Origin of the sequence: Aquimarina callyspongiae (genome assembly GCF_034322225.1) — a bacterium.
GTDB lineage: Bacteria > Bacteroidota > Bacteroidia > Flavobacteriales > Flavobacteriaceae > Aquimarina.
Genome location: NZ_JAXLPA010000001.1, coordinates 1,441,787 through 1,672,472, shown reverse-complemented (window position 1 = coordinate 1,672,472; position 230,686 = coordinate 1,441,787). Strand labels below are relative to the sequence as shown.

Here is a 230,686-nt window from a genome sequence, read left to right as displayed (position 1 = left end):
TTTTTATAGAACATAATTTTGGGCACCATCTAAAAGTAGCAACCAAAAATGATCCCGCCACTGCAAGATATAATCAAATCCTTTATACCTTTTGGTTTACCTCTATAGTTAATCAATACATCAGTGCCTGGAAAACTCAAATGAAATTATTAAAACAAAATCAACAATCTTTTCTATCTATCAAAAATGATATGCTTTGGTATTTAATAATTATTTCTTCTTACCTCATAATTATAGCACACTTCTTTGGTTCTATTGGATTTATAGTTTCTCTACTAAGTGGTATTGTAGGTTTTCTTCTTCTAGAAACTATTAATTATGTAGAACACTATGGTTTATTAAGACATAAAACTTCTTCAGGAAGATATGAACGTGTAAGAGAAATACACTCCTGGAATTCTAACCATACTGTAGGGAGAATCATGTTATATGAACTTACCAGGCATAGCGATCACCATCATAAAGCATCTAAAAAATATCAGTTATTAGATCATCACGATGAAAGTCCTCAATTGCCCTTTGGTTATCCTACATCCATGGTAATAGCACTAATCCCTCCAATATGGTTTATGTTTATGAATAAAAGAGTTCCTCTTAATATGAAACCTTCTTAATCATTTTGTTAGTTTTAAATTATAATTGCTCTATAAAAAACTATTCTTATCGAGAGCTCTTTTAAATTTGAATACTTGCCATTATCTTTGCATATCAAAACAGATAATCATGGCAACAAACATCAGGGTACGATTTGCTCCTAGTCCAACCGGACCCTTACATATAGGTGGTGTAAGAACAGCACTATTTAATTACTTATTCGCAAAAAAAAATAACGGAACTTTTGTCTTAAGAATTGAAGATACTGATCAAAACAGGTATGTTCAAGGCGCAGAAGATTATATAAAAGAATCTCTAGATTGGTGTAATATTCCTTTTGATGAAGGCCCTGGTAAAGATGGTGGATTTGGTCCTTATCGTCAAAGTGAACGTAAACATCTTTATAAACAATATGCCGATCAACTCATAAATGATGGATTTGCTTATTACGCTTTTGATAGTTCTCAAGCACTTGATGATTTAAGAAATGATCATCAGGCTAATGGAAAAACTTTTGTATATAACTGGCATAACAGAGAAGAACTAAATAATTCTTTATCCTTAAGTGAAAAAGAAGTTCAACAAAAACTAGATTCTGGAGAGGATTATGTGATTCGTTTTAAGTCTCCGAAAAATGAGATTTTGCACTTACAAGATGAGATTCGTGGAGATATCAAAATAGATACTAATGTTCTTGATGATAAAATATTGTTTAAAAGTGATGGCATGCCAACCTATCACCTAGCCAATATTGTTGATGATCATTTAATGCAAATCACTCACGTTATTCGCGGCGAGGAATGGTTACCTTCATTAGCATTACACGTTTTATTATATCGTTCTCTAGGATGGCAGGCTCCAAGTTTTTCGCATTTGCCACTTATTCTTAAACCTGTTGGTAAAGGTAAACTTAGTAAGCGTGATGGTGATAAAGGAGGGTTTCCTATATTTCCATTACAATGGAATGATCCAAAAACACAAGACGTTTCTTCTGGATATAGAGAAGATGGTTATCTACCAGAAGCTGTTGTTAATATGTTAGCTTTTTTAGGTTGGAACCCTGGAACAGAACAAGAATTATTTTCTTTGTCTGAGTTAATTGAAGCATTTGATCTGAAAAAAGTGAATAAAGCTGGAGCCAAATTTGATCCTGAAAAAACCAAATGGTTCCAACAACAACATTTACAACAACAGGATAATAATTTGTTAATCGATCAATTTACCAAAATACTTGAAGATAAAAATATCTCTACAACGTCAATAGATATATCTCAAATAGTAGAAATGGTAAAAGAACGAGCAATTTTTATTAATGATCTTTGGGATTTAAGTTCTTTTATTTTTGAATCTCCGGTGCATTATGATGAAAAAGCTACTAAAAAAGCATGGAAAGAAGACACATCAAACTTAATGTATGAGCTTACAAGAATACTAAATGATATAACAGATTTTTCAACAGATAATGTTTCAAAAATTGTAAAAAGCTGGATTACTGGTAAAGAAATAGGTTTTGGCAAAATCATGATGCCACTCAGAATCTCATTGGTAGGTTCTTTACAAGGTCCAGATTTATTCGAAATAGCCTCCATATTGGGTAAAGAAGAAACTATTAGACGGATAGAAAACGCTATAAAAATCAATTAAGTCTTTTACAGTTTATTTAATTCAAAAACGTTGTTCATCGATGAACAACGTTTTTTTGTTTCTATATCTTATGTAACATTTCTCAAAAAAATAATACTCATATTATAACCACCCCTACAAAATATAACTATGAGAAAACAATATAAAGTCATTAAAATATCTGAAAATTGGTCTATAGAAAAACTTAGAACTCGTATAGAAGAAACTTTAAACAAATTTTCTAATGATGGATGGATGTTAGAAGATTTATCTTTTATACCTAACACTTATGTAGCTATAATAACAATTTCAAAATAAATAAAATGGTTTACTATTAATTAGTAAATTCATTCTCGTAACATTTAACTTTAACACCAAAAAAAAAATGAACTACTATTTCATACCACTTTTTATTATAGGGTTTATCATATTGATAAAATTCTTCTTTGTTGTAAAACAACAAACCTCTGCTGTAATTGAACGATTTGGAAAATTTCAAAGTATCAGAAATTCCGGATTACAAATGAAAATACCTATTGTTGATAATATAGCCGGTCGCGTAAATTTAAGGATCCAACAATTAGATGTTATTGTTGAAACTAAAACAAAAGATGATGTATTTGTACGTTTAAAAATATCTGTTCAGTTTCAGGTAATCAAAAGTAAAGTTTATGATGCATTTTATAAGCTTGAAAATCCACATGATCAAATTACGTCTTATGTATTTGATGTTGTACGTGCAGAAGTTCCTAAGATGAAATTAGACGATGTTTTTGAGCGTAAAGATGATATTGCTATTGCGGTAAAGCAAGAACTTAATGAAGCGATGATTAATTATGGTTATGATATTATCAAAACTTTAGTTACTGATATCGATCCGGATTTACAAGTAAAAGAAGCAATGAATCGTATTAATGCCGCTGAACGTGAAAAAATTGCAGCAGAATATGAAGCTGAAGCAGAAAGAATTAAAATAGTAGCCAAGGCTCGTGCAGAAGCAGAAAGTAAAAGATTACAAGGTCAAGGTATTGCAGATCAACGTAGAGAAATTGCAAGAGGTTTAGAAGAAAGTGTTGATGTTCTTAACAATGTAGGTATCAATTCTCAAGAAGCTTCTGCTCTAATTGTAGTTACTCAACATTACGATACTTTACAGTCAATTGGAGAAGAAACTAATAGTAATTTAATTTTATTACCAAATTCTCCACAAGCTGGAAGTGATATGTTAAATAACATGATTGCTTCTTTTACCGCCTCAAATCAAATAGGTGAAGAAATGAAAAAGCAAAATGCAAAAAAAGGTCTTGGTAGAAAAAAACCAGGTACCCAAGAATAAAATTTCAAAATCCACGTTTTATAAACCCATTTTACTTTGTTAGAATGGGTTTTTGTTTTGATATAGATTTAGATATAAAATAAAAAGTAGGAATTTACTGAAAACACCGTATTAAGCCTTCTGTTGTATTTTTATAAATGTAGTAATAAAATTATATTACGTAATTTTAAAAAACTCTTAAAAGCTTTTATAATGAGTCGTTTTTAATAAGAAAAATTGATTAACTTAGAAATAATATAATAAATATTGATAGTCATGAAAAATTACCTTTTGTTATTACTTTTTGTTTCGGGAAGTATTTTTTCACAAAATACCGGAAAACTAAAAAAGATGGCCATTAGAGATGCCAAAGCAATTTCTGAAGCATCCTTAAAAAAAGACATAAATACTATTTTAAATTATACTCATCCAAAAATTCATAAAAAATATGGTGAAAAAGAATTGACCGCAACTATGGATGAAATTTTTAGAACTATGACTGCTCAAAAAATAAAAATAGTTAGTTCTAATGTAGATGAAGTTACAGAAATTAAAAAAGAACAGGGAGAATATCGTTGTTTGGTAAAAAATACTATAAAAATGGATTTTAATGGCAGAACTGTTACTTTAAAAAGTTCACTTTTCGGTTTTTATGATAAGAAAAAATCACAATGGTATTTTGTAGAATCTAATAAGTTACTTGATGATCCAGCAACACAAAAGATATTTTCAAGATTTAAAACAGAAATTGATATCCCTGTAGACGAACAAATAGCTGATAATTAAGTATCTATATAATAATAAAAAGGAAAATGATGACATTTTCCTTTTTTGTATATTTTAATCAATATTATATTTTTTTAATATTTCTATAGCCTCTTTTTTTAATAAATCATTATCATCATTCGCTGCCTTAGAAATAAACTCAATTGCAATATCATCCGGTCTAATTTCTTTTGTTTGAAGTACAATATCAAGTGCAACTATTGTTGCAATTCTTGTTCCTACTTTTTTAGCTGCAGTTTGGTATAAAGGCACTAATTCTTCAATTTCAACCTTCTTAGCTGCCTCTTGTATTTTGCTTTTAAGCAGTTCTCTCTTCTCATCAGGTAAATTGGTATACTTCTTCCCTGCTCTTTTGATTTCATCGATCGCAGCTACCTCATTTGGCTTATTCTGCGGTTGTTTAGAAGTATTAGATTGTTTCTGTACAGGTTTTATTTTTGCCCAAGTGTCACGTAAACCAACTGTTTTATTAAATACTAATGCTTCTGAAGTACTATCAATATCAACATTAAAATATCCTAATCTCTGAAACTGAAACTGATCTAGAGGTTTTGCATCTACCATACTAGGCTCTACATATCCTTTAATAACCTTAAGAGAATCCGGGTTTATAAACTCCATAAATTCTTTGTCTTTATGACTATCAGGAGCTTCATCATTAAACAACCTATCATACACTCGCACTTCTGAAGGTATTGCATGCTTTATAGATACCCAATGTAATGTTCCTTTTACATTACGTTTTGATTCTTCACTACCACTACCCGATCTACTTTTTGGATCATATGAACAATGGATTTCAATTATATTTCCAGCTGCATCCTTTACAACATTTTCTCCTTTAATGATGTAAGCATTCTTAAGTCGTACTTCTTTTCCTAATGTTAGTCTGAAAAACTTTCTACCTGCTTCTTCTTTAAAATCCTCTCTTTCTATATACAATTCTTTTGAAAAAGGCACCTTTCTAAACCCTGCTGCTTCATCTTCTGGGTTATTTTCAGCTTCTAACCATTCTTCTTCATCCTCAGGATAATTTGTAATTATCAGTTTTACAGGATCCAACACAGCCATTACTCTATCTGCAATCTTATTAAGATCTTCTCGAACACAAAATTCTAATAAAGAAACATCTATTACATTCTCTCGTTTAGCTACTCCCACTGTTTCTACAAATTTACGTATAGATGCAGGTGTATATCCACGTCTTCTTAAACCAGAAATTGTAGGCATTCTCGGATCATCCCAACCAGATACAATTCCTTCTTCTACAAGCTTAAGCAATTTACGCTTACTCATAATCGTATAGCTTAAGTTAAGACGTGCAAATTCTCTTTGTTTTGGTCGTATATCCTGTGTATATATCTGATCCAAAAACCAATCATATAATTTTCTATGTGGTTTAAACTCTAACGAACATAGAGAATGTGAAATACTTTCTATATAATCACTTTCTCCATGTGTCCAGTCATACATAGGATAAATACACCAATTATCTCCTGTTCTATGATGCGACTTTTTTAAGATACGATACATCAAAGGATCACGCATTAACATATTAGGATCAGCCATATCGATCTTGGCTCTAACCACATGTTCACCTTCATTAAAATCTCCATTCTTCATTTTGGTAAAAAGATCCAAATTCTCTTCTACTGATCGATCTCTGAAAGGGCTATTAACTCCAGGTTCTGTAGTTGTTCCTTTTTGCTCTGCTATAACCTCTGCTGATTGAGAATCAACATACGCTTTTCCTTCATTTATTAATTTAACCGCCCAATCATACAATTGTTGAAAATAATCTGAAGAATAACACTCTTTATCCCATTGATATCCCAACCAGGCAATATCTTTTTTTATTGCATCAACATATTCTTGTTCTTCTTTTGCAGGATTGGTATCGTCAAACCTTAGATTTACCGGAGCATTATAATGAAGTCCCAGTCCAAAACTAATACCAATAGCTTTGGTATGACCAATATGTAAATACCCGTTAGGTTCTGGTGGAAATCGGAATCGTAAATTCTTAGAATTCATTCCATTTCTTAAGTCTTCTTCAATAATATGCTCAATAAAATTGAGTGATTTTTTTTCTTCTGTCATTGGTATTCAAATAAAGTACAAAACTACTAAAATTCTAATCTTCAGATAGCATTGTTTTACAAGTGATTTTGATAAAACATGTATTTTATCAAAAAGAATCTTTTACCTTTGTAAAAAAACGCTGTGGGGCTTATTAAACTAAAGAATATAAAGGTTTATGCATATCATGGATGCCTTGTCGAAGAAAAGAAAATTGGATCAGATTATCGAGTTGATCTTAAAGTAAAAGCAGACTTATCAAAATCTGCTAGCACAGATCATTTGGCTGATACTGTAGATTATGTTCATCTTAACCATATTGTAAAAGAAGAGATGGCAATTCGTTCTAAGTTATTGGAACACGCTGCTGAACGAATTTTAGTTCGTATATTAGATGAGTTACCTCTGATAGATAAAGTGAGTATTGATGTTTCTAAAATTAATCCTCCAATAGGTGGTAATGTAGAAATGGTAACTATTACCAGAAGTAAAATAAGGGAATAGTAATTTTAAAATATTTTGGTTTTTGTATAAAAAATCTTCCACCTACTTACCGTTAGAAAGGATAAATTTTTTTACATTTGCCAACCAACTGAAAATTGGGTGTCGTGGCCGAGTGGCTAGGCAGTGGTCTGCAACACCATCTACAGCGGTTCGAATCCGCTCGACACCTCAAAAAAATCCTGTAAAAACTTACAGGATTTTTTTATTTAGAACCTTGAATTAGGTGTTATTTTTTCGATTTCATCTTTTAATCTTTTTTCTACTGTATCCGGAAGCACTCCTTTTACAATAAAAAATATCCCAAAAATGATCATTATTATACTAATCGATCTTTTTATAATATAAGTACGTTTTGGTGTTAATTTTCGCTTAAGTCGTTTTGCTAGAAGCATTTTAAAAACATCTACAATAAGATATGTTCCTAAAACCATTACAAAGAATAATACTATCCTATTGGTATTCATATCTAATTGTGGACCTACTACTACTATTACTCCTAACCAGAATGCCAATACTCCTATATTAATAAAATTGAGTAAAAAGCCTTTAATAAATAACATAAAGTAATTATGTTTATTAATAACTTCTACAGAGGTATCTCTTAATTTATTATAGTTCTTTTTTTCTTGTATAAAAGAAATAATACCATAAATAGCCAGAAGCATCCCACCAAAAATAAATAATGCAGGATCATCTTTAATTTTTTCTAAAATCTGATTGGTACTAAAATATGCAATCAAAATAAACACAATATCTGCAAAAATTACTCCCAGATCTACTGCCAATGCAGCCCTAAACCCTTTAATAGCTGCGGTTTCAAGGAGTACAAAAAATACAGGGCCAATTAAAAAGGCTAATAAAAATCCAAGTGGTATTGCTGCCTGAGCGTCTTGAAGCATAGAATGTAAGCGTGTTTCTTACAAAGTTAAAAAAACTCGTTAGTTAACTTCAATAATTTTTCCACCAAGTATCTTTTGTGGATCTACTTCTTTAGGGTTTCCATAAATTTTTATTACTCCACCAGCATTAGTATTTGCTTTAATATAATTACTAGCATAAACTTCTGCAGTACCTCCAGCACTTATTTTTACCTGTGTATCTTCTGTTTTTAATTTCTTAGCATAATATTGACCACCAGAATTAATAACTACTTCTTGTTCTTCTGCGCTTCCGATAAGTTCTAACAAACCTCCAGTTACAGCTTTTGCATATAAATAATTTATATCTAATCTTGTTGCTATACTAGCTCCTTCCTGAACTCTCAGATCTAATGTATTACCTTCAATAGTATGATCACTTTCTACTCTGGATCCTTCATTAGCATCAATTTTTTTGATTTTTTTGTAGTAAACAACAACTTCAGTATTATTATTATCCCAAATATTATCTAGTGACATTTTTATTTTTAAAATGTTGTTATTTTGTTTTATATCAACATCTCTTCTTTTGATTCCTGTTATCTCTACTTTATTTTCATCACTTTGAACAAGCGTTACTTGAATTTTATCAAATACTTTAAGTTCACTAAAATCTCCTATGTTCTTTGTTACAACATCTTGTGCTTGTGCTATCATCCCCATGCATAGCATCCATACAAATACTAACTTTTTCATTGTTTTAAATTTTAGAATTACAATTCGATATTAAGTTTATGTGTGATAACTAGCTTTATGTGCTAGTATGTATTATTTATTCTATTTCTTCTCTATGACCTAATAATGTAAAATCAAGGTGTCTTTTAACAAGATCTGCATTTTTTACTTTTACATATACTTCATCTCCCAACTGATATACTTTTTTAGAATTTTGCCCTATAACTGCATATTCATCCTGATCAAAAATATAATGATCATCACTCATATCTTTAAGACGTATCATTCCTTCACATTTATTAGAAATAATCTCAACATAGATTCCCCACTCAGTTACTCCAGAGATTACACCCAGAAATTCTTCATCTTTATGATCTTTCATGAATTTGATTTGCATGTATTTTATAGAATCTCTTTCTGCGCTTGCAGCTAGATTTTCCATACTACTACTATGATTACATTTTTCTTCAAATTCTTCTTCTGCTACAGATTTTCCATTATCCAGATAATGTTGTAACAAACGGTGTGCCATAACATCCGGATATCTTCTTATTGGTGAAGTAAAATGAGAATAATAATCAAATGCTAAACCATAATGACCAATATTATGTGTAGTATATTCTGCTTTACTCATACTTCTTATAGCAAGAGTATCTACTAAATTTTGTTCTTTTTTACCTTGAACGTCTTTAAGTAATCCATTGAGTGATGTCGTGGTAGTTTTACGATCTCTTAAATCTAATTTATATCCAAATCTACCGATGATATTTTGTAAAGCGGCTAATTTCTCATCATTAGGTTCATCATGAACACGATATACAAATGTTTTTTTAGGATTTTGCTTTCCGATGAATTCTGCGACCTTTTTATTAGCTAGTAACATAAACTCCTCAATAAGTTTATTAGCATCCTTAGAAGTCTTAAAAAACACTCCTATCGGTTCGTTATTATCGTTTAAACCAAATTTAACTTCTACTTTATCAAATGAAATAGCTCCGTGACGCATTCTTTGTGTACGCATAATCTTTGCTAATTCGTCTAATTTTAAAATAGCATCAGCTATTTTTTGGTCTGCTTTATATGTTTTTCCGGTTAATGAAATTTCAGCAGGAATTGTATTCTCTTTGGTTTCTATAATATGCTGTGCTTCTTCATAAGCAAATCTTGCATCTGAATAGGTTGCTGTTCTACCAAACCATTGATTTTTAATTTCGGCTTTATCATTCAATTCAAATACTGCAGAAAAAGTATATTTTTCTTCGTGTGGTCTCAATGAACAGGCATTGTTTGATAAAACCTCTGGCAACATAGGTACTACTCTATCTACCAAATAAACTGATGTTGCACGCTCATAAGCTTCTTCATCTAGAATCGTTCCTGGTTTTACATAGTGCGAAACATCAGCAATATGAATACCAATGCTATAATTACCATTTTCTAAAACTTCAAAAGATAACGCATCATCAAAATCCTTTGCATCTTTGGGATCTATTGTAAACGTAAGCGTTTTACGCATATCTCTACGTTTTTCAATCTCTGATTCCTGAATACTTGTATCTAATTTATTAGCATAATCTTCTACTTCTTCAGGAAACTCATAAGGTAATCCATATTGAGCTAATATGGCATGAATCTCTGTGTTGTGCTCTCCTGGTTTACCTAAAACTTTTACAATTTTACCAAAAGGTGAATCTGCTTTTTCTGGCCAATCTTCAAGTTTTACCAACACCTTATCACCATCTTCTGCGGTATTTATTTTATTTTTTGGAATAAAAATATCTGTATACATTCGAGAATCCTGCATATTCACAAAAGCATAATTCTTTTGTATTTCTATTACACCTACAAATTCATTTTTCTTACGTGAAATAATCCTTGAAATTTCTCCTTCACTTTTACCTCTTCGCTTTCTTTTATAGACATATACTTCTACTTGATCTCCATCTAATGCCTTGTTAAGATTGTTATTAGGTATAAAAATATCATCTTCGAGATCTTCTACAATCACATATCCAGAACCTTTGGAAGTGATTTCTAAAATACCTGTATATGTATTAATATTTGGTATAATTTTAAATTTTCCTCTACCTACTTCTTCAATTTGTTTTTTTGCAGCAAGTTGAGCTAATTTTTTAATAATTTGATTACGGCTGCTTGCATCATTTACTCCAAATTTTGCAGCTATCTGCTTGTAGTTAAAAGTTTTATTTGGATCTGATTTAAGTATTTTGAGAATTCCTTGGGTAATATTTTCAATTTTTGGTGACTTCTTTCTTCCTCTTCTACTCTTTCTTTTCATTAATATCATTTATGTTATATGTGATAAAAATACAGCTTATCTTTTAACATCTGTAATTTTAAGTTTAAACTTTTATTAATCATTAGGTGTAATTCATTTTAAACACCTATTTATTATCACATCTGTAAATCAGATTTTTACAGTTAAAAAAACTAAATCCATGTTCTTTTTTTAATAAAAAAAGCATATAAATTCATACCTCTATCTATTCTAATATTCTCTTAATTCATCTATAAATTATATTATAAATCAGAATTAAGAAACTGTGATCAATTCAAGAATAAATAATTCTGTAAAACCATATAAACAGGTATTTATTTGTATTTATTTAACCTAATTTCTTTTTTAATAATTCGTATATTTAGGTAATCTACTTAGGGAAAATTATATGAAAGATTTTATTATCGTTGGAACCTATACATATCCTTATGAATACGCTATTCTTAGACTTCTTTTGGATAGAGAAGGTATTTCGTATTTCTTCGAAAATGAAACTATGATCGGAGTATTTCCTTTTTACTCTAACGCTTTAGGAGGTATCAATCTAAAAGTTCATTTAAAAGACAAAGAGCGTGTTCTACAAATCATAGATGACCTAAACACAAATTCACACTTAAGAATTGTATAAACCTATATCCTAATAAATATAGTTTTGAACATATATTATATATATCTTTTTTCTTTTCTTAAATTTTAAAAATAAAAATAATGATTATTATGTAGTGTGAATAACGGTATAACTTTCTCAAATTTTATTTGCTTATTAAGTTTAATTGAATTTTCAGAAATATATAAACAGGATATTAAATACTTAAATGCTTGAAAATGCTTTAAAAACAAAATTTAATTAACAGTTGTTAATATATTATAAACACATGATAACTTTGATATTTTTACGGGAAAGACGTAGTTCATAACCTTAATTTAATACTTGAAAAGTTAGCCAAAAAAAGTGTAGTTAAAATTTTGATATGTTCTTATGAAGCTTGTATTCTAATAAAAATTAAACTAACCAAAAAAACTTTCGGAATTTTAAGAACTGTTTATCCACAATATATGTGAACAGTAAGTATAGAGTTATTAACATTGCCTTAATATTGAGTTAATATACTGTTTACGTGGTAATTACGTTTTTTTTGAAAGGAATCATAAAACTGAAGTTGAGTTAAGTATCTTTGTAAAGTAAAAAAGAGGAAAAACAAAAAACTCTATCAGATTTTTAAAATAATATATATAATCAGATGAAAGTAGCTATTGGAAACGATCACGCAGGTACAGAATATAAATTGGCAGTTGTCGCTTTTTTAGAATCTCAAAATATAGAAGTGATTAATTATGGTACTAATGAAAATAGTAGTGTAGATTATCCAGATTTTGTACACCCTGTTGCAAAAGATGTTGATTCAACAAAAGTTGATCTAGGAATTTTAATTTGCGGAAGCGGAAATGGTGTTGCAATGACTGCAAATAAGTATAAAAATGTTCGCGCTGGGTTATGTTGGACAAAAGAAATAACAGAATTAACAAGATTACATAATAATGCTAATATTATTTGTATTCCTGCACGATTTACTTCTCAACCGCAAGCATTAGAAATGGTAAAAACTTTTCTTGATACAGAATTTGAAGGTGGTAGACACTTAAATAGGGTTAATAAAATACCTATGTGTATGTAAACTGATAGTTGTAATTCTTTACAACTACATTTTATAGGTAAAAAAGGCAATTAAGAGACTAATTGTTTATTTACGTTATTAATCATTGTATACTTTCAAATTTATGGATCTTAATTTTACGGTTAAACGTTTTGATGAAATAAGTGCAGAAGAGATGTATAAAATTTTGGGCTTACGCGCAGAAGTTTTTGTGGTTGAACAAAATTGTGTTTATCAAGATATTGATGATAAAGACCAAGAAGCACTGCATGTTATTGGTATTAAAGAAAATACTATAGTAGCATACACCAGAATTTTTAGTCCAGGTGATTATTATGAAGAGGCAAGTTTTGGAAGAGTTGTGATTCCAAAATCACACAGGCAATTTGGTTATGGTCATAATTTAATAAAAGAAAGTATTAATGCTATTGAGAGTTTTTTTAATACAAAAGAGATAAAAATTTCTGCTCAGACCTATCTAAAGAAGTTTTATGAAACTCATGGATTTAAACAAGTAGGAGAGGAATACCTTGAGGATGGAATCCCACATATGGCAATGAAACGAACTTAAAAAAATAAACCTTCAGAAACTTCTGAAGGTTTTAATATTTTTAGATTATAAATAAGTTATTTTAAGATCTTATTATACTTATTTTTATTTCCTAATATTTCTTTACTCATAGCAACCTCGGGATTATGAGTTACATAGTAGTCATATAATCCTTCTCTATAAAAATAGCGCTTAACAATCTCGTCAGTTAATAGTGTTACAATCTCACTTTTATAATCATCTAGAGCTTTTTCTTTTGCAGTTTTGACTGAAGAAAGAAGTGCATTATAATTTTGAGAAATGTCTTGATCAAGTTTTTCTTTTTGAGCCATTTCTAACGATTTTTTTAATGCTTTTTCTGTTTCTGTTTCATAATTAAAATCACTTTGTTTTACAAAATTTTTAAAATCTTCATAATCGTTATCTGTAAACTTAAACTCATCTGAATTCTTTAGTTGATGCGAATAATAATACTTAGTACCGTAATCAAAAATGGCATCAGACCTTAGTAAAGCAGTAGTAATTTTACTGTATTTAGAAGTTTCTAATACTATATCAGGCTGTATACCACCACCATCATATACAGTTCTTCCGTTTTTAGTTTTAAAAGCTTTAAAATCTTTTTTATCTATCCTTACGGCATTATTGTTTTTATCGCGATTCCAGTAATCCAGTGCTTGTATACATCTACCACTTGGAGTGTAGTATCTGGATATTGTTATTTTTAATTGGGTTCCGTAGGTTAGTTTTTTAGGGCGTTGTACAAGACCTTTTCCAAAACTTCTGGCTCCGATAACAACACCTCTATCAAGATCTTGAATACTTCCGGCTACAATCTCACTAGCAGAAGCACTTCTACCATTAACTAATACCACCAAAGGAATTTCAGTATCTACAGGAGATTTTTTTGTATAATATTCTTTATTGTATTTTTTTACAATAGATTTTGTTGTTGTGATGAGTTCTCCTTTAGGAACAAAAATATTAGTAACGTTGATAGCTTCGCTTAATAATCCTCCGGGATTTCCTCTTAAATCAAGAATAATCTTATCGGCACCTTTAGCTTTAAGGTCTTTTAAGGCTTCAATAGTTTCTTTAGAAGCTTTATTATTAAACTTTGATAAAACGATGTAACCAGAGTTATCATCTAACAATGTATGATAAGGAACGGCATCTACTTCAATTTCTTCACGAGTAAGCACTGTGTTTTTTGTCTCTCCTTGTCTTTTAAAAATAATATCTACTTTAGTCCCACTAGCTCCTTTTAAAAGCTCTCCAGCATCTTCTTCAAAATCGGCAACTTTTGTATCTCCTATTTGAATAATTTCATCTCCCGCTTTAAGACCAGCTTTGTCTGCAGGATAATCTTTATAAGGTTCTACAATAATAATTTTGTTTTTTATAGTTTTTACAGAAGCACCTATACCTGTGTACTCTCCAGAATTTCTAATTTTAGAAGCTTCTACATCTTGTTCATTCCAATATTTAGTATAAGGATCTAAATCATCTAGCATCGCTTTTATTGCTGTATCCATAAGCTCAGCAGGATTGGTCTCATCTACATAATTCATGTTTAATTCTTTAAACATAGTAGTAAAGATTTCAATCTGTTTTGCAATCTCAAAGAAATCGGACTTAAAACTAACCGTCGAAAACAAAATAACGACAGCAACAACGGGGTAGAGAATTTTCTTTTTCATCATTATTGGATTATATTTTTTGATAAAGAAAGATGTCAATCTTTATCAAGCTCTTGCTTATTAAATTTTTGTAATATTCTTTCTATTTTTGATTCAATTAATGAATACTCTGGCATTTCTTTGCCAGTATATAAAAATAAAAAAGTGAATTGATGAGTAGTGTTGTGGGTTACAATATACTTATTTTTTCTGTAACCTTCGCGCAATAAACGTTTTATGCGATTGCGATCTACAGCTTTTTTAAAATTGCGCTTACTAACAGATACTGCAGCCTTAAAACAGATATTATCTGGAGTTGTTGATTCTCTATATACAAGACGTATCGGAAATTGAGCTATTGATTTTCCTTCAGAAAAAAGTAATTCAATCTCTTTTTTACTTTTAAGTTTTTCGTTTTTATTAAAAGATTCTTTTATCATCGGGATAAAAGTAATGATAAGTTCTTACTTAAAATCAGTATAATCTCTTAAAAGAAAGAAGACTCTAATGCTTTAAACATAATTCTTTGTTATAAAAGATAGGAATAAAATAATCCGGTTTTGAAACTTTCAAAACCGGATTATATATAAAGAATTAACTTTTTTAATTTTTGATAAAAGTAATTGCTTTTGATCTATTACTAGATGCTAGTTGTAAAACATACAAACCTTGTGTTAGCTCTTCAACATTAATTTGTTTTTCGCTATTTAATGTACCTGTTTTGATCACTCGACCATTAAGATCAGCTACAGAATAAGTAAGATCTCCTTCAGCAAACGAGCTTTCAAGATCAATATTTATGATAGAAGCAGCTGGTATTGGATACGCTACAAAACTATTAGAGGCACTATCAAATTCTGGTACAGAAAGAGAAGGTGTAACTGTTGCTTCATACATTCCGTTACCATGAGTTCCTATCAATAAAGTGTTATTAGAAGGCTTATAAGCCAAAGCACTTACTAAAGCAAACCCTATTTGATCAGGAGATTCTAATGTCCAGTCTTCTGCTAAAGGATCTAAACTACTAAACAAACCTCTTGCAGTACCTACATAATAGTTAGCTTCACCATCTATTTCGGTAATTGCTGCAGATCGAATAGAGAAAAGATTTAGGTTTCTTTCTACAAGATTCCAATCCGGATTGGCAGCAGTTGCATTTGAAGTTAGGTAGATATTAGTAGTACCGTAATTAGAATATGTAAGTAAAACAATATCTGGATTAGTAGGGTGAACTGCAATACCACTAACATTCCCATTAGCTCCTGCAGGAGTAATATCGCTAGCCAGAACTATGGATGCAGCATTTTGAGGATCGTTTAATCTTAATAATGTTCCAGCATTTCCTCCAATCAATAAATAACTAGATGCAGCATTATAAGCTCCCCAAGTAGCAGCATATTGTGATATACGTTCGTTTTGATTACCACTAGCTGAAGCATCTCCTATAGCTCCTAAGTTGGTCCAGGTATTGGCCGTTACTGTTGGAGCATCAGTTGTTCTATACATATTACCTAAACCGGCATAATATAATGCATTATTGTTGCTCGGGTCTAAATAAAAATAAGTTACAAACTGACTATTGTTAGGTGTTCCGGCTGGTGTTATAATTCCATCAGGAGTTATATCTGTAAATTCTGTATTAGAGACTCTAAAAACAGGACCTAATTGGAAACCTAGATAATATAATGCAGGAGCAACTCCTACGGCAACACCATCTCCTCCTGCTATAGTAAACATAGAAGTAAGATCAGTTTGACCAAAACTGGTTCCACCACCAGTGGTTCCATTATCTTGAGCACCACCTATAACAATATCTGATCCAGCTGTCGGATCGGTTGCTACATGATAAAATTGATAAGTTTGGTAGTTATTATTAAGATTTGTCCAAGCTATAGTACCTGCTGTAATATCATCTGTTCTATGAACTCCACCGTCTGTACCAGAGAATAAAATGTTTGTATTATTAGGATCAAAAACCAGTGCATGAATATCTGGGTGATGTCTATCACCTCCAACACCTAAATCATACAAAGCAAAATTTTGATTATTTCTATACCCACCAATTCTGGTAAAAGTCACATCATTTACTATATCTTCAATTTTATAGGCATTGGTTCCACCAATAACTACAAAATTTGGATCATCAGGTTTTACATTTACTATAAGATCATAACCGCCTTGAACAGCAATAGGATCGTTACCCCCAAGATCACCTCCTGGTTCATCTGGCATTTTAGAGGTATAATCTGTGAAGGTATCTGTATTATCATTAAATTGCCATAACCCTGCTTCTATATTAGTATCTCTTGTATAAAATATATATACAATATCTTCATTAGAAGGTGCAATAGATAAAACAATTCTTCCACTAGGATCAAAGTCAATAGGACTTCCATTTTGAGCAATTCTAGTCCAAGATCCAGTACCGGTAGGAGATTGCCACACTCCTGCATTACTACTATTATTGTCAAAAGAAGCATAAACAATACCAGTACTACTAATCACAACATCTGTGTTTGCATTATTGGTACTTGATAACTCTTCAACCCAATCGGTACCATTAAATCTTAAAAGACCTCTTATAGTGGCTGCAAATACTTCTCCTGTTATAGGATGAACAGCAACTTTATTAACGATATCAAAGGTAGAATCAAATTCTGTTTGAGAAGAAGCTGTAGATGGCATTTGAGTCCAGTTTAACCCACCATCTGTAGATTGCCAGATTCCTTGTCCAAAGAAAAAAGCACCACCACCACTAGCACTATTACCAGATAACTCTCCAGTACCATAATACCAGATATTTTCAGAACCAGCTCTAGGGTCTTGTGCAATAGATGTTGCATTATGTATTTGATTGTTTGCAGAAACTTTTGTCCAGTTACCACCACCATTAGTAGTTCTAAACACACCACTACTAACACCACCAGCAATGATAGTATTACTAGTTGCATCAGATCTGTCTATAACTAATGATCTGGTTCTACCTCCTAAATTTGAAGGCCCTCTTGAAACATAAGTAGCAGAACTTGAATTTTTTGCAATAGTTTCATCCATGAGTTGTTTAGAAACAACTATTTCTTGTTGCTTTTCCTCGAATGGAATTTGCCCTGTTTCTGGATTTACCTGAAAATCAAACTCACGTTGAATACGTTCTTGTGCAAAACGCCGCCGTTCTTCTACGGTCTTTTTTTTCTTCTTTTTTTCTTCTTTTTTTAATGGAGTTAGTTGTTCTGAAGCAAGATCAGTGTTAGTTTCATTATTATTAATGTGCGCAATAGTAAATAATAATGAAATCAAAACTACCGAAAAGAGAAGTAGTAATTTTCCTTTTTTCATAATTTTAAGTTTAAACAATTATATTTTTGTCCCTAAAATTATCAAAATCTTACATTATAAGGCTTTTTTTTAACAATAACACAAAATAGTTACTTTAAATAGGGGAAATTTCCGATTTTATTAATATTTAAGAAAATAGGGTAAAACCCTTTAAAAACAGGGTATGAACAGTAAAAAAGCCTTTTCTAAACAATTAGAAAAGGCTTTTTTTAGAAATTATTAAATTTCTTAAATTTTTATTGCGAATAGCTATTATTACTATTATTTACATCAGCTAGCCTATTACTAATGTCGATAGTAACAGATTTTATTTCAGATTTTGGTTTGGTAAGATCCAATTTGTAAGTAGGATGTGTCCATGGCCAATCAGATACTTGAGTTCTTTTTATAGAAGGGTCTGGATTTGCTTTTTCTCCACGCATCATTCTTAAAGGAATGTAATAAGATTCTTTTGTACCATCAGTATATTCAACATATAGGTCAATAGGCATTGGCATTAATCCAATACGTTCTAATGTAATCTGAGTTGAATTATTATCTTCTGTTACATCTTTGATAGCATAATCTACAGTATTTGTAGTTTGTGTCCAATCAGTAAGGTACCAGTCTAATTGTATGCCTGAAACTTTTTCTGCTACTCTTTTAAAATCATTAGGAGTAGGGTGTTTGAATTTCCACTCATCAAAATATCTATTGATTGTCTTAGCTAGATTATCTTCTCCTATTATATATCCTAATTGTGCCATAAAAACGGCACCTTTTGAATATGCAGATGCACCATAAGCAGCGTTACGATTATAACGATCTGCTTGTGTAGATTGAGGTTGTTCTATTCCAGAATTAGCTAATTGAAAGTATCCTTGATATAAACCACCTGTAGGATTAGATTTATTTTGCTTCATAACATCATTCATTGCCAGTGTAGAAATATATGAAGTAAACCCTTCATCCATCCATTCGTGTTTAGATTCATTGGTAGCCAGAATATGTTGGAACCAGGCGTGAGCCATTTCGTGTGCAGTTACACCTACAAGGCTACCAAAACTTCTTTGCCCTGTGATAAGCGTACACATTGCATACTCCATACCTCCATCACCACCTTGAATGATTGAATACTGATCATAAGGGTATTTTCCTATGTTTTTACTGAAATACTTCATTAAATCTACAGATTTTGGTTGAAGGTTTTTCCAGTTTTCAAGAATGTCCTTATTGTTTTTATATAAAAAGTGTAATGTAGGTCCGTTAGGAACTTGTACTACATCATGTATATAATCTGGATCTGCTGCCCATGTAAAATCGTGTACATTAGGAGCTTTAAAATGCCAGGATAATTTTTTTCCTTTTCGTTTTACTTTGGTTCCAGGCTTTTCATAACCATATCCTATTTCTTGTGGATTTTGTAGATATCCTGAACCACCAACAATATAGTTTTTATCAATATTTATGGTTACATCAAAATCACCCCATACTCCATGAAATTCTCTTGCGATATATGGGTGTGCGTGCCACCCTTCAAAATCATATTCTGCTATTTTAGGATACCATTGGGTCATTGATAAAGCAACTCCTTCTTTATTATTTCTTCCGGAGCGACGTATTTGTTTAGGAACTTGTCCTGTAAACTCCATAGAAAAATTCACTTTTTCTCCAGGAAGTATAGGTTTATCTAATTTCACTTCTAATACGGTTCCAGAAGTCTCATAAGTTAATGCTTTTCCGTTTTGCGTTAAGGATGAAACTTTAATATATCCTATTTCTTCTGGAGTAAGCTTACTTATTCTGTCCATTACTCTACCATCTGGATCTGGTAGGTTTAAAGAACGAGTATCCATTTCACTTCCAGGTTGGAAAGCATTAAAATATAAATGATAAAAAACCTGATTTAAAGTGTCGGGAGAATTGTTGGTATATTTTAATTCTTGAGTTCCTTTATACTGGAAGTTCTCTACATTCATATCCACATTCATAGTATAATCAACTTGTTGTTGCCAATATGAAGTGTTATTCTGGGCAAACATGCATAGGGTTACCAGAGAAAATCCAAATGAGATTAGTTTTGAGTTCATAACAATTAATTATTTAGACACTTTATCAGCTAGGATAAATGCGTTATAAAGGTTTACCATTTTACTTGATTTAGACAGATCAGAAAATTTACCGGTCTGTATTGCGTTTCCTCCGATAACTACAGAGGCTTTTGTACTTAATCCGCTATCCATAAGTATTTGCTTAACCTGAGAAGCTTTTAGTTTTGGATAATATGAGCGAATCAAAGCAGCTACTCCTGCTACTGCTGGAGCTGCCATTGAAGTACCTTGTAGATATTCATAAGAGTTATTAGGGGTTGTAGACCAAATTTTTACACCAGGAGCAAAGGCATCTACATTATTTTTTCCATAGTTTGAAAAATCAGCCACTAAATTAGAACCATATTTATAATTTAAAGCTCCAATTGTTATGAAGTTATTAGCAATTTCTGAAGTGTTATCAGATTGATCATTAGGGTACACGGCTTTTTTATCTAAGTCTATTCCTTCATTTCCTGCTGCATTCACAATCAATACATCTTTTTGCGCTGCATATTTTATTGCTTCCCATACCCATTCAGGGTGAGTAGAGTAATATTTACCAAAACTTGTATTTATTACTTTGGCACCATTATCCACTGCATATCGTATGGCTAGTGCAATATCTTTATCATATTCATCTCCATCTGGTACTGCTCTCAAAGACATAATTTTTACATTTTGAGCTATACCATTCATACCTTTTCCATTATTTCTCTCTGCGGCAATAATACCAGCTACGTGAGTACCATGTTTAATACCTTCTTTTTGTGGATCAGGCCCCATAACATTGTTATTCCCATAGTCAGTATCAGAAATATCATCAACGTTATCTCCTACGCTTTTTCTTCCATCAAATTCTGTATTTAGGTTATAGTTTAATTGATTTGTAAAGTGATCGATACCTTCTTTTAAGTTTTTAATAAGATCCGGAATTTTTTCACCTTCATCAAGAAAACCAAACATCTGAGAGAGAAATGCTACGTTTTGTTGCATTTCAGGAGTTTCGGCTTTTGCTTTTAATAATTCTTGTTGAGAATAATCTTCTTTTCCGATAACTTCAGAAATGGCTTTATGAGAGATACTAGCTTGATTATAAATCTGCTCATATTGATTTTTATTACCTAAAGATTCCTGGTATTCTTTTTCATACTCTGCTTTGGCCTGTATATAATTTTGATACTCTTCTTTGTCTGACTGAGCAACAGAAGCTAGGTTTTTACCAACGTATTTAGGTTTTAATTTCTTGATAATTCTTACAAACTCTAGATTTTCATCTTCAGAATCACCTAAGAAATTCCAGCCGTTGATATCATCTATATAACCATTATTATCATCGTCTTTGCCATTTCCTTTTATTTCTTTTGGATTGGTCCAAATTACTCCATCGAGATCTTCATGTTCAATATCAACACCACTATCGATAACACCAACAATAACAGTTTGTCCTTTTTTGTCTTTAATAAGCTCACTGTAAGCTTTATCAACACTCATACCAGGAATTGTATCCGAAACCAGGTCTAGTGAGTTCCAGTTTTTTAACTGGGTATCTGATAAATCTATATTCTTTAAAGGGATCGTATCAATATTTTCAATCGGAGTTGAAATAATATTAGGTGCTCCACAGCCAACAACAATCATTGATGAAGCAATAGCAACATAGGTTCTCTTTGACAAGGCAATCATTTATTTTAAAATTTTAATTAAATATTTCATTACAAGTAAAAACTTCTTTTAACCGTACTCCTTTTTCTGTATGTTGTACGGTAATAATTTCGTTATGAGCGTCGTGTTCAAGAAACAAATACCAATTATTTGTGGCAGCGTTTTCCAGGAACAGTTTTTTTTCTGGTAGTGTTAGTAATGGTCTTGTATCATATCCCATAACATAGGGTAGAGGAATATGACCAGCAGTTGGTAAAAGATCGGCCATAAAAACAATAGTCTTATCCTTATACTCTACATGGGGGATCATCTGCTTTTCTGTATGACCATCTGCAAATAGTACGCCAAAGCCTAATTCTGTATTTTTTTGGAAAGCCTCACCGGTTCTTGAAACAAAGTTAAGATGACCACTTTCTTGGATAGGAAGAATATTTTCTTTTAAAAATGATGCTTTTTCTCTGGCATTAGGATCTACTGCCCAGCCCCAATGATCTTTATTGCTCCAGATTTTTGCGTTTTTAAAAGCTAACTCATATCCTGTTTTTTCGTGGTTTCTTTGTACAACTCCACCACAGTGATCAAAATGTAGATGAGTGATAAAAACATCTGTAATATCATCTCTATGAAATCCTTTAGAATCAAGAGATTTATCTAAACTGTCGTCGCCCCATAAAGAATAATAACTAAAAAACTTTTCTGATTGTTTATCACCCATCCCAGAATCAATAAGAATTAACCTATTGCCTTCTTCAATAAGTAAGCATCTGGCAGCGATGTCAATCATGTTTTTTTCGTCTGCTGGATTGGTTCTAGTCCATAGAGTTTTTGGTACTACACCGAACATGGCACCGCCATCAAGTTTAAAATTTCCTGCTTTTATGGAATGTAATTGCATAGTTATTAAATAAATCTTTGCAAAATAGAAAAAATGATGAGGATCAGGATTTAATTTTCAAACTTTTTAACAATATTTCACCATATTGAATGCCAGATATAATTTTTTCTAATCGAATACCATAATCCAATAAAGCTTTAACTTCTTTGATACTTGCTAAACGTTCTTTTTGCATTAGTAACAAATTGTTACCATTACACTCGATATGATAATAAGGATTACTTTCAAAAAACAATACAAGTTCATCGGTGAAAAACAGTCTTATATTATCAGGGTTTTCTCCTAGTAGAAAAAATCTTTTCGAAAAATCCGGATGATCTTCGATAGGTATATCTTTAAAACCTGCAAATTTGTATATAAACTCGAGAAGACCCTCTCTATCAAGAGTAAATTTAGGAATTTCGGTGTTTAATTTTATCGTCAGAACAGTCGCTCTTATTATTTTTCTAGCAATAAACTCTCCTTCTGAATACTCAATATCTGAAATCTTAAAAGAACATCGATTATTATAAATAGTATTATGAAGATAACTTGTTTTTTTAGTCTTAAAAAACACAAAATCATTGAGATCTATACAATTTGTATCCTTGGTAGCATTATAATTCCATCCAAAATCTGATGCAATCATTTTAAGGCCTTCTTGACGTTTTGTAAGAGAAGTACTGGATTTGGATTTTTTTGAGAATGAAATTAAACTTCTTATCGCCATAGGGTGCTCTGACGATGTTTTATGAATATCTAATCCGATGATTTCAAGAGAACCTCCTTTTCGTTTAAAACTTTCTTGATAGCCAATTAAATTTTCTTGTACCGTGTAATCCACAAAATCGCAAAGAGAAAAATCTACTACAGCGTCGCTACTTTCAGGAATTGTATCTATTTTTTTTCTTAATTTATTATAATTAAGAAAACTTGAGAAGTTCTTAACACTTACGAAGTAGTTTCCATTAATTTCTTCTTTGAACATCAACACATTGGGTTTGATGAGGTTTCTTGCAAAAAGCATTACACTTTTATTAAGAATAAAGTGGATCAACACTGTGGTTAGAATCCCAACAAGAATTCCAGTTATTAGATTGGTAACTATCGTTGCAATAATAGTAGCTGCAAAAATAAATACTTGTTCTCTACCAATTTTAGCAACATCTTTTAGGTTTCTGGGAGCAGCCAATTTGTACCCGGTATATACCAATATAGCAGCCAGTGCAGTAAGTGGGATTCTACTTAGTTGATCTTGAAATAATACAACAAACAACACTAAAAATACTGCATGAAAAAAGTTTGCAGAACGATTGCTACCACCATTATTAACATTAACAGAACTACGAGCAATTACAGTAACTACGTTAAGTCCACCGATAAAACCACTTACAATAGATGCAACGCCTAATGCGGTAAGGTCTCTATTTACATTTGATCTTCTTTTCTCTGGATCTAATTTATCAACCGCTTTAATACTTAATAAGGATTCGATACTAGAGATCAAGGTTATAGCTAATACAACTCCAATAAATTTAACCTGAAATATCATAGAAAAATCTGGAGAAGGAAACCCAGAAAAAACTTTGTCCGGAATCTGAACCAAAAGCTTTTCTTGTATTGGATAAGAATCTGTAGAGAAAAACTCATAATAGTAGCTTAGTCCAACAGTCAATAGAACAATCCACATAGGAGCGGGGATGAGCTGCAAGTATTTGTTTCGTATTTTACCATAAAATACCATAATCAATAAGCTAATTATTCCTACAATTGCGGCAATGAGAACACTTTTATCAAAAGAAGAATAGAGAGAGATAATACTTGTAGGGATATCACTAAGTAATGAAACTGTATCTCCTTTTATACCAGTATTGGCTATCATAACATGAAATTGCTTTGCAAAAATACTTATACCAATTGCAGCGAGCATTCCTTGAATAGCAGATGATGGAAAAAAGTCACTTAAAGTCCCCAGTCTTAAAATTCCGATTAATATCATTAGAACTCCAGCGCATATGATTGCAGCTAGAGTAAAAAGATATCCTAAATATAAATCGCCATTTCCTAATGTGGTTATTGCACCTAATAAAACGACAACCAGGCCGTTTCCAGGACCTGCAATAGTAACATTAGAACCACCAAATATGGATACTATAACACCTCCTACAATAGCAGCTATTACCCCAGCAATCGGAGGAGCTTCTGATGCAAGTGCTAATCCTAGACCTAATGGCAAGGCAATTAATGAAACTACAAAACCAGAAAAAATATTCTTAGGCAAGGTCGAGATAAAAAGAGATACGTTGTTTTTATTTTCTTTCATTTATCTCATTATTAATACATCGGTTGGTAACTCTGATAAAATATATTCTAAGTCATGAGGAAAGAGACGATCCCAAAAAGATGTTTTTACAGGAGCATTCATAATTAACATATCTGCTCCAACAATTTTGGCATAATGACCTATAGAATATCCTCTTTTTCCAAAAATAGGTTGGGTTTTTACCAAAACATCATGTTTTAAATCACCTGGAGCTTCTTTTAGAATTTCATGAACCCTGAGTTCTCTTTTTTTAGCTAATTGTTCTTTAATTAAAGTGTCCTTAAGTAAGGATTTGTCATCTTCTACTACAACATGTACTTCTTGTTGAGATATTTCTTCAACAATTGTTAGTTTTTGAGTTCCAAGGTTTTGTGCAATTTCAAGAGAGTTTAGAATAGTTTGAGACGACTTGTCATCTTCTAAACCATTTACTACAATATGGTTACAGGGGCGTAAATCTTCTGATGGATTAATTAACAATAACACAGAGCAATGTGCTTTTCTAGTTATTTTTCTCGCAATAGATCCAATGTAGAATTTAAGAAGATCTTCTCTTGGAATAGCTCCCAGAATAATAAGATCAGCATTATTCTCTTTAGCTGTATTTACAATGGTTTCAACGGGATCTCCTTGTTTCCAGATGATTTGTACTTTCTCGTCATCAGAAAGACCAGAAATAAGACCTTTTATTTTATTTTCTTTCTCCTCAGTTTTTTCTCCAACATGAACTATAGTGAGCTTAGAATCGAAAAAATCTACCATTCTCATGGCTTCATAGATGTTGTTCTGAAGATTAGGGGAGAAGGCTACGCCTATAAGAATGTTATTAAATGTATGACCTGTTAATGGATCCAAATTAAAATATGCTATTTTTTTCGGGGCAGAATATAGAGTTAATTTTTTAAAGTAAGGGCAATTTGAGCGTTTTTTGATAGGATAGCACCAAAAAACAAACAAAAAGTGTCACTGAAGATACTTTTTGTTTGAATTAGAGATATAATAACAGATTATTTTTTCTTTTTGGCTTTGATGTATTTATCCTGTTCCCAAACACCTTCTTCGGTAACAACACCTTGATTATCATATTTTTTACCCTTACCGTTCTTTTGGTTTAATTTCCATTTTCCACTCCATTTGCTTCCATCAGAATGTATCATAGAACCTTTACCGTGTCGTTGATTATTTCTAAATGAACCTTCATAACGATTTCCATTTGGCCACGTATAAGTACCTTTTCCTGAGATTCTATTTCCAGAAAATGATCCAGAATATGAAGATTTGTCAAACCAGGTTATATTTCCTTTGACTAGATTACCACCAAGAACTTCAACATCTAAAAAAGCACCTTTTTCTGTAAATTTATGCCACCCATCCGGTAATAAACGCAGTGTAGATAAAGGGACAGTATTTAATTCTTGAGCACTTAATTGTCCTAAGGCCATGATTAATAATCCAAATAGTATTACATATTTTTTCATGTGTGTATAATTTTATATAAAATTGATATTCAACTTTTTAAACATTTAAAGAGCACTGTTTCTTTTTAAATATTTCTTGGTATTTATCTTATTTTCTGTCGATACTGAATGTTAAGACTTACATTTTGTGACATGGAATTTGATGATGTATTAATTTGTAAATTATAAAAATGTCAACAGGCACATTTTTCTTTAGAAGACTAATTAGGTTTTAAAGCACTATTGATAAAACTGGTTTAATCTTTATGAATTCTTTCTAAGGTTAGTTTATGTAATTCTAAAAAAATTACGATCTTTCTTTTGTTTAAAATTATAAAAGCACAATAATGTTAGAACTAGCAGGGATAATTATATTAGGGATTTTAGCACAGTGGGTAGCCTGGAAATTTAAAATCCCAGCCATTTTACCATTGATTCTTATTGGGCTATTGGTTGGACCATTAGCAACATTGTTTACAGAAGATCATAGTAAACTAATTCAACCTATCTGGGACGGAACAAAAGGGTTGTTTCCTGGAGAGAGTTTGTTTTATTTTGTGTCTTTAGCGATTAGTATTATTTTATTTGAAGGAGGACTTACTCTTAGAAAAAGTGAAATATTAAATGTAGGATCTGTAATTATTAATTTGATTACTGTAGCTGTTGTAATCACTTTTTTTGGAGCAGGAATAGCAGCACATTTTATTTTTGATCTTAGTTGGCCAATATCCTTTTTGTTTTCTTCATTAATTATAGTGACTGGGCCAACAGTAATTACTCCAATTTTAAGAAACATTCCGTTAAAAAAAGACATATCTGCAGTTCTAAAATGGGAAGGGATATTAATTGACCCGATAGGAGCTCTAGTTGCTGTTTTGGTTTTTGAATTTATTAGAGCAGGAGGTGGAGAAGAGTTTACGTTTACCGCATTAATAGAGTTTGGAAAAATTGTATTGTTCGGATTCACTTTTGGATTCACTTTTGCTCATGCATTGGCTTTTGCAATAAAAAAGAATGTGATTCCGCATTATTTATTAAATGTTGTTACTCTTGCATCGGTATTGGCAGTATTTGTTTTATCGGATGCATTTGCCCATGAATCTGGATTATTGTCTGTTGTGATTATGGGGATGGTTTTAGGAAATGTTAATTTACCCAACCTCGAAGAAATCCTGTATTTTAAAGAATCATTGAGTGTACTTTTAATATCCATTCTTTTTATTCTTTTATCAGCAAATATTAATATACAAGACCTGGAATTGATTTATAACTGGAAAGCAGTTTTACTTTTTGTGAGTGTTGTTTTTTTGGTCAGGCCATTGGGTGTGTTTTTAAGTTCCATAAAATCAGGACTTAAAACAAATGAAAAACTTTTTATTAGCTGGGTAGGTCCAAGAGGTATTGTAGCAGCAGGGATCGCATCCTTATTTGGATTAAAATTACAAAAAGAGGGTGTTGCCGGATCCGAGTATATAACTCCTTTAGTATTTATGATTGTATTAGGAACTGTTTTATTAAATGCTACTACTGCACGTTTTTTTGCTAAGGTTGTGGGGGTTTTTCTTACTAAATCTGAAGGAATATTAATTATAGGTGCTTCAAAATTTTCAAGACTAATCGCTGTTTATTTAAAAAACAACAATCGACATGTAGTATTAGTAGATAGCAACCGTGATAACATAAAAAAGGCCAAAAACCTGGGAATTGAAGCTATCGAAGGAAGCATTTATAGTGATCAACTTCAAAATAATGTTGAACTCAGTGACATAGGGTATTTGATGGCATTGACAGGTAACAGTAACATTAATAAATACTCGATTAATAAATTTAAAAGTCAGTTTGGTGAAAATGGTTCATTCAGGCTTATAACAACCGAGGAGATGAATGATCCTGAAAACAATCCTCAAGAAGGATTATTTTCTCATACTGATGACTATTACAGATTAATAGAACTTGTAGAAAAATATCCAGGGATTTCTGAAATAAAAATTGAAAACAAAGAGCATTATTCTACTATTATCGAGCTTACCAAAGATGAGGATATTATACCTCTATTTATTAAAAACACAAATAAAAGTATTAGAATCATATCTTCATATAGCGAAGAAATAAAGGAGATCGAGGAAGGAAGTTACCTTGCATATTTGGGAAAACCCATAGATGTCGAAGTGATCGATTAAGTAGTAATTAAGTATAAAAAACACTTCAATATAAAAAAGCTCAAACCAACGTTGGTTTGAGCTTTTTTACAAATACTAATAAATTTCTTTATTTTTTCTTTTCCTTAATCAAATATAAATAAACCGGAAAATGATCACTATATCCACCAGTATAAGCACCATTGGCAAAGCTACGATATGGATATCCTTTATATCTTCCTCTGGGGTTGGATAAATAATTTTTATTAAATACCCCAGACTTATAGTAGCGATAAGTAGAATAATCTTCGCCTAGTAGAGCTTTTGAAATTATGATTTGATCAAACAAATTCCAGCTGTCTCTCCAGGCTAATGATCCAATACCTTTTTTGGCCATAGCAGCCATGGGATTATAGAGTCCTCTGAGTTTTACATTCTCTTTTTTGGCTTTTGCAGCTAATACTTTTTTAACACTTGTATTATCAGGATCATCGTTAAGATCTCCCATGGTAATTATTTTTGCATAAGGATCGATATCAAAAAGAGAATCAATAATTTTTTTGTTGAGCTCTGCAGCTTTTTCTCTTTTATGTCGGCTTCTTGCTTCTCCACCACTTCGTGATGGCCAGTGATTAACGATTACATGGATAAGATCACCATCTAGTTCACCACTAACTAATAATTGGTCTCTCGTATACACACGTTTTGTAGCATCATTGTTATCATAGATAATCAGTTCGTGAATGCTAGTGTTTTTGGGTCTAAAAATAGATTTTTGATAAAGAAGTGCCACATCAATTCCTCTTCTATCAGGGGAATCATAATGTACGATACCATAATCTTTAGGTAGAAGAGCAGGCTCATTAGCAAGGTCTTCAAGCACTTTTCTGTTTTCTATTTCAGCAACACCCAAAATTGCTGGAGCATTTTTTGTAACATCAGCACCTATCTCTGAAATTACTTTGGCCATATTTTTCAATTTGTCCTTATAGATTTCCTCTGTCCAGTGATCTTTACCTGTAGGAGTTCTATCGTCATCATAGGTAATAGGGTCGTTTTCTGTATCGAAAAGATTTTCAAGGTTATAAAAGGCAATTGTATTAACTTTATATGTTTTCTTTTCTTGACCTAATAGAGTTAAAGAAGACACGATTAAAGTAACTGATAATAAATATTTTAAATTCATCTTTTAATGAAGTATTAACTAAATGTAAATTATAATGCAATCTGTGGGCCAAAATTAGCTTTTCTATTTAAAACATGTACTTTTGCGCGGCGGAAATAATATTTTCTTAACTAAAAACCAGTATTTAATGAAAGTGTCACAACTCAAAAAGAAGCTATTCTTTTTACTAATTTTATTAAACCTTTTTGTTATGCACGCACAGCAAACAGGGTTAAAAGGTAAAATTGTTGACGCGACCACAAATGAAAATCTTTCTGGGGCTATTATTACAATTGAAGGAACTGAAATTTCTACAATTACTAATAATCTTGGAGAATTTGATTTTGGGAATGCTCAACTTCCATTAGGAGAACAAATAGCGTTGATATCCAAAGAAGGGTATATTGCAAAACGTTTTCCTATCACAATTAACGAAGGAAGTATTTTAGATCTTAAAAAAATAGATCTGGACTACGATCTTAATCAGGAACAGATACAGATAGGTACCATAAGCCTTTCTGATAATGAACTTGATGATGGTGATGATGATGCATCTTTTAATGTATCAGGATTATTACAAGCATCAAGAGATGTATTTTTAAATGCAGCAGCTTTTGATTTTAGTGCTACGTTTTTTCGCCCTAGAGGATTAGGAAATGAAAACGGAAAAGTTTTGATTAATGGGATCGAAATGAATAAGCTGTTTAACGGAAGACCTCAATGGGGTAACTGGGGAGGATTAAATGATGTACAGCGTAATCAAGAATTTTCTATAGGTATTTCGGCAAACGATTATACGTTTGGAGATCTTTCTGGAACTACCAACATTATCATGAGAGCGTCTCAATACCGTAAAGGTGGTAGAGTATCTTATGCATCTTCTAATAGAAGTTATAATGGCAGAATCATGGGTACATATAACTCTGGTTTAATGGCAGACGGATGGGCGTATTCTATTTCTCTTTCTCGTAGATTTGGTAATGAAGGTTTTATAGATGGAACATTATATGATTCTAATTCATTTTTTGCTTCTGTAGAGAAAAAAATAAATGATAAACACAGTCTGAATCTTACTACTTTTTATACGCCTAACCGAAGAGGTAGATCTACTTCTATTACCGAAGAAGTTTTTAACTTAAAAGGACAAAAGTATAATCCCAACTGGGGATACTATGACGGAGAAAAGAAAAACTCTAGAATTCGTGAAATAGAAGAACCTGTTGTAATGTTAAATCATTATTGGGATATATCAGATAAGTTTAGCTTAAATACAAACTTTGCCTATCAAACAGGAAAAATTGGTAACAGCCGATTAGACAATGGAGGTACTGATTTATCAATAGGTCCTGACGGGCAAGAATCTTTTATTGGTGGAGGTAGAAGTAGAGATACCAACCCAATTCACCCAAGTAATTTACCAAGTAACTATTTGCAAGATCCTAACCCAACAGCCTTGGATTTCCAAAATGCATTTTTGGCGCAACAAGCATTTGTAAGAGATGGTCAGTTAGACTGGAATCGATTAATAGAAGCTAACCAGTTGAGTGCTCAACAAGGTGGAAACTCTACTTATATACTATATGAAGATAGAAATGATGATACGCAGTATACCGTAAATATGATCTTGAATGGTCAACTTACTGATAACATCTCATTAAATGCCGCTGTTAATTACAGAAACTTAAAAAGTGAAAACTTTGCTGAAGTATTAGATTTATTAGGAGGAACAGGTTTCTTGGATGTAGATTTATTTGCTACATCAGCTCCAGGTTTTTCTCCAAGTGAATTGGCAGATAGAGCGCAAAGTGATTTACGTAACCGTAACCGTGTTGTTGGTGTAGGAGATCGTTATGATTATAACTACGAGATGGATGCCAATACAATTAACGGTTTTGCTCAAGCTCAGTTTAAAACAAATAAAGTAGATTTTTTCTTAAGCGGAAATATTTCTCAAACTTCTTATCAAAGAAATGGATTGTTTGAAAATGGATATTTTCCAGGAAGTGAGTCTTTTGGAAAAAGTGAAAAACTAGATTTCACTAATTACGGGGCAAAAGGAGGATTTACTTATAAAATAGATGGTCGTAACCTAATTGATGTTCATGGAGCTTATTTTACAAAAGCCCCAACGATTCGTAGTGCTTTTGCCAATGCAAGACAAAACAATGTTACCGTTGCTCAATTAACAGGAGGAGAGCAGGATAGCGAAAAAATTCAATCGATAGATGCAAGTTATATTTTAAGGACACCAAAGCTAAAAGCCAGATTAACAGGGTACTATACTAAAATACAGGATGCAACCGATATCTCATTCTTTTTTACTGAAGCGATATCAGGTTCTGATGTAGGGTTTGTACAAGAGATCTTGACTGATATTGATAAATTGCATATAGGTGCAGAATTGGGTATCGAATATCAAATTACTCCTACTATTAAATTAAAAGGAGCTGCGGCGATAGGACAATTTACTTATGACAACAACCCTAACCTGATTTTAACCAGCACCAGTGATGCCTTTACTGAATCACAAGGTATAAGACCATTAGGAGAATCTGCATTAAAAGATTATCGAATTGCTGGGGGACCACAAAATGCAGCACAAATAGGTTTTGAGTATCGTGATCCTAATTTCTGGTGGTTTGGTGCTACAACTAACTATTTTTCTAATGCTTACATAGACGTAAGTCCATTTGCCAGAACATCAAACTTTAACCAAGATGTAGATGGTTTACCATTCAATGACTATGATGATGACATTGCCAGAGAGTTATTAAGACAAGAAAAGTTTGATGACTATTACCTTGTAAATGTAGTAGGAGGTAAATCCTGGAAAGTAAAAGATTATTACATAGGTTTCTTTGCAACGATCAATAATGTTTTTGATGAAGAATATAGAACCGGAGGATTTGAACAGGCCAGAAATGCTAACTATAGATTAGCATTAGATGAATCACAGCGTGATACTCCTGTATTTGGACCAAGATACTTTTATGGATTTGGTACTTCATATTACCTCAATGTATATGTAAGATTTTAGTAATGAACACAACAAAAAAATATTATAAAATGAATTCTAGTAACTTAATTAAATTTTTAAGCGTTTTGATGATAGCGGTTACTTTTACCGCTTGTGTAGAAGACGATGATTTTAACACACCGCCATTGGTGATAGAAGAACCTAATATCCCTGCAAATAATAAAATGGGTGTTGATGCTGTATTAGGAATCTTGGCGCAAGAAATAGCAGATGAAAATGATCCAGATGCAAAAGTGACTTTTGAAAGCAATGATATGTACATGGAAGGTTATGTAGTATCAACAGATAAATCCGGAAACTTTTTTGAAGAATTAATCATTCAGGACAGAGCAGAAAATCCTACAGGAGGAGTAAGAGTATTAATTGATGTTAATCCATTATTTACTACCTATGAATTTGGACGTAGAGTATTTGTTAAACTAGATGGTTTATCAGTAGGTATAGAAAATGGAGTTCCTACTCTTGGAGTTTTGGCAGGTGATGAAGTAGATCAAATACCTTCTTTTTCTCAAAACGAAGTTATTACAAGATCTTCTGAAACAGTTACTATTACACCATTAGAAATCGCTTTTGAAGATTTTTCTGATGATTTAGTAAATGTATTTATTAAGGTTAACGATGTACAATTTAATAAAGATGCTGTATTAGGTAATAATCCACTTACATTTTCAGGAGAACCTACAGATGAGTTTGATGGAGAAAGAACTTTAGAAAGTTGTGCTACTGGTGCTACAGCTATTTTAAGCACAAGTACTTTTGCTGACTTTAAAGGACTACGATTACCAGCACAAAGAGGAAGTTTTGAAGGTGTTTTGACTAAGAATTTCTTTGGAGATACTTTTAACCTAGTTCTTAACGGACCAACTGGATTAGTGTTTGATAATGCAGAAAGATGTGATCCTATAGAGCTTACTTGTGGTATTGCAGCAACAGTTGGAGCTACAAATCTATTCTCTGATGATTTTGAAACACAGAGTGTAAACTCTATCATATCAGGTAACGGATGGACAAACTATCAACAAGCAGGAACTGAGACCTGGGAAGCATATACTTCTGGAGGTACAAACGCTTCTTTAGGAATATCTGCCAGAGTAGGATCGTTTAATTCTGGAGATGCCAGTACAATTGCCTGGTTGATCACTCCACAGATCGATTTAGATGCTCAAGAAGGTGAAACTTTAAGATTCCAGACGTCTAATAGTTTTTCTGATGGTAGTAATTTAGATCTATTATTCTCAAAAGATTGGGATGGTAACCCAGATAACATTGCTTCTGCAACTTGGGGTATTATTACAGATGCTACTATTGTTCAGGATTCTGATTTCTTTGGAGATTGGATAGAATCTGGAAACGTAGACTTATCATGTGAGAGTGGACAAATTTATATCGCTTTCAGATATACGGGAAGTGGAGATTCTGATTTTGACGGAACTTTTGAATTAGATGAAATTAGCATAGACGCGAACTAAGCGTTATAACTATCAACTTTAAAACCCCTTTGGATTCTAAATCTAAAGGGGTTTTTCTATATATAGTTTTTTGGTAGAACCTACTATTTTAATTATAAAGTAGTCGTAAGAGGTGATGTCTGCGTATTATAGTTTTTATTTTGGATTAACTCATTAATAGCATCCCATAGACTAATTCTTTTGATTAAAGATTTTTTGGCAACAACAAGGGTTTCTTCCCATTTGTTTAAGTCTTTACCACATAATTCTGCGATCATTTGTAATGATAGAGGTCCATGTTGATCGCCATCTAGTTCGATATGTCTTTCTAAATAATATATCAATTTGTTATACAATGTATTTTCGGGATCTGATTTTTTTAAGATCTCGACAAACATATCCGGAATAACATCTTCTCTACCAAAAGTAAATGCAGATGCAATCATATGAGGTTTATCGGTTGCGATTATATCAAAAGAAAATTGTACAAAATCTAATGTCTTTTGATTTACCGTTAACTGATCTAAAGCAGTATTAATGGTATTTCCAGAGTCGATTAATTGGATTAATTGGTTGATTTGAGAAGTATCTGCATTGATTTGATCCATTGCCTCCAGATACATTTCAAAATGGCTTTTAGGCGCTCCTAATTCGTTAATGTCGCTTTCTTCGCCATGTACAATCTCATTTATAAACCTAGCAATCGTAGGGTTTTTTACAGGAGTCCAAGGTATTGAAACATTTGTAAGTTTTATTTGAAGCGCTTTGAGTAAAGACATAAAATCCCAAACGGCAAAAACGTGGTTTTCCATAAAGATTTTAATATCATCTATGCTCGATAAATTATCGTATAATTTATGGTTTTTTAATTCTTCTCTTAGTTCTTGCAGTTCAATTTCTATATATGATATGTGATCCATTTATAAAGTAGTCGTTTTATGAGAGGTATATGGTAGTAGATTAATTATAAATATATTTATTGAATAATACGGATTTGATTAGGATAGGAAATCTCATATGAAATATTGGCTTTTAGATTTTTAATATCGTAACGCTCCCCATTACTCCATCGAATTTCAACGTTTACACTAGTATCCTTTCCAAGTCCAAAATGTTGTACTTTAGGATGAACAGACAAGTATCCTGTGGTACTATGAATTTCTCGCCATATGTTTTTATGATTTTTACTATTTAAAACCATTGATGAACCTATGGCATCTCTATTAATTTTAACTTTTGGATCGCCAATGAGTTTTATTTTAATCCAGTTATTAGTGTTTGAGTTTTTATTTTCCAACATATTAGCGCTATCATGATAATTATTCACGATAATATCTAAATCACCATCATTATCATAATCAAAGTAAGCAGCGCTTCTTGCATTACTATTAATATCAACTCCAAGTTCTGAAGCTTTATTGATTAACTCACCACCATCATTTACAAAAAAGACATTTTTTTCACGATTACTTTCAGCATAAGTAACAGTTTTAGATCTTTCTTCTCTTTCAAAATAAAAAGGATTTTCGGCAGAGTATACACTAAAATCGTTCATTCCATTTAAACAATACAGATCCTCATCACCATCATTATCATAGTCAAAGAAATCTGCATCCCATGACCAGCCAGTTGCAGAGTATCCTCTTCCTACATTGGTAGAGAGGTTATAATTATTTAAGCTATTATTTTTTACAGATGATAAGAATAAGTCATTGGCCTCTATTGTTCTGATATTTGCCATTTTTTGAGGATCAAACTTCATTTGAGTATCCTGATTGGGATTTACATATTTCTCATCTTTTTGCATCACTACAATATTAGAGATGTAAAAATCAGGATAAAGATCTCTATTGAGATCGGTAATCCCTACATTCATAGAATATGATGGTTTGTCGGTGCCAAGTTGTTTACTAACCTCTTTAAACAAGCCAGTATTGCTGTTGAGGTAGTATTTATTAACACCAAAATCGTTTCCAACAATGATATCCTGTAAACCATCCTGATTGATGTCTGTATGACCAATCGCTTGTGTCCATCCAGAATTTGCAGTAGTGTTTTGCGTAAAAGGAATTTCTTCAAAAACAAAATTCCCCAAATTTCTAAATAATTTATTAGGCATCCCATTTTGATTATCACGACTTAATATCGGGAGTGTACCTTCAATATAATTTCCAAAATAACCGATAAAAATATCTAATAAACCATCATTATCATAATCTAGTGCTGTAGCAGGTCCGGCCACCGCATTTTCACCACCTAGGTTGGCAGATTGACTAACATCTTCAAAATGGGTACCATCTATATTTTTGTATAGTTTATGACGATCATTTACATAAGTGATAAAGATATCTTGAGTGCCATCATTGTTAAAATCAGCAATGATAGGTTGCCTTGGTTCACCAAACGAGTTGAGTTGATTATTCCAGTTATTGATGTTACTTATATCTGTAACATCTTTAAAATAGTTGCCTTTTTCAGAATTTAAGAATAGTTTATTACCAAAACCACCAAGTAATAATACATCAATCAGTCCATCACCATTAATATCTTCACAAGCAATACCAGAACCTCCAAATGCTGGAGGAATAGCTAATTTAATTTTTTGTTCTTTATACGATGTGGTATAACTTCGGATAAGTCGGTTTAGCCAATCAGCAGATTTGTGTTCAAAATGAAGATTTGTTTTATTATTTACTTCTTCGAACCCATAAGTTTTCTCAGAATGAGAAGTAGAAGAGTTGATATTTGTTTTTTTGGTATCTGGAGCAAAGGAGTTATAAGAGTCAATAAGTGATTGGATTTGTTTAAATCCTTGCGTAATATCTTGTGTATCTAAGACCTTTTTTTGATTTTCTTGAGAATATATCCCGGCCAATCGTAAAGCAAGAACACCCATTTGAGCAATACCTTCTACCATTAATTCTGCCGCATTAGGATCTAAACTTTTTAAAGGTTGTTTATCTAAATCTGCTAGTGAATATTTTAAAAGATTCCAATGAAATCCGCTATCTCTGAAAGAATCCAGATCATATGATTCCAGCGTTATTTTTTCTTTTTGGTTGTTAGGGAAAAAGGTGACATCTTCAAAAGCATTGGTATAAGAAGGCAAGAAGTTATATAAGGCAGATTGTACATCATCAACCCTTATTAAGAGATGGTTTTTTTTGATGGCATACGATTCTGATTGCTTCCATAAAGCATTAGTAAACTGTATTAGAGATTCTAAATAATAATTTTTTAAAGTCGTAGAACCTACAGAATCTATTGGCCACTTTTGTCGTGCAAAATATACTTGTACATTTCTTAAAAACACACTTGCGTTTACCTGATTATACTTTTGGTATGATGCTATTTTTTGTTTAATAACAGCTTTTATAACATCATGATTACTATTGGTAATTTTAATTGTATTATTAGGCTTTAGATATGCTATGGATATAGGTTTCTTGTTTTTTTTAGATTGTTGTAATACTAATATCCAGCTGTCTTTTATGAGTTCTTTAGTGATGTATTGTAAGTTTTTATTACGAGCAATATTATCAGCAATTTTTAAAGTAACCAGTGTAACCAGATTTACATAATCGTTAACCAGAGGGATACTCTCCTTATCAAAAGATAGCAAATCGTTTGTAGGAAAAAATAGTGCGTCTTGTTCTACAGATAATAATGAGCGATATACATATGAAATAGAAGAATATTGATCAAAATCTTTTTTTAAGATTTCGATAAATTTATTGTCAAATTTATATAAAAAACTACCCGTCCTATTTTTACCAAAGGATGACAAAGAATTTATTACTGGTAATAAATATTTTGCTTTAATTACTTTATCATTATTAGCTTTAGCTTCTAGCGAGCCTTGCTTTTTGAGATATAGTATTAATTCTTTTTGGATTTCGATTTTAAAGTTTCGAGCATTTTCTTCTAATGGTGTGCCATACATAAAATCTTCAAGTCGATTTGCTGTGGCATAACATTTTGGATCTTTATTTTTTTCGAGCTCTTGTATTTTTTGGATGATTTCTAAGAAACTAGAATCTTCCTGGGCATAACTCACAAATAATACAGATATACAAGCAAAAAAACTGATATATGTGTTCTGAAATCGATATCGCATTCTATTGAGATATTTATAGCAAATAAATGTAAACAAAGATACCACAAATTAGGAATCAACAGCCCTAATGTGATAACCAAAACTAAACCTTATTCGAGTAGAAATACGTATAGTATATCATTGTGTTCTTATTTATTTTTGAAAGTTCTACAACGTAAACAAGCACATCAAAATGAAAGTTTGGATTGAGAAATACCGACTGGCAATTGCCTTATTAATCTTTTACGCAGGTATTTTATATGTGTTGATCAAAACGATTTTTACATAAAAGAATCTTCATCAGATTTATAGTATTAGTTATTTAGTTTTAACTGTACATAAACAGGAAAATGATCACTATATCCACCTCTATATTTTCCTCCGGCATAGGTTCTAAAAGGAGTACCCTTATAGCGACCCTTATAAATTTTTAAAAAGTCATTATCAAAAATTGCAGCTTCAGAGAAGCTATGGTTGCCTTTTTCATATTTATGAAAATTATGACTAAAAATGATTTGATCAAATAAATTCCATCGACCTCTATAGCTTAGTGTACCTCGATATCTGGTATGCAACCATTCCATAGGGTTATATAAATCTTGCTGTACGAGATGTTGTTTTACACTTTCACTAGAAGGATCGTCATTAAAGTCACCCATGATCATGATTTTTGCATTTGGGTTTTCGCCAATAATACGATCTATGATTTCACGGTTCTTTTGTGCTGCAGTAATACGTTTATAAGCGGTGAGTTCTGCACCATCTCTTCGTGATGGCCAGTGATTAACCAAAATATGAATTTCTTCATTATTAAGATTTCCGGTTACGTGCAAAATATCACGGGTATAATCTCTTTCGCCATTTTCATTGTCTACCAATACTTTAATACTTTCTGAATAAGTAACCTCAAAAAAATCTTTTTGATATAATAAACCAACATCTATTCCTCTCTCATCTGGAGATTCATAATGCACCACACCATAATTTTTATTAATAAGATGTTTTGTGCGAGCTAGATCTTCTAAAACAGCTTTGTTTTCTACTTCGGCAACACCTAAAATTACTGGTGCTTTTCCAGTTTTATTAAAACCAACATTAGAAATAGCTGTACCTAATTTAAAAAGCTTTTTTTCATACCGTTTTTGATTCCAGTTTTTTTCTGATTCAGGCAAAAAATCATCATCCAAGGTATGTGGATTGTCTTTTGTATCAAAAAGGTTTTCAAGATTATAGAATGCTACAGTATATAAGTTGGTAGTTTTTTTTCGGTAATAAAATTTATTGGCCATGCTATTTAATTTTACAAGAAACTATTTGGAGTATAGATTCGACAGGTATAATGTTGTACTTTTGTACATTTGATTATAAGCACAATATAATAAAGATTTATTGATGTTAGAGAAGCAGGATGTAGCATATGAGAAAACAGTTCTAATAGGAATTGTTACCAAAAATCAGGATGAGGAAAAACTAACAGAGTTTTTGGATGAATTAGAGTTCCTTACTTATACCGCAGGAGGTGAAGTTGTAAAACGTTTTACGCAAAAAATGGACATGCCTAATTCTAAAACTTTTATCGGTACCGGTAAAATGGAAGAAGTGCAAACCTATGTAGAACAAAACGATATTGGAACTGTAGTTTTTGATGATGAATTGACACCAGGACAACTACGTAATATTGAACGAATATTAAAAGCTAAAATCATAGATCGTACTAATTTGATCCTTGATATTTTTGCACAACGCGCACAAACCAGTTATGCACGTACTCAGGTAGAATTAGCACAATATCAATATTTATTACCCAGATTAACCGGTTTATGGACTCACTTAGAACGTCAGCGAGGTGGTATTGGTATGCGTGGACCAGGAGAAACAGAAATAGAAACTGACCGTAGGATAGTGCGAGATCGTATTTCTTTATTAAAAAAGAAATTGTTAACGATAGATAAGCAGATGGCTACACAGCGAGGTAATAGAGGAAAACTCGTAAGAGTTGCATTAGTAGGGTATACTAATGTTGGTAAATCTACCCTTATGAATGTTATTTCTAAAAGTAATGTGTTTGCAGAAAATAAACTGTTTGCTACTTTAGATACTACAGTAAGAAAAGTTGTTATCGGCAATCTCCCTTTCTTATTAAGTGATACCGTAGGGTTTATTAGAAAACTACCAACACAGTTAGTAGAAAGTTTTAAAAGTACACTGGATGAGGTACGAGAAGCAGATTTATTGTTACACGTGGTTGATATCTCACATCCTCAATTTGAAGATCATATTGCATCTGTAAATAAAATCCTTAGTGAAATAGATTGTACTGATAAATCTACTATTATGGTTTTTAATAAAATAGATGCATATAAACATGAGGTTATAGATGAGGATGACCTGGTTACAGAAAAAACCAAAGCGCATTACACACTTGAAGAGTGGAAAAAAACCTGGATGAATAAAATAGGAGATCACGCATTATTTATTTCTGCAATTCATAAGGAAAACTTGGAAATCTTTAGAAAAAGAGTGTATAAAGAAGTTCGTGAGATCCATGTAACACGTTTTCCTTATAATAATTTTTTATATCCTGAAATTGTAGAGGAATAGGAATATTGAGCTTTTAAACTAAAACAGAATATTAAAACTCATAATTCAATCCTAATCCGATTACTTCTCTAATCTGGAATCCAGAAGTGGCATTATCATCATAGATAGCCTGAAACGCAAAATTACCCGAGATGTATTTATTAACAACCAGGTTGAGGTTAAGGGTATAGTCAATATCTATATTATATGGATCTTCAATATAGTTGGAGTAGAGATTAAGAATGTTCTCTACAGTGATATTTTTTACCAGTTTAAATTTGGCATATGCAGCAAAAGAACCTCCAAACTCGAATCGTGAATTTTTGCCCGCATCAACTCCAAAATAATCTCCATCAACGTAATCAGGACCACTGGTAAACTGATCATCTACAAAGATCATACGAGAGGTAACAGGTGCAATATTGATATTGAGGTTATCACTTTTTTTCCATAATAATCCAGGACCAATTTGTATAAAAGCAGGGGAGAAGAAGTGGGTTTCTTCGGTTCTAATGGTTTCATCAGTATCGGGATCTTGAGAAAATCGATATCCTTTTGCAAATTGTGATCTAAAATTGATAAACAAAGAATAATTCCACAAACTTTGACGTATTTGTTGCCCTAATCGAGAATTTAATTCAATACGATCATTAGTTTTTCTGGCAAAATTTTCTCCTCTTAAAAATGTGAGTCCGTAATCTGCCAGAATTTTATTATCCCAGGTAAGACTATTCTTTTTGTAGTTAAATTCATAATTAACTGCAGCATTACCCGCAATGTTTGAGGTTCCTCCTCCTTGCCAGTCAAAATTAAAAGCAGATTGGTTAAATAGCAATGAGAATTTACCCTTTGCTCTCCAACCTATATGCTCAGGTTTCTTTTTTTTTGGACTAATTTCTTTTAAGATTTGTTTTAAAACGATACTATTAAGTTCGTTAGGAGTTTTTGCTAAAAGACTATCGAGGGATTTTTTTAAATTTATCTGAATAGAATCCAGATTTTTTACTTTTTTTTCTTCCTGACCTAGGCTCTTAGCAATACAAAAACATAAAAAAAATATGAAAATCGGTTTTTTCATAAAGATAATAGTGAACTTAACAAGCTGCAAAGATACTTGTTGTAATTAGTTTTTCAAATCTGGTTGAGTTAGTAACTAAAGAATGATATAAAAGAGGTTGAGTAGTATTACACTTAAAAACTGATGTTTTTTTTGAATATTACAATTTAAGACCAAAAAAGTATTAAAATTACATCATTATGCCGGTTATATTTTGAAGTGAAAAACCCCAAAAGAATCCTTTAATTCAAGATACTTATTATAAAATATGAGATGGAGATAGAATTAATTAAAGCACAAGATACAGATAAAGATTTCTTACTCAGATTAAGAAAGTTAACGATGGTAGAACATCTGGAAAAGGCAGGTTTATATTTATCAGATGAGGAGCACATACAAAGGATAAAAAAATATTTTGAATGCTCTCGTATCATTTTGTATTTAACTAAAAAAGCAGGCCTTATAAAGTACTTAGAAACTGATGATACCATAGAAATACTACAACTACAGGTGTTACCAGAGTATCAGGGAAAAGGAATCGGAAAGCATTTGTTAAATGAATTATATACAAAAGCTAGAGGAAGAGAGAAAAAATTAACTCTAAAAGTACTAAAAGATAATCCTGCAAAACACCTGTATGAACGCACGGGATTTAAAGTTATAGGCGAAGATGATTATGAATATTATATGAAATTGTCTTAAGGATATAAAATCAAAAGAGCGGTCTAAAATCAATTTAGACCGCTCTTTTTGTATATATTTTATTGTATAACTTCTATTTAGAAACCATAGTTTACACCTAATCCAAATACTTCTCTTATCTGAAAAGCTCCGATAGCATTGTCATCATATATCGCTTGAAAAGCAATGTTTGCAGATAGGTATTTGTTGATAGTCATTATAACATTTGCTGTGTAATCTATATCTACATTCTGAGGATCTTCAAGGTAATTAGAATATAGATTTAAAATATTCTCCATAGAAACATTCTTCATAATTTCGAATTTTGCATACGCATTTACCGCGGCACCAAATTCAAAACGAGTAGATTCATTAGCCTCTACCCCAAAATATCCTCCAGCAGCATTAAAAGCATCAATAGCTACCTGATCGTTTCCTACATCAGTAAAATCTCCATCAACAAAGATTAATCTTGCGGTCGCTGGTGCTATATTTACTTTTAGGTTATCACTTTTTTTCCAAAGAAAACCTGGACCTGCCTGTAGATATGCAGGAGAAAAAATATGAGTAGTCTCTGTTCTGATTTCATTACCTAACGCATCTTCTCCAAATACATATCCAGGAGCAAATTGTGTTTTAAAATTTAAGAAAAAAGAATAGTACCAATTTGTTTCTTTGATTTGTCTACCTAATAAAGAGTTGAACTCAAAACGGTCATTGGTTTTACGAGTAAATTCTTGATCTTTTAATTTTGTTAGACCATAATCCGCCAGAATTTTATTGTCCCAGGTCATTTTTCCTTTACGATAATTAAAATCATAAGAAAGAGACAAGTTTCCTGCAATATTAGATGTACCTCCTCCAAGCCATTCTGCATTAAAAGCAGATTGATTGAACAAAAAACTTATGTTTCCAGTTTTTGTCCATCCATCTTTAGGAGTTTCATCTTTGGCATCTTCCTGTGCACATAAAATAGTAGTGCTTGCTAGTAACACTAGTGTTAGAAATGTTTTTTTCATTTTGATTATTAGTTTTTGGTAGTTTAAATACATTATCTAGAAATACTGATAGGGGTAGGAAACCACACATATAATTTTATGCGGCAAATATATCTTAAGAAACGATTTTCACGTTAAATAGAAAATAATAGGCGCTGTTTTTTCGATAAAAAACCACAATAAACGATAAAAGGAGTAGTTCTTATATCGTTATTTTCTTTTAAATAATGGTACAGAAGAACAGGCTTCTCCATACATAATACTTTTTGCTATTGGTTGTAATTTTTGGATCAGAGAAATGTATGCTCCCTCTGGTACTGGTTTGTTAGAGCAACCTTTTATAATGAGTAACTTGTCTTGATAAGAAGAAACATCCAGTGCATTTATTATTTCGTTGTAGACTATAGTTTCCAGCGTTTCTAATGAACCAACTACAACTTTTTTAGAATAAGGAATCAATACACTTGTTAATAATAAATATGCCCAACCAGGAATAATCGCATCAGTAGAACAGGTTAAAGCAATATATTTATCTTGATATTGACTCCAATCGTGGTCTGATACATGTTTTCTAAAATCTTTTTCTCGCAATAATAGACCTTCATAAAGCCAGTCTTTAATATCAAAAAGTATTCGTTCTCCCTCCGGATAATAATCTTCCAGATCAAAAGAAATCAAATTCTTGTTATTCGCAACGCGATTTATTATTTCATCACCCATTAGGTTTGTTTTTCTATAGTAACCAGGTTATTTATATCCTATTTTTTCAGTTAATGCAATTTTACTTTTTGCAAAATTACCAGTTCCAAAACCAATTTCTTTACCATCCTCATTGTATAAAGTAGATTCAGCAACAAAAAGGTTTCTGGATCTAAATTTTACTTTTCCGATAGCTTTTATAGTTCCTTTATTTGCTGGACGGGTCAAATTAATATTAAATGATGTCGTAAGTACAAAAGCATCTTCTATCATTGAATTTACCGCAAAGAAGGCAGCATCGTCTAATAATTTAAAATATACAGAACCATGAATGGCTCCTAGTGCATGAAAGTACTTATCTGATATTTGAAGTCCTACTTCTGCCAATCCTTCAGAGATTTTTACTGTTGTAGTATCATACAATTCTGTATTGATATTGGCTTGTAAAAACATCTTTTCTAATCTACGGTAGTGCTCAGGATTCATTTTTGCTTTTTTTAAAGAATTATATCCACCACAATTAAAAATGTTTATAACATCCCTAATTCAAGCTTAGCTTCTTCACTCATTAGATCTTGTGACCAAGGAGGGTCAAAAGTAAGTTCCATTTCTACGTCTTTTACAGCATCTAGAGATTTTACTTTTTCACGAATCTCTTCTGGTAAAGACTCCGCAACCGGGCAATTTGGTGAAGTAAGTGTCATAAGGATTTTTACATCATAATCCTCGTTTACAAATACGTCATAGATTAAACCTAATTCATATATATCCACAGGAATTTCTGGATCATAAATGGTTTTAAGAACCTTTACAATTTTTTCTCCTAGTTCATTTGTATCTATCGTGGTCTCACTCATCTTTTTGTTTTTTTAGTCGTAATCCTTTAGGATTCATTTAATTGTGTCTGATAAGCAACAGCGTATAATTTAAGCTGTTTGATCATGCTAACCAATCCATTGGCACGTGTAGGTGATAAATGTTCTTTCAAACCAATTTGATCAATAAAATCAGTATTAGCATCAATAATATCTTTAGGGTGCTGTCCAGAAAAAGAACGTATCAGAATTGCAATAATCCCTTTAGTAATGATGGCATCACTATCGGCTGTAAATTGTATCTGGTCTTCATTCATTTCTGCATGAACCCATACTTTACTTTGACATCCTTTTATAATATTTTGATCAATTTTATATTTTTCATCTATTAAAGGAAGGGATTTGCCTAACTCAATCATATACTCATAGCGTTGCATCCAATCGTCAAACATACTAAACTCGTCAACAATCTCTTCCTGAATTTCTTGTATAGTCATTACTTACAAATTTTCAGCAAAAATACAATAAGATTCATTGCTATTCAATACTTTCTGATAATGTTAGTATATGGTTTATCAATGGTGTAATTATTTGAGGAGGATTGCCGTGATCAAAACCGTTTGAAGGGTATGTTTTATTGTCTAAAGTGATTTTTAAAAGACCATGTGGAGCTCCGTCAAAAAGTCTCTTTTGTGAAGGGGCTTTTAACTGATGAATTTCTTTAATATTAACCTGTTTTATTAGAGAAAGTATGGTATTCCAGTCTTTTTCTGAACACTTTATAGATTGAAAGTTCTTTAAATCTCTATCACTGGTTTTTTTGATATTATTTTCATCCACTTCGATATATAAGAATGAATCCCTAGAAAGTGCTTGATATGATATGTTTTTAAGCTTTTTTTGTGAGGAAGATTGATCTTTTTCCTTCGACAAAACTTTTATCAAGGTATATTGCAATGATGAAGCATCAGCAGCAGGATTTTTAACTGGAGTAATTGTTACTTCTAGTTGATATTCATATCCTGTTTCATAGGTAAAACCCTCTATAGTATCATAAAATAATTGCCACTCCTGATCCATGTTTTCTTTAATAAGTAAACAAGTTTGTGGGCTAGCTCCTTCACACTCTTGCGTATAAGAGGCGACATAGATTCTTTTCTTTTCTTTACAAGAAAGAGTCAAAGCGATTAGAAAGATTAAAGCAACTATTTTTTTCATGATAAAGAGAATTTAACCTAACATCATTTTTGCTTTTTTCACTGCCTCAACTAAGGCGTCAACTTCTTCTATGGTATTATAAAATGAAAAGGAAGCTCTCACGGTACCAGGAATGTTATAAAAATCCATAATTGGTTGCGCACAATGATGACCTGTACGTACTGCAATACCAAGTTTGTCTACTATTGTTCCTATATCATAAGGATGTATACCTTCAAGATTAAAAGAAATCACAGAAGTTTTATTTTTTGAGGTACCATATATTTTAAGGCCTTCGATCTCTAGTAGTTTTTGAGTTCCATAAACTAAGAGTTCGTTCTCGTAGTCAGCAATAGTATCAAAACCTATACTGTTCATATAATCTAAAGCTGCTCCAAAAGCAATCCCACCACAAATATTAGGCGTTCCTGCTTCAAACTTATGTGGAAGCCCAGCATAAGTTGTCTTTTCAAAAGTTACCTGTTCAATCATTTCACCACCTCCTTGATAAGGAGGAAGTTTATTAAGCCAGTCTGATTTTCCGTATAACATACCCACTCCTGTTGGACCACAAAGCTTATGAGCAGAAGCTACATAAAAATCTACATCCAATGCCTGTACATCGGGTTTGATATGCGGACAAGATTGTGCGCCATCAATAAGTACAGCTGCTCCAACATTATGTGCTTTTTCAATAATTTCTTCTATTGGATTGATAGTCCCAAGCGCATTAGAAATATGATTGGTAAATACCAGTTTTGTCTTATTAGAAAGTAACTTATCAAAGACCTCCATAACCAGTTCACCTTCTTCATTCATTGGGATAACTTTAAGGACCGCTCCAGTACGTTCACAAAGCATTTGCCAGGGAACAATATTAGAATGATGTTCTAAAGCTGATACGATAATCTCATCTCCTTTAGAAAGAAGGTTTGTAAAACCAGTGGCAATAATATTAATACTATGCGTAGTACCAGAGGTTAAAATAATCTCGTGAGTATGTGCTGCATTAAAATGCTGCTGTATTTTTTTACGAGCTATTTCATAAGCATCAGTAGCCTCTTGTGATAAAGTGTGTACTCCTCGATGAATATTAGCATTATAGTGACTATAATATTCTACTATAGTATCAATAACCACTTGAGGTGTTTGTGAAGTGGCAGCGTTATCAAAATAGACCAACGGTTTTCCGTTTACTTTTCTGTTAAGGATTGGAAAGTCTTCTCTGATTTTATGAACATCAAACATATCAATTTCTTTCTGCAAAAGTAGTAAGTATTTCTAACTGATATTACTTATTTTTAGAATGATTTAACCCATTACACAATGAAGCGATTTAAAAAGATTTTACGATACGTTTTTATGAGTTTAATTATGATAATACTGATAGCAGTATTTTTAAATTATCCTAAACTTACAATCCTAACAGGATACTCTGCCAAAAACATGTGCTCTTCGGTTTTTATGGCTAATAGAAGCATTGAATTTACGGATGTAAATGACAATAATTTTGCTCCGGTTCATTTGGCAGATGATGAGGTGGATATCAAAGAAAAATCGGCTATTGCTTCTGTTTTTGGATTACAAGAGAGAAAAGCTATATATAGAGAAGGATTAGGTAGTGTTTTGATCAATGATGATTTTGATACTAGCGAACCATATCTTAAACCTAATCGTTCGACTGTAAAAAAGAATTTTCCTTTTCCTTATGGAGACTTGCCTCAAAAAGACACTGTTTTTGAGAATGTAGACTATAATAAAATTAATGGGGTAGTTTCATCGATTTTTGATACTAAAGGTGAAAGTATTAAAAAGACAAGAGCTGTTATGGTGATTCATAAAGATCAAATAATAGCAGAGAAATATACAGATGGATTAAATAAAGATTCTAAACTATTAGGATGGTCGATGACCAAAAGTATTTTAGCTACGGTATATGGTGTATTACAACATCAAGGAAAGATAGACATTAATGATAAAGCACCAGTTTCTGAATGGCAAAAAGATGAGAGAAAGAATATTACAATCAATAATTTATTACAGATGAATTGTGGTTTGGCTTGGGATGAAGATTATAACTCAATTTCTGATGCTACCAAAATGCTTTATATTGATGAGGATATGACAAAAACCCAGGTGTATAAAGAAGCGACTCACAAGCCTAATGAGTATTGGTATTATTCTTCGGGGGTTTCTAATTTGTTGTCAGGAATTCTAAGAGAGCATTTTGATAGTTATCAGGAATATCTGGACTATCCATATCGAGAATTTATTGATAAAATTGGGATGCACTCGATGCTTATAGAAACAGATATGGTAGGAAATTATGTGGGTTCTTCTTATGGTTGGGCATCTGTTAAAGATTGGGCGAAGTTTGGATTGCTTTATTTACATAGAGGTAATTGGAATGGAGAACAGGTTTTTAACCCAGAATGGGTGGATTATGTAACAACACCTAGTCCAACATCAGATGGTGATTATGGAGGTCATTTTTGGCTAAATTCAGGAGGGTTTTATCCTGATGCTCCTAGAGATATGTATTCTGCTAATGGATATCAAGGCCAGCGAGTATTCATAATTCCTTCTAAAAACCTAGTAATTGTTCGTTTTGGGTTAATAGGTGATGCAGGAGTGGATTTTAATAAATTCCTTAAGGAAATAGTATCTGCTATTGAATAAAAAAATAAAGCCTGTCTGATTCTAAAATCAGACAGGCTTTTAATACGTTTTTATAAAAAATTACAAATCAAAACCAATACTCACATTAAGCTTGTTGGCAATTAATTTGTTAATTCTACTTTTAAGCTGCGGTATTTTTACGCTTTCTAATACGTTATTTGCAAACGCATACATCAATAATGCTCTGGCTTCTTTCTCGCCAATTCCTCTTGATCTCATATAAAATAAAGCATTATCATCTAATTGACCAATAGTACATCCGTGAGAACATTTTACATCGTCTGCAAAAATTTCTAACTGAGGCTTAGAATTAATTGTTGCTTTATCACTTAATAGTATATTATTATTCGATTGAAAAGCATTTGTTTTCTGAGCTTCTTTATTAACGATAATCTTACCATTAAAAACACCTGTTGCTTTTTCGTCAAAAATCCCTTTGTAGTCCTGATGACTTTCGCAATTAGGCTCTGTATGATGCACAAGTGTATTGTGATCTACGTGTTGTTTTCCTTCAACAATCGTAATTCCGTTTAGAATAGAGTCAATGCCTTCACCTTTTTGATAAAAATTAAGGTTGTTTCTAGTGATGTTTCCACCAAAAGCAAAGGTATGAACAGAAGCAACACTTTGTCCTTGTTGTTCTATATAGGTATTGTCAATCAGAGAAGCATTTTGATTGTCGTTTTGGATTTTATAATAATCCACAAAAGCTCTTTTATCTGTAAAAATCTCTGTTACCGAATTGGTTAAAACAGGATTGTCAGTAAGACTTTGGTGACGTTCAATAATCTGAACATGTGAATTTTCTTCAACAACTATCAGGTTACGAGGTTGTAGCATTTGTGCAGATTCGTTTCCTGTCGAAAAATGTATGATCTGGATTGGCTTATCTGCCTGTTTGTTTTTTGGAATATAAATATAGGCACCTTCTTTTGAGAAAGCTGTATTTAATGAGGTAAGCCCATCGCTCTTTGCTATTTTATTAAAATAGTTATCTATAACTTGTCTATATTTTTCATGCGTTAACGCAGATGACATAAGACATACATCTATTTTATCATGTGTAGTTTCAGATAGATGTGATGAATACTTTCCGTCTATAAAAACAATTTTATAGGTGTCAAGATCGTGAAGAAAATATTTTTTAACGTCTTTAAAATCTAGTGCATTTTCTTCTTTTGGAAAAATACTATAATCGTGCTTTAGAATAGCATTTAAAGAAGTGTATTTCCAGGCTTCTTCTTTTTTAGAAGGAAATCCTTTTTCTTCGAAACTCTTTATTGCTTGACTTCTGATATCATGTACAGGAGCATCAACATCTACTGTGTTTTCAAAAGCCAAAAAAGAGGATACTAGTTTTTCTTTCAATTCCATTTTCTACGCGTTTATCTCCTCTTTAATCCAATCGTATCCTTTCTCTTCTAATTCTAGAGCTAATTCTTTGGTACCGGATTTAACAATTTTACCATCATAAAGTACATGTACAAAATCAGGAACGATATACTCTAAAAGGCGCTGGTAGTGTGTTATTACTACAATAGCATTGTCATCACCTTTTAGTTTATTAACTCCATTAGCAACAATACGAAGAGCATCTATATCTAAACCAGAATCAGTTTCATCTAGAATGGCTAGTTTGGGTTCCATCATTGCCATTTGAAAGATCTCATTTCGCTTTTTTTCTCCTCCAGAAAACCCTTCATTAAGAGAACGAGATAAAAATTTACGATCAATATCTAATAGCTCAGATTTTTCACGAATTTTTTTCAACATATCTTTTGCAGGCATTTCTTCAAGACCTTGTGCTTTTCTGGTTTCGTTAATAGCCGTTTTCATAAAGTTAGTAACGGTAACTCCAGGAATTTCTACAGGATATTGAAATGATAAAAAGACTCCTTTGTGAGCTCTTTCTTCTGCTGCAAGCTCTTCTATGTCTTCACCTTCTAAAAGGATATTACCATCGGTTACTTCATATTCTTCTTTACCAGCTACAATATTTGCCAAAGTACTTTTTCCCGCACCATTAGGACCCATTATAGCGTGTATTTCTCCTGCTTTAACGTTTAGGTTTAGGCCTTTTAAAATTTCTTTACCTTCTACACTGGCGTGTAAATCCTTAATTTCTAACATTACGTACTATTCTCTTTTATCTCTTTTTATAGAGATTTATTAATTTTCTTTTTCGGTTTTAGAGTTTTCACCAGTGGTTTCATCTTCAGAAGATTTGATCTTGGTGGGTAACTCTGAGGTTGGTGCGCTAACACCTATAATTTCTTTTATTTCTACAATCTCTTCCCATCCTTCTTCTGGATTGGGTTTAATTATTCCTTTAACTACTACAGGAACCATATCATATTCTTCTCTTTGTAATGGCTTTGCTTTTTCTGCAAGTTCCTGAGTCATATCATTGATTTCGACCCCATAAATAAAATCTTTTCCTTTTATTACTGCAGCATCATTGATAAGAATGAATTCTCCACGAATTAAATCGGGGTCATCATTTTTGTTTTCTGATTTTTCGTTTTTACAGGATAAGACGATCAGGCTTACAACGGCGAGAATAAATAGTTTTTTCATTAATAGGTTGATTTGATGGTTTATACATTACCCTACAGAACCTTCCAGAGAAATTTCCAGAAGTTTTTGAGCTTCTACGGCAAACTCCATAGGTAATTTATTCAACACTTCCTTGCTAAAACCATTTACAATTAATGCAATTGCTTTTTCGGTATCTATACCTCTCTGGTTGCAATAGAAAATTTGATCTTCACCTATTTTACTGGTAGTAGCTTCATGTTCTATTTGAGCAGTTTTATTTTTTGCTTCTATATAAGGAAACGTATGAGCACCACATTCATTGCCCATGAGTAATGAATCGCACTGCGAAAAATTACGGGCATTCTTAGCTCTACTATTTATTTGTACTAATCCTCGGTAACTATTTTGTGATTTTCCGGCAGAAATTCCTTTAGAAATAATAGTACTCTTGGTGTTTTTACCAAGATGTATCATTTTGGTACCGGTATCTGCTTGTTGGTAATTATTGGTTACTGCGATTGAGTAAAATTCTCCTACAGAATTATCACCTTTTAGTACACAAGAAGGGTATTTCCAGGTAACAGCTGATCCGGTTTCTACCTGAGTCCAGGAGATTTTAGCGTTGGCTTCGCAAATGCCTCGCTTGGTAACAAAGTTAAATACTCCTCCTTCTCCTTTTTCATTACCAGGATACCAATTCTGTACTGTTGAATATTTAATCTCTGCGTTGTCAAGAGCAATCAGTTCTACCACTGCAGCATGTAATTGATTTTCATCTCTAGAAGGAGCTGTACAACCTTCAAGATAACTCACATAACTACCTTCATCTGCAATAACAAGAGTTCGTTCAAACTGACCTGTTCCGGCCTGATTGATTCTGAAATATGTTGATAACTCCATTGGACATCGAACGCCTTTAGGAATATAACAGAAAGATCCATCACTGAATACAGCAGAATTTAATGCTGCATAAAAATTATCTTTTTGAGGAACTACTGATCCAATATATTTTTTTACCAATTCTGGATGTTCTTGTATTGCTTCAGAAATAGAACAGAAAATAATGCCTTTTTCTGCTAATGTTTCTTTAAAAGTAGTAGCTACAGATACAGAATCCATTACAATATCTACAGCCACACCTGCTAACTTCTTCTGTTCATCAAGAGAAATCCCTAATTTTTTAAAAGTCTCTAATAACTCAGGATCCACTTCATCAAGACTATTATATTTAGGCTTTTTATTGGGAGCAGAGTAGTAAGAGATATTTTGGAAATCGGGTTTATTATATCTTACATTGGCCCATTCAGGTTCTTCCATTTGTTCCCAAGCTCTAAAAGCCTGTAATCTCCATTCTGTCATCCATTCGGGCTCTTCTTTTTTACGAGAAATTGCACGAACTATGTCTTCATTAAGACCAACAGGAAATGTATCTGATTCTATATCGGTATAGAAACCATATTCATATTCTTTGGTTTCCAGTTCTTTCTTTAAGTCGTCTTCAGTATATGCCATCTGTTTATTCCTGAACTTATTTTCAGGACTCTTTCTAAAATCCTAGTTTATTATCTATTTAAAGGGAAAAACTTTCACCACAACCACAAGTTCTACTTGCATTGGGATTATTAAACACAAAACCAGTACCGTTTAAACCTCCAGAATATTCCAGGGTAGTACCTATAAGATAAAGAAAGCTTTTCTTATCTACAATGATCTTTACTCCATTGTCTTCGAATACTTTATCTCCTTCTTGTTGAGCTTTATCAAATTTTAAGTCATATGATAAACCAGAGCAACCGCCACTTTTTACACCTACTCTTACATAATCTGTAGTCGCGTTATACCCATCGTCGTTCATCAATTCTACAACCTTATTTTTAGCTATGTCTGATACCTTAATCATACTTCCTTATAAATAGATTAATTCTAAATGAATTGCAAATATACTACATAAGTAGATTTTATACACGAAACCTAACATTAATCTAACATATACTTGAATAAGAGAAACCTATTGCTATAATTGAGAGGTCTAATCTACTTGATATATAAATGAATAAAGCTAGAGTTTTTTATTAAAAATATAATCTGCTAAAACAGTTTATTTTTGATAATTGCCTTATAAGATTGACCTATAGGAACAGTAATTCCTTCTAACTTGATTTGATTGCCTACGATACTTTTTATAGAAGTAATGTTAACAATAAATGAACGGTGAACACGAATAAATTCATCTGGAGATAAAACAGTTTCAAAATGGGAAATGGACTCATGAATGAGTAACATTTCGTTTTGCAAGTATAGTTTTACATAGCTTCCGTAGCTTTCTAAATATTTGATATGATCTAGTTGGATATGGTGTGTTTCTTTATCTCCTTTTAAAAAAATACTGGTATTGGTAGCTTCGGTAACCGTTTTACTTTTTTGCGAAGATTGTTCTTTGGTTTTAATTACTTTGGTGTATGCTTTTAAAAATCGCTCAAACGAAAAAGGCTTCAGGAGATAATCACAAACTTCTAATTCATAACTTTCTACAGCAAATTCTGAATAGGCAGAAGTAATTACAATCAACGGAGGGTTGGTTAGTGTCCTTAAAAAATCTAGGCCTTTTAGTTTTGGCATTTCTATATCGAGAAATATCAGATCTACTTTTTGTTTTTGTAAAAGTGATAAGGCATCTATTGCATTATAACAATTTCCTAACAAGGTTAAATCACTTAAAGAAGCTGCATAATCCTGGATTATAGTGTGTGCTATAGGTTCATCATCTACGATGATATAATTCATAATCAAATATTAATTGTTAAACGGGCATTATACGTATCTTTTTCAATTGTAAAGTCAAGAGAATGTGATTTTCCATATACGATCTCTAATCGTTTTTTCAGATTTTCTAATCCGATTCCTTTTGATTCACTCAATGCCGAAGCATCATAGTTATTAGTTACTTCAAATGCGATTTCGCGATCTTTAACTTCTAACAAGATGTTTACATAGGCTTCTTTAATTAGCGAATCAACACCGTGTTTAAAAGCATTTTCTAACAAGATAATAAACAAAAGTGGTGTAATAGTTATGTTTTTCTGTTGTATGTCTTTGTTAAAAGTGATGATCACCTTTTCATGATGCCTTATTTGTTGAAGTTCTATATAATTTTCCAGGTATTCAATCTCTTCTTCCAGCATAACCTCATTTTCTTTTCCTTTATAAATCACGTAACGCATAATATCAGATAGCTTTAAGATTAGATCAGGTGTTTGATCTGATTTTTGTTTAGCTAATCCATATAAATTATTTAAAGTATTAAAGAAAAAATGAGGGTTTACTTGTTGTTTTAATAATGCTAGCTCTGCTTTGGCTTTATCAGCTTTTAAGGTTTGAAACCATTTCCATTGATCGTATAACCATAATAATATAAGCAATGGAATAGGAAACAAAAAGATCAAAAACACATCCAAATTTTGCTCATGCGTCCTATCACCATAAGACACGATAAACAAAAAGAAAAAGACCAATAGTGCTCCATAAAGCCCCAAGATCAACAATCTGTGTTTTTGAAAAAAAGTAGGAGCCAAAATATAAAATACTCCAAGCCAAAAAACAGTTAATAATGCAAAAGTAATTGGGTTATCAGGGATGTTCATATACTGGTCGATCCCAAATCCCACAGTAAAGATGATGAATAATACCAGTAACTTGATCAAAAAGGGTTTATGGGCTTTCTTGAAAGCAAGTTCCTTCAGTTTTTTATACCTCAGGTTATACCAGGACCAAAGAATGTAGTAATTGGTAATTAAAAACAGAAAAAAACTGCTTACACCAAATACTTTGTAATCCAAATATCTGCCTAATATAAACCCTGAAAGAGATAATACCCAGCAAGCTACCATTCCATAAAATACTTTCCTTTTTCGATGAAAAAGTATTGCGTGGACTATTATAGAAATGATTATTCCCCAAAACAAAAAACCAACTACATTCATAAGTGTTTCTTTTGGGTCAATCAGAATGAATTCAACAAAAATTAATCCCTGAACGATAATATAGAGGATAATGAATCCGTATAAAACTGAGGCGTATTTCTTTAAAAAAGCAATCATACCCCAAAAGTAGTAAACCTATAAGTTAAGAGATAATTATATGCATAGACATTATTAAAATTGAAACGAATACTTCGTTTTTTACCACGAATCTAATTGATTGTTTTTTTTCGGCTTTCGGTATAACTATACTGATGTTGGTAAAAATTATTAAGGTTTCTTTTGAATCTCACATAGGTTTGTGTCAAAGTTTAAAACAATTATTATGAATGCACTACAAATAACCTATGTACCTAAAACCTATCTTAAAAAGATAAAAGCATTGAATCAGAAAATTCGACTTTTTGAGCAAGGAATAAAAAAATATAGTTGAGATATTCAGTCAAGACACTATACACTTCGACATGAATCATAAATCTAAAACATCTTAAAAATATTATAAACACATGAAATTAATCACTTCTTTACTACTATTAGTTTTGACACAAACCATTTTTGGTCAAAACAAGGTTCAAAAAATAGACAGCTTATTTACTAATCTTTATAATAACGAAGAATTTAACGGCAATGTACTAATTGCAGAAAAAGGCACTATAACTTATAAGAAAAGCTTTGGTAATGCTAATGAGATCACCAACGAAAAACTTACTGAAGAATCCATATTTGAACTGGCTTCTTGTACAAAGCCTTTTACGGCAATGGCTATTGTAATTTTAAAAGAACGTGGACTACTGAATCTTGATGATAAAATAACCAAATTCTTTCCTGAGTTATCCAAATACAATAATGTAACCATTAGAAATTTACTAAACCATACAGGTGGACTTCCGGACTATATGTCTTTGATGTTTTCTATTTGGGATAAGACCAAAATTGCTACAAATAAAGATGTTATTAAAATCTTGAAGACAAATCAGTCGGATGTTCGTTTTGAACCAAATTCAAAGACAGAATATAGCAATACCGGTTATGTGTTGTTGGCGTCCATAATTGAAAAGGCCTCTGGTCAATCGTATCCTGATTTTTTGAAATCAGCCATATTTGAACCACTTCAAATGTCTAATACATTTGTTTATCATAGACGCCTTTCGCCACAAAAAATTAAAAATTATGCATTAGGTTATCTATACATAAATGACGAATACATACTTCCTGATGATTTCGACAGGTCTAAGTTTGTAATTTGGTTAGATGGTATCGAAGGTGACGGTACTGTAAATTCTACTATACTTGATTTATATAAATGGGATAGAGCATTGTATAATAATCAATTGGTTTCTGAGAAGAGTTTGGAAGAGGTTTTTAGCAATGGAGTACTGGATAATGGAAGCACCGCAAAATATGGTCTTGGATGGCGTGTATTAGAAACAACACCGTTTGGTAAAATTGCCAGACATAGCGGTGGATGGCCAGGATATCTTACTTACATCGAAAGGGATATCGATAATGATAAAACAATCATCATCCTACAAAACCACCAAAATGGTTCTATGCCAAAGCAAGCTGTTCGTAATATTCTTTATGGAATGCCTTTGCCTAAAACAATGAAAAATCTATACTCAGAAGGAAAAACCGTTGATCAAATCATTACGCTTTTAGAAGATCCTGTTTCAAAATATTTAATTGATAATTTTTACGAAAGAAATGTTAATAGATTTGGGTATCAACTTATGGAGAAAGGAAAAGTAAATGACGCACTTAAAATTTTTAGATATAACACGGTTAACTATCCAGCAAGTTCCAATGCGTTTGATAGTTTGGGAGAATGTTTATTGCAAATGAAGAATACCCAACAAGCTCAACAAGCCTATAAAAAAGCTTTGGAATTAGATCCCACCAATAAAAATGCAGCGTCTGCACTTGCAAAAATCCATGAAAGCAAATAATACAGTATAGACGCAATCCACAGGATACTTTTTAATGACTATAACCCATTCAAAACTAGTTTTTGAATGGGTTTTGTAATTAGAACAAGCTCTAATGTACAACCTGCATCTAATGAGTTGGCTGTGATATCCTGCCAAATAGTTAACCTAAGTGTAAATCTTTGTTAAATCCACTCATTAAATGGGATGGTTACCTGTACAGATGTTGTGAAAAATGAGATGAACACTTAAAATTTTACAACGAATCGTATTGATTCCTTTTTTTAGACTTTCTGTTTAACCATTGAGGTGTTGGTACAAATTATTAAGCTTTCTCTTTGATCAGGTGTAGGTTCGTAGGAATATTAAAACGATTATTATGAACACACTACAAATAACCAATGTATCCAAAACCTACCCAAATGGAGTAAAGGCATTGAATAATATTTCATTAACCATCAAAAACGGTATGTATGGGTTATTAGGCCCTAACGGAGCGGGCAAATCATCCTTAATGCGTACGATTGCTACATTACAGGAACCTTCTTCTGGAACTATCTTATTCAATGGTATGGATATTCTTAAAAACCCTCAGGAATTAAGAAACCAATTAGGGTACTTGCCACAAGAGTTTGGTGTATATCCCAAAATTTCTGCTCAGGACTTATTGGATCATATGGCGATACTAAAAGGAATTATTCATAAAAAAGAACGAAAAGAACAGGTTGAAGCTTTATTACAGCAAACTAACCTGTATCAACATCGTAAAAAATCGGTTCATACATTCTCTGGAGGAATGCGCCAACGATTTGGTATTGCTCAGGCTTTGTTGGGTAACCCAAAGCTAATTATTGTAGACGAACCTACTGCAGGATTGGATCCAGAAGAACGTAACCGCTTCCTGAATTTATTGAGTGAAATAGGAGAGCATATCATTATTATTCTGTCTACCCATATCGTAGAAGACGTAAAAGACTTATGTACCAATATGGCAATACTGAACCAGGGAAGTATTATAAAAGAAGGAATCCCGACAGGATTAACAGAAAAATTAAAAGGAAAAGTATGGATAAAAAGTGTTGAAAAAGAAAACTTAAAAAGTTATCAATCTGCCTTTAATGTAATCTCTACTCGTTTGTTTTCTGGCAAAACACAACTTCATGTACTCTCCGATGAAAAACCTGAAGAAGGGTTCGAAGCTGTTAATCCAGGATTAGAAGATGTGTATTTCAGCACATTGAGATCATAATACCAATTATAACCATAAAAATATAACCTATGTTTACTCATCTTTTTAAGTTCGAATGGAAATATCATACAAAGCAGTTATCTTTTTACATGTTTTCTGCCATTTTTTTTCTCCTGGGATTTTATATGTCTTCGGGAGGTAGGTTGGGAGCAACAGAACTGGTAAAAACCAATTCTCCATATCAAATTAGTTTTTTTGTCGGGATATTTAGCCTGGTATCTGTTTTTGCCACTATGTTCTATTGCATAAATGCAATGATTAGAGATCGTCGATATTTTATAGAAGAAATTATCTATAGTACACCTTTAAAAAAGTATCAATTTTACTGGAGTCGTTTTGCAGGAACGTTTTTGGTTAGCCTTTTAGTATTTACATTATTAATTGTAGGGTTTGCTATAGGTACATTTTTTTCGATGGATCCGGATAGCTTACTGCCTTTCAATATTTTTCATTATGTCTATATATGGGCTATTTTGATCCTACCCAATTTATTTATCTTAACCGCGCTCTTATTTTCTTTTGCAACCTTATCCAGAAAAGCTTTAGTGGTATATATAGGAGCTGTTTTTATCTATGCATTGTATTGGGGGTGCGCCATATTTTTTAACTCTCCGATGCTTGCCCAGGCAGTTCCTCCCTCTCCGGAAAATATGATTATTGCTTCACTGGCAGACCCTTTTGGTTTGTCTGCATTTTTTGAGCAAACGATGTATTGGACACCGTTTCAAAAAAACACACAACTCGTATCATTTTCAGGATATTTTATGTTAAACAGAGTCTTTTGGGTTATCATCTCATTGGTTTTGTTAGGAATAACGTATAAGTTATTTTCTTTTAGAAAAGGAAATCGAAGGATCAAAAAAGATAAGGAAGTTTCTGAAATGTATACGGAAGAAAAAACATATACTCCGGTATTAACATTTATTCAAACGAGAAAAGCCAGGTTATTGGGGTTATTTTCACTAGCAAAATTAGAACTCTCCAATGTTTTTAGAGGCTTACCATTTATTGCGGTAATGCTTATTTGGGTTTTGATTTCAGTAACGGAGATTTACAGCAGAATTTTTGAAGGAGGCACCTATCACGATAGTCAATATCCCGCTACATATCGTTTAATTGAATTAACAAGTGAAGGACTGCCTATGTTAGGGTTAATTCTAATTATATTTTATAGCGGAGAACTGGTTTGGAGAGAACGAAATCTTACTATTAACGGAATCATTGATACCACTCCTACAACCAATAGTATTTTCTTTTTTTCAAAGTATATAGCACTGCTTATTTTACCATTGTTTTTGGTTTTGATAAGTATCTTTATTTCTATTGGATTTCAGGTGATCGGCGACTATCATGACTTTAAGTGGAACCAATATATAAACCTGTTCTATTTACAAGGTGTTCAAATGATATTCTATGGTATTTTGGCTTTGTTCGTTCAAAATGTGGTGTCGAATAAATATGTAGGAATGTTTATTTCAGGAATTTTGATTTTCTTTTTAGGGAGCTCTTTAAGTAATCATATCGGAATTGAATATCCCTTGCTAAAACTCGGAAGAACTCCATTGGTGATATATAATGACATGGTTTCATATGGATATTACCTAAAATCGTTTCATTGGTATTCGATATATTGGTTGTCCTTAGGAGGAATCCTGGTCTTATTAGCTTTCAAATTATGGAGAAGAGGAGCGGTTTCTAATTTCAGGTTTAGAATACTTCAATTATTTTCTGGTTGGAAAAAAATTGAAAGACTTACAATTATCGGTTTTCTAATAGTATTTATGGGTTCTGGGAGTGTGATTTTTTATAATATCAATATTCTGAATAAATATTATTTATCAAATGAAAGATTAAACCTTTCAGAAATGTATGAGAAGAAATTCAAACAATATGATACCCTCGAAGAACTATACCCTGTAGATCTGAAAACCGAAGTTGATGTATATCCTGAAGATAAAAAATATAGAGTAAAAGCAAATTACGTATTAAAAAACAAAAGTAATACTAATGTGGAGTCTGTGTTTATTTCTCCCAGAATACCATTAGAGTCTGTATACTTAGAAAATGCTACCCTGATTGAGCACGATTCTATATTCAAAACATATTTGTTTCAACTTCAAAGCCCATTATATCCTGATGAGAAGCTTACATTCAGGTATCAATTAACCGTGGAGAATGATGGTTTTGAAACTAAGACTGATATTGTAAATAATGGTAGTTATATTTTACATTCTTCTTTTGAACCTTCTTTAGGATATCGACCAAGTATGGAAATTAGAGACTCCAAAGAACGTAAGAACCGAGGTTTACCTGAAAGGGAAGAAGAAGTTACTGAAGAAAGGGATTTGCACGAAGGATCAGACAATCTAATTGGAAGGGTTTCTTTTGAGACAGTGGTATCCACTCAAGCTGATCAAACTGCTATTGCTCCAGGTAATCTGATTAAACACTGGACATCCGAAAATAGAAATTACTATCATTATAAGGCAAAAGAGAAAATATCTCCTTTACTAGGGTATTTTTCAGCCAGATATAAAATTCACAAAGAAAACCATAGGGGAGTTAGTATAGAACAATACTATCATCCGGATCATGATATGAATGTTGAGTTAATTACCAAGGCAAGTAAAGAAGCCATGGATTATTGTTTACAGAATTTTGGAGCATATCCTTTTGATCATATTCGCATTGCAGAAATTCCGGGATACTGGCCATTCGGTGGGCAAGCGATGCCGGGTACAATAAGTATGGTAGAGGATAATTTGTATTTATTGGATCAGCGTAATAGCAGTGTCTTCAATTTAGTTGCTAAACGTACAATTCATGAAGTTGCTCATCAATGGTGGGGGCATATATTAACTCCTAAAATGACTGTAGGAGGAGGATTTTTTATAGAAGGATTGGCCAAATACACAGAAATTGTGGTTATGGAAAAACACTATGGTAAAGGTGTTTTTTGGAATCTGTCAGAATATTCTAATAACCGTTATTTTACAGGGCGTTCTTATGCTTCTGAGATGGAACCACCTGCGTATTTATCAGATGGTGAAGGATATATACTTTATGGTAAAGATTATACGATTATGCTAGCATTAAAAGAATTAATCGGAGTAGAAAAAATAGATAACATTCTTCAAAAAATGGTAACACAATATCGAGGTAAAGAAGAATTCGAGGCCATTACACTTGATTTCCTAAATGAAGTGTATCAGGTTACCCCTCCAGATTACCATACATTGGTAGATGACTGGTTTAAAAGGATAATTACTTATGATCTGGAAGTAAAAAACACTTCCTATGAAAAGCTTTCTAATGGCAAGTACAAAATAACTCTGGATCTAATTACAAAACGCTTAGAGGCAAAAAAACTTGGAGAAGATGTTCCAATTAGCATACAAGAACCCATCCAAATAGGATTGTTTCAGAAGCATCCAAAAGAGATTGGAGTGGGAGAACAACCCTTATATCTCCAAAGTCATAATTTTGATAAAGAGAACTCACAAATAAGCATTATTGTGGATAAACTTCCAACGTATGTATCAATAGATCCCTATGGGACAAGGCTTGATAAAAACAGAGTTAATAATATAAAACGATTGTAAAATAATATCATAAGATGAAATACTACTCCTAATTTGTAGAGAAATGAATTAGGAGTAGTTATTGTTTATTGACTTATCATTTTTTCAAATAGTGCTACGTATTTTTCTTCATAATCAAATATTCCTCTGATATGCTTTCCTTTTATTTCCCAAAATTGTGTAGATGATAAATGGGATGCATCATATAATTTCTTTCCTAGTTCATAAGGAACCTGTTGATCTGTTTGACTATGAATTATCAAGGAAGGTTTTGTAATTTTTTTAATTTCTTTTTCTGCAGGAAAATCATTATTCATTAATAGAGGTACAACTCCTTTAAAATTTTCAAGATGTAGTGCGTTTGCATACACTTTACCGATATCAGGAAAGGAAGAAAAAGTACCTTCTAGAACAAGGCCTTTGATTTTTTCTTGCCTCGCTGCAGCGTTCATAGTTGCAAAAGCACCTCCCAACGATTGTCCCCAAATAATAATAGGGGTATCTATAACATTTTTATGTTTTAATATTTCATCAAAAACATATAATGCATCTTCTTTTAAAACAAGAGAATTGTCTGCTATACCTGTGGATTTTCCAAAACCTCTGCGTTCAAAACTAAATACCTGAAACCCTCTTTGCAATAAAGCTTTGTAATACTTCTGGGAGGATTGTAGATGCATGCCTTTACCAGCATAATGGATAATAGTGCCTTTAGGGAATAGGGTTTTGGTTTTAAAAAGAACTCCATGTATTTTGACATTATTATCTCTGTGAAAATAATATTCTTCATAGTCAAATGCTGTTTTAAAAACACTATAACCTATATCATTAGTTTTATAAATCATAGTATCAGTATATCTGGAAAACCGGATATACAATACTAACAAAACGAATATTAAAATTCCTAATAACAGAATCCATTTGGTAATCTTATATACTTTTTTCATAGATGTATTTTTATAGTGACACTCCAAATGAAAGAGATTATCATCAATAGGAAAAAAGAATGGTGTTGGTGCTTATTTTTTGTGGTCAATTCATATTTCTTGTGGCGAAATACTATATGATTTGTGGTTAATTAATGAGTGTTTTAAGAGAAGCAAAATATGTTTTTGAAATAGGAATTGGCTTTTCTATCGCTTTTAATTGAAGTTTTGCATTTTGAGCATTTCCTTTTATAGAGATTATAAAATTTGGATTGATGAGATAAGATCGATGTGATCTCATTAATTGAGGTAGTTGCAAACTGATATTTGTCAATGTATTTCGAAGCATTTTCTCTTTCAAAATTTCATCTTCTATAAAATATAAATACACATAGTTATCTTCAGATTTTACATAAACTATAGAGTTGGCATCTATTAGGAAGTTTTCTTTCTTTAAAGAACCCTGAATCAGTATTCTTGTTTCTTGTGAAGATATGTTGAGTTCTTTTTTGTTTTCTATAACTTTTGATCCGTAGTAGTTTCTTAATAAAATAGCAATTACAGATACAATGATTCCAAATCCTAAAAACATGAGCTTAAACCAATCTAAAAACCAGTTCAGATTAAGACGTTCAGGTTGCTTGTTAATAATAATTTCGGTGTATATAAAAGCTATAATAATGGCAAAAGAAATATAGAAAAAACTGAAGATCAATTCTTCTCCCCATTTCCATACTCTAAAATGGCTGTGATACCATTTGGATAGTAAAAAAATGATTAAGTAAGTCAAAAAGGAAATGACTCCATAACCTATAAAATAGAGGTTTTTATAGGGGTTGTTAAAGTTATTTGAGCCAAATGGCTGCAAAAAAATAAGGATAAAAACAATGACAAAACTTAAAATAAAGGCAATCAAAAAATGATTCCTTAAAGAAGTCAAATATGGAAAAGGCTTATTAAAAAACATAAAAAAATCCCTGTTAACAAGTAACAGGGATTAAATATAATAATCTCTCGATTGTAAACACCTAATTAATGGTAAATTTAATCAGCTAAAACAATCACTTTATTGTCTTTCATTTCGATAGTTCCGGAGTTGATAGGAAGTAGTGTTACACCGTTTTCTTTAGAAAACTTTTCTGCTACTTCTTCTTCCAGATTCATCTCGCCATACACTTTTACGTTTCCTTTTCCTAATAAAGAAACAATAGGTGCGTGATTATCTAACATCTGAAACTCTCCGTTAACACCTGGCACTGCAACTGAAGTTACTTCGCCGCTAAATAATACTGCTTCTGGAGTTACTATTTCTAAATACATAGATAAATTTATTTATCATCCTGAATTTACTCAGGGATCTTATTATTATTTTCTCTTTGGTAAGATTACTAAAACAAAGTTCAGTATTAGTTTTGGCTTATGCCTCTGCTAACATTTTCTCACCAGCTTCGATAGCTTCCTCGATTGTACCTTTAAGGTTAAATGCTGCTTCTGGCAGGTGATCTAACTCACCATCCATAATCATAGTAAATGCCTTAATTGTATCTTTAATATCTACTAAACATCCTGGAATACCAGTAAATTGCTCAGCTACGTGGAATGGCTGTGATAAGAAACGTTGTACACGACGTGCGCGTCCTACTGCCAATTTATCTTCTTCAGATAATTCTTCCATACCAAGGATGGCGATAATATCTTGTAATTCTTTATAACGTTGTAATAGCTCTTTTACTCTTTGTGCACAGTTATAGTGCTCATCTCCTAAAATATCAGCTGTAAGAATTCTTGAAGTAGAATCTAATGGATCTACCGCTGGATAAATACCAAGCTCAGCAATCTTACGAGATAATACGGTTGTTGCATCAAGGTGAGCAAATGTTGTTGCTGGTGCTGGATCTGTTAAATCATCCGCAGGTACATATACTGCCTGTACAGAAGTAATAGATCCTTTCTTAGTAGAAGTAATACGTTCCTGCATCACACCCATCTCTGTTGCAAGAGTTGGCTGGTATCCTACTGCAGAAGGCATACGTCCAAGAAGTGCTGATACCTCAGAACCTGCCTGTGTAAAACGGAAGATGTTATCTACGAAGAAAAGTACATCTTTTCCTTGTCCATCTCCAGCTCCATCACGGAAATATTCTGCTATCGTAAGACCAGATAGTGCTACACGTGCACGTGCTCCTGGTGGCTCATTCATCTGACCAAATACGAAAGTAGCTTTAGATTCTTTCATTACTTCTTTATCTACTTTAGAAAGATCCCATCCTCCTTCTTCCATAGAGTGCATAAAATCATCACCATACTTGATAATTCCTGATTCTAGCATCTCACGAAGTAAATCATTTCCTTCACGAGTTCTTTCTCCTACTCCTGCGAATACAGAAAGACCACCGTGACCTTTTGCAATATTGTTAATCAACTCCTGAATTAATACCGTTTTACCTACTCCGGCACCACCAAATAATCCAATCTTACCACCTTTTGCATAAGGTTCGATAAGATCAATTACTTTGATACCTGTAAATAAAACTTCTGTAGAAGTTGATAAATCTTCAAATTTTGGTGCTTGACGGTGAATAGGAAGACCATCTTCTCCTGCTTTAGGAAGATCTCCAAGACCATCAATAGCGTCTCCAATTACATTAAATAAACGTCCATATACATCTCCTCCGATTGGCATTTGGATTGGAGCTCCTGTTCCTGCAACTTCCATTCCTCTACTTAATCCATCACTGGAATCCATTGCGATAGTACGTACAGTATCTTCACCGATGTGAGACTGAACTTCTAGTATGAGTTTGCTGCCGTCTGTTTTATTAATTTCTAACGAATCGTAAATTTTTGGTAATTCAGTTCCAGCTGTGAACTCTACATCGATAACCGGACCTACAATTTGTGATACTTTACCTGTAACTTGAGACATTATATAACTATTTAATGTTTAGTATTTAACTATTTAAAAGGGCCTGATTTCACTACTATAGAATACGACCTTTTTTCAGGCTGCAAATATAGTCTTTTAAAATGAAAAAAATAGCCTCTTTTATTTTGTTTTTCAAATACTAAAAAATCAAGCCTTTTCTGATATGAAAAACGATGATTAAAGAACCGTTTTTTATTTGATTTTGAACTCAATAAATCGTACTTTTCCTACGAATAAAGTACGATTATATTTTAACTACTACCTTTTATGGAAACATATGCAATTGCATTAACCTATGCTATACCAGGATTTGTGGTCCTGATTTTAATTGAATATCTAATAAGTAGATGGAAAAGAATTCCTGTAAATGAAGCAATGGATACTATATCTAGTTTAAGTTCGGGCATGACGGATACGCTTAGAAGCTTGACAGGCTTAGCAATAATTATTATTAGTTATGAATGGATGGTAGGTCATATTGCATTAGTTGAAATTAAATCATCAGTTCTGGTTTATGTTTTAACCTTTATTGGTTTGGATTTTGCCGGATACTGGTCGCATCGATTTAATCATACGGTTAATTTATTTTGGAATAGACATATAATACATCATAGTAGTGAAGAATTTAATTTGGCGTGTGCTTTACGTCAAAGTATCTCGGCCATAATCTCTATTTATTTCTTTCTTTATATTCCTTTAGCATTATTAGGTATTCCTGCAAATGTAATTGCGCTTGTGGCTCCAATACATTTGTTTGCTCAGTTTTGGTATCACACCCGCTTAGTAAATAAAATGGGAATCCTGGAACATATTATAGTTACACCCTCTCATCATAGAGTGCATCATGCGATCAATGATGAGTATCTGGATAAAAATTATTCTCAGATATTTATTTTTTGGGATAAGTTTTTCGGAACGTTTCAAGAAGAAATCTCTGATAAACCACCTGTATATGGAGTAAAAAAACCAGTAAATACCTGGAATCCTTTCTTAATTAATTTTATGCATGCCTGGGGAATATTAAAAGATGCGTGGAGAACAAAAAACTGGTGGGATAAAATACGAATATGGTATATGCCTACAGGTTGGAGACCAGAAGATGTTAAGAAAAAATACCCAATAGATATTATTACAGATCCTTATACAAGAGAAAAATACAAAACTGAAAGTTCTTTGTCATTGAAATTATGGTCTTGGACACAGTTGATAATTACTTTGGCTTTGATGTATTATTTCTTAGTTAGCTTTGGAGATCTTGAGTTTATCCAAATATTGAATTATGCTATTTTTATAGGTATCTCCATTTTTGCTTACACTTCTTTAATGGATAGGCATATTATTTCTCTTTATGCTGAAGTGATTAAAGTAGGATTTGGATTATATCTGATTATACAAGAGGGCAGTTGGTTTGGAATAGATGCCTTGTTTAGCGGCGCAACATATATTGTAGCTACGTATATAATTATATCACTGGTATTCTCAGTTTATTTTCAATTAATAGAAAAAAGAGAAATGATTCCGTCGACTCATAAAGTGATTTAAATATATTTTATAAAAACAATTATTCTTTTTAAAAATTAAAAAAACCGTCAGGAAATTTCCTGACGGTTTTTTGTTTTATTCTATATCTAAAATTACTTACTGCAGTGTTGCAGAATAAAAAGTAGGATAGTTAGCTGCTTTTACTTTTGGCAAGTTGGATCCGTAAGTAGTATTGATTGCATCGATTGCTAAATTTGATACAAAAGCATACCCTCTAGCAGTTGGGTGAACCCCGTCTAATGAGAATGCTCCTCCAAAGACTAAATTTCCTTGTAATAAGAATTCATCGAATTGTATACCATTTTGTGCTAATTCTGCTAAAGAAGAGTTTGCATCTATAAAAGCTAATCCAGCTTGTTGCACTGCAGAACTGATAACATTATTAAATGCTTCTGTAGCGGTTGCAATTTCTTGTTGCTCTTCTGGAGTTAGTACCCAATTATCAGCTAAGGGTATAGCAACACCATTAACAGATAAAGGATTTTGAGGATCTGCTAAAGTACCGATAAAACTACTTGCAGGTAATACTAAAAGATCATCGGCGGTAGCTTGCCTCATATTTACTAAAGCTGGGTTTAGACCGGTTAAATCAGTAAGGTCTTCATCCAGAATAACAACAGCATTACCTTCGCCTGCTGTAAAACTAATGGTTCTTCTGGCAATCTCTGCATCAGCATCTTCTTGTGAGATAGCGCCAGCCATTACTAGTCCTGCAAAAGCTTGTACAATACCTCCGTTATATGCTGCATATGCTCCATTAACGGCTGCAGCTGTAGCAGCATCTAGTGGAACTGGGTTATGCGGTACTGTCGTAAAATGAGGAATAGATGTTACATTAGGAATGTTTGCTACTACTCCTTTGGCACCCCCAGATGTTAAAGTAGCAACCAATCCATTATAAGATTGTGTAAATAATGTAAGATCAGTGATTGGGTCAGTACCATCTCCTCCTGATGTGGCATATCCCAAAACATCATTATTACCGATCCATAAAGAGAAAAATGTTGGACTCTGTGCCATAGCATCTTCTAAAACGGTTGCAGTAGAGCTAGATGCCATTCTTGCGAAATATGGGTTTGCTTGACCAGTGGCAACTCCTGCAACATTTCCGTATCCCGGAGCTAATAAGTGAAAACTTTTGGCTCCAGGAATCCCCATATTATTAAAGGGACCACTGATAGTATTTGTAATTTCTGTGGTCGGATTTGCAGGTAAAACTGCAGGTCCGGATCCATTAAAAAACAATCTTGAGGATAATATTTGCGTTCCTCCTAATAATGCTCCACCAATATTATCGTTCATTAATGGTTGAGTAAAAGAACCTCCACCAGCTAGTGCAAATTGTTGCGCTAATATGTTAGGCATTGAATTTTCTTGTCCTGCAATAAATAATGCACCGTCAGTAAAACCAGCAGTAAGAGAATTTCCCAGAGAAACAAATTTTGAAAAATCTGCACTTCCTGGAGTTATTACCTCTGGTATTGGCGTGGTAGCATCATCATCGGATTCACAAGCTATAAACCCAAAAGCCAATAAGATCAATAGCCATTTATATTGAATATTTATATTTCTTAATATCATTTCAGTAAATTATAAGTTGTTGATTGATAATCCTATGTAGTATTGAGAACCAATAAATCCTGTTCCGAATGCGGTAAAGTATTCATCTCCCCCAATATTTGTAGCACCAGCTTTCAATGTTGTTTTTAATGCAGGTATTTTATAATTAATCTGAGCATCAACAACTGAGAAAGAAGGAATTTGACCGTCAGCAAAAGTTGCTTCCCATAAATAATCATCACTCCACCTGTAACTAACATTAAATCCAAAATTCTTGAATAAGTTGGTGTGTCCAAGACTTGCTTTTACTTTATGTTTTGGTGTGTTAAAACTAGTTCTAAAGTCAGAATCTTGATTTCTGTCAAAATCTTGTTCTGAATATGTATAGTTGGCACCTACGTCAAATCCATGTATTTTAGTATTTACACCGATTGTAGCTCCAAATGAATTAATATCTACATCAGAATTGGTATATGTTTGATAGACTCTAGTATCTCCGTTTTGTAATGCTAGTAAGGATAGAGTTCCATCTCCAACTTCACCATATAAAGGAACGAGTACATTTTCATTAGAAATAAAATCTTCATATTGGTTGTAATATGCACTTAAGTCAATAATGAATTTTTTTATTTTACCTCTATAACCTAATTCAACTGCGGTTACTTTTTCTGGTTGTACTATCCCTACATTGGCAGCAGTAGGTGTTCCATTAAGAACAGAGTTTAAAGAAAATGCATTTTCATAAGCAGATCTAGCAGTAATTGAGGAAGTAGTAGCACCTGTTAATACTTGTCCGCCACCACTTAGGTCAAAAGTTCTTACATCTCTGTCTAAATTGTCAGGAGCAGAACCTACTAGAATAGCTCGACCTGCATCTAATCCTATATATAAATCCTGAGTAGTTGGATTTCTAAAACCTGTTTGAAATGAAGCACGAACATTATGATTTCTGTTGTCTCCTACAGTATACCCAAGAGATAATCTTGGAGAGAAATTTCCATCAAATAATTCAGATTTGTCATAACGTAGAGATCCTGTTATTTTTAATCTATCATCAACAAGCTTTTTCTGTATTTGTGTATAAGCACCATATTCTGAATACCTAATAGGTCCGTCAAAATCGGTAAAAATGGTTCCTGAAGAGTTTAGTTTATACTCTCTAAAAGATCCACCTACCTGGATGTCTGCAAAGTCACTTGTGATATGACTAAAATTATAATTTACATCTGCGTGTCTTAGCTGTGTGGCATCTTGGAATTTTGATCCTGTAGTCAAATCCGGATCGTTAGTAACTTGTCTGAATGCACTTTGAAATCCTGGAGTACCAGGAATTAAACGTCCTGTATCTGCAGTTTGTCTTGCGATAAGATGTGCTTGCTCAGGTAACTGACCAGCTAATGTGGCTTGAACGAAAGCACCTGCATATTCTCCAAACCAGGTTTGGTCATCTTTCCATAAGCGATTTATGTTAATTCCTGTAAATCGAGTATCATAGGAATCTCCTGCACTTTCATCGGTAATATATCCTCTTACAAAGAAATTATTATTCTTGAATTCTAATTTATGCTGTTGTAAAAAGAAATTACGAATAGAATACCTGTTAGCACCTTGATAAATTGTTGTTCCTCTACCGACCTTTGCTTGGTAAATAATCTCAAAATCATTTGCAAAAGGTCTATAGTGCATAGCAGCATCAAATTTAATGCTCTCTGCTTTATAATCGTTCAAGTCACTTTCTAGATATCCTGTTCTACTTACATTAGAATTAGGTAATAAGTTTTCTGCACCAGCTGGTAAAACTCCAAGATTTACTAGGGCTACACCAACTCCTCTTATATTAGTACTCACTTCATCACCATAAACATTAAGACCATCATAGTTAGGATCTGACCTGTCTGTATCTGGATTTAAAACGTTTACCTGGCTGGTTGCAAACCAGTCTGTACCTCTCAAATAGGAAAAATTAGCTTTTGCTGCAAATTTATCTGAGAATGCATGAGCTATTCTAATACCATAATCATAAAACTCATTATCTCCTGCAGCATCTTGAGAAGTAATACCTGCTTTACCATATCCACTGATTCCTTGATGATCAAAAGGATTCTTACTGGTCATAAATAAAATTCCATTAAATGCATTTGCTCCATAAAGAGCAGAAGATGCACCTGGCAGTAATTCGACACTATTTACATCCAACTCCGTCATTCCAAGTAGATTTCCTAAAACAAAATTAAGTGCTGGAGAAGTGTTGTCCATACCATCTACAAGCTGTACAAAACGAGTATTTGCAAAAGTTGCAAAACCTCTAGTATTTATGGATTTAAAGGTTAAACTATTGGTGTTAATATCGACACCTTTAAGACTTTCTAATCCGTCATAAAAATCTGCAGCGGGTGTATTTTTAATTTCTTTAATACCGAAACGTTCGACACTTACTGGCGATTCAAATATCCGTTCAGGAGTTCTTGAAGCAGAAATTACAACTTCATCTAGTTCGGTACCTTCTTTTAGGGTAATTGTCAAATCTTGTGTTGCTGATGAAATGGCGATAGACGAAGATTCAAAACCAACACTACTTGCCAAAATTGTAAAAGGAGGTGCTTGATCGACTGTTAATGTAAAAAGTCCGTCAAAATCTGAAACCGTTCCAACTGAAGCTCCTTCTAAAGAGATATTAACTCCAGGAATAGGATTGTTACTTTCATCTACAACTGTACCCTTAATCGTTGTTTGTGCGGAAGTAATAATACCGGTCATAAGCATTACTACTAGCATAATTTTTCTCATAATCTCAAGTTGTTTTTTTAAGTTATGATAACAATATACGTTTTTTTAGGATTTCTTTAATAAAAAAGTTAAAACATTGTTTTTTATGATGTAAAACAGCTCTATAGGGTTAAATATGATAATTAGAAGGTTTGGTTTATACTTTGAAAAAACATAATAAATTGATTGTTAGTGTGTTGTGTGGTTTTGTAATTCGTATAGACAAGAAAAAACTACTCAGAATGATTTCTGTTCAGAATTTGGAAGTTCTATAGTTAATATTTGAAAAAATTATGCATTCATAGCTTTTCCCATAAATTATTTGTGGTAAAAACTTACATTTTTAGATTTGCGACTTGTACCTTTAACAGTGGTGTGCACTAACTTCAGGGTGTCGTAAACGGCATTATTGCTATAGATTTTTGTTCTTGTATAATTGATTATACATAAACTCTAATTATAGGGAATTTTGCAATATAAGATTTGAATGAAAAAATTAACAGTTAAGGTGCATTATTATGAATTCTATAAAAAAAGCTCTAAAAATACTATGCATGCACAGTATGATTAGAGCTTTTTTAGAATTTAACTTATTTTTTTGTTAAAAATTTAGATAATATATAATATTTTAACAAAAATACCTGCTATTCTACAGTAACAGATTTAGCTAGATTTCTAGGTTGGTCTACATTTTTACCTAACATTACTGCAATGTGATATGAAAGTAATTGTAATGGTATTGTAGTTAAAAGAGGTGTCAGAAATTCTTCTGTTTCAGGAATTTCAATAACGTGATCCGCTAGCTCTTTAACCATAACATCACCTTCAGTGACAATACCTATGATTTTTCCTTTTCTGGATTTAATTTCCTGAATGTTACTTACTACTTTCTCATAATGGCCTTTTTTAGTTGCTATTACAACTACAGGCATTTGCTCATCAATTAAAGCAATAGGTCCATGCTTCATCTCTGCAGCAGGGTATCCTTCTGCATGGATATAAGAAATCTCCTTAAGTTTTAGAGCTCCTTCTAGCGCTACTGGGAAATTATAACCTCTACCTAAGTATAAGAAGTTCTTAGCATCTTTATAGGTGTCAGCGATAAATTTGATATGGTCATTAGAACCAAGTGAAGCTTTTACTTTTTCAGGTATGCGTTCAAGTTCTTGTAAATAGTAGTGGAAATCACTATTAGATATGGTGCCTTTTCTTTCCGCTAGTTTTAGTGCGATTAAAGAAAGTACGGTAATTTGTGTTGTAAATGCTTTGGTAGAAGCAACTCCGATTTCAGGACCTGCGTGGGTATAAGCACCTGCATGGGTTTCTCTAGAAATAGAGGATCCTACAACGTTACATACACCAAAAACAAACGCTCCTCTTTCTTTGGCTAATTTAATGGCCGCCATAGTATCTGCGGTTTCACCACTTTGTGATATCGCGATAACTACATCATCTTGATGAATCACGGGATTTCTATACCTAAACTCTGATGCATACTCCACTTCAACAGGTAAACGAACTAATTCTTCAAAAATATACTCGGCAACAAGGCCAGCATGCCAAGAAGTTCCACAGGCGATAACTATGATACGTTTTGCATTTAAAAGCTTGGCAAGGTTATCGTCAATTCCTGCCATTTTTATAATTCCGTCAGCAACTCGAATTCTACCTCTATAGGTATCACTGATTGCATTAGGCTGCTCGTATATCTCTTTTAGCATAAAGTGGTCATAACCACCTTTTTCTATTTGTTCAAGATTGATCTGTAATTCCTGAAGATAAGGATCTACTAAGCTATCATCTTGTATTTTTCTGACTTTAACTCCTTTTTTTCTACGTACAATAGCCATCTCTCCATCTTCCAGATAAATTGCATTATTGGTGTATTCTATAAAAGGAGAGGCATCAGAAGCGATAAAAAACTCATCATCACCAACACCTATAGCCAAAGGGCTACCTAATCGGGCAACAATGATTTCATCTGGCTTTTTTTTATCAAAAACTGCTATGGCGTAAGCTCCTACAGTTTGATTAAGAGCTATTTGTACGGCTTTACCTAGCTTTACTTTTTCCTTGGTCTTTACATCTTCAATCAGATTAACCAATACTTCGGTATCTGTTTCTGAAGTGAAAGAATATCCTCTTTTTATTAACTCTTTTCTAAGGGCGTCATAGTTTTCAATAATCCCGTTATGGATAATAACCAGATCTCCTGAGTTAGAATAATGAGGGTGAGAATTTACATCGTTTGGAACTCCATGAGTTGCCCAGCGAGTATGTCCTATACCTATATTTCCTTCTGTAGAAATTTCTTTTTCAAGTTTTTCTTCAAGATCTGCAACTTTACCTTTGGTTTTGGATAATTTGATATCGTTTCCATCATACAGAGCGATTCCTGCAGAGTCATAACCTCTGTATTCTAGTCTTTTTAACCCCTTCAGAACGATCGGATAGGCATCCCTGTGGCCTACATAACCTACTATTCCACACATAATTTAAGTTATTTGTTAATTAGTTTTAGTTGTTTGATTCAGTATAAAAGATTTCCAATTTTAAACGTTTCGATTCAGGAACATTGGCTCCGTTGCCATAAATTATAGTTCCTTCGTGCGATATAATGGATGAAAAGGGGATACTTTCATCTTCAGTACTTGTGGGGGTAAAACCATTAGCATTATTGGTGATATTAACATTTTGTGATACCGATAACCCTAAAGGTACGTTTTCTGTGTTGTTATTTAAAATATTAATTATATGTTGTGTCATTCTTATCTTATAGAATTCTCCATTATCATCAGCATCTCTACTAATCCTATTTAGATGATTAATTTTAGAATTTACTGGTGAAGTGTCATTTTGTGTACCGTCAATAAGGTAGTCAATTAAAACAGCACCGGTTTCCAGGTTATATATATATACTCTTTCAGGTTCTGCTTCTCCAGAAACAACAATATCTTGATTTATATATGCTTTGATACTGGCTTCATTGATTAACCAATCTTGATCTCTTAAAAAATCCAACTGAGTCTGCCCGTCTGTGCCTTTAAATAGATCAATAACTGCATAAGAACCTTCTCCACCTTTTAAATAAAGGTTTTCATCTCCGTTATCAACATCTGGATCTGGGATTGTAAGTGAAAAATTATTATCGATAGAATTGACAATATTGTTAGCAAAGGTAAATTCAAAATCTTCATTATCTTCTACAAAATCAGTAATATCGCCATCTTCATCTTCATCTTGAGTGTCAACTTTATCAAAAGTATAGAATAGTGTTAGACGAGCATTGGATATATTGAAAAAGACCAGGTTGCCATCAGGAGTAATTGCTTCGGCTTTAAAGTAAATCCCTCTAAAATAATTAAAAAAGTTATTGGCATTACTTAATTCTGCCATCCCTTCTTTATCCAAAATCTGTGTTTTGAAATGATCTACAGGGAGTAATAATCGTATTTGCGGAGCTATTTTTGTTACTTCGGGATCTGTATCTTCATCTTCGCCATCTGGAGAAAGAAGAATAATCTCATCTGCAGAAGGAACAAAAGAAGGTATTTCACCAAGAAAAGTGCCTTCTGGCTGCATTCCAAAATTATCCGTAATATCATTAGAAAAATAAACCTGACGCTGCTCGGATTCTGAATCTGGGTCAAAATCATTTAAGAAATAATTAGATTGATAGACAGAAAGTTTAATAGGTGAAGTACCGTAAATAGAATCTAACACATAATTGGTAATAGTTTCTCCTTCATCGGTAGTCTCAGTGCTCTCTACTCTATTAAAGTACGGGATACTTAATACAACACTATCTAAAACTGCATTTTCTCCAAAATCAGGGTCAAACCTTTCGGGTTGGATTTGGGATAATATACTATATACCGATTGTCCGTATGCAGGATCGTTGTAGACTCCTAATAGATTGTTAGGAAGACCACTAGTCTGAACTCTGTCAAATTTTCTAGTATATGCTACTGGTGTAACAGTAAACACTTCGTCTGTAAAATTGACACCTCCTATAATTTCACTACCAACTGAGTTAAAATCATCATCACAAGATGCGACCGCGAAAATTACAACTACTATAGCTGAAATTTTAATCAAAATATTTCTCAAATTCATAATACTTCACTTTGCTTATACCAATACCTCTTTTTGATAAAAGGCTTCATAGGCATCTGCAAATTCATCTGGGTTTTTATATTCTAATACAGGTTGGTCAACAGTTTTTAAATGCTTTGTTAATTCGGCAGGAATTTCATCTGATCCAATAATTACTGCATCAGAGTTATCAATAGCTACTTTCATAACACTATTATAGGTTGGTTTTGCTAAATCACTGATTTTTTCTTCTTCGATTCCATCAAATTTAACTTTCTCCATCATGTTTTTGTCCAATGTACCCTTGAATCCGTGATTGTACACAGAAGTCACTATCTTACTATGACTAAACAAAGGTTCATTAGCATAATAGTTCCTTAAGTACAAAGGTAAAAGAGAAGCCAGCCAGCCGTGAACGTGAATTACATCTGGAGACCAGTTTAATTTCTTAACAGTCTCTATAACTCCTTTGGCAAAGAAAATAGCTCTTTCATCATTGTCCGGAAACAAATTACCATCTTCATCAGTTAAAGTTGCTTTTCTCTTAAAATAGTCCTCATTATCAATAAAATAAACCTGCATCCTTTCTTTAGGAATTGAGGCCACTTTAATAATTAGAGGCATATCAAGATCATTAATAACCAAATTCATACCTGAAAGACGAATTACTTCATGAAGCTGATGTCTTCTTTCGTTAATATTCCCATATCTAGGCATAAAAATTCTAATTTGACCACCTTTATTGTTAACCATTCTTGGCGCTTCAAAAGACATTGATGAAATTTCTGTCTCTGGTAGGTAAGGTATTACTTCTGATGATACATACAATATCCTCTTATCTTTCATATAATCGATACTTTTATCGTCTTCCTTCGGAATAAATTTTCGCAAAATTACGAAAATTTATGCAGTCTGCCAGTAATATCTTATTTTTGCACGCTTTTAAGTTTTAATACCAATGCAGGTACACGAGAAGAGACGAGATATAGAAACTAATGTTGCAGTCTTGCTAAAAGAAAAGAAAACCATTGGTTTTGTTCCTACTATGGGGGCATTACACAGAGGTCATTTGGCATTGGTAGAAAGAGCAATTCAAGAGAATGATGTTGTAATAGTTAGCATTTTTGTAAATCCTACACAGTTTAATGATAATGAAGATCTTGTAAAATATCCAAGAACTTTGGCATCAGATGTTGATCTTTTATCAGAATTATCGTCAGAAATAATTGTATTTGCTCCAACACCGAAAGAAGTGTATGGAGATGATATGAAGTCTATCAAATATGATTTTGAAGGTTTGGAGCATGAGATGGAAGGCAAGTTTCGCCCAGGACATTTTGATGGAGTAGGTACTGTTTTGAAGCATTTATTTTCTATCGTTTCTCCAACAAAAGCTTATTTTGGAGAAAAGGATTTTCAACAGCTTCAAATTGTCAAAAAATTAGTCGAAATTGAAAAAATGTCAGTTACGATTGTAGGTTGCCCTATTTATAGAGAAGAAAGTGGCTTAGCGTTAAGCTCACGTAATAAAAGGTTAAATGAGAAGCAAAAGACTGCATCTCCTTTGATTTACAAAACACTAAAACAAGTCAAAACAGATTTTGGCATAAAAAATGTTAACACTCTATATGACTGGGTGTCAGAACAATTTGAAAATAGTAAGGAACTCAAATTAGAGTATTTTGAAATTGCCAAGATATCGGATCTCAAATCTGTAAAACATAAAGAAAAAGACATTGAATATAGAGCTTTTATTGCTGTTTTTGCAGGAGAAATAAGACTTATTGATAACATTGCCCTAAATTAAAAATAACTAACTTTGTAACATGCTTGTACACGTCGTAAAATCAAAAATTCATCGCGTTAAAGTCACTGGTGCTGACCTAAATTATATTGGTAGTATAACTATTGATCAGGATTTAATGGAAGCTGCTAATATTGTAGAAGGAGAGAAAGTACAAATTGTAAATAACAATAACGGTGAACGCCTTGAAACATACGCTATTCCTGGTCCTAGAAATAGCGGAGAAATTACTTTAAATGGAGCAGCTGCCCGTAAGGTGGCTAAAGGAGACGTACTGATACTAATCACGTATGCCATGATGGATATTGAAGAAGCTAAGAAGTTTAAACCAAGACTACTTTTTCCTAATGAGGAGAATAATTTATTAAAATAAGTATAGAGTGAACCCTAAACTTATAAAGTTTCTTAAAATAATACTCCCACTTACTCTGGGAGTTTTTTTAATTTGGTATTCTATATCTTCATTATCCCCCGAAGAAAGAGAACAAACACTTCGTTATGTTTCTCAGGCAGATCCAAAATGGGTGATTTTATCTATTGTTCTAGGAATCATCTCTCATTTATCCAGAGCATATCGTTGGAAATTTTTACTTGAACCTTTAGGTTATAACCCAAAAGTATATAACAGTTTTATGGCCGTAATGGCTGGGTATTTGGCTAATCTAGGAATACCCAGATCGGGAGAAATTCTTAGAGGAGGATTAATATCAACATATGAGGATATACCTTTTAAAAAAGCTTTTGGAACTATTATATCAGAAAGAGTAGTGGATCTGGTAATGCTTATGCTGATTATAGGAATAACCCTAATGTTTCAATCTAATAATCTAATATCATTTTTGGGCGAAAAGTTGACAAATCCCTTTATAACCTTTGGTCTTTTAGTAATTCTGATAATTATTGGGATTGTGGCTCTTAGAGTTCTTAAAAACTCTAAAAACACATTTATTGTTAAAATCCGAAATTTTGGTATAGGAATCCTAGAAGGAGTAAAGAGTATTTATAAGATTAAAAAGAGAAAGGCTTTTATTTTTCACACATTTCTCATCTGGACATTATACGTTCTTATGTTTTATGTAATAAAGTTTACAGTTCCAGAAACAGCTTCTTTAACAATAGGTCCAATTCTGGTCACTTTTGTAGCAGGTTCATTAGCAATGTCTACTACCAATGGAGGTATTGGCGCATTTCCGTTAGCAATAGCAGCTGTACTTTTACTCTTTAATATTGATAATTCTGCTGGAATAGCATTTGGTTGGATATTATGGGGCTCTCAGACTGCAATAAATAGTGTTGTTGGGTCGTTATCCTTTTTGTTTCTGCCAATTTTAAACAGAGGGAAATAATTTATATATTGTCACTTGCTTAACCGTAATCCTAAATTATTTATGAAAAAAGGTATAATTCTTATGTTAGCGTGTATCTGTGCTGTATCCGGGTATAGTCAGGTGCTATATGAGTCCTTCAGATCTATAAAACTAGATCAAAGTCGTGAATTGAAAATTCAACTTCCGCGCAATTATGAAAAGAACGAGGATAAAACATACCCATTAATAATTGTTTTGGATGGGGATTACTTGTTTGAACCTGTGGTAGGTAATGTGGATTACTTTTCTTATTGGGAAGATATGCCAGAATCTATCGTGGTAGGTATCAATCAAAGAAAAACAAGAGTTGAAGATTGTAGATATGATTTAGCAGAATATGTTCCAGACACTACAGGTGCCCAATTTTATGAATTTATAGGGCAGGAACTATTGCCATATTTAAATGAAACATATCGCACTGCACAATTAAAGATTATAGTAGGTCATGATTATACAGCTAATTTTATAAACTATTTTTTGTTTAAAGACAATCCAATCTTTCATGGGTATATAAATCTTAGTCCAGACTTAGCTCCAACTATGGGAGAACGTATAAATAATGTATTGTCTCAAAGTCCTAGTGATATTTGGTATTATTTGGCGACAGCATCAAATGATGCAGAAAGCATCAAAAAGAATCTAATATCTGTGGATGAAACGCTATCAGTTCTAGAAAATCCAAACGTTAATTATTTCTTTGATAATTTTGATGAGTCTTCACATTACACTTTAGTAGGAAGAGGTATTCCAAAAGCACTTGAAGCAATTTTTGAGATGTACCGCCCTATAAGTAAGAAAACGTATAAAGAGGTAATTCTTCCTATGGAAACATCTCGATATGAATATTTAGTAGATATTTATAAAACTACAGAACAGTTATACGGTATTAAACGACAAATCAGGGTAAATGATTTTATTGCAGTTTCTACAGCAATAGAAAAAACTGAAACCTGGGATGACATGGAAGATTTGGGTAAACTCGCATTAAAAGAACACCCAGAAGTAATGTTAGGTTATTATTATCTGGGAATGTTTTTTGAGCAAACAGGAGAGCCTAAAAAAGCGATGAGAGCCTATGAAAGTGGATTCTTATTAGATGAGGTGGCTTTTCTTACCAAGGATTACATGTTGGATAAAGTAAATAAAATAAAAGAAGATTTTGGGTGGTAACCTAAGCTTCAAAAAAATCTAGAGACTCTATTTCTAAAAGATGGCAAAAACCAAAACTGTATTTTTTTGTCAAAATTGTGGTGCCCAATATACTAAATGGCAAGGACAATGTACATCCTGTAAAGAGTGGAATACTATTGCTGAAGAACTTGTTCAAAAAGCAGAAAAAAATGATTGGAAAAGTACTACCACTAAAGGTACTACAAATAAGGCAGCAAAACCACTCCTGATTTCTCAAATTGATACTAGTGTTGAAGCTCGATATAATACAGATGATGCAGAATTAAATCGAGTATTAGGAGGAGGACTCGTACCGGGATCTCTTACGTTATTGGGAGGAGAACCAGGAATTGGAAAAAGTACTTTACTGCTTCAAATTAGTCTTAAGCTACCGTATAAAACATTGTATGTTTCGGGAGAAGAAAGTCAGAAACAAATTAAGATGCGAGCAGAGCGCATCAAATCTAAAACAGATAACTGCTTTATTCTTACTGAGACTAAAACTCAAAATATCTTTAGGCAAATTGAGGCTACCGAACCAGATATCGTTATTATAGATTCTATCCAGACATTGCATAGTGATTATATTGAAAGTAGTGCAGGAAGCATTTCTCAAATTAGAGAATGTACTACAGAGTTAATCAAATTTGCCAAAGAAACGGCTACGCCTGTAGTCTTGATTGGTCACATTACTAAAGACGGAAATATAGCAGGACCTAAGATTCTGGAACATATGGTGGATACAGTACTTCAGTTTGAAGGCGATCGTAATCATGTATATAGAATTTTACGAGCATTAAAAAATCGCTTTGGTTCTACATCAGAATTAGGGATTTATGAAATGCAAAGTAGCGGATTGCGGGAAGTAAACAATCCTAGTGAGATCTTAATTTCTAAGAAAGACGAAGAGCTTAGCGGAACAGCTATTTCGGCTACATTAGAAGGAATGCGACCACTAATGATCGAGATACAAGCATTGGTAAGTACTGCAGTATATGGTACACCTCAGCGTAGCGCAACGGGTTATAATCTGAAACGTCTTAATATGATATTGGCGGTTTTAGAAAAGCGTGCCGGATTTAGACTAGGAGCAAAAGATGTTTTTCTTAATGTTACAGGAGGTATTACAGTAGATGATCCTGCTATTGATCTTGCTGTAGTTGCAGCAATTCTTTCTTCTAACGAAGATATACCAATACCTAAAGATTTTTGTTTTGCGGCAGAGGTAGGTCTTGCAGGAGAAATACGACCTGTTACTCGTGCTGAGCAGCGTATACAAGAAGCGGAGAAACTAGGTTTCTCCACTATCTTTGTTTCTAAATACAATAAAATTTCTTTGAAAGGTACCCAAATCAAAATTCAAATGGTAGCCAAAATTGAAGATGTGGTAGAGTATCTTTTTGGCTAATTATGGTGCCGGATTAGGGTTATTCTCGTGTACTGCTTCAATCTCTTTCATAATTTCTTCTGACAAGGTAAGATTGATACTATCAATGTTCTCCTTTAATTGTTCTAAAGAGGTAGCTCCAATAATATTACTAGTCACAAAAGGGCGATCCGTTACAAAGGCCAAAGCCATTTGAGTTAGACTAATATTATGTTTTTTAGCGATTTCATTATATGCCCTTGTGGCTTCAAACGATTTTTCATTATGATATCTTGAAAACTGAGGGAACAGTGTAACTCGTGCATTTTTTGGTGTTTCTTCAAGATATTTTCCTGTTAACTGACCAAAACCTAATGGAGAATATGGTAGGTGTCCAATATTTTCTCGATGCAACGCTTCTGTTAAACCTACTTCATCTTTTCTATTTAGTAAGTTATAAGGGTTCTGGATGGTAATCATTTTTGGAGCTCCTTTTCTGGCTTCTTCTGCATAACGCATTACTCCATAAGCAGTTTCATTAGATACCCCGATTTGCCTGATTTTACCCTCTTTGATAAAACCGTCTAAATGATTTAATACTTCGGCAAAATTATCATTCCATTTTTCGGCATCATCATGAGTATATCCTCTTACTCCAAAAAAGTTTGTATTTCTTTCTGGCCAGTGTAGTTGATATAAATCTATGTAATCAGTTTGTAATCGTTGTAAACTTTTATTGATAGCATCAGCAAATTCTTCTTTAGAAAAACCGCCAGTTCTTATATGTTTTACAAATTCACGAGGGCCTACTATTTTGGTAGCTAATACTACTTCATTTCGTTTTCCTGTTTTTTGAAGCCAGGAACCAATGATTTTCTCTGTGCTTCCTTGTGTGTCTTTATTTGCAGGTACAGAATATAACTCTGCTGTATCAATAAAATTGATTCCTTGATCTAATGCATAATCAAGCTGTTTATGACCATCAGCCTCTGTGTTTTGTTCGCCCCAGGTCATCGATCCAAGGCATATTTTACTTACTTTAATATCTGTGTTAGGTAAAGTAGTATATTTCATAGTGCTTAAAATGTTTTTTTAGTAATCATTTAGCATTATAAGGGAAGATGCGTTTTGTGAATACTTTTAGTGATTTTGGTTTATGTGAGTTATTATTTGTTGATTAATTCTTGTCAAAAGTAGAAACTCTTATACTACTTATTGTAAAAATTATCATAATAAATTGAGTATCTATTATTGTGTGAATCTACAAAATATTGATCGGATATATCCCTGTATAGAAGAATTGTTAAAAACTAAATGTATATTATTTTATACAATATCCAATTAAGTATACAAAATTTTTTATATATTTCTGGTGTTGTTTAACACAACGTAACACAAACATCTAATTTACAACCCCATGTTAGACAAGTATTATAAAGAGTTTAATGAAGAGAAACGAAAACTAGCTATTAAGAAAATTGCAAGTCGTACAGATTCTGAAGAGGCAATTGTTAAAAAAGTGTTGGAGCAGCATAATCCTCTTATGGATATTAAAGGAAATCAGGTTATTGTAGTTCGTAATTGGTTTAATAGATTGGTTAAGGATATTGAAAAAGCTAAAGATCTGAGTAGAAACATTCCCTAAGTTAAAACGGATATGATTACCCCAAATCATATCCGTTTTTATAAAAGTTAAACTTGTTTACTTCATAATTTCAAGTGTATTTCCTGAAATCCATTTCTTATATTCATCAGCGTAGTATTCATAAATAGTACTTGCTGGTGCCTGATATTTACCTGCAATATCAGCTTTAAGGTCTAGATTAATTGTTTTAGTTTCTGATGGAGCAAACTCTCTCCAATAAAGAACCAGATAATTATCAAAGATTTCGTAAAATGCTACCTTTTGTTTTTCCAGAATTTCTTTGAGTTGCCAAGGTTGAACTGATGCTCCAGATGGAATCCCAATAATTGTAGTGACCATAGGCAATCTTTTTTCTGTGGTATTAATAGCGTTGACCTGCATTCGTATGTTATCCCCCACTGTATAATTTTTATTAGTGATAGATGTTTTTAAATCTACTCTACCCATTGGTGAAGAATCTGGTAGACTACTGTCCCAAGTAATATTTAAAGCATACGGAAAGGTGACTTCAGGGTTTGTGAAGTTAACATCTACTTTTTGCGTTCCCTCAATAATGAAATCGGTAATACCATCAATAGTAATTTTTCCATTTTTATTTATTGCTAATTTTGTCGAGAGCTTTTTTCCGTTAATTGTTAATTCTATTGTATCCCCAGAATTAATAATCTTTTTCTTATTGTATTTAGTATACTCTATAAGAGTTTTAAGTGCCATACAAGTAGATTGTGTTGATCCAAAACGCCCTCCTTTTCTTTGATTGACAAGGTGTTCTATTCCTTGAGATATTAAAGTGTCATTTAATTCTTTTTCTCTCATTAGAGCGAGTAGTGTAAAGGCTGTGGTTTCTATGTTTTTAGAATCTCCATAGGATCTTGTTATGGTATTAGAAACGGGTAATTCTTTAAAACTATGACGATCAATATTTTCTTTGATTTTAGTTATTAGTGTGCTGGCTTTTTCTGGCTGATTAAGATTATAACTTGTAAGTGCCAGTAATGCCATTTTATAAGTATCCATACTTTGTAAGGCATCTTGGTATGAGAAATTATATTCTTTTTGAATATCAACAGGTATTTGAGCTTCACTGAGCGCATATACGATATAGGCATTGGCTACATCGGTAGGAGAACTAGCAAAACTGTCATACCCTTGATTACTTTTCTTAAAACCACCTTTACCATTTCTTCTACTCATAAGCCAATCTACGGTTCGCTGAATCATTTTTTGATTCACTTTAGGATAGATCTCCTTCATTTCTGTAAACTCCAATATTCCATAAGCGGTAAGAGTCTCGTGCGGAGGTGTTTTTCCAAACCATTCAAATCCTCCTTCTTTAGTTTCAAATCCAATCAGTCTTTTATACCCTTCTTTGATAAAGTTCATTGCTTTTTTTTCAATAGCAATATTGCTTTTACCTGTTTCTTTAAGATATTTTAATATCAAAATATTAGGATAGGTACTAGAAGATGTTTGTTCAAAACATCCATAAGGCTTTTGTATCATAGATTCAACACCATTCATTACATCTCCAACAATATCAGTATATATAGTAAACTCTGCAGAAATGCTGTTTTTTACTACATGGTTGATGTCAAACTCAAAAGATTGATTATTTAATCCTGATATAGATAATTCATTAGGAAAATAAGGACTTAAAATAGTAACCTCTTTACTAACAATATCTTTGGTGCCTGAAGAAATAACAGATACATTTATTAATGTTTTATGCTGTTTTTGGATAGGTACGACTCTAACATTTTTGATGATAGAAGAGTTTGCAGAGATCTCAACTTCTTTGTCCAGAGTATCTATAATTTGTATGGATTTAGGAAGATTAAGGTCTATGACACCTCTAATGGTTTGAGAGGCTTCATTTTTGATAATTATTGGCAATACGACCGTATCGTTAACAGCCAGGTAGTTTGGAACTTTAAAATCCAGGCTCAGTATTTTTTTAGTACTGTACTCTTTTTGTTTTTGCCCTATCAATCCATTATACCCTACTCCTTCTGCAGTAACCTTAAAAGAAGTAATGGCATCGGAGTTATGGAACTCTAAACGAGCTTCTCCTTTTTCATCGGTTTGTACAATTGGATTCCAATATATAGTTTGTCTAAAATCTGTTCTTTTTTCAGGTTCTATTTTACCATCATATACAGGAACATAAAACCTTTTAGTAATATAGTTGGTGATAGATCGATTATTGTAGAAGTTTTCAAAAGCATAATTATTATATTTTGCATTGTTTAGCTTTTTCTTCCTTGTGTTATTAATATAATTTCTGTTTTTGGTGGTAATGACAATAACTCCATTACCAGCTTGATACCCATATAACGAAGTGGCAATGGCACTTTTTAACACAGTAACAGATTGTACCTGATCACTATCAATAGTATCTATTGAATTGTTTGATAAAGGAACACCATCAATAACGATAAGTGGTTGATTGTTTCCGGATATAGATGTAGCACCTCTGATACTGATTTTAGATGCATTTCCATAAATACCATCTGCATTGATTACTTGCACTCCAGATACACTGCCTTGCAATAATTGAGCAATATTATTTGATGTTATATCTTCTTCATTTATAACGGTTACAGAGTATACCATTTTTCTCTTATTAGCATACCCTAAACCTGTGACTACTACTTCATCAAGAGAGGCACTATCTTCATTTAATGCTACAGAAGCTCTTGCTTTTTGTTTAATAGGTTTTTGTAAAGGCTTTTTTACTCCGTAAAAAGGGTTCTTTTTTGAAGAATCATGTATCTCATTTCCTTTTTGACGTGTTGTTGAACTATTCTTATAATTGCGTTTATCTTTTCTGATTTTAAGAGGGCGTTTATCATCAGAATATGCAATCATGGTATATGAGGATACTTTTCCAACTTTGAATGAAAAATTACCGTTGTTATCTGTATCAAATGCCAGAGCTTTGTTACCGTATTGATCAAATAGTAATATATGAGCTTTAACAGGTCGCCCTTTTAGATCTACAACACTACCCGATTGAATGGATTTTAGTTCTGGTTGAAATGTAGCATTTTCAAGAGTAACATCGTTTTTAATGATATAGTTTCTCCATCCGTGAGTAAGCATGACATAATCCAAAGCTTGTTGAGATTTTTGCTCTTCGGGATCAAAGTAAAATATGGGCTTATGTATTTTTCCTTTTAATTCTGAAGACATTAGAAGATAAGACTCGATATGATCTTGTTTGTCATCTGCAAAAGAAAGTAATTTGTTATCAGCTACAGCTAGAGAAATATTAGAAGGTATTGGCAAGCCTTTATCATCAGTGGTTTTTACAGTCACTTTTACTTTTTCTCGTGTTTCATAAACTTCTTTGTTCAAACAAATATCAATATTGAGTTTTTTGTTAGGATTTAGAAACACCAATCGCTCTGCTAGAGGAGTATTATTCTTATCCAATAAGGTAAATTTTGTTATACCTATAGGAAAGTTTTTGGTGTCTAACACTACTATTTCCTGTTTGGGATCAATGGCTTGCTGTATTAATGTTTTAGATGGGTTTGAAACTTCTAATCGAAGGGTTTGAACACTTCTTGAAAAAATATCAAGAGTTGTTTTTTCGCTATCAGTTTTTACTGAGAATCGTACTCCGTTTTTAATTGCTTTAGGCAGCGCGATAACCTTTTCTGAAATGAAAGGTTTTGTGATTTTTGCGTAGTAGGATTCGTTGGATTTTGGATTGAGAATGAAACTTCCCATACCATCATGATAACTACTAAAATCAGTTATTTGGTTGCCATTACTATCGCTAATGATACCAGAAATATCAGCGGGTTTTCCAAATTCATTTATTGCCTTAAATGCAATAACATTTTTTGTTCCGGTAATCAAATTTCCGCTTTCAGGGAAAAACTGTAAATCCACAGTATCTAATAGTACAGGAACACTTCTAGAAATAGATTCTGTGGTTCCTTGGTACGGAATAAGAATGTTTAATATAACATCGGTTGTTGACAGATCAGGAGGTAATCTAAAAGAAAGTTTGGCTTTTCCCTCATTGTCGGTCACATTTTTTTGTGATAACATCTTTTTCCCTTTAACAGATACATTAAATGTAATTTTGGTATTGGAGAGTGGTTTATTCTTTAGATCTTTTGCTTTAAAATTAGCAGTTACTTCTGAAGCTTTGCCATATCCTTCTTTTTCAAACTTTAGATTTAGCAGAAGGTTGGGTTGTACAACTTTTTGGATATTGATCTTTTTTGTAAAAAAGGATTCATCACCATAATTTTTCATCCAATGGGTATACATTTTCAAGGTATAGATACCGCCTACCCAGTCTTTCTTAATATCAAAATGACCGTAGGCATATCCTTGATTGATGGATATTCTCACCTTTTTTATGATTGAACCTTTTGGAGAGATAAGCTCGGCAATCATTACATCACTGAGAGAGGATACTTTATGTTCTGCATCAACTATATAGGATTTAAACCAGATAGTTTCTTCAGGAAAGTAAAAAGGTCTGTCTGTTTGCGTATAGATTTTCTCTAATGATAACGATTTTGAGCTGTTTGTTGTAAAAGAAATTAGTGTAACCATAAAAAAGGCTACTGATACTATTTTACTTATTTTGAATATTGAAGGTAGCATAGCGGTTATATTTTTATGTTGATTTTTATTCCGATCTCACTGGTAATAGGAGTATTGAAGAAATGAAGTCCTTGCCCAGAAGAGTGACCAAATAAGCTACTGTATGGAGAAGCACCTCTATATCTGGTCCAGGTAAATAGATTATTACCATAGATCCCGATATCTAATTCTCTAATAAAATGGTTATCCCGGTCTTTTTTTAGCAGATATGACAGGTTTATGGATTTTAAATTGATGTAACTGCCATCTTCGATAGCTTCTTCGGCAACACCTTCAAATCCATATCGCACAAACCTATTTTCCGAAATTCCGTTTATAGGGTTTGCAAAATCTACGGGAATCGAATTAGGTATTCCAGAAGTATTCACTCCATCAAAAACAAAGCTTGTAATGGATCGTTGATCTGCTGATTGCTGCGAAGTACCTAGATAGTTGAGTACATTTTGAGTTCCATTCCAGACATCACCTCCTTTTTGATAGTCAATTAAAAAATCCAGGTGAATCCTTTTCCAATTAAATGTATTAGAGAAACCAATAGTATAGTCTGGAGTAGGATCTCCGATAACTTTACGTTCATTAGCTACTAAGGGAAATCCCTGGTTATCGATAATGATGTTGTTTTGAGAATCTCTTGCAAAAGCAGTACCCACAATAACACCTGCTGGTTGATCTTTTATGAGGTTTTTAGAAACTGAAGAAAACCCGGCAATGGGTATTGTTTCTTCTGACGCATGAATTTTTAAAACTTTTGTTCTGTAAGAAGTAAATATAAGTTTAGGGATATAAGTAAAACCATTGTTGTTATAAACAGGAAGACTTAAGTCGAATTCAAAACCACGATTTCTGATATCAGCGATATTTCTTAACTGAAATTGATTCTGATCATAAACCGGAAAAACACTATTATCTGTAGTAGAATTATAATAGGTAAAACCTAATTGTACATCCAGGTCACCATAAAATAAATCAAAATCCAGGTTTGCACTCAATTCATAATTTTTCTTTTTTTCTAACTTAAGTTCATTCGTAACAAATAAATCTTGATTGGCTAGATACCCTAAACTTTCTTCTGGAGAAAAGAGTAAACTATTATGACTTTGATTTTTATAAAACAAGGATGTTTTATTTACGTCATAAGCGGTACTTGCCGAAACTGTAAAATAATTTAAACCATATATATCAAAGATGTTTTCGAGATCTAATTTGACTTGTAACGTTGGTAAAAACCATTCATTCTTCTGGATGGAGGATACAAATGAACTATTGGCTATAGAAACTGTTGTTTTCCAATCGGCTATGGTATAGCTTAATTTGTTAAATAATCGTAGCGTATTTCTTTGTAAATCTACATTTCTATTTGTTTGAAGCAATGCGTTTTGGAAAGTAAAATCTTCCAGTCCAAATCCTTCAGACAAGCTATACTTTAGTCTTTTATGCGTAAAATTAGTGTTAGATGCTAGTTCTATTTTAGAATCATCAAGATATTTTTCTAGCTTGAAAAGAACACTGGTATTAAAATTATCTTCTTGAATCTTTTTATCGCTGCGATATCCTTCAGAAAAACCGGTTGTGTTTTTGACAACACCAAATCTTTGAGTATTTACAGAATTTCTATAACTAAGGGCAGTTTTAAAATAGATATCATTAGAAACCCTGATCTTATTCTGTATACTTGCTATAAAAGAAGTGTTTTTTACCCGGTTTCTATTATTTTGTAATAACCAATCTGGATTATTAAATCTATCTGGACTAAAACTACGCTGTGTATTATCTGATAATACGCTACCTTGACTATTATCAAAACTTATAGGTGTCGCCCAATTATTGAGTAGTAAATTATTATGAAAACCATTGATGTTGGGTTGGTTATCAGAAGAATTAGTATACTTTAAGAAAGTATCCCAAATAACGGTTTTGTATGCGTTTTTAGGATTTCTATATTCTAAGGAGAAATCATTTAGATAACTCGTCTGCCTCCCAAAGATGCCCTCTTGAGTTTTATTCTTGTAGTTAAATTCAAAGAGGTTACTATCTGTGGTAACGTTAAAGAATAGAGAAGATGTATTGGTAACTGATGTTTCAAAAATTGTATTGTCATATGGGATTGCAGATTTACCTGAACCGGCACCTATTGGAACTAAGCTTCCGTTACTATCATAAGGATATGTATTTCCGTCAAATTCTAATGATAATAATCTGGGGCCATAAGAAAAGGTCTCGCCTGTTTCTGCTCCAAAAAAAGTGTTTTGACCATTAAAAGGCCTTCCCTGAGCATATGTTTTTTGCAGTAAAGGAAGATTTTTGTTTTGAACAAATCGAAACTCTGTAGTTAATGAAACTCCGGTTTCAAAAAAAATATCTGGACTAAAATAGGTAAGTTGTACTTTATCTTTTTTTACCTGAATATTTTTAATCCTGTTATACGGAAAAGTATTGTTGACTTTATTAAAAGTTGTAAAACTATCTTCAAGACTGGGAACAACGATTTTGTCTTTATCACTTCTTTTCAAAGCTTCTGTATATGCTTTATGTTTTATGGGCTGTACAGCTTCTTTTTTAATGATAGCCATAGCACCTTTTTGTCCAAACATCTCGGCAGTGACCAGCACTTCTTTGTTATCAAAACCAACGTAACTAAAAACCAAAGTATCGCCAGTAGAACAATTTATACTATAATTACCATCAAAATCGGTTTGTGTTCCTGTGGTAGTTCCTTTAACGATAATATTTACTCCAGGAAGTGGTAATCCCTGATTATCAGTAAGCACTCCGGTAACAGTTCCTTCTTGAGAAGATACCTGAATTGAAAATAACAGCAGTACAAATAATAATGGCAGTTTATGTAGTTGATTCTTCATTTGAGTCAGAATTTAGTTATGCTCAAATGTATTCTGATGTGTAGCTAAAGAAAATGATAAATTAGGGAAGTGGTCTTTTGATTGAGGGAAATGATTATCGATAATTTGAGAAGAAATAATACAGGAAATACAGTAAAAACGAAAAACGGATACGACTACCCCATTGTCGCATCCGCTTTTACACAACTAACCAACCAAAAACTTATTTTTCCCCCAACTAACATTTAAATTTTAATTGTTGATATCCCCAAAAGTAATGCTATCAAAAGTCGTGCAAAACTTTAATTGAGTGAAGTGGTATTATCAATGAGTGAAGTGGTGTTCTTAGGAAGAATACTGAAAAACAAAGAGTTGTGGCCGAGAAGTAGAGTAAAAAAATCGGATTTTTTTTCGGAATGTTATAATACCATTTCCAACTTAAACTTACTCAATAAAACAACATCTTTTTGCCTAATATTTCAAAATAAAATAAAAACGTAGCCCTGCTATGCTTGGATTTTATTTTTCATCTAAGTCAAAAATCTACTACTTTTCTTATGAGTAAATTTAAATCAGAACTGGTATAAGAGATCTATTGTCTAGTATAAATTTGTAGATCTTCTGATTTTTCGAAAGCGTAGGAGAGTGATTTATTATAGAATGATTTTTCGGGTTTGTAATTTAACAAAGAGAGTACATCAGGCAGGTTCATATTCCAGGAACCTGATTTTTTAATATCACCAGGAAGTATCATAACCACATGACCATAATCTGTAGAAGTGTCAATAATTAAAGAAAGTCCTCCGTTATTTGCATGTTCTGTGGCTTTATTTAATGTTTCTTGATCAGTAGCGGTTCCAATTTTTTGCCAATATGTTGATGCTTCAATAATAGGACGAATACTATCATATATTACAAAACCTAACTTTGGATCATTAAATTCTGAAAGATCATAAGTTTCACTAATAACCTGTGTGATCCGGTTTCTACAATCAGTACGTTCTGATGCCTTTTCTTTGCATTGTATAAAATCCTGTATGATATCTGGTAAATTAGATTTTAGTTTGGCACTGTAATCATTATCTGCATCAAAGGTTGTTGCTGTTCTATTCGTTTTACTTTGTTTATGTTCAGTTTCTGAAATTGAGTTTGTATCTTCAGTTTCTTCAATTTTCTTTTGTTGATCTGTTTTACATGAAACACTTAAAGATAACAGAGCAAATAGTATGAAGATTTTTTGCATAGTATTTTTTATTTAAGGTTTTAAATCTAAGGCCTGTCTTTTCAGCTAATCTGAAGCCATCTTGAATTTATCACAAGAGCCTTTTACATATTGCAAACAGACTATTATTGACTATTAATAATCTGCACATTCTTAATATGTTCTTTGATGAGGTATTCTACTAAGTTAAAGTTTTTATTTGCTCTATCCAATATCCAGGCATCAGAACTTACAATAATGTTGTCTGAGATTGCTAGTTCTTTGTCTGGATTATAAACCAAAGAAATCTCCCAAGAGAATTCAAATTGTTCTGATAACTCACGTAATCGGGTCTTTAAACGACCACTATTAGAAACAGGAGCATCAAAATACCAATGTACTGAGGTTACTTCTAATTTTTTCAAAGTATTACCTATCAAAATTAAAGCTTCTTCAGTTTTTTGTACTCTTTTGTATGAACCGTGTACACCAGAAATATCGCGATATGAACCATCTAAACCTCTAAAAACATAAGCTCCGGATAATGCACTTTCTAGAATGATTAACAAATTAAATCCATCAATGGCTATCATTTGTCCTTTAAGTTGATCAGATGTTACGGATCTTTCTTTACGAAGAACAATTTGCTCTTCTGTAGCACTCATACCTTGTAAGGCTTTTTGTTGTCGTACATTGAGTTTGTATCGATTACCTACTAATTGAACTGAAGATTTTTCTGCAAACCCTCTACTGAGCAGATAAGACATATCTTTTGCAGCTTCTTTGAGTTTATGTTGCATAACAGGGTCACTAAACAGCCGATCGTCACTGCCTTCTTTTCCTCGGTTACGGGTGGTCATAGTGGGATAATATAATAATTATGTAATTTTATATGGATTCTGTATCATGTGCAGAATGACATAAAGGGTATAGTAAAAACAAAAAAAGCGCTATTCGCGCTACTCTTATGACATAGGTAATATCTCTATTACTTTGCCATATACATTTTTGGTCCAGCCGTTAAGGCGACCTCGGTTGTTACCGATTAGTAATCCTCTTTTTACATTCTTGCCTTTAACAAGATGTGTAAAACAGTTTCCTCTTACTTTACAAAAAACAATATCTCCTGTTTCACATTCTTCCCAGGTAATGGGTTTTAGCACAACAGGTTGTTTTGACTTTAAGATAGGTAACATAGAATTACCAGGTTCTTTGGAGACAATCGTCTCGCCATTCAATAGCTTTTGAATTTTCCAATTCATAATCATAGTTTTAAAAATTAAACATTTATAATTCAAAAACTATGGAGTATAGCGTTACCAAAGAACGTGTGTATAACACAGGGTAAAGATACACTTTTTGAGAGCTTTGCACAAGGAGAAAAATTTCTTACTCTTGTAAAAAGGTTCCCAAATTGCATCTCAATACCTACGTTTTCCAAAAAAAGAAGTCTTCACTAACAATAAGTTAGCTGCAGATTCTTTTTTCTTAAGCCTTGTTCCTGAGCGCACTTTGGAATGTGTAAAACACTCATTTTATATATAAACTCAAGTTATATTTGCAGGAGTGGTTGTACTTTTTGTTGATATTTAATATAATGCTATTTGTGACTCGAATTTACTAGAATATGATTAATGGTCTGTATTACTCTTTATTCACTTTTTTTGTGATACCACATTTTCTGCGAACAGTTCTTTCGGCGAGAGCTGCAACATTTCTGGCCTGATCCTCAGAACCACCATTTTTAACGATATCATTATATACTGTTTGGTTTTCTATAAGACCACGGAGTACACAGATAAATCCAGGGCTGTCTTTACCCCTATAAGGATTCTTTTTTTTTGGTTTAGCGATCAACTCACCGTACAGGCGATCTTTTAATATTTGATCTTTTTGAACTTCTATCACCAATTTATATAGAACATTTTGATCCTCTTGATTCATATCATTCACTTTATCCAGAGCATCGGCGTACTCATCATTGGTGAAATTAAAATATTCATAGATGTCGAAGTAGTTGTTTCCCCCTTCTTCTTCCTCATCCTCTTGTACCTCTTCTTCATTTTGTACATCTTCTTCGTTCTGATACTCTTCTTCACTTTCCTGGCTTACTCCCTTAATCATGGACAGTAGCAATATTACAAAAATGGAAAACCTCTTCATTTGTTCTGTAGTTTTAAGTTCATTAGGTATTTATAAACGTCTGTTAACGCAGTTTTGGTACTTATCTTTCTTTTTTTTCTGCTTTTTCAGTATATGCATAATTAAGGATTTTATTTTTGTTTCCTAAATTCGTGGCACACTTTTTGGAAACTTCAAATTAAATTGGTTATTTTAAACCAAGTTTTTAAGATAACTTTAATACTAAAATTATTTTTATTTCGTTTAGAAATACGTGAAATCAAATACGTAATTTTGATAACTAAATTTATAACACCCAAATATTATGAAAAAACTATTTCTACTTTTATTCGTGCTAGGCGCGGGATTATCGGTTCAGGCTCAAAAAAACTGGGATGAATTACCTAAAGACTTTGAAGAACTTTACAGCTTGGCTACTGATTTAAATGATATGACAGATAAAGTGGTTGCTAATAAAAGTGTAATCTCTATTATAACTGCTAATGGTACTGTTTCTGTTGAACAAAGACTTGATAAGTCAAAACCTGCAGAGTTAAAGCATTATGAGTATCATTTATTGACTACCGCAGGTAAGGATATATTGTTGCAAAAAATGAATGCTAAAAGAGTTTTGGAAAAGTTTCATCTTAAACTTTTACAACTAAAAGAAGTGTTAGCCGAAAATCAAGATGCAGATGTTGAAAAGGCTTTAGAAGGCTTATTCAATTAATATTTAGACAAAATATATAAAAAGCTCCCAATTTGGGAGCTTTTCTTTTATATATCATTCAGTAACTTAGAAATCTCATCCAATTTAGGTGTTAAGATTACTTCAATACGTCTGTTTTTTGCTTTTCCAGTACTACTTTCATTAGAAGCTATGGGTGCGTGTTCTCCTCTTCCGGCAGCAGTAAGGTTTTGAGGATCTATGCTTTTATTTTCTAGTAATAGGTTTACAATAGCGGTTGCTCTTTTTGTAGATAGATCCCAATTGCCAGATAATTGTGCATTACCACTATAAGGAACATTGTCTGTATGTCCTTCTATCAATACTGCAATATCAGGATTATCCCCTAATACGGATCCTAGTTGCTGTACAGCCTGTCGTCCTTGACCTCCAACAGCCCAGCTTCCTGAAGCAAATAGCAATTTGTTTTCCATAGAGATATATACCTTGCCATTACGTTCTTCTACAGTTAATCCTTTGCCTTCAAAATTGCGTAAAGCTTTAGAGATTGCTGTTTTTAAAGCTTGCATTTTGGCATCTTGTGCTGCAATTAACCCTTCCAATTCATCTACTCGCTGGGATCTGGAATTGAGATCTCGTTGTAGTTGCTCTAATCGATTACGTTCTGCAGCAAGAGTTCTTTCTTTTTCTTCTAGCTGTGCCAATAATTCTCTATTCTTTTTGCTATTAGAAGCAATAGCAGCCGAACTATTTTTCTCTAAAGCATCGTAAGAGTTTTTTAGATTTTCATAATTAGCCAAGGCAGCATCATATTTTGTTCGCAACTCATCTCGCTCAGCTTTGGTTTTTTCATAAGTATCATTGAGTTGTTCCATAGCCAATTTATCGGCTTTACTCGTCTTTTTTAATGCTTTAAAATCATCTTGCAGTTTACGATTTTCACGTTTTAAGCGAGCATATTTACTTTCAAGTTCTTTATGAACTTTAGAGGATACACAGGATAGGGTAAGGATACCTGCGAGTGTTATGAATACTATTCTTTTTATCATGTTTAATCTTTTTAATCCACATTGTGGAGTTTAAAACTATGAGGTTTCTTAGATAGTTGATCCGTAATTTATTATTCCGATTTATGTAGGAATGAAAAAGTGTTACATATCCAATTCTACTACTATTGGACAGTGATCACTATGTTTTGCATCTGATAATATAACGGCTCGTTTTAATTTATCTTGCAATGGTTGTGCTACCATACCATAATCCAAACGCCAGCCTTTATTATTAGCGCGAGCATTGGCTCTATAACTCCACCAGGAGTAGTTGTGAGGCTCATCATTAAAATGCCTGAAGGAGTCAATAAATCCGCTATCCATAAAGTTACCAATCCACTCTCGTTCTACCGGTAAAAATCCGGATACGTTTTTGTTTCTTACAGGGTCGTGAATATCTATTGCTTGATGACAAATATTATAATCTCCTAAAATCACCAGGTTAGGATGTTTCTTTTTTAATTCGTTAATATATTCCTGAAAATCGGCCATATATTTCAACTTATGTTCTAATCGTTCAATATTAGTACCACTTGGCAGATACAAGCTCATAATGGATACTCCATTAAAATCTGCTCTTAGGTTACGTCCTTCAAAGTCCATATATTCAATACCAGTACCATATTCGATATGATCTGGTTCTGTTTTGGACAAAATAGCTACGCCACTATATCCTTTTTTTTGAGCGCTGTACCAATAGTTATATGAATATCCAGCTTCTGCAAATATGTTGAGATTTAGTTGCTCTTTTTGTGCTTTAATCTCTTGTAAACAGACTACATCGGGGTCTGCTTGTTGCAACCATTCTATAAACCCTTTGTTTACGGCGGCACGAATACCGTTGACATTGTATGATATGATTTTCACGAGTGATATTTTTTAAAGTTTGGATAAATCTAAGAACTATAATTAACTTTTGACTTTCCTTTTATACCAAAATATAGTTAATACTATTAGGATTAATACTCCTAATCCTATGATCCATCCTATATAATTATTACTACTTAATTGAATAGATGAAGGATCACCTACCAGGTAAAACCCGCCCCAGTAAAAAGGATGTGTCCTATTAAGTTCAGAGGTTTCCAGATATTTTAATTTGGCTTGTTGTAAAGCTTTTGCTTTATTTTTTCCTTCTTTTAGATGCGTATAGAAATATTTCATAATCTCTGGAGTAGTGGCATCTGATACTTCCCAACTGGTGAGCAATAAACTTTTGGTTCCAGCATATTGAAATGCATTGCCTAAGCTCATAATTCCTTCACCTTTGGCAATTTTACCAGATCCTGTATTACAGGCACTAAGTACGGTAAGTTCTGAAGGAATATCCATAGCAAATAATTCATGACTATATAACAAATTATCCTCTAGAGTATCTTTACTTTTAGTAAAAAAGAGTTTTGAATTTTCTGGGCGTTCATTATCGACTTCGCCATGAAGTGCAAGGTGTAATATGTTGTATTGACCAGCATTTTTCTTAAAATTACCTTCATTAGCTTCAGGTCCATAAAAGTATTGTCCACCAATAATATCGGCAATCGCTTTGATTTCTTTTCGGGTTCCAGGTAAATCATCATCACTATCTCTAAGTGTTGCTAAATCTATCGTTTTGGTATCGGTTATGTCAGTAATAGTATCATTAGAAAAAGAAAAAGCAAGACATTCTTGTTGTTTTTTGTGAGGTTTATCGGAAGTAAATGAATTAAACAAAAGGGTTGCAGAATTAGCATAAGTAATCGCATAATCTTTTAGTAGATATGAAAAATCTTTAGGATTATTAGAAGGGTTATCCTGGGTTATAAGTAGGTCAAAATTAAGATGCCATAGTGGCCCATCAGGAATAATAATTAACTCTTTACCTGTTAGTTGATCATGGATCGGATTTATTAGTTGCTGATAGAGATGATATGCTTGTGTTTTATAGGTTTTGATATTTTGGTCAATAATACTTTGTCTGAATTCCTCAATATTATTTTGCAGTTTAGGAGTTTTTAATTCTTGTACGGTTAGTTCGTTTTTGGAGATCACAAAGGCATAGGTAATGCTATCATCGGTAAAGAATTCAAGTAATGTTGTATTTTGTTTAAGATTTTGTTGAATCTTTTTTATCGAAACTACTTCATTTTGATATTTAAGTTGATAGTACTTGGGATAATTTTTTTCTAATATTTGAGTTAAAGAATCTTGGGTTTTGTTGATGTCGAAGAGTTGGTTTTCGAATGTGGATAGCTTAATTGAATCTATTTGTTCGTTTAATTTTTCCCGACCAACCTTAGATTGATAATACGATTTATTGGTAGCTAAGGTTTTTTCTAGATTAATTATATTTTCTGGAAGTCCGGAAAATGTTTTGGCTATAGAAACATTTAATAGTTCTTTTAAAGTATTGGATTTGCTTTTTTCGGCATAATAAAATGAAGTTTCCAATAAGTTAAGATCACTGGTTTTATTTCTACTTGATACAAATGTTTTGATAGCTTGGCTATATAAATCTTTAGACCTATTTGCAAAGATTACTTTATCTTTATATTCACTTAGATTTTGTCTGACGTATGCTATAGTATGATCAGCCATTTTATAAGTATTAATAGCTTTTTTTAAATTTTGAACATTGTTGTCTATTTTATACACTGCGTTTTCAGCATTAGCTTTACCCTTAAGAGTCACCAATAAAACCTCCCAATTTAAGTAGTTGGCAGGATCAAATTTTTTTAAACTATCAGAAGGAGTAGTATTGCTTTTTAGGGCTAAGTTGTACTGTGAGATTGCTTCATTCAGTTTTTCCTTTTCTATCAAATTTTCTGCAATGTCATTGTAACAGTCCGCAACATATAAGCTATTATTTCCAAAAGTATTTATATTACTATTTAGAGCAATAGAATGATAATGTAAAGCTTTGTCAAAATCTAATTTTTTTTCAAAAATATATCCAATAATTCGATAACATTCTGCTATATATGGATGGTCTTTTTGAAATATTTTTTTTCGGATTTCTAAAGATCTGTTAGCATAATCAAATGCTTTTTCATATCTGCCGATTTCGTTAAGAGCAAAAGCAATATTACTATATAATAATGAAATCTCATCTTGATAATTTGTTTTTTCAATAAAACTTAATCCTTTTTTATAATTCGTTAATGCCTGGTGATAATCCTGCTTGTACCTATATAAAACACCGAGATTATTATAAATTAAAGCAAAAGTTAAAGGAGGAATGTCGTTTTCTTTTTCAAGTATGTTAATCGTTTTTTTATTATTAATTAACGCTTTATTGTATGAACCTAACTTACGATAAATAAGCCCTAAATCATTATAGCAATAGGCAGTTTCTACGTGCTCTTTGCCAAAAAAAGCTATAGCAATTTCGAGAGCTTTTTTTTGATGATATAGTGCTTTTTTCAAGTTTCCTTTAGAAGAAAGTATTCTGCTTGCTGTATTGTGGGCATTGTATTTTTCTTTTAAGTTCTGTTTTTCAGATTTACTATATAAATACAATGCTTTGGTAATAAACTCTTCTGCTTTTTGTAAATCTCCTTTTCGATAAAATAAACCTGCCATATTGCTATAGATATAAGCACTTTTGGGATGATCTTTTCCTAAGTTATTTATACTAATATCTAATGCTTTATTGTAGTGGTTTAAAGCATTTTTGTAATCTGCAAGATCTTCATGGACAATGGCAAGATTAATGTGAGATTCTTCGATCTCACTGTGGTATTTATTTAATCTTTTTTTACTTATTTCAAGTGCTTTTTGCGCATTTTCCAACGATTTCTCTGATTTATAATCTCGCCAAAAACACTCAGATATTCCATTATAACAACTAGCTACTCGTTCCCAAGCTCTCGCTTTTTCATATAAAGGGATTGCTTTTTTAAAGTAGGCGATAGAACTGTTTAATTTTCTGTCAGTTAATAAAGAATCAGCTTTTTTAAAATATTGATAGGCGACAATGGTATCATTGGTTTGGGCAGTACTGGTTATAGTGAATACTAACAACAATACTATGATTTTTAAGAGTGATTTCATGAGTTCACGTTTTATAAGCAGCCATTATCTTAGGGTTTTTAAAGCTGCGATATTATCTTTTATTAATTATTGACTTTTCTTTTATACCAAAACATAGTTAATACGACGAGGGCTAAAACTCCCAATCCTATGATCCACCATATAGAATCTGAATTTTTAAATTCAATTGGAGTAGCGTCTCCTACCAAGTAAAACCCACCCCAGTAAAAAGGATGTGTTCGATTGAGTTCAGAGGTCTCCAGATATTTTAACTTGGCTTGTTGTAAAGCTTTTGCTTTATTTTTTCCATCTTTTAAATACGTGTAGAAATCTTTCATGATCTCTGGAGTAGTGGCATCTGATACTTCCCAACTGGTGAGCAATAAACTTTTGGTTCCAGCATATTGAAAAGCATTGCCCAAGCTCATTATTCCTTCGCCTTTGGCAATTTTACCAGAACCAGTGTTGCAAGCACTAAGAACGGTTAGTTCTGAAGGAATATCCATAGCAAAGAGTTCATGACTATATAATAAATTATCTTCTAGAGTATCCTTGCTTTTTGTAAAATAGAGTTTAGAATTTTCGGGGTATTCATTATCGACTTCTCCATGAAGTGCCAGATGTAATATATTATATTGATTTACATGTTTCTTAAAATTACCTTCATTAGCTTCAGATCCGTAAAAGTATTGACCATCTATAATATCAGCAATCGCTTTGATTTCTTTTCGGGTTCCAGGTAAATCATCATCGCTGTCTCTTAGTGTTGCCAAATCTATTGTATTTGTATCGGTTATTTCAATACCGATATCATCAGAAAAAGAAAAGGCAAGACATTCTTGAAGATTTTTAATCGATTTATCTGCTTTAAACGAATTGAGTAATAAGGTTGCAGAATTAGCATAGGTAATCGCATATTTTTTTAGTAGATATGAAAATTCTTTAGGATCCTTAGAAAGATTATCTTGTGATATAAGCAAATCAAAATTAAGATGCCATAATGGACCATCAGGAATAATAATTACTTCATCGCCGATAATTTTGCCTTTTAAAGGTAGGATGAGTTGTTTGTATAAAGAGTGAGCGATGGTCTTATATGCTTTAGTGTTTTTGGATATAATTTTCTCTCTTAAAAATGTTATGTTTTCCTGTAGTTTTGGAGTAGACAGTTTTATAACATCGAGGTCATTTTTTGAAATTGTAAAAGCATATGTAATACTATCTTCGGTAAAGAATTCAAGTAGCGTTGTATTTTGTTTAAGATTTTGCTGAATCTTTTTTATCGAGACTATCTCATTTTGATATTTGAGTTGATAATACTTGGGATAATTTTTTTCAAGCACAGTAGTTAGCGAATCTCGTTTTCTAGTAATGTTGAATAGTTTGTTTTTTATCTCCGTAATTCTTACCGAATCAATCGTCTTTTTTCCTTGTTCTTTGGCTATTAAAGACTGGTAATAAGATCGATCTGTTTTAAGTTTTTTTTCAAGCTTGACTAAACCTGGATTCAATCCTGCAAACTGAACACTACTCTCATAAAACAATTGTTCTTTTAAGGTATTGGATTTTCCTTGTTCGCTGTATACAAATGCTTTGTTTAGAAACTTAGTATCATTGGTTTGGGTATATAGTAACATTTGATTTTCGATGGCACCCAAATAGATTTGTTTTACTTTTTTAGAAAAGGTTATTTTATCCTTATAATGACGTAGGTTATGTCTTGTTTTATTAATGACTTGTTGTGCTTTTTGATAGGTGACTTTGCTACTATCTAAATATTTGACCTTTTTGGTTTCTTTAAATAAGGATGTATAGGTTTGTGATTTGCCGATTAAAGATGTTAGTAATACGCCAAAGTTTCTGTCCAAAGTTTGTTTTTTCTTATCTTCTTGTAAAGCACTTTGGTAATATGATAAAGCCAGATCCAGTTTTTTGTTTTTATAATGACAATAAGCGATTTGATTTTGCACAGCTTTGGTAACACCATGATGAACCCCATATAATTCTTTTCTAATCTGAAATGCTTTTGTAAGGTATTCTTCAGCTTCTTCAAACCTTTTTTCATCAATAAAAAGAGCTCCGATTTCTTTCATAGAATTGGCAATCGACTTATGATTTCCTTTGTATTTCCTTTGTTTAATAGTCAATGATCTTAGGTAGTAAGACAATGCTTCTTTTCTTTTTTTTTGAAGCCTATACACGGTTCCTAGATTGTTATAAGAATCGGCGATGGCGATATGATTTTTCCCAAAGATTTTTTCCTTTAAAAAGATTGAGTTTTGTAAATACTTTTCAGCTGCGGGATAATTACCCATCTGAGTATAAATGAGACCTATTTTGTTATAAATAATAGCAAAATCTTCTTTACTTTGATTGGTTGTTTGTATGATATCCTTGATTTTATTATAATAATTCAAGGCCATATTCCATTTGCCAGTTTTGGCATATATACTTGCTAAGTTAAAGTAAACTGGAGATGTTTCTACATGATTATCACCAAAATGATTCTTTAATATTTTTAATGCTTTTTCTATGTATACTAATGCATTATCAAACTCTCCTTTTTCTTTGTAAACTGCACCAATATTTAAGTTGGTATCTGCGAGATTAGGATGATTCCTTCTAAGGACTTTATTTTTGAGATATAGCTCTTTTTTCAAATATTTTAAGGCAACATCATTTTCTCCTCTTACATAATAAAGAATACCAATATTACCATATACTCTAGCAGTTTGAATGTGGTTTTTACCGAAAAAACTTAATCTAATTTTTAATACCTTTTTGTAATACATTAAGGTTTTATCAAATTCCCATTTATGCCTGTAATTCCTCGCAATTAAAAAATACGTTTCTGCTGTTTTGTAATGATTTTCTCCATAATATTTAAGTCGAATATCCAAAGCATTATTAAGAAGATTAATCGCTTGATCATATTGACCTTTATTCATTTTTAATCTAGCAAGATTTGTGTATGAAATTGCAATATCAGCAGGGCGTTTAGAGATTGTTTTTTTTCGAATAATAAAGGCGTTTTGGTAATAATTTAGTGCTGTTTTTAAATCTGATTTTTTTATTCTATAGTAATCACCAATATTATCATAAGCATTAGCTTTTTCAAGATTATCTTTTTCAAAATACTTAGTGCTAATTAACATAGCTTTTTTTGCCAATACGAATGATTCATTATAAAAAGCTTTATATTTTTCACTCTCTGACATTCTATTATAACAACCCGCTACTTGTTCCCAGGATTTAGTCTTTTCATAAAGAGGTAATGCTTTTTTAAAATAGGAGATTGCACTATCTAATTTTTTATTAACTAGTAACAATTCACCTTTCTTAAAATATTGAGAGGCAATAATCGTGTCATTAGTTACTTGTGCCGAACCATTAAAAACAACTATTAAAAGTAGAAATACAAGTTGTACAAATTGCTTCATTGGGATAAGGGTTTAAAAGCAATGGCTAAAATACCTTAAATCGATAAAATATCGTTACGGAAAACCTCATTGTATTATATAATGATTTGATTTACACATAAAGTTTTAATGTTGGGTAAATTATAAGGTATTTTTATATGATTGTGTATTCCTGTATCGTGTAAGTGTTATTCAATCAGGAAACAAAAGGCTCATCATAAAAAAGAATATTCACCTATTTCATGAGTGTTATGTTTAGTATAGGTTTTACGGCCCGTCAGGAAGACGAGGACGAAGACTCAAGTCCAGAAAACACACAAGATGATAGTAGCTGATTAATTGATGGTTGAGGTTAAATACCCGTGTTCTTTTAGGTCACTTTTATTAGTTATTACAACAGCATCACCGTTTTTGATAAGAATATTATAATCGGTAATACCCAGTACATCATCATAGTAATGATCTGTAATGAATATTCCTTTTTTTTCTTTTAATGACAATAATAATTCCTTGATTTGATCCTTATATATTGGTTGTATCATAGAGAATGGTTCATCCAGAAGTAAAAATTGATGATCTAAATGAGCAAGCAACAATACTTCGAGATATCGTAATTCTCCTAAGGATAGTTTTCCGATTTTTCTATTCTCTATTTTGTAGATACCTTCAGAATAAAAGATACGATCTTGTTGAGCTCCATTGGGAAATAAAAGCGGAATAATCTGTCGTACCGTTTTTTCTTTGGGTAAAAAAGAGTTTTGAGGAAGATATCCTATTCTTTTATCAGTAATAACTTCCTGAGGCAATATATTTTCTTCGTCAATACGAATCTGAAGGGAATCTGCTTTTAAAGTACCAAAAAGACATTTAAGCATAGTAGATTTACCAGAACCGTTTCTTCCAAAAATTCCAATAATCTCTCCGGTATTGCAGGTTATAGAAATAGTGTTTAATACGGTATGCTTACCAAAAGATTTAGTAAGATTACAGATGGTTAGGTTATGCATATTAAAATAGTAATAGTAGTATTAGTATAGGAAAAGCTATTAGAGTGTTCATAATAAATACTTTGAATAAAAGATCTGATTTTGTGAGTCCAAGATTGTAGTACAGATAATATTCATTGTTTTTAAATACTTTAAAACCTTGATAACCAACAAAAATACCAAGTGTAAAGAACATTAAACTTCCCCAAAGAAGATTGTTTAGAACCGTTACTACAGCGCAAAAACTGATATTGAACATGTTGATGTCACAGGAATATTTAAAAAGAGCGCGGTAATAATACATGTCTAATTTTTTGGAGGATCATAAAACTAAATAGTACTTTTATCGTTATTGTACCAACATAAAAACCTATCCAATCCAAACTTGTTGCACAAATCACCATATTTTAGGGTGTAAGCGACTATTTTAAAAGGTTAAAAACTTTAGTTTTGTAGACAATGCGTATTGTAAGGGTTTTAGGTTTTTTTCTTTTTTCTGGTATTAATATGATACTGGGTCAGGATGCTTCTATACATTTTAGAAATAAAAAGGTAAGTGTTAAGGATACGATCCAAATTGATTCTGTAAGTATCAACCCAATAGACTTTAAAGTACTTTCAAAAAACAATACATTAATCGATAGTACTTCTTATGCGGTTAATTTTGAAAATGGTACTCTGATCCTTTCGTCATTAGCCAAATCTAAAAATGACTCTATAAGTATTGAATATTATAGATATCCTGATTTTCTGACCAAAAAATACTTTGAATTTGATCCCTCTATTATTGTAGAAAAAAAAGGAGATTTACAAAAGCTATACAGTCTTTCTAAACCTAAAAATAAAACAGAGTTTAAACCTTTTGACGGACTTACCACCAACGGAAGTATTTCTCGCGGAGTAACCGTAGGAAGTAATCAAAGTACAGTATTAAATTCTGAATTAGATCTTCAGATATCAGGAAAAATAAGCGACAAAGTATCTCTTAGAGCTTCGATTCAAGATGCAAATGTACCTGTACAACAGAATGGATATTCTCAAAACTTAGATGAATTTGATCAGGTTTTTATAGAACTATATAGCAAGAACTGGAATATTAGAGCAGGTGACGTGCAGTTACAAAATAGCACGAGCTATTTTAATCGCTTCACAAAAAATGTACAGGGAATTTCATTAAACGGAACGTTAAATCATATGAACTCAAAAACAGATCTTTTTGCTGCAGGAGCTTTGGTGAGAGGTGTTTTTACCAGGAGTCAATTTACTGGTCAAGAAGGAAATCAAGGACCTTATAAATTAACAGGATCTAATGGAGAACTCTTTATATTGATTGTATCTGGCAGTGAGCGAGTATATGTAAATGGACTTTTATTAGAACGAGGAGAAAACAAAGATTATATTATTGATTATAATGCAGGAGAGCTGCGATTTAACCCTACATATCCTATTACATCGGATATGCGTATCTCTGTAGAGTATCAAACTACAGAACGAAACTACTCCCGTATTATAGCATATGGAGGAGGAGGTCATCAAGGCGAAAAACTAAAAATAGGAGCATTTGTATATTCAGAAAATGATGCCAAAAATCAGCCTTTACAACAAAACCTAAGCGACCCGCAAAAAGAAATTTTGTCAAATGCTGGAGACGATCCTACGCAAATGATTTCACCGTCTGCGGTTCCAGATACTTTTAGCGAAAACAAAATTTTATACCGAAGAGATATTGTTGATGGACAAGAGATTTTTGTGTTTTCAAGCAATCCACAAGATGAGTTATTTAATGTTCGTTTTACTTTGGTAGGAGACAATCAAGGAGATTATATTGTGGGCGATGTAAATGTAATAAGTAGAATTTTTGAATATGTAGCTCCGGTTAATGGAGTGCCGCAAGGAAATTTTGCTCCTGTTATTCAGTTACAAGCACCAACAAAGCTACAAACAGCGGTTGTTCAAGGTTCTTACACTCCTAATGAAAAAACTACGGCAAATTTTGAACTTTCGGGAAGTAAAAATGATCTGAATTTGTTTTCTGATCTTGATGATGATGATAATGATGGGGTGGCCGCAAGAATACAATTCACACAACGAGTTTTTGCCAAAGATAGTAGTTGGTCTATGAATGCCTTGGCAAGTGCAGATTATGTACAAGAGCAGTTTAAAAGTATAGAGCGAATATATAATGTAGAATTTACCAGAGATTGGAACCTTAATGACCCTTTGGGAGATCAACAGTTTTTATCTACTGGTTTAGAGCTCTTCCATCCTAAAAAAGGTTTTGCAAGATATTCTTTTCAGCACCTAAACTTTTCGGAAAACTACAACGGTAACCGACATAATTTAAATAGTGCATTGGCTTTTAAAAGATTCAGACTTTCTTTAAATTCTAGTTTACTAAACAGTAAAAATGCTGCATTAGACTCTAGATTTTTTAGGATGTATGGAGGTTTGGCATATAGTTTTCCTAAAAATTGGATTGGTTCAAAAATAGCAGTCGAAGAAAATAAAGAGATAAACCTTACTGATCAAACATTTACCTTAAATACTCAACGATTTAAATCCTATGAACTTTATACAGGAGTAGGTGATAGTACTAAGATTTATGCTGAGATAGGATATAGATATCGTATTAATGATAGTGTAAGAAGTAATAAACTGGACGAAATAAGTATATCTAATACATATTATCTTAAATCAAACCTTTTAAATACTTCGAGTACACAGTTATCATTGTTTGTAAATTACAGAACATTGGATAATAAAGATGAAAATCAGGAAGACGAACAATCTTTAAATTCTAGATTACTTTATAACCAACGTTTCTTTGGAAATAAAATAAATTGGAATACTGTTTTTGAAACTAATAGCGGAACGTTGCCTCAGCAAGAATTTACATATGTTGAAGTAGATCCTGGTCAGGGAACCTTTACTTGGAATGACTATAACGATAATGGAATACAAGAATTAGACGAATTTGAAGTAGCTCAGTTTACAGACGAAGCTAATTATCTAAGGGTTTTACTACCTAATCAGGTTTTTCTTAAAACACATCAAAATCGTTTAAGTCAGATTGTTACTCTTAACCCTTCTAGCTGGTCAGGCTCTGATAATAAAACAAAAAAACTACTATCTCATTTTTATAATCAAACATCCTATATCATAGATCGTAAAAATCGTAGAGAAAACAATTCTTTTGACCTTAATCCCTTTGGAGAAAGTGATAATGAGTTGGCATTAAATCTTAGTTTTAGGAATACATTGTTTTATAATAGAGGAAAACAACGATATACAACATCATATACATATCTCTCTTCAAAGAATACGAATCTTTTGGTTACAGGGCTTCAAGAAAACAAATTAAAAAACCACCAACTTAATTTTGTCCATAAAATAGCGAATACCTGGCTTTTGGACATTAAGAATGAACTAGTAGAAACTGAAAGTACTTCTGAGAATTTTGCGAATCGAAATTATTTATTAGAAGGATATAGAGTAGCACCTAAATTGTCTTATTTGCTTTCTGATCAGGTACAGTTTAGTATTTTTTATTTACTAAATGATCAAGATAATACTATGGGAGTTGAATCCTTGTCTCAGCAAAAATTAGGAGCATCGTTTATGTATACGAATAAACAGCAAGTTGCTATTACAGGGGAGTTTAATTATTTTAATAATGATTTTACAGGAAATTCTTTTTCGCCTGTAGGATATCAATTGTTAAACGGTTTGCAACCAGGAGATAACTATACTTGGTCTTTATTAGCACAGAAAAAACTTACTAAATTTTTGGATCTTAATGTATCTTATTCGGGCAGGAAAAGTGAAATTTCAGAAACAATTCATACAGGAAGTATACAACTAAGAGCATATTTTTAATATTTTTTCTGATCTTTATAGACCTAACACACAATTATTGTTTTTATGAGGAATATTCTCAAAATATCATTAGCTCTGGTACTTTGTATTAGTGGTTGTAGTACTACAAAAGGAACTGATAACAAGGATAAAGAAGACGGAGAAAATAGCGCACAAATTATAAATCCTGATAAAATGGTGGAGCAAGGTTTTAGTAAAGGAACATTAACAGTAAATAAATCAAATGGATGTCCTTATATCCTTACTGTAGAAAAATATAAGGATAAATTAGATCCTATAAATTTGGGAGATTTTTTTAAAGGAGATATGCCTGAAAAAGTTTGGGTAAAATATGCAAGTCTTAGAATGGCAAGTAGATGTAATGAAGCTCGTCCCGTTTCTATAAATGAAATCTCTAAACGAGAATAAGCATATATATTATTGGACAGCAAATTTTGCTGACTTCCCATTTTTATTACTTCCCAGACGAACAAAATAGATTCCGGTACTGGCATGAGACATATCTAATTGATATACAAACCTTCCGTTTGCATCTTTTTCAACAAAATTAGAAACAATAGTTTGACCAGTTAAAGTAAAAACATTTATCCTTAATGTTTGATCTGCATTAGAATCGCTCATCGTAATAAAAAATTGATTATTAGGTAGACTTGCTATTACTAGATCAGTATTAGGGTTTGTGTTTTCTCCTATCTCTACAGAGTAATCATGTGTAGTTCCAAACTGCATAGAGCCACAAGGATCATTAAGTGATGCGCCATTATTTGTATCAGTATCTCCAGCACGAATTCTTAGTCGATGAGTTCCTAATTGTGCGTTATCTCCAAAAGTAATTGCAAAATTTTGATCCGTATTTTCTCTATCAATAACTTCATTACTAAGTAGTAATTCAGATTCTTCAAAAACAGCATTGTCATTAAAATCTATCCATAATGATAGTTGTTCTGCAGTACCACTTGCAAACCCAGTTTGTACTGTTAAAATATATACTCCAACAGCTTTATCCAGGTTGATAGTCATGTTTGTAAAATCTTCATAACCTGAACTACAGGTAATATTAGTATTAGAAATATTAGATAGCACAAAAGAGGTTATTCCATCACCAAATTGAGTGCAATTAGAAGTAGGGGAGCATAAACGATGTTCAACAACTCTGGTAATACTATCATTAGTAGTATCCTCATCAGTTGTTAAGGCAGTTCCAAGTTGCAGCGTATAATTTTTGAATTCCAGAAGATTAGCAGTCTGTGTAAATGTATATTCTGCAGATTCTCCAACAGGAATAGTACCAGTAAAAGTTTCATTGACTGGATTTCCACCATCAAGCGTATAAAAAACAGGAATATTAGATTGTGGGTTTCCTCCGTAGTTTTGTATTTGTATTGTGATAGACTCTGTATCAGATAATCCTCCTCCACTAATAGGAGAGATTAATCCCACAACTCCCACATCATTTGGAAAAAGATTTAATACTTTTTTAGATGCACAGTCATTTTCTGGAGTAACATCACCAGCAAGATTAGTTTCTGCCTCGATAGTAAAATTTCTTCCAGAAGTCAAATCTGCTGTTGCGTTAAATGAAAAAGAAGCTGTTGCACCAGAAGCAATAGATCCGGTAAAAATTTCATTAACAACTGCACCGCCATTAATAGAATAACTTACAGGAATATTATTTTGAGTAGTCTCTCCAAAGTTTTTAATAGTAATTGTTACCACTTCTGCATTAGTAAATGTTGCATCGTTAGGGGTATCAATACTTATTACTCCTACATCATTCGCTACATCTGGAGCTATTTTGAAAACACCTACAATATTTCTGGAATTACTAGGTGAATCTTGAAAATACTCAGCAATATGCCAAAAAGTTTGATCATCGGTTGGATCTACCGTAAGTTGTGCATAATCACCATAACGATCTCTACCATTACGTTGTATATCAGTACCAATAGCGATATTCTCTTCTGTAAAAGTCATAGTTCCTAAAGGATCACTGGCTAATCTTCCTGTGTATCTAATAGAAGCAAAACTATCTTGGTTAGCACCGTTTGCGGTCGTTCCCATAGTAGTATATCCCATACCGATATTTCCAAAAATATCCATGGCCATACTTGCACACCAGGCACTTTTTCCATCTGGAGAAGTATATGTACCTTCTTGATAAACAGTCCAGGGCTGTCCGTCACCACTTTGTCGTAATTCGTACCAACGTATTCCAGCAATATTATCGGTGTCTGGCCTGTTATCAATATCCACAGCAAAATTAAGTACTACAGAATTATAATCGCAAAACCTTCTGTAATTGGTTGCAAACATAACTGCTCCTTGTAATACATCAATCTCCTGTCCTTCAGATCCTGGTTGAGGTAGATTACTAAAAGAACCACCATCAAAAGTAGAATCAAAGGATGTGATATCACCACCACTTACCGTAAGTTCTTCTGCTTCTGTAATTGTAGATTGATCAGGATTAATCCAATCAACATTGATTGTCCATAGTTTTAAAGCATCTTGCGATACATTTTGCCAGGCATCATCTTGAAAATAAATGATCTTAGCATCACCTTCAGGAGGTAACGTATTACCAATAGCATTAAAAGAAGCAGGACTGTAAAAACCTCCAATTCTAGCTCCGGGCAATGGAAATCCAATCATTTTTGCTCGTTCTGCACCAGCAAGCATTTTTTCTCTTTCTATAACATATACTACTTCACTTGTTTGTTGAGAGCCTTGATCTTTATTAGCAGTTACATAATATCCATCAGACCAGATTGAGAATTTTGTATAATCAGGAAAACTACCGGTCTCAAATCGATAGGTAAACCATCCATCATTTACAGGGTCGGGACCTTGCGAAACAGCAACCAAAAAACCATTAGGTGAATTTGAAAATTGAGTGATTACGAATCGATCTGCAAAACTATCATAGAATACAATCGGATCGCCAAGAGTTTCTCCTGGAAAAATATTTGCCAGGGATGTAGAGGGCACTAATACATTACCATTTCTGTCATGAATAGCAAAGGCAAAGTTTTTGGCACTTACATAATGATTAGGTCCTATAGCTCCAGTAGGATCAGAAGGTGATGAAGCACTTGAGTTTGCTTCAAAAGTTAATGAAGGAGCCCTACCTATTCTGATATTTTGAGCATTTTTTTGTTTAAAAAGAAGTTGATCTTGCCCTGTAGGTAATCCTTTTCCTGGTACTATCTTATTAGCGTCAGTTCTTCTTGGATTAATTTCTCCTTCTCGAGGTTTTTCAGGAATGAGCTTTTTACCTGTCAAGGGTGTTACCTTCTTCATTGCAGAAGATGTTGTTATTAAAGTGGCTTGTAACGTTTCCTTTTCTTGAGAAAACCCTATAAAACAGTATAATAAGAAAGAAAAAACAACAATCTTTTTCAATAACATGAGCGCAATTTTATATTGAGAAAATATTCAACTTTTGGACTAAAATACAATTTAACTTTAAAACATGGCAAAACACAATAGTTAATCTATAATAATAAAGGAGATATCATTTGCGTGATATCTCCTTTATTATTGCTCTTGTATAGGTTAAATATTATCTAACAATTATTTTCTCAGTCAATCTATTGGAATTATCTCCGATACTAACAATATAAATACCAGAAGCGGCATATGACATATCTAAATCATATTCATATAGTCCCTTTCCATTTTTATTTACATAATTAGATACAAGTGTTTGTCCAGAGAGTGTAAATACATTAAAAGTTAATCTTCCTTCAAAACTCGTATTTAAACTGATATTATATTTATCTTCTGGTAAACTTGTTACTATCATTTCACTTTCTGAGTTCACAAAATCAGGAACAGATAGTGGCTCTGTGATACTTGCAGTATAGTCATGAGTAGATCCATAACTCATCGAGTTACAAGGATCATTAAGATCTCCTGCAAAACTGGTATCTCCTATTCTTGCACGCATTCTATGATCTCCTAGTGGAGCATCAGTTGGAATTGTAATAGGAAAGCTAATATCAGTATTTGCAGAGGTTATTATACCATCTGTAACAAGTCGTTCAGAATCATCAAATGTATTATTATCATTAAGATCAATCCAAAGAGAAAACTTCTCGTCATCTCCGCTGGCATAACCACCTTGAAGAGTTATAGTATAGTTACTTACTGTCCTGTCTAAAGAAGCTGAAAGATTAGTGAAATCCTCATACCCGGTATTACAAGGAATGCCTGTATTAGAAAGATCAGAAAGTGCGAAAGATAAAATGTTATCACCAAAACTACAGTCTGAAGTAGGAGAACAGATTTCTTTAACTACTTCTACGGTGATTGAGTTGTTGGAGGCATTAGCATCCCCAGTTTGAGAAACTGTTAAAACAAAATTATAAGTTCCAAATGATGAAAGATCTGCTGTTTGATTAAAAGTGAAATTTGCACTTCCTCCAATGGCAATTGGTCCAGGAACAACTTCATTTACAGCAGCTCCTCCGTTAATCGTATAAGAAACCGGAATATTAGATTGTTCAACTCCTCCCAAATTATTTATTGTTATTGTAACATTTGTTGTTGCAGAAAGCTCTCCATTAGATTCAGGTGATACTAATGATACTAGTGCCAGATCTACTGCATCCAATTCTTTTACTATAACAGAATTACAATCATTTTGAGGGTTTTCATCTCCGGATAAATCAGTCTTTGCAGAAATCTGAAATGTATCAGCACCGCTTAAATCAGCTGTGGCACTAAAACTAAAGGAGGCAGTGCCATTAGCAGGAATAGAACCTGTAAACACCTCATTTACTGCTGCACCCCCGTCAATTTGGTAGCTTACCGGGATATTCGATTGTACAGAGGTTCCTAAATTTTGTATAGTAACGGTAACAGTTTCAGAATTACCAAAAACCGCATCTGATGGAGAATCTATAGAAGCAATTCTTACATCAGTTACTGGATTTGTCGCGATTTTAAATACCCCTACAACATTTCTAGCATTATTACCAGTACTCTCAAAATACTCTCCAATATGCCAGAAAGATTGATCATCTGTAGGATCAACAGTTAGTTGTGCGTAATCTCCATATCTAAAGTTTACATCTTGTGCTGTTCCTTCAGCTATAGTTTGTTCTGCTACAGTCATAGTTCCTAAAGGATCGCTAGCTAATCTCCCTGTATATCTTAATGAAGCAAAACTATCTGCAGTAGCATTATTGGCAGTTGTACCCATAGAAGTATATCCCATTCCGATATTTCCGAAGGCATCCATAGCCATACTTGCACACCAGGCACTCTTTCCATCGGGTGCTTCGTAAGTTCCTTCTTGATAAACTGTCCAAGGTTGACCATCACCAGCCTGACGTAATTCATACCACCTTACGGCTGCAATGTTATCTGAATCAGTACGATCATCTATGTCCACAGCAAAATTCATTACTACAGAATTATAATCACAAAACCTTCTATAGCTTGTCATATACATCATAGTCGACTGGATAACGTCAATATTTTGCCCGCCTCCTGGCTGAGGAAGATTATTAAAACTTCCACCATCAAAAACAGAATCAAAATCGGTTATAGCATTACTATCTGCAGTAAATTCTTCTGCTTCAGCAATTGTAGAGGAAGCAGGATTATCCCAGTTTACATTAATAGACCAAAGTTTTAAGGAATCATCGTTAACATCTTGCCAAGAATCATCTTGCATAAAAACAATTCTCATATCTCCAGCTGGAGGTAATTCTGGTCCTGTTGCATGAAAACCACCTGGACTAAAAAAGCCATTGTCTTCAATTCCAGGAAGAGAAAATCCTACCATTTGGGCATTAGGATCTCCTTTTAACAGCTTTTCTCTTTCTAAAGCAAAAACTACTTCGTTTGTTGTTTGAGCTCCTTGATCTTTATTTGCCGTTACATAATATCCATCAGACCAGATTGAAAATTTGGTGTAATCTGGAAAACTACTGGTAGTAAAACGATAAGTAAACCATCCATCGTTTACAGGGTCTGGCCCTTTTCCTACTGCGACCAAGAATCCATTTGGAGTATCACTAAACTGTGTGATCACAAATCGATCTGCATAATTATCATAAAATATTATGGGATCTCCTAAAGTTTCTCCTGGCCATATATTTGCTAAAGAATTAGAGGGTACTAAGACATTACCACTTCTATCATGAATTGCGAATGATGAATTCTTAGCACTTACATAATGATTTGGACCAACTGCTCCCGTTGGATCTGTAGGTGATGATGATGATGAATTTACTTCAAAAACCAGAGAAGGTGCTCTTCCCGGTTGAGTTCCAGCAGCATTACGTTGTATTGCTCTAAGGGGATCAACTCCTTTTGATCCTTTTCCAGGAACTACTTTACTTCCATTAGTTCTCCTTGGATTAATTTCTCCTGTTCTTGGCTTTGCCGGAATCAATGTTCTCCCAGCTAAAGGGGGTGTTTCACCAAGATAAATAGCTTTAATAACAGATGAAGCCCTTTTTGTTTCTTTTTCTTGCGCATTACCTAAGAAGGTAATAGCAAAAAACAGAAATACAAATGATAATTGTGTTTTCATAAAAATGGTTAATAAATAATATTATTGTTAATAATTATACAAATAAGTCCCTAGGAATTCTAAATACTTTAATTGTTTCCAAACAAAAATAAAAAAAGCCGCTTAAAAAAGCGGCTCATATTTGATAATCTATAATTTTATTTCAACCAATATTCAGCATCTGTCTTTTCTGAGATGATTGTTTTAAGGTCTTTAATAGAAACTCTTTTTTGCTCCATAGTATCCCTATCTCGAATGGTAACAGTCTGGTCATTTAAAGTATCGTGATCTACAGTAATACAAAACGGTGTTCCGTTTGCATCTTGTCTTCTGTAACGACGTCCTATGGCGTCTTTTTCATCATAGATAACATTAAATTTCCATTTTAAATCATCAACAATCTGTTGAGCGATCTCTGGCAACCCATCTTTTTTAACTAATGGAAGAATAGCAGCTTTAACAGGAGCTACTACAGCAGGGAGTTTTAAAACAACTCTACTGGTTCCATCTTCAAGATCTTCGTTTTGTAAAGCAGTAGCAAAAACTGCTAAGAAAATACGATCCAACCCTACCGATGTTTCTACTACATATGGAACATAACTTTCTTTCATCTCTGGATCGAAGAATTGTAATTTTTTACCAGAAAATTCTTCGTGAGCTTTAAGGTCAAAGTCTGTTCTTGAATGAATACCTTCTAATTCTTTGAATCCAAAGGGGAAATTAAATTCGATATCTGCGGCCGCATTGGCATAATGCGCTAATTTATCGTGATCGTGGAAACGATAATTTTCTTTTCCTAATCCTAGTGAAAGATGCCAGTTGAGACGAGTTTCTTTCCAATACTCGTACCATTTCATTTCTTCTCCAGGTTTGACAAAGAATTGCATTTCCATTTGCTCGAATTCACGCATTCTGAAGATAAATTGACGAGCTACGATCTCATTTCTAAAGGCTTTTCCTGTTTGAGCAATACCAAACGGAATTTTCATTCTTCCGGTTTTCTGAACATTAAGGAAATTCACAAAAATACCTTGAGCTGTTTCAGGTCTTAAAAACAAATCAGTTGCTGATTCTGCAGAAGCTCCTAATTTAGTGCCAAACATAAGGTTAAACTGACGTACTTCTGTCCAGTTTTTAGATCCCGTATCTGGATCGGCAATACCTAATTCTTCGATTAAAGCTTTAACATCAGCAAGATCTTCATTTTCAAGAGATTTCCCCATTCGTTTTAAAACTTCATCTCTCTGAGCAAGATATTTAACTACTCTTGGATTGGTAGCAACAAATTGCTCCTCATCAAAATCTTCACCAAATCGTTTTTTGGCCTTTTGAATCTCTTTTTGAGCCTTTTGATTGAGCTTTTCTGCATAATCTTCGATTAATACATCAGCTCTATATCGTTTTTTAGAATCTTTGTTATCAATTAACGGGTCATTAAAAGCATCTACGTGTCCAGAAGCTTTCCAGGTAGTTGGATGCATAAGTATAGCAGCATCTAATCCTACAATGTTCTGATGCATATAGACCATGCTTTTCCACCAATATTCACGAATATTCTTTTTTAGCTCTATTCCATTTTGACCATAATCATATACTGCACTTAAACCATCATAAATCTCACTAGAACCAAAAATATACCCATACTCCTTAGCATGGGCTATTACTTTTTTAAATGTATCTTCTTGCTTTGCCATTGCGCAAAAATAATTGAATTTAAACGAATTAAAAATGAATTTATTTAATTAATGATCAAGCACTGTAATTTCTAACAAAAACATAAAAAAACCGTCATACTAATTATTAATATGACGGTTGATTTTTTATTTATAATGAAATTATTTCAACTCAAATTGTGTATTAGAAATCATTTTTGGACCTGAAAACAGGTTTACTACATAATTTCCTTTTACCAACTCACCTTCAGCTGCATCAACTAGAACACATACATCTAAGGCATCGTTTTCATAAAACACTTTATTTCTTCCACTATATGTAAGTATTGCATCATCAAAGTTAATAGAAACTTTATCACCAATAAGGTTATTGTCAGGATTAACAACCTGAACAAAAAGTTCTTTATCTCCTTTTTCTGTTAATTTGTTAGGTGATAACGTAAAGCAAACTCTTACTTTTTCTGCTCTACTAGCTCTTGAAGTAGGTGAGATTTTACCACTATTACGAACTCTTACACCTTCTGCTTTGATATTTGCAGCAGTTAAGGCAGAACCTCTTTCTACAATTCCTGCAAGTCTATCATTTTGAGTTCTTAAAGAATCAGAGAAAATGATTCGCTGATTTAATGCTACAGAGGTGCTATCAAGATCTGTTGCTAATTGTTCATTAGCAGCAGTAAGACTATCTGCTAGTTTGAATAATCTTTCACGTTCTTTTTTCAATTTACTTACTTCTCTTCTGTATCTTGTGATTAGAGCTAAATTAGCTTCATTCTGCTCTACACTATCCAAAAGCACAACAATACGTTCCTTAGCCTTAAGTAAGTGATCATCCATTACTTCATTTAATGCAATTGCATTATCATATTTAGTGATTAATTCTCCTAATTCACTTTCAATAAGATCCTTTTCCTGTTGCAAAATTGCTTTATTTCGCTTTTCTTCGTTATAAAACTTATAAGTAAATATCCCCAGAATTAATAATAATGCTCCAAGAACTCCTATAAGAATTTTAAGGGTCAGATTATTGTTTTGAGTTGTCATAATAAATTTCTGATTTTGATGGTTACGTTAAATAGTAGATTAAATATGGTTAAATATAATAATTAATGTTTATTCCCCTAATAATATGCTAAGAGACTTAGCTTATTTATTCTATCCCATATATTGTGCTGCCTGTGACAGTCCACTATATAAGAACGAAAGATTGTTGTGTACATCTTGCAGACACCAACTACCTTTGGGCAATTTCCATAAGATAAACGCTAAAAAGATTGAAAAAGTATTTTATGGTCGAGCCAATATCCAAAATGCTACTTCATTATTTGTATTTGAAAAAGAAGGTTTAGTTCAAAACTTAATACATAATTTAAAGTATCGAGGACAAGAAGAGATAGGTAGTGAATTAGGTAAATGGCTTGGAGAAGAGTTGTTGAAAGTAGTTGAATATAAGGAGATTGATGTGGTGATCCCCGTTCCCTTACATAAAAAAAGATTACAAGAAAGAGGTTATAATCAAGTAGAAAAATTTGGAAGAGAAATAAGCAAGATGCTAGATGCAGAATATACTGATTCTGTATTGAAAAAAATTTCCTACAATTCTAAACAGTCTAAAAAAGGAAGACTTACGCGATGGATAAATGCCGCTGAAACATTTGGGATACAAAATGAGTCTTTACTAATGAATAAACATATTTTACTTGTTGATGATATCATTACTACAGGAAGCACAATAGAAGCCTGTGTTGATGTACTAAAAACAATTCCAGGAATTAAAATAAGTGTAGCTACCATGGCTATTACAGAATAATTATTTAAAATAGCTGTTATATGAGCTATTATAGAAAATAACTTATTTTATGAACGGTCCTAAAGGTTTGTTTTTGGCTTAAAATAGGACTTCATTAAGTTTTTTGTTTGTTATAAATAGTTGTTTCTTTGTGTCTTAAAATTGTTAAGGTTATATGTCCAAAAGACTTTATACGTTAGTATTTGCTGCTTTATGCATAATTCTAGTGGTTAATTGTGCAAAAAGAGGTTCGATTACCGGTGGTGAAAAGGATGAAATCCCTCCTGAATTTGTTAGAGCTATTCCTCCTAATTTCTCTACTAGTTATAATAAAGAGGAAATAAGAGTATATTTTGATGAATATATAAAATTAGATGACCCTCAGAAACAGATTATCATATCTCCACCAATGGACCCTAAACCCACAATTTTGCCTTTAGGAGGAGCAAGTAAGTTTGTAAGAATTAAATTTTTAGACACTTTATTAGAGAACACAACATATAGTATTAATTTTGGAGAAAGTATAGTTGACAATAATGAAGGAAATGCTTTTCCTTTTTTCAGATATGTTTTTTCAACAGGAGAATCGCTGGATTCTTTAAGTATTAAAGGAACTATTGTTGATGCGATACAAAAGAAAGTTGACCCATTTATAACTGTAGCTCTTTACGAGATTAATGAAGAGTACTCTGATTCATTAGTTTATAAAACAGTTCCAAGATATATAACAAGTACTTTGGACAGTATTAATTTTAATTTCTATAATTTAAAAGAAGGTACCTATAAATTAATTGCTTTAAAAGATGCGGCAACCAACTATACGTATGAACCAAAACAGGATAAAATTGGTTTTTATGAAGAAGTGATTACTCTTCCGGCAGATACAGCTAAGTTTTTCTCGGTAAATATTTTTAAAGAAATACTGGATTTTAGAGCATTAAAGCCAAAACAAGTTTCGAAAAATGAATTTATTTTTGGATACGAAGGAGTTTTGGATAGTATGAAGATTAAATTATTGAGTGAAGCTCCTGATAATTTTGAAACAAGAATTATTCCTGATAAAGAAAAAGATACGCTACATTATTGGTTTAAACCATTTTTTGAAGCAGATTCATTAATTTTTGAAGTTACTAACTCAAAAAACTACAGAGATACTATCATTACCAGGTTTAAGGATCAATATAAAGATTCTTTAAAACTTACATCGGATGTGAAAGGTAATTTAGCCTTGAATAAAGATTTTGTGATTTCTGCAAATACACCACTAGAAAGTATTGATGAAAAATTAATTACACTTAAAGATAAAGACACCGTAGAAGTACCGTTTAAAGTTCAATTGAACAAGGTTGATAATGAAGCTACAATTACTTTTGATAAAGCCGAAAGCAACTCATATTCATTGACATTTCTTCCTGAAGCAGTAAAAGATTTCATAGGTAATGCTAACGATACAATATATTTTAGGTTCAGAACTAAGAAATTAGCAGATTATGGTAAAATCTTTATGACGCTGCAAAACGTAAAACAGTACCCAGTTTTGGTTCAGGCTACGACTGAAAAAGGAGAAGTAATTTCTGAAAAAATTGCTGTAAATGAAGAAACTCTCATTTTTGATTACCTTAATCCAGGAAAATATAATATTAGAGTGATTCATGACACAAATAAAAACGGGAAATGGGATACAGGTAATTTTCTAAAGACAATACAACCAGAAAAAGTAAGTTACTTTCCGGATTTAATAGATGTTAGAGCGAATTGGGAATTAAAACAAACTTTTATTTTAAAATAAATAGCTTAGATAAACTTAAATCGATCTCTATCCTCAAGAAAAGGCAATTTCTTTCTGACATTAAGGAGATGAGATTTGTCTAATTGTGCAAAAAGAATTATTTCTTTTTCTACAGGATTTTCTTCTAATATAGAGTTTCCTAAAACATCATATATTGCCGAGTGGCCGTTGTATTCATATCCTTTACCATCCAACCCTACACGGTTTACACCAATACAATAAGACATGTTTTCTATTGCACGAGCTTGTAATAAGGCATCCCAGGCATTGATTCGAGGTTTTGGCCAACTTGCGACATATAATAAAACATCATATCCTGATGTATTTCTTGCCCATACCGGAAATCTAAGATCATAACAGACTTGTAATTTAATTTTCCAGTCGAGATATTCTATAATAACCTCTTCTTGTCCTGCGGTAAACACTTTTTGTTCCTGAGCAAGGGTAAATAACTGATGCTTATCGTATTTCTGGATTGTACCATCAGGTCGTACAAAAAGAAAACGATTATAAAAGTTTCCAGAATCCTCGATAATGATACTTCCTGAAATTGCACTACCTGTATCCTTAGCAGTATTAATTAACCATTTTACTGTTTCTCCATCCATTGTTTCTGCAACTTCAGAAGCATTCATAGTAAATCCCGTTGTAAACATTTCTGGTAATATGATCAAATCTGTTTTTCTGTCAATTGATTTGATTTTTTGAGTAAAAGAAGCCCTGTTTTGAACAGGGTTTTCCCAAGCCAAATGAGATTGAATTAAAGCAATATCTAATGTCTGATTCATCTGTTTATTTTTACTTTATTTTCAATGGTCAGATAGAATTTACCAATAATCATTTCAATAGATATTAACTCAATTCTTATCGTTCATTTTATAGGATAAAAATAGTAAAATACTACTCAGAAAAAGTACTTACTAAAAGTTAAAAGATTATAGTTGAATAACTCTTAATGATTTAGGCATTTTACCCTCGTCATTTTTCCAGAAAATCCTTATTTTCGCAGACTTAACAGAAAGAACGATCAAATGAGCACGAAGTTTCCTGAATACAAAGGACTTGACTTACCAGAAGTAGCTGACAAAATACTCGATTTTTGGCAACAGAATGACATATTTGAAAAAAGTATGAGTGAGCGTGAAGGAGCAGAACCGTTTGTGTTTTTTGAAGGACCGCCTTCTGCAAACGGATTACCTGGAATTCATCACGTCATGGCTCGTGCTATTAAAGATATTTTTTGTAGGTATAAAACCCAGAAAGGATATCAAGTAAAGCGTAAAGCTGGTTGGGATACTCATGGGCTTCCAATAGAGCTAGGAGTAGAAAAAGAACTAGGTATTACCAAAGAAGATATAGGTAAGAAGATTACAGTTTCAGAATATAATGAAGCTTGTAAAAAAGCAGTGATGCGATATACTGATATTTGGAATGACCTTACTCAAAAGATAGGATATTGGGTAGATATGGAAGATCCATACATCACCTATAAATCCAAATATATGGAGAGTGTATGGTGGTTACTTTCTCAAATTTATAAGAAAGGACTGTTGTACAAAGGATACACAATTCAGCCCTATTCTCCAAAAGCAGGAACGGGTTTAAGTTCACATGAACTTAATCAACCAGGAACCTATCAGGATGTTACAGATACTACAGTAGTAGCTCAGTTTAAAGCCAAAAAAGAAACGTTGCCTTCATTTTTAAGTGATGTAGCAGAAGATGTTTACTTTTTGGCCTGGACGACCACACCTTGGACACTTCCATCTAATACAGCATTAACGGTTGGATCTAAAATAGATTATGCTTTAGTAAAAACATTTAATCAATATACGTTTGAGCCTGTCAATGTAATTTTAGCCAAAAATCTAATAGGTAAGCAATTTTCTGGGAAATTTGTTTTGGCAGAAAATGATGAAGCAATACAAACTTTTAAAGAAGGAGATAAAAAGATTCCTTATACAATCCTTAAAGAATTTAAAGGATCTGAACTTGTAGAGATTCGTTATGAGCAATTAATAGATTATGCGTTACCAAATGATAATCCTGAAAATGCTTTTAGAGTAATCTCAGGAGATTTTGTAACGACAGAAGATGGTACTGGTATTGTTCATACTGCACCAACTTTTGGAGCCGATGATGCTATGGTTGCCAAACAAGCAACACCAGAGGTTCCACCAATGTTGGTAAAAGATGATGATGATAATCTGGTTCCATTAGTAGATTTACAAGGTAAGTTCACCAAACATATGGGTGAGTTTGCTGGTAAATATGTTAAGAATGAATATTATAATGATGGTGATGCACCTGAGAAATCAGTAGATGTAGAAATCGCTATTAAACTAAAAATAGAGAACAAAGCCTTTAAGGTTGAAAAATACGTGCATAGTTACCCTAATTGTTGGCGTACTGATAAACCTGTACTTTACTATCCATTAGATTCCTGGTTTATAAAAGTTACAGATTTTAAAGATCGCATGCACGAACTTAACTTAGGGATCAATTGGAAACCTAAGGCAACAGGAGAAGGAAGATTTGGTAATTGGTTAGCCAATGCTAATGACTGGAATCTATCACGTTCACGTTTTTGGGGAATACCATTACCAATCTGGAGAACAGAAGATGGTAAAGAAGAAGTGATCATTGGATCAGTAGAAGAGTTAAAATCCGAAATGAAAAAAGCTGTTGAAGCAGGAGTGCTTGAGGCTGATCTTTTTGCTGACTTTGAGATAGGAAATATGAGTGAAGAAAACTATGATAAAGTAGATCTTCATAAAAATATAGTTGATCAAATCACATTAGTTTCTGCATCTGGAAAACCTATGAAGCGAGAGAGTGATCTGATTGATGTATGGTTTGACTCAGGATCTATGCCTTATGCGCAATGGCATTATCCATTTGAGAATAAAGAAAAAGTAGAAGCAGGAGAAAGAAAAGCTGATTTTATTGCAGAAGGAGTAGATCAAACACGTGGATGGTTCTATACTTTACACGCGATCGGAACAATGATATTTGATGATGTAGCCTATAAGAATGTAGTATCTAATGGATTGGTTCTGGATAAAAATGGTCAGAAAATGTCTAAAAGATTAGGCAATGCTGCAGATCCTTTTGAGACATTAAAGACGTATGGACCTGATGCCACTAGATGGTATATGATTAGTAATGCTAATCCTTGGGATAATTTAAAGTTTGATTTAGAAGGGATAGCCGAGGTACGCCGTAAGTTTTTCGGAACCCTATATAATACATATTCCTTTTTTACATTATATGCCAATATCGATAACTTTAGCTATGCTGAAGCTAATGTTTCATTATCTGAAAGACCAGAGATCGATCGATGGATCCTTAGTGAGCTACATACTTTAATCAAAAATGTAGATGAATATTATAATGATTATGAACCTACAAAAGCGGCAAGAGCTATTTCTGATTTTGTACAAGAAAATTTGAGTAACTGGTTTGTAAGATTAAGTAGAAGAAGATTCTGGAAAGGTGATTATGGGCAAGATAAAATCTCGGCATATCAAACCTTATATACTTGTATGCTTACTGTTGCTAAATTAGGAGCTCCTATAGCACCATTTTTTATGGATCGATTGTATAAAGATCTTGTTGCAGGAACAGAAAAAGAAGGTTTTGAAAGTGTACATTTAGCTCATTTTCCAGAGTATGATGAATCTTTTGTAGATAAAGGTCTTGAACATAAAATGCAAAAGGCACAAACCGTCTCTTCATTAGTACTTTCTTTACGTCAAAAAGAGAAAATCAAAGTGCGTCAACCGTTACAACGTATTATGATTCCAGTGTTAAATGAAGCTGAAAAAACAGAGATTAATGACATTGCTGAACTTATAAAAAGTGAAGTAAATGTTAAAGAAATAGAGCTTCTAGATGATGCTTCGGGCATATTAGTAAAGCAAATTAAGCCTAATTTTAAATCTTTAGGCCCTCGTTTTGGCAAAGATATGAAGCTGATTTCCAATAAGATACAAGGATTTGATCAGGAAACTATTAAAATTCTTGAACAAACTGGTAGTTTTGATGTAGAAATTAATGATAAAATTGTTACATTAGGTACCGATGATGTTGAAATCAGTTCTCAAGATATTGAGGGTTGGTTGGTTGCAAATTCAGGCCCCTTGACTGTCGCACTGGATGTGACAATAACTCCTGAGCTTAAGAAAGAAGGAATTGCCAGAGAACTTGTAAATCGTATTCAGAATATCCGTAAGGATAGCGGGCTTGAAGTGACTGATAAGATAGAAATTGTTTTTGAAGAAAATAAAACTATTAAAGAAGCTGTTGCGACCAACGAGACATATATCAAAAATGAAACCTTAACCGAGACAATTGAGTTTGCAACTGATGTAATAAACGGTACAGAAATTGCGTTTGATGACATTGCAACCCAATTGATAATAAAAAAACATTAAGAATATGGCAGAAGATATCAAAGTAAGGTACAGTGATAATGATTTGGCAAAGTTTAAGGAGATCATTGTCGAAAAAATGGAAAAAGCACAGAAAGATTTAGAATTGCTAAGAAGTGCTTATAAGAATGATGGGAACAATGGTACAGATGATACTTCACCAACCTTCAAAGCTTTTGAAGAGGGAAGTGAAACAATGTCTAAAGAAGCAAATACTCAGTTAGCAATTAGACAAGAGAAATTTGTACGAGATCTTAAGAATGCGCTTTTACGTATAGAAAATAAAACATATGGTATTTGTCGTGTCACTGGAAAACTAATTAACCCAGAACGATTAAAACTTGTACCACATGCGACGCTTAGTATAGAGGCTAAGAATATGCAGAGCTAAGAATATTTCATTCTAATTTATTAAAAAAGACCTTCAAGATTTTCGAATCTTGAAGGTCTTTTTTTTTTCTTCTTTTTAAAATATAAAACCAATAGCTTTCTCATTGACTAAAAAAAGAAAAACTATGATTTCTTTGCTAAATCATAGGGTGTATCAATAGTAGAAAGGTGTTTTATCTAGTACAGAAATAAAAAATAGAAGATTTATTACGTTAAATTTATGTAATAAAAGATACTATATGTAACCTTTTTAAAAAACGCAGGTATTACTAATAGAAACTAACCAAAAAGAGTGACATCTTGAAAAATTTAACTGACGAAGAATTAATGATTCTGGTATCTAATGGAGATTTAGATAAGATGAGTGTGTTGTTTGATCGATATCATGTCAGAATTTTTAATTTTTTATTAAAGATGACCAGAGATCGCGATGTGAGTCAAGATATTACTCAAGAGGTTTTTTACAAGGCTATAAAGTATAGAACCTCATATAAAAAAGGAAAGTTTTCATCTTGGATTTATACGATTGCGAGAAATATATTCTCTGATCATTATCAAAGACAAAAAAATAAAGATCAACGTTTAGATGATTTTCAATATAAAACTGAAAGTGAAGAAATAGATACTATCGAAAGGGTTGAGGATTCAGAACAATTAAAAAGAGCATTGGGGCAACTCAACAATAGTGATAAAGAATTGATTATTATGAATCGATATCAAGGTATCAAATATCAGGAGATTGCAGAAATCACGGGATCAACAGCTGGAGCTGTTAAAACCAAAGTGCACCGAGCAATCCATAAATTAAAAGATTATTATTTACAAAATATATAATGATATGAACTGCAAACAAATACAAGATCAACTTATCGATTTTATAGATGATAATTTAGATCAGAAGACATATCAAATAGTTAAAATGCATCTTAAAAGTTGTGATGATTGCAACAATGAGTTTCAAGAGCTTCAAGGTATTTTTAAAGGAATCCAGAATGAACCACAAGAGCTTCCGGATGCAAGTATGAAGATGAACTTTGAACGTATGTTGCAAGAAGAAAAAGACTTATTAAAAGAACCTAAGGTAGTTTCGCTTCCTAAAGAATCTAGAAATTACTGGAGAACAGCTTTTCAGATTGCAGCAACAATTACTTTGGTGATTTCAGCATATTTCTATGGAAAACTAGAGAGTAATGAATCGCTTTCTCAGGAGATGGCAGTTTTAGAAAAAGAAAAAATAGAAATGAAACAAAGCATGACAATTTCTTTGATAGAAAATGAATCGGCAAGCAAAAGATTACAGGCAGTAAATTATGCAGAGGAGTTTGAAAAACCAGGAAACGAAATTTTAAAAGCTTTGATAAATAAAATGAATTATGATGATCATATTAATGTGCGACTGGCTGCAGCAGAAGCACTAGCAAAGTTCTCAGATTCTGATATGATTCGCAAAGCATTAATCAATGCGCTGGATACAGAAAAAGATCCGGGAATGCAGGTAGAATTAATTCAAATTTTAGTGTCTATTCAGGAAAAACGCGCAGTTCCTGCAATGGAAAAATTACTTCATAATGAAGAAACACCTAATTATGTAAAAGATCAAGTAACTATTGGTCTACCAAGTTTAATTTAAAATTATAATCAAAAAACGAATAATCATGAAAAATATAGCAATAGCACTTGTCCTTTTATTAACGATAGGAAGTTTAAAAGCACAGGAAGATTATGTACAATCTCTTCAAGGAGTCAAGAAAGTAAAAGTACACTCAGAGTCAGGTGTAGAAATTAAGGCGCACGATAAAAATGAGGTTCTAATCGTTGGAGGAAACCGCAAGATGCCTGAAAAAGCACGAGGATTAAAAGCTGTTTATGCAGGAGGAAGCGACAATACTGGTTTTGGAGTATATGCATTTAAAGAAGGAGAAACACTTATTCTTAAAAACTTAAAAAATATGCATAGTAAGACACTTCAGGTCTTTCTTCCAAAAAACGTAAATATATCTATTGAAAGAAGTAATTTAGGAAGTATCGAAATTAGTGGATTCTCTTCAGAAATTGAAGCTACTACTAATGTGGGTAATATTACATTTAGAGATGTTACAGGTCCTATTGTCGCTAAGACAGCTACAGGAGAGATTAATGTTGTTTTTAATAAAGTGAGTCAGAGTTCTCCTATTTCATTGATTTCTGCTACAGGAGCTATAGATGTAAGCCTACCATCTAATACTCCAGCCAATTTAGAGCTAAAAACAACAATGGGCGAGATCTTTACAGATTTTGATATCAAATTTCCAAAAGAAGATAATAATATGAAAATTCTTGTTGGAAAAAGAACAATCGCTACCGAATTAAATAACGGAGGAGTAGAAATTAGTCTAAGATCATCGACAGGTAATATCTATCTGAGAAAACAATAACAGGTCATTAACAATCAAAAATCGAACATCATGAAAATTTTAGTAAACCTATTTATTTTGTGTCTTATTTCTGCACAGATAAATGCACAAAAAGTAATCGAAAAAGAGATCAATACTTCTGCCGATAGAATTAAGGCTGAGTTTAAATTTGCTGATGATATCACTATCAAAACCTGGGATAAAAATGAAGTGTATCTTAAAGCAGAAGTAAGTATTAACGGAGGTCAGTTTGATGATTATTATACACTTAATATTGATAACAATTCTTCTGTTTTAAATATAGAATCGGATTATGGGGATTTATTTGATAAATGGAAAAAAGAACGAGGATCTAATAAAAAGAACAATTGGGATCCGTGCAATAATCTTGATATAGATGCGAATTATACCTTGTATCTTCCTAAAAAATCTGAATTTAGAATAAAAAGTATTTCAGGAGATGTAGCTTCAGAAGACTATCAAGGCGATTTAGAAGTAGATATCATAAGCGGTGATATAGATATAAAAAAATATAGCGGTGATCTAGTCCTTAAAACAGTAAGTGGAGATATTGATGTTAAAGTATCAAAATCAAAACTAAGAGCTGAAACCGTAACAGGAATGATCTATTCTGACAAGGATATGAATTTTGATCAGGGAAAAAACAGAATGGTTGGGAGTAAAGTTACAGGAAGTTTTGGAGATGTTAAAAGTCAATTAGAGCTCAAAACAGTTAGTGGAGATATATTTATTCGCAAACAATAAGCACAAAACAAAATTAATTTTAAAGTGTTATGGGATTTAGCTACCTTACATATATGAGGCAGCTAAATTCTTTTTTTATACTGGTTATGTTTACCACTATTATGGTAGGACAGTCTTCTATTGATAAAAGTATAGATGCATCAGGTCTTAAGGAAGTTACTATTATTCTTAATAATACTTTTCAGATCGAAATTAGTAATAACCTTGAAGATAAAATTATATTTAGTGTGCAATCTGAAGGAGAATATCAAGATCGCATATTGATAAATACACAAAGATTAGAAACATCGGTAGTTCTGCAGGATGATGTACAACCGTTTTCAGAAAGCCATAATGATAAATTAAGTGCTCATAAGGTTTTTGCAGTTAAAGTAAAGATACAAATACCGCCATATCTTAAGGTTGTAGTGCAATCACGAACTGCTTCATTAAATATAACCGGAAAACTAAAACATCTTTTTGCAGAACTCAATTCTGGGGATTGCCTGCTCAAATCATATATCGGAGAAGCGATGATCAATACGTTTACAGGAAATATTGATATATATACAAAAGATGCTTCTATTAATGCTTCGACAAGATCGGGTGAAATTAAAGGAAAAATGACTTTTGGTCGATATCCGATTGAATTAAAATCGATAAGCGGAAACATAAATATCCATAATATGAAATAAAACACTATTTTTGTCCGTCGTATTTTATACGCTTGTATAAACTAAAAACACCTATGTCCTTAAAGAAATCTATTTTAGTGATCATTTTAGTACTGTTAATAGATCAGATCACAAAAATTTATATTAAAACTAATTTTGCATTGCATGAAGAAGTTTCTGTATTCTCATGGTTTCGTATAGTTTTTGTTGAAAATAAAGGAATGGCCTGGGGTTTTGAATTACCAGGTAGTTACGGTAAATTAATCCTTACTTTGTTTAGATTAGTTGCGATAACAGGTATTGCTTATTGGTTATATGACTCTGTAAAAAAGAATAGCCCTAAGATACTTACGTTTTGTATTGCTCTAATTTTTGCTGGTGCTTTTGGTAACATCATAGACTCTATATTTTATGGTATGTTGTTTGGCGCAAGTACACCTGTAGATGTTGCAGGGTTTTTACCAGACGGAGGCGGTTATGAGAGCGTTTTTTATGGTAAAGTGGTAGATATGATTCAGTTTACATTTTATAATGATACTTTACCAGAATGGATACCTTTTTGGGGAGGTGATCATTTTTCTTTCTTTGATCCTGTTTTTAATATAGCTGACTCTGCTATAAGTGTTGGAGTATTTTTATTAATTGTTTTTAATAAAAAAGCATTTCCAAAAAACATTGAATCTTAATATAGCTTTTAGTCTAATATTCTATGAAAGTCGTCTAACTTGATCGGTTTGGTAATATAGTCAGAGACTGCATCAATTGATTTGGCTCGTTCAATATCACGAGAATCAATAGAAGAGCTGACTACATAAAGGTCAATTTTTTTAGAGAGTTTATTTTTGATTTTAGAAAACTCATGAAGAAACTCCCATCCATCCATAATGGGCATATTAAGATCTAGAAAAATAACCTGAGGAACATCATAATCTTGTATATCCTCTTTTAGAACTTTCAGAAAAAAATCTAAAGCTTCTTTGCCGTTATTAAAAACTAAAACAGATTCAGATAGCTTTTTTAACTCAATAATCTTACTTACTAAACTAATATAAATATTGTCATCATCTATGATGCAAACGCTTTCGATATTTTGGGACATTGTGGGGTGTTCTCAAAATTAAAATCCGAATATAGCATAATCTATTTTCGAACACAAGAAATGATAATTGTTTATGTGCTTATATTTTATTGCTTTAGAAACCAGACAGAAGTTGTCAATAATCATTTCATAAAATTATAAATTTCAGAAGGTGTCACACAATAATTTAAACCAATATCTGTAAGCAATATGTTATCAATCGTTTCTTCTGCAGAAAAAAAAGAAAGACCAACTTTTAAAGTATCTGAAGGACATTTTGCTAAAAATTTATCATAGAACCCTTTTCCATACCCTACACGATTTCCCGCCTGATCAAAAGCTAGAAGAGGTATAAAAACGACTTCAATTTTACTTTCAGGAATAGGAATCCCATCGATAGGTTCAGGAATCCCCCATGAATTCGTTTTTAGTATAGTATTATCTGTAAGAAGAAAATGCTCTAAGGAATGATTTTCGAAATCACTTTTTGATACTACTACGTTTTTATCCTTGCCTTGCAGAATATGTAATACAAACTCTGTATTAATTTCTTTTTGCTTTTGAATAGGTAAAAAAAGATGATAATATGATTTTTCCCAAATAGGTAATTGAAGCAATTGATTGGCAATATCCATACTTAAATCTTCAATGGCAGAAAGACTCAATTCTGATCTAAGAGCTTTATACTTTTTACGTAATGATGTTTTATCCATTAGTTAATTTCTAATTCGGTTGTAATTCTAAAAATGGCATCACCTTTATAGACTATAGGAGCTTCGTTTACATTAATAATATATCCGTCATTGGGTGCTTTTACAACATGTCTTTTTGTGCCATATGGATCTGTTATAGTTGCCAGAACCTCTCCTTTTTCTACGTGTTTTCCAAAAGGGATTTTGATATGTAATAAACCACTGTACTTTGCTCGTAACCAGAAGCTTTTTCTGATAATAATACTTTCTTCTGTTTTATCAGGTATTGAAAAAGAAGGCTGCAACATTTGAAGATGATCCAAAATACGCATAGTGCCATACACCCCTTCTAGAGCAATGTGCTTACTACTGTTTTGAGACTTGCCTCCTTCAAATAATAGAATATCTATCTCTTTTTTGGCACAAGTAGAACGATAAGATCCATCAAGGTTTTTAGAAAGCAACGTGAATGGAGCATTGAATATTTTTGATAACTCCACAAGCTTTTCATTTTTAGGGTCTACTCGTATATGTGGTGCGTTAAATCTGCTCCCGCCTCCAGTATGGAAATCAAGACAGAGATTTGCTACAGGCAGAATTTGATTAACAAATTGATGAGCAAAACGACTTGCAAGTGACCCGTTCTTGGTTCCTGGAAAAACCCTGTTTAGATCTCTCCCATCAGGAAAAAATCGATTCATACTTAAGAAACCAAATACATTCAGTACAGGAATACAAATAATACTCCCTTTTGCAGGTTTATTAATTTTTTTCGCGATAATTTGACGTACTACTTCAACTCCATTAATTTCATCTCCGTGAATACCTGCTGTGATAAGAATAGTTGGTCCTGGTTTTTTAGACCTTTCAATGATAATAGGTATTTCTACCTTGGTTGAGGTGTATAATTTGGCGATATTAAAATTGATAATTTTACTACAACCAAGGGGTATTTCTTCCCCCAATATGTTTAATATGTCTTGTTCTGGTGTTTTAGTCATAAACTTTTATAAGTTTCTTTCTATATAACGAATTATCGTTTTTGCAATATTATTTCCGGTTGCGGTTTCAATTCCTTCTAATCCAGGAGAAGAATTTACCTCTAGAATAAGAGGTCCGCGATCACTTTGCAACATATCCACTCCGGCTACATCAAGTTTTAAGGCTTTGGCAGCTTTTATCGCAGCATATCTTTCTGCTTCGGTTAAACGAATAACTCTTGCAGTTCCTCCACGATGAAGATTAGATCTAAATTCACCTTCTTTTCCTTGCCTTTTCATTGCACCTACGATCTCACCGTCAACAACCAATGCTCTAATATCAGCTCCTTTAGCTTCTTTAATATATTCTTGTACAATTACTCTGGCTTGTAATCCATTAAATGCTTCAATTACAGATTCTGCAGCATTTTTGGTCTCTGCAAGCACTACACCTAAACCTTGAGTTCCTTCTAATAATTTGATGATAAGAGGAGAGCCGCCCACGTGCGCAATTACTCCATCGACATCTCTAGAATAGTTGGTGAATACCGTTTTGGGGAGCCCCAAACCAGCTTTGGATAAAATTTGCAAACTTCGTAGTTTATCTCTGGATTGTAATAATGCCTGAGACTTTAAGGTAGTAAACACATTCATCATCTCAAATTGACGAACAACAGCTGTACCATAATAGGTGATAGAAGCTCCAATTCTAGGAATTACAGCATCTACGTGATCCAGTTTTTTACCGCGATAATAAATTTCGGGTTTTTGTTTTTCAATAACAATATCACAATTAAGAGGATCTATTACTTGTACATTATGTTTGCGTTTTACTGCTGCTTGAACCAATGCATGTGTTGAATATAAATTCGGACCGCGAGACAAAATTTTAATATTCATTATTATGTTAGATTATAAGATTGATTTTCCAATTGTGGATCAACCAGGAATTTTCCGCTTAAAAATTTACGGCCGATCAATACGGGAAAACGCATATCATCACGAGGAGATAGTGTTAGAGTTATAGGATAGGTTTTATTAAATAAAGTAACTTGAGTTCTGATTGCATAACGAACTTCTACTTTTCCATTACTACTTTTTACAGCAGTAATATCGTAATTCTTAAAAGTAAATTTTTTGCCATTATATTCAGGGTGCGTAGCGTCGAGAAAACTGCATTGCAATGTTTTTCCAACTTCTCTAATATCAATACAATGAATAGAAGAAGTATAGGCGCCAGTATCCATTTTGGAATCAATAGCTACTAGTTCCAGAAGTGGAAAATCCACCTTATCTGTTCGACCAATTATTTTCTTTTCTTTTTCCAAGAAGTAACATTGATAATGGACTACTAATGTAATAAAAAACAAAATGCTATATATAATATCAACTTATTTTAACCCGCTTTATGTATTAAAGCTTCACAATGAAGTAAGTGAGTATAATAAATTGTAGCATAATACAACGGAGATAATAGCAAAGTAGATTTTTGAAATGATATATAAAGACAGAATATTTTCTAATTAAGAGTAGATAAATATGAGGAACTGGTTTTTAACAAAATTTAAGGGCGTTAAATTTGCATTACAATAAAGGTAAAGCATTAAATTTACATTTAGAATATGCAAAAAGCTTCTTTAGATATCCAGATTAAAACATTACCTACCGGTCCCGGAGTGTATCAATATTATGATAAAGAAGATAAACTACTTTATGTTGGGAAAGCCAAAAACCTAAAAAAAAGAGTAGCTTCTTATTTTACCAAAAATCATGATAATTATAAAACCAAGGTATTAGTAAAAAAAATCCATTCTGTAAGACACATTGTAGTAGAAACAGAAACAGATGCATTATTGTTGGAAAACAACCTCATTAAAAAACATCAACCTAGATTTAATGTAATGCTCAAGGATGATAAAACGTATCCTTGGATTTGTATTAAAAAGGAACGGTTTCCTAGGGTTTTCCCTACGCGTAATGTAATCAAAGATGGGTCAGAGTATTACGGTCCTTATACTAGTTTTAAAACGGTAAATACGCTTTTAGATTTGATAAAAGGATTGTATCAGCTTCGTACCTGTAATTATGATTTGTCAAGAGAAAAAATAGAAAATGGTAAATATAAAGTCTGTCTTGAATATCATTTAGGAAACTGTAAAGGCCCATGTGAAGATTATCAGGAAGAGGCAGAATATCATGAAAATATTGAGGCAATTCGTCAAATAGTTAAAGGTAATTTTAAGGACTCATTGAATCGTTTTAAGAAACAAATGGTTGCACATGCTGAACGTATGGAGTTTGAAGATGCACAAAGGATCAAAGAAAAGATTGAGGTGTTAGAAAAATATCAGGCAAGATCAACAGTTGTTAATCCTAAGATTAGTAATGTTGATGTGTTTTCTATTATTACTGATGAATCATACGGATATGTCAACTTTCTTCAAATATCGTATGGGGCAATTATTAGGTCACATACTACTGAGATCAAAAAAAAGCTTGATGAGTCTGACAAGGAGCTTTTAGAACTATCGATTATAGAACTACGTCAACGTTTTAATTCTAAATGTAAAGAAATATATGTTCCGTTTGCCGTTGATGTAGGAGAAGCCCTGAAAATAACAATTCCGCAATTGGGCGATAAAAAGAAAATCTTGGATCTATCGCTTAGAAATGCAAAATATTATAGGCAAGAACGATTTAAACAGATTAAAATAATTGATCCTGATCGACATGTGAAAAGAGTTATGGCTCAAATGCAGAAAGATCTTCGATTACCCAAAGAACCAAGGCATATAGAATGTTTTGATAACTCAAATATACAAGGAACCAATCCGGTAGCAGCTTGTGTGGTTTTTAAAAACGGAAAACCTAGTAAAAAAGAATACAGAAAATTTAATATAAAGACAGTAGAAGGTCCAAATGACTTCGCTTCTATGGAAGAAGTTGTGTATCGACGTTATAAAAGATTGTTAGAAGAAGAACAACCTTTACCACAATTAGTAATAGTAGATGGAGGAAAAGGGCAACTATCATCAGGACTAAAAGCTTTGGATGACTTAGGACTTAGAGGTAAGATTACTATCATAGGTATAGCAAAAAGACTTGAAGAAATCTATTATCCAGGAGATTCAATACCTCTATACCTTGACAAGAAATCTGAAACACTTAAAATTGTGCAACATTTACGTAATGAAGCACATAGATTTGGAATAACATTTCATCGGCAAAAGAGAAGCAAATCTGCATTAGAAACAGAATTGGATACTATTCCTGGTATTGGAGAAAAAACTGTCATCGAGCTATTAAAACATTTTAGATCTGTAAAAAGAATAAGTGAAGCTTCAAAAGATGAATTAACCGAGGTGATTGGCGATTCGCGCGCAACCAAAGTATATAATTACTATCTTTCTAAAAAAGAGTAACTGTGATCAGATACAATTCTCCCAAGCACTTTATAGCACCGATAGCATTTATAATGATTTTTATGCTTTCTAAAACAGCTTGGTCTCAAGAGAAAGAAACTTTACAAAATCAGGACAATGCTTCTTCTCAAGATGTAAAGGTTGGATTAGTACTCAGTGGTGGTGGTGCAAAAGGTTTAGCACATATAGGAGCTTTAAAAATTATTGAAGAAGCCGGTGTTCGTATCGATTATATTGGAGGTACCAGTATGGGAGCAATTGTAGGAGCTTTATATGCATCAGGTTATAATGCTAAACAGTTGGATTCTATTTTTAGATCTATCGATTTTGATAAATTTATACAAGATGAACTTCCTCGAAACGCAAAAACATTTTATGAACGTGAGGATAGCGAGAAATATGCGATAACTTTACCATTTGACAAATTCAAAATAGGATTACCAACGGGGTTTTCTAAAGGTCAGAACTTTTATAATCAGTTTTCAATATTTACTTCACATGTCAATGATATACATGATTTTAGTAAGCTTCCTATCCCCTTCTTTTGCATGGCTACTAATATTGAAACCGGGGAACAGATTGTTTTGGATAAAGGATATCTTCCAGAAGCTGTAGCTGCAAGCGGTGCATTACCATCTATTTTTAGTCCTATAGAACTAGAAGGAGTTTTAATGACAGATGGCGGTGTGGCTAATAATTACCCTGTAGAAGAAATTAGAAAAAAAGGAGCAGAAATAGTAATTGGAGTAGATGTACAAGATAGCTTAATGTCAAAGGATAAATTAAACTCTGTGACTAATATTATGTTACAGATCAGCAATTTTAGAACGATTAATGCTATGAAGACTAAAGTTGCCAAAACCAATGTGTATATAAAACCTTCGATTACAGATTTTTCGGTAATATCTTTTGATCAAAGTGATAAGATCATTGCCAATGGTGAAAAAGCAGCTTTTGCTAATTATGAAAAACTAAGGGCTATAAAAAGTCGACAGAGAACAACAACATCCAAATCAAAAATTCCCAAAAACGTAGATTCTGTTCGTGTTAATAGTTTGGTTATTTTAGGAAACGAACGCTATACCCGATCTTATATAAAGGGAAAATTAAAACTTAAAACACCAAAAACAACAACCTATCAAAAATTAAATGAAGGAATAAACAACCTCTCCGGAACAGGTAATTTTGACAGGATAAGCCATAGGATACTTGAGAAAGAAGAAGGAAAAGAGCTGGAATTGAGTGTGAAGGAGAGTGAAAACAAGATGTTTTTGCGTTTTGCACTGCATTATGACGATCTGTATCAAACTGCAGCATTAGTAAACCTTACAAGAAAAAGATTCTTGTTTAATAATGATGTTCTTTCTATAGATGCCGCATTAGGAGATAATATACGTTACAATCTCGATTATTATATTGATAAAGGGTTTTACTGGAGTATAGGAATGAAATATCAGTATACTAATTTTGAGAAAGCAATTGATTTTGATTTTATACGGCAATTTGGTGAAGTGCCTGATCTGGATCTTAATACTGTAGATGTGGATTATACAGATTTTAATGCACAGATTTATGGCGAAACCTTGTTAAGAGAAACCTTTTCTGTGGGATTAGGAGGAGAATTTAAACATCTTAGAATCATATCAGAGACCTTTGGAGAAGATGAAGATCAGATTCCTAGAACAGTATTTGAGAAGAGTAATTATTGGAGTCTCTTTGGGTATATAAAACTAGATAGTTATGATAACAAATATTTTCCGAGGAGTGGATTTTTATTTGATGGTGATATTCACGGATATCTTCTTTCATCAGACTTTAATAATGACTTCAGTGAGTTTTCGATAGCAAAAGCTAAGTTTGGATATGCAACTCCGCTATTTGATAAAATGGCAATGGTTCTAGAGTTTGAAGCAGGAACCAAGATTGGAAATACAGATGTTCGGTCTTTGGACTTTTTGCTGGGAGGCTTTGGAGCAAGAACTATTAACAACTTTGTGCCTTTTTACGGCTATGATTTTCTCGGGATCACAGGACAAAGTTTTGCAAAAGGACTAATTACCTTTGATTATGAAATCTTTAAAAAACATCATATCAACCTATCAGGTAATTTTGCTAATGTAGGAGATAAATTATTCAGTACAGGAAAATGGTTTGAAAATCCAGAGTTTACCGGATATGCTTTAGGTTATGGATTAGATACCTTTATTGGACCTGTTCAGATTAAGTATTCATATTCTCCAGAATTAGATGAAAGCAATTGGTTTTTTAGTATAGGTTTCTGGTTTTAGAGGTTTTATAAAAAATAGAAAAGATAGAATTATTAAGATTTTTTATCAAAGATTAATAGTCTATCTCCTTTTCTTTCTTTAATGTATCAAAATATTTACGATATTTGTAATACTATGAAATGAGCCATTGATATGGTAGTGTATGTTTTTAATACACTTGCTAGGCGAATTACATCTGACGATTGAACAAACAATAGATTTGAACAGATGAAACCATTTTGGCAGGATTTACTACTACTATTACATTACCTTATTAAACGTAATCCGGAATAAGGAAGATTTGCTATTTATTGTATTTTTAAAAAAGTAGTTAATATCTTAAATTTTGCAACATCATGCCATTTTATCATTCCTTAGGGGAAATACCACCTAAACGCCATACCATCTTTAAAAAACCAGATGGTAACTTATACTATGAACAATTATTTGGAACCATTGGTTTTGACGGGATGTCAACCAATATGTACCATTGTCAACGTCCGACACAAGTAAAAGAAATTAAAGGAAACTACAGTGTAGCTCCAAAAATTGCTATCGGCAATAATATAAAATCATATAGATTTCATGGCTTTAAAGTAAACCCAGAGAAAGACTATTTGCAAAGCAGGAAAAATGTACTAACAAATAGTGATGTCAGTATTATTTTATCAGCACCACAAGAATCTGCCTCAACGTATTTTTATAAAAACACAGATGCCGATGAGTTAATTTTTGTACATCGAGGTAGTGGCAAATTCAGAAGTCATTTAGGAAACCTTGATTTTAAATATGGGGATTATATTGTGATACCCAGAGGTACTATTTATAAATTAGATTTTGATACTACAGACAATCGTTTATTTATTGTAGAATCCAGAAGACCAATTTATACACCTAAGAGATATCGCAACTGGTTTGGGCAATTATTAGAACACTCACCCTTTTGCGAACGTGACCTTAGAGCGCCATATGAGTTAGAGACTAATGATGAAAAAGGAGACTTTTTGATCAAAGTAAAAAAGCAAGATGAGATTTTTGATATGGTATATGCTACACATCCTTTTGATGTAATAGGATATGATGGATTTAATTTTCCGTATGCTTTTTCAATACACGATTTCGAACCTATCACAGGTAGGATACATCAACCACCACCAGTGCACCAAACTTTTGAGACTGATGCATTTGTAGTTTGTTCTTTTGTGCCAAGATTGTATGATTATCACCCAGAGAGTATTCCTGCACCGTATAATCATAGTAATATTGATAGTGATGAAGTACTGTATTATGTTGATGGGGACTTTATGAGTAGAAATGATATTGATGCAGGACATATTTCTTTACATCCTGCAGGGATACCACACGGACCACATCCTGGAGCTGTAGAACGTAGTATCGGAAAGACCAAAACCGATGAACTTGCCGTGATGGTAGATACGTTTAAACCATTGATGGTAACAGAAGAAGCTATGAGAATAGCAGACGAAGATTATCATAAATCGTGGTTAGAATAATAATAAATAAGAAAACTTGATTCTTAAATACGTGATAGCCCATGTTAAATTATAGAAAAGATATCACAGCTCATCTTCGGGCAATGTGGTAGTTTGTGTAAGAACTGTAACTCTTGATAAGAGATTTGATTTCTCATTAATAAACTATTCATCATTAAATTTTTAAAAAATGTCATCCAATATAACACCACAGAATTTAGAAAAGATTATTCCTCAGGCAGAAGATTTTTTACCGCTTTTAGGAACTGATTATGTAGAATTATATGTAGGTAATGCAAAACAGGCAGCCTATTATTATCAAACAGCTTGGGGGTTTCAGATTGTAGCTTATGCCGGTCTTGAAACAGGATGTAAGGATAAGGTTTCCTATGTACTACAACAGGATAAAATAAGACTGGTTCTTACATCTCCGCTCCAACCCGATGGAGACATCAACAAACATATCAATGCTCATGGTGATGCAGTAAAAGTGGTTGCATTATGGGTAGATGATGCTACCAAAAGTTATGAAGAAACCGTAAAACGTGGCGCTCAATCCTATATGGAACCAACTACTGAAGAAGATGAAAACGGAAGTGTTGTGTTTTCTGGAATTCATACTTATGGAGAAACTGTTCATGTATTTGTAGAGCGAAAAAACTATCACGGAGCATTTCTTCCAGGTTATATGGCCTGGAACAAACCTTATCAAGCGCCTACAACAGGTCTTAAATATATAGATCATATGGTGGGTAATGTAGGTTGGAATGAAATGAATAAATGGTGTGAGTTTTATGCAAAAGTTATGGGATTTGCTCAATTAGTTTCATTTGATGATAAGGATATTTCTACAGAATATACGGCATTAATGAGTAAGGTGATGAGTAATGGTAATGGCCGTATAAAATTCCCAATAAATGAACCTGCAGAAGGAAGGAAAAAATCACAGATCGAAGAATATATTGATTTTTATAACGGAGCTGGAGTACAGCATATAGCTGTTGCGACTGATAATATTATAGAAACCGTATCAGAATTACAAAAAAGAGGTGTGGATTTTCTTACCGTACCTTCTACATATTATGATACAGTATTAGATCGAGTAGGAGAAATAGACGAAGATTTAGAGCCACTTAAAGAATTAGGGATTTTGATTGATCGAGACGATGAAGGATACCTTCTTCAGATTTTTACAAAACCAGTATTAGATCGTCCAACTATGTTTTTTGAAATTATTCAGCGCAAGGGAGCACAGTCTTTTGGGAAGGGAAATTTTAAAGCACTTTTTGAAGCTATAGAACGAGAACAAGAACAAAGAGGAACTTTATAAAATTGAAAATCAGAAGATTCTTCAAAAATTACAGCTGTATATGTTAATATCTTGAGAAAATTGAGATATTATAGGTTTTTGCTTAAATTTCTGTTAAAATTCATAATAAAAAAACGTTTTCGGTTGATAAATATTCAAAAAAAGTTGACTTTTGTAAATGTAAGTGGAGTGGTTACCACTTATACCAAAAACAATAATTATTCTCATAATTTAAGTTTTTAGTTGGTTAATAAAAGTAAAAAGAGAGCTGTGGTGGCTCTCTTTTTGTGTTTATTTATTAGACATTTAGTAATATTGTACATTTTTATCTCTATGCATTAAATATTACTTTTGGAATAAAAATTGTAATTACGTAACCAATTATATTACGTTAAACAAAAAAAGAATATCCAAATGACTATAAGAGCCCTTTTTCTATCATTTTCATTAATGATCATTGGTTCCTCCTTTGCACAGGAAAACCATAGTTCATTTAAGCCTGGCGAATGGTTTAGGTTTAGAATACATTATGGTGTGTTTACAGCTAGCTATGCTACACTAGAAGTTAAAGAAGAAAAACTTAATAATACACCTGTTTATCATATAATAGGAGAAGGAAAATCTTCTGGATTATTGAGCTTGTTTTTTAAGGTTGAAGATAATTATGAAACTTATATTGATAAGAAAGAAGTAAGGCCTTATCGATTCGTTAGAAAAATTAATGAAGGAGGACATACCAAAGACATAGAAATTAATTTTGATCACCAGAAAAATGAAGCGCTGGTTTTTAATAAAAAGTATAACACTAAGAAAACATTTACTATAAAAGAAAATGTTCAGGATATGATGTCATCTTTTTATTTCTTAAGAAATGAAATAGATACATCCAACCTTAAAAAAGGAGATGAGTTTTTTGTGAATATGTTTTTTGATAGTGAAAATTATAAATTCAAACTCAAATTTTTAGGAAGAGAAGTTCTTAAAACTAAAATAGGTAAAATGAATACCCTTAAATTCAGACCATACGTGCAGGCAGATAGAATATTTAAAGAAGAAGAAAGTATGACTGTATGGGTAAGCGATGATGATAATCGTATGCCTTTAAAAATAAAAGCAGATATTGTAGTGGGTTCTATACAAGCTGATCTTATTGCTTTTAAAGGTTTAAAACACCCTTTTAAAATTATAGTAGATTAATGGATCAACCAATTAAACCTGAGATTGCCGAAAAAATAAAGCAATTAGAAAAGAAGTTTAAAAATTCAGGACAAGATCTGGGATCTTACCTTGATGGATTATTACATGACAGATATCTTACCTATTGGGATTATATTCATTTAGACACATTACTTAGTTTACAGATTCCCAGGACGCATTTTCCGGATGAAGAAATCTTTATCATGTATCATCAAATTACAGAACTGTATTTTAAGCTTATTATTCATGAGCTTAAACAGATTATTGATGACAAACTACAGGTAGCAGAGTTTTATGTTGAGAAATTGGATCGAATAAATAGGTATTTTAGAGTATTGATAAATTCTTTTGATGTTATGATTAAAGGAATGGATAGAGATCAATTCTTAAAATATAGAATGTCGTTACTACCGGCAAGCGGTTTTCAATCAGTTCAATTCAGGTTAATAGAAATTTATTCTACTCCACTATTTAATCTGGTAAGCGCAAAAGAAAAAGAACAGTTTTCAGAAAAAAATACATTAGAAGAAGTGTATGAGCATTTGTATTGGAAATCAGGAGCGACTGATGCAAAGACTGGAGAGAAAACTTTGACATTAAAACAATTTGAATATCGCTATACACCAAGAATGATGCGTATAGCTAACCAAGTAAAAAACAGCACAATTTATCATAAATACCTTGATCTTCCCGAAAAAGAACAAAATAATGTGCACCTTATTAATGCTTTACGTACTTTTGACAGCAATGTGAATATTAATTGGTTATTAATGCACATGGGAGCTGCCTACAGGTATCTCAACAAAGATAAGGGAGAAGTACTAGCAACAGGAGGAACTAATTGGAAAAGTTTTTTACCTCCTAGTTTTCAGCGTATCATGTTTTTTCCAAACCTTTGGAGTGAGGAAGAAAAAGAAAACTGGGGACAGCAATGGGTTACCCATCAGTTTAATACCACAAAATAATAGTCGGTTGATGAGAATAAGTTACGTTCTACTGTTAGCAGTAGTATTGATTTCATGTCAGAAGGAAAAAAAAGAAGCCAAAATTGTAGCTCCTGAAGTAGTAGAAGAGAAAGCGCCTCCAATTATTAAGGAATTTGGTTATGATATTAATGAATTTAAAGTAGTCAAAGACACCATTCGTCCAGGAGATAGCTTTGGAGCAATTATGGATAGCCATGGTATTGGTAGAGGTAGAGTTTTTGAGATTACAAATAAAATCAAAGATACATTTAATGTAGCTCGTTTACAGACAGGAAAACCATATACTCTATTCAAGTCCAAAGACACGACAGAAAAAGCACAAATATTTGTCTATCAGAATAATAAGATAGATTATACGGTGATTGATTTCAGAGATAGTATTATAGCACAAAAAAGACAAAAACCTGTCACTCTTGTCGAAAAAGTAGCTTCAGGAACCATAAATAGCAGTCTGATGCAAACTTTTGATGACCTTGATCTTAATTTTTTAGTAGCATATAATATGGCAGATATTTATGCTTGGACTATAGATTTTACAAGACTGCAAGCAGGAGATCAGTTTAAAGTGATCTTTACAGAAAAATTTATTGATGATACAATTCCTGCAGGAATCGATGAGATAAAAGCTTCTTATTTTGAGCATAAAGGAAAACCTATTTATGCATTTAAGTTTGAAGATGATTCGATTAATAATACCTGGGATTATTTTGATTATGATGCGGATAATTTACGTCGAGCATTTTTACGAGCACCTGTAAAATTTAGTAGAATATCATCGCGCTATAATCTAAGACGTAGAATCAAATACTACGGAAATAAAATACGACCACATAGAGGAACAGATTTTGCAGCTCCTATCGGAACCCCAATTTTAGCCACAGCCGATGGTACTGTTACTAAATCAGAACGACGAGGAGGGAATGGTAAATATGTAAAAATCAGACATAACGCTACTTATGATACTCAGTATCTTCATATGAGCAGACGAGCTGTAAAAGTTGGGCAATATGTAAGACAAGGCGATGTTATAGGATATATAGGTATGACCGGTAATACAAGCGGTCCTCACGTCTGTTATCGTTTCTGGAAAAATGGAAAAGAAGTGGATCCTTTTAAGCAAGATTTACCAGCTTCAAAACCACTAGCGGATAGTTTACGTCCGGCATTTTATAAACATATTGAAACATTAAAAACTACATTAGATAGTATAACCTTAAAAAAACCACAAGAAATTTTATAACCAAATGACATTACCAACTATTAATCCCACCACCACAAAAGCCTGGGGAGCATTACAAAACCATTATGAGACCTTAAAACATACACATCTTAAAGAGCTTTTTGCAAAGAATCCAGATAGAGCCTCACAACTTTCAGTTGTTTGGAAAGATTTTTATGTGGACTATTCTAAAAATAGGATAGATGATACTACAAAAAAATTACTGATAGATCTTGCTCACGAAGTAAAACTAGATGAAGCAATAAAAACTTATTTTCAAGGAGGTATTATTAATGAGACCGAAGAACGAGCAGTACTGCATACTGCATTAAGGATTCCGTCTGATGGTACCGTTGAGGTAGATGGAAAAAATGTAATTCCCGAAGTAAATACAGTAAAAGAAAAGATAAAAAATTTTAGTGATCAAGTAATACTTGGTGATTTAAAAGGGTATACGGGTAAGAGTTTTACCGATATTGTTAATATAGGTATTGGTGGCTCAGATCTAGGGCCAGCAATGATTACAGAATCTCTGGAGTATTATAAAAACCATCTTAACCTTCATTTTATCTCCAATGTAGATGGAGATCACGTGCATCAAAATCTAAAAAGATTAGATCCGGAAACCACTTTATTTGTAGTAGTTTCTAAAAGCTTTGGAACACAAGAAACATTATCTAATGCAATAACAGCCAGAAAATGGTTTGTAGAAAAAGCGTCCCAAGAAGCGGTAGAAAAACATTTTGTAGCGGTTTCTAGTAATGTGCAAAAAGTAGTTGATTTTGGTATTGCCAAAGAAAACATATTCCCTCTATGGGATTGGGTAGGAGGACGTTTTTCACTTTGGAGTGCAGTGGGATTATCTATTAGCTTATCAATTGGATATGATAATTTTAAAGAATTATTAGAAGGAGCTCATGAAATGGATATACATTTCAAAACAACTCCTTTTGAAGAAAATATCCCAGTAATTCTTGGAATGCTTAGCATATGGTATAACAATTTCTTTGAAGTAGAGAGCGAAGCGATTATTCCTTATTCTCAATATTTACATAGATTACCAGCATATCTACAGCAAGGTATTATGGAAAGTAATGGTAAAAGTGTAGATCGAAACGGAAATCCGGTAGATTATCAAACAGGAACTATTATTTGGGGAGAACCAGGTACAAATTCACAACATGCTTTCTTTCAATTAATTCATCAGGGAACCAAATTGATTCCTTCAGAATTCATCGGTTTTAAACATTCTTTATTTGATGATAAAGATCATCAAGATAAATTGATGGCCAATTTCTTTGCACAGACAGAAGCATTAATGAATGGTAAAACAGAAGAAGAGGTTTTGGAAGAATTAAAAGCAAAAAACCTTTCTGATGAAAAACTAAAGAAATTAATCTCTTTCAAAATATTTGATGGTAATAAACCTACAACAACGATTTTAATAGATAAGCTAACTCCTAGAAGTTTGGGTTCTTTGATTTCTATGTATGAGCAGCGAATTTTTGTGCAGGGTATCGTCTGGAATATATTTAGTTATGATCAATGGGGGGTAGAATTAGGTAAGCAATTGGCTACAAAAATCCTATCAGAAATCAATAATAAGCAGATTTCTGACCATGATTCATCGACAAAAACCCTGTTAAAACGTTTTTTAGATTAGTTCTTTTCTGGTTAATAACTTTTTCATATTTTCAATTCATTAATAGTCAGGATAATACGTAAAAGAGTTATCTTAAAACTGCAAAAGTTTTGTGTATAAAAATTTAACATTAAAATAAAGTATGCATACATAAAGATTTGTTCTTTTGCAGCGAAAACAATTAACTCAATTCATTATAATGAAAAAAATTACATTTTTATTTATTGTAATCCTCATGGCAACGGTTTCTGGAACCTTTGCTCAGGGAACAGTAACGGGTACAATATTCGATGCTGAATCAAATGCTCCACTACCGGGAGCAAATGTTATTGAAGTAAGGACTTCAAATGGGACTTCATCAGATTTTGATGGTAAATTCTCTCTTAAAGTAACTAATTCAAAAGGAATCATTAACATATCCTATGTAGGTTTTGGTTCTAAAAACATCGAGTATGATGTTACTAATGGAGATCAGGATTTAGGAACGATTAGCTTATCACTTGATAATTCGTTAGAAGAAATTATAATTGTAGGAACAGGGGTTGTCGATCTAGCAGAAGATAGAAAAACTCCAATTGCAGTGTCTACAATTAAAGGAGAAGATATTCAGTTAAAAGCTGCGGGTAACGTAGAATTTACTGAAACTATCAAAAACACTCCTTCGGTATATGTATCTAACCAAGCAGGAGGATTTGGAGATAGCCAGATTTTCTTAAGAGGTTTTGATAATACTAATACAGCAGTATTGTTAAACGGTCAGCCGATTAACAGTCCTGAAGATGGTAGAGTTTTCTGGTCAAACTGGGCAGGTATGTCTGATGTTGCTAATGCAGTACAGGTACAGCGTGGTTTAGGATCTTCTAAACTTGCGATTTCATCTGTTGGAGGAACTATAAATATTATTTCTAAAACTACAGACCAAAGAGAAGGTGGTTTTGTAAGATTATTAGGAGGTAATGATAGTTATGCAAAAGCTACAGTAAGTTATAATTCTGGACTGAATGATAACGGATGGGCATTTTCTGTATTGGTAGATCACTGGCAAGCACATAGAAAATTCTCAGAGGGTACTGCTGGACAAGGACAGAACTACTTATTCTCTGTAGGGTATAAGCCAAATGATAGAAATACTTTCAACTTCTTAATTACTGGTGCTCCACAATGGCACGAGCAAAATTTCTCTCAGGATCTTGAAGTATTCGAAGAATTTGGAGAAAAGCATAATAGAAACTCTGGTTTCTTAGCAGGTGAGCGTTTTACAGAAAGAAGAAACTACTACCATAAACCAGTAGCTAACTTAAACTGGGATTTTGATATCAATGATCAATTAGATCTATCTACTGTAGTTTATGCGTCTTGGGGACGTGGTGGTGGAACCGGTGGACTAGGTAGAGGTCGAGTAAGAGTAAACGGTAACAATAATGATAATATAGATTTTGATCAGATTTTTGAGAACAACCAAGGGATCGGAGACGGTAACTTTGGTAACTCATACATCAGAAGATCTTCTGTTAACAACCATAACTGGTATGGATTACTTTCTAATTTGACTATTCAAGCGGATGAGAATTGGGCATTTAATGTTGGTTTTGATGGTAGATTATATCACGGTGATCACTTTAGACAAGTTAACGATCTATTAGGTCTTACAGGTTTTGTAGATAACTTTAGAACGGATAGACCATCTGATTATACTTTCAGAGAAGAGTTTGAAGCTAATCCTTGGGCTGCATTATTTGACTTTGCAGACGAAGCTAATCGTACACAATTTGATTACTCAGAAGATATTAATTACTTAGGTGGATTTGGTCAGGCAGAGTACTCTACTGATAAATTTGCAGTATTCTTCCAGGGAGCATTATCAACACAATCGTACCAAAGAGAAGGTCGTTTTGTAGGAACTGGTAACGGTTTAGGGAAATCTGAAAAACTAAACGAAATAGGATATAACTTAAAAGGAGGAGCATCATATAATATTACATCTCAGCATTCTATATTTGCTAATGGAGGATTCTTCTCTCGTCAACCATTTTTGGATAATATATTTGTAGATATCAGAAACTCTAATGACTTAGTGGAGCCAGGAGTTGAAAATGAAGAAATTACTGGTTTTGAAGGTGGATATCGTTTTAGAGGAAGCAATTTTGCTATAAGCGTTGATGTATATAGAACAGAGTGGGCAAATCGTTTCTTAAATACTTTTGGACCTGAGCAAACTAATGGAGATTTTACTACATACAGACTTACTGGAGTAGGACAAATCCACAAAGGACTTGAATTTGATTTTGAATACAGACCAAATGGTGGAAGATGGAGAGTAAAAGGATATGGATCTATTGGTAATTGGGAATTTGATGGAGATTCTCCATTTACATTAACTAATGATCAAACAGCGACTATCATAGATTCTGGAAATGTAGATTTAACAGGAACAAAAGTAGGTAACGCTCCACAAACTTCATTTGGTGCTAGTGGATATTTCGATATTCTTGATAACCTGTCAGTAGATGCTGATTATAACATTTATACAGATTTATACGGATTTGTTGATCCTGCAGATGTAGCTCAGGCTGCTTTTGATGGAGAAGTTTATCAAGCTGACAGATTACCATCATATGATCTTGTAGATATTGGAGCAACTTATAAATTCAATATTGGAAATAACAGAGTAACATTAAGAGGTAATGTTAAGAATTTATTTAACTCATCTTACATTAACCAATTAGACTCTTTCGGTTACTATTTAGGAATTGGAAGAACCTGGAATGCTAGTTTAAGCTATAAGTTCTAAACCTTGGTTTAAAAACATAAAAAAAGCCTCATTCGTTTTTCGAATGAGGTTTTTTTATGCAATATGATTACCTTTGGGATTAATCAAAACAAAACACTCCATTATGTACGACGCTATACAAATCGTTCACTCGTATTGGGCTTATCTTGTAACTCTTGTAGTAACATTAGCTACCATTAATGCATTAACCGGATTTTTTGGTAAAAGAGAGTATGCCCCAAAAGATTTTAGAATTTCATTATTTGCATTAATTGTTACCCATCTCCAATTAGTAATTGGAATTATTATATTTTTTGTTTCACCAACAATTGTATGGTTTACAGAAGGTATTGGAGTAGGAGATATTATGAAAGATCCATTATTGAGATTATATAATGTAGAACACCCCACAGTAATGATTTTGACGATTACTTTTATTACTATTGGGTATTCAAAACACAAAAAGAAACTAACATCTACTCCAAAATTTAAGATGTTGGCAATTTTCTATACTATTGCGTTAATACTAATGTTATCAAGAATTCCTTGGGCACAATGGTTTGACTAATTTTTAGAAAAACTTAATAATAAAATAAGGGCGGTGTGTTATACAAAACACACCGCTCTTATTATTTAAAATTATATCATCGGTAATCTCAAAAAAGAGATTTAATTTCCTGACAGCGTTAATACCAATTTCCTGGAACCACCATAATCTCTGTGTTCACATAGGTAAATACCCTGCCAAGTTCCCAGATTTAATTTTCCGTGTGTAATAGGCGCCAGTACAGAAGCGCCCAGTAAGGAAGCTTTAATATGTGCTGGCATATCATCGGGACCTTCATAAGTATGAATATAATAAGGTGCATTTTCTGGAACCATAATATTCATATGGCTTTCAAAATCTTGACGTACTGTTGGATCTGCATTTTCATTAATCGTAAGACTTGCAGAAGTGTGTTTGATGAATACTTGTAATTGACCAATATTGATGGTTTTAATTTCTGGTAATTCTTCAAGGATTTTATCTGTAATCAGATGAAAACCTCTGCGATAAGGCGATAGTTGTATTTCTTTTTGAAAGAATTTCATAGAGTTCTGATATAGATGATTTACAATGAGTTCATACCTTTTATTCTTTGGGTTTACTGTAATAGGATGTTCTTCTTCAGTAAAGCAAAAAAACATAATTTTCTTTTTCGGTAAATTCAAGCAACAAATGGTATTACTTTAGGAATTGACTAATTTAAAACAAATTTCACAGTATAATAAACCATAGTTCTTATGAACTATAATACCTTTACATTGTAATAAAAATCAATTATGATGGATTTATCTCAGATCAAACTAGTGGCTACGGATATGGATGGTACGCTATTGAATTCAAAAGGAAAAGTAAGCAATCATTTTTTTGATCTTTTTTCAGAATTACAAGATTTAGGAGTAGTTTTTGTAGCAGCAAGTGGTCGTCAATATTATAGTATTATAGACAAACTTAAACCTATTAAGGATGACATATTTGTTATAGCAGAGAATGGCGCATTAACAATGCAAAAAGGAAAAGAACTGCAAACTACAGTGATTGATCGTGAGACGTATCTAGAACTATTAGATATTACAAAAACCTTAGAAGGCTCTCAGGTTATTCTTTGCGGTCGTAAAAAAGGTTATATAGAGGATTATGGACAAGATTTTGTAAATATGTTTACCGAGTATTATGATAGGTTTGAGATCGTAGAAAACCTTGCAGATGTAATTGATGATCAGTATCTAAAAATCGCTATTTGCAATCAAAAAGGGGCAGAAGAATATTTATATCCAGCATTAAAACATCTGGAAGACAAATTAAAAGTAAAAGTCTCAGGAGAAATCTGGTTAGATTTATCTCATAATCTTGCTAATAAAGGTCACGCATTACAGCAGCTTCAGGAGAGTCACCGTATTTTACCAGAAGAAACCATGGTTTTTGGAGATTATAATAATGACCTGGAAATGATGACCAGAGCTACCTATAGTTTTGCTATGGAGAATGCGCATCCCAATGTAAAAGAAGTAGCTAATTATATTACCAAAAGTAATAATGAAAATGGTGTAGAATATATGCTTGCTAAAATGATTGAAGCAAAGAAATCCGTAAATAGTTTATAGTAATTATTACATAGTAAACTATAAAAGTGCCATTTTCTGAAAGAATTAATCGTTAAGCTTTAGTACAGCCATAAACGCTTCTTGAGGGATCTCTACATTACCTACCTGACGCATACGTTTCTTTCCTTTCTTTTGCTTTTCAAGTAATTTTCTTTTACGAGAGATATCACCACCATAACATTTTGCAGTTACATCTTTACGTAGCGCTTTTACAGTTTCTCGTGCAATAAATTTAGCTCCAATTGCTGCCTGAATAGGGATATCAAATTGCTGGCGTGGGATTAACTCCTTTAGCTTTTCACATATCTTTTTACCAATGTCATAGGCATTATCTTTATGTAATAAAGCAGATAATGCATCAACAATATTTCCGTTTAGCAATATATCCACTTTTACCAGCTTAGAAGATCGCATACCTATTGGAGTATAATCAAAAGAAGCATATCCTTTGGATACAGTTTTCAAGCGATCATAGAAATCAAAAACAATCTCTGCCAATGGCATATCAAAAGTTAATTCTACTCTTTCTGTAGTCAAATAAGTTTGATTAGTGATCTCACCGCGTTTTTCAATACAAAGTGACATTACAGGTCCTACAAAATCAGATTTAGTAATAATAGATGCTTTGATATATGGTTCTTCTACACGATTCATAGAAGAAGGATCAGGTAAATCAGATGGGTTATTTACAATAATGATCTCATCAGGGTTTTTATTGGTAAACGCGTGATAAGATACGTTAGGTACTGTGGTGATCACAGTCATATTAAACTCACGTTCCAGTCGCTCCTGGATGATCTCCATATGCAACATCCCTAAGAACCCACATCTAAAACCAAAACCTAAAGCTGCAGAGCTCTCAGGTATAAATACCAGAGAGGCATCGTTAAGTTGTAATTTTTCCATAGAAGAACGTAGCTCTTCATAATCCTCGGTATCTACAGGGTAAATTCCAGCAAATACCATAGGTTTTACATCCTCAAAACCTTCGATAGCATTTTGTGTTGGAGTCTTGGCATCAGTAACTGTATCACCTACTTTTACTTCGCGGGCATCTTTAATACCAGTAATCAGATAGCCTACGTCTCCTGTTTTGATGATTTGTTTAGGAACTTGATTAAGTTTCAGTGTTCCAATCTCATCAGCAAAATAATTTTTTCCGGTCGCAACAAATTTTATCTGTTGCCCTTTTTTGATCTCACCATTCACTACCCTGAAATATGTTTCTACACCACGAAAAGGATTGTATACAGAATCAAAGATCAGAGCCTGTAAGGGTTCTTCAGGATTACCTTCTGGCGCAGGAATTCTTTCAATAATAGCTTCAAGAATTTCTTCAATTCCAATTCCTGTTTTTGCACTTGCCGGGATTACTTCCTCAGCATCACAACCCAATAAATCTACGATATCGTCAGTTACTTCTTCTGGATTAGCACTTGGTAGATCCACTTTATTTAATACAGGAATAATTTCTAAATCATTGTCCAAAGCAAGATATAGATTAGAAATTGTCTGTGCTTGTATACTTTGTGCCGCGTCAACAATCAACAAAGCACCTTCGCAAGCAGCGATAGAACGAGAAACCTCATAAGAAAAATCAACGTGTCCTGGAGTGTCAATAAGATTCAGGATATATTCCTCACCTTTATAAGTATATTCCATCTGGATAGCATGACTTTTAATCGTGATTCCACGTTCACGTTCCAGATCCATACTATCCAGTAATTGAGCTTGTGCCTCACGAGCTGTTACCGATCCTGTAAAATCTAATAGTCGATCTGCAAGTGTACTCTTACCGTGATCAATATGTGCAATAATGCAAAAATTTCTTATGTGTTTCATTTCAATTCTTTTAGGCGGGCTAAACCGGGCTATTCACTATATCTTTTTTGTTCTCCAATACGCTGCCACCAGCTACTACAAAAAAGGATGTCGTTTCTATCCCTGCCCGATGATTCTTATAACTAAATAAGAATCATTGAGTCTGCAAATATAATTTATTTTAGAAGGTTTAGATACTTACTTACTTATTATTTAAATGTCAAAGGTTTTGAAATTTTCTAAGGTCTTTAGTAGATGACTCAGAATTTGTATTTTTGCCAGAAATAATTAATTGTTGTGGCCAAAATAGGAGACATAGATGTAGGAGAATTTCCGTTGTTGTTAGCACCGATGGAAGATGTAAGTGATCCACCATTTCGAGCATTATGCAAGGAACAAGGAGCTGATGTGGTATATACAGAATTTATATCCAGCGAAGGTTTGATACGAGATGCTGCCAAGAGTGTGATGAAATTAGATATTTATGAAAAAGAACGTCCGGTCGGGATACAGATTTTTGGAGCTAATCTGGATTCGATGCTTAAATCTGTAGAGATTGTAGAAGCTTCTGGCCCGGATATTATAGATATTAATTTTGGATGTCCTGTTAAAAAGGTGGTAAGTAAAGGAGCTGGAGCCGGAATTCTTAAAGATATTGATCTTATGGTCTCTCTTACCAAAGCCATGGTGGAGCATACCAAACTACCGGTGACGGTAAAAACTCGATTAGGCTGGGATCATGATTCTATTCGAATAGTAGAAGTGGCAGAGCGAATACAAGATGTAGGTGCCAAAGCAATTTCAATACACGGTCGTACCAGAGCACAGATGTATAAAGGTAATGCCGATTGGAAACCTATCGCAGCTGTAAAGAACAACCCCAGAATGCATATTCCCGTTTTTGGAAATGGTGATGTAGATACTCCAGAAAGAGCTATGGAAATGAGAGATCAATATGGCCTTGATGGAGCTATGATTGGTCGTGCCAGTATAGGATATCCATGGTTTTTTAAAGAAGTAAAACATTTTTTTAAAACTGGAGAACACTTACCTCCTCCAACAATAGAAGAACGTGTGATTGCAGCACGCAGACATCTACAAATGGCAATTGATTGGAAAGGAGAGAAACTAGGAGTTTTTGAAACACGAAGACATTATACCAATTATTTTAAAGGGATTCCTCATTTTAAGGAGTATAGGACCAAAATGGTAACCAGTGATCATTCAGAAGATGTATTTGCAGCTTTTGATGAAGTAAAAGAAAAGTTTACGGGGTTTGAATTCGTATAATTGTAAATAATCCTGACAGTAATTCTCTAACTACTCACTAACCTTTGACCAATCCTGCTAGAAGCTAATAAAGAAGCTATAAACCCGATAGCTACGATCGTAAAGAATACAACGACAAAACTTGTAGAAGTAATTTTTGTTGGGTAAGCAAGTGAAGGAGTAATCATTAACAATCCAAATTGTTGTTGTAAAGTAATGATGGTAAAACCTAGTAATAACCCTAATAAGGTACCTAAAACAGTCATTAAAGATCCCTGAAACAAGAATACCCTTCGGATTTTTGACAATGTAGCTCCCATATTATAAAGGGTTTTGACATTGTTCTTTTTATCAATAATCATCATAATAATAGCTCCGGCAACATTAAATAAGGCAATGATGGCAATCAAAGTAATCACCAGATAAGAAGCAAGATTCTCTGTATTGAGCATTTTGTAAAGAGTATCGTTGAGTTGTACTCTATTTTTTATAATCACCTGATTGTTAAAAATGTTTTGTACCTCTTGCCTCGTTAATTCTTCATCAGCACCATCGGTCATTTTTAATTCTAAGTGTGTGACTTCATTCTCTTTGAGTTCTAATAATTGCCTGGCTAACCCGGTTGTAGAAAAAATATACTTATTGTTTAATTCTTCATTTACACTATAGACACCAATATTTACAGCACTTTGCTTCATAAAAGCTTTGGTAGGGTCATTTGGTATCCCTTTTCCAGGTTTAGGAACATAGATGTTTAGTAAATGTGTGTAGGTTTGTTCAACGCTCATACTAAGTTCGTTGCTGATGCCATTACCAGCCACTATCTGAAAATCGTTCCCGGTTAACCATTCTCCGTATACCAAAATACTATCAGTATGAATAACCTTGTCATAATTAGCATCTACACCCTTTATAAATGCAGTTTTTTGCTTATCTCGATACTCCAGAAAAACGCGTTCTTCTATGATTTCAGAAAAATAGGCAATACTGGATAATTGAGATAACTGCTCTTTTTGATCCTCTGTGATGGTAAAAGTTTTTCCGCTTGTAGGGAAAAGCTTAAGATCAGGATCAAAATAAGAAGAAAACTGAAGACTAAAATCTTTAAGTCCTGCAAATCCCGATAATACTATAAACAATGCCATCGCGCCAATGACTACTCCTGCGGCAGCAATACCTGTAATAATATTTATGGCATTACTACTTCCCGGAGAAAATAAATATCGTTTAGCTATATAGAGAGAAAAGTTCAAAGACTACTGATCAAAAAATGAGTGAAACTTAATTTCCGAATAAAGATAAGAGAATAAAAAAGAAAATGAACTCAATACAAAAACTGAAGATCAAAAAACGTTATTTCTTTTTACGTTTTTCTAGAAGATCAGGGTTTTCAATTGGATTTTCTTCACCTTTTATAGCTTTATCAATATTATCGATATACTCTAGAGAGTCATCAATATAATATGACATTTCTGGTGTACGACGTAGTTGGTTTTTAGTACGTTGCGCTACCTGGTGTTTGATTTGAGATTTTACTGCAGTTACTTCTTTCAGTACACGTTCTCCCTCAGAATGTGGAAAAACACTCATATATACCTTAGCTATTGATAGATCGGTAGTAACACTTACTTTAGTTACAGAAACTAAAATCCCTTTAACGCCTGCTTCACGTAATGCTAGTTGTATTACATCTGCTACATCTTTTTGTAATACTCCTGCAATTTTTTTCTGTCTGTTTGTTTCCATGGTGCAAAAGTACATATTAATATGATTTCAAAAGTAAAGGCCTGCGTTTATTATATCGTTCAGAAGAAACAATAATTGTATTTTTACCCGATCGTGATAAAATAAATAAATAATGAATCATATAAATAAAATCGAACACCTGGGTATAGCGGTTAAGGATATAGATAAAGCTAATGACTTATATGAAAAATTACTGGGAGTTCCTCCTTATAAACAGGAAGCGGTAGAGAGCGAGGCTGTGGTTACTTCTTTTTTTAAAGTGGGCGAAAGTAAAATTGAATTATTAGCCAGTACTAAAGTCGATGGCCCTATCGGAAAATTTATTGCAAAAAAAGGTGAAGGGATTCATCATATTGCTTTTGATGTTGATAATATAGAGAAAGAACTAGAACGATTAGAAGCAGAAGGTTTTCAATTAATTAATAAAACCCCTAAGAAAGGAGCTGATAATAAATTAGTTGCCTTTGTACATCCCAAAACTACAAATGGGGTTTTAGTAGAATTATGCCAGGAAATTAAGGCAGAATCTTTTGAAAAAGGAAGAGAGCGAGATGGATAGATTACCCATAAATTAAAGGGATTTAAAAATAATAGAAAAAAATGTTGGCGTGTTTATAACATTTACTTAAATTTGCCCTCCGTTTTAGGTCCCATAGCTCAGCTGGTTAGAGCACCTGACTCATAATCAGGGGGTCCTTGGTTCGAGCCCAAGTGGGACCACCTTTAAATAGAAGCCTTTGCAGAAATGCAAAGGTTTTTTTGTATAATAGAACTTACCGATTAAGAAAAGAATAAATGTCTTAATGCTTAGTGTTCTATAATATCTTCACAAACCCTATTCAGCAACCATAAAACACATCTTGTCTTACATCCTTATAGGTCCAATAAAATACCACCCGAAATGGGTGGTAAAAATAAAATAACTATGATTAAATTTATTAGTTAATTGATAAGAGGGATAACCACCTCATTTTTTAACTTTTAAAACCATAGAATGATGAAAAAAATCATTGAAAAATTAATCGTATTATTTGTACTCACCTTCCTAATTCAAAGCTGTTCTAAAGATGATAGTTTAATAGAAATGCAAAATAATTCAGCTCTTAAGGCAATAGAAAGCCTGAATTTTCCTGAAGACTTGATCATAGATAAAGGATCCTATTATCTGGTTGATGGAGATCTTGTTTTTTTTAAAGATCAAGAATACAGTATTCTAGACGATCCTAATTCTAAAGATATAAATAAACAAAGAAGGCATTATACGCGAGTTCGTATGTATGACATTAATGTTTTTATAAATCCAGACATGAATGCTGATTGGCGAGATGCATCTCAAGCTGCAATTAATCGTTGGAATGCTGCAACTACAACTCCATTAAACCTTATAGTAACCACGGATCCTAGTGATGCACATATTCAAATCATTTATGACAGTATGGATAGTGCTGTTAATTTAGGAACTAATGTTTTTGGTCAAGGAGAGTTCCCGATAGGTAACGGATTGCCTGGTAGAACGGTATGGATAAATCCAGATTTTGATTCAAATAGATTCTGTGGGCACGCAATTACTCAAAATATGAGAATCGCTAATGTTCAGCATGAGTTAGGACATAATTTAGGTCTTACTCATACCAATCAATCCTTTGGAGTTAAAATCCCAGGAACTCCTGATTCAGATCCACAATCAGTTATGAATGGTGGAGAGGCGTGTACAATTAATGATTTTAGCTTAGCAGATGATAGAGCCATTAGATATTTGTTTCCAGCGCTTAATTTATCACCGGAGTTTTTGTACTTAAGCCCTGCGTTCAATTCTTTTACAGGATCGATGACTGTAGAAGGTTTTGGTCCTGTTACTGTTACACTTGGAGGAGCTCCTGGTGTTTTTATTAGTGGAGGATCTTCTGGAGGATCAATGACCAACACCTTAAATTTAACAGCGCCTGCAACCTTTCAGGTTCACGCACCTGATATTACCAGACCTGGATATGGTGTTAGAGAATCTATCGTTCTTCTTCAGGTTAATAATACGACTGTAGATTTTGGTATTGTTATACATAGCGGTAACTAAAATAAAAGCTACTGCAATTACGGGAGTAGCAATCAAAAATTTGAGGATATCAGGTTGGTAAGATTTATTTTTGTGTAGAAGAATTTGGGGATTTTTTGAGTACTTCATAAAAGGAAAAAGTAAGGGGATTTTTTACTAAATGAGAATACCATTTCACTCATTGGTTATTGTAGTTAGCTCATGATCTGCCTAAGTTTATAAAATAAGAAAATAGAATTTTGAAATCTATTTTTTTGATATAGCTGCCATAAACAGGTGTTTGAATCTGTCTATTAAAAGATTAGTTGATCATTTAAAACCAAACTAAGAATAAAACCACTGATATCTACATACTCATGACTTACCACAATGACCAACGTATTATAAAAGGAATACAAACCGGAGATGAAGCCGTGATTAAAGCTTTTTACAAAAAAAACTTAATTTATATCAGAGGATATATATTAAAAAATAGAGGCTCAGAAGCTGATGTAGAAGATGTATTTCAAGATGCATTAATATGGATGTATCAAAAATTTCGTTCAGAATGTTTGAGAAAGGATGTCTCTATTCATACCTATTTTTATGGGATTTGCAAGAATATGTGGCGTAATCGATTACGACAAAAAACAAGACTTATCCTTGATGAAATACATTTTAAGAACCTGGAACTTGATGAAAATTATATTATAGATAAGATATCGCTTAATGAAAAGGAACAACTGTATCGCAAATGTTTTTTAAAACTTAGTCGCTCTAATCGCGAATTATTAAATCTCTTTTTTGAAGGGAAAAGCATGAAAGAGATTGCAAAAATAATGGGGTATAGTGAGGGATATACGAGAAAAAAGAAATTTCAATCAAAAAAAGCATTACTAGAAATTATAGAAAATAATCAAGTATATCAAGAATTAAGAACGGCGTAGATTGGAAGGTATAAGCTTAATCCTAGTTAAGAATATCTAATATGAAAATTTCATATTATAAATAAATTGAGGATACTTCATTAAATAAACTAAACCAATTTAATATCTTCCTTAAAAAGCATATGAATATACTGCGCATGCATATCAGCGGCATCATGGTTTTCCATACAATGAAAAAGTAAGTGTATCAATCCATAATCACCTAGCGTATCTCTATACTCATGTTGTTCAATATTCTTTACCCATAAAATAAAACAACAAAGATGACCAATTTCACCAAGTTTCTGGCGGTCTTTTAAGCATTCACGAAACTCCTCTAAAGACATACGAGCATACTCATCATACTTTCTTTTACAAAAATTGTAATCAAACGTATGCTTAAACGAATTTAGCTTTCGATCTTGTATTTCATAATTAATACCACTCATAGTGTATACTCTTATTCATTAGGTATTTTTTGTCATAATTAGGTGTTTGGGTAATTATATTTTTGCAAATGGTGTGCCGATAAATCCAAAAAAATGCTAACAAAACTTAAGTAAACATTAAAATTGAAAAAACATCACATTTTATGGAATAATTCCAATACAAAAATACAAATTTTGGAATTATTCCTAGCTAATAAATTGATTTAATATTATAATATTTTTGTAGAAATAGAATATAAACTCCATCCTTCAAATATCAAATAACCAGCGTTTTAGTAATAAATCAGGATCTCAGATTCTTCGACTAGAGAATCGATAATTAGTAATCAAAACAGGTGTAAATACCCCTTCCATAAGTAAGAGCTTCCTTTTAATTTCACAATTGACTATTTGTCAACGAGATAGATATAAGTTTATTAACCATAAATCACATTAAAATGATCAAGTACGGACAAGATATTCCAACAGGAACAGAGCTTAGTACACAAGTATGTGTTGTAGGAAGCGGAGCAGCAGGAGTTACATTAGCCTGGTATTTACAAAAGGCAGGAAAAAAAGTGATCTTAATTGACGGTAGTCGCGATATGCCTAATGATCCATATGAAGATAAGATATTACTGTATAATGGCGAAGCAACAGGATTGTTTAAAAATAATGAACCTGAGTTTCTTATCAGACCTACCTCGGCATATCAATATGGCCCTTGGGAACGAGAGCGAACCTATGGGGGAACAACAACCCATTGGGGAGGTCAATCCAGACCATTAGATCCTATAACTTTTGAAGGTGTTCCAGGTTATACTGGCTGGCCAGTTACTCGCAAAGACCTAGATTTATATTTTGACGAAGCTGTAGAGTATTGTAAACTTGCTAGTACTAATTTTGAAGCAGATTATTGGGCTAAAGTACTGGGAGCAGAAGTCCCTCGTCTAAATGGGTTTAATACCGAGATGTATCAATTTATGGGAAACATCGATTCAAACCTGGATTTTGCTAAAAGAAAAGTAAACGGACAAACAATTGGAGATACCTCTGTAGAAGTGATTAGGAATGCGAGCTTACTTACTATAGAACATGACAATGGTAGTGCTAACCGCTTGCATGTAGCTAGTATTAGTAGTTCTGGGAATCCTCCAACAATTGAGACCGAGTTTTATATCAAAGCAGACGCTTATGTACTAGCAACTGGAGCTGTAGCCAATGCACGTCAATTACTACTTTCAGAAATAGACAATGATAATATCGGGCGTTATTTTATGTGCCATCCACTTGTTGCTTCATATCTTGATGGAGGTCCCAATCCGGTCACAATCACAGGTAATTACTTAAACTATAGTGAACAAAGACTTATGGATGGTAATGATCAAAATGGTATGCAATGGAAAGACGAAAATGGAGTAACTGTTCAAGGAAGATTTATCCCAAATGAAGAAAAAACTAGAGAGTTTGATATCGGTAGATGCTGGTTTTGGGCTAATGGAGGTAGTATGTATTTTGAGCAAGCACCTAATAAAGAGAGTAGAATTACTTTAAGTGAAAACACAGATAAAGTTTTTGGGCAACGACAAACTCATATTAACTGGGAGTTCAATGATTTGGATGAAAAAACATATAAAATAGTGACAAGATTGTTTAGAAAAGCCGTAAAAGATATCAATAACAATGCTGATGTTAATTTTGTAAGCTGGGAGAATATCAAAAGTCGGGCTGTTGTTAATGGGCATCATTTAGGAACTACACGTATGTCTGACTCGCCAGAAGACGGCGTTGTAGATAAAAATCTACGATCACACGATGTTGATAATCTTTATGTAGCGGGATCTTCTGTGTGGCCATCTGCAGGAATCTCAAACCCAACTTTTACGATCATTACGTTTTCTATTCGTTTAGCAAAACATCTTATCAATAAAGTACTATAAAACTGAAACCAAATTAAAGCTTTAGAATCAAAACATTAAAAAACGTATAAATATCTATTCAAAATATAGGTAAAGTTGCTATTATTCCTGTTGGAATGTGCCAGGGATCATCGGTAAATATGACAGTCACGATAGGAAAAACACTCTTAAAAGGAGATGAGTTTGGATACTTCTTGTTTGGAGGGTCTGACATTATTATGTTGTTTCAAGAAGGAATAGACTTAGAGCTTAATAAACTACCAGAACATCACAATTATAGAACATAGATAGGAGCTTGTAGATCCTTTTAAAAAAGGAAGTTAGAACATTTTTTAATTGCTTTATACAGATCTTTTTTCGTTTTTGTTGTAATTAAATTTAAAGAAATTGTTAATAAAACCTGATAAGTTTATTTTCAAAAAAAAGGATTGACTATTAAATTTACTTTGACTTTGATACGTTCTGGCATCTTTTTTGGGGAAAGAAGTTGTTGAACGAAAATGGGAAAACAAATCAAACTTGTAATTATGCGGTATAAAGTAATTGATACTAGAAGTCAACATTTTGGCAAAGTATTAGATTTCGAATCCTGCTCTAACTTAAAAGATTTGGCAGGGGTGCTACTAAAAATTGAAAAAAATAGAGTTTCACTTTTTAAGTTTAGCGAAGTAGAACTGGTATAACATATAATCAGGTGTTCTATGAAGTAACTTAACACATGGTAAGTTTTTAACTTTTTGTAACACCTGATTTTATCAAAGATTTGGCTTAAGTTTTATAGTTTTTAATCTTTTGTGATTATATGAAATGGTTATCTATCCTCATATTGTTTTTAATAAATATTGATAGCTGTAAAAAAGAGACTCAATCAGATACAATAGATCGTTTTCCAACCTTTACAGAAAAAGATCAAGAATATGCCGATGTATTTAAAGAATTAGATGGAGTTTGGAAAGGGAAATTTTTGATTTATGAAGATCACCAGAGACTACCTAAAGATAAAATAGATCTAAAAAACATATCAATTCAAAATCTTCAGAAAAAAGGATTAGAACTTATCAATAGTATTGAAGTAGAGCAAAAGTATGTTTCTGAGACTTCATATTTTCAAAAAGTAGTAATTAAAGACACTTATCCTGATACAGGACAAACTATCATTAGCAATGGAGTTAATAAGATAGAAGACGGTCAAATGTGGTGCATCGTCCAAAAACCTGATGAAACCGTTATTCATAAAGGATATACTGAAGGAAAGCATACGATTATATGGCAAAGAGATGAGAAGTCACCTCAAAAAATCGAATACTTTAAAGAAACAGTATCACAAGACTTTTATGAGATTATAGGTTGGGGATATTATCAGGGAGACGACACTAATTTATCACCACGACTTTGGTTTTATTCAAAATATAAACGTCAAAAATCTGAGTGATTTCTATGAAAAGAGACGTCTTTATGATCCTAATTCAGTAATTCGTTTTACATACTTGCCAATTACATCAAATTCAAGATTAACTACAGTTCCTTCTTGAAAAGTATTGAAATTAGTATGCTCATAAGTATAAGGAATAATAGCTACACTAAATTCATTTTTTTTAGAATTCACCACAGTAAGGCTAACTCCGTTTACCGTTATAGATCCTTTTTCGATAGTTATATTTTGTAAAGAAGAATCATAATTAAAAGTAAAATACCAGCTTCCGTCTGCTTCAGTGATAGCAGAACAAACTGCGGTTTGATCTACGTGTCCTTGAACAATATGACCATCAAGACGATCACCAAGCTTCATTCCGCGTTCTAGGTTTACAATATCACCTTCGGCAAGGTTGTTTAGATTTGTCTTATCCAAAGTTTCTTTAATAGCAGTAACGGTATAAGTGTCATCCTTGATCGAAACCACAGTGAGACATACTCCATTATGAGCAACACTTTGATCTACTTTTAATTCCGAAGTAAATTTAGCGCGAACAGTAACATCAAGATTTTCTTGATTTGTGACCAAAGATGTAATTGTTCCTAATTCTTCGATGATTCCTGTAAACATAAATGCAAATTATTTAGTTAAATTTGTGACCTTAAAGTTTTGAACCTCCAGATCCAGATAAATATTCTGGATTGGATTAGGTGTCAAAAATACTGATAAAGGAGTTTATATAATGAAGAAAGAAGAAAAAATAAGATTAGGAATTTCTATAGGAGATTTAAATGGTATTGGAAGCGAAGTAGTCCTTAAAACATTTGAAGATTCGAGGATGTTAGATTTCTGTACACCAGTGATCTTTGCCTCGGTAAAAATCCTTTCCTTTCTTAAAAAGCATTTCCAAATCAATGCCAATTTACACGGTATTGATAAAACTTCGCAGATTTTAGATGGCAAAATAAATGTGCTAAACGTTTGGAAAGAGTCGGTAAATATCAATTTTGGAAAAGAAGATGAAAAAGTAGGTAGTTATGCCATCCGATCCCTTAAGGCGGCTACCAATGCACTTAAGAATAACGAAATAGATATATTAGTAACGGCACCAATTAATAAGCATAGTATTCAGTCTAAGGATTTTAATTTTCCAGGACACACAGATTATCTCGATCAGCAATTACAGGGTAATAGCCTAATGTTTATGATTACAGATGATCTCAAGGTAGGATTACTTACAGATCACGTTGCGGTAAAAGATATTGCAGAAACGATTACTTCTGATTTGATAGAGCAAAAAGTGAATACTATTCATCATGCTTTAAAACAGGATTTTAGAATAGCTAAACCCAAAATAGCTGTTCTGGGCATTAATCCTCATAGCGGAGATAATGGGGTGATTGGCAAAGAAGATGAAGAGATACTGAAGCCTACCATTAAAAAAATTAACGATTCTGGTAAGCTAGTATATGGTCCATATGCAGCAGATAGTTTCTTTGGGTCAGATAATTATAAAGCATTTGATGCTATCGTAGCGTCGTATCACGATCAAGGATTAATTCCGTTTAAAACATTATCTTTTGGTAAAGGAGTAAATTATACCGCAGGATTAAATAAAGTGCGTACTTCTCCTGATCATGGTACTGCTTTTGAAATAGCAGGAAAGAATAAAGCAGATCATAGCTCGTTTAAAGAAGCTGTTTTTGCAGGATTAAAGATTTTTAAAAATCGTAATGAGTTTGCAGAGATTACTCAAAATCCTTTAAAAAAGCAGCCTCGTAAACCACAAAACAAGGGATAAAAAGTGGGATGAATGATATGAGTGTTTTCTCTGATTATTCAAACTAAAAACCTTAAACAGGATAATTCTGTAACAATCTGATATAATTTTATTTACAAAAATACATTCATAACGAATTTTTATTATCTTTGCACCCGCCTTTACCAAATTGGTAGGCACTCAAATCTGATGACGAAATGAGACAACTAAAAGAGTATACTATTCCTTTTGTTGGGCTGAAGCAAGGATTACACCAGTTTGAGTATCAAATTGAGAATTCGTTCTTTGAACATTTTGAGTATGATGAGTTCAATGCATCCGCAGTAAAAGTAGCGTTGGAGTTTAATAAAAAAACGACAATGTTGGAGCTTCGCTTTGTAGCTACCGGAACTGTAAATGTAAATTGTGATCTGACTAATGAACCTTTTGATTTACCTATTGAAAATGAATTGTTTTTAGTAGTTAAGTTTGGAGATGAATATAATGATGAAAATGAAGAGCTTCTGATAATCCCGCATGGAGAATTTGAAGTAAACGTTCAGCAATATATTTATGAGCTAATTGTTTTAGCAATACCACCCAAAAGAGTTCACCCAGGTGTAGAAGATGGAACTTTGGAATCAGATATACTCGAAAAATTAGAAGAATTAAGTCCGAAAGAAAAAGAAATAGAAAATAACAATGAGGAGACAGATCCTCGTTGGGATAAATTAAAAAACTTATTAAACGATAAATAATAGCTAAGCAATGGCACATCCTAAGAGAAAAATATCGAAAACGAGAAGAGATAAAAGAAGAACACATTATAAAGCTTCTGTACCACAAATTGCTACAGATCCTACTACAGGAGAAGCACATTTATATCATAGAGCACACTGGTTTGAAGGTAAATTATACTATCGTGGCCAGGTAGTTATTGATAATACAGAAGAAGAAGTAGCATAGATTACTGTTAAAATTCTAAGTAAGCTCTCACATTTGTGAGAGTTTTTTTGTTTTTAGTTGAATATGTGTCAAAATCCGATTATTTTGCGCCATATTTGCATGTTATTTAGTAATTTCAACGACTTTTTGTGCAATAGTTCGTGAACTAAAACTAAGATATGAGTAAAATCACAGCCGCTATCACAGCTGTAGGCGCATATGTGCCAGACTATGTGTTGACCAATGATATATTAGCAACAATGGTTGACACCAACGACGAATGGATAACCAGTCGTACAGGTATTAAAGAACGTAGAATACTTAAAGATCAAGATCAAGGAAGTTCTTTCTTAGGTATCAAAGCGGCAGAAGATCTGATCGCCAAAAAAAATCTCGACCCTAAAGAGATTGACATGGTGATTTTTGCTACTGCTACTCCTGACCTCCCTGTTGCTGCAACAGCAGCCTATACAGCTTCAAAGATTGGAGCAGTAAATGCATTCTCTTATGACTTACAAGCTGCGTGTTCCAGTTTTTTATACGGAATGTCCACTGCAGCCAGTTATATTGAATCAGGAAGATATAAAAAGGTTCTGTTAATAGGAGCAGATAAGATGTCATCTATCATAGATTATACTGATAGAACTACCTGCATCATATTTGGTGACGGAGGCGGAGCCGCACTCTTTGAACCAAATGAAGAAGGATATGGTCTTCAGGATGAATATCTACGTACAGATGGTATCGGAAGAGAATTTCTTAAAATCCAGGCTGGAGGTTCTATTTTGCCACCTTCAGAAGAAACCGTAGCCAATAGACAGCATTTTGTTCAGCAGGATGGGAAAACAGTATTTAAATATGCAGTTTCTAATATGGCTGATGCGAGTACTAAAATCATGGAACGTAATAACCTTAAAGGTGATGACGTAGATTGGTTAGTGGCGCATCAAGCTAATAAACGTATTATAGATGCTACTGCCAACAGAATGAAATTGGATGAGAATAAAGTTCTTATGAACATTCAACGATATGGTAATACTACCTCAGCAACATTACCACTATTGTTACACGATTACGAAAAACAACTCAAGAAAGGAGATAATATAGTATTTGCTTCTTTTGGTGGAGGCTTTACTTGGGGCGCCATTTATCTTAAATGGGCCTATAATTCCTAAACAACTAAAAACACACAATACCCAACATTATGGATTTAAAAGAAATTCAGAATTTGATTAAATTCGTAGCCAAATCTGGCGCTAGCGAAGTAAAATTAGAGATGGACGACGTTAAAATCACCATCAGAACTGCGTCGGATGACGATAAAGAAAAGACATATGTGCAGCAAATACCAGTAAGTACTGCTGTAACACCTCAACCTGTAGCACCAGTACAGCAGGCAGCCGCTCCAGCAGCTGCAACCCCAACTACTGAAAGTAGTGCTTCAGATGATAATTCAAAATATATAACAATCAAATCTCCAATTATTGGTACTTTATATAGAAAACCATCACCAGACAAACCAACTTTTGTTGAAGTAGGTGATTCTGTAAAAGAAGGAGATGTGCTTTGTATTATTGAAGCAATGAAACTTTTCAATGAGATCGAAAGTGAAGTTTCAGGTAAGATTGTAAAAGTATTAGTGGATGATTCTTCTCCTGTAGAGTTTGATCAACCATTATTCTTAGTAGACCCATCATAACCCAATTTTAAAATTCCAATCCCAATTACTTTGGAGTATTATACTGAAATCCATTATTTAATGGTGCTTGGTTTCTACTACAATCGGAGTGGAATTTGAAATTTTAAAATTTCTGAGAAGTTATGTTTAAAAAAATTCTAATTGCAAATAGAGGTGAGATTGCAATGCGTGTAATCAGAACCTGCAAAGAAATGGGTATTAAAACAGTAGCGGTTTACTCTACTGCAGATGCCGAAAGTCTACATGTTCGTTTTGCTGATGAAGCAGTATGTATAGGACCAGCTCCTAGTACTGAATCATATTTAAAAATGGCAAATATCATTGCAGCTGCAGAAATTACAAATGCAGATGCCATACATCCAGGATACGGGTTCTTATCAGAAAATGCTAAATTTTCTAAGATTTGTGAAGAGCACGAAATCAAATTTATTGGAGCCAGTGCAGAGATGATTGATAGAATGGGTGATAAAGCCTCGGCAAAATCTACCATGATTGAAGCAGGTGTACCTTGTGTGCCTGGAAGCGAAGGTGTAATTCCGGATTTTGAAACTTGTAAAAAAGTAGCTATCGAAACTGGTTATCCCGTAATGCTTAAAGCTAGTGCTGGTGGAGGTGGTAAAGGTATGCGTGCTGTATGGAAAGAAGAGCACCTGCAAGATGCTTGGGAATCTGCTCGACAAGAAAGTAAAGCTGCCTTTGGTAACAATGATATGTATATGGAAAAGCTTATTGAAGAGCCACGCCATATAGAAATACAAGTTGTAGGAGATAGTAATGGTAGAGCTTGTCATTTATCAGAAAGAGATTGCTCTGTACAACGTAGACACCAGAAGTTAACAGAAGAAACACCTTCTCCATTCATGACTGATGAGCTTCGTGAGAGAATGGGTGAAGCTGCTGTTAAAGCTGCAGAATACATTAAATATGAAGGTGCTGGAACCGTCGAATTTTTGGTAGATAAACACCGAAACTTCTACTTCATGGAAATGAATACTCGTATTCAGGTAGAGCACCCTATTACTGAGCAGGTAGTTGATTATGATTTGATCAGAGAACAAATATTAGTAGCTGCCGGAGTACCAATTTCTGGTAAAAATTATTTCCCGCAGTTGCATTCTATAGAATGTAGAATTAATGCAGAAGATCCTTATAAAGATTTTCGTCCTTCTCCAGGTAAAATTACCAACCTTCATATTCCTGGAGGTCACGGTGTTCGTGTAGATACTCATGTTTATAGTGGATATATAATCCCACCTAATTATGATTCTATGATCGCTAAATTGATCACCACAGCACAAACCAGAGAAGAAGCTATCAATAAAATGAAAAGAGCTCTTGATGAATTTGTAGTTGAAGGAATAAAAACTACAGTTCCTTTTCACAGACAGTTGATGGATCACCCTGATTATGTTTCAGGAAATTACACCACTAAATTTATGGAGGATTTTGAAATGGAAGATCCCAAAGAATAATTAAATAAAAAAGGCCTCAATATTGAGGCCTTTTTTAATGGTTTTCAATAAAACTAAAACTTGTATTTGCTACTGATTATAGAAAGATTTAGAAATTTAGGGTCTGCGCCCTAGTTTATAAAGGTTGTTACATAACTCTTATATAGCGACTTAATCGACATCAAGAATAAAGCCTTTACCGTGTACATTTTTGATATGAACAGAAGTATCTTTACTTAAATATTTTCTAAGTTTATAGATAAATACATCCATGCTTCTTCTGTTAAAATAATCGTTTTCGCCCCAGTATGTATTCAATGTTTTTTTTCTATCGAGGATTTGCCCTTTCTGGATACATAATTCTCTTAAAATATCCGCTTCCTTAGCAGTAAGTTGTTGTTTATCATCTTCAAAAGTTAATAACTGATTGCGATAATCAAAGAAATACTCTCCTAATTGAAAATGAATTGTATTATCCTCATTAATAGTATTTGAAGTTCTTCTTAAAATAGCATGTATTCTTGCAATGAGCTCTTCTTCATCTACAGGTTTTACAATGTAATCATCTGCTCCAATCTTAAATCCTTTTAATTTATCAATTTTTAAAGTTTTGGCAGTTAAGAATACTAATGGGGTTTCTTGCTTTCGTTTCTTTATTTCTTGCGCTACTGAAAATCCATCTAAAACGGGCATCATAATGTCTAAGATGCATAAATCATAACTATTATTATTAAATGATTCCAGAGCTTCTTTACCATTACAGGTTAAGGTTACATCAAAATTGTGCATAGACAAATATTCCTTTAAGATATATCCCAGGTTTTTGTCGTCTTCGGCTAATAAAATTTTTGCAATTGCCTTCATGAAAGTAAGGGTAAATTAATTATAAATGTGCTTCCTTTTCCTAACTTACTATTAAGTGTAATACTTCCGCGATGTGCTTCTACAATCTCCTTTACATAACTCAAACCAATCCCGAACCCTTTTACATTGTGAATATTCCCTTTTGTAACTCTATGAAATTTATCAAATATTAATTTTTGTTGCTCCTTTTTTATTCCGGTTCCATTATCTTGAAAAGAAACAGATATGCAATCTGCTGAAGTTTCAATGTCAATTAAAATAATAGGGTCTCTATTGGTATACTTAATAGCATTATCAACCAGGTTATAAAAAGCATTGGTAATATGAATTTCATCACCTACTACCTCTACTTCTTTAGTATTAGATCGATATTGTATAGTTCCATTTTTTTGCTTTAAAAGCATTTCAAAACTGTCAATTACATTCTTGATAATACTTATTAGGTCGATCTTTTTTTTGTCGACTGTATATTTTTTAGAATCCAAAAGAGATAACTCCAGAATTTTATCTACTTGGTTTTTTAAACGATCACCCTCATGATCAATTACATCAACATAGCTGAGTATTTTGTCAGGTTCATTAGTACCTACACTTTTTCGCAGAGCACTTGATGCTAGGCTAATACTAAAAATAGGTGTTTTGAATTCGTGAGTGAGGTTATTTATAAAGTCGTTCTTTACCTCGGATAAGCGCTTTTGTTTTCGTATGGTAATAATGGTATAGAAAAAACCAAATAGAATTAATAAAATAAAAAGTATAGAAGTTAATAAGGTGCCTTTAATCTCACTAAAAATATAACTATTAAAAGATGGAAAAATAGCCAAATGATAACTATTATGTTCTCCATATCCCATACTACACGTTAAGCGAGTCCAACCATAGTTTCGATCTTCTTTTTTAGAACATTGAGATAGGTCAATTATTTCTTGATCAGTATTTCCTGCCAGGTAAATATTGTTTTGACCAGAACCGTGTTTATATATACCATAAGTATAGGTTAACGGAAGGTTGCATTGCTCAAAAGAAGAATCAATAAATTGAGTGATAATTTGATCGATTTTTTCCTCATCTGGATCAGATGAAACAATAGCGTTATGAATGGCCATTGGCGCTTTATGATCTTTTCTAAAAAGCTCTCCAGTAATATTAGCGGCCAGATCAATTTTTTGTTGAAATACCTGTCGATTGGTTTCAATAGATTTATTAATCCAATGTACTTGGATGATAATCAAACCTACAAGTGATAGTAAGGTTGCAACAATAACGGCGGTTATAACTCTCTTATTCAGATACATAAATCTGGTTTATAATATGCAATATACTATTCATTCCTAAAACCTAATATCGGTTAACTTCTCATTAACTCTTTTAACTTTTTGATGAAATCCATTGAGTTATCAATAACCCAAACCTGTCTTATTCTCCTCTTAATTTGCTGTAAACTAAAAAATCATGAAAATAAAACTCACTATTATATTAATATGTTGCTATTGGTTTTCTTATGGAGAAAGTAAGATTTCTGGAACAATCACCGATCATAAAACCAAAGAACTAATAGGATGGGCAGATGTTATTCTTTTAAAGGAAAAACAAGTGATGTATACTACAATTAGTAATGATCAAGGGTATTTTGAGATTAATGATATTAAAGAAGGTACTTATGTATTAAAGATAAATTATCTGGGATATCAGGATTATACAGCCTCTATACAAGTAGATTATAATATGTCTACAACAATTGATATACAACTACATAATAATGAAGAACAATTAGGAGAGGTGTTAGTTACGGCAGAAAAAACTACAATTGAGTTTAAAGGAGATAAACGTATAATTAATGTTGGTAAAGATTTATTAGCTGCTGGAGCTTCTACAGAAAATATTTTACAACAAGTACCATCTGTTGATGTTGATTTGTCGGGTAATGTAAGTTTAAGAAATGATACCAATGTGATTATTATGATTGATGGTAAACGATCCACATTATCTTCTGCAGATATTATTGCTCAGGTCCCTGCTAATCTTATAACAAAGATTGAAGTTATAACAAATCCGTCTGCCAAGTATGATGCAGAGGGAGTTTCGGGGTTAATAAATATCATAACCAAAAAACTTAAATCTAACGGAGGAAACGTAGGGATTAATACCGGAGTTGGTGAATCAGAAAGACACCATATCACACTTAATGCAAATTATAGAACACAAAAAGTTAATGTGTACGCCAATTACAATTACAGGGCTCCTTATTTTTCTTCAAACTCAAAGACGATTAGGCAAACAGAAGAAGAAATTATTAATCAGCAAACAAGAAATGGTTTTGATAATGCGACTGTTAATTATTTAAAAAGCGGAATCGATTTTTTTATAGATAGTACAAATACTTTTTCGTTATCTGCTATTTATGCAAAAAACAGGCATTTATTAACCAATACGACCAATACAATAATCCAAGATCGGATAACAGAAGAAGAACGTTCTGTTTTATTTAACTCTAATAACCTACACGACCATATTTCAAAAGAACTCAATGCTAACTATAGAAAAGAGTTTAATGGAAACAATCATTACCTGGAAACAGATATTAATTATGCATATTTTCCTAACGAGTTTACACTTGATCAACGAGAATCATCCATAGGAAATGTCGATATTTCTATTGATGATCGGCAAAAAAGAGAAAATACCATAACCACTTTTAGCGCAGATTATTATCTAAATAATCAGAAAGGAAAAGTATTAGAACTTGGCTTAAAAACAGAATTCAAGAATCTGGATAACACGCAAAACAGAATAGAAAGCTCTAATAATAATATTGATGATAATTTTTTATATGAAGATAGAGTATTAGCAGCATATGTAGTGTATGAACAAAAGATAAAAGATGTACAATTAAAAGCAGGTCTTCGATTAGAAGATTATCAGATTGATCTCAACAGTAATGATCAGGAAGAATTTGATGACCATTATACGAATCTATTTCCTTCTTTTAGCATCTCTTATTCATTAGGGAAAAATGAATTGAGTGCCAATTATACCAGAAGAATATCAAGACCTGGAATTTTTGCTCTTAACCCTTTTGTTGTAGAAACAGGTAACTTAAGTCGAAGAAGAGGGAACCCTTTTTTAAACCCTTCTTTTGCTGATAAAGGAGAGGTTAATTATAATAGAAAATTCGAAAAATTTGACATTAATTTATCTGCTTTTTATTCTCAAGTTGATGATGTTATACAATTTGTTTTTATAAGAGAAGGAGATTTTTTAATCAGTACTTTTGATAATGTAGGACGTTCAAAAAGATACGGAATAGAGTTGTTCTCAAAAGTCAAATGGTTCTCCTGGTGGAACACCAACTTCTCATTAAATTATTATTTCTCTGATTTTGAAACAACGCAATTTAATAACACAAATACATTTTCGCAACGATATCGAATACGTAACGATTTTAAGTTTGCAAAAACCTGGGGAGTGCAGCTTAATGGAAATATAAATCCTAAAGGACAAAACCTTCAACAAGAAACACAAACAAATTATAGGATTGATTTTGCAATTAGTAAGCGTTTTTTAGAAAATAAAGGACAAGCAGTATTGAGAGTTAATGATATTCTAGATTCTTCAGAGTTTGATTTTGAACGTAATCTTAGTGGTTTTTCAGAAAGAACAGTGTGGAAGCCTCTTTCACGATACTTATATCTTACCCTTAAATATAATTTTTCCTTTGGTAAAAACACTGATAAAAACAGACAGAGAAAACAAAGAAAATATAGTAGTGGTAAAGTAGATTAAAGGATTTTAGTATCCTCTGAATTAACTTCTAATTAACTTTTTTAACTTTTAGATAGGTATCATTGACATTTGGATAGCCCAACAGAATTCATATATACAGTTAATTTGATAAAACTTTAAAAACAATAAATTATGATAACCTATGCAAAAATTCTAATCGTATTAATTCTTATGGCTACAACGCAATGTTTTAGTCAGCAACACTGTCCTTCTCCTAAACCATTGGATTTAAAAGAAGCAACAGGAGAGTGGAAAGGAAATTTTACATATGACGGAGATCTTAAAAAAGTGACTATTCAAATATCAGAACAAAAAGGAACATTAATTTCTAAGGTTTCAATACCAGATATGAGTAAAGCAAACCTTTCTGCATTTACCAAAATCTGTTCTGGAGAAGAATTACACATTGAGGTGGTGGTAAATGATAAAAAGTTTGATTTCAGAGGAAAACCTAAAAAAGGAAAAATGTCTGGTCGATTAATTAGTAAGGATATTATGAATGAAACTTTACGAGAGGTATTTACCTTAAAAAGAATATAAATATCCTTATTACAACCAAGGTCATTTATCAATCAAAAAATCAGAAAAGAGACTAATTCTTATATTGTATATATAGATTTAGGTCTCTTTTTCTTTTTAAAACTCTCTAATTTTATTAGATAACAAATAATGTATAAACCTCCTTTTTTGATGTATTTTTGATATTGTAATCTAAATCTTGAGAGAAATTAATCGAATGAGTATAGTTAATTTTAGTTATTGGGAACATAAAACATGGTTGTCTGATATTGATTTTACCATTATTGGTAGCGGAATCGTAGGGCTTAATTGTGCACTTCGATTACAACAAAAATTTCCTGAGGCTAAGATTCTTGTACTGGAAAGAGGAATCTTACCCAATGGAGCTAGTACTAAGAATGCTGGGTTTGCTTGTTTTGGAAGTCTATCAGAGATCTTAGAAGATTTAAATTCTCATAATGAGGATGAGGTGTTACAATTAGTACAAAAGAGATGTGAAGGGCTTCAATTGCTTCGAAAAAATTTAGGTGATAAAAAAATTGGTTATATACAGCATGGAGGGTACGAGCTTTTTACAAAAGAAGATGTGTACTTATATGAAAAATGCCTTTCGAAAAAAGAACAGATCAATCAATTGTTAAAACCTATTTTTAAAGATGATGTTTTTAGTGTTAGTGATAACTCATTTAATTTTAGGAATATACAACCACAATATATTGTAAATCGGTTTGAAGGTCAAATCAATACCGGAAAGATGATGGAAGCTTTATTACATAAGGCACAAGCTTCAGGAATTAAGGTGTTTAATAATTGTCGTGTGGAGGCAATAGAAGATATTAATACTTCAGTTAAAATAAAAACAGATCGATTTACGTTCTCTACAAACAAAGTGCTAATTGCTACTAATGGTTTTGCTTCACAATTAGGTATTCAAGAAGTAAAACCGGCACGTGCACAAGTCCTGATTACCCAACCAATTAAAGATTTACAGATCAAAGGAACCTTTCACCTGGATAAAGGATACTATTATTTTAGAAATATAGATAATAGGATTTTATTTGGTGGAGGAAGAAACCTGGATTTTAAAGCCGAAGAAACCACAGAGTTGGTTCAAACAGAATTGATACAGCAAAAATTAGAAGAGATTTTAAGTGAAGTAATTTTACCTGACACTAATTTTAAAATTGAACACCGATGGAGTGGCGTTATGGGAGTTGGCAATCAGAAAAAATCTATTGTCAAACAAATATCCAATAACACATTCTGTGGAGTGCGTCTGGGCGGAATGGGCGTTGCTATTGGTAGTTTAGTTGGTGCAGAATTAGCTGATCTATTATAGTTCAATTAGTTTAAGTATAGTGAATGAAAAGGATCTTTCGGTTTTTTTATAAAGGTACTCTCGTATTTTTGATATGTAGCGTGATTTGGGTATTAGCCTACAAATGGATAGATGTTCCAATAACACCATTAATGGGAATACGTAAATTACAATCTGAGAATAAACAGGTTATAAAACATCAATGGATTTCGTTACAGAAAATGTCAAAAAACATACAACTAGCTGTTATTTGTAGTGAAGATCAGAGATTTATAGAACATCGAGGTTTTGATAAAGAAGCTATTGAAAAGGCAATAGCAGAACACAAATCAGGAAAACGATTGAGAGGCGCTAGTACAATCACTCAACAAACTGCAAAAAATGTCTTCTTATGGCCGCAGAGAAGTTGGGCACGTAAAGGATTAGAAAGCTATTTTACTTTTTTGGTAGAGAGCTTCTGGAGTAAAGAACGTATTCTGGAAGTCTATCTTAATAGTATTGAAATGGGAGATGGTATATATGGTGTAGAGGCCGCTGCAAAATTTTGGTTTAATAAATCAGCATCAGACCTTACAAGAGATGAATCTGCAGCTATTGCAGCTATTTTGCCCAATCCCAGGAAGTTCTTAGCAGACCCTCCATCAGCCTATACGCAAAAAAGGAAAAAGTGGATCCTCCAACAAATGCGTAATTATGGATCACTTTCATTGTCCAAATAAAATTTCGAACAGTATAACTCTAAAAAATAGGGTAAAACAAAGTTGAAACGTCTTATATATAAAGCCCTTAAATTCTTTAATATGGAAAACACAGTGAGAAACCACATTTTTTTTAAAGAGAATAATAACCCAATACCTTATTATGGATTAAATTATATTGATGATCATAACCAGGAGATAACACAAGTAGTAAATCTAAATACTAGAAACCTCCCTGGAATCCCTACTATAATCTCCGGAAAGATTTATACCCAAGAAAAAAAACCGGTTATAAATGCTAAAATCGAAATCTGGCACGCTGATGATATAGGAGCTTATCATACCAATGGTAATTTATGCTTTCCTGTACAAACCACATTATCCGGGTATGTTCTAACTGATCATGCAGGTAACTACAAAATAAAGACGATTCGTCCTGGAATCTATGGATACAGAGCCCGGCATTTTTATTACAGAATTTCTGCAAAAGGGCATATGACTTTAGAAACCACCATTTATTTTAAAAATGACCCTAGGATTAAAATAGATGAAACCGCCTCTATTGCTGAAGATTTCAGGCATATAGATTTTAAAAACAACAATGGTTGTCTTGAAGGAATCGCAAACATTTATTTACCTAAAATTTAACCCCTATGATTTTAAAATAATAGAGTATTATAGAATTATGTACGATGACTTTACTATTTGTACAATCAATGCTATTGTTATATATTGAAATCTAAAATTGTTTTTTGAAAGCTATAAAAGAAGAATTGTACCGTCATTGCCAACAATTTGTTCAAGATCGTCTTGATCGAATTCAGCAACGAATAGCCAATATCCAAGAATCATTGACATCAGAAACCAAAAGTACTGCTGGGGATAAACATGAAACAGGTCGTGCAATGTTACAATTAGAACGAGAAAAAAGTGGACAACAACTTGCTGAGGCTCAAAAATTACAGAAAACCCTGTTAAAAATTGATATTACTTCTTCCAATACTATTCACTTAGGTAGCATTATCTTAACATCACAAGCAAATTATTTTCTAAGTATTTCTGTTGGTAAATTAGTGGTTGAGCAAACAGATTATTATGCTATAGCTGCAGGATCTCCTATTGGCAAATTGTTATTAGGTAAAAAAGAAGGAGATCATTTTAGTTTTAATGGAAATAAAATTCTAATAAAAAAAGTTGCCTGAAAAACTCATTAGATTTATATAAATAAAATAGTAAATGAAAAAAATTATACCTTATAAAAGTAGTAATGAAGCAATAAGCTCTCTTGATAATGGAGGAAGGTTTTATAATATACTTACCAAAGCCGAAGATGGCATCATATCAGGGGCAGAACTAGGAAAAGTAGGCGGGATATTTAATAATAAGCAAAAGATGATGCTCTTTCTTGAGTTATCTATATCCGATTTAGATCAACAATCAAAAGATGTAATAATCTCAAAACTTGATAACGATTTAGAAGAGGTTTATGAAAAATACAAACCTCAATACTTGTTACCTTCAGAAGCACAATCCCAAGGTATTATATCATCAAATGCAATTATAACAGGAGTTCCAAAACTAACTGAATCTAAATCAGATTTTAATGGGTTTTTAATGGTGCCTGTAGTCACAAATAATGTTACTACTTTTATAATGATTCCTTTGATAGACAAATATGACGTGTATGAAGTTAGAGATGAGGCATCTGCCGATACTTTTTTTATTGCTCACACAAAGGGTTCTAAGAAATTGCCCGAAAAGAAAATTAAAGTAGCTGGAGTTTTAAAAGAATTAAAGGCTAATAAAGAAGAGAAAAAAGCATCGAAAAAGTTTCTGGAAACTTTATATTACTTAGATTTAGAATAATGTATTTAGTTTTTCATTACAATTGCCGATGTGATAGAGATCATAATTAATCTAAACATATAGAAATAATATGATCAAAAATCAGGTTTAGAAACATTACAAAAGCGCCTAATTCTATTCTTTTTTAAATATATAATGGTCTAAAATTTATATATACATTAAAATTGTTAAATGTGATAGCATAAAAAAATGATTTTGAGTAAATTGCTAGCTCACAAATCATAGGGGCAAATGAAGAAACTTTCTTTACTATTTCTTATTGGAGTATTACTTTTTTCGTGTAAACCATATCAAAGCGTTAAAATCAGAAAAGGGCAGATGACCTATTCAGAATTTAGAGCGCAACAAAGATCCTTTCCAACAAAAGATGGTATCATAAAATATATAGATAAGGGTAATGGCCCTGCTATTGTATTACTTCACGGAGTTCCTACTTCTGGATGGTTGTATCGTAAAATGATTGATCCATTAGTTGCTGGTGGATATAGAGTAATCGTTCCAGATATGTTGGGTTTTGGATCTAGTGATTCTCCAGATGGGTATAAGATATATAGTGAAGAAAATCATGCAAAACGTTTGCTGGATCTGATGGATGGATTAGGTATAGAATATTGGTCTCATGTAATGCATGATGTAGGAGGATTATGGACTTGGGAATTGATGAGACAAGCTCCTGGAAAAATTGAAGATTTAGTTGTACTCAACACCCTTATTTATGAAGAAGGATTTTATCCTCCAATCCGTATGAGTCCTGGAGCATTTGCAAGAACAGCAATGTGGTCATATCGTAATGGAGTTACAACCAATAAAATGTTGCGAAGTTTGTTTAATGAAGGTCTTAAAGAGAATACACTTAATGAGCTGGATGTAGAAGGGTATAAAACACCGTTGTTAGAAGGAAAAACTCACGGAATGTATTATTTCTTTACCAGAACCTGTAATTATTTTCCGGATTATTCATTAGTTATTGAAAACCTGGAAATCCCGGTAGCAGTAATTTGGGGAATTCATGACACTATATTGCAATGGCCTCCTCAACAAACAAAAGCAACTAATGCTTTAAAAGTGGACGAAGTGGATATTCATTTTGTAGATGAAAAGCATTTTATACAAGAAACTAAGGCAAAAGAGATCAGCTATAAAATTCTGGATTTCCTTAATTAAGACTTACATTCTTAATCCAGTGTTTTAATTCTATTCTAAAAATAGTACCATTAATTAATTCTTGTATCTGTTGAAGCTCTTTGGTGTTTACGGCAAGATCTATTTTGTCAGAAGGAGTTCTAAGTAGTAGGGATTTACAACCATCAGGATTTGGGCATTGACTACAACATTGAGATTGCATTGTTGATGTACAAGAATCCGAAAAATCCTTTAATTCATTTAGGGTAAGGAGAAATCCAATATCTCTAAATACTAACTGGACTTTGGAAGATGGAGAATGCACCTCCTTTTTCCAAAAGAAGGAAATCCCAAAATCATTACTGTAAATCTTATCTATAGCACTCATTATGAATCTTTATTTAATTCAAAAATAACAACTATTTATAATAAATCTAAATAAAAATAAGTTAATTTATATCTTTTAATCTAAGTTGTAATGATACCTCTCCATTCCATTCATTTTCATCAATTGCATATGCTATTTTAAAGTGTTGTCCACTGCTTATTAGATTGTGTTTTGTTCCCAGGTTAAATCCAATAGCATTTATGGCAGTATCGTTTTTTTGAACTCTGCATTTAAGATGTTTTTCATCAGCACCTACACATTTACCATACCCTGTGTCTTTTACACCCTCTGTCATAAAGGTTGGAGACATATTTCCAGGGCCAAAAGGCGCAAATTGTTTTAAAATACGGTAGAATTTAGGAGTAATATAGTCCAGTTCAATAGCAGTATCAATAGTTATTTCTGGTGTTAAAAGAGTTGTATCTATGGTATCTGAAACCACTTCTTCAAACTTTTGCTTAAAAGCCTCATATTGCTCTTCTAATAAGGTTAATCCAGCAGCGTATTTATGCCCTCCAAACTGCTCTATATGGTCAGAGCATTTTTCTAGAGCATTGTAAACATCATACCCTTTTACCGATCGAGCAGATGCAGCTAATTTTTGACCACTCTTAGTAAAAACAAGTGTAGGGCGATAGTAAGTTTCGGTTAATCTGGAAGCTACAATACCAATCACACCTTTATGCCAATCTTCTTGATATACAACGGTAGTGTGTTTGTCTTCTTCTTGATTTGTTGTTATTTGTGCCAGAGCTTCTTCAGTAATAGTTTTATCAGCGCTTTTTCTTTCGCTGTTATATACCTCTATTTCAGATGCATATTGCAATGCTAATGTGTAATTTTCTTCGGTTAATAATTGAACAGCGTAAAGACCGTGTTTCATTCTTCCTGCGGCATTAATTCTGGGAGCAATAATAAATACAAGATCAGTGATGGTTAACACTTTCTTTTTAATCTGTGATATCATTGCTTTAAAACCGATTCTTGGATACGAATTGATTACTTTAAGACCATAATGAGCCAACACTCTGTTTTCTCCTGTAATGGGTACAATATCTGCTCCAATTGCTGTAGCGACCAAATCCAGGTATGGCAATAAATCATCAATAGATTGCCCTTGTTTACTGGCAAGTCCCTGAATTAATTTAAACCCAACGCCACAACCACAAAGCTCTTTATAAGGATATTCACAATCTTCACGTTTAGGGTCTAGAACAGCTATTGCTTCTGGAATTTGATCTCCTGGACGGTGATGATCACAGATGATAAAATCTATTCCTTTAGATTTTGCATATGCGATTTTTTCTATCGCTTTTATTCCACAATCCAGAGCAACAATCAAACTAATATCATTGTCATCGGCATAATCGATCCCTTGATAAGAAACACCATATCCTTCTTTATAACGATCAGGAATATAAGTGGTGATCATTGGGGATAATGTTTTTAAATAAGATGACATTAAAGCAACAGAAGTGGTGCCATCTACATCATAATCTCCATACACCATAATATTTTCATTAGTTGCAATAGCTTTTTGGATCCTGAGAACAGCTTTGTCCATGTCTTTCATCAAAAAAGGATCATGTAACTCTTCTAAAGATGGTCTAAAGAATTTTTTGGCCTGATCAAAAGTTTCTATACCTCGTTGAACCAAAAGTGATGCTATAATTGTATCTACATTAAGAGCTTCAGCAAGTTGTTGTATCGTTGTTGTATCAGGTTTTGGTTTCAGTGTCCATCTCATTCGTGAAGTAAATTCTGGTATTAAAAATTCCAAAGTACAAAAAACATATTGATCCTCATGATTTGTCATTAGTTTTGTATTTTGTCATACCGAAAATTTTACAATTAAATTTAAAAATTACACATACATATGCCATTAGTAACGCCATTATCTCCAGATCACGATCTTGAAACCAGAGAACTAGCAGAATTTTTTAATGAGACCTTGGGTTTTTGTCCTAATTCTGTACTAACAATGCAGAGAAGACCTGCTATTTCTAAAGCATTTATCAATCTTAATAAAGCAGTTATGGCTAACGAAGGTCGTGTAACTTCTGCTTTAAAACGTATGATTGCTTGGGTGAGCAGTAATGCTACCGGATGTAGATATTGTCAGGCACATGCAATTAGAGCAGCAGAACGTTATGGAGCAGAGCAAGAACAGTTGGATAATATTTGGGAGTATAAAACACATCCTGCTTTTAGTGATGCAGAACGTGCGGCATTAGATTTCTCGCTTGCTGCTTCTGTAATTCCTAATGCTGTTAACGAAACCATCAAAGAAGAATTATATAAATATTGGGATGAAGGTGAAATCGTAGAAATGCTAGGTGTGATTTCTTTATTTGGATACCTTAATCGATGGAATGACTCTATGGGAACCACTGTTGAAGAAGGAGCTATCGAATCTGGAGAGCAATACTTAGGAAAGCATGGTTGGGAAAAAGGAAAGCACGTTTAAAAGTTTCCAAAACACCAAATACTTATAAAATAAGAGGCTGATTCTGAGTTAAAGAACAAAGAATTCAGCCTTTTTATTTTTTTATCATTCTATTTTGATTGAAATAATGTGTCAGAATCTGAGGTTCAATGGGGTATCCTGACACATCACTTCTTGTAAACTAGTGTAATTGTATTTACAATACATTACACTAAGTCATAGCATATAGACTCTTCTTGTATTTAGAAGGAGTTGTTCCTTTTATTTCCTTAAACTTTCGATTAAAATTAGAGAGGTTTTTAAAACCACTATGTAGAGAAGCTTCAAATACAGTAATATCTGCATCACTGGATAATAGTTTGCAAGCATTTTCAATACGTACTTCTATCAAAAACTGAAGAAATGTTTTATTTGTTCTTTGTTTAAAATAACGACAGAAAGCATTTGGCGTCATGTTAACTAAACTTGCTGCTTCTGCTAAAGAAAAATCCCTATTAAATTCATTCATAACAGATTGAAAAACTTTAGCTATTCTTTTTCCTTCAATATTAGTTTTGGTTTGTTTAGAAACAAATGAAGATAATGTTTGTGTTTCTGCAATATTAAGTATGTTTAAGATTTTAAGGAAAATAGTAAAGCGATTCAATTTACTGGTACTCTCGATAATCTTAAGAAATAATTTTTTTAATTTTTCTTTATGTGATAATACACTAAGTCCATATGATACTTTCTTAAAAAACTCTGATAGTTCTTCAAATTCGCTAAGTTCAAAAAAACTATCTCCAAATGAAGCTTTGGTAAAGAAGATCGAAATTCTATGTGACTCTTCGTTTGAAACTTCGCTTTTAAAGGCATGTGGAGTATTGCTTCCAAAAATAAAAATATCACCTGGATTGTATTGAGCAGTATTATCTCCAACAATTAATTTACCTTCTCCTGCAATTACAATCGACATTTGTATTTCTTTATGCCTATGTAATATATCATAAAAAGTTTTCTCTCTATCCTCTTGAACTATTAGGGTATCGGTCGAGGATTTTGGTATTTCAAAGGGTAATGTTTTCGTTTTCATGTTAAGTCATAAGTTCATTAGAATGGTTTAATCTCAATTAAAATTTAGAACGATAGATACTCATTTATCACATGAATTTTATTCGAAAAAAGAAACTACTAACATAGGTGTTAAAGAAAAACCAAGTTTTTAAAGATCTTTTTCTGAACAAAATGAAATATAACTAATCTTGATATAAGAAATTATGAGGTTTATCGTTTCCCGTCAACAAACACTCTTCAAAGCTATATTAATACTAGAATAACAACTAGTACCTTTATATCAAGATATAATACTATTTTATCAAAAATATTCTTAATTACCATATTTTTGATCAATATCACTGTTGCTTGTTATAAATCTTTTATGTATAAACTATTTATTTTCAGTAATTTGAATGATGATTACATATCAAATTTGTGTTAAGGATATTATTCTGAAAAAGTCATTGTATGTGTACTATTATTTCAATAAAAATGTATTTTTACATCAAAACCGAAATAATTTGATCATGGGTATCCATAGAGAAATTACTCCATTAAAAGAAAGTGACTGTTTTTTGGTCCTTGATAGGGAGCTTAAAAAGTTTAATTTTCCAATTCACTTTCATCCAGAATATGAGATTAATTTTATACATAACGGCACAGGAGCCAAAAGAGTAGTTGGAGATCATATTGGAGAAATAGAGGAATACGAGCTTGTCATGGTTGGTCCTAATGTGTACCACGGATGGGAAAATTATAAAAATGATACTAGTCAAACATTACATGAGATCACTATCCAGTTTCCAAGGTATTTGTTTAACTCTCCTATGCTCAATAAAAACATCTTTAAACCAATAAAAGAATTGTTTAAGCATGCAAATCACGGTATTTTATTTTCTGAAGAGACTGCAAGAAGTGTGGAGAGCAAACTTAAATTGATTAGTAAAAAAAGCGGTTTTGATAACTTTCTGGACTTTCAATCCTTATTATATGATTTAGCAATTTCCAGAAACAAAAAAATGCTAACCAATCTTTCATTCGAAGATCAAAATGATTTTCACAATAGCGAACGTATCGAAAAAGTATACCATTATATAAAGAATAATTACACAGAAAAAATCAAAGTCGAGGATGCAGCAGCGGTTATAAATATGACTGTAATCTCTTTTAGTAGATTAATTAAGCAACGTACCGGAAAAACATTTATTGAATTTGTTAATGATTTACGTTTAGGTTTTGCTACACGAAAATTGATGGAAACGAATGAAAGTATTTCTGAAATTTGTTTTGATTGCGGGTTTAATAATATCTCTAATTTTAATCGAATATTCAAAAAACACAAAAACTGTACACCGTCAGAATTCAGGCAAAATTTTAACGGTACAAGAAGTTTTTTCTAACGCTCTTCATATTAGTTAGAAATAATAGTTTAATCAGACATAAATGTTTAAGCAATAGATAGAGTTTTTATTTTAAAGTATTTTTATGAAGATGTATTGGCGATAGCAATTTGAGCGTTTACTCTAACAAATGGTCCGTTATTCGAATCTACTCCTTTATCTGGATTTACTACAGTAAACTGTTTGACGGCACCTTTCTGAAAAACTAAACACATACTGGACCCTCCATAACTAAATCTGCCTATTTCCTGTCCTTTCTTAACATAATCACCTTCTTTAATATCTATTGTAATCGAAGATATTTCGGTTATTCCGATTGGGATTACACATACTTTTCCTATTGCTTTATTATCACTTTCAATAAAAACCAATCCTCTGGTATTTACATTAGCTTCATATCCCTGTGATTCTGTACCGGCAGATGGATCAAAACCTTCTGATGGTAATTCACTAAACATATATCCAGGTACTACCTCCGTTTTTATAACTTTACCGGATATTGGTGCACGCCATCTATGATAGTCATGGCCGCTCAAAAAAGTTTGCAGGACAGAACCTCCTACAAAATCATCAACAAAATTATTATTAAGCATTTTAACCAATGAATATGGTTGGCTTTTTAAATTGAAATCAGTTTCTCTTCTTACATTTTCGGCAATGCGATATATGGTTCCGTCATTAGCAGAGACAATTACTGTATCGTTATCTCTCCCGTCCAGAGGTCGACAAATCGGTATGATTTGTCGGTGAAAAAAATCGTTATATGATTTAAAGTTCCAATGAATAGGATCTTCTATCATATCAGAGTTGGTGACGAATTGAGTCAGGTTATTGTTAATAACTGATTGAGGAGAAAGCCAACCTTTGGGAGCTGTTGTGACAACATCCAGGGATGCAGGCGAATTAAGGTATCCGCACCAGGCTTTCAGGATAATCCTAAGATGAATGTTAAACTTAGTAACCCTGAAAACATTCCATCCTGCTGGAGTTGCCATCATATAGACAAACAGTCCTGACATGGGAAATGCTGAATGATCGACATTGGGTTCAAATCTGGGAGCTCGTTGGATAATGTAATTCATAGCAATTAGCATATCATTGATCGTTTCGATTCCGTATTTTGTTTGAGGTTCATAGATTTTGTGAATCAAAAAACCTTCAACAATCATTATATTAACCTGTTCTCGTAAGCGATAATTTTGTTCAAGCATTATTTTCATGGCTTCAACTGATGGCTGAAAAGCACCACCGGGATATGAATCTTTTGCTTTTTGTAAAATATCACTTAACCATTTTCCGATATAATCTTCATCTTTGGGTAGATATCCCGAAATTACACCGAAACGATGAGCATAAGCTTTTTTAAAATTGGTTTTTGGAGCAGTGTTGTTGGTTAAATCACTCATTGTCTGTTTGTTTTTTTCTAGAAATTATAGATTTCCTGACTAAGTCAGAAAACCCTGAGAATTGTCATATTAAATTAAGAGCGTAAATATTTCTTTTTTAAGAATCAGAATTTTAGAAACTGATTAATTACTTCTGTAAAATGTTAGGGGTATTGCTTAAAGTATAAAGACTGGCTATCTACTATTTTAAATACCAGTAATCTTTATAATAAAGCTTTAATGTATAAAACGGGGTTAAGGTTAAGGTTAAGGTGATTATTACCTTACAGTATAAAGCTATAGTATAATATCCAGGATTCCTATAAGTAGAAATACCTGATTTATACAATAAAAGTAGTAGGGTTTAGACAGAAATGATTTTTTCTTTTACAGCTTTTATGATTAATCCAGCAGTATTTTTTACACCTAGTTTGCTCATCAGATTTTTACGATGACCCTCAATAGTTCTTATGCTAAGAAAGAGTTGCTCTGCAATTTGTGCAGTAGTAAATTCTTTGGTGATTAACTCTAGTACTTCTCGTTCTCGTTCTGTAAGATGATAATCTTTTCCTAAAGAAGGAGGAGCGCTGCTTTTATGTTTTAATCCTTTTAGTAGAGCCTGAGAAACATAAGGGTTAAAGTAATATCCTTTTTCATAGGTAGATCGGATCGCTTCTTCTAATTCTACAGGATTTGTATCCTTTAGTAAATATCCATTAGCACCTACTTCCATTAAATAAGAAATCATGCGCTCTTCTTTATGCATGGTAAGGATAATAATTTTCAAATCCGGATATAATGATTGTAGTTTTAGAGTAGCGTCTACACCATTCATGTCTTCCATTTCCAGATCTAAAAGAATCACATCTGGAATTACATTATTTAGCTTTGTTAGTAAATCTTTACCACTTACCGCTTCTAATACCAGATCGATATCAGGCATTTTGTCTAATAATGATTTTATGCCTTCGCGAAATAGATTGTGATCATCAATCAAGCCTAATTTTATTGTACTCATGATAGTGTGATTAATTTGTTTTATGAATGATTATCTTATAAAGGGCAGATGATTTTAACTCTCATACCTGATTTTTTTTGCAAAAAATGTATCTCTCCTGACAACACCGATAATCTACTTTCTATGTTTTTAAGACCTAACCCCTTTTTGTGAGACAAGTTTTTTTGATCCAACCCTTTTCCATCATCTTCATATAAGATAATTAATATACCTTCTTCGTTTTTAAGTTTAATATTTATACTAGATGCATTAGCATGTTTTAGTGTATTAGTAATTAATTCCTGTATGATTCTGTATAAATTGAGTTCCTTTGACTTTGCAATAGTGTGTGATGTATGATTAGAGAAAGAAATTTCAATTTTTCCAGAATCTTGTATGTTTTGTACTAAACTCTGTATAGCTTCTATCAATCCAAGTTTTTCAAGAATCACAGGTCTTAGATCTTGCGAAATGCTTCGTACACTATGAATCATATCATCTAGAAAACCTCTGGTTTTTTTAGTGATTTTCCAAAGCTCATCAGGTGGTAATTCTGGTACTATTTGCCCAAAATATAGCTTAGTTGTAGTTAACATAGCTCCTACATCATCGTGTAGCTCTTTGGCAATCCTGTTTCTTTCTTCTTCCTGACTTTGGATAGAGGTTTTTAATAGTTCTTTTTGATAATCAGATTCTAGTTTTTGATGTTTTCTTTGTTGAGCTAATAACCTTCTTTGATAAATAATAAAAAATACAATCACTGATAGTGATAGTAGAAAAATTACAATCATACCAATGATGATAATTTTTAAAGTAATTGCTTCTTCGGATTCACCCATAAAGCGATGGTATAAAACAACGTTAGTACTATATTTACGATGGCATGAAGGCCCCAAACCAAATAACTAGCTTCTGTAGATCCTTTAAATAAATTGTTATTAATAAAGAACAGGATCAAGTTACTGGAAAAATAAATCAAAAACCCTGAATTGATCCAAAACATAGGATTTGTCTCCAGGGCACTATAACGTACTTCTTTGAGTAAAGTATAAAAATAACTAAGTGAAAAAAAGATGACCAAAATACTTAATAACGTTGTAGCATTAGAATTAAAAGTATTCAGGTTTTGTAAAAACAAAATATTAACTATTGCAAATACGCTAAAACCGATACTCAAAAAATTAAAAAACCATTTCGGAAACGTTTTTGATAATACAGTTTTGTAAATATTAACAATCAATAAAAATTCTATAATAGTATAGAAATGATAAAGAGGTAAATTATTCATTTTTTGATACCAAAGAATCCATGATACTATTTCTACGATTATTGTTATACAAATCAAGAACAAGAGTTTCTTTTGTTGATCAATTAAAAATTTATATCTAAAAATTGACAAGATTAAAGGAGCTATCAAAAAAACAGAAGCTACTAAAGTTAGATTTTCAAATAGTTCCTTGTTCATTGATTAGATTTAAAGTATTTATAATTTAATTTTTATTCTCCTGGACAAGTTGGAGGACATGGTCTTAAATACTCTACAAAAACTTCATTTGATTCTGGTAAAATTTCTAAAATACCTTTAAGACCTAATGCTTCAAGTGGTTTTTTATTTGGAATTGTTTCAAACCCAATAGTTGGTGCAAATGAGATCATTTGTTTGTGTTGAAACTTATTCATATCAACTCCAGGATATAGTTTTATTTTATTTAAAATTCCAAGTTTTTGAATATAACTAATCATCTCTTTTCCTATGTAATAATGATGCACTCTTACTCGTGTAATTCCCGCAGCTGCAATAAAAAGATCATCTACCAAATGATTATCGATATTATCCCAGTTTCGGCCAATCATTTCTTTAAACTGTCCTGGAACAACATCTCCTTCGGTTTGTTTTTCTCCATCTTCTGGGATTTCAATTTCAGAAGGTACTAATTTAAAATATTCTTCTTCTTTTGCTCCTTTTTTCAGAATCCCGAAGACAGGGTAAAAAGTATAAGCTTCTAGATTTTCTTTTTTGAGGGCCAGATGAACTTTAAAGGCACTAATTTTATTTGCCATGACTTTATTAAATCTTCCTACATCTTTGCTTTCTAATTCAAATTCTGAAACTCTTCGATATTGTATTCCAAGGGATTTATTAAGCTGTCTTTTGTGAAAATGATTTGCTAATCTCAGGATGTCTTCATCCTTCCATCGTTGTATATCTTTTTTAAAATTATTTATGGCTTCTACATCTTTATTCTGTACGACTGTGTTTTCCATGATTTGTGTGCTTATGGGTTAATAATTGGCTACTAAAATTAATCAAAAAACTTGTGAATACTTGGTTCCAAACAGATTAACAGGTAAATACCATGGGTAAAACACGTATTTACCACATAGCAGTAATAGGGATGTAGAAAAAAGCAACGACGTATTAATGGTATTAACTATAAACCCTGAAGCAGAATAATTATTTTTTTAGGTAAAACCGAAGACTTTTCCAAAGAATATAAATACTTAAACCAATGATAAAAATAGCCCACATCCAATAAGTGCCAACAGTATTTTCGGCAATTACCTGTGTGTCAGAAACCAGAATAGAACCATCTCTTTCAAATTGTTTAGTAAATAGATAGTCTAATTGAAGATATGTACTTAAGACAGATTGTAGCCCTAAAAATAAAATGGTGATTACTTCTAGTTTTCTGCTCTTAAAAAATGTAATTATACATAGAAAGATAGAGAAAGAACTTAATACGACAATACCCCAAAAAGACCTGATCCATAGCAATAGCGAAAGAATCATTATTCCTATTAAAACCCTAAGGGCTATCTTGGAACTTTTATGAGATTTTCCAGAAATTATTAGTAATGCTCCTACAATAGCAGGGCCTAATAATCCTCCTGCTGCGGTAAAAGCTTTTGCTATAGCATAGGGCAGATAACTTCCTGCAATATCAGAATAAGCAACCCCTCCACCATTTTCATATATCTCTAAGCGTTCAAACGTGCCTCCTACAAATAAGGCTGTAAGTCCATGACCCATTTCATGAAACCAGGTACCTAATAACCGAAATGGATATTGAATCCAACCAAAATAAGGAAGATACCATAGTATGAATACTACTATAGCAATAAGTAAAATGGTATAATCAAATTTCTTATAAATCGCTCTTTATTTTATAAATATACTTACATATGTATTAGTAGTAATGATTAAAAAAAGTTACAAAGAGCATAAATGAGAATATTTAGTTCTTTGTCAATGATAATGCTTCCTGTTCAAAAGAAACCTTATCCCATCCGGTTTTCATAAAATTACGGATGTTCTGATGATCATCACCTTTTGGAGTATTTAAGACATCTTTATAATAAGAACCAAAACAAGAAAGCGTTTCTTCTTTAGTAAGGTTATGAAGTTTTGCAAAAGAAAATAACTTACAAGAACCAGAATTTTGCCCGGCTTCATTAGTTGTATTTCCATTAGTGAATGCTGTATTCTCAAAACTATAGTTTGTATTTATTACATCCATGGTTTCTTGAAATGAAACTTCTTCAGGTGAGTTTTTTAGTTTTTCTAAAAAATTAATGATAGTCATTACTGTAATTTAATTATTGTTAAAAAGATTTTGTGAATTTTATAGATTTAAAAGCTTCGAATAGTATCTAAAAGAGAGTGAAAGTATGCTAATTATCCTTTTTTGCCCTCTAAGACAATAACGATCTCACCCTTGGGAGGTTTATTTTCAAAGTGTTGTAAGACTTCTTGTACGGTGCCACGAACGGTTTCTTCATGAAGTTTGCTTAGTTCGCGAGAAACTGAAACCTGACGATCCGCTCCGAAATACTCGATAAAATTTCCTAAGGTTTTGATGAGTTTGTGGGGGGACTCATAAAAAATCAAAGTTCTTGTTTCTTCTGCCAGTAATTTTAACCGGGTCTGCCTTCCTTTTTTTACAGGCAGAAATCCTTCAAAGACAAATTTATCATTGGGCAATCCACTATTAACCAAAGCTGGTACAAAAGCAGTAGCTCCAGGAAGACATTCTACATCAATCTTTTGTGCAACACAGGCACGGGTCAACAAAAAACCAGGATCACTTATAGCAGGTGTTCCGGCATCACTTATTAATGCAATTACTTCTCCGCTTTGTAGTTTTTGTATGACACGATCAACAGTCTTATGTTCATTATGCATATGATGACTTTGCATAGGAGTGGTAATGTCAAAATGCTTTAATAACTTCCCACTTGTTCGTGTATCCTCAGCCAATATCAAATCAGCTTCTTTAAGTACTTTAATAGCTCTGAAAGTCATATCTTCCAGATTACCGATGGGCGTAGGTACGAGATATAATTTAGACATTTAAGGTCTTACTTTTTTTCCGGTTGCATACGAAATCGCTAGAATCAGAATAGCATAGACAGACATTCCTATAGGATGCCCAGCGTATTGATGGGCCATACTGGCTAATACCAGATCAAAAAAGATTCCGGCATATGCCCATTCTTTGATCCATTTTATTTTATTGGTAAGAATAGCAATTACTGCTAATACCTTAGCAACTGCTAAAGGGATTACAATATATTTTGGGTAATTAAAACTTTCAAAAAATCCTTCTACCATTTCGGTATTTCTAAAATACATTTGAGCAGAATATAACATTATTGCGCATAGAGCAGCGGTAGCAATCCAATAAACAATTTTCATAAACATTTTTTTAATTAATATTCGAATTTGCGCAATACAATATCAATAAAACGCTCTTCGTATTCTTCTTTTCCTTCCCAGTTATTATAGTCGGGTTTTACCATATTAATAATAAACTGTTTTGCTCCTCCTTTACTATTAAGAGTATTAAGTTGAGAAAGTACTCTATTATAGTCAGTCGAGCTTCCTTCAAAAAGATGCTTAATAAAAGCCAAGCGATCATTTAATCCGATATTGATACCTTTTTTAAGTTGATCATTAAGAGATTTTGGTTTCTCTTCAAGATTATTAACGGTTTCTGCAGCGGGTATTGACTTTGGAGCTTCTCCGATGTCTTCTTTGTCATTTTTTTCATAGATCGATTCATTTGTTGTAATATTAGCAACAATCGACTCTTCATTAACTGCAGGTACAAAAAGATCCTCGGTAACTTTTGCATTGATTTTTTCAATAACGATTTCAGGTTTGTTCTCTTCTTCTACTTCTTCAACTTTGACGGAAGTCAATTCTTTTTCATCAAGATTAAATATAGTTTCAGGAGTTTCTTCTATTTCAGGTTTTTCACTTAGATGTAATATAGGCTTTATTACCTCTTTAGGTGTTTCCTCTTCTTTTTCTTGTTCAATTTCTACATCCAATGCAGCTGTGACTTGACCTATAGTAGGTTGAGGGCCTGATAAATATGACTCTGCAAAATTAAGAATTGTGAGCTTTTCATATAGTTGTTTGGCCTCGTTTTGCAATTGAGGTAAGGTAGACTTATCTTTAAGTTGTAATATTCTATGTGCAATACTTATGAGCTCCGCTTCCAATTTCTTCTTCATAACTTTCTAATTCGTTTGTATACTGCTTATTGATTTTTAATAAATTTACCCCATCTTTTAAAAAAGTAAAGGATATCATTTAATTGATGCTGAAAAATACAAAATGTTTCTCGAAAATACAGTAAATCATAAGGAGCAATTTGGGTGGATAGAAGTAATCTGTGGTTCTATGTTTTCGGGTAAAACCGAAGAATTGATCCGAAGATTAAAACGCGCGCAATTTGCTAAACAAAAAGTTGAAATATTCAAACCTGCAATAGATGTTCGTTATGATGATGAAATGGTAGTTTCTCATGATGCCAATGAGATTCGTTCTACACCAGTTCCTGCAGCTGCAAATATTAGAATTTTGGCAGATACCTGTGATGTTATTGGAATAGACGAAGCACAATTTTTTGATGATGAAATTGTATCTGTTTGCAATGACTTGGCAAACAAAGGGATTCGGGTTATTGTTGCGGGATTAGATATGGATTTTAAAGGAAACCCGTTTGGCCCTATGCCAGCATTAATGGCAACAGCAGAGTATGTAACTAAGGTACATGCAGTTTGTACTAGAACCGGTAACCTTGCTCAGTTTAGCTATCGTAAATCGAGAAAAGATGACTTAGTTTTGCTTGGAGAAACAGACGAATATGAACCTTTAAGTAGAGCAGCATATTATAAAGCGATGCTTAAAGAAAAGGTAAAAGACATAGAAGTTCAGGAGCCTAAAGAAGTATCAAAAAATTCTGAAAATACTGATGAGTGATACAAAGGAAACCGTTTTAGAAATTAACCTGGCTCATCTTACCCATAATTTTAAATATTTAAAAAGTAAAGTAGCTCTAGGTGTAAAGATGTTAACTGTTGTAAAAGCATTTGGGTATGGAAGTGATGTGACGGCAATAGCAAAGCATTTGCAAGAAATAGGAAACGATTATTTTGCCGTTGCTTATGTTTCTGAAGGTATTATGCTTCGAGAAGCAGGAATTACCAAACCAATTCTAGTATTACATCCACAGCCAGTAAACTTTACTAAATTAATAGAACATCAACTAGAACCAAGTTTATACAGTCCTCGTATTTTAAGAGAGTTTGTTTCTGTTGCTTCAAAATTAAGTAAAACAGAATACCCTGTTCATATTAAGTTTAATACTGGCCTGAATCGATTAGGTTTTTGGGAAAACGATGTAGAACATATTATAGAAAGATTAAAAGAAACAAATTCAATTAAGATTGTTTCGATGTTTTCACACTTGGCCGCAAGTGAAGATCATTCTGAAAGAGAATTTACATTAGGGCAGATCAATTCTTTTAAGAAAACTGCTTCAGAAATGATTGATAAGTTAGGTTACACTCCAATATTGCATCAATCTAATACTTCTGGAATCCTTAATTATCCTGAAGCTCATTTCAATATGGTAAGAGCAGGAATAGGTCTTTATGGATATGGTAATGAAGCTCAATATGACGCCCAGTTGAAACCGGTAGCATCTTTAAAATCCATTATTTCTCAAATCCATATGCTGGAACCAGGAGAAACATTAGGATATAATAGAGCATATACTGCTCCAGGATATGCAAAAACTGCTACAATCCCTATTGGACATGCAGATGGAATAGGCAGACAATACGGTAATAAAAAAGGATTCGTAATGATCCAAAATAAACGAGCATATATTATAGGTAATGTATGTATGGATATGATAATGGTAGATATTACTGATATTGACTGTAAAGAAGGAGATGAGGTAATTATTTTTGATGCGCAATCAAATGCCGCTACAGTTGCTGAAAGTGCAGGGACTATTTCTTATGAATTGTTAACGGCAATTTCTCCAAGGGTAAAAAGGATAATAGTCGACAATAATTGATGTTTGTCGAAAAAAACCGAATAATAGTTATCAAAGTTTTTAATGAAATGCCAAGTTTTTGTTAAATTAGACAAATACTAATCATCTAAAATTTAACATAGTATGGGATTTTTTAAAGATTTTAAATCTTTCTTATTAAAAGGAGATATCGTCGCCTTGGCCACCGCAGTAGTAATTGGCGGTGCTTTTAATAAAATAGTAGGTTCTGCGGTTGCAGATATAATTATGCCAGTTGTGGGTGTTATAACCGGTGGTACAGATTTTACACAAAAATTCATTGCGCTTGATGGAGGCGAATATGCAAACCTTGCAGCAGCAAAAGAAGCGGGCGCAGCTGTTATGACCTACGGTAATTTAATTCAGGCTATAATCAATTTTATCATTGTGGGTCTTTTTATTTTTATTGTGCTTAAAGCGTATGAAAAAAGTAAAAAGAAAGAAGAGGCTGCACCAGCTGCACCAGCAGGTCCAACACAGGAAGAGTTATTAGCAGAAATCAGAGATTTACTGAAGAAGCAATAATTTTATAAAAAAGAATTTATCTATAGCGACCGCTATACTACATATTCTAACTAAACCGCTCTTAATGAGCGGTTCTTTTTACTGTGAGTTATATATTTAACAAGTTGTTTAAATTTATGTAATTTGTAAATTTTTGATGTGAGTCTAATAAATAATCCAGACATTTGCTGGAATTTAAAAAGTTTAGGATTTTTGCATAAGCAAAAGAATAAAATAATAAAGCTATGAAAGTTGCTGTAGTAGGTGCTACTGGGTTAGTAGGAACCGTAATGTTAAAAGTATTAGAAGAGCGTAATTTTCCGATAACGGAATTAATTCCTGTTGCTTCAGAAAGATCAATTGGTAAAAAGATATCTTATAAAGATAAAGAGTTTACGGTTGTAGGGCTTTCTACCGCAGTAGAAATGAAACCTGACGTTGCTTTATTTTCTGCCGGCGGAAGTACATCATTAGAATGGGCGCCTATATTTGCTGAAGCAGGAGTAACAGTAATCGATAATTCTTCTGCCTGGAGAATGGATCCAACCAAAAAATTAGTGGTACCAGAAATTAATGCAAAGGACCTTACCAAAGATGATAAGATTATTGCAAACCCTAATTGTTCAACAATACAACTAGTTATGGCATTAGGGCCACTACATGATAAATATAAGATTAAACGCGCTATTATTTCTACCTATCAATCTATTACTGGTACAGGTGTTAAAGCAGTACAGCAGTTAGAAAATGAATATGCTGGTGAGAAAGGAGAAATGGCTTATCCTTATCCTATTCACCGCAATGCAATTCCTCATTGTGATGTATTCCAGGAAAATGGGTATACCAAAGAAGAAATGAAGTTGGTAAACGAAACTCAGAAAATCCTTGACGATCGTACGATAGCTGTTACAGCTACGGCAATTCGTATTCCTGTAGTTGGAGGGCATAGCGAAAGTGTAAACCTTGAATTTGAAAATGACTTTAGAGAGAATGAGATTCGACAAGTCCTTAATGAGACTCCAGGAGTGACCGTACAGGATAATCCTGATACAAATACATATCCAATGCCAATTTATGCAGAAGGTAAAAATGATGTATTTGTGGGAAGGATACGAAGAGATCATTCTAGAGAGAATGCGTTAAATATGTGGGTTGTAGCTGATAATCTAAGAAAAGGAGCAGCTACAAATGCAGTACAAATAGGTGAATACCTGATTGAAAACAATTTAATAGGCTAAATAACCACCATTATATTAAGAAGCCCTTACTTTTATTATAAAAGTAAGGGCTTCGTTTTTTTGTAGAATTAACTTTCCTAGTCAGGCTTAAGCCTTGAAAACCTTATTTCTTTAGAAATTTCATCAATCGGTTTTCTCCGTTTTTGGTAATTAATTTAATAATATACATTCCTGGATTTAACCCTTCTGTTGATAATGTTATATCTTCCGTTTTACCGGATGGAATGTTTTTAATAATTTCTTTGCCTTGCATATCAAAAACCTGAATATTAGTGATTTGCTCTTTTTTATTAGGTTTTATGGTAAGAAGATTATTTACCGGGTTCGGAAATAATAGAGAACCTGATTCAATTTCTGATGATTTGATATCATCGGTCTTGAAACCACTTGCTCGGCCACAACGATCTTCTTTGTATTCTACCCTTTCTACTGGAAGATCTATTATTCTATAATCGTCTACAAAAATCTGTTGGGCACTTTTGGTAATACAAGGCTCGTGCTTTATTTCTTTGAGATCAATTTCTTTTTCACAAGAAGTACCAGTTTTTCCGGTATCGGTAGTCTCTACAAGATATATTTCTTGAAGACCAGCCCCAAATGATGTAGTATATCCTGTAAACGCAAATCCTTTATCATAATCATCTGTTACTAGTTCTAAACCTCCTTCATTTCCGTCTCTTCCATAATCTCGTGCCCATTGCAGATTACCACCACCATCTGTTTGAAATAGCATTGCTTTTCTGGAAGCTATCGTTTGCTGACCAACTATTGTATAGGATTGATTACCAAATGAATTAAATGTTTCTTCGAGTGTATAACCTAATTCTCTTCTTTCTGTTCCGTAAGTTTTGAGACCTAAAAAGTTACCGGTTCCGCTCAAGTATAGCAAAAAGGCATCATAAGAATTGTTAATACCAAAACTATTGGTAATCCCGGTAAAAACATAATTGCCTTGTCGATTTTGCTTTACACACGTTGCAATATTTCTATACCTTATAGAAGGATCTAATTCTTTAGGATATCCAATAATGCGATTCCATTCCATATTTAAATTGGGTTTTAATTTAATAGCAAAAAGATCGATGGGCGGGTTTGCAAGAGTAGAACTAGCACCACACCAATAATTTGTGGTCGATCCTGATATAATATACCCTCCATCTTCTGTTTGTTCTATCCAGAAACCTCGTTGATCTCCTCTGCCACCTATTACAGTCGCTCTAACAAGATTACCCATATGATCTGTTTGAGCAACATACACATTTGTTCCAGGAAAAGCGTTGGGATAACTTCTGGTTTCACCTACCATAATATAACCAGGTCTGCCATTCTCGTCTTTGATATTCTGTACACAATAGGCAACATCGTATAGATCCCCACCATAAACACCTGAAAAAACGGGAGCACCATTAGTATCTACTCCTACAAGAAATGCGTCTCCAGCACCAAAACCGTAGCTTCGGGTAGCACCTGCCGCAACATATGAAGCAGAGGCACTAGTACTTAAAAAGGTGGATTGTCTTACCGAATGAAAATAATCAGCATCCTGACCACCATAAACACGAGACCAAATTTGATTGCCATCTAAATCTGTTTTTACCAGAGTTGCGTCCAGACCTCCTATAAAGTTATTAGAAGTATATCCAGCAATAAGATATCCTTTTTCAGGCCCTCTAAGTTGTGTTAGAGAAGTTCCAACTTCTGTTTTTTCGGTTCCATAAGTACGTTGAAACTGTGAGTAACCAAAGCTTACTAAAAAGCAACATACTATACTACATAGAATTGTTTTCATGATATAATTAAATTAGTTAATAAATAAGTTTTCTGTAATTTAAATTGGTGTTCTACTAAGTAAGGAAATGACAGTATGAATAACAAGGGTTAAATGTCTGATAAACAATGAGGTAAAACCTTATTGTGTGCTTTTTGTAACAAATAGTAAGAAACCTAGAATACACAAGGGAAAATGGGAGAAGAAGATTAATTTCTTTGCAAGAAAAACAGAAAAAAGGCTTAAAAAATAAATTTTTAAGCCTTTGTAAATTGATAATGTATAAGAAAGAATACAATAAAAATGATCTATATTATTCTCTCACATTAGGTACATAAATATGTTTTCCTAAGAATAAAGCATTTAGAAATAATCGATTTGTACCATACCAAGAACCTCTAAAATTAGGATTGTCAGCAAATAGAATAACTCGGCCACCACCTAGTTTGCTTACAATTAGAGAGGCAGAAGGTTTTAAATAGTTCTTATAATTATTTTTAGAAATGTAACCATCGATATGTGCATCTTCTGTGTATTTGGCGACAGTAGAATATGGGTTTTTGCTAGGAGCAATAAACACCTCGTTATTTTTATATATTGGTAGCGAATTTCTACGATATCCAAAGCCCAAAGGATGTGTAACATCCAGATCAACCTCAAAAATAGCACCACCCAGACGTTCACGCCCGATGTTTTCTCCTGCATTTACAAATGGTAATCGCTTTACTGTCTTTTTCTTTGTAGTATCTTTTTCTTTTTTTATTAATTTTTCTTTTACAATCTTTTTATCAATTGCCCATTTAGATGCATTGGCAATAGTTACCAAGGTATTGCCTTTTGAAACCCAATCTTTAATTTTTTTCTGTTTGAGGGAATCTAATTGACCATACCTTCCTGAGACCATTACTAAGGTGTTATATTTTTCTAAAGGAACTCGATTAAAATTACTCACTTTCAATTTAGTAATAGGCATATGAACCCGAGTATCTAATAGATGCCATACTTCTCCGGCTTCATACGAATTAACTCCATCTCCAATCAACAATAATGCTTTGGGAGTATCCAGTTTTTCAAAATTACCACTTCCCAAATCAATTCCAGATGTACTAAATCCGGTATTAGTAGCATATATAGGTACATTAAATGCGTCCTGAGCTTCTTTTACGATAGCATATACTTCATCACTGGTTTTTTTCTGCTTACTTACAGGAACCATGATACTTCCGTAGTTAAAGCTTCTATTTCCATTTGTTGTAGTATTACTAAATGGTTTAAAGGCCGAAGCTACTTTTAATCCTTTTGATTGCATAAAATACAAAGCAGCAGGAGCATTGTAATCATCCCAATCCATAATATATGCATAATTGGACTTGGTTACTTTTGAAACTTGTACTAATGCATCGGTAGATGTAATTTCTTGTTCTGGGTTTACAGATTTTACCCCTTTATAATTCATATTGTAGAAATTAGCCAAACTCCAGGCCGAAGCATCATAAAATACACTGTCGCGGTATTTGTTATAAGTTTCAAAAACAGTTTGTACCATACGTTGTTGAGGTTGCTTTACTGGTACGACATATCGATTTCCTTTTTTATAGACTTTTATTTTATGAAGTAATAATTTATCTATAAAGGCTTTATTACGGTTTTGATCATAGGCATCACCAAATTCATAAGCTGCAAAACCATTTTTAGAAACACTGGAGACGGCAGATTTGAAAAAATCTTGCTGATATTTACGAAGTGTACCCTTATTCTCTACAGCTGCTTTTACTGTAGCAATACTAGAAATATATTGATTTCGAATCGTAAAAGGAAATGATATAGTACCATAATCTGTATCTTGCAAATGCCCTCTAGAACTGGCTTGTTCAAATAATAATGCCAAAGCTCCCTGTAGATCAGGATATGATGAACCATAACCTGGATATGTTCCGTCAAAAGCTTCCTTGGTAAAGTAAAGAGATCCAATATTATCAAGAGCATTAGAAAAATATGGAGCAAATAGATTGTTTAAATCTTCATAATTCTCTTTGGGCATAATAGGATCTTGAGAACCAATAGGTTTCATAGGTTCAAAAAAATAGGTGCTATTAGTACCCATTTCATGAAAATCAGTAACCACATTAGGGTACCATTGGTGATACCAATTTAGTTTTCCTCGACTTTCAGGATTTATAGCTAATAACCAGTCACGATTAAGATCAAACCAATAGTGATTGGTACGACCTCGAGGCCACATTTCATTGTGTTCTGCATCATAATTATCGCTAACTAAAGGATTCCCTCTAAATTGATTTGCCCATTGCGTATGCCTGTCACGACCATCTGGATTAATTGTAGGGTCAATAAAAATGAATGCATTTTCAATATAGTTTTTTACCTCGTTACTATTAGAAGCTACTAATGTATAAGCTGTTAACATAGCAGCCTCAGAACTAGAAGGTTCGTTGCCGTGTACATTATATCCTAATTGAATAAAAATAGGGATTTCATTATAATTTGTAGGAGTCTTAGATGGATTAGTAAAATCTAAATGCTGTTGTTTTAAACTAGAGATTTGATTTAGATTTTCGGGTGTAGAAATTGTAAGAATAACCAGTTTTCGGTTTTCATGAGTTTTGCCATAACTAGAAATGGTTGCCCTATCAGAAATTTCAGCAAGTTTGGTCAAATATGCTACAATTTGATCATGTCTGGTATGCTGTTGGCCTATAGGGTATCCAAGAAATTCTTCGGGAGAAGGAATCTCTTTATTAAAAGGTGCTTTATCCTTAAAAAAATAATCCTGCGCAGTAGCAGAAATAATAGAACATAAACAAATAAAGAGGGTAAGTTTTAAGAGAGGTATGAATTTCATCAGTGCAAAGATTAAAAGATGTATTTGTAAAAGTAGCTGAAACTTTTCAGAATAAAAAAATACAGTTTAAGTCAGGTATTTCTTTCAAAACCTTACATTTTTTAAGAGTATTTTAAATGTTTTGTAAGGTTTTTAACATGTTTACATCTAATATAGAACTACTTACTAACAAAAAAGAATATAATGAATAAACTAATACTAATATTAAGAATAATACTAGGGATCTTGCTGATTGTATTTGGAAGCAATAAGTTTTTTGGATTTCTTCCAGAATTTGAATTTGCAAATCCAGATGCAGGAGTTCTTTTTAGTGCTCTAGCGGGAAGTTATGTATTAAAAACAGTAGGAATTATTGAAGTGGTGGTTGGACTTTTACTGGTAATTGGTAAATCTGTTCCGTTTGCATTAGTACTTTTAGCTCCTATCTCTGTAAATATAATTTTGTTTCACGGAACATTAGATCCTGCTAATATTGGTCCCGCTATATTTGTATTTCTTGTAAACACATTTCTGATCTACAAAAATTGGGATAAGTACAAAGCACTATTCTAAAACTTCTTTTTATATAATAAAAAATACGGACTGCTCTTATAGTTGCCAAAATCGTTGCTAAACCCCAAAGCAATGAAAAAGAAAAGAATTATTTCTTTATGCAAGCTATAAAGCAGTCTTTTTTATATTTTCTTTAGCATTTGGCAATAGTTCTTTTAATAGATTTGTGAGTTACATCAAACAAACACCCATTATGAAAAGAATACTTTTTATGTTATTTATGGTTTTTACCATGATCGCATGTAAAAATGAAACCAAAGAAGAAACCGCTAAAACTTATATTCCATTGAACTATCCTGAAACTAAAAAAGTTGATACAACAAACACTTATTTTGGTACAGAGGTTAAAGATCCATATCGTTGGTTAGAAGATGACCGAAGTGAAGAAACCGAAAACTGGGTTACATCACAAAACAAAGTGACTTTTGGATATCTTGAAAAAATACCTTTTAGAGAAGAGTTAAAAAATCGTTTATCTAGTCTTTGGAATTACGAAAAGGTTGGAGCACCTTTTAAAGAAGGAGAGTATACCTATTTTTATAAAAATGATGGGTTACAAAACCAATATGTTATCTATAGATTTAAAAATGAAGGAGATAAACCAGAAGTATTTTTGGATCCAAATACATTTAGTGCGGATGGTACTACCTCACTAGGAGGAGCAAGCTTTTCTAAAAACGGTAAATTACTTGCCTATTCTATTTCAGAAGGAGGTAGTGACTGGAGAAAAGTAATTGTTAAAAATGCTGAAACCAAAGAAATTATCGAAGATACTCTGGTAGATGTTAAGTTTTCAGGAATTTCCTGGAGAGGTAACGAAGGTTTTTATTACTCAAGCTATGATAAGCCAGAAGGAAGTGAGCTTTCTGCAAAAACTGATCAGCATAAGGTATACTATCATAAATTAGGGACTTCTCAAAAAGAAGATGAACTGATTTTTGGAGGAACACCAGAAGAGAAACACAGATACATAGGAGGTAATGTAACCGAAGATGATCGTTATTTGGTTATTTCTGCCAGTACATCAACATCTGGAAATAAATTGTTTATTAAGGATTTAACAAAACCTAATAGTAAATTGGTTACTATTCTTGATAATACAGATAGTGACAGTTATATTATAGAAAATGTTGGTTCTAAACTATATATAGCTACTAATCTTAATGCACCTAATCAAAAAATAGTTACTGTAGATGCTTCTAATCCTGCACCAGATAATTGGGTAGATTTTATTCCTGAAACTGAAAACGTACTTAGCCCAGGTACTGGAGGAGGTTATTTCTTTGCAGAATATATGGTAGATGCTGTTTCTAAAGTTAAGCAGTATGATTATGACGGAAAATTAATTCGTGAAATAGAACTTCCAGGAGTAGGTAGTGCCAATGGATTTGGAGCTAAAAAAGAAGATAAAGAACTATATTATTCTTTTACAAATTATAAAACGCCAGGAAGTATTTATAAGTTTAATATTGCCGAAGGTACTTCTGAGCTATATCGTAAACCTACGATCGACTTTAATCCAGAAGATTATGAAAGCAAACAGGTATTTTATAATTCAAAAGACGGTACCAAAGTACCTATGATTATTACATATAAAAAGGGGATTGAATTAAATGGTAAAAACCCAACAATATTATATGGTTATGGAGGTTTCAATATTAGTTTAACACCATCATTCAGTATTGCTAATGCTGTTTGGATGGAACAAGGAGGTGTATATGCAGTACCTAACCTAAGAGGTGGTGGAGAATATGGTAAGAAATGGCATATAGCAGGTACAAAGACACAAAAGCAAAATGTATTTGATGATTTTATTGCAGCTGCAGAGTATTTAATAGAAAACAAATATACATCTAGCGATTATCTGGCGATTAGAGGAGGTTCTAACGGAGGATTATTGGTTGGAGCTACGATGACGCAACGTCCAGACTTGATGAAAGTAGCATTGCCAGCAGTAGGAGTATTAGATATGCTACGTTATCATACATTTACTGCAGGAGCAGGTTGGGCGTATGATTATGGAACTGCAGAAGAAAACAAAGAAATGTTTGAATACCTTAAAGGCTATTCTCCTGTACATAATGTAAAAGAAGGAAAGCAGTACCCAGCTACTTTGGTAACAACAGGGGATCACGATGATAGAGTAGTACCAGCACACTCATTTAAGTTTGCGGCAGAACTTCAATCTAAGCAAAGTGGAGAAAACCCTACATTGATCAGAATTGAAACCAATGCGGGTCACGGTGCAGGAACTCCAGTAAGTAAAACAATAGAGCAATATGCAGATATTTTTGGATTTACTTTATATAATATGGGATATGAAGTATTACCAGAAAAAGTAACAGATGAGGTAAAAGGATAATCTTTTTATTTCTAAAAATAACAAAAATCCGCTTTCTGAAAAGAAGCGGATTTTTTTGTTTATTCAATTCATTATTAGCCTGATTTTATGTTTAATTTGATATAAAGTTCAATATATTTGAAATATGCTAGAAGTCCATAATATATCATTTGCTTACGATAAGCTACCCGTATTAAAAAATGTGAGTTTTACCATAGAAAAAGGACAACACATTGCTCTTATCGGAGCCAGTGGATGTGGAAAAAGTACTTTGCTAAAAATTATTTATGGTTTGCTGCAAATAGATAAAGGAGAGCTATCCTGGAATGGGAAAAAAATACTAGGTCCTGATTATAACCTGGTTCCTGGAGAAGAAAATATGAAATACCTCTCGCAAGGATTCGAATTACAATCGTACCGAAGTGTTTCAGAAAATATCGGACAATACCTTTCTAATTTTGAGCCTGATTTAAAAAGAGGTCGTGTTAATGAATTATTAGAGATAGTAGAAATGAAAGAATTTGCTGATACCAAGGTAGAAAACCTTAGTGGAGGTCAAAAACAAAGAGTTGCTTTGGCAAAAGCATTAGCAAAAAGACCAGAATTATTACTTCTTGACGAGCCATTTGGGAACATTGATAACTTTAGAAGAAGCTCATTGCGAAGGAACTTGTTTAGGTACTTAAAACGAAATAAGATTACCAGCATCACTGCCACACATGATAAAACGGATATTCTGTCTTTTGCAGATGAAACCATCGTGATTAGACAGGGCGAGATTTTGACAAAAGAGAATACGATACAGTTATATCATAACCCTGTCGATTATTATGTGGCTTCCCTTTTTGGAGAAGTGAATAAAATAGAGACTTCTTACTTTAATGAATCAGATACTGCAGAAACCATTCTTGTTTATCCTAATGAAATAAAAGTAGATAATAACGCTAATACATTGGTAAAAGTCAAAGATTCTTACTTTAAAGGGAATCATTATTTGATTGAAGCCGTTTTGAATGATTCAGTTATTTTTTTTGAACACGATACCAAGATCAACCCTCAGGAAATGATAGGGATTACTTTGCGAAAAAATCAATGATTCTTAGTCGATACTTTGCGAAAAATTAATACTTTTCTAAAGTAAGTTTTTGACCATCAAAAGCGGCGTAGGTATAATGAACGATCCAATCTCCAAGATTGGTATAACGTGATATTTCATTTAGCTGAATCTCCATCGGGAGATGTCTATGCCCAAATACAAAATAATCTCTGTGTTTACTTTCTAGTTTTCTTTTACAATACTGCACCAACCATTCATTTTCTTCTCCTAAAAAGGTAACATCTTCATCTCCTGATATCAGTTTGTTTTTTACAGAAAGATATTGTGCAAGTTTAACGCCAAGATCTGGATGTAGCCATCTGTAGAACCATTTAGCCACAGGGTTAGTAAACACTTTTTTCATGCGTTTATAACCTTTATCACCTGGCCCTAAACCATCACCGTGACCAATAAAAAAGGAAGTGTTGTTAAACATGAATTCTTGAGGTTTATGATATACAGGAATGTTTAATTCTTCTTCAAAATATCCATTCATCCATAGGTCATGATTACCTACAAAGTAAAACACAGGGATACCAGAATCTGTAATTTCTGCTAGTTTGCCTAATGTTCTGGTGAAACCTTTAGGAACTACAGTTTTATACTCAAACCAGAAGTCAAAAAGGTCTCCTAATAAAAAAATGGCGGCAGCATCTTTTTTTACTTCATCTAACCATTTTACAAATTTTTGCTCTCTAGGGAAGCTTTTTTCTGAGGTAGGTGCTCCCAAGTGGTTATCAGACGCAAAATATATTTTTTTACCTTCAGGAAATTGTATGTGATGTGGATCTTCTTGTTTCAAACCCTTAAACTTCTTAATAGTTGTTATATTTCTAAAGCAAATATAATGGTTTTACTGCATCGAAGACTTGAAACCTTTATAGTATTAAGATTTCTTTTTTAAGAGTTTGATGGCTTCTGCTTTACTAGTAACGTGTAGTTTTTCATAAATATTACGGACGTGATATTTTATGGTGTTATGGCTCACATTTAGATCTTCTCCGATATTAGCGTAACTTTTTCCTTCAGCTAATAGAATTAGAACCTTGTTTTCACGCTCTGTAAGTTCATCAAATTTCTTTTCCTGAAAAGATTCTACTACCATTCGAGCGATATTAATACTCATTGGGGCTCCTCCATCTTTTGCCTGATACAATGCTTGTAAGAGTTTTTCTTGACCACTACTTTTTGTTAGATACCCTACGGCTCCTGCACAGAGAGCATCAAAAACATATTTAGAGTTTTCATGAACACTAACCACAATAATAGATGTATCAGGAAGCTTATGCTTAATATGTTTGATACCTTCGATACCACTCATTCCTGGTAAAGTAATATCAATGAGTACAAAATCGGGATTAAGAAGTTCTATTTCTTTAAAAGCATCTTCGCAACTAATATACGCTCCTACTACTTCAAAATCTTCAGTATTGTTAATGATTTCAGTATACGATCGTAATACGATTTCATAATCTTCTATAAGTACTACTTTCTTCAATAGTTGGTTTGTTTTTTTGGTTATGATGCAAAGATCACAAATAAAACTGGTAGTTTTCTCACCCAAAAAGGGTAGTATTAAGATAAATTACCTTCAAAAATAACAATTGTTCCTTTTTTTGAATGAATAGATAATTTTCCTCCAATTTTTTTGGCTCGATTTTCCATGTTTATGAGCCCATTTTTACGTTTTAGTTTTGAAGCATCAAATCCAGTACCGTTATCTATAAATTTAATTTTTAATGTGTTTTGATCAATGCCAAAGCTTAAAGTTACTTCAGATGCATTCGCGTGTTTTAAACTATTGGTCATCACTTCCTTAAATAAAAGTAGTAACTGTTTACTCCAATAATAAGGAAGTCTTGTGATCTCTTGAGGGAGTTGTTTTTTGGTTTTAAAAACAACGCCCTTGTTCTGAAAAAGATCTTCTCCAAAATCGATCAGGTAAAATACTAATTCTTTTAAGTTGTCACTTTTTGAATCAATAGACCACACAAAATCTTTAATCCCAAAATAAAGGTCTTTGGCGTCTTTTCTAACTTGGGCAATCATATCGATAGATTTTGATTTTTGTAGCTCTTTATCTTTCATCATCATTTCTGACATTACAGTAATTCCGGCAAGTTTATTACCAAGTTCATCATGAAAATCTTGAGCTACATTTTCTCTTACTGTGTTTAGTTCTTTTTCTAACTTTAGAGATTGAGCAATGGTTTCTTGTAATAATCTATTTCGTTTACGAACTGCATTAAGTTGAAGAAATATTAAAGAAGAAGTCAATGTGGTTATTATAAAAGCGATACCTATAATAAACCATAATTTTTTATACCATTTTTGTTTTATCTGAAAGAAATGTTCTTTAGAATACTCCCAATCACTATTTGGGTTCCTAGCCCTAAATTGTAAGTTATATGCCCCTATTGCGTATTTATTTACATCTAATGTTTTTGACTCAATAGCTTTCCAAGCTTCATTTTTATTGGATCTATACTGGATGGTGGTGGTTTTTCCTGAGTAATCAATCACATCCAACTCAAAAGTATTTTTTAACTGATTGACGATTAATTTAGGAGGGGTAATTGGGGTAAATGACTTGGTATTATCAATTCTGACCACTCCTTTGTTTCCGGAAATCCAAATTTGATTGTTATCGTCTTCGACAATTCTGGAAGTAAAAGAGGATCGTAATTTTTCATTACCTCCAAAATTGTAAAACATATTGTCTTTAAATATGGAAAAACCTTTCTGAGTAGCTATCCATAATACTCCTAAATCATCCAAATAGATGTCATTTATTTTATTGGACTCCAGATCGTCTTCTTTTCCGAAGTGAATAATTTCATCATTCTTTTTTATTAAAGATAAACCATCAGAAGATACAAACCATATCCCTTGCTCAGCATCATAATCGATCTGTTTTATATAATTCTTTTTTATCCCAGGTTCTAAATTAACTTTCCTTTTGTATTCTAATGAGTCTAAATCATAAATCCGGATTCCAATATTTGTCGCAATCCATAATTCATCACCAACAATGGTTATATCATTAATTAACCTCTCTTTTAGACAAAGATTCACAGATTGTTGAGAATTCTTATTCGTTCCATAAAAGCAGGATTCATTATAAAAAAAATTAACCCTTCCGATTTTTTTGGTGAGCTTATATGTACTGTATATTTCATGATCTAAAATAGTTTCTTTTTCTTTCTCATAACCTGGAGAAGCTAAAAAAATCTTATTGTTTTCTACTTTTCTTTGAGCAAAAGAACCTACATCTGTTTTTAATATCTGATCATCTTGTTTTTTTGTTTTATAGTTATATCCATAGATATGTTTTTGTTTTAGAAAAAAGACAGCACCTTTATCACCTACAGCAATATCGTCAATGTAGTTATTATCTAATATGCTTTCTTTTATAAAATCAGCATCTTTGGACAGTTGATACAATCCATCTGCTTTTGATGTAATCCAGATATTTTCATCTTTGTCAACAAAAACTCCACTAGCCAATATTTTAGAATCAATTTGATCTGTTAAGATTTGCCAGGTATCCTTTTTCTTATCGTATATGTGGATTACATCGTTTCCTGATTCCTTATCATTTACTACAAAAACTTTACAATAACTAGCTTCTGCATATTTATGAATAGAACCATTGTTGAAGTTATATTTTTCCTCTTTGATAATACTATCAGTATTAAAAATATAAAACCGATCATTGATGGTAGCATAATAGGTGTCTATGCCATATTTTCCTAAACTATTGATGTAATCGTTTTTAAAAAAAGAGAATGTTTGCTTTACTTTTCCTTCTTTATATTTATATATCCCTTTTAATAGTTTAGTACTTGACCAGGAAAAAATACCTCGATAGAAATATAATTTATCATCTATAGCAACACTTCGGTTATATGTAGGGATCTTATTTTCTCCAATAGTAAGTGAAATGTTTCCTTGATCATCCTCCTGAAGCACTATCTTTTTTTTTGTAAATAGTATACCATTTTGTTTTTCATACAAATAATATCCTCCTTTATTATCAGAAGAAAAAACATCTTTTCCTAAGACATGTAGTTCACCTGTTCTGGTCAAACTATCATTTTTTATAGCAGGTTTGAGCACAGAATCATTTTTCATAAAATGAAGTCCTCCTTTCCAGACAGCAACAGCAATTGTATCAGTATTATATTTTTTTAAATCAATAATATAATTGGTTCTAAAACCATCTAAATGATTTAATACTTTAAACTCATTTCCGTTAAATTTTGCTAATCCATCATCAGTACCTACCCAGATATAGTTGTCATCATCCTGAAAAACCTGAAAAGTAAAATCATGAGGCAATCCATTTTCGGTTTTAAAATGTGTAAATTTTATTTGCGAAAAGGTAATTATTGGGAATAGAAATAATATACTAAACCAAGATCTGATCATTATTAAATATAAGAATAGATTATTAGTGAAAATTGAATTTTGACTATGGTATAAAATTAATCATTCAAAGTTGAAAAAAACCACCCGAAAAGGGTGGGATTACTCATAGTTTTATAAACTAAATTTGAGATTGAGTTTTAGTTTGGTTAATTACTAAGTTTAAAAATCAATCGATAGCGAATTAGTTGATATGTTTTATCAGATACGTTATTAATTATGTTTGGGGAAAAGGCCGCAGTTAGCGGCTTTTTTAATTATCACTTGCATACCACTCGGCATACGAAGTATCAGTTTCTTTAAGTTTTAGAGAATGTAGTTCTATATTCTGCGGTAATCTAGCTTTAATCTTTTTAGCAAAATCGATCACCATATTTTCACTGGTAGGTTGATAATCAACAAGTATTACGTTATGTCCTCTGTTTTCCAGTTCTTTTGCTAATTCTACGTGAGGTGTATTTTTATTAAATACAGTAGCGTGATCAAAAACATCTTCGATATCTTCTTTAACGATTTTTTTAAGATCGCCAAAATCGATTACCATGCCTAGTTTTACGTGAGAAGTATCTGTAATAGGAGTCCCGATTACAGTAACACTTAATTTATAACTATGTCCGTGAACATTTCTACATTTACCATCATATCCATATAGAGCGTGGCCTGTTTCAAAAGAAAATTGCTTGGTAATCCTGATTTTACTCATTGCTATAAGTCGTAATTTTTTGCAAAGTTAAGGAAGATTATCGTCTCTTCCTTTTATTAATAAAGTAAACTACAACAAGAACGATCCCTAGAATAAGAAACAATCCATTACCTCCTAAAAAGTTTAATATATCCATTTGTTATTTTTTGAATTTTGCCAATGCTTGTTTTGTAAAATCCGAAAGTACTAATTCTCCAGAAATTCCTGCTCGTTCTATCAATAAATCATCCCAATGATCGGTTCCTTTCCAATTAACCTTTTTCATTTGTTCAAGGGCTTTGGGGTTATAACTTGCTAGTTTTTCGGCAAAAAGCTGGACTTCTTTGTCTAGTTCTTCAATATTTAAAAATACTCTGGAGAACAACCCTTTTTCTTTGGCCCAATATGCATTTTTCCATTGAGAAGCGTCCCAGGCAAGAGATTCAAAAGCGGCAAGTCCTATTTTACGAGATACTGCAGGTTCTATTACAAAAGGACCGATGCCAATAGTAAGTTCGCTTAACTTAATTGAAGCTGCTTCTGTTGCTAAGCAAAAATCACAAGCAGAGGCCAAACCAACTCCGCCACCAACTGTTTTACCTTGGATTCTACCAATAATAGGTTTTTTACAGCTTCGCATAGCATTAATAACATTAGCAAATCCAGAGAAAAATTGTTTTCCTTCCTCAAGGGTTGTAATTGCTATTAGTTCATCAAACGAAGCTCCTGCACAGAAGGCTCTGCCTCCTTCAGATTTTAAAATAATAACATGTACAGTAGTATCATTTGAAAGCTGATCAAAGGCTTTAGTCAATCTTTCTAAAAGTTCGGAGGGGAAAGAATTACTTGCAGGATGACCAAATTCTATTGTAGCGATTTTATTTTCAACATGGGTATATAAGCTACCATTAGATCGAGTTGTTGTCATTATGATATTTTTAAGTTTAAAAATAGATAATATTTCGATTAGCTTAAAATAAATAGCTTTTGATAAATGAAGAACCTAGATCAGAGATAATTTTCTTGATAAAGAGCGTGGAGGTATTGTTTTGATTTTTAATTTGTTATAGTCAAAATAAAAAATTAACATATTTTATTGCAAGTATTGGGTAACATATTTGCTTCTCGAGACACTATATAAAAAGCCAAATTTAATTAGTTGAGTTTGTGTAGTTGGAATGCCGGGTAACAAACGGGGTAACGTTACCCGGTATTATTTTTTTGTGATTTCTTACTATTTTAGACCACACCCTTTTGTACAGAAGCTAATCGCAAATACTTATTCTTAAACTTTACAACTAGGGACAATCCACGAATTAGCATCCATACGGTAATAGCAATCCATATCCCATGAATTTTTAAATCATAGTGCATAGCAATTATTAATGTAGGAATGAATCCCAGAATTGTAGATCCTAATAAGACATTGCGCAGAAATCCGGTTTCACCAAGTCCTTTAAAAATTCCATCACCTACAAAGGCCAATGCATTTATCGGTAGCATAATTACTACGAGATAGAAAAAATCATTAAAAATAGAGAGTACTTCTTGATCTTTGGTAAATATAAGCCCAAGCATTTCTGGAGTCAGTAATGCAAAGCCACCTAAAATACTGGCAACGACAATTCCATATAGATTTACCTTTTTTGCCATGACCACCAGTGCTTTATAATCTTTTGCTCCCAGTAGTTTTCCTCCCAAAATATTACCTGCACTGCCATAACCATCAATAAAAAATGCAAAAAACAGCCATAATTGCATAGCAATAGTATGTGCTGCTACATATTTTGTGCCTAATGAAGTAGCTTCTCTAACGGCTAGAATAAGAGTAGCATTCAAAGCGAGAGAACGAATAAAAAGATTGCCACTCATGATCAGAAAACGATTCATTTCAGGATGCCAAGGTTTTTTAAGTCTCAGAGATACATCGGTTTTTTTAAGTACTAAAATTAAGGATAAAACTGCCATAACGATCTGAGAAAATAAACTCGCCCAAGCAGCACCTTCGAGATGCATAGGAGGTATAAAATCTTTAATACCATATACCAGCGCAAAATCCAAAATAATATTCATTGCTACACCAATCAATGCAACTATCATTGGCCAAAAAGTGTTTTGCAATCCTCGAAAGATTCCGAAAATCGCAAATACAAAAAGAGATAATGGAAATCCCCATACCCGGATACTATAATACGATATACAATATTTCAAAACCTCTCCTTCGGCTTTTAGAAGAGTAAAAATCTCCTCAATAAATGGTACCGTGGTTAAAAGGACAAGAATACTAAGCCCAATATTGAAAACGATAGCTTGAGCCGGCAAGGTTTTTACTTCATCTAGTTTTCCGGCTCCTAAATATTGAGAGATAATTGCCGAAATAGCACTTCGGGTTTGTGCCAGGATCCAAATCAACATTGATAGAAATGTTCCTACAATCCCAACAGCAGCCAAAGATTCTGTACCATTTATTGGTATATTTCCTACCACAGCTGTATCTGTTGCAGATAGTATTGGTTCTGCAATTCCAGAGATAATTGCCGGTACAGCAAGTTTGTTTATATTTTTAAAACTTATAACACTCACAATACCAATTCGAAGCAGTAAAACGGATATTCACTTTGTTTAGGGAAATAAATATCTCCTAATTGTTGATATCCGCGAGTTTTATAAAATTTTTGATTTCTTTTATTTTGACTAAAAGTATCCAGACGTACAGATGAATACTTATTGGATGTAGCATGTGATTCTGCAAAGTTCATTAATTGTTGTGCATATCCTTTTCCCCAATAGTCAGGATGAATAGCTAAACGATGGATATATAGATTGTTCTTATTTTCGGTCAACCATTTAATAGGAATATATTCATCATCCATTAGTTCTGTAAGAACAATAATTCCTTTAAGAATAGAATCTTCTTCTAATACGTATAATTCTTGTTGCGTTATATCTTTTTCAAAACGCGATCGAGTGGGATAATGTTCGTTCCATTGGTAAATACCTTGTGAGATCATTGCTTTGGCACAAGCTAGTGTTAATTGATGAATAGAATCTAGATCAGAGAGTAATGCTTTACGAATCATATATTTTAAAAACCTCAAAAATACTAACTTTATATCGCAGTTAATAGTACTATAAAGTATTCTGATCCATATTTAAATAAATTTTAAGAAAAGTAATGGTTTATCTTTTGATACATTTCGGTTTGCACTTCGTATAAAATTGTAATTTTGTGGCTTCAAACACAAATCAGATTTCTCAATGAAAAATATACTAGTCCCAATAGGATTATCCAAAAACTCCCTTGATATTGCTAAGTTTCAGTATGCCATAGATTTTGCAAAAGAACTAGGAGGGACTATATATGCTGTTCAAGGTTTTAAGGCATTACCTAGATCTGGAAGTCTTCCATCTGCTAATAAGGCACTTAAAGATATAACGGTTTCTTCTATTGAAGAATCGTTATCTGGAATTGATAAGAAAGGAGTAAAAGTGGTTGCACAACCTTTAGAAGGAGAATTATTAGAAGCAATCCCAGAATTTAACCTGAAACATTCAATAGATCTCATTATTCTAAGTTCAGAAAGTCTGGATATAAAAGATCCTTATTTTTTAGGTGAAATATCAGGTAGCTTGGTAAAGAAAACAGAAATACCAGTTTTGATTGTACCAAGAGAATATGTGTTTGCTCCTTTTAAAAGAGTATTAATGGCGATTAAATCCGGAGTTATTAAAAAGCAAAATGCATTAACACCTATAAAGGAAATTTTAACTACTTTTAATGCCGAAATGAAATTACTTCAGGTAAAAACGGCAAATTTCTTACCTGAAGATGCAGAGTTTCATAAGGATTTAGGAGAGATTATATCATCATATAAATCTTCTGAAAATGGAACTTTGTTTCAAGGTGTTTTAGAACATCTTAATGAAAATGATCCGGATCTTCTTTGTGTTTTTAGACGTAAACGTGGCTTTTTTGCCAAGCTATGGGAAGAAAATACGATCCTAAAAAAGGATTTTGAAAGTAGAATTCCGTTATTGGTTTTAAGAGGATCAAATTAATATATTAAAAATGGGGATGTAGCTCAGCTGGCTAGAGTGCTTGACTGGCAGTCAAGAGGTCGTGGGTTCGAGTCCCATCTTCTCCACAAATCAAAAAGACTTTAGAAGGTTCAGTTCTTCTAAAGTCTTTTTTGTATGAATAAAATATTAAATAAACTTTAGTTTATTCATTTGCATCGTCAGAATTATCAGAATCTTTTCCTTTACAAGGCATAGGTTGTAATCTACCATCACAATAGTAAAAAACAGTTCCTCCTTTAATAGTAGATTGTTGATCTTTATTTATTTTTTTAATTCCATTTAAACTTAAAATACTTGATAACATAGTTTTCTTTTTATAAAATTTAATCTTCTTGAATAATTTAAAGACACTCAAGTGTTATGTCTTTTTGTTACGTAACATTTGTTTTTTGATTGATGTAAATGTATTACGAGTTCCTTGGGTAAAACAAATGGAACAACTCTGTTTTCAGGAAAAACAACAAGTGATTCCGTGAATTCAGACTTTGATTTTTTGTAATTAAAATATTGGTTTACAATAACGTATGGGGTGTTGGAATAAGAGTTTGATTAAAAATGTAAAACAGTATCTTTACACTTTGTAATCCTTATGAATTTACCTTTCTGATATTATTAAAAGCAAAAATCAGGCGTTGTTTTCTGTACAATTTATCTCCAAAATTTAAGTTTTGTCATGAACTTATAACATGTAGATATTTGATAATCTTGAGGAGAAAAAGATGGCAGATAATAAGATCAAATAGGTAATTTTTAACCTTTAAAATAATAAAACCATAATTGGTATATTATATATGATATGTCGATCAGAAAAATTAAAAAGAAATAACAATTTGAAATTAAGGATATTATATATCTTTTTTGTTTGTAGTATTCAAAGTATTCTTGCCTTTCAACTGAGTGATGACTCGGTAAATCAAAATAGCTACAAATTTTTAGTGGATCAATTCTATGCTAATGAAGTGACTGATACAGTAAAAGCAAAACAATATGCGAAGAAATATCTCTATAAAGCAAAGCAAGATAGAGATACCTTGAATATGGCACATGGATACTATTTTTTATCAAGAATTGCCGCTGATGTTGATGTTTTAGCCTATAACGATACAATAATTACAATTACCAAAAAGAAAAGTTCCAGGTTTTATCCCATTTACGCTTATTATGGTAATGCGATGGTTTATTATAATAACGGAAATTTTAAAAGAGCTTTTGATAACCTTCTTTTAATGAATGAAGAGGCAAAAAAGCATAATAATATAAGTCTGGAATATGCAAGTAAACAAAGTATAGGAATACTAAAAAGTAGGATTGGAGAACATAAAACAGCACTTAAGGCCTTAAGAGAATGTTACGACTTTTATACCAAATATAAAGAAGAATCTCCTAAAGAGTATTTAAGAATGCTTTTTGCTTTGTCTGATTCTTATAACCTTAATAAAGTTTTAGATTCTGCATCCCTAATAAATAATTTAGGGTACAAAGAATCCATAAGATTACAAGAAAAAGAGTTTCAATATTTTTTCATTCTTAATGAAGGAATAAACCAATATAGTAAAGAGAATTATGGGAGAGCAAAAGATAGTTTATCAAAATCTATTGCTTTAATGAATGAAAATGGTGATAAAGCAAATTTATCTATGGCATATTTTTACTTAGGAAAAACTTTATCCTCTATTGATATGGAAGATGAAGCTATTGAATCGCATAAGAAAGTAGATGAAATATTTCAGGAAATTTCTGAGATTATGCCGGATAATAGAGAGAATTATGAAATTTTAATCAATCATTATAAGAAAATCAATGATAAAGACAATCAATTAAAATATATAGAACGATTGATAAGAGTGGATAGCATATTACATACTAATTATAAATACCTGATAAAAAATGTAGTACAGAATTATGATACTCCCAGGTTGCTTTCTGAGAAACAGGAAATCATTGATTCTTTAGAAAAAGAGAAGAAATCATCTCTATTATGGATAATATCTTTATTTATTGTTAGTATTATTTCTATTATATTTTTAGGATATAATTTTAGAAAAAGAAAAATATATAAAAAGAGGTTTGACGAACTTTATCATACTAGAATATCCAACTCTAATAATCATATCGATGATAAAAAGAAAGAAAATATAAACTCAGATACTATTGGTGTAGACAAAACAATAACCATAGGAATCTCTGAAGAAATTGTAAAGGATATTCTGGATAAATTAATTAAGTTCGAACAAAATTTTGATTTTTTAAAACGTAATATCACTATCAACAGTCTGGCCAAAAATTTTGATACCAATTCTAAATACTTATCTAAAATAGTAAACACTTATAAGAAAAAGAGTTTTAGTTTATATGTGAATGAACTTAGAGTAGATTATGCAATAGAAAAACTAAAGACTGATAAAAAATTTAAGAATTATACAATAAGAGCTATTGCACAAGAAATAGGGTTTAATACAGCTGAAGCTTTTTCTAAAGCTTTTTATAAAAAGCATGGCATTCATCCATCTTATTTTATTAAACAGTTAGAAAAAGAGCAACAGGATTAAATATGTTGGTGTTTTACAAAACACTGACATTTAGTTGGTAACAAACCGTTTTTCCTGAAAACAGTTTAATAGAAGATTTTTTATTATACATCAGAATACGATAATATGTATGTTTGTATCGGAAACAAAAAGTATAAAGAAATGAAAAAGAAACAGCTTACAGGAAAACTTGGTTTAGATAAGATAAAGATCGCCAGATTAACCAATACTGAGTCGATTTATGGAGGTAATGATAACGGATATTTATCGTTGAACACTAATTGTGGACCGACTACGAAAACAGGAATAAGTGGTCCCACAGGACATGGTGATGGTCCATCGCAAAGAGCTACAGAGTGTGGATGCCATGGAGGAGGAGATAGAGGGTAAATAATTTCTCAATTCTCAGAATATCTGTATCTTTTGATAAAGAATTATTATTCAACAAAAGAGATTTCTCGAATAAGGTTTATTCGAGAAATTTCTTGAGTATAACCCATTATTTACGTTCTAATTCTTTAACTATAATATCGGACCCAGAATATTCATCACTTTTATATTCATGCCAATGTTTAGTTCTGATGATTTTAACTCCGTTGATTTCGATGTTACCTGAGAGATAAAGACGTTCACCTTTGGATTCATCCTCAGGAAATACCATCTCTAAGCCAATCACCTCATAGTTTTGCTTAGAAATGTAAAGAACCCAATGTTTTGAAAACATAGCTTCTTTTAAGGTTAATGCAATTTTGTAGCAGGCTGTTTTGTTAAAGACCACCTCTTCAGTTTTTTCAAAATAGTCAATAGTTTTACTATTTAAAGACATAGGAATACCTAACAAATACTGATAGAATTTTTGATATCCATAATTTCTTTCTGGTTGCAAGCGATATTTTTTTATCTGTATACTATCTGTGCTAATCTTTCCATCCAGAAATGTCACACTTTTTCCATTGTTATCAACCAGGTGAGTAGAAATATGTTTTTCTCTGCTTCTATGTAGTTCAAAACTATGATCATTATTGTTTAATGTAACTATAGAATATCGCAAAGGATTTAATACACGAGGTTCTTGAATATGAACTTTAAAACCTATCGAACCCCATTTATCTTTTGGATCATAAAATTGTATACTTTTTTGAAGAATTTCTGATCCGTTGAGTTGTTGTTCTTCTCTTTTTTCAGATTTTATGGATTTTCTATGTGAGATTTTATTGTTTATAGCGACAAGAGTATTTTCTATAGCAGAATCTAAGTCTGTTTTTTTATCTAGATACGGAGTAAAATATTTATAAATAGGACCTTGATAAAACTCAAAAATATTTTCTCTATCCATATATAATGAGTACGAATCTATTTTTTGCTGTAAAAAAGCATCACGACATACTTTGCCGGCAGTATAAAATAGGAGGGCATGCCATAAATTTTTGGGAGGCTTTTGATTTAATTTCTCACTTATTCTATTGATACTCTGAGTAATTGCACCTTTATGCCCTTTTATAACCGTATGACTAGCTTCATGAAATAATGTTTCTACCCAATCTCCTGGGATTTCTTTATAATCTACAATGGTACTCATTACAATAGAACTAGGGACTCTACCTAAAGTAAAAGCGCCACCTCCTGGACTTTTTACAGATAGATCAATACGTATTTTGTTTTTTTGCCATTTGGTTTGTGCCAATGTTGCGATTTGAGGAATAATAATATTTTCTGTAGCTTTAATAAGCATTAAGTTTTCCTGCAATTTTTCTTCATTTGTTTTAAGATGATTCTCCCAAAAATGATGTAGATACACAGGTTTAAAAGCATTGAGTTTTTCTAACCATATCGGATCAAATTGTGAAGAATAAAGTTCATCGTATTCAGAATAATTAATTATCCATTTTCTAAAAACAATAAGAGTATTACTAAAATGATTTTTTAGGTCAACAGTGTTTTGGTAATATGTGATGGTATTTTTAAAGATCTCTTTTTCTTCAATAGTAAGATTTTTCCAAAGGCTTTGGTCAATTATTTCTTCTAACGGTTTTTCTAAGGATGACGAAGCAGTTTCATATAAATAAAAATGAAGGTTCACCCAAAAATTAATGTGGAATTCAAAATATTGAGTTTCTATAATTTGTCCTTTTTTTTGTGCTGATATATGGTTCAAGTTTAAAAGGAAAATAAATAGTATTACTTGTTTTAGTTTCATCTGCTAATTTTCTAATAATATGGATTGGATTTTATTTTTAGGAAACTTAATCATAACATCAACACGAGATAAAAAAGTAGTATCACAAAGAGTCTCATTTTATATAAATGAGACTCTTTATAACATTTTTTAACTGAAACAATGTAGTTAAGAGATCTGCTGAAGGTATTCTCCGGGAGTTATATTTTCATTCTTTTTAAAAACTCTATAAAAGGTTGCTTTGGATTTAAAACCTGATTCCTGAGCAATACTAAATAGATCAAACTTTGAAATATCTTCATTTTTAATCCGATTTTTAAAATCGTTGATTCTATAGTTATTAATTAAATCTTGAAATTTATCAAATCCTTGATCTTTAATAAATTGGCGTACCATCGATCTATTTATCTGGTAATTATGAGTGAAGCTATCTAATGTAAGGTTAGGATCGATATAAACTCTGTCAACATTCAGTAATTTTTTGATGGTTACATAGTCTACAGTGATTTTTCTTTGTTGTTTATGGATGTCTATATTGAGAAAAGTTCTTTTAAACCAATTGATTTCAGTAAAGGCATAAAAAATATAGATAAAAGAAAGAATTATAAATAAAGGAACAATAATATAATCATAAGCCGGAACAGAAAACTTTAGATATAAATCATTTAATATAGGATTATCTAATATATCATTAATAAGAACTATAAAAATGATTAAAGCTTTAAACAAAATATAGGCGTTTACAGAAATGTAAAAGAACTGAAATCGCAACCTGGGATAAGGCCTTAGTTTTTCCTTTAGTAGGTTTTTAAATAACAAGATCCCTTTAAAAAAATAAACAACACTAAAAACAATGATGGTTACTAAATAGAACGGAAGGATATCGGTACGACTATCTCTAAAAAATAAAAGCCCAGAGAAATGTAAAATCAAATACACTCCAAAAGCCAAAAAAATATGATTTAAATAATTCTTCTTTAATTTTTCTTGACCAGTAAGTAAATAAGTATACAAAAGAGGTGCATACAACATATCATGAGGTCCTCCTAATAAGCAATATAAGGCAGATCCATCAATAGACTCCCAAAAAGCTCTTTTAAGAAGAGAAAAGAGGATAAGAAAGCAAAAAACGCCTAGGATTTTATTACGTTTTTTATGCTGAAAAAGATTTATGATTCCTAAAATAGCTACCTGAAAGGCAATGCATATATAGAATCCGATTAAGATATTTTCCATTTATCAATATTTGAAATAAATATTTTAGAAATATTTCTTGCATCATCAATTCCTCTGTGATGAGTTCCTTCTAAAGTAAGTTTTTCCTTTTTTAAAGCACCACCCATTCCAATAGGCTTATTCAAATTTTTAATATCTGCATATTGATGTTTTAAACTGATATGATTTTTTAGCCAATCTGTATCTAAGCTGTGCAGTTTACAATCTTTTAAAAATTGTTTTTTATCATAAAAACCCCAACTACATAACAGATAAGAATTCTTTAAGTTAATCCATTGTTTAAATGCTTCAATCACGCTTTCATAAGAATCTGCTTTATCAATTTCATTTTGTGTAATAGTGGTTAATTCTATACAAAAATCAGATAATACGGGATTTAGTTTTGGTTTGATAAACGCACAAAATTCGCTTACTATTTTACCTTCGGCATTAATTTTTAATGCTCCGATTTCAATAATTTCAGATTGTTTCTGAATACTTCTGTCTTTCCAACAAGTGGCTTCTAGATCTAATATGATATAATTCATTTGTTTATCAATATATAAAATGTAAGTTTTACCTCTTGTATTTTTACAGATAAATCATCTGTTTTTATTTTAGATAAGATTCTTTTAAATATTTCAAAAAGACCTCAAGAACCAAAACAAATAATTATTTTGTATTTTAAATACCCTCATAGATAAAAGATGGTTGTTTATCTACAAAAATATGCTGTTTAGGAGATAAATTTAAGATCAAAAGAAATGTTCGTTATTTTGAATTTTTCTGATAAAGACATCTAATTTTAGCTTATGAACTTTAATAAATTATATGTAATTCTATTGATTCTTGTTTTTTCTAACTGTTCTAAGCAACAGACTAAAGAAAATTTGGAGATATCAAAAAACGAACCCCTTACATTATTTGAAATAATTCCCCAATCTCACAGTAACATTAGTTTTAAGAATGAGGTTAAGGAGACTCTGTATTTTAATTTTTTAAATTATTCATATATCTATAATGGTGGAGGTGTAGCTGTAGGAGATATTAATAATGATGGCTTGGAGGATCTATATTTTAGTGCTAATCAGGGGAAAAACAAATTATACCTTAATAAAGGAGATTTCATTTTTGAAGATATTACTCAAAAAGCTGGAGTATTTGATGAAGAAGGCTGGTCAACCGGAGTTTCTATGATTGATATTAATGCAGATGGATGGATAGATATTTATGTTTGTAAGTCGGGATCACTTAGAAATAATGAAGCGAGAAAAAATAAACTCTATATCAATCAAAAAAATGGAACTTTTGTAGAGAGTGCCAGTCAATATGGCGTTGCTTCAAGTGCCTTTTCTACTCAGGCATACTACTTGGATTTTGATAAAGATGGAGACCTTGATATTTACTTGGTAAATCACCGTCCGGATTTTAATAATAATGTAACGATAGACCCCAGGATTCAATCTGATATTCGTGAAGAAAGTACAGATCAGCTTTTTGAAAATATAGAAGGAAAGTTTAAAGATATTACGCAAAAATCAGGAATATCAAATAAAGCTTGGGGGTTAAGTGCTTCTATAGGAGATTTTAACGAAGACGGATGGCCTGATGTTTATGTAGCTAATGATTTTTTAGAGTCAGACTTTTTATACATTAATAATCAGGATGGAACTTTTTCAAATACGATCCTTGATACCTTTGATCATATAGCTGCAAATAGTATGGGATCAGATTATGCAGATATCAATAATGATTTGAAACCTGATTTGGTAGTATTAGATATGTTATCAGAAGATCACCAGAGAAGTAAGGAAAATATGGCTACTATGAGTACCGAGAACTTTAACCTCTTGGTAAATGCGGGATACCATCACCAATATATGTCTAATATGTTACAGTTAAATCTGGGTAAAGGAGTATATAGTGAAGTAGGACAACTTGCCGGGATTGCAAAAACAGATTGGAGTTGGGCACCATTACTCGCAGATTTTGATAATGATGGATTTAATGATCTTTTTGTTACCAATGGGATCCTTCATGATCTTTCTAATCAGGATTTTAGAAATAAGATGAAGGCTAATATCATGAACCGTAAAAAGGTCACGTTGGATGAAGCGATTGCTATGATGCCATCTACGCAATTAAGTAATAAAATCTTTCAAAATAATGGTGATGTGACTTTTTCGCCAGTAACAAAAGAATGGGGATTAGAACAAAAAATGAACTCTAACGGAGTTGCTTATGCTGATTTAGACAATGATGGAGATCAAGATCTGATTCTTAATAATCAAATGGAAACTGCCAGCATCTATAAAAACAATCAAAATAAGAACTTTATCACTTTCTCTGTGACAGGAGCAAAAAATAACCCAAACAGTATTGGAACAAAAGTTAGTATTTATACAAAAGAAGGTCAACAGTCAAAACAACTTTATCCAGTTAGAGGATTTCAATCATCCGTAAGTCATAGACTACATTTTGGAATAGGAGATATAAATGTTATTGATAGCGTATTAATTGACTGGTCTGAAGGAAAGCATACCAGATTAAAAAGTATTAAAGGAAATCAAATATATAAACTGGCATATAATGATAGCGATTATATAGAAAGTATAACCAAAAGAACTAATGATCAACTTAAAATCATAGATGCAGAGAGATTTGGTATTACCTATAGAAATGTAGAAAAAGAGTTTGATGATTATAAACTTCAATTACTATTGCCTCAAAAACAAAGTGAAAAAGGAAAAGCATTAGCAGTAGCCGATATAAACAATGATGGGAGAGATGATTTCTTTGTAGGAAATGCAAAAGGAGCTGCGGCAGAAGTATATGTTCAGAAGAATGACGGCACTTTTACATTGACAAATCAAACTGTTTTTAGTGATGATAAAAACTATGAGGATAATGATGCCATATTTTTTGATATGGATAATGATGGAGATCAGGATTTATATGTAGCTAGTGGAAGTTATGAAGAACAAGAAGATAGTACCTGGCTTAAAGATCGTATTTATGAAAATGATGGAAAAGGAAATTTTACTAAGAAGAATATACTTCCTGAAATAATATCGGTGACAACAGCTGTCGTTGCAGAAGATTATGACAAGGATGGTGATCTTGATCTTTTTATAGGAGGTAATGTTATTTCGGGGAAATATCCCCAATCATATCCATCTTATTTATTGAAAAATGAAAAAGGCAAATTTATAAATGCTACCAATGAGGATTCTGAAGGTTTCGATAATTTGCATATGGTTAATGACGCTATTTTCTCAGATTATGATCAAGATGGAGATAAGGATTTAGTGGTAGTAGGAGAGTGGATGCCAATTCAGATTTTTAATAACGATAATGGAACATTTACTAAATCCAAAAATGATCTCTTAGATACATATTCCGGATGGTATTTTACCATTGAAGAAGTAGATTTTGATAAAGATGGTGATATGGATTATGTAGTAGGGAATTTAGGTAAGAATAATAAATTCAACCCTAAAAAAGACAAGCCTTTTCATATTTATGCCAAAGATTTTGACAGTAATGGAAGCTTAGATATAGTACTAAGTAAGGAGTCCAAAGAGGGTATTTTACTACCTGTAAGAGGAAAAGAATGTTCATCAGAACAAATTCCTGGACTTAACCAAAAATTTAAAACATATAAAGAGTTTGCTTCAGCATCTTTGTTAGACATTTATGGGAAACAAGATCTTAACGATGCTACTCATTATACGGCTAGCAATTTTGAATCTATAATCCTGATAAATAAAGGAAATGGAGACTTCGATGTAAAAAAGCTTCCTATCCTATCTCAGTATGGACCAACTACAGATATAGTAATATCAGATTTTGACAAGGATGGAAATAAAGATATTTTTGGTTTAGGTTCTATCTATGAAGCTGAGGTAGAGACTGTACGATATGATGCTAATAAAGGATACTTTCTTTTCGGTAAAAATAGAGGATACGAGAATACAAAAAACATTTCAGCGGCCTTACCTAACTTGCAAACCAAAACTGCAGAACTTATTAGTATTGATGCACAGACTTATTTAATGATTGCAAGTAAAAATAATGGATTAAAATTCGTTGAATATACCTTTGATTAAATACAAAAAGAAACCCCGAAAGAAGACCAGCCTTCCATATCGGGGTTCCCAACAATCAAAAACTATATATTTTTATAATTGTGCTCTTTATTAATTACAAGATCCAATGGTTTTCCACCAATGTTCTCCACTTCCAGGAGTAACCCAGATTGGCCCTGTCTGTGCTTCGTATAATGTTCCTTGATATACTACTTGATCTCCTTGATTGTATACCGTAGGATAAGGTTGCCAATTTGCAACTCCACTACAAGAACCTCCACCGCCACCGCCAGAAGATTCTACCGTTATCGATACAGAAGTTGAGGTGGTTGTGCCATTATCATTATCAGTAGCGACAGCAGTTAAATTATAAGTTCCTACTGCTGCATTTGTCCAATTATAAGAATATGGACTGGTGGTATCTTCTCCTAATTTAGTATTACCTTGAAAAAATTCTACTCTGGTAATGGTTCCATCACTATCTGATGCATTTGCTGTAATATTAATCGATTCTCCTTGAGTTGAAGTAGCATTGTTTGTTGGAGTTGTTATGGTAACAGATGGTAATTGGTTATTACCTCCTCCTCCAGAGCCGTCACAGTCTTGTATGTATTCCCAAGGTTGACCTTCTCCGGTATTTGAAGCAGGGATATCACCTTGTGTCCACCATCTTGCTCTGTATAATTTATTTTGATATACAGTTTCCTGATTACCATTGTATGCAGTAGAAGCGTTCCAGGCTGCAGATTCGCAACCGGTACCGTTACCGCCGCCTCCACCTCCGCCATCACCGCCACCGGTGTATGGAGATTCTGGATAATTTTCTGCATTAGCAATTGCTTGTGATTGAGATATACCATTAAGTACCTGACTAGATACATGAAGATATCCATAAGCTGTAGAAGAACTATTACCTAAAAGTAATTGCCAAATCATAATTCCGTCATTTCCGCTGTTAGCATTATTTGATGCAATGTGTGCAGAAAGATCTGCCATATTTTGATAATCGTAAGTATAATATGGCCCCCAAGGTTCATTAGGATAATGAGTACCGGCCGCTATATCAAATCCATATTGATCAGCATAATGTTTGTAGGCATCATACATAATTTTTCTATTAGAAGCGGCTCCTGTATTATATCCTTGATAAGCGATAAGATCAATTTTACTACCTACAGCTTCAATAACAGGGATCATATGTCCTGTTGATGAAAATCCAAATAGACTAATTGCCTGATTAGGAGAAGTAGCATTATGCAAATTAGTATCAGATTCGCCAGTTGCTATATTTCTATTGTTATAAGAATAAGGAGATGAAGGGTCATCATTGTTTAAACCTCCTAAAGCCCCAACTCCTGCAGGTGCACATGCCAATACATATTCTCCTTCTGGCATAATAGCTCTGGAATTATTAAAGAAATCGATAAATCGTTGTACATTGATTGGATCACCTATAGTTTGAAACCCTCCATTAGGCTCAAAATCCCAATCAATACCTTCAAATCCCATATCATCTACTAGATCTTTTATTTGTTGATAATCAATATCATAAGCTGCATCTGTACCCCAATAGGTTTCTCCTCCAACAGACAGAATAACTTTAATTCCTTTAGATTTTAGAACTTCAACAGATTCTCTTAAAGTGGCACCACCATAAGGTGTTTGAATACCAGTATTTGCAATATCTAAAGATCCTTTTTGATAGCGTAAATTAGGTCTTGCAAAAGCTAGAAATACATGAGTTACATGTTCTGGAATATCTCTGAGTTTAGATCCTTGCCCTGTTGTTGTCCAATTTTCTGACCAAGAAGGAAAGTATCCAAGAATAATAGGTTCTGTAAGAGATGATTTATTTATAGATTCTAAAGAATCAGGTTTTTCTGAAACTTCATCCAGAAAACTTTCATTAGTACAGGAAAATAAACAGACCTGTAATAACATGACTACCGTTATTTTTTTTAGTAAGCCCATAATTAGATAATTTATAGTTAAGAGTTTGTGTCATTCATAAGGTGATTTTTCGTTAATGAAAAATCATCGTCTCATCGACTACCTGATAATCTGTATCCGATGCTTTTCTGTATTTTAGTTCTACAGTATTCCAATCTGTAGCCCAACCTTTATATACGTTGTTTAGATAAACTATTTTAAGTTTATGTTTTCCTTTTTTAAGCGCTATTGAACTTTCAATAGGATGTTTTTTTAACGGAGTTTTATAATCGATCAATAATTGATCTGCTATCCATACCTGATCTTGAGCACTTGAGAAATAATAGACTCCATCTTCAGGAATATCTAGGTAGCCATCTAGAAAAACGGCTTTAAAATTATCTTCCATGATCTCATGTCCCCAATGATACGTTGTATTAGCATCTTTTATATTCTTAAGGACAATTGTATTAGCAGTTTTATTATTTTGAATTTCGCTTACATTTTGAAAATAACCTTTCACTTCTTTCATAATAAGACCGTTAGACTTTGCTGAAATACCTTGAGGTTTAATAGGCTCTTCTTTGATAATCTGTAACTTTCTAACTGCGCTGATTTTACCATTATCTAGGACCGAGGCTATTCTTAGATCTGTAGTCTCTTTAAATAGAAGAGGCTCTGTATATGTTTTACTTTCTACAGAAGGATCTTTACCATCTGTTGTATAGATCATTTTTATTGGACGAGTACTGGTAAAAGGCACCGTAACACTATCTACAAATACAATTTTGTTTGATGTTGGTCCTTCTGGTAGAGGTATATGATAATTTACATCTTTACTATCCAATATATTATAAACTCCATCGAGACGAGTTATAAAATCTTCATAATTTTTGTTTTCTAAAGAAGTCCAGGTAGTTTCTGCAATGGCAATAATACGTGGATATAGAAGATATTCTGCAGTTTCTTCATCATAAGCATGTTCGCTCCATAGATTTCCTTGAGCCCCCAGAATATGTTTTTGCTTATCTTTTTTAATAGCTGACGGGATAGGGTCATAATTATAAACCTTTTCTAATGGAGTATATCCTCCAAAGGCTAAGGGTTCGACTTTATGATCTCCTTGATAAAAATTGAGGTATACATATTCTACGGGTGTCATGATTACATCATGTCCTTCATTAGCAGCTTTTATTCCTCCTTCTTCACCTTGCCAGGACATAATATTAGTGGTAGGAGTAATACCTCCTTCTAGTATCTCATCCCAACCGATCATTTTTTTATTATATTTTTTTAGAATTTTTTCTACTCGAGCCATGAAATAACTCTGGATTTCTTTTTCATCTTTTAACCCTTCTTTCTTTTTGAGTTCTTGACAGGCTGTAGAATTTTTCCATTCTTCTTTAGGTACTTCGTCTCCTCCCATATGATAATATTCATAAGGGAATAATTCACTAAGCTCTTTTACTACATCTTCAATAAAAACATATGTTTCTTCTTTTCCGGCGCAGAGAATGTTGGATTCAACACCCCATAAGTTTCGAACCTTGTAATTTTCGGGATGACAGGAAAGCTCTGGATACCCAGCAAGTACAGCCATGGTATGTCCCGGAGTATCAAATTCGGGAATAACATCAATAAACCTTTCTTTGGCATATTGCACGACTTCTTTAATTTCTTCTTGGGTATAATAACCTTGGTATGAAGTACCATCAGGATTTATTCTTTTAGATCCAATGTCAGTCAACTTTGGATATTTTTTTATTTCTATTCTCCAACCTTGATCATCGGTTAAATGCCAATGAAATTTATTGATTTTGAATAGTGCCAGAATATCTAATTGTTTTTTTATAAAATCAATAGAAAAGAAATGTCTTGATACATCTAGATGCATTCCTCTCCAACTAAAACGTGGTTTATCTTCAATATCTAATGCAGGGATATGAAAAGAAGTATTATTGGCTGGTATAGATACTAATTGGAGAACGGTTTGCATTCCATAAAATAACCCCTTATCATTTCCAGCTTTAATGGATATTTTATCGTTTGATATGGAGAGATGATATTCTTCGTTTAAGAACTCCTGTGCAGAATCAATTATAAACTCAATGTTATTTTTTTGGTTTGTTTGATCAGAAACTACCAAATTATAACCGGTAACAGTGTTTATTTTTGCAATAAAGAAATTAACAACGGTACTTGAAGATGCATTGTTATATGTAATTGAAGTATTTTTTTTGACTTCAAAATACCCTTGCTTCTTATTGATTTTAAAAGGTTGGGGAGTTACGCCATAATACCCTTCATTATCTGAATGAGAGGAAATATCAGGTCCTTTACAAGCCATAAAAAATAACATAACGATACTTATAATTCTTAAACTCATTCCTGGTTTTATTTTTAAACTTTTTGATTAATTGTATAGTGAATCAGATGATCAATAGGGTTTTTGATAAAACTTTTAACACGATATCCGTACTCATCTAATACTTGTTTTATAATATCCTGAGAATAATAGGCAACAGATCCTACAAAGTGTACAGGATGCTCTGATAATTCTTTTTTGTATTGAGATAATTGAGTGGTAATAAACTTAGAAATACCTTTATGAAGTAATTCTTCAGCGTATTGATGTCCTCTGTTTTGAAATACAAATTTTGCATAAGTCGCCAGATAAGTATTAGGATAAGAGGTACTGTATAGTTTTTTCAGAAGTTGGTCAAGATCATTTAAGAATTCTTGTTTAAAACTAATGGCCAAATCGATAGGCATTTTATCTAGAAAGTAATCTTTGATTAATTCTTTTCCTAGATAGTTACCACTTCCTTCATCGGCTAATAAATATCCAAGTGCAGGGGATTTTTGTATAACTTTTGTGCCGTCATAATAGCAGCAATTTGCACCGGTACCCAGAATACAGATAATTCCTGGATCTTGTGTAGTTGCATGTACTGCAGCAATAATATCTTCTTCTACAGAAATATGATCTGTATTTTTAAAAACAGATTTTAATAAATCTTTTATTTTTTGTTTTGACTCGTTGGTTCCACATCCAGCTCCATAGAAATGAATATCTTTTATTAGATCATTCTTTCTATTCATAAAATCTGTCTTATTGATAATCTTAAGGATATTATCCTCTGAAAACAATAATGGGTTTATGCCTTCTGTTTTTGTTTTGTGGATATATTGGCCATCAGTATCCGTAAGTACCCAATCACATTTGGTAGAACCGCTATCAGCAACTAAAATCATGACTTACTATTTTAAAATTAGATTGTATTTATTTTTAAGAAGAATAGAGAGGTGTATCAAAAAATAATAGCCCCTCTTAAGGCCCTTTTCAGAGAGAGGGGCTATATAATAAACACTACTTATTAGAAGTTATATCTCTTAAATGCTTCAATAGCTTCATAATCGGCTAATCCAAGTGCGTCGTATAGCTCTGCAGTATTTCGATTTCTTTCGCGAGCTCTAAGCCAAAATTCTCTAGAATCCTCACCTTGAAACATCACTCTGTCTTTTTGAGATTGGTGATATAAAATGGCATTAGTCTTTTTGTTTACTTCATCAGGACTTAAAGGAACAGCCATATCAATTTCTGATACATCCCACTCCTGCCAAGCTCCTCGATAAAGCCATACCCAGCAGTCTTTCATAAAATCCTTTGTTTTTAAATCTTCTAAAGATTTAAAAATAGCATCTAGACATACTTTATGCGTACCATGTGGATCGGCAAGATCACCGGCAGCATATATTTGATGTGGTTGTATCTCATTGATAATATCCATAGTAATTTGGATATCTTTTTCTCCCAGAGGATTTTTCTTGATTTGACCAGTTTCATAAAAAGGTAGGTTCAAAAAATGAACTTTATCATCACCTAGACCAAAATATCTAGTGGCTCCAACTGATTCCATTCTTCGGATTAACCCTTTGATTTGCTGTGCTTCAGAAATATCAATGTCACCAGGTTTTTTTGCTTTTAAGAACTGTATAATTTTTTCAAATGAACATTCTTCGGCATTTTGCTTGAAATTTTGCGCTACTTCTGCAAATTTTAATGCTTCTTCATCATTAACAGCGATATTACCAGAGGTTTGATAAGCTACATGAACATCATGTCCTTGATCGATAAGCCTAAGAAATGTACCTCCCATCGATATCACATCGTCATCTGGATGTGGACTAAAAATTAGTACTCTCTTTTTTGCAGGTAATGCTCTTTCAGGACGATTAGTATCATCAGCATTGGGCTTTCCTCCAGGCCATCCTGTAATGGTATGTTGTAATTTATTAAATATTTTGATGTTAAGATCATAGGAAGATCCTTCTACGGCAAGAAGCCCAGACATTCCATGTTCATTATAATCTTTATCAGTAAGTTTTAATACAGGTTTATTTAATTCCTGACTAAGCCAGGTAACTGCTTTAAATTTTAATTGCTCTGTCCAGATACACTGATCTACCAACCAAGGTGTTTTAACACGAGTTAATTCTGAAGCGGCTTCTGCATCCAGAATAACGGTAGTGTTTTTATGCTCTTGTAAAAAAGAAGCAGGGATATTTGAAGTAATTTCACCTTCTATTGTCTCTTGTACAACGGATGCTTTTTTATGACCCCAAGCTAATAGTATAACTCTTCTAGCTTTCATAATGGTACTTATTCCCATTGTTACAGCTTTTTTAGGTACATTTTCTAACCCGTTAAAATCAGAAGAAGCATCACTTCTGGTCATATGATCAAGGGTAATGATTCGGGTTCCCGAATTAGGGTGAGAACCAGGTTCATTAAAACCGATATGTCCTGTTCTTCCGATTCCTAAAAGTTGAAAATCCAATCCGCCCAATTGTTTGATCTTCATCTCATAATCGATACAGTATTGATCCATCTCTTCTAGAGATATTGTTCCGTCAGGAATATTTACATTTTCAGGATTAATATCAACGTGATCAAAAAGATGTTGATGCATAAAATGATGATAACTTTGCTGATGTTCAGTTTCCATTGGATAATATTCATCCAAATTGAAAGTAACCACATTATTAAAACTAAGATCTCCTGAACGGTATAGATTCACTAATTCTTCATATACCTTTATAGGAGAAGAACCAGTTGCAAGCCCCAAGACACAGGGTTTACCCTCATCTTGTTTTTGTTTAATGAGCCCGGCAATCTCGTGCGCCACTAACTTTGAAGCGTTTGAGGAATCAGAAAATACTTCACTATGAATTTTTTCAAACTTAGTATTTTCAAATTTTCCAACTTGTTTATGTTCAATTTCTTGAATCATTTTTTTAATAGCTTTAGGATCGGTTTTGTCTATTGTCTGCATAAATCACTCTTGGTAAAAAGTGATAAACAAAACAAATACGCTTTGTTTATCACTTATAGATTCGCTAATTCGTTAAAAATTACTATTGGTATCCCACCATAATCGAGTACCGGCATTATCGGCTCCTCCAAGTTTGGTGATGGCACCTGCTACACCATCAGGGTTTTGGGCTTTTTCATTAGCCGTAAAAGGCAATCTTCTTATTTGAATGTTAGTATCAACTGTTCCTCCACTTTGATTACTAACTACTGGAAATATTCTAGGATATCCTGTTCTTCTAAATTCACTCCATGCCTCTTGTCCATCAGGATATACTGCGATCCATTTTTGAGTAATGATTCTCTCAAGTTTGGTTTCGTTAGTATCTCCGTCGTTCCAGGCAATAGTAATAGAACTTGCAGCAGCAATATTATTTGCAGCTGTAACAGGGTCTACATAATCTATTGGTACTGAAGTGTTGTCTGCAATATATGCTGCAGATGCACTGATACCATATTGGCTCATTGAAGTAGAAATACCACTTTCATAGTTACTTCTTGCATCTCCGGCTCCAGCCCATCCTCTTAGTGCAGCCTCTGCTCTTAAGAAATATACTTCTGCTGCAGTCATTAATTGAACTTGTGTAGTATTTATAACATCTCCACCAAGCTCAGAAAAACCAATATAATCTGCTTTTTGTGCTAATTCTTCTGGGTACCCAGGTAATAAAGGAAGTCCATTTCTAATACCTTTATATTCACCGGCATAATCTGCGGATTCTCCAAAATAGTTTCCAATTCTTGGGTCGTCATACCCTACTAGGATAGACTCCATCGAAGCATTCATACGGATATCTCCCCAAGAGCTATTGATTGTTTGTAATGGATGAGATTGAGAACCATTGATTACAAAATTATCTTCATTACTTTCAATTAATCCAATTGGATTACTTAAAGCTTTTTCTGCTTCAAGTTGAGCTTTTGCAGGATCTGCCATTGCTATTCTGGTAGCTAATCTAAGACGTAAAGAGTTAGCAAATCGAACCCATTTATTATAATCTCCCCCATATACAAGGTCAAAAGAAACAAATCGTTGACTGTCTAAATCCTGAGATAATGTTTCTACAGCAAGATCAAGATCTGCAAAAAATGCAGTATAAGCTTCTTGCTGAGAGTCATAAGAACTTGTTGTTTCAGATTCTCCAAATTGAGTATACACGATTGGTCCGAAAATATCAGAAACTCTATGCATTGCTGTAACCTTAAGAATTAATGACACCGCATAAAGGGTTGGAAAATCTTCTCTTCCTCTTTCTTCAATTTTTTGTGCATTATTCATGACATTCGTATACGCAACATCCCACGGAAAGTTATTCCATCCGTCAACTAGGGCATATGTTGTGTTATTTGCTCCTGCAACAAATGGCCTTGG

186 protein-coding genes and 3 tRNA genes (2 of these 189 cut by a window edge) are annotated in these 230,686 nt (G+C 32.6%); 87 read left to right on the top strand and 102 right to left on the bottom strand.

From position 1 onward, the window contains the following. From U0D62_RS06925 to U0D62_RS06905, 5 genes are all read left to right on the top strand, one after another. On the top strand, positions 1 to 614 hold the 3' portion of the coding sequence (locus tag U0D62_RS06925; RefSeq protein WP_322194821.1) for an alkane 1-monooxygenase. It extends 427 nt beyond the left edge of the window; the window shows 614 of its 1,041 coding nt (coding positions 428-1,041); its start codon lies off the left edge, out of view; the stop codon is at positions 612 to 614. A 109-nt stretch (positions 615 to 723) separates the two neighbouring features. Next, positions 724 to 2,238 carry a glutamate--tRNA ligase gene (gltX, locus tag U0D62_RS06920; protein ID WP_322194819.1) on the top strand — a complete coding sequence of 505 codons (1,515 nt, stop codon included), beginning with the start codon at positions 724 to 726 and terminating at the stop codon, positions 2,236 to 2,238. Positions 2,239 to 2,367: 129 nt separating this feature from the next. Continuing rightward, entirely contained in the window at positions 2,368 to 2,535 is a 168-nt protein-coding gene (locus U0D62_RS06915) for a hypothetical protein (RefSeq protein ID WP_322194817.1), read from the top strand. Between the two features lie 67 nt (positions 2,536 to 2,602). Then, positions 2,603 to 3,553: an SPFH domain-containing protein gene (locus U0D62_RS06910; RefSeq protein WP_322194816.1), complete on the top strand. Its 951-nt coding sequence runs from the start codon at positions 2,603 to 2,605 to the stop codon at positions 3,551 to 3,553. Positions 3,554 to 3,808: 255 nt separating this feature from the next. Then, positions 3,809 to 4,318: a hypothetical protein gene (locus U0D62_RS06905; protein ID WP_322194814.1), complete on the top strand. Its 510-nt coding sequence runs from the start codon at positions 3,809 to 3,811 to the stop codon at positions 4,316 to 4,318. 54 nt (positions 4,319 to 4,372) lie between these two features. Here U0D62_RS06905 and U0D62_RS06900 read toward each other — a convergent pair whose 3' ends face one another. Next, entirely contained in the window at positions 4,373 to 6,418 is a 2,046-nt protein-coding gene (locus U0D62_RS06900) for a glutamine--tRNA ligase/YqeY domain fusion protein (protein WP_322194812.1), read from the bottom strand. Positions 6,419 to 6,541: 123 nt separating this feature from the next. Between U0D62_RS06900 and folB the strand changes: the two genes are divergently transcribed. Next, on the top strand, positions 6,542 to 6,901 hold the full coding sequence (gene folB, locus U0D62_RS06895) for a dihydroneopterin aldolase (protein WP_322194810.1): 360 nt from the start codon (positions 6,542 to 6,544) through the stop codon (positions 6,899 to 6,901). 98 nt (positions 6,902 to 6,999) lie between these two features. Then, positions 7,000 to 7,070: transfer RNA gene (locus U0D62_RS06890), tRNA-Cys, on the top strand. A 37-nt stretch (positions 7,071 to 7,107) separates the two neighbouring features. Here U0D62_RS06890 and U0D62_RS06885 read toward each other — a convergent pair. The 3 genes from U0D62_RS06885 to rnr form a co-directional block, all read right to left on the bottom strand. Further along, the gene (locus tag U0D62_RS06885) at positions 7,108 to 7,800 is read right to left on the bottom strand and encodes a LysE family translocator (protein WP_322194808.1); all 693 of its coding nucleotides are present in this window, start codon (positions 7,798 to 7,800) and stop codon (positions 7,108 to 7,110) included. A gap of 39 nt (positions 7,801 to 7,839) precedes the next feature. Beyond that, positions 7,840 to 8,514: a head GIN domain-containing protein gene (locus U0D62_RS06880; protein WP_322194807.1), complete on the bottom strand. Its 675-nt coding sequence runs from the start codon at positions 8,512 to 8,514 to the stop codon at positions 7,840 to 7,842. A 76-nt stretch (positions 8,515 to 8,590) separates the two neighbouring features. Further along, a complete protein-coding gene (rnr, locus tag U0D62_RS06875) occupies positions 8,591 to 10,792 on the bottom strand; it encodes a ribonuclease R (protein WP_322194805.1) in 2,202 nt (733 codons plus the stop codon). Positions 10,793 to 11,180: 388 nt separating this feature from the next. Between rnr and U0D62_RS06870 the strand changes: the two genes are divergently transcribed. The 3 genes from U0D62_RS06870 (at position 11,181) to U0D62_RS06860 (ending at position 13,018) form a co-directional block, all read left to right on the top strand. Beyond that, positions 11,181 to 11,420, top strand: coding sequence for a DUF2007 domain-containing protein (locus tag U0D62_RS06870; RefSeq protein WP_322194803.1), 240 nt, complete (start codon positions 11,181 to 11,183; stop codon positions 11,418 to 11,420). A gap of 613 nt (positions 11,421 to 12,033) precedes the next feature. Beyond that, positions 12,034 to 12,468: a ribose 5-phosphate isomerase B gene (gene rpiB / locus U0D62_RS06865; RefSeq protein WP_322194801.1), complete on the top strand. Its 435-nt coding sequence runs from the start codon at positions 12,034 to 12,036 to the stop codon at positions 12,466 to 12,468. 103 nt (positions 12,469 to 12,571) lie between these two features. Continuing rightward, on the top strand, positions 12,572 to 13,018 hold the full coding sequence (locus U0D62_RS06860) for a GNAT family N-acetyltransferase (RefSeq protein ID WP_322194800.1): 447 nt from the start codon (positions 12,572 to 12,574) through the stop codon (positions 13,016 to 13,018). A 56-nt stretch (positions 13,019 to 13,074) separates the two neighbouring features. Here the strand turns inward: U0D62_RS06860 and U0D62_RS06855 are convergent, their stop codons facing one another. The 9 genes from U0D62_RS06855 to U0D62_RS06815 all read right to left on the bottom strand — a co-directional run bounded on the left by U0D62_RS06855 (position 13,075) and on the right by U0D62_RS06815 (position 26,421). Further along, a complete protein-coding gene (locus tag U0D62_RS06855) occupies positions 13,075 to 14,697 on the bottom strand; it encodes a S41 family peptidase (RefSeq protein ID WP_322194798.1) in 1,623 nt (540 codons plus the stop codon). Between the two features lie 35 nt (positions 14,698 to 14,732). Beyond that, positions 14,733 to 15,116 carry a ribonuclease P protein component gene (rnpA, locus tag U0D62_RS06850; RefSeq protein WP_322194796.1) on the bottom strand — a complete coding sequence of 128 codons (384 nt, stop codon included), beginning with the start codon at positions 15,114 to 15,116 and terminating at the stop codon, positions 14,733 to 14,735. A 163-nt stretch (positions 15,117 to 15,279) separates the two neighbouring features. Beyond that, positions 15,280 to 18,012, bottom strand: a complete 2,733-nt coding sequence (locus U0D62_RS06845; RefSeq protein ID WP_322194795.1) for a T9SS type A sorting domain-containing protein — start codon at positions 18,010 to 18,012, stop codon at positions 15,280 to 15,282. Positions 18,013 to 18,248: 236 nt separating this feature from the next. Beyond that, positions 18,249 to 20,081 (bottom strand): M1 family metallopeptidase, encoded by a 1,833-nt coding sequence (locus U0D62_RS06840; protein WP_322194794.1) that lies wholly within the window; start codon positions 20,079 to 20,081, stop codon positions 18,249 to 18,251. Between the two features lie 9 nt (positions 20,082 to 20,090). Further along, positions 20,091 to 21,767 (bottom strand): S8 family peptidase, encoded by a 1,677-nt coding sequence (locus U0D62_RS06835; protein WP_322194792.1) that lies wholly within the window; start codon positions 21,765 to 21,767, stop codon positions 20,091 to 20,093. A gap of 13 nt (positions 21,768 to 21,780) precedes the next feature. Beyond that, on the bottom strand, positions 21,781 to 22,641 hold the full coding sequence (locus U0D62_RS06830; protein WP_322194790.1) for an MBL fold metallo-hydrolase: 861 nt from the start codon (positions 22,639 to 22,641) through the stop codon (positions 21,781 to 21,783). 43 nt (positions 22,642 to 22,684) lie between these two features. Beyond that, complete coding sequence (locus tag U0D62_RS06825) at positions 22,685 to 24,943, bottom strand: SulP family inorganic anion transporter (protein ID WP_322194788.1); 2,259 nt, start codon at positions 24,941 to 24,943, stop codon at positions 22,685 to 22,687. After that, entirely contained in the window at positions 24,944 to 25,798 is an 855-nt protein-coding gene (locus tag U0D62_RS06820) for a universal stress protein (protein ID WP_322194786.1), read from the bottom strand. Between the two features lie 152 nt (positions 25,799 to 25,950). Continuing rightward, positions 25,951 to 26,421: an MORN repeat-containing protein gene (locus U0D62_RS06815; protein ID WP_322194784.1), complete on the bottom strand. Its 471-nt coding sequence runs from the start codon at positions 26,419 to 26,421 to the stop codon at positions 25,951 to 25,953. A gap of 326 nt (positions 26,422 to 26,747) precedes the next feature. Here U0D62_RS06815 and U0D62_RS06810 point away from each other — a divergent pair, with 326 nt between their 5' ends. Then, positions 26,748 to 28,580: a cation:proton antiporter gene (locus U0D62_RS06810; RefSeq protein ID WP_322194782.1), complete on the top strand. Its 1,833-nt coding sequence runs from the start codon at positions 26,748 to 26,750 to the stop codon at positions 28,578 to 28,580. Between the two features lie 88 nt (positions 28,581 to 28,668). Here the strand turns inward: U0D62_RS06810 and U0D62_RS06805 are convergent, their stop codons facing one another. Further along, positions 28,669 to 29,724, bottom strand: a complete 1,056-nt coding sequence (locus U0D62_RS06805; RefSeq protein WP_322194780.1) for an endonuclease/exonuclease/phosphatase family protein — start codon at positions 29,722 to 29,724, stop codon at positions 28,669 to 28,671. 190 nt (positions 29,725 to 29,914) lie between these two features. Here U0D62_RS06805 and U0D62_RS06800 point away from each other — a divergent pair, with 190 nt between their 5' ends. Together U0D62_RS06800 and U0D62_RS06795 are read left to right on the top strand one after the other, a co-directional pair. Continuing rightward, complete coding sequence (locus U0D62_RS06800; RefSeq protein ID WP_322194778.1) at positions 29,915 to 32,740, top strand: TonB-dependent receptor; 2,826 nt, start codon at positions 29,915 to 29,917, stop codon at positions 32,738 to 32,740. Between the two features lie 29 nt (positions 32,741 to 32,769). After that, complete coding sequence (locus U0D62_RS06795) at positions 32,770 to 34,209, top strand: DUF5689 domain-containing protein (protein ID WP_322194776.1); 1,440 nt, start codon at positions 32,770 to 32,772, stop codon at positions 34,207 to 34,209. 92 nt (positions 34,210 to 34,301) lie between these two features. Here U0D62_RS06795 and U0D62_RS06790 read toward each other — a convergent pair whose 3' ends face one another. The 3 genes from U0D62_RS06790 to U0D62_RS06780 all read right to left on the bottom strand — a co-directional run bounded on the left by U0D62_RS06790 (position 34,302) and on the right by U0D62_RS06780 (position 39,573). Further along, positions 34,302 to 35,108, bottom strand: a complete 807-nt coding sequence (locus U0D62_RS06790; protein WP_322194774.1) for a DUF3050 domain-containing protein — start codon at positions 35,106 to 35,108, stop codon at positions 34,302 to 34,304. A 56-nt stretch (positions 35,109 to 35,164) separates the two neighbouring features. Beyond that, complete coding sequence (locus tag U0D62_RS06785) at positions 35,165 to 38,305, bottom strand: CRTAC1 family protein (protein WP_322194772.1); 3,141 nt, start codon at positions 38,303 to 38,305, stop codon at positions 35,165 to 35,167. A 293-nt stretch (positions 38,306 to 38,598) separates the two neighbouring features. Next, complete coding sequence (locus tag U0D62_RS06780) at positions 38,599 to 39,573, bottom strand: endonuclease/exonuclease/phosphatase family protein (RefSeq protein WP_322194770.1); 975 nt, start codon at positions 39,571 to 39,573, stop codon at positions 38,599 to 38,601. A gap of 103 nt (positions 39,574 to 39,676) precedes the next feature. Here U0D62_RS06780 and hflX point away from each other — a divergent pair, with 103 nt between their 5' ends. Continuing rightward, positions 39,677 to 40,885 (top strand): GTPase HflX, encoded by a 1,209-nt coding sequence (gene hflX, locus U0D62_RS06775; RefSeq protein WP_322194768.1) that lies wholly within the window; start codon positions 39,677 to 39,679, stop codon positions 40,883 to 40,885. 31 nt (positions 40,886 to 40,916) lie between these two features. On the opposite strand, the gene U0D62_RS06770 is transcribed toward hflX, so the two are convergent. After that, a complete protein-coding gene (locus U0D62_RS06770; RefSeq protein WP_322194766.1) occupies positions 40,917 to 41,942 on the bottom strand; it encodes a DUF3078 domain-containing protein in 1,026 nt (341 codons plus the stop codon). Positions 41,943 to 42,194: 252 nt separating this feature from the next. Here U0D62_RS06770 and U0D62_RS06765 point away from each other — a divergent pair, with 252 nt between their 5' ends. Further along, positions 42,195 to 42,623, top strand: coding sequence for a GNAT family N-acetyltransferase (locus tag U0D62_RS06765; protein WP_322194765.1), 429 nt, complete (start codon positions 42,195 to 42,197; stop codon positions 42,621 to 42,623). 77 nt (positions 42,624 to 42,700) lie between these two features. Here U0D62_RS06765 and U0D62_RS06760 read toward each other — a convergent pair whose 3' ends face one another. From U0D62_RS06760 to U0D62_RS06730, 7 genes are all read right to left on the bottom strand, one after another. After that, entirely contained in the window at positions 42,701 to 43,621 is a 921-nt protein-coding gene (locus U0D62_RS06760) for a DUF3078 domain-containing protein (RefSeq protein ID WP_322194764.1), read from the bottom strand. A gap of 189 nt (positions 43,622 to 43,810) precedes the next feature. Next, positions 43,811 to 44,320, bottom strand: coding sequence for a DUF2480 family protein (locus U0D62_RS06755; RefSeq protein ID WP_322194762.1), 510 nt, complete (start codon positions 44,318 to 44,320; stop codon positions 43,811 to 43,813). Between the two features lie 27 nt (positions 44,321 to 44,347). Continuing rightward, positions 44,348 to 44,785: a PaaI family thioesterase gene (locus tag U0D62_RS06750; protein WP_322194760.1), complete on the bottom strand. Its 438-nt coding sequence runs from the start codon at positions 44,783 to 44,785 to the stop codon at positions 44,348 to 44,350. Between the two features lie 44 nt (positions 44,786 to 44,829). After that, positions 44,830 to 45,156 (bottom strand): SUF system Fe-S cluster assembly protein, encoded by a 327-nt coding sequence (locus tag U0D62_RS06745; RefSeq protein WP_322194758.1) that lies wholly within the window; start codon positions 45,154 to 45,156, stop codon positions 44,830 to 44,832. 26 nt (positions 45,157 to 45,182) lie between these two features. Then, positions 45,183 to 45,611: a SufE family protein gene (locus U0D62_RS06740; protein ID WP_322194756.1), complete on the bottom strand. Its 429-nt coding sequence runs from the start codon at positions 45,609 to 45,611 to the stop codon at positions 45,183 to 45,185. Positions 45,612 to 45,651: 40 nt separating this feature from the next. Beyond that, a complete protein-coding gene (locus U0D62_RS06735) occupies positions 45,652 to 46,332 on the bottom strand; it encodes a DUF4377 domain-containing protein (RefSeq protein WP_322194754.1) in 681 nt (226 codons plus the stop codon). 12 nt (positions 46,333 to 46,344) lie between these two features. After that, positions 46,345 to 47,559, bottom strand: a complete 1,215-nt coding sequence (locus U0D62_RS06730; protein WP_322194886.1) for an aminotransferase class V-fold PLP-dependent enzyme — start codon at positions 47,557 to 47,559, stop codon at positions 46,345 to 46,347. Positions 47,560 to 47,637: 78 nt separating this feature from the next. Here U0D62_RS06730 and U0D62_RS06725 point away from each other — a divergent pair, with 78 nt between their 5' ends. After that, the gene (locus tag U0D62_RS06725) at positions 47,638 to 48,990 is read left to right on the top strand and encodes a serine hydrolase domain-containing protein (RefSeq protein ID WP_322194752.1); all 1,353 of its coding nucleotides are present in this window, start codon (positions 47,638 to 47,640) and stop codon (positions 48,988 to 48,990) included. A 60-nt stretch (positions 48,991 to 49,050) separates the two neighbouring features. Here the strand turns inward: U0D62_RS06725 and sufD are convergent, their stop codons facing one another. The 7 genes from sufD to U0D62_RS06690 all read right to left on the bottom strand — a co-directional run bounded on the left by sufD (position 49,051) and on the right by U0D62_RS06690 (position 55,625). Continuing rightward, the gene (gene sufD / locus U0D62_RS06720; protein ID WP_322194750.1) at positions 49,051 to 50,364 is read right to left on the bottom strand and encodes a Fe-S cluster assembly protein SufD; all 1,314 of its coding nucleotides are present in this window, start codon (positions 50,362 to 50,364) and stop codon (positions 49,051 to 49,053) included. Positions 50,365 to 50,367: 3 nt separating this feature from the next. Further along, complete coding sequence (gene sufC, locus U0D62_RS06715) at positions 50,368 to 51,120, bottom strand: Fe-S cluster assembly ATPase SufC (RefSeq protein ID WP_322194748.1); 753 nt, start codon at positions 51,118 to 51,120, stop codon at positions 50,368 to 50,370. Positions 51,121 to 51,159: 39 nt separating this feature from the next. Next, the gene (locus U0D62_RS06710) at positions 51,160 to 51,567 is read right to left on the bottom strand and encodes a hypothetical protein (RefSeq protein WP_322194746.1); all 408 of its coding nucleotides are present in this window, start codon (positions 51,565 to 51,567) and stop codon (positions 51,160 to 51,162) included. 27 nt (positions 51,568 to 51,594) lie between these two features. Further along, complete coding sequence (sufB, locus tag U0D62_RS06705) at positions 51,595 to 53,040, bottom strand: Fe-S cluster assembly protein SufB (RefSeq protein WP_322194744.1); 1,446 nt, start codon at positions 53,038 to 53,040, stop codon at positions 51,595 to 51,597. Positions 53,041 to 53,098: 58 nt separating this feature from the next. Beyond that, positions 53,099 to 53,428, bottom strand: a complete 330-nt coding sequence (locus tag U0D62_RS06700; protein WP_322194743.1) for a HesB/IscA family protein — start codon at positions 53,426 to 53,428, stop codon at positions 53,099 to 53,101. Between the two features lie 188 nt (positions 53,429 to 53,616). Continuing rightward, positions 53,617 to 54,312 (bottom strand): LytR/AlgR family response regulator transcription factor, encoded by a 696-nt coding sequence (locus U0D62_RS06695; RefSeq protein WP_322194741.1) that lies wholly within the window; start codon positions 54,310 to 54,312, stop codon positions 53,617 to 53,619. Positions 54,313 to 54,314: 2 nt separating this feature from the next. After that, entirely contained in the window at positions 54,315 to 55,625 is a 1,311-nt protein-coding gene (locus tag U0D62_RS06690; RefSeq protein WP_322194740.1) for a sensor histidine kinase, read from the bottom strand. Between the two features lie 386 nt (positions 55,626 to 56,011). Here U0D62_RS06690 and U0D62_RS06685 point away from each other — a divergent pair, with 386 nt between their 5' ends. From U0D62_RS06685 to U0D62_RS06675, 3 genes are all read left to right on the top strand, one after another. Further along, positions 56,012 to 57,451, top strand: a complete 1,440-nt coding sequence (locus U0D62_RS06685; protein ID WP_322194738.1) for a serine hydrolase — start codon at positions 56,012 to 56,014, stop codon at positions 57,449 to 57,451. 358 nt (positions 57,452 to 57,809) lie between these two features. Then, positions 57,810 to 58,679 carry an ABC transporter ATP-binding protein gene (locus U0D62_RS06680; protein ID WP_322194736.1) on the top strand — a complete coding sequence of 290 codons (870 nt, stop codon included), beginning with the start codon at positions 57,810 to 57,812 and terminating at the stop codon, positions 58,677 to 58,679. A 29-nt stretch (positions 58,680 to 58,708) separates the two neighbouring features. Next, complete coding sequence (locus U0D62_RS06675) at positions 58,709 to 62,281, top strand: ABC transporter permease/M1 family aminopeptidase (RefSeq protein WP_322194734.1); 3,573 nt, start codon at positions 58,709 to 58,711, stop codon at positions 62,279 to 62,281. Positions 62,282 to 62,346: 65 nt separating this feature from the next. Here the strand turns inward: U0D62_RS06675 and U0D62_RS06670 are convergent, their stop codons facing one another. The 4 genes from U0D62_RS06670 to atpD all read right to left on the bottom strand — a co-directional run bounded on the left by U0D62_RS06670 (position 62,347) and on the right by atpD (position 66,112). Beyond that, positions 62,347 to 63,207 (bottom strand): alpha/beta hydrolase, encoded by an 861-nt coding sequence (locus tag U0D62_RS06670; protein ID WP_322194732.1) that lies wholly within the window; start codon positions 63,205 to 63,207, stop codon positions 62,347 to 62,349. Between the two features lie 127 nt (positions 63,208 to 63,334). Beyond that, positions 63,335 to 64,054, bottom strand: a complete 720-nt coding sequence (locus tag U0D62_RS06665) for a LytR/AlgR family response regulator transcription factor (RefSeq protein WP_322194731.1) — start codon at positions 64,052 to 64,054, stop codon at positions 63,335 to 63,337. A 176-nt stretch (positions 64,055 to 64,230) separates the two neighbouring features. Next, positions 64,231 to 64,506 carry a F0F1 ATP synthase subunit delta/epsilon gene (locus tag U0D62_RS06660; RefSeq protein ID WP_322194729.1) on the bottom strand — a complete coding sequence of 92 codons (276 nt, stop codon included), beginning with the start codon at positions 64,504 to 64,506 and terminating at the stop codon, positions 64,231 to 64,233. A gap of 97 nt (positions 64,507 to 64,603) precedes the next feature. Beyond that, positions 64,604 to 66,112, bottom strand: a complete 1,509-nt coding sequence (gene atpD, locus U0D62_RS06655; protein WP_322194727.1) for a F0F1 ATP synthase subunit beta — start codon at positions 66,110 to 66,112, stop codon at positions 64,604 to 64,606. Positions 66,113 to 66,379: 267 nt separating this feature from the next. Between atpD and U0D62_RS06650 the strand changes: the two genes are divergently transcribed. Beyond that, positions 66,380 to 67,654 carry a sterol desaturase family protein gene (locus U0D62_RS06650; RefSeq protein ID WP_322194725.1) on the top strand — a complete coding sequence of 425 codons (1,275 nt, stop codon included), beginning with the start codon at positions 66,380 to 66,382 and terminating at the stop codon, positions 67,652 to 67,654. A gap of 96 nt (positions 67,655 to 67,750) precedes the next feature. Here the strand turns inward: U0D62_RS06650 and U0D62_RS06645 are convergent, their stop codons facing one another. The 5 genes from U0D62_RS06645 to U0D62_RS06625 form a co-directional block, all read right to left on the bottom strand. After that, the gene (locus U0D62_RS06645) at positions 67,751 to 69,235 is read right to left on the bottom strand and encodes an SGNH/GDSL hydrolase family protein (protein WP_322194724.1); all 1,485 of its coding nucleotides are present in this window, start codon (positions 69,233 to 69,235) and stop codon (positions 67,751 to 67,753) included. A 9-nt stretch (positions 69,236 to 69,244) separates the two neighbouring features. Next, on the bottom strand, positions 69,245 to 72,001 hold the full coding sequence (locus tag U0D62_RS06640; RefSeq protein WP_322194722.1) for a TonB-dependent receptor: 2,757 nt from the start codon (positions 71,999 to 72,001) through the stop codon (positions 69,245 to 69,247). 623 nt (positions 72,002 to 72,624) lie between these two features. Beyond that, positions 72,625 to 74,472, bottom strand: coding sequence for a glutamine--fructose-6-phosphate transaminase (isomerizing) (gene glmS / locus U0D62_RS06635; RefSeq protein WP_322194720.1), 1,848 nt, complete (start codon positions 74,470 to 74,472; stop codon positions 72,625 to 72,627). Positions 74,473 to 74,497: 25 nt separating this feature from the next. Further along, entirely contained in the window at positions 74,498 to 76,096 is a 1,599-nt protein-coding gene (locus tag U0D62_RS06630) for a DUF4270 domain-containing protein (protein ID WP_322194719.1), read from the bottom strand. 15 nt (positions 76,097 to 76,111) lie between these two features. Next, a complete protein-coding gene (locus U0D62_RS06625) occupies positions 76,112 to 76,921 on the bottom strand; it encodes a glycogen/starch synthase (RefSeq protein ID WP_322194884.1) in 810 nt (269 codons plus the stop codon). Between the two features lie 112 nt (positions 76,922 to 77,033). On the opposite strand from U0D62_RS06625, the gene panC reads away from it, so the two are divergent. Genes panC through radA form a run of 5 tightly spaced genes read left to right on the top strand, consistent with a single transcriptional unit; the run spans position 77,034 to position 81,824 of the window. After that, the gene (gene panC, locus U0D62_RS06620) at positions 77,034 to 77,882 is read left to right on the top strand and encodes a pantoate--beta-alanine ligase (protein WP_322194718.1); all 849 of its coding nucleotides are present in this window, start codon (positions 77,034 to 77,036) and stop codon (positions 77,880 to 77,882) included. A 19-nt stretch (positions 77,883 to 77,901) separates the two neighbouring features. Continuing rightward, positions 77,902 to 78,252 carry an aspartate 1-decarboxylase gene (gene panD / locus U0D62_RS06615; protein ID WP_322194716.1) on the top strand — a complete coding sequence of 117 codons (351 nt, stop codon included), beginning with the start codon at positions 77,902 to 77,904 and terminating at the stop codon, positions 78,250 to 78,252. A gap of 7 nt (positions 78,253 to 78,259) precedes the next feature. Continuing rightward, positions 78,260 to 79,225 carry a lysylphosphatidylglycerol synthase transmembrane domain-containing protein gene (locus U0D62_RS06610; RefSeq protein ID WP_322194715.1) on the top strand — a complete coding sequence of 322 codons (966 nt, stop codon included), beginning with the start codon at positions 78,260 to 78,262 and terminating at the stop codon, positions 79,223 to 79,225. 42 nt (positions 79,226 to 79,267) lie between these two features. After that, positions 79,268 to 80,416, top strand: coding sequence for an alpha/beta hydrolase (locus U0D62_RS06605; RefSeq protein ID WP_322194714.1), 1,149 nt, complete (start codon positions 79,268 to 79,270; stop codon positions 80,414 to 80,416). Between the two features lie 40 nt (positions 80,417 to 80,456). After that, positions 80,457 to 81,824, top strand: coding sequence for a DNA repair protein RadA (gene radA / locus U0D62_RS06600; protein ID WP_322194712.1), 1,368 nt, complete (start codon positions 80,457 to 80,459; stop codon positions 81,822 to 81,824). Here radA and U0D62_RS06595 read toward each other — a convergent pair whose 3' ends face one another. After that, entirely contained in the window at positions 81,825 to 82,856 is a 1,032-nt protein-coding gene (locus U0D62_RS06595; RefSeq protein WP_322194710.1) for an aldo/keto reductase, read from the bottom strand. A 343-nt stretch (positions 82,857 to 83,199) separates the two neighbouring features. On the opposite strand from U0D62_RS06595, the gene U0D62_RS06590 reads away from it, so the two are divergent. Beyond that, a complete protein-coding gene (locus U0D62_RS06590) occupies positions 83,200 to 83,427 on the top strand; it encodes a hypothetical protein (RefSeq protein ID WP_322194708.1) in 228 nt (75 codons plus the stop codon). Positions 83,428 to 83,484: 57 nt separating this feature from the next. On the opposite strand, the gene U0D62_RS06585 is transcribed toward U0D62_RS06590, so the two are convergent. The 6 genes from U0D62_RS06585 to U0D62_RS06560 form a co-directional block, all read right to left on the bottom strand. Beyond that, the gene (locus U0D62_RS06585; RefSeq protein WP_322194707.1) at positions 83,485 to 88,056 is read right to left on the bottom strand and encodes a TonB-dependent receptor plug domain-containing protein; all 4,572 of its coding nucleotides are present in this window, start codon (positions 88,054 to 88,056) and stop codon (positions 83,485 to 83,487) included. A gap of 5 nt (positions 88,057 to 88,061) precedes the next feature. After that, positions 88,062 to 90,914, bottom strand: coding sequence for a carboxypeptidase-like regulatory domain-containing protein (locus U0D62_RS06580; RefSeq protein ID WP_322194705.1), 2,853 nt, complete (start codon positions 90,912 to 90,914; stop codon positions 88,062 to 88,064). Positions 90,915 to 91,485: 571 nt separating this feature from the next. Beyond that, positions 91,486 to 92,136: a hypothetical protein gene (locus U0D62_RS06575; RefSeq protein ID WP_322194703.1), complete on the bottom strand. Its 651-nt coding sequence runs from the start codon at positions 92,134 to 92,136 to the stop codon at positions 91,486 to 91,488. 104 nt (positions 92,137 to 92,240) lie between these two features. Continuing rightward, on the bottom strand, positions 92,241 to 92,954 hold the full coding sequence (locus tag U0D62_RS06570) for a DUF434 domain-containing protein (protein ID WP_322194701.1): 714 nt from the start codon (positions 92,952 to 92,954) through the stop codon (positions 92,241 to 92,243). Between the two features lie 105 nt (positions 92,955 to 93,059). Further along, positions 93,060 to 93,356: a hypothetical protein gene (locus tag U0D62_RS06565; RefSeq protein WP_322194699.1), complete on the bottom strand. Its 297-nt coding sequence runs from the start codon at positions 93,354 to 93,356 to the stop codon at positions 93,060 to 93,062. Positions 93,357 to 93,738: 382 nt separating this feature from the next. Continuing rightward, positions 93,739 to 94,257, bottom strand: coding sequence for a hypothetical protein (locus tag U0D62_RS06560; RefSeq protein ID WP_322194697.1), 519 nt, complete (start codon positions 94,255 to 94,257; stop codon positions 93,739 to 93,741). Positions 94,258 to 94,540: 283 nt separating this feature from the next. On the opposite strand from U0D62_RS06560, the gene U0D62_RS06555 reads away from it, so the two are divergent. Continuing rightward, on the top strand, positions 94,541 to 94,945 hold the full coding sequence (locus U0D62_RS06555) for a hypothetical protein (RefSeq protein ID WP_322194695.1): 405 nt from the start codon (positions 94,541 to 94,543) through the stop codon (positions 94,943 to 94,945). 47 nt (positions 94,946 to 94,992) lie between these two features. On the opposite strand, the gene U0D62_RS06550 is transcribed toward U0D62_RS06555, so the two are convergent. The 5 genes from U0D62_RS06550 to U0D62_RS06530 all read right to left on the bottom strand — a co-directional run bounded on the left by U0D62_RS06550 (position 94,993) and on the right by U0D62_RS06530 (position 104,386). Beyond that, entirely contained in the window at positions 94,993 to 95,952 is a 960-nt protein-coding gene (locus U0D62_RS06550; RefSeq protein WP_322194693.1) for an OmpA/MotB family protein, read from the bottom strand. A 102-nt stretch (positions 95,953 to 96,054) separates the two neighbouring features. Then, positions 96,055 to 96,819 carry an exodeoxyribonuclease III gene (locus U0D62_RS06545; RefSeq protein WP_322194691.1) on the bottom strand — a complete coding sequence of 255 codons (765 nt, stop codon included), beginning with the start codon at positions 96,817 to 96,819 and terminating at the stop codon, positions 96,055 to 96,057. Positions 96,820 to 96,861: 42 nt separating this feature from the next. Next, positions 96,862 to 99,981, bottom strand: a complete 3,120-nt coding sequence (locus U0D62_RS06540; protein ID WP_322194689.1) for a CHAT domain-containing protein — start codon at positions 99,979 to 99,981, stop codon at positions 96,862 to 96,864. 62 nt (positions 99,982 to 100,043) lie between these two features. Beyond that, positions 100,044 to 103,400: a CHAT domain-containing protein gene (locus U0D62_RS06535; RefSeq protein WP_322194687.1), complete on the bottom strand. Its 3,357-nt coding sequence runs from the start codon at positions 103,398 to 103,400 to the stop codon at positions 100,044 to 100,046. A 314-nt stretch (positions 103,401 to 103,714) separates the two neighbouring features. Then, on the bottom strand, positions 103,715 to 104,386 hold the full coding sequence (locus U0D62_RS06530; RefSeq protein WP_322194685.1) for an ATP-binding cassette domain-containing protein: 672 nt from the start codon (positions 104,384 to 104,386) through the stop codon (positions 103,715 to 103,717). 438 nt (positions 104,387 to 104,824) lie between these two features. Here U0D62_RS06530 and U0D62_RS06525 point away from each other — a divergent pair, with 438 nt between their 5' ends. Continuing rightward, complete coding sequence (locus U0D62_RS06525; RefSeq protein WP_322194683.1) at positions 104,825 to 108,241, top strand: hypothetical protein; 3,417 nt, start codon at positions 104,825 to 104,827, stop codon at positions 108,239 to 108,241. Between the two features lie 45 nt (positions 108,242 to 108,286). Continuing rightward, positions 108,287 to 108,649, top strand: a complete 363-nt coding sequence (locus U0D62_RS06520) for a hypothetical protein (RefSeq protein WP_322194681.1) — start codon at positions 108,287 to 108,289, stop codon at positions 108,647 to 108,649. Between the two features lie 9 nt (positions 108,650 to 108,658). Here the strand turns inward: U0D62_RS06520 and U0D62_RS06515 are convergent, their stop codons facing one another. The 4 genes from U0D62_RS06515 to U0D62_RS06500 form a co-directional block, all read right to left on the bottom strand. Continuing rightward, positions 108,659 to 111,649: a GEVED domain-containing protein gene (locus U0D62_RS06515; protein WP_322194680.1), complete on the bottom strand. Its 2,991-nt coding sequence runs from the start codon at positions 111,647 to 111,649 to the stop codon at positions 108,659 to 108,661. A gap of 154 nt (positions 111,650 to 111,803) precedes the next feature. After that, complete coding sequence (locus U0D62_RS06510) at positions 111,804 to 114,788, bottom strand: GEVED domain-containing protein (RefSeq protein ID WP_322194678.1); 2,985 nt, start codon at positions 114,786 to 114,788, stop codon at positions 111,804 to 111,806. A 137-nt stretch (positions 114,789 to 114,925) separates the two neighbouring features. Next, positions 114,926 to 116,461, bottom strand: coding sequence for a glycine--tRNA ligase (locus U0D62_RS06505; protein WP_322194676.1), 1,536 nt, complete (start codon positions 116,459 to 116,461; stop codon positions 114,926 to 114,928). A gap of 141 nt (positions 116,462 to 116,602) precedes the next feature. Next, entirely contained in the window at positions 116,603 to 117,484 is an 882-nt protein-coding gene (locus U0D62_RS06500; protein ID WP_322194673.1) for a hypothetical protein, read from the bottom strand. An 85-nt stretch (positions 117,485 to 117,569) separates the two neighbouring features. Between U0D62_RS06500 and U0D62_RS06495 the strand changes: the two genes are divergently transcribed. After that, entirely contained in the window at positions 117,570 to 118,250 is a 681-nt protein-coding gene (locus U0D62_RS06495) for a ComF family protein (protein WP_322194672.1), read from the top strand. A 154-nt stretch (positions 118,251 to 118,404) separates the two neighbouring features. Further along, positions 118,405 to 120,018: an Ig-like domain-containing protein gene (locus U0D62_RS06490; protein WP_322194670.1), complete on the top strand. Its 1,614-nt coding sequence runs from the start codon at positions 118,405 to 118,407 to the stop codon at positions 120,016 to 120,018. A 5-nt stretch (positions 120,019 to 120,023) separates the two neighbouring features. Here U0D62_RS06490 and U0D62_RS06485 read toward each other — a convergent pair whose 3' ends face one another. Further along, entirely contained in the window at positions 120,024 to 120,806 is a 783-nt protein-coding gene (locus U0D62_RS06485) for a nitrilase family protein (RefSeq protein WP_322194668.1), read from the bottom strand. 243 nt (positions 120,807 to 121,049) lie between these two features. On the opposite strand from U0D62_RS06485, the gene ileS reads away from it, so the two are divergent. The 8 genes from ileS (at position 121,050) to U0D62_RS06445 (ending at position 129,338) form a co-directional block, all read left to right on the top strand. After that, entirely contained in the window at positions 121,050 to 124,454 is a 3,405-nt protein-coding gene (ileS, locus tag U0D62_RS06480) for an isoleucine--tRNA ligase (RefSeq protein ID WP_322194666.1), read from the top strand. A 4-nt stretch (positions 124,455 to 124,458) separates the two neighbouring features. Next, the gene (locus tag U0D62_RS06475; RefSeq protein WP_322194665.1) at positions 124,459 to 124,842 is read left to right on the top strand and encodes a TraR/DksA family transcriptional regulator; all 384 of its coding nucleotides are present in this window, start codon (positions 124,459 to 124,461) and stop codon (positions 124,840 to 124,842) included. A 299-nt stretch (positions 124,843 to 125,141) separates the two neighbouring features. Further along, a complete protein-coding gene (locus U0D62_RS06470) occupies positions 125,142 to 125,675 on the top strand; it encodes an RNA polymerase sigma factor (protein WP_322194663.1) in 534 nt (177 codons plus the stop codon). Positions 125,676 to 125,679: 4 nt separating this feature from the next. Then, the gene (locus tag U0D62_RS06465) at positions 125,680 to 126,471 is read left to right on the top strand and encodes a HEAT repeat domain-containing protein (protein WP_322194661.1); all 792 of its coding nucleotides are present in this window, start codon (positions 125,680 to 125,682) and stop codon (positions 126,469 to 126,471) included. A gap of 25 nt (positions 126,472 to 126,496) precedes the next feature. After that, positions 126,497 to 127,255 carry a DUF4097 family beta strand repeat-containing protein gene (locus tag U0D62_RS06460; protein WP_322194659.1) on the top strand — a complete coding sequence of 253 codons (759 nt, stop codon included), beginning with the start codon at positions 126,497 to 126,499 and terminating at the stop codon, positions 127,253 to 127,255. 30 nt (positions 127,256 to 127,285) lie between these two features. Continuing rightward, positions 127,286 to 127,999 carry a DUF4097 family beta strand repeat-containing protein gene (locus U0D62_RS06455; protein WP_322194658.1) on the top strand — a complete coding sequence of 238 codons (714 nt, stop codon included), beginning with the start codon at positions 127,286 to 127,288 and terminating at the stop codon, positions 127,997 to 127,999. Positions 128,000 to 128,028: 29 nt separating this feature from the next. Continuing rightward, on the top strand, positions 128,029 to 128,673 hold the full coding sequence (locus U0D62_RS06450) for a DUF4097 family beta strand repeat-containing protein (RefSeq protein WP_322194656.1): 645 nt from the start codon (positions 128,029 to 128,031) through the stop codon (positions 128,671 to 128,673). A 53-nt stretch (positions 128,674 to 128,726) separates the two neighbouring features. After that, positions 128,727 to 129,338 (top strand): lipoprotein signal peptidase, encoded by a 612-nt coding sequence (locus tag U0D62_RS06445; RefSeq protein ID WP_322194654.1) that lies wholly within the window; start codon positions 128,727 to 128,729, stop codon positions 129,336 to 129,338. A gap of 8 nt (positions 129,339 to 129,346) precedes the next feature. On the opposite strand, the gene U0D62_RS06440 is transcribed toward U0D62_RS06445, so the two are convergent. From U0D62_RS06440 to U0D62_RS06420, 5 genes are all read right to left on the bottom strand, one after another. Next, a complete protein-coding gene (locus U0D62_RS06440; protein WP_322194652.1) occupies positions 129,347 to 129,751 on the bottom strand; it encodes a response regulator in 405 nt (134 codons plus the stop codon). A gap of 122 nt (positions 129,752 to 129,873) precedes the next feature. Further along, complete coding sequence (locus U0D62_RS06435) at positions 129,874 to 130,443, bottom strand: 5-formyltetrahydrofolate cyclo-ligase (protein WP_322194651.1); 570 nt, start codon at positions 130,441 to 130,443, stop codon at positions 129,874 to 129,876. After that, the gene (locus U0D62_RS06430; protein ID WP_322194650.1) at positions 130,443 to 131,423 is read right to left on the bottom strand and encodes a succinylglutamate desuccinylase/aspartoacylase family protein; all 981 of its coding nucleotides are present in this window, start codon (positions 131,421 to 131,423) and stop codon (positions 130,443 to 130,445) included. Before U0D62_RS06430 ends, U0D62_RS06435 begins: the two co-directional genes overlap by 1 nt. Positions 131,424 to 131,429: 6 nt before the next feature. Beyond that, positions 131,430 to 132,302, bottom strand: coding sequence for a 30S ribosomal protein S6--L-glutamate ligase (gene rimK, locus U0D62_RS06425; protein ID WP_322194649.1), 873 nt, complete (start codon positions 132,300 to 132,302; stop codon positions 131,430 to 131,432). Between the two features lie 2 nt (positions 132,303 to 132,304). Beyond that, on the bottom strand, positions 132,305 to 132,730 hold the full coding sequence (locus U0D62_RS06420; RefSeq protein WP_322194648.1) for an ATP-dependent zinc protease family protein: 426 nt from the start codon (positions 132,728 to 132,730) through the stop codon (positions 132,305 to 132,307). Between the two features lie 294 nt (positions 132,731 to 133,024). Between U0D62_RS06420 and uvrC the strand changes: the two genes are divergently transcribed. The 10 genes from uvrC to U0D62_RS06370 all read left to right on the top strand — a co-directional run bounded on the left by uvrC (position 133,025) and on the right by U0D62_RS06370 (position 148,275). Next, a complete protein-coding gene (gene uvrC / locus U0D62_RS06415) occupies positions 133,025 to 134,824 on the top strand; it encodes an excinuclease ABC subunit UvrC (protein WP_322194646.1) in 1,800 nt (599 codons plus the stop codon). A gap of 2 nt (positions 134,825 to 134,826) precedes the next feature. Next, positions 134,827 to 137,112, top strand: coding sequence for a patatin-like phospholipase family protein (locus U0D62_RS06410; RefSeq protein ID WP_322194644.1), 2,286 nt, complete (start codon positions 134,827 to 134,829; stop codon positions 137,110 to 137,112). A gap of 335 nt (positions 137,113 to 137,447) precedes the next feature. After that, a complete protein-coding gene (locus U0D62_RS06405) occupies positions 137,448 to 138,605 on the top strand; it encodes a homogentisate 1,2-dioxygenase (protein ID WP_322194642.1) in 1,158 nt (385 codons plus the stop codon). A 169-nt stretch (positions 138,606 to 138,774) separates the two neighbouring features. Then, entirely contained in the window at positions 138,775 to 139,914 is a 1,140-nt protein-coding gene (hppD, locus tag U0D62_RS06400; protein ID WP_322194640.1) for a 4-hydroxyphenylpyruvate dioxygenase, read from the top strand. Between the two features lie 393 nt (positions 139,915 to 140,307). Then, positions 140,308 to 141,090, top strand: coding sequence for a DUF3108 domain-containing protein (locus tag U0D62_RS06395; protein WP_322194639.1), 783 nt, complete (start codon positions 140,308 to 140,310; stop codon positions 141,088 to 141,090). Next, positions 141,090 to 142,055, top strand: a complete 966-nt coding sequence (locus tag U0D62_RS06390; protein ID WP_322194637.1) for a tryptophan 2,3-dioxygenase family protein — start codon at positions 141,090 to 141,092, stop codon at positions 142,053 to 142,055. The genes U0D62_RS06395 and U0D62_RS06390 overlap by 1 nt, the downstream gene beginning before the upstream one ends. A gap of 10 nt (positions 142,056 to 142,065) precedes the next feature. Beyond that, positions 142,066 to 143,316, top strand: a complete 1,251-nt coding sequence (locus U0D62_RS06385) for a peptidoglycan DD-metalloendopeptidase family protein (protein WP_322194635.1) — start codon at positions 142,066 to 142,068, stop codon at positions 143,314 to 143,316. 4 nt (positions 143,317 to 143,320) lie between these two features. Then, a complete protein-coding gene (gene pgi / locus U0D62_RS06380; protein ID WP_322194633.1) occupies positions 143,321 to 144,958 on the top strand; it encodes a glucose-6-phosphate isomerase in 1,638 nt (545 codons plus the stop codon). A gap of 178 nt (positions 144,959 to 145,136) precedes the next feature. Beyond that, positions 145,137 to 147,728, top strand: coding sequence for a TonB-dependent receptor (locus U0D62_RS06375; protein WP_322194631.1), 2,592 nt, complete (start codon positions 145,137 to 145,139; stop codon positions 147,726 to 147,728). 103 nt (positions 147,729 to 147,831) lie between these two features. Then, complete coding sequence (locus U0D62_RS06370) at positions 147,832 to 148,275, top strand: hypothetical protein (RefSeq protein ID WP_322194629.1); 444 nt, start codon at positions 147,832 to 147,834, stop codon at positions 148,273 to 148,275. A gap of 101 nt (positions 148,276 to 148,376) precedes the next feature. On the opposite strand, the gene U0D62_RS06365 is transcribed toward U0D62_RS06370, so the two are convergent. Then, positions 148,377 to 148,799, bottom strand: a complete 423-nt coding sequence (locus U0D62_RS06365; protein ID WP_322194882.1) for a secondary thiamine-phosphate synthase enzyme YjbQ — start codon at positions 148,797 to 148,799, stop codon at positions 148,377 to 148,379. Positions 148,800 to 149,030: 231 nt separating this feature from the next. On the opposite strand from U0D62_RS06365, the gene U0D62_RS06360 reads away from it, so the two are divergent. Further along, positions 149,031 to 149,855 (top strand): HAD family hydrolase, encoded by an 825-nt coding sequence (locus tag U0D62_RS06360; protein WP_322194627.1) that lies wholly within the window; start codon positions 149,031 to 149,033, stop codon positions 149,853 to 149,855. A 45-nt stretch (positions 149,856 to 149,900) separates the two neighbouring features. On the opposite strand, the gene lepA is transcribed toward U0D62_RS06360, so the two are convergent. Continuing rightward, a complete protein-coding gene (gene lepA, locus U0D62_RS06355; protein WP_322194625.1) occupies positions 149,901 to 151,697 on the bottom strand; it encodes a translation elongation factor 4 in 1,797 nt (598 codons plus the stop codon). A gap of 276 nt (positions 151,698 to 151,973) precedes the next feature. Here lepA and dusB point away from each other — a divergent pair, with 276 nt between their 5' ends. Continuing rightward, on the top strand, positions 151,974 to 152,966 hold the full coding sequence (dusB, locus tag U0D62_RS06350) for a tRNA dihydrouridine synthase DusB (protein ID WP_322194623.1): 993 nt from the start codon (positions 151,974 to 151,976) through the stop codon (positions 152,964 to 152,966). A gap of 26 nt (positions 152,967 to 152,992) precedes the next feature. On the opposite strand, the gene U0D62_RS06345 is transcribed toward dusB, so the two are convergent. Further along, positions 152,993 to 154,198 carry an ABC transporter permease gene (locus U0D62_RS06345; RefSeq protein WP_322194621.1) on the bottom strand — a complete coding sequence of 402 codons (1,206 nt, stop codon included), beginning with the start codon at positions 154,196 to 154,198 and terminating at the stop codon, positions 152,993 to 152,995. 100 nt (positions 154,199 to 154,298) lie between these two features. Then, positions 154,299 to 154,691 carry a 30S ribosome-binding factor RbfA gene (gene rbfA, locus U0D62_RS06340; protein WP_322194619.1) on the bottom strand — a complete coding sequence of 131 codons (393 nt, stop codon included), beginning with the start codon at positions 154,689 to 154,691 and terminating at the stop codon, positions 154,299 to 154,301. A 121-nt stretch (positions 154,692 to 154,812) separates the two neighbouring features. On the opposite strand from rbfA, the gene mce reads away from it, so the two are divergent. The 4 genes from mce (at position 154,813) to U0D62_RS06320 (ending at position 157,667) form a co-directional block, all read left to right on the top strand. Then, positions 154,813 to 155,250, top strand: a complete 438-nt coding sequence (gene mce / locus U0D62_RS06335) for a methylmalonyl-CoA epimerase (protein WP_322194880.1) — start codon at positions 154,813 to 154,815, stop codon at positions 155,248 to 155,250. 87 nt (positions 155,251 to 155,337) lie between these two features. Then, positions 155,338 to 155,411: transfer RNA gene (locus U0D62_RS06330), tRNA-Ile, on the top strand. 277 nt (positions 155,412 to 155,688) lie between these two features. Beyond that, the gene (locus U0D62_RS06325; RefSeq protein WP_322194617.1) at positions 155,689 to 156,762 is read left to right on the top strand and encodes a zinc metalloprotease; all 1,074 of its coding nucleotides are present in this window, start codon (positions 155,689 to 155,691) and stop codon (positions 156,760 to 156,762) included. A gap of 335 nt (positions 156,763 to 157,097) precedes the next feature. Continuing rightward, on the top strand, positions 157,098 to 157,667 hold the full coding sequence (locus tag U0D62_RS06320; RefSeq protein WP_322194615.1) for an RNA polymerase sigma factor: 570 nt from the start codon (positions 157,098 to 157,100) through the stop codon (positions 157,665 to 157,667). Between the two features lie 89 nt (positions 157,668 to 157,756). Here the strand turns inward: U0D62_RS06320 and U0D62_RS06315 are convergent, their stop codons facing one another. Beyond that, positions 157,757 to 158,095, bottom strand: a complete 339-nt coding sequence (locus tag U0D62_RS06315; RefSeq protein WP_322194613.1) for a hypothetical protein — start codon at positions 158,093 to 158,095, stop codon at positions 157,757 to 157,759. 437 nt (positions 158,096 to 158,532) lie between these two features. Between U0D62_RS06315 and U0D62_RS06310 the strand changes: the two genes are divergently transcribed. The 4 genes from U0D62_RS06310 (at position 158,533) to U0D62_RS06295 (ending at position 161,425) form a co-directional block, all read left to right on the top strand. Further along, positions 158,533 to 160,014, top strand: coding sequence for a GMC oxidoreductase (locus tag U0D62_RS06310; protein ID WP_322194611.1), 1,482 nt, complete (start codon positions 158,533 to 158,535; stop codon positions 160,012 to 160,014). Positions 160,015 to 160,064: 50 nt separating this feature from the next. Next, positions 160,065 to 160,280 (top strand): phosphatidylserine decarboxylase, encoded by a 216-nt coding sequence (locus U0D62_RS06305; protein WP_322194878.1) that lies wholly within the window; start codon positions 160,065 to 160,067, stop codon positions 160,278 to 160,280. Between the two features lie 240 nt (positions 160,281 to 160,520). Next, complete coding sequence (locus U0D62_RS06300; protein WP_322194609.1) at positions 160,521 to 160,676, top strand: hypothetical protein; 156 nt, start codon at positions 160,521 to 160,523, stop codon at positions 160,674 to 160,676. 119 nt (positions 160,677 to 160,795) lie between these two features. Then, positions 160,796 to 161,425: a hypothetical protein gene (locus U0D62_RS06295; RefSeq protein WP_322194608.1), complete on the top strand. Its 630-nt coding sequence runs from the start codon at positions 160,796 to 160,798 to the stop codon at positions 161,423 to 161,425. A 21-nt stretch (positions 161,426 to 161,446) separates the two neighbouring features. Here U0D62_RS06295 and U0D62_RS06290 read toward each other — a convergent pair whose 3' ends face one another. Beyond that, positions 161,447 to 162,037 (bottom strand): riboflavin synthase, encoded by a 591-nt coding sequence (locus U0D62_RS06290; RefSeq protein ID WP_322194606.1) that lies wholly within the window; start codon positions 162,035 to 162,037, stop codon positions 161,447 to 161,449. A 112-nt stretch (positions 162,038 to 162,149) separates the two neighbouring features. Here U0D62_RS06290 and pdxA point away from each other — a divergent pair, with 112 nt between their 5' ends. From pdxA to accC, 6 genes are all read left to right on the top strand, one after another. After that, a complete protein-coding gene (pdxA, locus tag U0D62_RS06285) occupies positions 162,150 to 163,208 on the top strand; it encodes a 4-hydroxythreonine-4-phosphate dehydrogenase PdxA (RefSeq protein WP_322194604.1) in 1,059 nt (352 codons plus the stop codon). Between the two features lie 176 nt (positions 163,209 to 163,384). After that, positions 163,385 to 163,924, top strand: a complete 540-nt coding sequence (locus tag U0D62_RS06280; RefSeq protein WP_322194602.1) for a YceD family protein — start codon at positions 163,385 to 163,387, stop codon at positions 163,922 to 163,924. Between the two features lie 10 nt (positions 163,925 to 163,934). After that, positions 163,935 to 164,132 (top strand): 50S ribosomal protein L32, encoded by a 198-nt coding sequence (rpmF, locus tag U0D62_RS06275; RefSeq protein WP_073316151.1) that lies wholly within the window; start codon positions 163,935 to 163,937, stop codon positions 164,130 to 164,132. A 158-nt stretch (positions 164,133 to 164,290) separates the two neighbouring features. After that, positions 164,291 to 165,286 (top strand): beta-ketoacyl-ACP synthase III, encoded by a 996-nt coding sequence (locus tag U0D62_RS06270; protein WP_322194599.1) that lies wholly within the window; start codon positions 164,291 to 164,293, stop codon positions 165,284 to 165,286. A 29-nt stretch (positions 165,287 to 165,315) separates the two neighbouring features. Continuing rightward, positions 165,316 to 165,810 (top strand): acetyl-CoA carboxylase biotin carboxyl carrier protein, encoded by a 495-nt coding sequence (accB, locus tag U0D62_RS06265; protein ID WP_322194597.1) that lies wholly within the window; start codon positions 165,316 to 165,318, stop codon positions 165,808 to 165,810. 122 nt (positions 165,811 to 165,932) lie between these two features. Then, on the top strand, positions 165,933 to 167,282 hold the full coding sequence (gene accC / locus U0D62_RS06260) for an acetyl-CoA carboxylase biotin carboxylase subunit (protein ID WP_322194595.1): 1,350 nt from the start codon (positions 165,933 to 165,935) through the stop codon (positions 167,280 to 167,282). A 150-nt stretch (positions 167,283 to 167,432) separates the two neighbouring features. Here accC and U0D62_RS06255 read toward each other — a convergent pair whose 3' ends face one another. Together U0D62_RS06255 and U0D62_RS06250 are read right to left on the bottom strand one after the other, a co-directional pair. Continuing rightward, positions 167,433 to 168,125 (bottom strand): response regulator transcription factor, encoded by a 693-nt coding sequence (locus tag U0D62_RS06255; protein ID WP_322194593.1) that lies wholly within the window; start codon positions 168,123 to 168,125, stop codon positions 167,433 to 167,435. Further along, positions 168,122 to 169,420 (bottom strand): sensor histidine kinase, encoded by a 1,299-nt coding sequence (locus U0D62_RS06250; RefSeq protein ID WP_322194591.1) that lies wholly within the window; start codon positions 169,418 to 169,420, stop codon positions 168,122 to 168,124. The genes U0D62_RS06255 and U0D62_RS06250 overlap by 4 nt, the downstream gene beginning before the upstream one ends. A 157-nt stretch (positions 169,421 to 169,577) precedes the next feature. On the opposite strand from U0D62_RS06250, the gene U0D62_RS06245 reads away from it, so the two are divergent. The 8 genes from U0D62_RS06245 to U0D62_RS06210 all read left to right on the top strand — a co-directional run bounded on the left by U0D62_RS06245 (position 169,578) and on the right by U0D62_RS06210 (position 177,473). Then, entirely contained in the window at positions 169,578 to 171,908 is a 2,331-nt protein-coding gene (locus U0D62_RS06245; protein ID WP_322194590.1) for a TonB-dependent receptor, read from the top strand. 132 nt (positions 171,909 to 172,040) lie between these two features. After that, positions 172,041 to 172,448 carry a hypothetical protein gene (locus U0D62_RS06240; RefSeq protein ID WP_322194589.1) on the top strand — a complete coding sequence of 136 codons (408 nt, stop codon included), beginning with the start codon at positions 172,041 to 172,043 and terminating at the stop codon, positions 172,446 to 172,448. A gap of 196 nt (positions 172,449 to 172,644) precedes the next feature. After that, positions 172,645 to 173,766 carry an NAD(P)/FAD-dependent oxidoreductase gene (locus U0D62_RS06235; RefSeq protein WP_322194587.1) on the top strand — a complete coding sequence of 374 codons (1,122 nt, stop codon included), beginning with the start codon at positions 172,645 to 172,647 and terminating at the stop codon, positions 173,764 to 173,766. Between the two features lie 23 nt (positions 173,767 to 173,789). Beyond that, the gene (gene mtgA / locus U0D62_RS06230) at positions 173,790 to 174,464 is read left to right on the top strand and encodes a monofunctional biosynthetic peptidoglycan transglycosylase (RefSeq protein ID WP_322194585.1); all 675 of its coding nucleotides are present in this window, start codon (positions 173,790 to 173,792) and stop codon (positions 174,462 to 174,464) included. Between the two features lie 81 nt (positions 174,465 to 174,545). Further along, positions 174,546 to 175,091: a dioxygenase family protein gene (locus U0D62_RS06225; RefSeq protein ID WP_322194583.1), complete on the top strand. Its 546-nt coding sequence runs from the start codon at positions 174,546 to 174,548 to the stop codon at positions 175,089 to 175,091. A gap of 104 nt (positions 175,092 to 175,195) precedes the next feature. Beyond that, on the top strand, positions 175,196 to 175,645 hold the full coding sequence (locus U0D62_RS06220; protein WP_322194581.1) for a 3-oxoacyl-ACP synthase: 450 nt from the start codon (positions 175,196 to 175,198) through the stop codon (positions 175,643 to 175,645). Positions 175,646 to 175,679: 34 nt separating this feature from the next. After that, positions 175,680 to 176,309, top strand: a complete 630-nt coding sequence (locus U0D62_RS06215) for a hypothetical protein (protein WP_322194579.1) — start codon at positions 175,680 to 175,682, stop codon at positions 176,307 to 176,309. A gap of 231 nt (positions 176,310 to 176,540) precedes the next feature. Further along, a complete protein-coding gene (locus U0D62_RS06210) occupies positions 176,541 to 177,473 on the top strand; it encodes an alpha/beta fold hydrolase (RefSeq protein ID WP_322194577.1) in 933 nt (310 codons plus the stop codon). Here the strand turns inward: U0D62_RS06210 and U0D62_RS06205 are convergent. Beyond that, positions 177,466 to 177,819, bottom strand: a complete 354-nt coding sequence (locus U0D62_RS06205) for a hypothetical protein (protein WP_322194575.1) — start codon at positions 177,817 to 177,819, stop codon at positions 177,466 to 177,468. The two genes, U0D62_RS06210 and U0D62_RS06205, sit on opposite strands and share 8 nt — an antisense overlap. 61 nt (positions 177,820 to 177,880) lie before the next feature. Next, on the bottom strand, positions 177,881 to 179,566 hold the full coding sequence (gene recJ / locus U0D62_RS06200) for a single-stranded-DNA-specific exonuclease RecJ (RefSeq protein ID WP_322194876.1): 1,686 nt from the start codon (positions 179,564 to 179,566) through the stop codon (positions 177,881 to 177,883). Positions 179,567 to 179,695: 129 nt separating this feature from the next. On the opposite strand from recJ, the gene U0D62_RS06195 reads away from it, so the two are divergent. Next, on the top strand, positions 179,696 to 180,286 hold the full coding sequence (locus tag U0D62_RS06195) for a carboxymuconolactone decarboxylase family protein (RefSeq protein WP_322194573.1): 591 nt from the start codon (positions 179,696 to 179,698) through the stop codon (positions 180,284 to 180,286). 190 nt (positions 180,287 to 180,476) lie between these two features. Here U0D62_RS06195 and U0D62_RS06190 read toward each other — a convergent pair whose 3' ends face one another. Further along, positions 180,477 to 181,337 carry an AraC family transcriptional regulator gene (locus U0D62_RS06190; RefSeq protein WP_322194571.1) on the bottom strand — a complete coding sequence of 287 codons (861 nt, stop codon included), beginning with the start codon at positions 181,335 to 181,337 and terminating at the stop codon, positions 180,477 to 180,479. A gap of 490 nt (positions 181,338 to 181,827) precedes the next feature. Here U0D62_RS06190 and U0D62_RS06185 point away from each other — a divergent pair, with 490 nt between their 5' ends. Next, the gene (locus U0D62_RS06185; RefSeq protein ID WP_322194569.1) at positions 181,828 to 182,700 is read left to right on the top strand and encodes an AraC family transcriptional regulator; all 873 of its coding nucleotides are present in this window, start codon (positions 181,828 to 181,830) and stop codon (positions 182,698 to 182,700) included. 83 nt (positions 182,701 to 182,783) lie between these two features. Here U0D62_RS06185 and U0D62_RS06180 read toward each other — a convergent pair whose 3' ends face one another. From U0D62_RS06180 to U0D62_RS06135, 10 genes are all read right to left on the bottom strand, one after another. Continuing rightward, on the bottom strand, positions 182,784 to 184,106 hold the full coding sequence (locus tag U0D62_RS06180) for a phophatidylserine decarboxylase associated domain-containing protein (protein ID WP_322194567.1): 1,323 nt from the start codon (positions 184,104 to 184,106) through the stop codon (positions 182,784 to 182,786). A gap of 343 nt (positions 184,107 to 184,449) precedes the next feature. Further along, complete coding sequence (locus U0D62_RS06175; RefSeq protein ID WP_322194566.1) at positions 184,450 to 185,103, bottom strand: response regulator transcription factor; 654 nt, start codon at positions 185,101 to 185,103, stop codon at positions 184,450 to 184,452. Positions 185,104 to 185,138: 35 nt separating this feature from the next. Then, complete coding sequence (locus U0D62_RS06170; RefSeq protein ID WP_322194564.1) at positions 185,139 to 185,921, bottom strand: sensor histidine kinase; 783 nt, start codon at positions 185,919 to 185,921, stop codon at positions 185,139 to 185,141. Next, a complete protein-coding gene (locus U0D62_RS06165; protein WP_322194562.1) occupies positions 185,891 to 186,547 on the bottom strand; it encodes a hypothetical protein in 657 nt (218 codons plus the stop codon). The genes U0D62_RS06170 and U0D62_RS06165 overlap by 31 nt, the downstream gene beginning before the upstream one ends. Positions 186,548 to 186,579: 32 nt before the next feature. Further along, a complete protein-coding gene (locus tag U0D62_RS06160) occupies positions 186,580 to 187,347 on the bottom strand; it encodes a hypothetical protein (RefSeq protein WP_322194560.1) in 768 nt (255 codons plus the stop codon). A gap of 190 nt (positions 187,348 to 187,537) precedes the next feature. Beyond that, positions 187,538 to 188,197 carry a M50 family metallopeptidase gene (locus U0D62_RS06155; protein WP_322194874.1) on the bottom strand — a complete coding sequence of 220 codons (660 nt, stop codon included), beginning with the start codon at positions 188,195 to 188,197 and terminating at the stop codon, positions 187,538 to 187,540. Positions 188,198 to 188,318: 121 nt separating this feature from the next. After that, positions 188,319 to 188,666 (bottom strand): HopJ type III effector protein, encoded by a 348-nt coding sequence (locus tag U0D62_RS06150; RefSeq protein ID WP_322194558.1) that lies wholly within the window; start codon positions 188,664 to 188,666, stop codon positions 188,319 to 188,321. 92 nt (positions 188,667 to 188,758) lie between these two features. Beyond that, entirely contained in the window at positions 188,759 to 189,433 is a 675-nt protein-coding gene (gene rsmI / locus U0D62_RS06145) for a 16S rRNA (cytidine(1402)-2'-O)-methyltransferase (protein ID WP_322194556.1), read from the bottom strand. Then, positions 189,434 to 189,778, bottom strand: a complete 345-nt coding sequence (locus tag U0D62_RS06140; RefSeq protein ID WP_322194554.1) for a DoxX family protein — start codon at positions 189,776 to 189,778, stop codon at positions 189,434 to 189,436. 14 nt (positions 189,779 to 189,792) lie between these two features. Beyond that, the gene (locus tag U0D62_RS06135; protein WP_322194552.1) at positions 189,793 to 190,602 is read right to left on the bottom strand and encodes a hypothetical protein; all 810 of its coding nucleotides are present in this window, start codon (positions 190,600 to 190,602) and stop codon (positions 189,793 to 189,795) included. A gap of 103 nt (positions 190,603 to 190,705) precedes the next feature. Here U0D62_RS06135 and U0D62_RS06130 point away from each other — a divergent pair, with 103 nt between their 5' ends. The 4 genes from U0D62_RS06130 (at position 190,706) to U0D62_RS06115 (ending at position 194,197) form a co-directional block, all read left to right on the top strand. Beyond that, positions 190,706 to 191,353 (top strand): thymidine kinase, encoded by a 648-nt coding sequence (locus tag U0D62_RS06130; protein ID WP_322194549.1) that lies wholly within the window; start codon positions 190,706 to 190,708, stop codon positions 191,351 to 191,353. Next, positions 191,346 to 192,458, top strand: coding sequence for an alanine racemase (gene alr, locus U0D62_RS06125; RefSeq protein ID WP_322194547.1), 1,113 nt, complete (start codon positions 191,346 to 191,348; stop codon positions 192,456 to 192,458). Before U0D62_RS06130 ends, alr begins: the two co-directional genes overlap by 8 nt. A gap of 102 nt (positions 192,459 to 192,560) precedes the next feature. Then, complete coding sequence (mscL, locus tag U0D62_RS06120) at positions 192,561 to 192,980, top strand: large conductance mechanosensitive channel protein MscL (RefSeq protein WP_322194545.1); 420 nt, start codon at positions 192,561 to 192,563, stop codon at positions 192,978 to 192,980. 224 nt (positions 192,981 to 193,204) lie between these two features. Next, the gene (locus U0D62_RS06115) at positions 193,205 to 194,197 is read left to right on the top strand and encodes an aspartate-semialdehyde dehydrogenase (RefSeq protein ID WP_322194543.1); all 993 of its coding nucleotides are present in this window, start codon (positions 193,205 to 193,207) and stop codon (positions 194,195 to 194,197) included. Between the two features lie 103 nt (positions 194,198 to 194,300). On the opposite strand, the gene U0D62_RS06110 is transcribed toward U0D62_RS06115, so the two are convergent. After that, the gene (locus U0D62_RS06110) at positions 194,301 to 195,986 is read right to left on the bottom strand and encodes a T9SS type A sorting domain-containing protein (protein ID WP_322194541.1); all 1,686 of its coding nucleotides are present in this window, start codon (positions 195,984 to 195,986) and stop codon (positions 194,301 to 194,303) included. 292 nt (positions 195,987 to 196,278) lie between these two features. Continuing rightward, positions 196,279 to 198,825 carry a M14 family zinc carboxypeptidase gene (locus U0D62_RS06105; protein ID WP_322194539.1) on the bottom strand — a complete coding sequence of 849 codons (2,547 nt, stop codon included), beginning with the start codon at positions 198,823 to 198,825 and terminating at the stop codon, positions 196,279 to 196,281. 183 nt (positions 198,826 to 199,008) lie between these two features. Between U0D62_RS06105 and U0D62_RS06100 the strand changes: the two genes are divergently transcribed. The 3 genes from U0D62_RS06100 (at position 199,009) to U0D62_RS06090 (ending at position 202,814) form a co-directional block, all read left to right on the top strand. Next, positions 199,009 to 199,377, top strand: a complete 369-nt coding sequence (locus tag U0D62_RS06100) for a DoxX family membrane protein (protein WP_322194537.1) — start codon at positions 199,009 to 199,011, stop codon at positions 199,375 to 199,377. Between the two features lie 193 nt (positions 199,378 to 199,570). Continuing rightward, positions 199,571 to 201,739, top strand: a complete 2,169-nt coding sequence (locus tag U0D62_RS06095) for a prolyl oligopeptidase family serine peptidase (RefSeq protein WP_322194535.1) — start codon at positions 199,571 to 199,573, stop codon at positions 201,737 to 201,739. Between the two features lie 124 nt (positions 201,740 to 201,863). After that, positions 201,864 to 202,814 carry an ABC transporter ATP-binding protein gene (locus tag U0D62_RS06090; protein ID WP_322194533.1) on the top strand — a complete coding sequence of 317 codons (951 nt, stop codon included), beginning with the start codon at positions 201,864 to 201,866 and terminating at the stop codon, positions 202,812 to 202,814. 25 nt (positions 202,815 to 202,839) lie between these two features. On the opposite strand, the gene U0D62_RS06085 is transcribed toward U0D62_RS06090, so the two are convergent. The 7 genes from U0D62_RS06085 to U0D62_RS06055 all read right to left on the bottom strand — a co-directional run bounded on the left by U0D62_RS06085 (position 202,840) and on the right by U0D62_RS06055 (position 211,004). Further along, complete coding sequence (locus U0D62_RS06085; RefSeq protein ID WP_322194872.1) at positions 202,840 to 203,592, bottom strand: UDP-2,3-diacylglucosamine diphosphatase; 753 nt, start codon at positions 203,590 to 203,592, stop codon at positions 202,840 to 202,842. Positions 203,593 to 203,700: 108 nt separating this feature from the next. Next, positions 203,701 to 204,312, bottom strand: coding sequence for a response regulator transcription factor (locus U0D62_RS06080; protein ID WP_322194531.1), 612 nt, complete (start codon positions 204,310 to 204,312; stop codon positions 203,701 to 203,703). Between the two features lie 77 nt (positions 204,313 to 204,389). Next, the gene (locus U0D62_RS06075; protein ID WP_322194529.1) at positions 204,390 to 207,245 is read right to left on the bottom strand and encodes a sensor histidine kinase; all 2,856 of its coding nucleotides are present in this window, start codon (positions 207,243 to 207,245) and stop codon (positions 204,390 to 204,392) included. Between the two features lie 250 nt (positions 207,246 to 207,495). Next, positions 207,496 to 207,945, bottom strand: a complete 450-nt coding sequence (locus U0D62_RS06070) for a 6-pyruvoyl trahydropterin synthase family protein (protein WP_322194527.1) — start codon at positions 207,943 to 207,945, stop codon at positions 207,496 to 207,498. A gap of 139 nt (positions 207,946 to 208,084) precedes the next feature. Next, positions 208,085 to 208,852, bottom strand: coding sequence for an enoyl-CoA hydratase/isomerase family protein (locus tag U0D62_RS06065; protein WP_322194526.1), 768 nt, complete (start codon positions 208,850 to 208,852; stop codon positions 208,085 to 208,087). A gap of 311 nt (positions 208,853 to 209,163) precedes the next feature. Further along, positions 209,164 to 210,510, bottom strand: a complete 1,347-nt coding sequence (locus U0D62_RS06060; RefSeq protein ID WP_322194870.1) for an MATE family efflux transporter — start codon at positions 210,508 to 210,510, stop codon at positions 209,164 to 209,166. Further along, positions 210,504 to 211,004 (bottom strand): GNAT family N-acetyltransferase, encoded by a 501-nt coding sequence (locus tag U0D62_RS06055; RefSeq protein ID WP_322194524.1) that lies wholly within the window; start codon positions 211,002 to 211,004, stop codon positions 210,504 to 210,506. The genes U0D62_RS06060 and U0D62_RS06055 overlap by 7 nt, the downstream gene beginning before the upstream one ends. 178 nt (positions 211,005 to 211,182) lie before the next feature. On the opposite strand from U0D62_RS06055, the gene U0D62_RS06050 reads away from it, so the two are divergent. Further along, the gene (locus U0D62_RS06050; RefSeq protein ID WP_322194522.1) at positions 211,183 to 211,983 is read left to right on the top strand and encodes a universal stress protein; all 801 of its coding nucleotides are present in this window, start codon (positions 211,183 to 211,185) and stop codon (positions 211,981 to 211,983) included. A gap of 12 nt (positions 211,984 to 211,995) precedes the next feature. Then, a tRNA-Ala gene (locus U0D62_RS06045) sits at positions 211,996 to 212,069 on the top strand. 77 nt (positions 212,070 to 212,146) lie between these two features. On the opposite strand, the gene U0D62_RS06040 is transcribed toward U0D62_RS06045, so the two are convergent. Continuing rightward, a complete protein-coding gene (locus tag U0D62_RS06040) occupies positions 212,147 to 212,308 on the bottom strand; it encodes a hypothetical protein (RefSeq protein ID WP_322194520.1) in 162 nt (53 codons plus the stop codon). Between the two features lie 526 nt (positions 212,309 to 212,834). Between U0D62_RS06040 and U0D62_RS06035 the strand changes: the two genes are divergently transcribed. Continuing rightward, positions 212,835 to 214,553 (top strand): AraC family transcriptional regulator, encoded by a 1,719-nt coding sequence (locus U0D62_RS06035; protein ID WP_322194518.1) that lies wholly within the window; start codon positions 212,835 to 212,837, stop codon positions 214,551 to 214,553. 141 nt (positions 214,554 to 214,694) lie between these two features. Beyond that, positions 214,695 to 214,922, top strand: a complete 228-nt coding sequence (locus U0D62_RS06030; protein WP_322194517.1) for a hypothetical protein — start codon at positions 214,695 to 214,697, stop codon at positions 214,920 to 214,922. Between the two features lie 109 nt (positions 214,923 to 215,031). Here the strand turns inward: U0D62_RS06030 and U0D62_RS06025 are convergent, their stop codons facing one another. From U0D62_RS06025 to U0D62_RS06015, 3 genes are all read right to left on the bottom strand, one after another. Continuing rightward, positions 215,032 to 216,729, bottom strand: coding sequence for a DUF6503 family protein (locus U0D62_RS06025; RefSeq protein ID WP_322194515.1), 1,698 nt, complete (start codon positions 216,727 to 216,729; stop codon positions 215,032 to 215,034). Positions 216,730 to 216,876: 147 nt separating this feature from the next. Next, positions 216,877 to 217,944, bottom strand: coding sequence for an AraC family transcriptional regulator (locus U0D62_RS06020; RefSeq protein ID WP_322194513.1), 1,068 nt, complete (start codon positions 217,942 to 217,944; stop codon positions 216,877 to 216,879). Further along, the gene (locus U0D62_RS06015) at positions 217,929 to 218,471 is read right to left on the bottom strand and encodes a 3'-5' exonuclease (protein ID WP_322194511.1); all 543 of its coding nucleotides are present in this window, start codon (positions 218,469 to 218,471) and stop codon (positions 217,929 to 217,931) included. Before U0D62_RS06015 ends, U0D62_RS06020 begins: the two co-directional genes overlap by 16 nt. A gap of 264 nt (positions 218,472 to 218,735) precedes the next feature. On the opposite strand from U0D62_RS06015, the gene U0D62_RS06010 reads away from it, so the two are divergent. After that, complete coding sequence (locus U0D62_RS06010) at positions 218,736 to 222,032, top strand: VCBS repeat-containing protein (protein ID WP_322194509.1); 3,297 nt, start codon at positions 218,736 to 218,738, stop codon at positions 222,030 to 222,032. Positions 222,033 to 222,122: 90 nt separating this feature from the next. Here the strand turns inward: U0D62_RS06010 and U0D62_RS06005 are convergent, their stop codons facing one another. From U0D62_RS06005 to U0D62_RS05985, 5 genes are all read right to left on the bottom strand, one after another. Then, positions 222,123 to 223,982 carry an Ig-like domain-containing protein gene (locus U0D62_RS06005; protein WP_322194507.1) on the bottom strand — a complete coding sequence of 620 codons (1,860 nt, stop codon included), beginning with the start codon at positions 223,980 to 223,982 and terminating at the stop codon, positions 222,123 to 222,125. Between the two features lie 52 nt (positions 223,983 to 224,034). Further along, the gene (locus tag U0D62_RS06000; RefSeq protein WP_322194505.1) at positions 224,035 to 226,326 is read right to left on the bottom strand and encodes a family 20 glycosylhydrolase; all 2,292 of its coding nucleotides are present in this window, start codon (positions 226,324 to 226,326) and stop codon (positions 224,035 to 224,037) included. Positions 226,327 to 226,340: 14 nt separating this feature from the next. Continuing rightward, complete coding sequence (locus U0D62_RS05995; RefSeq protein ID WP_322194503.1) at positions 226,341 to 227,195, bottom strand: BadF/BadG/BcrA/BcrD ATPase family protein; 855 nt, start codon at positions 227,193 to 227,195, stop codon at positions 226,341 to 226,343. 122 nt (positions 227,196 to 227,317) lie between these two features. After that, the gene (gene nagB / locus U0D62_RS05990; protein WP_322194868.1) at positions 227,318 to 229,234 is read right to left on the bottom strand and encodes a glucosamine-6-phosphate deaminase; all 1,917 of its coding nucleotides are present in this window, start codon (positions 229,232 to 229,234) and stop codon (positions 227,318 to 227,320) included. Between the two features lie 114 nt (positions 229,235 to 229,348). Continuing rightward, positions 229,349 to 230,686: the 3' portion of a RagB/SusD family nutrient uptake outer membrane protein gene (locus tag U0D62_RS05985; RefSeq protein ID WP_322194501.1), read on the bottom strand. 252 nt of this gene lie beyond the right edge of the window; only the last 1,338 of its 1,590 coding nucleotides appear in the window; its start codon lies beyond the right edge, outside the window; it ends in the stop codon at positions 229,349 to 229,351.

What these genes read in the sequence shown, in the direction of transcription:
- gltX (WP_322194819.1), top strand. Translation starts at nt 724, where the DNA reads ATGGCAACAAACATCAGGGTACGATTTGCTCCTAGTCCAACCGGACCC.
- U0D62_RS06915 (WP_322194817.1), top strand. Translation starts at nt 2,368, where the DNA reads ATGAGAAAACAATATAAAGTCATTAAAATATCTGAAAATTGGTCTATA.
- U0D62_RS06910 (WP_322194816.1), top strand. Translation starts at nt 2,603, where the DNA reads ATGAACTACTATTTCATACCACTTTTTATTATAGGGTTTATCATATTG.
- U0D62_RS06905 (WP_322194814.1), top strand. Translation starts at nt 3,809, where the DNA reads ATGAAAAATTACCTTTTGTTATTACTTTTTGTTTCGGGAAGTATTTTT.
- U0D62_RS06900 (WP_322194812.1), bottom strand. Translation starts at nt 6,418, where the DNA reads ATGACAGAAGAAAAAAAATCACTCAATTTTATTGAGCATATTATTGAA.
- U0D62_RS06885 (WP_322194808.1), bottom strand. Translation starts at nt 7,800, where the DNA reads ATGCTTCAAGACGCTCAGGCAGCAATACCACTTGGATTTTTATTAGCC.
- U0D62_RS06880 (WP_322194807.1), bottom strand. Translation starts at nt 8,514, where the DNA reads ATGAAAAAGTTAGTATTTGTATGGATGCTATGCATGGGGATGATAGCA.
- rnr (WP_322194805.1), bottom strand. Translation starts at nt 10,792, where the DNA reads ATGAAAAGAAAGAGTAGAAGAGGAAGAAAGAAGTCACCAAAAATTGAA.
- U0D62_RS06870 (WP_322194803.1), top strand. Translation starts at nt 11,181, where the DNA reads ATGAAAGATTTTATTATCGTTGGAACCTATACATATCCTTATGAATAC.
- rpiB (WP_322194801.1), top strand. Translation starts at nt 12,034, where the DNA reads ATGAAAGTAGCTATTGGAAACGATCACGCAGGTACAGAATATAAATTG.
- U0D62_RS06860 (WP_322194800.1), top strand. Translation starts at nt 12,572, where the DNA reads ATGGATCTTAATTTTACGGTTAAACGTTTTGATGAAATAAGTGCAGAA.
- U0D62_RS06855 (WP_322194798.1), bottom strand. Translation starts at nt 14,697, where the DNA reads ATGAAAAAGAAAATTCTCTACCCCGTTGTTGCTGTCGTTATTTTGTTT.
- rnpA (WP_322194796.1), bottom strand. Translation starts at nt 15,116, where the DNA reads ATGATAAAAGAATCTTTTAATAAAAACGAAAAACTTAAAAGTAAAAAA.
- U0D62_RS06845 (WP_322194795.1), bottom strand. Translation starts at nt 18,012, where the DNA reads ATGAAAAAAGGAAAATTACTACTTCTCTTTTCGGTAGTTTTGATTTCA.
- U0D62_RS06840 (WP_322194794.1), bottom strand. Translation starts at nt 20,081, where the DNA reads ATGAACTCAAAACTAATCTCATTTGGATTTTCTCTGGTAACCCTATGC.
- U0D62_RS06835 (WP_322194792.1), bottom strand. Translation starts at nt 21,767, where the DNA reads ATGATTGCCTTGTCAAAGAGAACCTATGTTGCTATTGCTTCATCAATG.
- U0D62_RS06830 (WP_322194790.1), bottom strand. Translation starts at nt 22,641, where the DNA reads ATGCAATTACATTCCATAAAAGCAGGAAATTTTAAACTTGATGGCGGT.
- U0D62_RS06825 (WP_322194788.1), bottom strand. Translation starts at nt 24,943, where the DNA reads ATGAAAGAAAATAAAAACAACGTATCTCTTTTTATCTCGACCTTGCCT.
- U0D62_RS06815 (WP_322194784.1), bottom strand. Translation starts at nt 26,421, where the DNA reads ATGAAAAAATATGTAATACTATTTGGATTATTAATCATGGCCTTAGGA.
- U0D62_RS06810 (WP_322194782.1), top strand. Translation starts at nt 26,748, where the DNA reads ATGTTAGAACTAGCAGGGATAATTATATTAGGGATTTTAGCACAGTGG.
- U0D62_RS06805 (WP_322194780.1), bottom strand. Translation starts at nt 29,724, where the DNA reads ATGAATTTAAAATATTTATTATCAGTTACTTTAATCGTGTCTTCTTTA.
- U0D62_RS06800 (WP_322194778.1), top strand. Translation starts at nt 29,915, where the DNA reads ATGCACGCACAGCAAACAGGGTTAAAAGGTAAAATTGTTGACGCGACC.
- U0D62_RS06795 (WP_322194776.1), top strand. Translation starts at nt 32,770, where the DNA reads ATGAATTCTAGTAACTTAATTAAATTTTTAAGCGTTTTGATGATAGCG.
- U0D62_RS06790 (WP_322194774.1), bottom strand. Translation starts at nt 35,108, where the DNA reads ATGGATCACATATCATATATAGAAATTGAACTGCAAGAACTAAGAGAA.
- U0D62_RS06785 (WP_322194772.1), bottom strand. Translation starts at nt 38,305, where the DNA reads ATGCGATATCGATTTCAGAACACATATATCAGTTTTTTTGCTTGTATA.
- U0D62_RS06780 (WP_322194770.1), bottom strand. Translation starts at nt 39,573, where the DNA reads ATGGCCAATAAATTTTATTACCGAAAAAAAACTACCAACTTATATACT.
- hflX (WP_322194768.1), top strand. Translation starts at nt 39,677, where the DNA reads ATGTTAGAGAAGCAGGATGTAGCATATGAGAAAACAGTTCTAATAGGA.
- U0D62_RS06770 (WP_322194766.1), bottom strand. Translation starts at nt 41,942, where the DNA reads ATGAAAAAACCGATTTTCATATTTTTTTTATGTTTTTGTATTGCTAAG.
- U0D62_RS06765 (WP_322194765.1), top strand. Translation starts at nt 42,195, where the DNA reads ATGGAGATAGAATTAATTAAAGCACAAGATACAGATAAAGATTTCTTA.
- U0D62_RS06760 (WP_322194764.1), bottom strand. Translation starts at nt 43,621, where the DNA reads ATGAAAAAAACATTTCTAACACTAGTGTTACTAGCAAGCACTACTATT.
- U0D62_RS06755 (WP_322194762.1), bottom strand. Translation starts at nt 44,320, where the DNA reads ATGGGTGATGAAATAATAAATCGCGTTGCGAATAACAAGAATTTGATT.
- U0D62_RS06750 (WP_322194760.1), bottom strand. Translation starts at nt 44,785, where the DNA reads ATGAATCCTGAGCACTACCGTAGATTAGAAAAGATGTTTTTACAAGCC.
- U0D62_RS06745 (WP_322194758.1), bottom strand. Translation starts at nt 45,156, where the DNA reads ATGAGTGAGACCACGATAGATACAAATGAACTAGGAGAAAAAATTGTA.
- U0D62_RS06740 (WP_322194756.1), bottom strand. Translation starts at nt 45,611, where the DNA reads ATGACTATACAAGAAATTCAGGAAGAGATTGTTGACGAGTTTAGTATG.
- U0D62_RS06735 (WP_322194754.1), bottom strand. Translation starts at nt 46,332, where the DNA reads ATGAAAAAAATAGTTGCTTTAATCTTTCTAATCGCTTTGACTCTTTCT.
- U0D62_RS06730 (WP_322194886.1), bottom strand. Translation starts at nt 47,559, where the DNA reads ATGTTTGATGTTCATAAAATCAGAGAAGACTTTCCAATCCTTAACAGA.
- U0D62_RS06725 (WP_322194752.1), top strand. Translation starts at nt 47,638, where the DNA reads ATGAAGCGATTTAAAAAGATTTTACGATACGTTTTTATGAGTTTAATT.
- sufD (WP_322194750.1), bottom strand. Translation starts at nt 50,364, where the DNA reads ATGGAATTGAAAGAAAAACTAGTATCCTCTTTTTTGGCTTTTGAAAAC.
- sufC (WP_322194748.1), bottom strand. Translation starts at nt 51,120, where the DNA reads ATGTTAGAAATTAAGGATTTACACGCCAGTGTAGAAGGTAAAGAAATT.
- U0D62_RS06710 (WP_322194746.1), bottom strand. Translation starts at nt 51,567, where the DNA reads ATGAAAAAACTATTTATTCTCGCCGTTGTAAGCCTGATCGTCTTATCC.
- sufB (WP_322194744.1), bottom strand. Translation starts at nt 53,040, where the DNA reads ATGGCATATACTGAAGACGACTTAAAGAAAGAACTGGAAACCAAAGAA.
- U0D62_RS06700 (WP_322194743.1), bottom strand. Translation starts at nt 53,428, where the DNA reads ATGATTAAGGTATCAGACATAGCTAAAAATAAGGTTGTAGAATTGATG.
- U0D62_RS06695 (WP_322194741.1), bottom strand. Translation starts at nt 54,312, where the DNA reads ATGAATTATATCATCGTAGATGATGAACCTATAGCACACACTATAATC.
- U0D62_RS06690 (WP_322194740.1), bottom strand. Translation starts at nt 55,625, where the DNA reads ATGATTGCTTTTTTAAAGAAATACGCCTCAGTTTTATACGGATTCATT.
- U0D62_RS06685 (WP_322194738.1), top strand. Translation starts at nt 56,012, where the DNA reads ATGAAATTAATCACTTCTTTACTACTATTAGTTTTGACACAAACCATT.
- U0D62_RS06680 (WP_322194736.1), top strand. Translation starts at nt 57,810, where the DNA reads ATGAACACACTACAAATAACCAATGTATCCAAAACCTACCCAAATGGA.
- U0D62_RS06675 (WP_322194734.1), top strand. Translation starts at nt 58,709, where the DNA reads ATGTTTACTCATCTTTTTAAGTTCGAATGGAAATATCATACAAAGCAG.
- U0D62_RS06670 (WP_322194732.1), bottom strand. Translation starts at nt 63,207, where the DNA reads ATGAAAAAAGTATATAAGATTACCAAATGGATTCTGTTATTAGGAATT.
- U0D62_RS06660 (WP_322194729.1), bottom strand. Translation starts at nt 64,506, where the DNA reads ATGTATTTAGAAATAGTAACTCCAGAAGCAGTATTATTTAGCGGCGAA.
- atpD (WP_322194727.1), bottom strand. Translation starts at nt 66,112, where the DNA reads ATGTCTCAAGTTACAGGTAAAGTATCACAAATTGTAGGTCCGGTTATC.
- U0D62_RS06650 (WP_322194725.1), top strand. Translation starts at nt 66,380, where the DNA reads ATGGAAACATATGCAATTGCATTAACCTATGCTATACCAGGATTTGTG.
- U0D62_RS06645 (WP_322194724.1), bottom strand. Translation starts at nt 69,235, where the DNA reads ATGATATTAAGAAATATAAATATTCAATATAAATGGCTATTGATCTTA.
- U0D62_RS06640 (WP_322194722.1), bottom strand. Translation starts at nt 72,001, where the DNA reads ATGAGAAAAATTATGCTAGTAGTAATGCTTATGACCGGTATTATTACT.
- glmS (WP_322194720.1), bottom strand. Translation starts at nt 74,472, where the DNA reads ATGTGTGGAATAGTAGGTTATGTAGGCCACAGGGATGCCTATCCGATC.
- U0D62_RS06630 (WP_322194719.1), bottom strand. Translation starts at nt 76,096, where the DNA reads ATGAATTTGAGAAATATTTTGATTAAAATTTCAGCTATAGTAGTTGTA.
- U0D62_RS06625 (WP_322194884.1), bottom strand. Translation starts at nt 76,921, where the DNA reads ATGAAAGATAAGAGGATATTGTATGTATCATCAGAAGTAATACCTTAC.
- panC (WP_322194718.1), top strand. Translation starts at nt 77,034, where the DNA reads ATGCAGGTACACGAGAAGAGACGAGATATAGAAACTAATGTTGCAGTC.
- panD (WP_322194716.1), top strand. Translation starts at nt 77,902, where the DNA reads ATGCTTGTACACGTCGTAAAATCAAAAATTCATCGCGTTAAAGTCACT.
- U0D62_RS06605 (WP_322194714.1), top strand. Translation starts at nt 79,268, where the DNA reads ATGAAAAAAGGTATAATTCTTATGTTAGCGTGTATCTGTGCTGTATCC.
- radA (WP_322194712.1), top strand. Translation starts at nt 80,457, where the DNA reads ATGGCAAAAACCAAAACTGTATTTTTTTGTCAAAATTGTGGTGCCCAA.
- U0D62_RS06595 (WP_322194710.1), bottom strand. Translation starts at nt 82,856, where the DNA reads ATGAAATATACTACTTTACCTAACACAGATATTAAAGTAAGTAAAATA.
- U0D62_RS06590 (WP_322194708.1), top strand. Translation starts at nt 83,200, where the DNA reads ATGTTAGACAAGTATTATAAAGAGTTTAATGAAGAGAAACGAAAACTA.
- U0D62_RS06585 (WP_322194707.1), bottom strand. Translation starts at nt 88,056, where the DNA reads ATGCTACCTTCAATATTCAAAATAAGTAAAATAGTATCAGTAGCCTTT.
- U0D62_RS06580 (WP_322194705.1), bottom strand. Translation starts at nt 90,914, where the DNA reads ATGAAGAATCAACTACATAAACTGCCATTATTATTTGTACTGCTGTTA.
- U0D62_RS06575 (WP_322194703.1), bottom strand. Translation starts at nt 92,136, where the DNA reads ATGCAAAAAATCTTCATACTATTTGCTCTGTTATCTTTAAGTGTTTCA.
- U0D62_RS06570 (WP_322194701.1), bottom strand. Translation starts at nt 92,954, where the DNA reads ATGACCACCCGTAACCGAGGAAAAGAAGGCAGTGACGATCGGCTGTTT.
- U0D62_RS06565 (WP_322194699.1), bottom strand. Translation starts at nt 93,356, where the DNA reads ATGAATTGGAAAATTCAAAAGCTATTGAATGGCGAGACGATTGTCTCC.
- U0D62_RS06560 (WP_322194697.1), bottom strand. Translation starts at nt 94,257, where the DNA reads ATGAAGAGGTTTTCCATTTTTGTAATATTGCTACTGTCCATGATTAAG.
- U0D62_RS06555 (WP_322194695.1), top strand. Translation starts at nt 94,541, where the DNA reads ATGAAAAAACTATTTCTACTTTTATTCGTGCTAGGCGCGGGATTATCG.
- U0D62_RS06550 (WP_322194693.1), bottom strand. Translation starts at nt 95,952, where the DNA reads ATGATAAAAAGAATAGTATTCATAACACTCGCAGGTATCCTTACCCTA.
- U0D62_RS06540 (WP_322194689.1), bottom strand. Translation starts at nt 99,981, where the DNA reads ATGAAATCACTCTTAAAAATCATAGTATTGTTGTTAGTATTCACTATA.
- U0D62_RS06535 (WP_322194687.1), bottom strand. Translation starts at nt 103,400, where the DNA reads ATGAAGCAATTTGTACAACTTGTATTTCTACTTTTAATAGTTGTTTTT.
- U0D62_RS06530 (WP_322194685.1), bottom strand. Translation starts at nt 104,386, where the DNA reads ATGCATAACCTAACCATCTGTAATCTTACTAAATCTTTTGGTAAGCAT.
- U0D62_RS06525 (WP_322194683.1), top strand. Translation starts at nt 104,825, where the DNA reads ATGCGTATTGTAAGGGTTTTAGGTTTTTTTCTTTTTTCTGGTATTAAT.
- U0D62_RS06520 (WP_322194681.1), top strand. Translation starts at nt 108,287, where the DNA reads ATGAGGAATATTCTCAAAATATCATTAGCTCTGGTACTTTGTATTAGT.
- U0D62_RS06515 (WP_322194680.1), bottom strand. Translation starts at nt 111,649, where the DNA reads ATGTTATTGAAAAAGATTGTTGTTTTTTCTTTCTTATTATACTGTTTT.
- U0D62_RS06510 (WP_322194678.1), bottom strand. Translation starts at nt 114,788, where the DNA reads ATGAAAACACAATTATCATTTGTATTTCTGTTTTTTGCTATTACCTTC.
- U0D62_RS06505 (WP_322194676.1), bottom strand. Translation starts at nt 116,461, where the DNA reads ATGGCAAAGCAAGAAGATACATTTAAAAAAGTAATAGCCCATGCTAAG.
- U0D62_RS06500 (WP_322194673.1), bottom strand. Translation starts at nt 117,484, where the DNA reads ATGACAACTCAAAACAATAATCTGACCCTTAAAATTCTTATAGGAGTT.
- U0D62_RS06495 (WP_322194672.1), top strand. Translation starts at nt 117,570, where the DNA reads ATGCTAAGAGACTTAGCTTATTTATTCTATCCCATATATTGTGCTGCC.
- U0D62_RS06490 (WP_322194670.1), top strand. Translation starts at nt 118,405, where the DNA reads ATGTCCAAAAGACTTTATACGTTAGTATTTGCTGCTTTATGCATAATT.
- U0D62_RS06485 (WP_322194668.1), bottom strand. Translation starts at nt 120,806, where the DNA reads ATGAATCAGACATTAGATATTGCTTTAATTCAATCTCATTTGGCTTGG.
- ileS (WP_322194666.1), top strand. Translation starts at nt 121,050, where the DNA reads ATGAGCACGAAGTTTCCTGAATACAAAGGACTTGACTTACCAGAAGTA.
- U0D62_RS06475 (WP_322194665.1), top strand. Translation starts at nt 124,459, where the DNA reads ATGGCAGAAGATATCAAAGTAAGGTACAGTGATAATGATTTGGCAAAG.
- U0D62_RS06465 (WP_322194661.1), top strand. Translation starts at nt 125,680, where the DNA reads ATGAACTGCAAACAAATACAAGATCAACTTATCGATTTTATAGATGAT.
- U0D62_RS06460 (WP_322194659.1), top strand. Translation starts at nt 126,497, where the DNA reads ATGAAAAATATAGCAATAGCACTTGTCCTTTTATTAACGATAGGAAGT.
- U0D62_RS06455 (WP_322194658.1), top strand. Translation starts at nt 127,286, where the DNA reads ATGAAAATTTTAGTAAACCTATTTATTTTGTGTCTTATTTCTGCACAG.
- U0D62_RS06450 (WP_322194656.1), top strand. Translation starts at nt 128,029, where the DNA reads ATGGGATTTAGCTACCTTACATATATGAGGCAGCTAAATTCTTTTTTT.
- U0D62_RS06445 (WP_322194654.1), top strand. Translation starts at nt 128,727, where the DNA reads ATGTCCTTAAAGAAATCTATTTTAGTGATCATTTTAGTACTGTTAATA.
- U0D62_RS06440 (WP_322194652.1), bottom strand. Translation starts at nt 129,751, where the DNA reads ATGTCCCAAAATATCGAAAGCGTTTGCATCATAGATGATGACAATATT.
- U0D62_RS06435 (WP_322194651.1), bottom strand. Translation starts at nt 130,443, where the DNA reads ATGGATAAAACATCATTACGTAAAAAGTATAAAGCTCTTAGATCAGAA.
- U0D62_RS06430 (WP_322194650.1), bottom strand. Translation starts at nt 131,423, where the DNA reads ATGACTAAAACACCAGAACAAGACATATTAAACATATTGGGGGAAGAA.
- rimK (WP_322194649.1), bottom strand. Translation starts at nt 132,302, where the DNA reads ATGAATATTAAAATTTTGTCTCGCGGTCCGAATTTATATTCAACACAT.
- uvrC (WP_322194646.1), top strand. Translation starts at nt 133,025, where the DNA reads ATGCAAAAAGCTTCTTTAGATATCCAGATTAAAACATTACCTACCGGT.
- U0D62_RS06405 (WP_322194642.1), top strand. Translation starts at nt 137,448, where the DNA reads ATGCCATTTTATCATTCCTTAGGGGAAATACCACCTAAACGCCATACC.
- hppD (WP_322194640.1), top strand. Translation starts at nt 138,775, where the DNA reads ATGTCATCCAATATAACACCACAGAATTTAGAAAAGATTATTCCTCAG.
- U0D62_RS06395 (WP_322194639.1), top strand. Translation starts at nt 140,308, where the DNA reads ATGACTATAAGAGCCCTTTTTCTATCATTTTCATTAATGATCATTGGT.
- U0D62_RS06390 (WP_322194637.1), top strand. Translation starts at nt 141,090, where the DNA reads ATGGATCAACCAATTAAACCTGAGATTGCCGAAAAAATAAAGCAATTA.
- U0D62_RS06385 (WP_322194635.1), top strand. Translation starts at nt 142,066, where the DNA reads ATGAGAATAAGTTACGTTCTACTGTTAGCAGTAGTATTGATTTCATGT.
- pgi (WP_322194633.1), top strand. Translation starts at nt 143,321, where the DNA reads ATGACATTACCAACTATTAATCCCACCACCACAAAAGCCTGGGGAGCA.
- U0D62_RS06375 (WP_322194631.1), top strand. Translation starts at nt 145,137, where the DNA reads ATGAAAAAAATTACATTTTTATTTATTGTAATCCTCATGGCAACGGTT.
- U0D62_RS06370 (WP_322194629.1), top strand. Translation starts at nt 147,832, where the DNA reads ATGTACGACGCTATACAAATCGTTCACTCGTATTGGGCTTATCTTGTA.
- U0D62_RS06365 (WP_322194882.1), bottom strand. Translation starts at nt 148,799, where the DNA reads ATGAAATTCTTTCAAAAAGAAATACAACTATCGCCTTATCGCAGAGGT.
- U0D62_RS06360 (WP_322194627.1), top strand. Translation starts at nt 149,031, where the DNA reads ATGATGGATTTATCTCAGATCAAACTAGTGGCTACGGATATGGATGGT.
- lepA (WP_322194625.1), bottom strand. Translation starts at nt 151,697, where the DNA reads ATGAAACACATAAGAAATTTTTGCATTATTGCACATATTGATCACGGT.
- rbfA (WP_322194619.1), bottom strand. Translation starts at nt 154,691, where the DNA reads ATGGAAACAAACAGACAGAAAAAAATTGCAGGAGTATTACAAAAAGAT.
- U0D62_RS06325 (WP_322194617.1), top strand. Translation starts at nt 155,689, where the DNA reads ATGAAAAAAATCATTGAAAAATTAATCGTATTATTTGTACTCACCTTC.
- U0D62_RS06320 (WP_322194615.1), top strand. Translation starts at nt 157,098, where the DNA reads ATGACTTACCACAATGACCAACGTATTATAAAAGGAATACAAACCGGA.
- U0D62_RS06315 (WP_322194613.1), bottom strand. Translation starts at nt 158,095, where the DNA reads ATGAGTGGTATTAATTATGAAATACAAGATCGAAAGCTAAATTCGTTT.
- U0D62_RS06310 (WP_322194611.1), top strand. Translation starts at nt 158,533, where the DNA reads ATGATCAAGTACGGACAAGATATTCCAACAGGAACAGAGCTTAGTACA.
- U0D62_RS06300 (WP_322194609.1), top strand. Translation starts at nt 160,521, where the DNA reads ATGCGGTATAAAGTAATTGATACTAGAAGTCAACATTTTGGCAAAGTA.
- U0D62_RS06295 (WP_322194608.1), top strand. Translation starts at nt 160,796, where the DNA reads ATGAAATGGTTATCTATCCTCATATTGTTTTTAATAAATATTGATAGC.
- U0D62_RS06290 (WP_322194606.1), bottom strand. Translation starts at nt 162,037, where the DNA reads ATGTTTACAGGAATCATCGAAGAATTAGGAACAATTACATCTTTGGTC.
- pdxA (WP_322194604.1), top strand. Translation starts at nt 162,150, where the DNA reads ATGAAGAAAGAAGAAAAAATAAGATTAGGAATTTCTATAGGAGATTTA.
- U0D62_RS06280 (WP_322194602.1), top strand. Translation starts at nt 163,385, where the DNA reads ATGAGACAACTAAAAGAGTATACTATTCCTTTTGTTGGGCTGAAGCAA.
- rpmF (WP_073316151.1), top strand. Translation starts at nt 163,935, where the DNA reads ATGGCACATCCTAAGAGAAAAATATCGAAAACGAGAAGAGATAAAAGA.
- U0D62_RS06270 (WP_322194599.1), top strand. Translation starts at nt 164,291, where the DNA reads ATGAGTAAAATCACAGCCGCTATCACAGCTGTAGGCGCATATGTGCCA.
- accB (WP_322194597.1), top strand. Translation starts at nt 165,316, where the DNA reads ATGGATTTAAAAGAAATTCAGAATTTGATTAAATTCGTAGCCAAATCT.
- accC (WP_322194595.1), top strand. Translation starts at nt 165,933, where the DNA reads ATGTTTAAAAAAATTCTAATTGCAAATAGAGGTGAGATTGCAATGCGT.
- U0D62_RS06255 (WP_322194593.1), bottom strand. Translation starts at nt 168,125, where the DNA reads ATGAAGGCAATTGCAAAAATTTTATTAGCCGAAGACGACAAAAACCTG.
- U0D62_RS06250 (WP_322194591.1), bottom strand. Translation starts at nt 169,420, where the DNA reads ATGTATCTGAATAAGAGAGTTATAACCGCCGTTATTGTTGCAACCTTA.
- U0D62_RS06245 (WP_322194590.1), top strand. Translation starts at nt 169,578, where the DNA reads ATGAAAATAAAACTCACTATTATATTAATATGTTGCTATTGGTTTTCT.
- U0D62_RS06240 (WP_322194589.1), top strand. Translation starts at nt 172,041, where the DNA reads ATGATAACCTATGCAAAAATTCTAATCGTATTAATTCTTATGGCTACA.
- U0D62_RS06235 (WP_322194587.1), top strand. Translation starts at nt 172,645, where the DNA reads ATGAGTATAGTTAATTTTAGTTATTGGGAACATAAAACATGGTTGTCT.
- mtgA (WP_322194585.1), top strand. Translation starts at nt 173,790, where the DNA reads ATGAAAAGGATCTTTCGGTTTTTTTATAAAGGTACTCTCGTATTTTTG.
- U0D62_RS06225 (WP_322194583.1), top strand. Translation starts at nt 174,546, where the DNA reads ATGGAAAACACAGTGAGAAACCACATTTTTTTTAAAGAGAATAATAAC.
- U0D62_RS06215 (WP_322194579.1), top strand. Translation starts at nt 175,680, where the DNA reads ATGAAAAAAATTATACCTTATAAAAGTAGTAATGAAGCAATAAGCTCT.
- U0D62_RS06210 (WP_322194577.1), top strand. Translation starts at nt 176,541, where the DNA reads ATGAAGAAACTTTCTTTACTATTTCTTATTGGAGTATTACTTTTTTCG.
- U0D62_RS06205 (WP_322194575.1), bottom strand. Translation starts at nt 177,819, where the DNA reads ATGAGTGCTATAGATAAGATTTACAGTAATGATTTTGGGATTTCCTTC.
- recJ (WP_322194876.1), bottom strand. Translation starts at nt 179,566, where the DNA reads ATGAGATGGACACTGAAACCAAAACCTGATACAACAACGATACAACAA.
- U0D62_RS06195 (WP_322194573.1), top strand. Translation starts at nt 179,696, where the DNA reads ATGCCATTAGTAACGCCATTATCTCCAGATCACGATCTTGAAACCAGA.
- U0D62_RS06190 (WP_322194571.1), bottom strand. Translation starts at nt 181,337, where the DNA reads ATGAAAACGAAAACATTACCCTTTGAAATACCAAAATCCTCGACCGAT.
- U0D62_RS06185 (WP_322194569.1), top strand. Translation starts at nt 181,828, where the DNA reads ATGGGTATCCATAGAGAAATTACTCCATTAAAAGAAAGTGACTGTTTT.
- U0D62_RS06180 (WP_322194567.1), bottom strand. Translation starts at nt 184,106, where the DNA reads ATGAGTGATTTAACCAACAACACTGCTCCAAAAACCAATTTTAAAAAA.
- U0D62_RS06175 (WP_322194566.1), bottom strand. Translation starts at nt 185,103, where the DNA reads ATGAGTACAATAAAATTAGGCTTGATTGATGATCACAATCTATTTCGC.
- U0D62_RS06170 (WP_322194564.1), bottom strand. Translation starts at nt 185,921, where the DNA reads ATGGGTGAATCCGAAGAAGCAATTACTTTAAAAATTATCATCATTGGT.
- U0D62_RS06165 (WP_322194562.1), bottom strand. Translation starts at nt 186,547, where the DNA reads ATGAACAAGGAACTATTTGAAAATCTAACTTTAGTAGCTTCTGTTTTT.
- U0D62_RS06160 (WP_322194560.1), bottom strand. Translation starts at nt 187,347, where the DNA reads ATGGAAAACACAGTCGTACAGAATAAAGATGTAGAAGCCATAAATAAT.
- U0D62_RS06150 (WP_322194558.1), bottom strand. Translation starts at nt 188,666, where the DNA reads ATGACTATCATTAATTTTTTAGAAAAACTAAAAAACTCACCTGAAGAA.
- rsmI (WP_322194556.1), bottom strand. Translation starts at nt 189,433, where the DNA reads ATGTCTAAATTATATCTCGTACCTACGCCCATCGGTAATCTGGAAGAT.
- U0D62_RS06140 (WP_322194554.1), bottom strand. Translation starts at nt 189,778, where the DNA reads ATGAAAATTGTTTATTGGATTGCTACCGCTGCTCTATGCGCAATAATG.
- U0D62_RS06135 (WP_322194552.1), bottom strand. Translation starts at nt 190,602, where the DNA reads ATGAAGAAGAAATTGGAAGCGGAGCTCATAAGTATTGCACATAGAATA.
- U0D62_RS06130 (WP_322194549.1), top strand. Translation starts at nt 190,706, where the DNA reads ATGTTTCTCGAAAATACAGTAAATCATAAGGAGCAATTTGGGTGGATA.
- alr (WP_322194547.1), top strand. Translation starts at nt 191,346, where the DNA reads ATGAGTGATACAAAGGAAACCGTTTTAGAAATTAACCTGGCTCATCTT.
- mscL (WP_322194545.1), top strand. Translation starts at nt 192,561, where the DNA reads ATGGGATTTTTTAAAGATTTTAAATCTTTCTTATTAAAAGGAGATATC.
- U0D62_RS06115 (WP_322194543.1), top strand. Translation starts at nt 193,205, where the DNA reads ATGAAAGTTGCTGTAGTAGGTGCTACTGGGTTAGTAGGAACCGTAATG.
- U0D62_RS06110 (WP_322194541.1), bottom strand. Translation starts at nt 195,986, where the DNA reads ATGAAAACAATTCTATGTAGTATAGTATGTTGCTTTTTAGTAAGCTTT.
- U0D62_RS06105 (WP_322194539.1), bottom strand. Translation starts at nt 198,825, where the DNA reads ATGAAATTCATACCTCTCTTAAAACTTACCCTCTTTATTTGTTTATGT.
- U0D62_RS06100 (WP_322194537.1), top strand. Translation starts at nt 199,009, where the DNA reads ATGAATAAACTAATACTAATATTAAGAATAATACTAGGGATCTTGCTG.
- U0D62_RS06095 (WP_322194535.1), top strand. Translation starts at nt 199,571, where the DNA reads ATGAAAAGAATACTTTTTATGTTATTTATGGTTTTTACCATGATCGCA.
- U0D62_RS06090 (WP_322194533.1), top strand. Translation starts at nt 201,864, where the DNA reads ATGCTAGAAGTCCATAATATATCATTTGCTTACGATAAGCTACCCGTA.
- U0D62_RS06075 (WP_322194529.1), bottom strand. Translation starts at nt 207,245, where the DNA reads ATGATCAGATCTTGGTTTAGTATATTATTTCTATTCCCAATAATTACC.
- U0D62_RS06070 (WP_322194527.1), bottom strand. Translation starts at nt 207,945, where the DNA reads ATGAGTAAAATCAGGATTACCAAGCAATTTTCTTTTGAAACAGGCCAC.
- U0D62_RS06065 (WP_322194526.1), bottom strand. Translation starts at nt 208,852, where the DNA reads ATGACAACAACTCGATCTAATGGTAGCTTATATACCCATGTTGAAAAT.
- U0D62_RS06055 (WP_322194524.1), bottom strand. Translation starts at nt 211,004, where the DNA reads ATGATTCGTAAAGCATTACTCTCTGATCTAGATTCTATTCATCAATTA.
- U0D62_RS06050 (WP_322194522.1), top strand. Translation starts at nt 211,183, where the DNA reads ATGAAAAATATACTAGTCCCAATAGGATTATCCAAAAACTCCCTTGAT.
- U0D62_RS06040 (WP_322194520.1), bottom strand. Translation starts at nt 212,308, where the DNA reads ATGTTATCAAGTATTTTAAGTTTAAATGGAATTAAAAAAATAAATAAA.
- U0D62_RS06030 (WP_322194517.1), top strand. Translation starts at nt 214,695, where the DNA reads ATGAAAAAGAAACAGCTTACAGGAAAACTTGGTTTAGATAAGATAAAG.
- U0D62_RS06025 (WP_322194515.1), bottom strand. Translation starts at nt 216,729, where the DNA reads ATGAAACTAAAACAAGTAATACTATTTATTTTCCTTTTAAACTTGAAC.
- U0D62_RS06020 (WP_322194513.1), bottom strand. Translation starts at nt 217,944, where the DNA reads ATGGAAAATATCTTAATCGGATTCTATATATGCATTGCCTTTCAGGTA.
- U0D62_RS06015 (WP_322194511.1), bottom strand. Translation starts at nt 218,471, where the DNA reads ATGAATTATATCATATTAGATCTAGAAGCCACTTGTTGGAAAGACAGA.
- U0D62_RS06010 (WP_322194509.1), top strand. Translation starts at nt 218,736, where the DNA reads ATGAACTTTAATAAATTATATGTAATTCTATTGATTCTTGTTTTTTCT.
- U0D62_RS06005 (WP_322194507.1), bottom strand. Translation starts at nt 223,982, where the DNA reads ATGGGCTTACTAAAAAAAATAACGGTAGTCATGTTATTACAGGTCTGT.
- U0D62_RS06000 (WP_322194505.1), bottom strand. Translation starts at nt 226,326, where the DNA reads ATGAGTTTAAGAATTATAAGTATCGTTATGTTATTTTTTATGGCTTGT.
- U0D62_RS05995 (WP_322194503.1), bottom strand. Translation starts at nt 227,195, where the DNA reads ATGATTTTAGTTGCTGATAGCGGTTCTACCAAATGTGATTGGGTACTT.
- nagB (WP_322194868.1), bottom strand. Translation starts at nt 229,234, where the DNA reads ATGATTCAAGAAATTGAACATAAACAAGTTGGAAAATTTGAAAATACT.